209 protein-coding genes, 6 tRNA genes, 3 rRNA genes and 1 other RNA gene (2 of these 219 only partly in view) are annotated in these 227,310 nt (G+C 61.6%); 113 read left to right on the top strand and 106 right to left on the bottom strand.

The features are described from left to right. From KCX70_RS04560 to gatC, 5 genes are all read right to left on the bottom strand, one after another. On the bottom strand, window positions 1–204 hold the start of the coding sequence (locus KCX70_RS04560; protein ID WP_212619434.1) for a calcium/sodium antiporter. It extends 882 nt beyond the left edge of the window; only the first 204 of its 1,086 coding nucleotides appear in the window; its start codon is at window positions 202–204; its stop codon lies off the left edge, out of view. 29 nt (window positions 205–233) lie between these two features. Then, the gene (locus KCX70_RS04565) at window positions 234–620 is read right to left on the bottom strand and encodes a septal ring lytic transglycosylase RlpA family protein (RefSeq protein WP_021208743.1); all 387 of its coding nucleotides are present in this window, start codon (window positions 618–620) and stop codon (window positions 234–236) included. 151 nt (window positions 621–771) lie between these two features. Further along, window positions 772–2,217: an Asp-tRNA(Asn)/Glu-tRNA(Gln) amidotransferase subunit GatB gene (gene gatB / locus KCX70_RS04570; RefSeq protein ID WP_249121698.1), complete on the bottom strand. Its 1,446-nt coding sequence runs from the start codon at window positions 2,215–2,217 to the stop codon at window positions 772–774. Window positions 2,218–2,228: 11 nt separating this feature from the next. Further along, window positions 2,229–3,680, bottom strand: coding sequence for an Asp-tRNA(Asn)/Glu-tRNA(Gln) amidotransferase subunit GatA (gene gatA / locus KCX70_RS04575; protein WP_212619436.1), 1,452 nt, complete (start codon window positions 3,678–3,680; stop codon window positions 2,229–2,231). A 14-nt stretch (window positions 3,681–3,694) separates the two neighbouring features. Then, on the bottom strand, window positions 3,695–3,982 hold the full coding sequence (gene gatC, locus KCX70_RS04580; protein ID WP_021208740.1) for an Asp-tRNA(Asn)/Glu-tRNA(Gln) amidotransferase subunit GatC: 288 nt from the start codon (window positions 3,980–3,982) through the stop codon (window positions 3,695–3,697). Between the two features lie 314 nt (window positions 3,983–4,296). Here gatC and mreB point away from each other — a divergent pair, with 314 nt between their 5' ends. From mreB to tldD, 8 genes are all read left to right on the top strand, one after another. After that, window positions 4,297–5,334: a rod shape-determining protein MreB gene (mreB, locus tag KCX70_RS04585; protein ID WP_025242938.1), complete on the top strand. Its 1,038-nt coding sequence runs from the start codon at window positions 4,297–4,299 to the stop codon at window positions 5,332–5,334. Between the two features lie 127 nt (window positions 5,335–5,461). Beyond that, window positions 5,462–6,421, top strand: a complete 960-nt coding sequence (gene mreC / locus KCX70_RS04590) for a rod shape-determining protein MreC (protein WP_256437927.1) — start codon at window positions 5,462–5,464, stop codon at window positions 6,419–6,421. Further along, window positions 6,418–6,906, top strand: a complete 489-nt coding sequence (gene mreD / locus KCX70_RS04595; RefSeq protein WP_102846975.1) for a rod shape-determining protein MreD — start codon at window positions 6,418–6,420, stop codon at window positions 6,904–6,906. Before mreC ends, mreD begins: the two co-directional genes overlap by 4 nt. Before the next feature lie 85 nt (window positions 6,907–6,991). Continuing rightward, entirely contained in the window at window positions 6,992–7,582 is a 591-nt protein-coding gene (locus KCX70_RS04600) for a Maf family protein (RefSeq protein WP_102852996.1), read from the top strand. Window positions 7,583–7,804: 222 nt separating this feature from the next. Beyond that, window positions 7,805–9,262 (top strand): ribonuclease G, encoded by a 1,458-nt coding sequence (gene rng / locus KCX70_RS04605; RefSeq protein WP_102852997.1) that lies wholly within the window; start codon window positions 7,805–7,807, stop codon window positions 9,260–9,262. A 49-nt stretch (window positions 9,263–9,311) separates the two neighbouring features. Then, window positions 9,312–13,115, top strand: a complete 3,804-nt coding sequence (locus tag KCX70_RS04610) for a YhdP family protein (RefSeq protein ID WP_212619437.1) — start codon at window positions 9,312–9,314, stop codon at window positions 13,113–13,115. 44 nt (window positions 13,116–13,159) lie between these two features. After that, complete coding sequence (locus tag KCX70_RS04615; RefSeq protein WP_212619438.1) at window positions 13,160–14,005, top strand: carbon-nitrogen hydrolase family protein; 846 nt, start codon at window positions 13,160–13,162, stop codon at window positions 14,003–14,005. A 2-nt stretch (window positions 14,006–14,007) separates the two neighbouring features. Next, window positions 14,008–15,450 (top strand): metalloprotease TldD, encoded by a 1,443-nt coding sequence (gene tldD / locus KCX70_RS04620; RefSeq protein WP_102853000.1) that lies wholly within the window; start codon window positions 14,008–14,010, stop codon window positions 15,448–15,450. Between the two features lie 72 nt (window positions 15,451–15,522). Here the strand turns inward: tldD and yjgA are convergent, their stop codons facing one another. Beyond that, window positions 15,523–16,044 (bottom strand): ribosome biogenesis factor YjgA, encoded by a 522-nt coding sequence (gene yjgA, locus KCX70_RS04625; RefSeq protein ID WP_102846970.1) that lies wholly within the window; start codon window positions 16,042–16,044, stop codon window positions 15,523–15,525. Between the two features lie 102 nt (window positions 16,045–16,146). Between yjgA and pmbA the strand changes: the two genes are divergently transcribed. Then, entirely contained in the window at window positions 16,147–17,493 is a 1,347-nt protein-coding gene (gene pmbA, locus KCX70_RS04630) for a metalloprotease PmbA (RefSeq protein WP_212619439.1), read from the top strand. Between the two features lie 77 nt (window positions 17,494–17,570). On the opposite strand, the gene KCX70_RS04635 is transcribed toward pmbA, so the two are convergent. From KCX70_RS04635 to KCX70_RS04680, 10 genes are all read right to left on the bottom strand, one after another. After that, on the bottom strand, window positions 17,571–17,843 hold the full coding sequence (locus KCX70_RS04635; RefSeq protein ID WP_102853002.1) for an HPr family phosphocarrier protein: 273 nt from the start codon (window positions 17,841–17,843) through the stop codon (window positions 17,571–17,573). 8 nt (window positions 17,844–17,851) lie between these two features. Then, a complete protein-coding gene (gene rapZ / locus KCX70_RS04640; RefSeq protein ID WP_212619440.1) occupies window positions 17,852–18,709 on the bottom strand; it encodes an RNase adapter RapZ in 858 nt (285 codons plus the stop codon). A 123-nt stretch (window positions 18,710–18,832) separates the two neighbouring features. Continuing rightward, complete coding sequence (gene ptsN / locus KCX70_RS04645; RefSeq protein WP_031311174.1) at window positions 18,833–19,297, bottom strand: PTS IIA-like nitrogen regulatory protein PtsN; 465 nt, start codon at window positions 19,295–19,297, stop codon at window positions 18,833–18,835. 7 nt (window positions 19,298–19,304) lie between these two features. After that, complete coding sequence (gene hpf / locus KCX70_RS04650) at window positions 19,305–19,613, bottom strand: ribosome hibernation-promoting factor, HPF/YfiA family (RefSeq protein ID WP_021209350.1); 309 nt, start codon at window positions 19,611–19,613, stop codon at window positions 19,305–19,307. A gap of 81 nt (window positions 19,614–19,694) precedes the next feature. Continuing rightward, complete coding sequence (locus tag KCX70_RS04655; protein ID WP_212619441.1) at window positions 19,695–21,200, bottom strand: RNA polymerase factor sigma-54; 1,506 nt, start codon at window positions 21,198–21,200, stop codon at window positions 19,695–19,697. A gap of 148 nt (window positions 21,201–21,348) precedes the next feature. Further along, window positions 21,349–22,074: an LPS export ABC transporter ATP-binding protein gene (lptB, locus tag KCX70_RS04660; RefSeq protein WP_021209348.1), complete on the bottom strand. Its 726-nt coding sequence runs from the start codon at window positions 22,072–22,074 to the stop codon at window positions 21,349–21,351. Beyond that, window positions 22,074–22,622 carry a lipopolysaccharide transport periplasmic protein LptA gene (lptA, locus tag KCX70_RS04665; protein ID WP_021209347.1) on the bottom strand — a complete coding sequence of 183 codons (549 nt, stop codon included), beginning with the start codon at window positions 22,620–22,622 and terminating at the stop codon, window positions 22,074–22,076. Before lptA ends, lptB begins: the two co-directional genes overlap by 1 nt. Further along, a complete protein-coding gene (lptC, locus tag KCX70_RS04670; RefSeq protein ID WP_212619442.1) occupies window positions 22,609–23,181 on the bottom strand; it encodes an LPS export ABC transporter periplasmic protein LptC in 573 nt (190 codons plus the stop codon). The genes lptA and lptC overlap by 14 nt, the downstream gene beginning before the upstream one ends. 10 nt (window positions 23,182–23,191) lie before the next feature. Further along, complete coding sequence (locus KCX70_RS04675; protein WP_021209345.1) at window positions 23,192–23,713, bottom strand: KdsC family phosphatase; 522 nt, start codon at window positions 23,711–23,713, stop codon at window positions 23,192–23,194. Further along, window positions 23,714–24,688 carry a KpsF/GutQ family sugar-phosphate isomerase gene (locus KCX70_RS04680; RefSeq protein WP_256437928.1) on the bottom strand — a complete coding sequence of 325 codons (975 nt, stop codon included), beginning with the start codon at window positions 24,686–24,688 and terminating at the stop codon, window positions 23,714–23,716. A 259-nt stretch (window positions 24,689–24,947) separates the two neighbouring features. Here KCX70_RS04680 and KCX70_RS04685 point away from each other — a divergent pair, with 259 nt between their 5' ends. The 11 genes from KCX70_RS04685 to hisC all read left to right on the top strand — a co-directional run bounded on the left by KCX70_RS04685 (window position 24,948) and on the right by hisC (window position 33,535). Further along, window positions 24,948–25,763 carry an ATP-binding cassette domain-containing protein gene (locus KCX70_RS04685; RefSeq protein ID WP_212619444.1) on the top strand — a complete coding sequence of 272 codons (816 nt, stop codon included), beginning with the start codon at window positions 24,948–24,950 and terminating at the stop codon, window positions 25,761–25,763. Then, the gene (mlaE, locus tag KCX70_RS04690; protein WP_021209342.1) at window positions 25,756–26,553 is read left to right on the top strand and encodes a lipid asymmetry maintenance ABC transporter permease subunit MlaE; all 798 of its coding nucleotides are present in this window, start codon (window positions 25,756–25,758) and stop codon (window positions 26,551–26,553) included. Before KCX70_RS04685 ends, mlaE begins: the two co-directional genes overlap by 8 nt. Continuing rightward, window positions 26,553–27,011 carry an outer membrane lipid asymmetry maintenance protein MlaD gene (gene mlaD, locus KCX70_RS04695; protein WP_021209341.1) on the top strand — a complete coding sequence of 153 codons (459 nt, stop codon included), beginning with the start codon at window positions 26,553–26,555 and terminating at the stop codon, window positions 27,009–27,011. Before mlaE ends, mlaD begins: the two co-directional genes overlap by 1 nt. Before the next feature lie 11 nt (window positions 27,012–27,022). Beyond that, entirely contained in the window at window positions 27,023–27,673 is a 651-nt protein-coding gene (locus tag KCX70_RS04700; RefSeq protein ID WP_212619445.1) for an MlaC/ttg2D family ABC transporter substrate-binding protein, read from the top strand. Beyond that, on the top strand, window positions 27,666–27,992 hold the full coding sequence (locus tag KCX70_RS04705; protein ID WP_212619446.1) for an STAS domain-containing protein: 327 nt from the start codon (window positions 27,666–27,668) through the stop codon (window positions 27,990–27,992). The genes KCX70_RS04700 and KCX70_RS04705 overlap by 8 nt, the downstream gene beginning before the upstream one ends. Continuing rightward, window positions 27,992–28,474, top strand: a complete 483-nt coding sequence (locus KCX70_RS04710; protein WP_021209338.1) for a phosphate-starvation-inducible protein PsiE — start codon at window positions 27,992–27,994, stop codon at window positions 28,472–28,474. Before KCX70_RS04705 ends, KCX70_RS04710 begins: the two co-directional genes overlap by 1 nt. Window positions 28,475–28,571: 97 nt before the next feature. Continuing rightward, window positions 28,572–28,811 carry a BolA family protein gene (locus KCX70_RS04715; protein WP_021209337.1) on the top strand — a complete coding sequence of 80 codons (240 nt, stop codon included), beginning with the start codon at window positions 28,572–28,574 and terminating at the stop codon, window positions 28,809–28,811. Window positions 28,812–28,911: 100 nt separating this feature from the next. Further along, window positions 28,912–30,177, top strand: coding sequence for a UDP-N-acetylglucosamine 1-carboxyvinyltransferase (gene murA, locus KCX70_RS04720; protein ID WP_021209336.1), 1,266 nt, complete (start codon window positions 28,912–28,914; stop codon window positions 30,175–30,177). A gap of 118 nt (window positions 30,178–30,295) precedes the next feature. Further along, window positions 30,296–30,925 carry an ATP phosphoribosyltransferase gene (hisG, locus tag KCX70_RS04725; protein WP_021209334.1) on the top strand — a complete coding sequence of 210 codons (630 nt, stop codon included), beginning with the start codon at window positions 30,296–30,298 and terminating at the stop codon, window positions 30,923–30,925. A 119-nt stretch (window positions 30,926–31,044) separates the two neighbouring features. Then, the gene (hisD, locus tag KCX70_RS04730; protein WP_212619447.1) at window positions 31,045–32,355 is read left to right on the top strand and encodes a histidinol dehydrogenase; all 1,311 of its coding nucleotides are present in this window, start codon (window positions 31,045–31,047) and stop codon (window positions 32,353–32,355) included. Between the two features lie 124 nt (window positions 32,356–32,479). Beyond that, window positions 32,480–33,535 (top strand): histidinol-phosphate transaminase, encoded by a 1,056-nt coding sequence (gene hisC / locus KCX70_RS04735; protein ID WP_212619448.1) that lies wholly within the window; start codon window positions 32,480–32,482, stop codon window positions 33,533–33,535. 167 nt (window positions 33,536–33,702) lie between these two features. Here the strand turns inward: hisC and algW are convergent, their stop codons facing one another. Then, window positions 33,703–34,860, bottom strand: coding sequence for a Do family serine endopeptidase AlgW (gene algW / locus KCX70_RS04740; RefSeq protein WP_021209331.1), 1,158 nt, complete (start codon window positions 34,858–34,860; stop codon window positions 33,703–33,705). 204 nt (window positions 34,861–35,064) lie between these two features. Here algW and KCX70_RS04745 point away from each other — a divergent pair, with 204 nt between their 5' ends. The 4 genes from KCX70_RS04745 to cysN all read left to right on the top strand — a co-directional run bounded on the left by KCX70_RS04745 (window position 35,065) and on the right by cysN (window position 39,264). Beyond that, window positions 35,065–35,823 (top strand): Nif3-like dinuclear metal center hexameric protein, encoded by a 759-nt coding sequence (locus KCX70_RS04745; RefSeq protein ID WP_212619449.1) that lies wholly within the window; start codon window positions 35,065–35,067, stop codon window positions 35,821–35,823. A gap of 174 nt (window positions 35,824–35,997) precedes the next feature. Further along, window positions 35,998–36,915, top strand: coding sequence for a sulfate adenylyltransferase subunit CysD (cysD, locus tag KCX70_RS04750; protein ID WP_212619450.1), 918 nt, complete (start codon window positions 35,998–36,000; stop codon window positions 36,913–36,915). 35 nt (window positions 36,916–36,950) lie between these two features. Further along, window positions 36,951–37,295, top strand: coding sequence for a four helix bundle protein (locus KCX70_RS04755; RefSeq protein ID WP_212619451.1), 345 nt, complete (start codon window positions 36,951–36,953; stop codon window positions 37,293–37,295). Between the two features lie 70 nt (window positions 37,296–37,365). Continuing rightward, a complete protein-coding gene (gene cysN / locus KCX70_RS04760) occupies window positions 37,366–39,264 on the top strand; it encodes a sulfate adenylyltransferase subunit CysN (protein WP_212619452.1) in 1,899 nt (632 codons plus the stop codon). Between the two features lie 210 nt (window positions 39,265–39,474). Here the strand turns inward: cysN and KCX70_RS04765 are convergent, their stop codons facing one another. Genes KCX70_RS04765 through KCX70_RS23435 form a run of 5 tightly spaced genes read right to left on the bottom strand, consistent with a single transcriptional unit; the run spans window position 39,475 to window position 42,679 of the window. Beyond that, window positions 39,475–40,362 (bottom strand): ABC transporter ATP-binding protein, encoded by an 888-nt coding sequence (locus KCX70_RS04765; protein ID WP_212619453.1) that lies wholly within the window; start codon window positions 40,360–40,362, stop codon window positions 39,475–39,477. Next, complete coding sequence (locus KCX70_RS04770) at window positions 40,359–41,192, bottom strand: hypothetical protein (RefSeq protein ID WP_212619454.1); 834 nt, start codon at window positions 41,190–41,192, stop codon at window positions 40,359–40,361. The genes KCX70_RS04765 and KCX70_RS04770 overlap by 4 nt, the downstream gene beginning before the upstream one ends. Beyond that, entirely contained in the window at window positions 41,189–41,989 is an 801-nt protein-coding gene (locus KCX70_RS04775; RefSeq protein ID WP_212619455.1) for an ABC transporter permease, read from the bottom strand. Before KCX70_RS04775 ends, KCX70_RS04770 begins: the two co-directional genes overlap by 4 nt. Window positions 41,990–42,048: 59 nt before the next feature. Beyond that, a complete protein-coding gene (locus KCX70_RS04780) occupies window positions 42,049–42,474 on the bottom strand; it encodes a hypothetical protein (RefSeq protein WP_212619456.1) in 426 nt (141 codons plus the stop codon). A 19-nt stretch (window positions 42,475–42,493) separates the two neighbouring features. Continuing rightward, window positions 42,494–42,679 carry a type IV pilin protein gene (locus KCX70_RS23435; RefSeq protein ID WP_156716308.1) on the bottom strand — a complete coding sequence of 62 codons (186 nt, stop codon included), beginning with the start codon at window positions 42,677–42,679 and terminating at the stop codon, window positions 42,494–42,496. A gap of 540 nt (window positions 42,680–43,219) precedes the next feature. On the opposite strand from KCX70_RS23435, the gene pilB reads away from it, so the two are divergent. The 5 genes from pilB (at window position 43,220) to yacG (ending at window position 48,051) form a co-directional block, all read left to right on the top strand. Next, window positions 43,220–44,926, top strand: a complete 1,707-nt coding sequence (gene pilB, locus KCX70_RS04790) for a type IV-A pilus assembly ATPase PilB (RefSeq protein ID WP_212619457.1) — start codon at window positions 43,220–43,222, stop codon at window positions 44,924–44,926. A gap of 2 nt (window positions 44,927–44,928) precedes the next feature. Next, on the top strand, window positions 44,929–46,152 hold the full coding sequence (locus KCX70_RS04795) for a type II secretion system F family protein (RefSeq protein WP_212619458.1): 1,224 nt from the start codon (window positions 44,929–44,931) through the stop codon (window positions 46,150–46,152). Further along, entirely contained in the window at window positions 46,149–47,015 is an 867-nt protein-coding gene (locus tag KCX70_RS04800) for a prepilin peptidase (protein ID WP_102846952.1), read from the top strand. Before KCX70_RS04795 ends, KCX70_RS04800 begins: the two co-directional genes overlap by 4 nt. A 233-nt stretch (window positions 47,016–47,248) precedes the next feature. Next, window positions 47,249–47,857: a dephospho-CoA kinase gene (gene coaE / locus KCX70_RS04805; protein ID WP_212619459.1), complete on the top strand. Its 609-nt coding sequence runs from the start codon at window positions 47,249–47,251 to the stop codon at window positions 47,855–47,857. Beyond that, entirely contained in the window at window positions 47,854–48,051 is a 198-nt protein-coding gene (gene yacG, locus KCX70_RS04810) for a DNA gyrase inhibitor YacG (RefSeq protein ID WP_102846950.1), read from the top strand. Before coaE ends, yacG begins: the two co-directional genes overlap by 4 nt. Before the next feature lie 31 nt (window positions 48,052–48,082). Here yacG and KCX70_RS04815 read toward each other — a convergent pair whose 3' ends face one another. After that, entirely contained in the window at window positions 48,083–48,775 is a 693-nt protein-coding gene (locus KCX70_RS04815; protein ID WP_102846949.1) for an energy-coupling factor ABC transporter permease, read from the bottom strand. A gap of 99 nt (window positions 48,776–48,874) precedes the next feature. After that, entirely contained in the window at window positions 48,875–49,912 is a 1,038-nt protein-coding gene (locus KCX70_RS04820) for an NADP(H)-dependent aldo-keto reductase (protein ID WP_212619460.1), read from the bottom strand. A 371-nt stretch (window positions 49,913–50,283) separates the two neighbouring features. Between KCX70_RS04820 and rplM the strand changes: the two genes are divergently transcribed. The 7 genes from rplM to KCX70_RS04855 all read left to right on the top strand — a co-directional run bounded on the left by rplM (window position 50,284) and on the right by KCX70_RS04855 (window position 55,102). Then, window positions 50,284–50,712: a 50S ribosomal protein L13 gene (gene rplM, locus KCX70_RS04825; protein ID WP_019342644.1), complete on the top strand. Its 429-nt coding sequence runs from the start codon at window positions 50,284–50,286 to the stop codon at window positions 50,710–50,712. 14 nt (window positions 50,713–50,726) lie between these two features. After that, window positions 50,727–51,119, top strand: coding sequence for a 30S ribosomal protein S9 (gene rpsI, locus KCX70_RS04830; protein ID WP_021209313.1), 393 nt, complete (start codon window positions 50,727–50,729; stop codon window positions 51,117–51,119). Between the two features lie 252 nt (window positions 51,120–51,371). Continuing rightward, window positions 51,372–51,965, top strand: a complete 594-nt coding sequence (gene petA, locus KCX70_RS04835) for a ubiquinol-cytochrome c reductase iron-sulfur subunit (protein ID WP_212619461.1) — start codon at window positions 51,372–51,374, stop codon at window positions 51,963–51,965. Next, complete coding sequence (locus KCX70_RS04840; RefSeq protein ID WP_102846947.1) at window positions 51,965–53,176, top strand: cytochrome b; 1,212 nt, start codon at window positions 51,965–51,967, stop codon at window positions 53,174–53,176. The genes petA and KCX70_RS04840 overlap by 1 nt, the downstream gene beginning before the upstream one ends. Further along, complete coding sequence (locus KCX70_RS04845; RefSeq protein WP_212619462.1) at window positions 53,176–53,985, top strand: cytochrome c1; 810 nt, start codon at window positions 53,176–53,178, stop codon at window positions 53,983–53,985. Before KCX70_RS04840 ends, KCX70_RS04845 begins: the two co-directional genes overlap by 1 nt. Before the next feature lie 88 nt (window positions 53,986–54,073). Continuing rightward, window positions 54,074–54,691 (top strand): glutathione S-transferase N-terminal domain-containing protein, encoded by a 618-nt coding sequence (locus KCX70_RS04850; RefSeq protein ID WP_212619463.1) that lies wholly within the window; start codon window positions 54,074–54,076, stop codon window positions 54,689–54,691. 12 nt (window positions 54,692–54,703) lie between these two features. Further along, window positions 54,704–55,102 carry a ClpXP protease specificity-enhancing factor gene (locus KCX70_RS04855; RefSeq protein ID WP_212619464.1) on the top strand — a complete coding sequence of 133 codons (399 nt, stop codon included), beginning with the start codon at window positions 54,704–54,706 and terminating at the stop codon, window positions 55,100–55,102. Window positions 55,103–55,192: 90 nt separating this feature from the next. On the opposite strand, the gene KCX70_RS04860 is transcribed toward KCX70_RS04855, so the two are convergent. The 4 genes from KCX70_RS04860 to KCX70_RS04875 all read right to left on the bottom strand — a co-directional run bounded on the left by KCX70_RS04860 (window position 55,193) and on the right by KCX70_RS04875 (window position 58,592). Beyond that, entirely contained in the window at window positions 55,193–55,771 is a 579-nt protein-coding gene (locus KCX70_RS04860) for a BON domain-containing protein (protein WP_212619465.1), read from the bottom strand. Then, on the bottom strand, window positions 55,768–56,361 hold the full coding sequence (locus KCX70_RS04865; RefSeq protein WP_021209306.1) for a phosphoheptose isomerase: 594 nt from the start codon (window positions 56,359–56,361) through the stop codon (window positions 55,768–55,770). The genes KCX70_RS04860 and KCX70_RS04865 overlap by 4 nt, the downstream gene beginning before the upstream one ends. 108 nt (window positions 56,362–56,469) lie before the next feature. Beyond that, window positions 56,470–56,838: a YraN family protein gene (locus KCX70_RS04870; protein WP_021209305.1), complete on the bottom strand. Its 369-nt coding sequence runs from the start codon at window positions 56,836–56,838 to the stop codon at window positions 56,470–56,472. Continuing rightward, on the bottom strand, window positions 56,835–58,592 hold the full coding sequence (locus KCX70_RS04875) for a penicillin-binding protein activator (RefSeq protein ID WP_212619466.1): 1,758 nt from the start codon (window positions 58,590–58,592) through the stop codon (window positions 56,835–56,837). Before KCX70_RS04875 ends, KCX70_RS04870 begins: the two co-directional genes overlap by 4 nt. A 121-nt stretch (window positions 58,593–58,713) precedes the next feature. Between KCX70_RS04875 and rsmI the strand changes: the two genes are divergently transcribed. The 18 genes from rsmI to lpxC all read left to right on the top strand — a co-directional run bounded on the left by rsmI (window position 58,714) and on the right by lpxC (window position 78,077). Continuing rightward, the gene (gene rsmI, locus KCX70_RS04880; protein ID WP_102853031.1) at window positions 58,714–59,586 is read left to right on the top strand and encodes a 16S rRNA (cytidine(1402)-2'-O)-methyltransferase; all 873 of its coding nucleotides are present in this window, start codon (window positions 58,714–58,716) and stop codon (window positions 59,584–59,586) included. A gap of 93 nt (window positions 59,587–59,679) precedes the next feature. Next, window positions 59,680–60,038, top strand: an RNA gene (gene rnpB / locus KCX70_RS04885) — RNase P RNA component class A. Between the two features lie 293 nt (window positions 60,039–60,331). After that, window positions 60,332–60,787 (top strand): division/cell wall cluster transcriptional repressor MraZ, encoded by a 456-nt coding sequence (mraZ, locus tag KCX70_RS04890; RefSeq protein ID WP_021208400.1) that lies wholly within the window; start codon window positions 60,332–60,334, stop codon window positions 60,785–60,787. Continuing rightward, window positions 60,784–61,731, top strand: coding sequence for a 16S rRNA (cytosine(1402)-N(4))-methyltransferase RsmH (gene rsmH / locus KCX70_RS04895; RefSeq protein WP_212619468.1), 948 nt, complete (start codon window positions 60,784–60,786; stop codon window positions 61,729–61,731). Before mraZ ends, rsmH begins: the two co-directional genes overlap by 4 nt. After that, entirely contained in the window at window positions 61,728–62,018 is a 291-nt protein-coding gene (gene ftsL, locus KCX70_RS04900) for a cell division protein FtsL (RefSeq protein WP_102846941.1), read from the top strand. The genes rsmH and ftsL overlap by 4 nt, the downstream gene beginning before the upstream one ends. Continuing rightward, the gene (locus tag KCX70_RS04905) at window positions 62,015–63,748 is read left to right on the top strand and encodes a peptidoglycan D,D-transpeptidase FtsI family protein (RefSeq protein ID WP_021208397.1); all 1,734 of its coding nucleotides are present in this window, start codon (window positions 62,015–62,017) and stop codon (window positions 63,746–63,748) included. Before ftsL ends, KCX70_RS04905 begins: the two co-directional genes overlap by 4 nt. Then, window positions 63,748–65,211, top strand: coding sequence for a UDP-N-acetylmuramoyl-L-alanyl-D-glutamate--2,6-diaminopimelate ligase (locus KCX70_RS04910; protein WP_212619469.1), 1,464 nt, complete (start codon window positions 63,748–63,750; stop codon window positions 65,209–65,211). The genes KCX70_RS04905 and KCX70_RS04910 overlap by 1 nt, the downstream gene beginning before the upstream one ends. Beyond that, window positions 65,204–66,580: a UDP-N-acetylmuramoyl-tripeptide--D-alanyl-D-alanine ligase gene (locus KCX70_RS04915; protein WP_212619470.1), complete on the top strand. Its 1,377-nt coding sequence runs from the start codon at window positions 65,204–65,206 to the stop codon at window positions 66,578–66,580. The genes KCX70_RS04910 and KCX70_RS04915 overlap by 8 nt, the downstream gene beginning before the upstream one ends. After that, window positions 66,580–67,662, top strand: coding sequence for a phospho-N-acetylmuramoyl-pentapeptide-transferase (gene mraY / locus KCX70_RS04920; protein ID WP_212619471.1), 1,083 nt, complete (start codon window positions 66,580–66,582; stop codon window positions 67,660–67,662). Before KCX70_RS04915 ends, mraY begins: the two co-directional genes overlap by 1 nt. Before the next feature lie 6 nt (window positions 67,663–67,668). Next, window positions 67,669–69,012 carry a UDP-N-acetylmuramoyl-L-alanine--D-glutamate ligase gene (gene murD / locus KCX70_RS04925; protein ID WP_212619472.1) on the top strand — a complete coding sequence of 448 codons (1,344 nt, stop codon included), beginning with the start codon at window positions 67,669–67,671 and terminating at the stop codon, window positions 69,010–69,012. Then, complete coding sequence (gene ftsW / locus KCX70_RS04930) at window positions 69,012–70,244, top strand: putative lipid II flippase FtsW (RefSeq protein WP_212619473.1); 1,233 nt, start codon at window positions 69,012–69,014, stop codon at window positions 70,242–70,244. The genes murD and ftsW overlap by 1 nt, the downstream gene beginning before the upstream one ends. Next, on the top strand, window positions 70,234–71,304 hold the full coding sequence (gene murG / locus KCX70_RS04935) for an undecaprenyldiphospho-muramoylpentapeptide beta-N-acetylglucosaminyltransferase (protein ID WP_212619474.1): 1,071 nt from the start codon (window positions 70,234–70,236) through the stop codon (window positions 71,302–71,304). Before ftsW ends, murG begins: the two co-directional genes overlap by 11 nt. Further along, a complete protein-coding gene (murC, locus tag KCX70_RS04940) occupies window positions 71,297–72,757 on the top strand; it encodes a UDP-N-acetylmuramate--L-alanine ligase (protein WP_212619475.1) in 1,461 nt (486 codons plus the stop codon). Before murG ends, murC begins: the two co-directional genes overlap by 8 nt. Next, window positions 72,754–73,698, top strand: coding sequence for a D-alanine--D-alanine ligase (locus KCX70_RS04945; protein ID WP_212619476.1), 945 nt, complete (start codon window positions 72,754–72,756; stop codon window positions 73,696–73,698). The genes murC and KCX70_RS04945 overlap by 4 nt, the downstream gene beginning before the upstream one ends. Window positions 73,699–73,701: 3 nt before the next feature. Next, window positions 73,702–74,559 (top strand): cell division protein FtsQ/DivIB, encoded by an 858-nt coding sequence (locus tag KCX70_RS04950; RefSeq protein WP_212619477.1) that lies wholly within the window; start codon window positions 73,702–73,704, stop codon window positions 74,557–74,559. Window positions 74,560–74,571: 12 nt separating this feature from the next. Continuing rightward, the gene (ftsA, locus tag KCX70_RS04955) at window positions 74,572–75,819 is read left to right on the top strand and encodes a cell division protein FtsA (protein ID WP_021208387.1); all 1,248 of its coding nucleotides are present in this window, start codon (window positions 74,572–74,574) and stop codon (window positions 75,817–75,819) included. A 47-nt stretch (window positions 75,820–75,866) separates the two neighbouring features. Then, window positions 75,867–77,054, top strand: coding sequence for a cell division protein FtsZ (gene ftsZ / locus KCX70_RS04960; protein ID WP_212619478.1), 1,188 nt, complete (start codon window positions 75,867–75,869; stop codon window positions 77,052–77,054). A gap of 111 nt (window positions 77,055–77,165) precedes the next feature. Next, complete coding sequence (lpxC, locus tag KCX70_RS04965) at window positions 77,166–78,077, top strand: UDP-3-O-acyl-N-acetylglucosamine deacetylase (protein ID WP_102846935.1); 912 nt, start codon at window positions 77,166–77,168, stop codon at window positions 78,075–78,077. Between the two features lie 100 nt (window positions 78,078–78,177). Here the strand turns inward: lpxC and KCX70_RS04970 are convergent, their stop codons facing one another. The 3 genes from KCX70_RS04970 to KCX70_RS04975 all read right to left on the bottom strand — a co-directional run bounded on the left by KCX70_RS04970 (window position 78,178) and on the right by KCX70_RS04975 (window position 79,364). Then, complete coding sequence (locus KCX70_RS04970) at window positions 78,178–78,711, bottom strand: ferritin-like domain-containing protein (RefSeq protein WP_021208384.1); 534 nt, start codon at window positions 78,709–78,711, stop codon at window positions 78,178–78,180. A 108-nt stretch (window positions 78,712–78,819) separates the two neighbouring features. Beyond that, a complete protein-coding gene (locus KCX70_RS23400) occupies window positions 78,820–78,954 on the bottom strand; it encodes a hypothetical protein (protein ID WP_021208383.1) in 135 nt (44 codons plus the stop codon). A gap of 11 nt (window positions 78,955–78,965) precedes the next feature. Beyond that, window positions 78,966–79,364, bottom strand: a complete 399-nt coding sequence (locus tag KCX70_RS04975) for a Rho termination factor N-terminal domain-containing protein (protein ID WP_021208382.1) — start codon at window positions 79,362–79,364, stop codon at window positions 78,966–78,968. 354 nt (window positions 79,365–79,718) lie between these two features. Between KCX70_RS04975 and rfbD the strand changes: the two genes are divergently transcribed. Together rfbD and KCX70_RS04985 are read left to right on the top strand one after the other, a co-directional pair. Beyond that, window positions 79,719–80,645 carry a dTDP-4-dehydrorhamnose reductase gene (gene rfbD / locus KCX70_RS04980; RefSeq protein ID WP_021208381.1) on the top strand — a complete coding sequence of 309 codons (927 nt, stop codon included), beginning with the start codon at window positions 79,719–79,721 and terminating at the stop codon, window positions 80,643–80,645. Between the two features lie 130 nt (window positions 80,646–80,775). Then, window positions 80,776–81,675, top strand: coding sequence for an AEC family transporter (locus KCX70_RS04985; protein WP_102846932.1), 900 nt, complete (start codon window positions 80,776–80,778; stop codon window positions 81,673–81,675). A gap of 9 nt (window positions 81,676–81,684) precedes the next feature. Here the strand turns inward: KCX70_RS04985 and KCX70_RS04990 are convergent, their stop codons facing one another. Together KCX70_RS04990 and KCX70_RS04995 are read right to left on the bottom strand one after the other, a co-directional pair. Further along, window positions 81,685–82,440, bottom strand: a complete 756-nt coding sequence (locus tag KCX70_RS04990; protein WP_212619479.1) for a VC0807 family protein — start codon at window positions 82,438–82,440, stop codon at window positions 81,685–81,687. Between the two features lie 82 nt (window positions 82,441–82,522). After that, on the bottom strand, window positions 82,523–83,473 hold the full coding sequence (locus KCX70_RS04995) for a lysylphosphatidylglycerol synthase transmembrane domain-containing protein (RefSeq protein WP_212619480.1): 951 nt from the start codon (window positions 83,471–83,473) through the stop codon (window positions 82,523–82,525). A 202-nt stretch (window positions 83,474–83,675) separates the two neighbouring features. Between KCX70_RS04995 and KCX70_RS05000 the strand changes: the two genes are divergently transcribed. Beyond that, window positions 83,676–84,929 (top strand): cytochrome P450, encoded by a 1,254-nt coding sequence (locus tag KCX70_RS05000; RefSeq protein ID WP_212619481.1) that lies wholly within the window; start codon window positions 83,676–83,678, stop codon window positions 84,927–84,929. A 14-nt stretch (window positions 84,930–84,943) separates the two neighbouring features. On the opposite strand, the gene KCX70_RS05005 is transcribed toward KCX70_RS05000, so the two are convergent. The 12 genes from KCX70_RS05005 to KCX70_RS05060 form a co-directional block, all read right to left on the bottom strand. Further along, window positions 84,944–87,754, bottom strand: coding sequence for a hybrid sensor histidine kinase/response regulator (locus tag KCX70_RS05005; RefSeq protein ID WP_212619482.1), 2,811 nt, complete (start codon window positions 87,752–87,754; stop codon window positions 84,944–84,946). A 102-nt stretch (window positions 87,755–87,856) separates the two neighbouring features. Further along, on the bottom strand, window positions 87,857–89,146 hold the full coding sequence (purD, locus tag KCX70_RS05010; protein WP_212619483.1) for a phosphoribosylamine--glycine ligase: 1,290 nt from the start codon (window positions 89,144–89,146) through the stop codon (window positions 87,857–87,859). Window positions 89,147–89,343: 197 nt separating this feature from the next. Further along, window positions 89,344–90,948 (bottom strand): bifunctional phosphoribosylaminoimidazolecarboxamide formyltransferase/IMP cyclohydrolase, encoded by a 1,605-nt coding sequence (gene purH / locus KCX70_RS05015; RefSeq protein WP_212619484.1) that lies wholly within the window; start codon window positions 90,946–90,948, stop codon window positions 89,344–89,346. Window positions 90,949–91,030: 82 nt separating this feature from the next. Then, window positions 91,031–91,351: a DNA-binding transcriptional regulator Fis gene (fis, locus tag KCX70_RS05020; RefSeq protein ID WP_021208373.1), complete on the bottom strand. Its 321-nt coding sequence runs from the start codon at window positions 91,349–91,351 to the stop codon at window positions 91,031–91,033. After that, entirely contained in the window at window positions 91,348–92,361 is a 1,014-nt protein-coding gene (gene dusB, locus KCX70_RS05025) for a tRNA dihydrouridine synthase DusB (RefSeq protein ID WP_021208372.1), read from the bottom strand. Before dusB ends, fis begins: the two co-directional genes overlap by 4 nt. A 210-nt stretch (window positions 92,362–92,571) precedes the next feature. Next, complete coding sequence (locus tag KCX70_RS05030; protein WP_212619485.1) at window positions 92,572–93,858, bottom strand: zinc-ribbon and DUF3426 domain-containing protein; 1,287 nt, start codon at window positions 93,856–93,858, stop codon at window positions 92,572–92,574. A 117-nt stretch (window positions 93,859–93,975) separates the two neighbouring features. Beyond that, complete coding sequence (prmA, locus tag KCX70_RS05035; protein ID WP_212619486.1) at window positions 93,976–94,857, bottom strand: 50S ribosomal protein L11 methyltransferase; 882 nt, start codon at window positions 94,855–94,857, stop codon at window positions 93,976–93,978. 107 nt (window positions 94,858–94,964) lie between these two features. Beyond that, complete coding sequence (gene accC / locus KCX70_RS05040) at window positions 94,965–96,314, bottom strand: acetyl-CoA carboxylase biotin carboxylase subunit (RefSeq protein WP_021208369.1); 1,350 nt, start codon at window positions 96,312–96,314, stop codon at window positions 94,965–94,967. A 17-nt stretch (window positions 96,315–96,331) separates the two neighbouring features. Then, window positions 96,332–96,790 (bottom strand): acetyl-CoA carboxylase biotin carboxyl carrier protein, encoded by a 459-nt coding sequence (gene accB, locus KCX70_RS05045; protein WP_021208368.1) that lies wholly within the window; start codon window positions 96,788–96,790, stop codon window positions 96,332–96,334. Between the two features lie 74 nt (window positions 96,791–96,864). Next, entirely contained in the window at window positions 96,865–97,308 is a 444-nt protein-coding gene (aroQ, locus tag KCX70_RS05050; protein ID WP_102846926.1) for a type II 3-dehydroquinate dehydratase, read from the bottom strand. A gap of 154 nt (window positions 97,309–97,462) precedes the next feature. Continuing rightward, the gene (locus tag KCX70_RS05055; protein ID WP_212619487.1) at window positions 97,463–99,247 is read right to left on the bottom strand and encodes a protein-disulfide reductase DsbD; all 1,785 of its coding nucleotides are present in this window, start codon (window positions 99,245–99,247) and stop codon (window positions 97,463–97,465) included. Window positions 99,248–99,318: 71 nt separating this feature from the next. Continuing rightward, window positions 99,319–99,642 (bottom strand): Rieske (2Fe-2S) protein, encoded by a 324-nt coding sequence (locus KCX70_RS05060; protein ID WP_212619488.1) that lies wholly within the window; start codon window positions 99,640–99,642, stop codon window positions 99,319–99,321. Window positions 99,643–99,772: 130 nt separating this feature from the next. Here KCX70_RS05060 and KCX70_RS05065 point away from each other — a divergent pair, with 130 nt between their 5' ends. From KCX70_RS05065 to KCX70_RS05075, 3 genes are read left to right on the top strand one after another with little or no spacing between them, the layout of a single operon-like run. Continuing rightward, window positions 99,773–100,810 carry a FecCD family ABC transporter permease gene (locus KCX70_RS05065; protein WP_256437929.1) on the top strand — a complete coding sequence of 346 codons (1,038 nt, stop codon included), beginning with the start codon at window positions 99,773–99,775 and terminating at the stop codon, window positions 100,808–100,810. After that, complete coding sequence (locus tag KCX70_RS05070) at window positions 100,810–101,577, top strand: heme ABC transporter ATP-binding protein (RefSeq protein WP_212619489.1); 768 nt, start codon at window positions 100,810–100,812, stop codon at window positions 101,575–101,577. Before KCX70_RS05065 ends, KCX70_RS05070 begins: the two co-directional genes overlap by 1 nt. A gap of 10 nt (window positions 101,578–101,587) precedes the next feature. After that, complete coding sequence (locus tag KCX70_RS05075; protein ID WP_102846923.1) at window positions 101,588–102,469, top strand: ChaN family lipoprotein; 882 nt, start codon at window positions 101,588–101,590, stop codon at window positions 102,467–102,469. 207 nt (window positions 102,470–102,676) lie between these two features. On the opposite strand, the gene KCX70_RS05080 is transcribed toward KCX70_RS05075, so the two are convergent. From KCX70_RS05080 to KCX70_RS05095, 4 genes are all read right to left on the bottom strand, one after another. Beyond that, the gene (locus tag KCX70_RS05080) at window positions 102,677–103,474 is read right to left on the bottom strand and encodes a cyclic nucleotide-binding domain-containing protein (RefSeq protein ID WP_212619490.1); all 798 of its coding nucleotides are present in this window, start codon (window positions 103,472–103,474) and stop codon (window positions 102,677–102,679) included. Window positions 103,475–103,578: 104 nt separating this feature from the next. Beyond that, complete coding sequence (locus tag KCX70_RS05085) at window positions 103,579–103,851, bottom strand: TfoX/Sxy family protein (RefSeq protein ID WP_021208360.1); 273 nt, start codon at window positions 103,849–103,851, stop codon at window positions 103,579–103,581. A gap of 8 nt (window positions 103,852–103,859) precedes the next feature. Then, on the bottom strand, window positions 103,860–104,612 hold the full coding sequence (locus tag KCX70_RS05090) for a class I SAM-dependent methyltransferase (protein WP_212619491.1): 753 nt from the start codon (window positions 104,610–104,612) through the stop codon (window positions 103,860–103,862). 142 nt (window positions 104,613–104,754) lie between these two features. Continuing rightward, window positions 104,755–106,317, bottom strand: coding sequence for an AAA family ATPase (locus KCX70_RS05095; RefSeq protein WP_212619492.1), 1,563 nt, complete (start codon window positions 106,315–106,317; stop codon window positions 104,755–104,757). Between the two features lie 154 nt (window positions 106,318–106,471). Between KCX70_RS05095 and mrcB the strand changes: the two genes are divergently transcribed. The 3 genes from mrcB to KCX70_RS05110 are packed head-to-tail and all read left to right on the top strand — an operon-like array spanning window position 106,472 to window position 109,864. Continuing rightward, entirely contained in the window at window positions 106,472–108,784 is a 2,313-nt protein-coding gene (gene mrcB / locus KCX70_RS05100; RefSeq protein WP_212619493.1) for a penicillin-binding protein 1B, read from the top strand. A gap of 52 nt (window positions 108,785–108,836) precedes the next feature. Then, window positions 108,837–109,538, top strand: coding sequence for a tetratricopeptide repeat protein (locus tag KCX70_RS05105; protein ID WP_031311047.1), 702 nt, complete (start codon window positions 108,837–108,839; stop codon window positions 109,536–109,538). Then, window positions 109,538–109,864 carry a YqcC family protein gene (locus KCX70_RS05110; RefSeq protein ID WP_021208355.1) on the top strand — a complete coding sequence of 109 codons (327 nt, stop codon included), beginning with the start codon at window positions 109,538–109,540 and terminating at the stop codon, window positions 109,862–109,864. The genes KCX70_RS05105 and KCX70_RS05110 overlap by 1 nt, the downstream gene beginning before the upstream one ends. 41 nt (window positions 109,865–109,905) lie before the next feature. On the opposite strand, the gene KCX70_RS05115 is transcribed toward KCX70_RS05110, so the two are convergent. Next, a complete protein-coding gene (locus KCX70_RS05115) occupies window positions 109,906–110,337 on the bottom strand; it encodes a DUF4124 domain-containing protein (protein WP_021208354.1) in 432 nt (143 codons plus the stop codon). A gap of 403 nt (window positions 110,338–110,740) precedes the next feature. Here KCX70_RS05115 and KCX70_RS05120 point away from each other — a divergent pair, with 403 nt between their 5' ends. The 11 genes from KCX70_RS05120 to rrf all read left to right on the top strand — a co-directional run bounded on the left by KCX70_RS05120 (window position 110,741) and on the right by rrf (window position 122,497). Continuing rightward, complete coding sequence (locus KCX70_RS05120; RefSeq protein ID WP_031311045.1) at window positions 110,741–112,465, top strand: acetolactate synthase 3 large subunit; 1,725 nt, start codon at window positions 110,741–110,743, stop codon at window positions 112,463–112,465. A 2-nt stretch (window positions 112,466–112,467) separates the two neighbouring features. Continuing rightward, window positions 112,468–112,959: an acetolactate synthase small subunit gene (gene ilvN / locus KCX70_RS05125; protein WP_021208352.1), complete on the top strand. Its 492-nt coding sequence runs from the start codon at window positions 112,468–112,470 to the stop codon at window positions 112,957–112,959. Between the two features lie 46 nt (window positions 112,960–113,005). Continuing rightward, entirely contained in the window at window positions 113,006–114,022 is a 1,017-nt protein-coding gene (ilvC, locus tag KCX70_RS05130; RefSeq protein ID WP_021208351.1) for a ketol-acid reductoisomerase, read from the top strand. A gap of 151 nt (window positions 114,023–114,173) precedes the next feature. Continuing rightward, entirely contained in the window at window positions 114,174–115,007 is an 834-nt protein-coding gene (gene pssA / locus KCX70_RS05135) for a CDP-diacylglycerol--serine O-phosphatidyltransferase (protein WP_021208350.1), read from the top strand. A 58-nt stretch (window positions 115,008–115,065) separates the two neighbouring features. Continuing rightward, complete coding sequence (gene msrP, locus KCX70_RS05140; protein ID WP_212619494.1) at window positions 115,066–116,076, top strand: protein-methionine-sulfoxide reductase catalytic subunit MsrP; 1,011 nt, start codon at window positions 115,066–115,068, stop codon at window positions 116,074–116,076. After that, window positions 116,076–116,681: a protein-methionine-sulfoxide reductase heme-binding subunit MsrQ gene (gene msrQ, locus KCX70_RS05145; RefSeq protein ID WP_212619495.1), complete on the top strand. Its 606-nt coding sequence runs from the start codon at window positions 116,076–116,078 to the stop codon at window positions 116,679–116,681. Before msrP ends, msrQ begins: the two co-directional genes overlap by 1 nt. A gap of 587 nt (window positions 116,682–117,268) precedes the next feature. Then, window positions 117,269–118,805: ribosomal RNA gene (locus KCX70_RS05150) — 16S ribosomal RNA — on the top strand. Between the two features lie 91 nt (window positions 118,806–118,896). Next, window positions 118,897–118,973, top strand: a tRNA-Ile gene (locus KCX70_RS05155). 30 nt (window positions 118,974–119,003) lie between these two features. Further along, window positions 119,004–119,079 (top strand) — tRNA-Ala (locus tag KCX70_RS05160). Between the two features lie 250 nt (window positions 119,080–119,329). Beyond that, window positions 119,330–122,220: ribosomal RNA gene (locus KCX70_RS05165) — 23S ribosomal RNA — on the top strand. Window positions 122,221–122,381: 161 nt separating this feature from the next. Next, window positions 122,382–122,497, top strand: a 5S ribosomal RNA gene (gene rrf / locus KCX70_RS05170). The 16S, 23S and 5S rRNA genes sit together here with 2 tRNA genes alongside, the layout of an rRNA operon. Before the next feature lie 665 nt (window positions 122,498–123,162). Here rrf and mksF read toward each other — a convergent pair. The 3 genes from mksF to mksB all read right to left on the bottom strand — a co-directional run bounded on the left by mksF (window position 123,163) and on the right by mksB (window position 128,033). Beyond that, a complete protein-coding gene (gene mksF, locus KCX70_RS05175; RefSeq protein WP_212619496.1) occupies window positions 123,163–126,015 on the bottom strand; it encodes an Mks condensin complex protein MksF in 2,853 nt (950 codons plus the stop codon). After that, the gene (mksE, locus tag KCX70_RS05180; RefSeq protein WP_212619497.1) at window positions 126,012–126,698 is read right to left on the bottom strand and encodes an Mks condensin complex protein MksE; all 687 of its coding nucleotides are present in this window, start codon (window positions 126,696–126,698) and stop codon (window positions 126,012–126,014) included. Before mksE ends, mksF begins: the two co-directional genes overlap by 4 nt. A gap of 93 nt (window positions 126,699–126,791) precedes the next feature. After that, window positions 126,792–128,033 carry an Mks condensin complex protein MksB gene (mksB, locus tag KCX70_RS05185; RefSeq protein ID WP_021208727.1) on the bottom strand — a complete coding sequence of 414 codons (1,242 nt, stop codon included), beginning with the start codon at window positions 128,031–128,033 and terminating at the stop codon, window positions 126,792–126,794. Window positions 128,034–128,220: 187 nt separating this feature from the next. On the opposite strand from mksB, the gene KCX70_RS05190 reads away from it, so the two are divergent. From KCX70_RS05190 to rimI, 3 genes are read left to right on the top strand one after another with little or no spacing between them, the layout of a single operon-like run. Continuing rightward, a complete protein-coding gene (locus tag KCX70_RS05190; RefSeq protein ID WP_212619498.1) occupies window positions 128,221–129,768 on the top strand; it encodes a 2-isopropylmalate synthase in 1,548 nt (515 codons plus the stop codon). Next, entirely contained in the window at window positions 129,765–130,586 is an 822-nt protein-coding gene (locus KCX70_RS05195; protein ID WP_212619499.1) for an energy transducer TonB, read from the top strand. Before KCX70_RS05190 ends, KCX70_RS05195 begins: the two co-directional genes overlap by 4 nt. A gap of 10 nt (window positions 130,587–130,596) precedes the next feature. Beyond that, window positions 130,597–131,049: a ribosomal protein S18-alanine N-acetyltransferase gene (gene rimI, locus KCX70_RS05200; RefSeq protein WP_021208724.1), complete on the top strand. Its 453-nt coding sequence runs from the start codon at window positions 130,597–130,599 to the stop codon at window positions 131,047–131,049. A gap of 104 nt (window positions 131,050–131,153) precedes the next feature. On the opposite strand, the gene KCX70_RS05205 is transcribed toward rimI, so the two are convergent. After that, window positions 131,154–131,696, bottom strand: coding sequence for a hypothetical protein (locus KCX70_RS05205; RefSeq protein ID WP_102853752.1), 543 nt, complete (start codon window positions 131,694–131,696; stop codon window positions 131,154–131,156). Window positions 131,697–131,883: 187 nt separating this feature from the next. On the opposite strand from KCX70_RS05205, the gene otsB reads away from it, so the two are divergent. From otsB to KCX70_RS05225, 4 genes are all read left to right on the top strand, one after another. Continuing rightward, window positions 131,884–132,660, top strand: a complete 777-nt coding sequence (gene otsB / locus KCX70_RS05210; protein ID WP_212619500.1) for a trehalose-phosphatase — start codon at window positions 131,884–131,886, stop codon at window positions 132,658–132,660. 11 nt (window positions 132,661–132,671) lie between these two features. Beyond that, complete coding sequence (gene otsA / locus KCX70_RS05215; RefSeq protein WP_212619501.1) at window positions 132,672–134,081, top strand: alpha,alpha-trehalose-phosphate synthase (UDP-forming); 1,410 nt, start codon at window positions 132,672–132,674, stop codon at window positions 134,079–134,081. Window positions 134,082–134,161: 80 nt separating this feature from the next. Then, the gene (can, locus tag KCX70_RS05220; RefSeq protein ID WP_212619502.1) at window positions 134,162–134,809 is read left to right on the top strand and encodes a carbonate dehydratase; all 648 of its coding nucleotides are present in this window, start codon (window positions 134,162–134,164) and stop codon (window positions 134,807–134,809) included. Then, the gene (locus KCX70_RS05225) at window positions 134,809–135,720 is read left to right on the top strand and encodes a DMT family transporter (protein WP_212619503.1); all 912 of its coding nucleotides are present in this window, start codon (window positions 134,809–134,811) and stop codon (window positions 135,718–135,720) included. The genes can and KCX70_RS05225 overlap by 1 nt, the downstream gene beginning before the upstream one ends. Window positions 135,721–135,963: 243 nt before the next feature. Here KCX70_RS05225 and KCX70_RS05230 read toward each other — a convergent pair whose 3' ends face one another. Further along, window positions 135,964–136,266 (bottom strand): putative quinol monooxygenase, encoded by a 303-nt coding sequence (locus KCX70_RS05230; protein ID WP_021208718.1) that lies wholly within the window; start codon window positions 136,264–136,266, stop codon window positions 135,964–135,966. Between the two features lie 58 nt (window positions 136,267–136,324). Here KCX70_RS05230 and KCX70_RS05235 point away from each other — a divergent pair, with 58 nt between their 5' ends. After that, the gene (locus tag KCX70_RS05235) at window positions 136,325–136,729 is read left to right on the top strand and encodes a VOC family protein (protein WP_212619504.1); all 405 of its coding nucleotides are present in this window, start codon (window positions 136,325–136,327) and stop codon (window positions 136,727–136,729) included. A gap of 149 nt (window positions 136,730–136,878) precedes the next feature. Here the strand turns inward: KCX70_RS05235 and KCX70_RS05240 are convergent, their stop codons facing one another. Together KCX70_RS05240 and KCX70_RS05245 are read right to left on the bottom strand one after the other, a co-directional pair. Next, entirely contained in the window at window positions 136,879–138,252 is a 1,374-nt protein-coding gene (locus KCX70_RS05240; RefSeq protein ID WP_212619505.1) for an oligosaccharide flippase family protein, read from the bottom strand. Between the two features lie 850 nt (window positions 138,253–139,102). Further along, window positions 139,103–139,172: transfer RNA gene (locus KCX70_RS05245), tRNA-OTHER, on the bottom strand. A gap of 232 nt (window positions 139,173–139,404) precedes the next feature. On the opposite strand from KCX70_RS05245, the gene KCX70_RS05250 reads away from it, so the two are divergent. Continuing rightward, window positions 139,405–141,078 (top strand): DUF262 domain-containing protein, encoded by a 1,674-nt coding sequence (locus tag KCX70_RS05250; protein ID WP_212619506.1) that lies wholly within the window; start codon window positions 139,405–139,407, stop codon window positions 141,076–141,078. A 204-nt stretch (window positions 141,079–141,282) separates the two neighbouring features. On the opposite strand, the gene KCX70_RS05255 is transcribed toward KCX70_RS05250, so the two are convergent. The 4 genes from KCX70_RS05255 to KCX70_RS05270 form a co-directional block, all read right to left on the bottom strand. Then, window positions 141,283–141,510 (bottom strand): hypothetical protein, encoded by a 228-nt coding sequence (locus KCX70_RS05255; protein ID WP_212619507.1) that lies wholly within the window; start codon window positions 141,508–141,510, stop codon window positions 141,283–141,285. 77 nt (window positions 141,511–141,587) lie between these two features. Further along, window positions 141,588–141,664, bottom strand: a tRNA-Met gene (locus tag KCX70_RS05260). A 117-nt stretch (window positions 141,665–141,781) separates the two neighbouring features. Further along, on the bottom strand, window positions 141,782–142,582 hold the full coding sequence (dkgB, locus tag KCX70_RS05265; protein WP_212619508.1) for a 2,5-didehydrogluconate reductase DkgB: 801 nt from the start codon (window positions 142,580–142,582) through the stop codon (window positions 141,782–141,784). 20 nt (window positions 142,583–142,602) lie between these two features. Beyond that, the gene (locus KCX70_RS05270) at window positions 142,603–143,826 is read right to left on the bottom strand and encodes an MFS transporter (RefSeq protein WP_249121699.1); all 1,224 of its coding nucleotides are present in this window, start codon (window positions 143,824–143,826) and stop codon (window positions 142,603–142,605) included. Window positions 143,827–143,927: 101 nt separating this feature from the next. Between KCX70_RS05270 and KCX70_RS05275 the strand changes: the two genes are divergently transcribed. The 3 genes from KCX70_RS05275 to KCX70_RS05285 all read left to right on the top strand — a co-directional run bounded on the left by KCX70_RS05275 (window position 143,928) and on the right by KCX70_RS05285 (window position 146,679). Beyond that, on the top strand, window positions 143,928–144,830 hold the full coding sequence (locus KCX70_RS05275; RefSeq protein ID WP_212619509.1) for a LysR substrate-binding domain-containing protein: 903 nt from the start codon (window positions 143,928–143,930) through the stop codon (window positions 144,828–144,830). 83 nt (window positions 144,831–144,913) lie between these two features. After that, window positions 144,914–145,108, top strand: coding sequence for a hypothetical protein (locus KCX70_RS05280; RefSeq protein WP_021208709.1), 195 nt, complete (start codon window positions 144,914–144,916; stop codon window positions 145,106–145,108). A gap of 458 nt (window positions 145,109–145,566) precedes the next feature. Next, complete coding sequence (locus KCX70_RS05285; protein ID WP_212619510.1) at window positions 145,567–146,679, top strand: metallophosphoesterase; 1,113 nt, start codon at window positions 145,567–145,569, stop codon at window positions 146,677–146,679. Between the two features lie 22 nt (window positions 146,680–146,701). Here KCX70_RS05285 and KCX70_RS05290 read toward each other — a convergent pair whose 3' ends face one another. From KCX70_RS05290 to KCX70_RS05335, 10 genes are all read right to left on the bottom strand, one after another. Beyond that, a complete protein-coding gene (locus tag KCX70_RS05290; RefSeq protein WP_212619511.1) occupies window positions 146,702–147,400 on the bottom strand; it encodes a DNA-3-methyladenine glycosylase in 699 nt (232 codons plus the stop codon). A 222-nt stretch (window positions 147,401–147,622) separates the two neighbouring features. Continuing rightward, complete coding sequence (ychF, locus tag KCX70_RS05295) at window positions 147,623–148,723, bottom strand: redox-regulated ATPase YchF (RefSeq protein ID WP_212619512.1); 1,101 nt, start codon at window positions 148,721–148,723, stop codon at window positions 147,623–147,625. 136 nt (window positions 148,724–148,859) lie between these two features. Next, a complete protein-coding gene (pth, locus tag KCX70_RS05300) occupies window positions 148,860–149,444 on the bottom strand; it encodes an aminoacyl-tRNA hydrolase (protein ID WP_212619513.1) in 585 nt (194 codons plus the stop codon). A gap of 34 nt (window positions 149,445–149,478) precedes the next feature. Beyond that, complete coding sequence (locus KCX70_RS05305; protein WP_102853768.1) at window positions 149,479–150,096, bottom strand: 50S ribosomal protein L25/general stress protein Ctc; 618 nt, start codon at window positions 150,094–150,096, stop codon at window positions 149,479–149,481. Between the two features lie 124 nt (window positions 150,097–150,220). Next, the gene (locus tag KCX70_RS05310) at window positions 150,221–151,162 is read right to left on the bottom strand and encodes a ribose-phosphate pyrophosphokinase (RefSeq protein ID WP_021208703.1); all 942 of its coding nucleotides are present in this window, start codon (window positions 151,160–151,162) and stop codon (window positions 150,221–150,223) included. An 83-nt stretch (window positions 151,163–151,245) separates the two neighbouring features. After that, window positions 151,246–151,320: transfer RNA gene (locus KCX70_RS05315), tRNA-Gln, on the bottom strand. Window positions 151,321–151,363: 43 nt separating this feature from the next. Next, window positions 151,364–151,438: transfer RNA gene (locus KCX70_RS05320), tRNA-Gln, on the bottom strand. An 18-nt stretch (window positions 151,439–151,456) separates the two neighbouring features. Beyond that, complete coding sequence (gene ispE / locus KCX70_RS05325) at window positions 151,457–152,317, bottom strand: 4-(cytidine 5'-diphospho)-2-C-methyl-D-erythritol kinase (RefSeq protein ID WP_212619514.1); 861 nt, start codon at window positions 152,315–152,317, stop codon at window positions 151,457–151,459. Continuing rightward, on the bottom strand, window positions 152,317–152,937 hold the full coding sequence (gene lolB / locus KCX70_RS05330) for a lipoprotein insertase outer membrane protein LolB (protein WP_021208101.1): 621 nt from the start codon (window positions 152,935–152,937) through the stop codon (window positions 152,317–152,319). Before lolB ends, ispE begins: the two co-directional genes overlap by 1 nt. A gap of 3 nt (window positions 152,938–152,940) precedes the next feature. Further along, a complete protein-coding gene (locus KCX70_RS05335) occupies window positions 152,941–154,668 on the bottom strand; it encodes a tetratricopeptide repeat protein (RefSeq protein ID WP_021208100.1) in 1,728 nt (575 codons plus the stop codon). A gap of 184 nt (window positions 154,669–154,852) precedes the next feature. On the opposite strand from KCX70_RS05335, the gene hemA reads away from it, so the two are divergent. From hemA to KCX70_RS05365, 6 genes are all read left to right on the top strand, one after another. Further along, window positions 154,853–156,118, top strand: coding sequence for a glutamyl-tRNA reductase (hemA, locus tag KCX70_RS05340; RefSeq protein ID WP_021208099.1), 1,266 nt, complete (start codon window positions 154,853–154,855; stop codon window positions 156,116–156,118). Next, window positions 156,115–157,197: a peptide chain release factor 1 gene (gene prfA / locus KCX70_RS05345; protein ID WP_021208098.1), complete on the top strand. Its 1,083-nt coding sequence runs from the start codon at window positions 156,115–156,117 to the stop codon at window positions 157,195–157,197. The genes hemA and prfA overlap by 4 nt, the downstream gene beginning before the upstream one ends. Window positions 157,198–157,301: 104 nt before the next feature. After that, window positions 157,302–158,129 (top strand): peptide chain release factor N(5)-glutamine methyltransferase, encoded by an 828-nt coding sequence (prmC, locus tag KCX70_RS05350; protein WP_021208097.1) that lies wholly within the window; start codon window positions 157,302–157,304, stop codon window positions 158,127–158,129. A 20-nt stretch (window positions 158,130–158,149) separates the two neighbouring features. Beyond that, entirely contained in the window at window positions 158,150–158,905 is a 756-nt protein-coding gene (locus KCX70_RS05355) for a molybdopterin-synthase adenylyltransferase MoeB (RefSeq protein WP_021208096.1), read from the top strand. After that, window positions 158,898–159,689: a glutamate racemase gene (murI, locus tag KCX70_RS05360; protein WP_102847465.1), complete on the top strand. Its 792-nt coding sequence runs from the start codon at window positions 158,898–158,900 to the stop codon at window positions 159,687–159,689. The genes KCX70_RS05355 and murI overlap by 8 nt, the downstream gene beginning before the upstream one ends. 82 nt (window positions 159,690–159,771) lie before the next feature. Further along, the gene (locus KCX70_RS05365) at window positions 159,772–160,290 is read left to right on the top strand and encodes an acyloxyacyl hydrolase (protein ID WP_102847464.1); all 519 of its coding nucleotides are present in this window, start codon (window positions 159,772–159,774) and stop codon (window positions 160,288–160,290) included. Between the two features lie 36 nt (window positions 160,291–160,326). Here KCX70_RS05365 and KCX70_RS05370 read toward each other — a convergent pair whose 3' ends face one another. The 3 genes from KCX70_RS05370 to upp all read right to left on the bottom strand — a co-directional run bounded on the left by KCX70_RS05370 (window position 160,327) and on the right by upp (window position 162,633). After that, window positions 160,327–160,647 (bottom strand): YkgJ family cysteine cluster protein, encoded by a 321-nt coding sequence (locus KCX70_RS05370; RefSeq protein WP_021208093.1) that lies wholly within the window; start codon window positions 160,645–160,647, stop codon window positions 160,327–160,329. Between the two features lie 82 nt (window positions 160,648–160,729). Then, the gene (locus KCX70_RS05375; protein ID WP_031310993.1) at window positions 160,730–161,992 is read right to left on the bottom strand and encodes a uracil-xanthine permease family protein; all 1,263 of its coding nucleotides are present in this window, start codon (window positions 161,990–161,992) and stop codon (window positions 160,730–160,732) included. 2 nt (window positions 161,993–161,994) lie between these two features. Then, window positions 161,995–162,633, bottom strand: a complete 639-nt coding sequence (gene upp, locus KCX70_RS05380; RefSeq protein WP_021208091.1) for a uracil phosphoribosyltransferase — start codon at window positions 162,631–162,633, stop codon at window positions 161,995–161,997. Window positions 162,634–162,808: 175 nt separating this feature from the next. On the opposite strand from upp, the gene KCX70_RS05385 reads away from it, so the two are divergent. The 4 genes from KCX70_RS05385 (at window position 162,809) to KCX70_RS05400 (ending at window position 170,173) form a co-directional block, all read left to right on the top strand. Next, window positions 162,809–163,366 carry a hypoxanthine-guanine phosphoribosyltransferase gene (locus KCX70_RS05385; protein WP_212619515.1) on the top strand — a complete coding sequence of 186 codons (558 nt, stop codon included), beginning with the start codon at window positions 162,809–162,811 and terminating at the stop codon, window positions 163,364–163,366. A 579-nt stretch (window positions 163,367–163,945) separates the two neighbouring features. After that, the gene (locus tag KCX70_RS05390) at window positions 163,946–165,817 is read left to right on the top strand and encodes a DUF1302 domain-containing protein (protein WP_021208089.1); all 1,872 of its coding nucleotides are present in this window, start codon (window positions 163,946–163,948) and stop codon (window positions 165,815–165,817) included. A 101-nt stretch (window positions 165,818–165,918) separates the two neighbouring features. Further along, on the top strand, window positions 165,919–167,280 hold the full coding sequence (locus KCX70_RS05395; RefSeq protein ID WP_021208088.1) for a DUF1329 domain-containing protein: 1,362 nt from the start codon (window positions 165,919–165,921) through the stop codon (window positions 167,278–167,280). 271 nt (window positions 167,281–167,551) lie between these two features. After that, window positions 167,552–170,173, top strand: coding sequence for a LuxR C-terminal-related transcriptional regulator (locus tag KCX70_RS05400; RefSeq protein ID WP_212619516.1), 2,622 nt, complete (start codon window positions 167,552–167,554; stop codon window positions 170,171–170,173). A 133-nt stretch (window positions 170,174–170,306) separates the two neighbouring features. Here KCX70_RS05400 and KCX70_RS05405 read toward each other — a convergent pair whose 3' ends face one another. The 4 genes from KCX70_RS05405 to KCX70_RS05420 all read right to left on the bottom strand — a co-directional run bounded on the left by KCX70_RS05405 (window position 170,307) and on the right by KCX70_RS05420 (window position 172,110). Further along, window positions 170,307–170,576, bottom strand: coding sequence for a DUF3509 domain-containing protein (locus KCX70_RS05405; protein ID WP_212619517.1), 270 nt, complete (start codon window positions 170,574–170,576; stop codon window positions 170,307–170,309). A gap of 109 nt (window positions 170,577–170,685) precedes the next feature. Beyond that, window positions 170,686–170,958 carry a YebG family protein gene (locus tag KCX70_RS05410; protein ID WP_102847460.1) on the bottom strand — a complete coding sequence of 91 codons (273 nt, stop codon included), beginning with the start codon at window positions 170,956–170,958 and terminating at the stop codon, window positions 170,686–170,688. Between the two features lie 93 nt (window positions 170,959–171,051). After that, on the bottom strand, window positions 171,052–171,516 hold the full coding sequence (locus tag KCX70_RS05415; protein WP_212619518.1) for a multidrug transporter: 465 nt from the start codon (window positions 171,514–171,516) through the stop codon (window positions 171,052–171,054). Window positions 171,517–171,648: 132 nt separating this feature from the next. After that, window positions 171,649–172,110 (bottom strand): DciA family protein, encoded by a 462-nt coding sequence (locus KCX70_RS05420; RefSeq protein WP_021208083.1) that lies wholly within the window; start codon window positions 172,108–172,110, stop codon window positions 171,649–171,651. 318 nt (window positions 172,111–172,428) lie between these two features. On the opposite strand from KCX70_RS05420, the gene secA reads away from it, so the two are divergent. The 5 genes from secA to ahpF all read left to right on the top strand — a co-directional run bounded on the left by secA (window position 172,429) and on the right by ahpF (window position 179,952). Beyond that, on the top strand, window positions 172,429–175,167 hold the full coding sequence (gene secA, locus KCX70_RS05425) for a preprotein translocase subunit SecA (RefSeq protein ID WP_102853783.1): 2,739 nt from the start codon (window positions 172,429–172,431) through the stop codon (window positions 175,165–175,167). Between the two features lie 112 nt (window positions 175,168–175,279). Beyond that, the gene (gene argJ, locus KCX70_RS05430; RefSeq protein ID WP_212619519.1) at window positions 175,280–176,497 is read left to right on the top strand and encodes a bifunctional glutamate N-acetyltransferase/amino-acid acetyltransferase ArgJ; all 1,218 of its coding nucleotides are present in this window, start codon (window positions 175,280–175,282) and stop codon (window positions 176,495–176,497) included. Between the two features lie 84 nt (window positions 176,498–176,581). After that, window positions 176,582–177,532, top strand: a complete 951-nt coding sequence (locus KCX70_RS05435) for a Nudix family hydrolase (protein ID WP_212619520.1) — start codon at window positions 176,582–176,584, stop codon at window positions 177,530–177,532. Window positions 177,533–177,683: 151 nt separating this feature from the next. Then, window positions 177,684–178,247, top strand: coding sequence for an alkyl hydroperoxide reductase subunit C (gene ahpC, locus KCX70_RS05440; protein WP_021208079.1), 564 nt, complete (start codon window positions 177,684–177,686; stop codon window positions 178,245–178,247). A gap of 139 nt (window positions 178,248–178,386) precedes the next feature. Then, window positions 178,387–179,952: an alkyl hydroperoxide reductase subunit F gene (gene ahpF / locus KCX70_RS05445; protein ID WP_212619521.1), complete on the top strand. Its 1,566-nt coding sequence runs from the start codon at window positions 178,387–178,389 to the stop codon at window positions 179,950–179,952. Here the strand turns inward: ahpF and KCX70_RS05450 are convergent. Continuing rightward, window positions 179,922–180,164 (bottom strand): hypothetical protein, encoded by a 243-nt coding sequence (locus KCX70_RS05450; RefSeq protein ID WP_212619522.1) that lies wholly within the window; start codon window positions 180,162–180,164, stop codon window positions 179,922–179,924. The genes ahpF and KCX70_RS05450 overlap by 31 nt on opposite strands. 15 nt (window positions 180,165–180,179) lie before the next feature. On the opposite strand from KCX70_RS05450, the gene KCX70_RS05455 reads away from it, so the two are divergent. Then, complete coding sequence (locus KCX70_RS05455) at window positions 180,180–181,307, top strand: DUF3182 family protein (RefSeq protein WP_212619523.1); 1,128 nt, start codon at window positions 180,180–180,182, stop codon at window positions 181,305–181,307. Then, entirely contained in the window at window positions 181,291–182,064 is a 774-nt protein-coding gene (locus KCX70_RS05460; protein ID WP_212619524.1) for an alpha/beta hydrolase family protein, read from the top strand. The genes KCX70_RS05455 and KCX70_RS05460 overlap by 17 nt, the downstream gene beginning before the upstream one ends. Before the next feature lie 22 nt (window positions 182,065–182,086). On the opposite strand, the gene KCX70_RS05465 is transcribed toward KCX70_RS05460, so the two are convergent. Genes KCX70_RS05465 through KCX70_RS05485 form a run of 5 tightly spaced genes read right to left on the bottom strand, consistent with a single transcriptional unit; the run spans window position 182,087 to window position 187,652 of the window. Beyond that, on the bottom strand, window positions 182,087–183,115 hold the full coding sequence (locus tag KCX70_RS05465) for an ion transporter (RefSeq protein WP_212619525.1): 1,029 nt from the start codon (window positions 183,113–183,115) through the stop codon (window positions 182,087–182,089). After that, window positions 183,108–183,695: a cob(I)yrinic acid a,c-diamide adenosyltransferase gene (locus KCX70_RS05470; protein WP_021209973.1), complete on the bottom strand. Its 588-nt coding sequence runs from the start codon at window positions 183,693–183,695 to the stop codon at window positions 183,108–183,110. The genes KCX70_RS05465 and KCX70_RS05470 overlap by 8 nt, the downstream gene beginning before the upstream one ends. 21 nt (window positions 183,696–183,716) lie before the next feature. After that, window positions 183,717–185,726: a sensor histidine kinase gene (locus KCX70_RS05475; RefSeq protein ID WP_212619526.1), complete on the bottom strand. Its 2,010-nt coding sequence runs from the start codon at window positions 185,724–185,726 to the stop codon at window positions 183,717–183,719. A 43-nt stretch (window positions 185,727–185,769) separates the two neighbouring features. Beyond that, the gene (locus KCX70_RS05480; protein WP_212619527.1) at window positions 185,770–186,687 is read right to left on the bottom strand and encodes a putative 2-dehydropantoate 2-reductase; all 918 of its coding nucleotides are present in this window, start codon (window positions 186,685–186,687) and stop codon (window positions 185,770–185,772) included. Continuing rightward, the gene (locus KCX70_RS05485) at window positions 186,687–187,652 is read right to left on the bottom strand and encodes a response regulator (RefSeq protein ID WP_212619528.1); all 966 of its coding nucleotides are present in this window, start codon (window positions 187,650–187,652) and stop codon (window positions 186,687–186,689) included. Before KCX70_RS05485 ends, KCX70_RS05480 begins: the two co-directional genes overlap by 1 nt. Before the next feature lie 143 nt (window positions 187,653–187,795). On the opposite strand from KCX70_RS05485, the gene KCX70_RS05490 reads away from it, so the two are divergent. Beyond that, window positions 187,796–188,275 carry a YajQ family cyclic di-GMP-binding protein gene (locus KCX70_RS05490; RefSeq protein WP_021209977.1) on the top strand — a complete coding sequence of 160 codons (480 nt, stop codon included), beginning with the start codon at window positions 187,796–187,798 and terminating at the stop codon, window positions 188,273–188,275. Window positions 188,276–188,359: 84 nt separating this feature from the next. Further along, on the top strand, window positions 188,360–189,184 hold the full coding sequence (locus KCX70_RS05495) for a mechanosensitive ion channel family protein (RefSeq protein ID WP_102847451.1): 825 nt from the start codon (window positions 188,360–188,362) through the stop codon (window positions 189,182–189,184). A gap of 44 nt (window positions 189,185–189,228) precedes the next feature. Here KCX70_RS05495 and KCX70_RS05500 read toward each other — a convergent pair whose 3' ends face one another. Together KCX70_RS05500 and KCX70_RS05505 are read right to left on the bottom strand one after the other, a co-directional pair. Then, window positions 189,229–190,929 carry an AmpG family muropeptide MFS transporter gene (locus tag KCX70_RS05500; RefSeq protein ID WP_212619529.1) on the bottom strand — a complete coding sequence of 567 codons (1,701 nt, stop codon included), beginning with the start codon at window positions 190,927–190,929 and terminating at the stop codon, window positions 189,229–189,231. Window positions 190,930–190,964: 35 nt separating this feature from the next. Continuing rightward, window positions 190,965–191,324, bottom strand: a complete 360-nt coding sequence (locus KCX70_RS05505) for an MGMT family protein (RefSeq protein ID WP_102851428.1) — start codon at window positions 191,322–191,324, stop codon at window positions 190,965–190,967. A gap of 142 nt (window positions 191,325–191,466) precedes the next feature. Between KCX70_RS05505 and KCX70_RS05510 the strand changes: the two genes are divergently transcribed. After that, window positions 191,467–192,471 (top strand): DUF481 domain-containing protein, encoded by a 1,005-nt coding sequence (locus tag KCX70_RS05510; protein ID WP_212619530.1) that lies wholly within the window; start codon window positions 191,467–191,469, stop codon window positions 192,469–192,471. 64 nt (window positions 192,472–192,535) lie between these two features. Here KCX70_RS05510 and KCX70_RS05515 read toward each other — a convergent pair whose 3' ends face one another. Continuing rightward, entirely contained in the window at window positions 192,536–193,294 is a 759-nt protein-coding gene (locus tag KCX70_RS05515; protein ID WP_021209982.1) for an SDR family oxidoreductase, read from the bottom strand. Window positions 193,295–193,395: 101 nt separating this feature from the next. Between KCX70_RS05515 and KCX70_RS05520 the strand changes: the two genes are divergently transcribed. The 5 genes from KCX70_RS05520 to KCX70_RS05540 all read left to right on the top strand — a co-directional run bounded on the left by KCX70_RS05520 (window position 193,396) and on the right by KCX70_RS05540 (window position 197,390). Further along, the gene (locus tag KCX70_RS05520) at window positions 193,396–194,100 is read left to right on the top strand and encodes a HugZ family protein (RefSeq protein ID WP_102847447.1); all 705 of its coding nucleotides are present in this window, start codon (window positions 193,396–193,398) and stop codon (window positions 194,098–194,100) included. 126 nt (window positions 194,101–194,226) lie between these two features. Continuing rightward, the gene (locus KCX70_RS05525) at window positions 194,227–194,691 is read left to right on the top strand and encodes an FxsA family protein (protein WP_102851426.1); all 465 of its coding nucleotides are present in this window, start codon (window positions 194,227–194,229) and stop codon (window positions 194,689–194,691) included. Window positions 194,692–194,940: 249 nt separating this feature from the next. After that, window positions 194,941–195,234, top strand: coding sequence for a co-chaperone GroES (locus tag KCX70_RS05530; protein ID WP_003294630.1), 294 nt, complete (start codon window positions 194,941–194,943; stop codon window positions 195,232–195,234). A gap of 57 nt (window positions 195,235–195,291) precedes the next feature. Further along, window positions 195,292–196,932 carry a chaperonin GroEL gene (gene groL, locus KCX70_RS05535; protein ID WP_102847445.1) on the top strand — a complete coding sequence of 547 codons (1,641 nt, stop codon included), beginning with the start codon at window positions 195,292–195,294 and terminating at the stop codon, window positions 196,930–196,932. A 227-nt stretch (window positions 196,933–197,159) separates the two neighbouring features. Then, window positions 197,160–197,390 carry a hypothetical protein gene (locus KCX70_RS05540; RefSeq protein WP_102847444.1) on the top strand — a complete coding sequence of 77 codons (231 nt, stop codon included), beginning with the start codon at window positions 197,160–197,162 and terminating at the stop codon, window positions 197,388–197,390. 54 nt (window positions 197,391–197,444) lie between these two features. On the opposite strand, the gene KCX70_RS05545 is transcribed toward KCX70_RS05540, so the two are convergent. From KCX70_RS05545 to KCX70_RS05595, 11 genes are all read right to left on the bottom strand, one after another. Next, window positions 197,445–200,492 carry a multidrug efflux RND transporter permease subunit gene (locus tag KCX70_RS05545; protein ID WP_102847443.1) on the bottom strand — a complete coding sequence of 1,016 codons (3,048 nt, stop codon included), beginning with the start codon at window positions 200,490–200,492 and terminating at the stop codon, window positions 197,445–197,447. Window positions 200,493–200,518: 26 nt separating this feature from the next. Continuing rightward, window positions 200,519–201,673 carry an efflux RND transporter periplasmic adaptor subunit gene (locus tag KCX70_RS05550; RefSeq protein WP_212619531.1) on the bottom strand — a complete coding sequence of 385 codons (1,155 nt, stop codon included), beginning with the start codon at window positions 201,671–201,673 and terminating at the stop codon, window positions 200,519–200,521. Window positions 201,674–201,970: 297 nt separating this feature from the next. Further along, window positions 201,971–203,596, bottom strand: coding sequence for a methyl-accepting chemotaxis protein (locus KCX70_RS05555; protein WP_212619532.1), 1,626 nt, complete (start codon window positions 203,594–203,596; stop codon window positions 201,971–201,973). A 121-nt stretch (window positions 203,597–203,717) separates the two neighbouring features. After that, on the bottom strand, window positions 203,718–204,812 hold the full coding sequence (locus tag KCX70_RS05560) for a DUF1513 domain-containing protein (RefSeq protein ID WP_102847440.1): 1,095 nt from the start codon (window positions 204,810–204,812) through the stop codon (window positions 203,718–203,720). A gap of 2 nt (window positions 204,813–204,814) precedes the next feature. Then, window positions 204,815–205,888: an imelysin family protein gene (locus KCX70_RS05565; RefSeq protein ID WP_212619533.1), complete on the bottom strand. Its 1,074-nt coding sequence runs from the start codon at window positions 205,886–205,888 to the stop codon at window positions 204,815–204,817. Between the two features lie 31 nt (window positions 205,889–205,919). After that, window positions 205,920–207,332 carry a di-heme oxidoredictase family protein gene (locus KCX70_RS05570; RefSeq protein WP_212619534.1) on the bottom strand — a complete coding sequence of 471 codons (1,413 nt, stop codon included), beginning with the start codon at window positions 207,330–207,332 and terminating at the stop codon, window positions 205,920–205,922. A gap of 152 nt (window positions 207,333–207,484) precedes the next feature. Then, complete coding sequence (locus KCX70_RS05575; RefSeq protein WP_212619535.1) at window positions 207,485–208,828, bottom strand: imelysin family protein; 1,344 nt, start codon at window positions 208,826–208,828, stop codon at window positions 207,485–207,487. A gap of 242 nt (window positions 208,829–209,070) precedes the next feature. Beyond that, window positions 209,071–210,468 carry a sensor domain-containing diguanylate cyclase gene (locus KCX70_RS05580; protein ID WP_102851418.1) on the bottom strand — a complete coding sequence of 466 codons (1,398 nt, stop codon included), beginning with the start codon at window positions 210,466–210,468 and terminating at the stop codon, window positions 209,071–209,073. A gap of 128 nt (window positions 210,469–210,596) precedes the next feature. Beyond that, window positions 210,597–211,280, bottom strand: a complete 684-nt coding sequence (locus tag KCX70_RS05585) for a spermidine synthase (RefSeq protein WP_102847483.1) — start codon at window positions 211,278–211,280, stop codon at window positions 210,597–210,599. 64 nt (window positions 211,281–211,344) lie between these two features. Continuing rightward, window positions 211,345–213,405, bottom strand: coding sequence for a putative bifunctional diguanylate cyclase/phosphodiesterase (locus KCX70_RS05590; protein WP_102847435.1), 2,061 nt, complete (start codon window positions 213,403–213,405; stop codon window positions 211,345–211,347). A 200-nt stretch (window positions 213,406–213,605) separates the two neighbouring features. Further along, the gene (locus KCX70_RS05595) at window positions 213,606–214,229 is read right to left on the bottom strand and encodes a TetR/AcrR family transcriptional regulator (RefSeq protein ID WP_021209629.1); all 624 of its coding nucleotides are present in this window, start codon (window positions 214,227–214,229) and stop codon (window positions 213,606–213,608) included. 224 nt (window positions 214,230–214,453) lie between these two features. On the opposite strand from KCX70_RS05595, the gene KCX70_RS05600 reads away from it, so the two are divergent. Together KCX70_RS05600 and KCX70_RS05605 are read left to right on the top strand one after the other, a co-directional pair. After that, window positions 214,454–215,272, top strand: a complete 819-nt coding sequence (locus KCX70_RS05600; RefSeq protein WP_212619536.1) for a substrate-binding periplasmic protein — start codon at window positions 214,454–214,456, stop codon at window positions 215,270–215,272. A 243-nt stretch (window positions 215,273–215,515) separates the two neighbouring features. After that, a complete protein-coding gene (locus tag KCX70_RS05605; RefSeq protein WP_212619537.1) occupies window positions 215,516–217,447 on the top strand; it encodes a methyl-accepting chemotaxis protein in 1,932 nt (643 codons plus the stop codon). A gap of 201 nt (window positions 217,448–217,648) precedes the next feature. Here the strand turns inward: KCX70_RS05605 and KCX70_RS05610 are convergent, their stop codons facing one another. The 8 genes from KCX70_RS05610 to uraD form a co-directional block, all read right to left on the bottom strand. Continuing rightward, on the bottom strand, window positions 217,649–218,473 hold the full coding sequence (locus KCX70_RS05610; protein ID WP_212619538.1) for an outer membrane protein OmpK: 825 nt from the start codon (window positions 218,471–218,473) through the stop codon (window positions 217,649–217,651). A 77-nt stretch (window positions 218,474–218,550) separates the two neighbouring features. Further along, entirely contained in the window at window positions 218,551–220,050 is a 1,500-nt protein-coding gene (locus KCX70_RS05615) for a uracil-xanthine permease family protein (protein WP_102851412.1), read from the bottom strand. Between the two features lie 206 nt (window positions 220,051–220,256). Continuing rightward, window positions 220,257–221,807, bottom strand: coding sequence for a cation:proton antiporter family protein (locus tag KCX70_RS05620; protein WP_212619539.1), 1,551 nt, complete (start codon window positions 221,805–221,807; stop codon window positions 220,257–220,259). Between the two features lie 147 nt (window positions 221,808–221,954). Beyond that, a complete protein-coding gene (locus tag KCX70_RS05625) occupies window positions 221,955–223,301 on the bottom strand; it encodes a nucleobase:cation symporter-2 family protein (RefSeq protein ID WP_212619540.1) in 1,347 nt (448 codons plus the stop codon). Window positions 223,302–223,498: 197 nt separating this feature from the next. After that, complete coding sequence (locus KCX70_RS05630) at window positions 223,499–224,749, bottom strand: urate hydroxylase PuuD (protein ID WP_212619541.1); 1,251 nt, start codon at window positions 224,747–224,749, stop codon at window positions 223,499–223,501. A 152-nt stretch (window positions 224,750–224,901) separates the two neighbouring features. Then, complete coding sequence (locus tag KCX70_RS05635) at window positions 224,902–225,414, bottom strand: ureidoglycolate lyase (RefSeq protein ID WP_102851408.1); 513 nt, start codon at window positions 225,412–225,414, stop codon at window positions 224,902–224,904. A 757-nt stretch (window positions 225,415–226,171) separates the two neighbouring features. Continuing rightward, complete coding sequence (gene alc, locus KCX70_RS05640) at window positions 226,172–227,167, bottom strand: allantoicase (RefSeq protein ID WP_212619542.1); 996 nt, start codon at window positions 227,165–227,167, stop codon at window positions 226,172–226,174. A gap of 39 nt (window positions 227,168–227,206) precedes the next feature. Continuing rightward, window positions 227,207–227,310: the 3' end of a 2-oxo-4-hydroxy-4-carboxy-5-ureidoimidazoline decarboxylase gene (uraD, locus tag KCX70_RS05645; RefSeq protein WP_102851406.1), read on the bottom strand. The gene runs 412 nt beyond the window's last position; only the last 104 of its 516 coding nucleotides appear in the window; the start codon falls outside the window, past its right edge; it ends in the stop codon at window positions 227,207–227,209.

Here is a 227,310-nt window from a genome sequence, read left to right on the forward strand (position 1 = left end):
GTCCCCGTTGCCGTTCAGCGACGCCTGGATGCTGACCGCCGTTTCCGGTGCGCTGGTGCCGAATGCGACGACCGTCAGGCCGATGATGAGTGGTGATATGCCGAAACGAGCGGCCAGTTTCGCGGCGCCCCGTACCAGCGCCTCGGCGCCTAGCACCAGCAATACCAGCCCGCCGATCAGGTAGGCGATTGTCAACAGGTCCATCGGAACTCCGGTGGTGGACGGGTGTGGATCTATCGATCCAGCTTTTCGATCTTCACCCTGGCGATGCCGTCTTCGAGCAGGTCGAGCCTGGCGGCGGCGACTCGCGACAGGTCGATGATCCGTCCCCGTGTGAACGGCCCGCGGTCGACGATACGCACAGTGACCTGCCTGCCGTTATCGAGGTTGGTCACCTTCACCCGCGTACCGAATGGCAACGTTTTGTGCGCGGCGACCAGTTTGTTCTGGTTGAAGGTTTCGCCACTGGCGGTTTCTTCGCCATGAAAGCTGCGAGCGTAATAGGACGCCACGCCTTGCTGGGTAAAGCTGTTTCTGGCCTTCGAATACGCTTCCTGGGTATCGCCACATCCGCCGAACAGGGCGAAGGGCAGTGCAATGAGCAGCAGTCTGGTTCGCATACGCCAATCCTTCCCGAACGGGATCGATCCGATGGGCGGCCAGTGATCGGTTATCGGGCCTCGAAGGCTTTTGAGCATCAACAGCGACAGCCGTTCAACGTCGTCGCAGGAACGGGGGGAGTGAGGCGGACCTGGCGGCCCGCCTCGTCGATCAGCCTTCGAGCTTGCTTTTGAGCAGCTGATTGACCTGGCCAGGGTTGGCCTTGCCCTTCGAGGCCTTCATCGCCTGGCCGACGAAGAAGCCGAACATCTTGCCGCGCTTGGCCTCATCGGAAGCGCGGTACTGCTCGACCTGCTCGGCGTTGGCGGCCAGCACCTCGTCCAGCATTTTCTCGATCGCACCGGAGTCGGTAACCTGCTTGAGGCCCTTCTTCTCGATGATCTCGTCGGCCGAACCTTCACCGGCGGCCATCGCCTCGAAGACCATCTTGGCGATCTTGCCGCTGATGGTGTTGTCCTTGATGCGCTGGATCATGCCGCCCAGCTGCTCGGCCGATACTGGCGATTGTTCGATGTCCAGTCCGTCCTTGTTGAGCAGGCTGGAGAGCTCGCCCATCACCCAGTTGGCCGACAGCTTGGTGTCGCCGCAGGCCCGTTGTACGGCTTCGAAGTAGTCGGCCATCTCGCGGCTGGCGGCCAACACGGCCGCGTCGTAGGCGGACAGGCCGAACTCGCGCTCGAAACGCTCGCGCTTCTGCACTGGCAGCTCCGGCAGGCTGGCACGTATCTCGTCGAGAAAGCTCTGCTCGATCACCACCGGCAACAGGTCGGGGCAGGGGAAGTAGCGGTAGTCGTTGGCTTCTTCCTTGCTGCGCATCGAGCGCGTCTCGTCCTTGTTCGGGTCGTACAGGCGGGTTTCCTGGACCACCTTGCCGCCGTCCTCGATCAGCTCGATCTGTCGCTGGACTTCGTGGTTGATCGCCTTTTCGATGAAGCGGAAGGAGTTGACGTTCTTGATCTCGGCGCGGGTGCCGAACTCGGCCTGGCCTTTCGGCCGCACCGAGACGTTGCAGTCGCAGCGCAGCGAGCCTTCGGCCATGTTGCCGTCGCAGATGCCGAGGTAGCGCACCAGCGCATGGATCGCTTTGACGTAGGCGACCGCTTCCTTGGCCGAGCGGATATCCGGCTCGGAGACGATCTCCAGCAGCGGCGTGCCGGCGCGATTGAGGTCGATGCCGCTCATGCCGTGGAAATCTTCGTGCAGGCTCTTGCCGGCATCTTCTTCCAGGTGCGCGCGGGTGATGCCGATGCGGCGGGTGCTGCCGTCTTCCAGGGTGATATCCAGATGACCCTTGCCGACGATGGGGTGATCCATCTGGCTGGTCTGATAGCCCTTGGGCAGGTCCGGGTAAAAGTAGTTCTTACGGGCGAAGACGTTCTTTTCGGCGATCTCGGCGTCGATGGCTAGGCCGAACTTGCAGGCCATGCGCACGGCCTCGGCGTTCAGAACCGGCAGGGTGCCGGGCATGCCGAGGTCGACCAGACTGGCCTGGGTGTTGGGCTCGGCGCCGAAGGTAGTGGCGCTGCCGGAGAAAATCTTCGACTGAGTGGCGAGCTGGGCGTGAATCTCAAGCCCGATTACGGTTTCCCATTGCATCATCAATCTCCTCAGAAGCCGCTCGGTGCTTGTTTATGCCAGTCGGTGACCTGCTGGTACTGGTGCGCGACGTTGAGCAGGCGGCTTTCCTGGAAGTAGGGGGCCAGCAGCTGTACGCCCACCGGCAGGCCGTCGATGAAGCCGGCCGGCATGGACAGGCCGGGAATGCCCGCGAGATTGGCCGTGATGGTGTAGATGTCTTCGAGATAGGCCGAGACCGGGTCGGCATTCTTTTCGCCGAGCTTCCAGGCGAGGTTCGGCGTGGTCGGGCCGAGGATCACGTCGACTTCCTCGAAGGCGCTGACGAAATCGTTCTTGATCAGGCGGCGGATCTTCTGAGCCTTCAGGTAATAGGCGTCGTAATAACCCGCGGAGAGTGCGTATGTCCCGACCATGATGCGCCGGCGGACTTCGTCACCGAAGCCTTCGGCGCGCGAGCGCTTGTAGAGATCGGTCAGGTCGACCGGGCTCTCGCAGCGATAGCCGAACCGCACGCCATCGAAACGCGAGAGGTTGGAGGAGGCCTCGGCCGGCGCGATCACATAGTAAGACGGGATCGCGTGCTGCATGTTCGGCAGGCTGATGTCCTTCACCGTGGCGCCGAGTTTCTTCAGCGTGTCAACGGTCGCCATCACCGCATCGGCGATCTTGGCGTCCAGGCCTGCGCCGAAATATTCCTTAGGCAGGCCGATGCGCAGGCCGGTCAGCGGCTTGCTCAGCGCGGCGAGGTAGTCGTCCAGTGGCTGGTCGACGCTGGTGGAGTCCTTCGGATCGAAGCCGGCCATGGCGCCGAGCATCAAGGCGCAGTCTTCGGCCGTACGGGCCAGCGGACCGCCCTGATCGAGGCTGGAGGCGTAGGCGATCATGCCCCAGCGCGATACGCGGCCGTAGGTGGGCTTGAGGCCGGTGAGGTTGGTCAGTGCCGCCGGCTGGCGGATCGAGCCGCCGGTGTCGCTGCCGGTCGCGGCAGGCAACAGTCGCGCCGCCACGGCTGCGGCCGAGCCACCGGAGGATCCCCCCGGCACCCGGTTCAGATCCCAGGGGTTCTTCACCGCGCCGTAGTGGCTCGACTCGTTGGCCGAGCCCATGGCGAATTCGTCCATGTTCAGCTTGCCCAGCGACACGGCTCCCGCTGCGGCCAGGCGCTCGACCACGGTGGCGTCGTAGGGCGCCTGGAAGTTGTCGAGCATCTTCGAGCCGCAGCTGGTACGGATGCCTTGAGTGCAGAACAGGTCCTTGTGACCGATCGGCGCACCCAGCAAGGCGCCACTCTCGCCGTTGGCGCGGCGTGCGTCGGCGGCCTGGGCCTGAGCGATGGCCTGCTCTTCGGTGACGGTGATGAAACTGTTCAGCTGAGGATCGAGCTGCCCGATGCGGTCCAGTAGCGAGCGCGTCAGTTCTTCGGCAGAGAACTGCTTGTCGTTCAGCGCGCGGGCGATCTCGGCGAGGGTCAGTTGGTGCATGTCGGCGTCCTTCATTACTCGATCACCCTTGGAACCAGATACAGGCCGTCTTCCACGGCCGGGGCGATGGCCTGATAGGCCTCGCGCTGATTGCTTTCGGTGACGGTATCGGCGCGCAGCCGCTGGTGGGTTTCCAGCGGATGGGCCAGGGGTTCGATGCCGGTTGTGTCGACGGCCTGCATGCGGTCGATCAGGCCGAGGATGTTGTTCAGGGTCTCGGTGGTACGGGGCAGGTCGTCTTCATTCAGACCCAGGCGGGCCAGATGAGCGATCTTTTCCACCTCGGAGCGTTCAAGCGCCATCGGGATTCTCCAGCGGGAAGCGAGTCGGATATGCCTTCCGTCGGCAAAGACCGACACAAGAGCAACGGGGTCGAGCCGCGGCGGCGGGCATTAGAGCCCGGAAAAGCCGTCAATCTTACATGTCCGCGGCGCTTGTCGGTAGCATGGCTGCGGTCTGGCGTCGGTTCGACAAAGCTGTCGCCATCGTTCGTTTTCCGCGCAGTGGCTCACGTCTGTGTCCACGTGCGCCGACGTGCGCCTTGCCCTAAGTTCGCACCATTGTTAGAGTTTGCGGCACTTTTTTCCCCACGCGTTTGCCTCAGGGCCCTTTCTCCATGTTCAAGAAACTGCGTGGCATGTTTTCCAGCGATTTGTCGATCGACCTGGGCACTGCCAATACCCTTATTTATGTGCGCGATCGCGGCATCGTCCTGAACGAGCCGTCCGTAGTTGCCATTCGTTCTCACGGCAACCAGAAAAGTGTCGTCGCGGTGGGCACCGACGCCAAACGCATGCTCGGCCGGACCCCTGGCAATATCAACGCCATCCGCCCGATGAAAGATGGTGTGATCGCCGATTTCAGCGTCTGCGAGAAGATGCTGCAGTACTTCATCAACAAGGTTCATGAGAACAGCTTTCTCCAGCCCAGCCCTCGCGTGCTGATCTGCGTCCCCTGCAAGTCCACGCAAGTCGAGCGTCGGGCGATTCGCGAATCGGCGCTCGGTGCGGGCGCGCGCGAAGTCTTTCTGATCGAAGAGCCGATGGCCGCGGCCATCGGAGCCGGTCTGCCGGTCGACGAAGCGCGTGGTTCGATGGTGGTCGACATCGGTGGCGGCACCACTGAGATCGCGCTGATCTCCCTTAACGGCGTGGTCTATGCCGAATCCGTGCGCGTTGGCGGCGACCGTTTCGACGAGTCCATCGTGACCTACGTGCGCCGCAACTACGGCAGCCTGATCGGCGAGTCCACCGCCGAGCGCATCAAGCAGGAAATCGGCACCGCGTTCCCCAGCAGCGATGTGCGCGAAGTCGACGTGCGCGGCCGCAACCTGGCCGAGGGCGTGCCGCGCAGCTTTACCCTCAACTCCAATGAAGTGCTCGAAGCGCTGCAGGAATCGCTGGCGACCATTGTCCAGGCGGTCAAGAGCGCGCTGGAGCAGTCGCCTCCGGAGCTGGCTTCCGACATCGCCGAGCGCGGTCTGGTCCTGACCGGTGGCGGCGCGTTGCTGCGCGACCTGGACAAGCTGCTGGCGCAAGAGACCGGTCTGCCGGTCATCGTCGCCGAAGAGCCGCTGACCTGTGTTGCCCGCGGCGGTGGCCGCGCGCTGGAAATGATGGATCGTCACGCCATGGACCTGCTGTCCACGGAGTGATCTCCAAGCGATGAGCTCCAAGCACCAGCCGACAGCAAGCCCTGCGCCTGCTCTCGGCTTGTCGCGTTAGTTTGAAGCCGGTAGCTGCGAGGAACCGCCCATCAAGCCTCTATTCGCCAAAGGACCCTTGCTCGGTGTGCGCCTGCTGGTGCTCTCCGTGCTTTGTGTCGCGCTGATGGTGGTGGATGCGCGCTTCGAGACGCTCAAGCCCCTGCGCAGCCAGATGGGCCTGGTGCTGACCCCGTTCTACTGGCTGGCCGACCTGCCGGTACGCACCTGGCAGCGCGCGACCGAGCAGCTCAGCAGCAGCACCAGCCTGGTCGCCGAGAACGAGAAGCTCAAGGCCGAAGCGCTGCTGATGCAGCGGCGCCTGCAAAAGCTCGCGATGTTGACCGAGCAGAACGTGCGGCTGCGCGAACTGCTCAACTCGGCCGCGCTAGTCGACGACAAGGTGATCGTCAGCGAATTGATCGGGCTCGATCCCAATCCCTTTACCCATCGCATCCTGATCGACAAGGGCGAGCGCGATGGCGTTTTTCTCGGCCAACCGGTACTCGACGCCAGTGGATTGATGGGGCAGGTCGTCGAAGTCATGCCATACGCCGCGCGGGTACTGTTGCTGACCGACGTTACCCACAGCATCCCGGTACAGGTCAATCGCAACGGCCTGCGCGCCATCGCGGTCGGCACCGGCAGCCCGGATTACCTCGAGCTGCGCCATGTTGCCGAGACCGCTGACATCAAGGAGGGTGATCTGCTGGTCAGCTCCGGGCTGGGGCAGCGCTTTCCAAGCGGCTACCCGGTCGCGCAAGTTACCGAGGTGGTACGCGGCTCAGGGCAACCTTTCCTGGTCGTTCGCGCCATTCCCACTGCGATGCTCAATCGAAGTCGCTACCTGCTGCTGGTCTTCAGTGATTCGCGTACGCCGGAGGAGCGCGCCACGGCTGCGGCGCAGGCGCAGGAGTCGGCCGATCGCGAGGCCGCCGAGGCGATCACCGAGCCGGCTGCGCCGGCAAGCGAAACGCAAACCCCAGCCGCGGCGCCTGCGCCGGATGTAACGGCGCCAGCGGGCGAGGGGCGACCATGATCAGCGGGCGGCTGAATAACGGTTGGGTCATCTGGCTGTCGCTGTTGCTGGCATTGCTGCTCAGCGTGGCGCCGATGCCCGAGAGTTTCGGGTTGGCACGTCCGCTCTGGCTCGGCATGTTCATCGCCTACTGGGCAATTACCTTGCCGCATCGCGGCGGTATGGGCGCGGCATTCTTCTTCGGACTAATGCTCGATGTGCTTTCCGGCACCCTGCTGGGGCAGAACGGGCTACCGCTGATCCTGAGCACCTTCCTCGTGCTCAGCCTGCAACAGCGCCTGCGCATGTTTCCCTTGCTGCAGCAGAGCCTGGTGCTCATGGTGATTCTGGGGCTCGGCCAGTTGGTCCAGCTTTGGCTGAACACGCTGACCGGCAATCGCCCCCCGACACTGCTGTTCCTCGTCCCCGTTCCGGTCAGTGCCTTGCTTTGGCCCTGGGTCTTCATCGCCTTGCAATGGGCGCGGCGGCGTTTCAACGTCTACTGACGTGCCGAAGGCCGGCGTTGGTCTGCTTCCGAGGCCTGCCTGGATATGCGAACCTGCTCCGCACTTTTCATTTCCAGGAGCCGGCATGCCCGCATTGTTTCTTGCCTCCGCGTCCCCGCGACGCCGTGAACTGCTGACCCAGATCGGCGTTCCGTTCTCCCTTCTTTCGGTTTCCATCGATGAAACGCCCGGCATGGCGGAAGCGCCTGACGCATACGTCCAGCGCTTGGCCCGGGAAAAGGCCCTGGCGGGCTTGGCGCAGGTCGATCAAGACTCGGCTTGCGTCCTCGGTGCCGACACCACGGTGGTGCTGGATCAACAGATACTCGGCAAACCAGCCGACAAGGCGGACGCCCTGGCGATGCTGCAGGCCTTATCCGGGCGCGAGCATCAAGTGATGACAGCCATTGCCCTGGCCAATGGGGCGGGCTGCGAGGTGCGTCTGGTCTGCAGCCGGGTGCGCTTTCGCGCGATCGGCATCGACGAAGCCGAGCGCTACTGGGCGAGCGGCGAGCCGCAGGACAAGGCCGGCGGCTACGCTATTCAGGGTTGGGGCGCGGTGTTCGTCAGCTCGCTCGAGGGCAGTTATTCCGCCGTAGTCGGGCTGCCACTGTGTGAAACGGCTCAGTTGCTCGAGGCCTACGGACTGCGTTACTGGTGTAAAAGCTCGGTATAGAGCCTGGGGCTTGGCCGCTTATGCCGTTAGAATCGAGACAACCGGTCAGCTTCGGCTGCTAACAGGTCATAAAACGCAGGTGAGCCAGGCGAGACAAGGCAAGCACAGCCGCAGCGGTGCGGTCTGCTTCGATGAGCAGTCCACCGGGCTATCGTTGCCGCCCGTTTGTAAGCCGTTCTTTTACAGCTTGGCATACCCCTCCGCCATCAGCAGAGAACAACAATGAGCGAAGAGATTCTGATGAACATTACCCCCATGGAGTCGCGGGTGGCGGTGGTGGAGAACGGTGTCCTGCAGGAGGTGCACGTCGAGCGCACCCAGCGCCGCGGCATCGTCGGAAACATCTACAAGGGCAAGGTGGTGCGGGTGCTTCCTGGCATGCAAGCCGCCTTCGTCGACATCGGCCTGGAGCGCGCCGCCTTCATACACGCCTCGGAAATATCCAGTCGCGAAGGCAACGCGGTCGAGCCCATCAGTGCCCTGGTCCATGAAGGCCAGGCGCTGGTAGTACAGGTCACCAAGGATCCGATCGGCACCAAGGGGGCGCGGCTGACCACGCAGCTGTCGATACCGTCGCGCTACCTGGTGTACATGCCCAAGACCAGCCACGTCGGCATCTCCCTGCGAATCGAGGACGAAGCCGAGCGCGACAGGCTCAAGCAGGTGGTTGCCGAGTGCATTGCGGCGGAAGGCATCAAGGAGGCGGGCGGTTTCATTCTGCGCACCGCCGCCGAGGGCGCCGGCAGCGACGAGATCTTAATGGATATCCGCTACCTGCGCCGTCTGTGGGAACAGATCGACGGGCAGATGAAGACCGCAGGCGCGCCCTCGATTATCTACGAGGATTTGTCGCTGGCCATGCGCACGCTGCGCGACCTGGTCAATCCGCGTATCGAAAAGATCCGCATCGACTCGCGGGAAAATTATCAGAAGGTCAGCCAGTTCGTCGGTGAGCTGATGCCGGAGCTGAGCGAGCATCTGGAGCACTACCCGGGTGAACGGCCGATCTTCGATCTCTACAGTGTCGAGGACGAGATCCAGAAGGCGCTCGAACGCAAGGTCATGCTCAAGTCCGGCGGATACCTGATCATCGATCCGGCCGAGGCGATGACCACCATCGATGTCAACACCGGGGCTTTCGTCGGGCACCGCACCCTCGAAGAGACGATTTTCAAGACCAACCTCGAGTCGGCGACCGCCATCGCCAGACAACTGCGGCTGCGCAACATTGGCGGGATCATCATCATCGACTTCATCGACATGGAAGACGAGGAGCATCGTCGGCAGGTGCTGCGCACTCTGGAAAAACAGCTGGAGCGCGATCACGCCAAGACCAACATCATCGGCATCACCGAGCTGGGGCTGGTGCAGATGACTCGCAAGCGAACGCGCGAAAGCCTTGAGCAGGTGCTGTGCGAGCCTTGCCTGTGCTGCCAGGGCCGCGGCAAGCTGAAGACTCCTGAGACGGTTTGCTACGAGATCTTTCGCGAGATCCTGCGTGAAGCCCGCGCCTACCAGCCCGAGGGGTATCGGGTCCTGGCGAACCAGAAGGTCATCGATCGACTGCTGGACGAGGAGTCCGGCAATGTCGCTGACCTGGAGAGCTTCATCGGCCGCTCGATCAAGTTTCAGGTCGAGACCATGTATTCCCAGGAACAGTACGACGTGGTGCTGCTCTGAATAGATGCACACCTGGCCATCCGGAGCCGGATGAACGGAGCGCAGCGCTATGAGTCGGCTCCTGGCCCTTGTTCTCGCCATTTTGCGCCGCTGTCTCTGGCTGGGCGCGATTGGCTTGATGCTGCTTGCGCTCTACGTGAGTCTCGGCCGGCAGCTGGTGCCGCTGGTTGCCGAGTACCGCGCCGAGGTGCAGGACCAGGCGCGCCGCTTACTGAAGATGCCGGTCGAACTCGGTAGTCTGGAGGGGCATTGGGAAGGGTTTTCGCCGCGGCTGGTGGCGCACGATGTGATCCTCGGCGATGGCGATGCAGCGATACGCCTGGACCGGTTGGAATTGGTGCCGGATGTGATGGGCAGCCTTTCGTCCCGCCAGCCTCGCCTCGAGAGCCTGGCCTTCTCTGGCCTGCAGTTGAGCCTCGTGCAGAACGCTGATGGCAAGTGGCACGTCGATGGGCTGCCTGAGCGCGGCGATCAGCCTCCACCCGACGTTGCGAAGCTTTTCGAGCAGCTGCGCAGGGTCCGGCAAGTGCAGCTACGCGATAGTCAGATCACGTTCCAGGCGCATGCTGCGGCGCCGCTTACCCTGACCTATGCCAACCTGGCTCTCGGTATCGTCGGCGAGCGTTTGCGGCTGGATGGCCGGGTGCTGCTGCCGGACGGCCAGCCCTTGAGCCTGCGTACTCAGACGAAGCTACAGGTGCCGGACTGGCAGAGCAGCGAAGCCGAGCTTTATCTGAGCCTGCCGCAGAGCGACTGGGCCAGCTGGCTGCCGGCGAGTCTGCTCGGCGACTGGGAACTCGCGCAGCTTCGAGCCGGTGGCGAAGTCTGGCTCGAGTGGCGTGAGCGCGGGCTGGCCCGTGCGGTGGCTCGACTGAACGCGCCGTCCTTGCGCTTTGGGCGGCAGCAGCAGGGCCTCGTGTCGATAGACGACCTGGCTGTCAACGCTTATCTCGATCGCGCCGATGATGGCTACCGGTTGCAGCTCAATGGTCTGGCCTTCACCTTCGAACAGAACCGTTGGCAGGACACCACGCTGCTGCTCCAGCAGAGCGTTGCCGAGGGGCGCTGGCGCCTGCAGGCCGATCGCCTTGCCGTTGCGCCCATGGCCGCACTGGCACATGCCATGTGGCCATTGCCCGAACGGGCGGAGGAATACCTGCTGGGGTTGGCCCCGAGCGGAACCTTGCGCAACCTGCAGCTCGACTACCGGCCATCCGCGCCCGCCGAGGAACGGCTGGTGTTCTCAGCCAATCTCGACGCGGTCGGCATCGCTGCGCACCATTGGGTGCCAGCCGTGCGTAATGTCAGTGGCGTGGTACAGGGCAACCTCGCCGGAGGGGAGCTGCGTTTCGATAACCGCGATTTCGCGCTGCACCTGGCCGAGCTGTTCCCGCGACCCTGGGACTACCATCGTGCGCGCGGCAGCCTGCGCTGGACGCTGGATGACCAGGCGATAAGCCTCGCTGCGCCTTATCTGCAGGTCGAGGGCGAGGAGGGGCAGATCGCGGGGGATTTCCTGATCCGCCTGATGCGCGATCCGGCTGCCGAGGACTACATGGACCTGCGCGTCGGGCTCAGCAATGGCGACGCGCGCTATACCGAAAAATATTTACCGACGCGTTCGCCCGCGTTGAGTCCGGCGTTGAGTGAATGGCTGCTGGCCGCGATTCGTGGCGGTCGCGTCGAACAGGGCTACTTCGAATACCAGGGCGCGCTGAGCAAGGACGCCGAGGCGGCCGCTCGCAGCCTGAGCCTTTACTTCAAGGTGAAGGACGCCGAACTCGCGTTCCAACCCGGTTGGCCGGTGCTGCGCGAAGGTCGCGGGGAAGTGCTGATCGAGAACACGGGTGTGCGGGTTCGTGTGGCCGAGGCCCGCATGCTCGACAGCCAGGTGCGTGACGTCAGCGCCGAGATCCCTCATGGGCACGGCGGACAACCGCCGCGGCTGGCTATCGAGGGGCAGGTGGACGGCCATCTGCGTGATGCATTGACCCTGATGCAGGTGGCGCCGATCGGCACGGGCGAGCTGTTCGCTGGCTGGCGTGGCGATGGTCCGTTGAGCGGAACCCTGCGCCTGGACATTCCACTGGCCAAAGGTGAGCGTCCCGTGGTGCTGGCTGATTTCGCCAGTAGCGATGCCTCGTTGTTCATTCCGCAGGCGGACCTGCAGCTCGATGCGCTGACAGGCGAGTTCCGCTACGACAGCGAGCGCGGCTTCAGCAGCAAGGCGTTCCATGCCCGTACCCTGGGCAGCTCAGTGCAGGGCAAGGCCGTTGCGCTGGGGGAGGCTGGCGAGCCCGCGTCGCGGATCGAGGCGTCGGCGGTCGTGCCGCTGCAACAGCTCCTGAGCTGGCGAAAGATCGAACGGCCAGTGCCCGCGTCCGGAACGCTGCCGCTCCGGCTGAACCTGTTGCTGAGCCGTGTCGATAACAACCTGCAAGTGGACTCCTCCCTGCTGGGTACCGAACTGGCGCTTCCAGCGCCGTTTGGCAAAACGGCAGAAGAGCGGCGCGATACGACGCTGCGCATGTCGTTTGGCGGCGAGCGCCAGCGATATACGCTCAGGCACGGCGCGTTGGCGGCACTGAGCTTCGTTGCGCCGACCGGCAACTGGTCCGAGGGCGGCGGCGAGCTAGTGCTGGGTGGTGCTGCGGCGAACCTGCGCACCGACCGAGGCCTCCACGTGCGAGGCAGCGTCTCGCGCTTCGATCTGAGCGAATGGCAAGCGCTGCTGAAAGACTACGGCGAGCGCTCGACCAATCAGGCGGGAGCCTCGATGTTGCGTCAGGTCGAGCTGCATATCGGTGCCTTCGAGGGCTTCGGTACTCACATCGACGATCTGGGTGTCGACCTGCAGCGCCTTCCGGCGGGCTGGTCGCTCGGCCTGGACAGCGGGACGGTGGCCGGATCCGTCCAACTGCCGGATGCTGACAGCGAGCCGATCGTGCTGGACCTGTCGCGCGTGCGCCTGCCGGCAGCGGCCACCGATGAGGCCCAGACCCCGCCTCGCGATGCACTGGCCGCTGTCGATCCGAAGGAGCTCCCGGCGATGAACATCAGCGTGGCGAAAGTCTTGCGCGGTGACGAGTTGCTGGGCGGCGGGTCGTTCAAGATGCGACCGGATGCCGAGGGTGTGGGCTTTTCCGACATCGACCTGAATCTCAGAGGCTTGAAGATGGCTGGTAGCGGCGGCTGGAGCGGTTCGCGCAGCTGGTACAAGGGCCGGCTGGAGGGCGCGAATATCGCCGACGTGCTGTTGGCCTGGGGGTTCGCTCCCTCGACGTCCAGCCAGGATTTCCGGCTGGATGTGGACGGTAGCTGGCCTGGTTCGCCAGCGTTTTTCGCTGTGAACCGGCTGTCCGGCACGCTCGATGCCCGGCTTCGCAAGGGCCAGTTGCGTGAAGTGGATGGCGGGGCGCAGGCACTGCGAGTCTTCGGTCTGCTCAATTTCGACTCCATCGGCCGGCGCTTGCGCCTGGATTTCTCCGACCTGTTCAGCAAGGGGCTTAGCTACGATCGGATCAAGGCCCAGTTGCAGGCAACCGACGGTGTCTACGTGACGTCGCAACCGCTGACGGTGGCAGGGCCCTCCAGCAATCTGGAACTCAATGGCCGCCTGGATCTGGTCAACGATCAGATCGATGCCAAGCTGCTGGTGACGCTTCCGGTCAGCAATAACCTGCCGCTGGCCGCGCTGATCGTGGGCGCACCCGCCATTGGCGGTGCGCTGTTCGTCGTCGACAAGCTGCTGGGCGACAAGGTGGCTCGCTTCGCAACCGTCCAGTACAACGTCGAGGGGCCCTGGCAGGCACCGAAAATCACCTTCGACAAGCCCTTCGAGAAACCCAACTGAGCGTCATTCAGCCGGCGGCCACAGCGCCCCAGGGGTAGCCAAGCATGACCCTAGCCGTGATTCAGATGGTCAGCCAGACCGACATCCAGACGAACCTCGTCGCCGCGCGGAGGCTTCTGGAGCAAGCGGCCGAGGCGGGCGCCCGACTCGCTGTGCTGCCCGAGAATTTCGCCGCCATGGGACGCTCCGACCTGGTTGCGCTCGGGCGGGCAGAGGCCGAGGGAGCCGGTCCGATCCTGCCCTGGTTGAAACAGGCCGCCCGCGACCTCAGCTTATGGATCGTGGCCGGCACCATTCCATTGCCGCCGGATGACCAACCGCTGGCGAAGGTCCGGGCCTGCTCGCTGTTGGTGGACGATCATGGGCAGCGTGTCGCCCATTACGACAAGCTGCATCTGTTCGATGCCGATGTCAGCGATGCGCGAGGGCGCTATCGCGAGTCGGACGACTACGCGGCAGGTGAGCGGCTGGTGGTGGTCGATACGCCGGTTGGGCGGCTGGGCATGAGCGTCTGCTATGACCTGCGTTTCGCCGAACTCTATACCGCGTTGCGTCTGGCGGGCGCCGAGCTGATCAGCGCCCCCTCGGCCTTCACGGCGGTCACCGGTCAGGCGCATTGGGAGATGCTGGTCCGCACGCGGGCCATCGAGACGCAATGCTATATGCTGGCCGCAGCGCAGGGTGGTGAACACCCGAACGGACGGATGACCCACGGCCATTCGTCTATCGTTGATTTCTGGGGACAGGCGTTGGCCGAGCAGGCAACCGGCGAGGCGGTTCTGGTCGTCGACCGGGACGCGGCCGCACAGGCGGCGACGCGTCAACGCATGCCGGTTGTGATGCATCGTCGATTCACCACTCCCCGTATTGTCTCGGGCACTTTGGAGTAGATATGAGTCAATTGCTGTTACCTGTCACCGAGCGCCTGCTGACACCTGGTGGGCTTGGCCTGGATGACCTGCCGGGACTGCTCGGCGAACTGGCCGGTCCCGGTATCGACGCGGCGGATCTGTATTTCCAGGACCAGGTGACCGAGTCCTGGGTGCTGGAGGATGGCATCGTCAAGGAAGGCGGTTTCCATCTTGAGCAAGGCGTCGGGGTGCGCGCCTTGTCCGGAGAGAAAACCGGTTTTGCCTATAGCAATGCGATCACCGCCGACGCCTTGCGCCAGGCCGCCGAAGCCGCTCGCTCGATCGCACGCAGTGGCCAGCAAGGGCGCGTCCAGGTGCTGTCGAAGGCCTCGTTCGGCGCGTTGTACAGTGCGGACAACCCGCTCGATGGGCTGGGTCGTGCGGAAAAGGTCGAGTTGCTCAAGCGTATCGACGTCGCCACGCGCGCGCTCGATCCCCGCATCAAGCAGGTCACGGTGAGCCTTGCCGGGGTCTGGGAGCATGTGCTGGTCGCCGGTTTGGACGGCGGGATGGCCGCGGATATTCGGCCGCTGGTGCGCTTCAATGTCAGCGTGATCGTCGAGCAGAACGGGCGTCGCGAACGCGGCGGTCATGGCGGCGGCGGACGTACCGGTTATGACTATTTTCTCAGCGAAGACCGCGCCATGGGGTATGCGCGCGAGGCGCTGCGTCAGGCGTTGGTCAACCTCGAGGCGGTCGCCGCGCCCGCCGGTACGTTACCGGTGGTACTGGGGTCCGGCTGGTCCGGCGTGCTGCTGCACGAGGCGGTCGGCCACGGCCTGGAGGGCGACTTCAATCGCAAGGGCAGCTCAGCCTACAGCGGCCGGATCGGCCAACAGGTGGCATCCAAGCTGTGCACCATCGTCGACGACGGCACCCTGGCCAATCGCCGCGGCTCACTGAGCGTCGATGACGAGGGGACACCGACCCAGTGCACCACGCTGATCGAAAACGGGATTCTGAAGGGTTACATTCAGGACAAGCTCAACGCGCGTTTGATGGGCGTTGCCCCGACGGGCAACGGTCGCCGCGAGTCCTATGCTCACTTGCCCATGCCGCGGATGACCAATACCTACATGCTGGCGGGCGAGAGTGATCCGGAAGAAATCATCCGCTCGGTGAAGAAAGGCATCTATTGCGCGAGCCTCGGCGGTGGTCAGGTGGACATCACCAGCGGCAAGTTCGTGTTCTCGACCAGCGAGGCCTATCTGATCGAGGATGGCCGGATCACCGCGCCGGTGAAAGGGGCCACGCTGATCGGCAACGGGCCGGAGGTGATGAACAAGGTCTCTATGGTCGGCACCGATCTGGCGCTGGACAGTGGCGTGGGCACTTGCGGCAAGGACGGCCAGTCGGTGCCTGTAGGTGTCGGTCAGCCGACGCTGAAGATCGATGGCATTACAGTTGGCGGGACAGGCGCCTGATGGCTTCAGGCTTCGGGTCAGCAGTGCAGCCGCTTTGCCTGCCGCCTGGAGCCTGTAGCGTGCAGCCGCTTTTTAGCGCAGCCCGCGCTGGGTTTCGTCCAGGCCGCGGATGTACTTGAATATCTTGCGACTGGCAGCTGGTGGTTTGTTATGTGCCGCTTCGTGCTGGGCGTGGCGGATCAGCCCACGCAGATGCTGGCGGTCGGTCTCGGGGAACTCGTTGACGAAGGATTCGAGCGTTTCATCGTTGCCGGCAATCAAGCGGTCACGCCAGCGTTCCAGCGCATGGAAGCGCTCGTTGTATTGGCGGGTGGAGGCGTCGAGCTGGTCGACCAGCGCGAGGATGGCGTCGGTATCCTGGTCGCGCATCAGCTTGCCGATGTACTGCAGGTGCCGTTTCCGGGCGATGTGCGCGGTGTGCTTGGGCGCATCGGCCAGCGCCTTGCGCAGGGCGTCGGTGAGTGGAAGGCGGTCTAGCACGTCGGGCTTGAGGGTGGTGAGGCGCTCGCCGAGTTCCTGGAGAGCGTGCAGCTCACGTTTGACCTGGGTTTTGCTTTTTTCCTCGAAGCCGTCGAGATCGGAAATATCAGACATGGGGCTGGTCCAGTTGGAAACGTCACCATGATAACAGCAGCCTCGCGGTGCAGCTCAGTCGGGCTTCGTGTAGGCGGCATGATCGAATCAGTTGGAGTGTTTATGAGTGAAGTCGAGGGGATCGGGCCGAGTGCGCTGCCCGGATTGCGCGAGAAGGTCTCGAGAATCATAGAAGAGGCCAGCCGCCAGGGCGCCAGCGCCTGCGAAGTCTCCGTGTCGATGGAGCAGGGCCTGTCGACCACTGTCCGCCAGCGTGAAGTGGAAACGGTGGAGTTCAATCGCGACCAGGGCTTCGGCATCACGCTCTACGTCGGCCAGCGCAAGGGCTCGGCCAGCACGACTGGCAGCGGCGAGGACGCGATACGTGAAACCGTGGCCGCCGCCCTGGCGATCGCTCGGCATGCCTCCGAAGATGAATACGCCGGGCTCGCCGATCCAGCGCTGATGGCCAAAGAGGTGCCCGATCTCGATCTGTACCATCCTTGGGGGATTTCACCCGACGCGGCTGTCGAGCTGGCGCTCAGCTGCGAAGCGGCGGCGTTCGATACCGACCCACGCATTCGCAACGCCGACGGTACCAGTCTGAGCACGCACCAGGGCTGCCGTGGGTATGGCAACAGCAACGGCTTCATCGGCGCCTACTGCAGTACTCGCCACAGCCTCAGCTGCGTGATGATCGCCGAGGCTGATGGCCAGATGCAGCGTGATTATCACTATGACGTCAGCCGTGTTGCCGGTGACCTGGCGTCGGCTGAATCGATTGGCCGGCGTGCGGCCGAACGTGCCGTTCGCCGCTTGGGTGCAAGGCCGGTGCCGACTTGCGATGTCCCGGTGCTGTTCTCTTCCGAGCTGGCCACCGGGCTGTTCGGTCATTTTCTCGCGGCGATTTCCGGTGGCAATCTCTATCGCAAGTCGTCGTACCTTGAAGGTGCGCTGGGACAGATGCTCTTCCCCGAGTGGCTGAGTCTGGATGAGCGTCCACACCTGGCGCGCGGGCTGGCCAGTTCGGCCTATGACGGCGACGGCCTGGCGACCTACGCCAAGCCGTTCGTGGAGAACGGCAAGTTGCTTTCCTACGTCCTTGGAACCTACTCCGGACGCAAGTTAGGTATGCCCAGTACCGCCAATGCCGGGGGCGTGCACAACCTCTTCGTCACCCATGGCGACGAGGACCAGGCGGCGCTGATCCGCCGTATGGGCCGAGGATTGTTGGTGACCGAGCTGATGGGGCAGGGTTTGAACCTGGTTACCGGTGACTATTCGCGTGGCGCTGGCGGTTTCTGGGTGGAAAACGGCGAGATCCAGTTCCCGGTGCAGGAAGTCACCATCGCCGGCAACCTTCGCGACATGTTCCGCCAGATCGTTGCGGTCGGCTGCGATATCGAGACACGCAGCAGCATTCACACCGGTTCGGTGCTGATCGAGCGGATGAAGGTGGCAGGGCAGTAAGAGGCAGCTGGCGTGCTGAGGAGTAAAGGGAAGGGCTTGGCGGTGCTCCGGCGCCGCCGATATACCGACTGCCAGCTTTATTCTCCCTCCTCGAAGTAGTTCTCGATCAAAGCGATCAGCGCAGAGAGCGCGTCGTCATCCTGTTCGCCCTCCGCATGCAAGTGCAGGGTGGTTCCTTTACTGGCGGCAAGCATCATGACGGCCATGATGCTCTTGCCGTCGACCAGGCTCGCCGGGCAGCGTCCGACGCGGATGTCACAAGGGAACTGGTTGGCGACGCCGACGAATTTCGCGGCCGCTCGGGCATGCAGGCCCAGCTTGTTGATGATGGTAACTTCGCACGATGGCATGAGAATTCCTAAGCCAGGTCGCGATGGCGGACCTGAACGTTCTTCAAGGGTTCGCGCAGCGCCTGGCCCAGCCGTTCGGCCAGGTACACCGAGCGATGATGCCCACCGGTGCAGCCGATGGCGACGGTGACATAGGCGCGATTGCTGGCAGCGAACCGTGGGAGCCATTTGCTCAGGTAGGCGAGTATGTCCTGGAACATCTCTTCGACATCCGTCTGTGCCGCCAAGTAGTCGATCACTGGCTGGTCGAGGCCGGAAAAGTCTCGCAGGTCGGCTTTCCAGTACGGATTGGGCAGACAGCGCACGTCGAACACCAGGTCGGCATCTACCGGCATGCCGCGCTTGAAGCCAAAGGACTCGAAGAGAAAGGCGGTACCCGGTTCTGGCTGGTTCAACAGGCGCAGCTTCAAGGTGTCACGCAGCTGATAGAGGTTCAGGTGCGTCGTGTCGATTTTCAGGTCGGCGTGATCGATGATCGGCGCCAGCAGCAGTTCTTCGTCGTGGATCGCTTCGGCCAGAGAGCGGTTCTGATTGGTCAGCGGATGTCGTCGACGGGTTTCCGAAAACCGCTTGAGCAACGTCTCGTCTGCGGCGTCGAGGTACAACACATCGCACTGGATATAACGGGCGCGGACATCCTTGAGCAGCTCGGGGAAGCGCTTGAGCTGGCTGGGCAGGTTGCGTGCGTCGATGGATACCGCAACCTGTGGCTGCAGCAGCTCCGTATGCAGCAGTGCCCGCTCCGCCAGTTCCGGCAGCAGGCCGGCGGGCAGGTTGTCGATGCAATAGAAACCGTTGTCCTCGAGCACGTCGAGCGCCGTGCTCTTACCCGACCCGGAGCGGCCGCTGACGATGATCAGGCGCATTGGTGCAGGGTATTGGACGGGGCACCGGCGGGAACTACGTGCCCAGCGCGGCGCTGAAGGGGCGGTTGTTGACAGCTAGAAACCACGTCTCTTTCCTCACTCAGCCCGGCGCAGACCGCTGCGCTACCGGCCGCTCTGAATATCGACGACGGCCTGATACAGCTCCTGTCCGGTGCTGGCCCGGCGCAGACGCTCACGAACGTCCTCACGGTCCAGCATGCTGGCAATCTGACGAAGCAGTTCAAGGTGCTCATCGGTCGCGGCCTCTGGCACCAGCAGCACGAACAACAGGTCGACAGGCGCGCCGTCGATGGCATCGAAATCCACGGGGACGTCCAGCCGGAGCACCGCGCTCAGCGGCGAGGTGCAGCCAGGCATACGGCAGTGGGGGATGGCAATGCCGTTACCGAAACCGGTGGACCCCAGTTTTTCACGGGCGATGAAGCTTTCGAAAATGGTTTGCGAGTCCAGGTCTGGGAGGTCCTGGCCTAGCACTTTGGCGATCTGTTCCAGGACGCGTTTCTTGCTGCCGCCCGGGACGTTCACCAGGGAACGTCCGGGGGTCAGGATGTTTTCGATTCGGATCATGATTGGGTCAGCGAGCAAGGGCGCCCTGGTTATGGTCGAGCTGTTTTTCTTTGTGCTTGATGAGCTGACGGTCGAGCTTGTCGACCAACAGGTCGATGGCAGCGTACATGTCTCCGTGCTCGGCATTCGCGACGACTTCGCGGCCGGCCACATGCAGGGCGGCTTCTGCCTTTTGCTTGAGCTTCTCGACCTGCAGGATCACCTGGACGGCAATGATGCGGTCGAAATGACGTTCCAGTCGGTCGAATTTCTCCTCGACGTAGTCGCGCAGGGCATCGGTAATTTCCAGGTGAAGGCCAGTGATGTTGACTTGCATACTGCATCTCCTTTTTGCCACTTGCGAATTGGCGGGGCTGAGCGCCCGCCACCGGAAGAGATCGACCAGGTCGCCTGGCATTTACATCAACCGCTTACGTTCGCTGGATGGTGCGATACCGAGTGATTCGCGGTACTTGGCGACAGTGCGGCGTGCAACTTGAATACCTTGTGCCTCCAGTAAACCAGCGATCTTGCTGTCGCTCAATGGCTTTTTGGCGTTTTCCGCGGCCACCAGCTTCTTGATGATGGCGCGTATCGCGGTGGACGAGCATTCGCCGCCTTCGGCAGTGCTCACATGGCTGGAGAAGAAGTATTTCAGCTCATAGATGCCGCGTGGCGTGTGCATGTACTTCTGCGTCGTGACCCGTGAAATGGTCGACTCGTGCATGCCGACTGCTTCGGCGATATCGTGCAGCACCAGCGGCTTCATCGCTTCGTCGCCGTGTTCGAAAAAGCCGCGCTGATGCTCGACGATCTGCGTGGCGACCTTCATCAGCGTTTCGTTGCGGCTGAGCAGGCTCTTGATGAACCAGCGCGCTTCCTGCAACTGATTGCGCATGAAGGTGTTGTCGGCGCTGGAGTCGGCGCGCTTGACGAAGCCGGCGTACTGCGGATTCACCCGCAGGCGTGGCATGGCCTCCTGGTTCAGTTCGACCAGCCAGCGGCCATTGTGCTTGCGCACGATCACATCGGGGACGACGTACTCCGGCTCGCCGGCCTCTATCTGCGAGCCGGGCCGTGGATTGAGTGTTTGGATCAGGTCGATGACCTGGCGCAGCTCATCTTCCTTGAGCTTCAAGCGACGCATCAGCAGGCTGTAGTCTCGGCCACCGAGGGTGTCCAGGTGATCGCTCACCAGACGCATCGCCTCGGCCAGCCATGGCGTTCGCTCGGGGAGCTGACGCAGCTGCAGCAGCAGGCATTCACGCAAGTCTCGCGCACCGATTCCGGCAGGTTCGAATTGCTGGATGCGACGTAGCACCACTTCGATCTCATCGAGCTCGATCTCGAGTTCGGGATCGAATGATTCGAGGACCTCTTCGAGGGTCTCGTCGAGATAGCCCTGGGGATTGATGCAATCGATCAGAGTGGTCGCGATGAGACGGTCGGTGTCGCTCATCGGGGCGAGGTTGAGCTGCCAGAGCAGATGGCTCTGCAGGCTTTCCCCGGAGGAGGTGCGGGTGGTGAAGTCCCATTCGTCGTCGTTGCTGGGCAGGCTGCTGGCGCTGGTCTGGTAGATATCTTCCCAGGCGGTGTCTACCGGCAGCTCGTTGGGGATGCGCTCGCCCCAGTCGCCTTCCTCGAGGTTTTCGACCGTGTTGATGGGTTCTTCGAAGTGATTGTCAGGCTCGCTTTGCTCGTTCTGACTGCTTTCCGACTTCCTTTCGATCGACTCGGCCATCGGGTCGGAGTTGTCGAAGTCGTCCCCGTCTTCTTCGCGCTCGAGCATCGGGTTGGAATCCAGTGCTTCCTGAATCTCCTGCTGGAGATCGAGCGTGGATAGCTGGAGCAATCGTATGGCTTGTTGCAGCTGCGGTGTCATCGTCAGCTGCTGGCCCATCTTCAGGACTAGCGATGGTTTCATGGCAGAGGACTTCGAACCTTGTTTGCCGGCGCAACCGCGCCTGTTCCGATTCACTGGCGCCTGGGGGCGCCTGCATAAGCAAATTATATGCCTGCCAACGAAGCGTTTGCCTAGCCCCTAACGGGGCTATCGGCCGAAAAGATCGGCGTCAGAGTCGGAATTCGTGTCCGAGGTACACATCCTTCACCAGTTGGTTGGCCAGGACCGTCTCGGCATCGCCTTCGGCAATCAACTGACCGTCGTTGACGATGTAGGCGGTCTCGCAGATGTCCAGGGTCTCGCGCACGTTGTGATCGGTGATCAGCACGCCGATGCCCTTGGCCTTGAGGTGGTGGATGATCTGCTTGATGTCGCCGACCGAGATCGGGTCAACGCCGGCGAAGGGTTCGTCGAGCAGAATGAACTTGGGTGCGGTAGCCAGCGCGCGCGCGATCTCGACGCGTCGCCGCTCACCGCCGGACAGGCTCATGCCCAGGCTGTCACGGATGTGATGGATGTGGAACTCCTGCAGCAGGCTTTCCAGGGCCTGTTGACGGCCACTGCGATCCAGGTCCTTGCGGGTCTCGAGGATCGCCATGATGTTGTCGGTCACCGACAGCTTGCGAAAGATCGACGCTTCCTGCGGCAGGTAGCCGATACCGGCTCGGGCCCGACCATGCATGGGCAGATGGGTGACGTCCTGCTCGTCGATCAGTACGCGACCCTGGTCGGCCTTCACCAGGCCAACGATCATGTAGAAGCAGGTGGTCTTCCCGGCTCCGTTCGGTCCGAGCAGACCGACGATCTGCCCGCTCTCGATGGACAGGCTGACGTCGCGTACGACCTGACGGGTCTTGTAGCTCTTTGCCAGATGCTGGGCCTTGAGAATCGCCATCAGTTGCCCTGCTCGGTTGCCGGCTGATCTTTTTTGCGCGGCTGAATGACCATGTCCACGCGAGGACGCGGTGTGGTGATGTCGGCATTGCTGGCGCGACCGGCATTGACGATCTGGCGCTGGGTGTCATAGACGATCTTCTCGCCCTCGAAGGTATTACCTTCTTGAACGACCTTGGCCTGGTCGATCAGCACGATGCGCTCGTTCGTCGCGAAATACTGGATGGTCAGGCCGTAGGCCTTGACGATTTCCTTGTCCACCGCCGGCTTCTGTTCGTAATACGCAGGCTTGCCGATGGAGGTGAACACCTCGACATCGCCATTCTTGTTCTGGGTAATGGTGACGGTGTCACCCGTGATCTTCATGGTGCCCTGGGTGATCACCACGTCGCCACGATAGACGGCCACGCCCTGTCGATCGTCCAGTTCGGCGGTGTCGGCCTGGACGCGAATTGGCTGGTTTCGGTCTTCAGGGAGCGCATGGGCGTACGAGCCGAGCAGCGCGATGCTCAGGCCGATCAGGTAGGGGATTGTCTTAACGCAGCTCATGCTGGCCTCTTACTTTGGATAGCAGGAGCATCCTGCCTTCATCTAGGTACGCTTTCATGCCCGTGGCGGTCGTGACGCCGTTTGCGGCGACGATTCTAACGGGTTGCCGGGTTTCGGCATAATCCTTCTCGGGAAACACCGTCATCCGGCTGCTGGTGATCTCGGTCGGGCGGCCCTTGGCGTCCTGCCGTTGGACCTTGACGTTGTCGATCAGCTCGACTTGTTCCCCTTGCGGGCCCACTTCGCCGCGCTCGCTGGTCACGTGCCAGGGCAGATCGGTGCCCCTGTAAGCGTGCAGGTCGGGACGGGTCAGCAGGCTGACGTCGCTGGCCTTGATGTGTTCGACCTTGTCAGCGGAGAGTTCGTAGTTGCGCTTGCCGTCCGGTTGGTATTGCACCGTGCGCGAATTGATCACGTAGAAATCGATCGAGGACTCTTCGCCCTGGTTTGCAGGCGGCTCCTGCATGAAACTTTCGGGGCGGATGTTCCAATAACCGATCGCGACCAGCAGCAGGGCGACCAGCAGCAGGACGGCAGGAAGGCGGAGTCTGCTCAGCATGGAGAAACCTCTAGAGGTAGGCGGCCTGAGCAGCTTCGAGGTTGCCTTGGGCGCGCATGATCAGTTCGCAGAATTCGCGTGCCGCGCCCTCGCCGCCACGGGCAGCGGTGACCCCGTGCGCATGCTGGCGGACGAACGCGTCGGCACTGGCGACGGCCATGCCCAGGCCAACACGGCGGATTACCGGAAGGTCGGGCAGGTCGTCACCCAGGTAGGCGACTTCAGCGTAGTCGAGTCCCAGCTCGGCGAGCAATTCATCGAGCACTACCAGTTTGTCCTCGCGCCCCTGATACAGATGCTGGATGCCCAGGTTCTGCGCGCGCCGCTCGACGACCGGCGTCTTGCGTCCGGTGATGATCGCGGTGCGCACGCCCGAATTGATCAGCATCTTGATGCCATGACCATCGAGCGTGTTGAAGGTCTTGAACTCGCTGCCGTCGACCAAGAAATACAGCTTGCCGTCGGTGAGCACGCCATCGACATCGAAAATGGCCAGGCGAATATCACGGGCACGCCTCAGTAGATCGTTCACTTACATCACTCCCGCGCGCAGCAGATCGTGCATGTTCAACGCGCCGATGGGGCGGTCGTTGTCATCGACCACTACCAGTGCGTTGATCTTGTTGTCTTCCATGATTTTCAACGCCTCGGCGGCGAGCATGTCGGCGCTGGCAGTCTTGCCGTGGAGGGTCATGACCTGATCGATGCTGGCCTGGCGGACGTCGATACCTTTATCCAGGGTTCGGCGCAGATCGCCGTCGGTGAAAATGCCGGCCAGGCTTCCGTCCGTCGCCACCACCGCGGTCATGCCGAGCCCCTTCTGGGTCATCTCCAGCAGCGCTTCGCGAAGCGGCGTGCCGCGGTTGACCAGGGGCAGGCGGTCGCCAGCGTGCATGACGTGTTCGACCTTGAGCAGCAGGCGTCGGCCCAGCGCGCCACCCGGATGCGAGAAGGCGAAGTCTTCGGCGGTAAAGCCCCGGGCTTCGAGCAGGGCGATCGCCAGTGCATCGCCCAGTACCAGGCTGACCGTGGTCGAAGACGTGGGTGCCAGGTTCAGCGGGCAGGCTTCGATGGCCACGCTCGCGTCGAGGTTGACCGCGGCCGCCTTGGCCAGCACCGATTCGGGGTTGCCGGTCATGCTGATCAGGGTAATCCCGAGGCGCTTGATCAGCGGCAGCAGGGTAACGATTTCGCTGGTAGAGCCCGAGTTGGACAAGGCCAGCACCACGTCGTCCCGGGTGATCATTCCCATGTCGCCGTGACTGGCTTCGGCCGGGTGGACGAAGAAAGCGGTGGTGCCGGTACTGGCCAGCGTAGCGGCAATCTTGTTGCCGATATGCCCGGATTTGCCCATGCCGACCACGACGACGCGGCCCTTGCAATGCAGAATAAGCTCGCATGCCTTGACGAACTGCGCATCGATGCGGGTCTTGAGCTGCTCGACTGCCTCGATTTCCATGCCGATCGTACGCAGGGCGGTCTCGATCAGATGATTGCTCTGACTCATGTTCACGTCATCGCCTGAATGAAAACGCGAGATTATAACGGTAAACCCGGCACCGCTCACCGAAAAAGCGATCGAGGTCCATCATCGGCTGGAGCTGAACCGAAGCTGAACGAATGTGCGCTCGCTCATGCCTCGATACAGGCCCCTGTTTGGGAGGCCCTCTGGGCGGTGCTATAGTTCGCGCCGCCAAACGGCTCTGCGAAGTATCTCCGCCTGTTCGGAGCGCGTCTGATTCGCAGGCTGTATCCAAGGAGAACCGATGAGCGCCGCCAACGCTAACGCCGTCGAGCTGAAGGGCGTCACCTTCATGCGCGGTGAGCGGAGCATTTTCAACAACATCGACATCGTCATACCGCGAGGCAAGGTGACGGCCATCATGGGCCCGTCCGGCTGCGGTAAGACCACGCTGTTGCGCTTGATCGCCGCGCAGCTCAGGCCTAACAGTGGCGAAGTCTGGGTGGCCGGTACCAACCTGCCGACGCTGTCGCGCCGTGAGCTATTCGACATGCGCAAGCAGATGGGCGTGCTGTTCCAGAGCGGCGCGTTGTTCACCGACCTCGATGTCTTCGAGAACGTCGCCTTCCCGCTGCGGGTGCATACCGAGCTGCCGGAAGAGATGATCCGCGACATCGTGCTGATGAAATTGCAGGCGGTGGGGCTGCGCGGCGCGGTCGAACTGATGCCCGACGAGTTGTCCGGCGGCATGAAGCGCCGTGTGGCGCTGGCGCGTGCGATCGCGCTCGATCCACAGATTCTCATGTATGACGAGCCCTTTGCCGGCCAGGACCCGATCGCGATGGGTGTGCTGGTGCAATTGATTCGATTGCTCAACGATGCGTTGGGGATCACCAGCATCGTGGTCTCTCACGACCTGGCCGAAACAGCGAGCATTGCCGATTACATCTATGTGGTCGGCGACGGGCAGGTGCTGGGGCAGGGCACGCCGGCCGAGCTGCGCGAATCGAGCAACCCGCGGATTCAGCAGTTCATGAAAGGCGCGGCGGACGGTCCGGTGCCTTTCCATTTTCCAGCGCCGGCCTATGCCGAGGATCTGCTGCGAGGTCCCGATGCGTAAGCGTTCATTGATCGAGCGAATCCGGATGTTTGGCGAGGCTGGGATCAACGTGGTCGCGGCGCAGGGCCGTGCGACGTTGTTTCTCTTTCATGCCCTGTTCGGCCCCAGCGGTCTGAGCAATCGTTTCGCTCTGCTGGTTCGTCAGCTCTATTCGGTCGGTGTGCTGTCGCTGGCGATCGTGGTGGTCTCCGGCGTCTTCATCGGCATGGTGCTGGCCCTGCAGGGCTACAGCATTCTCAGCAGCTACGGTTCGGAGCAGGCGGTGGGGCAGATGGTCGCCCTGACGCTGTTGCGCGAGCTGGGGCCCGTGGTCACCGCACTGCTGTTCGCCGGGCGGGCCGGATCCGCGCTGGCGGCCGAAATTGGCAACATGAAGTCCACCGAACAGTTGTCCAGTCTGGAAATGATCGGTGTCGATCCACTGAAGTACATCATCGCGCCACGCCTCTGGGCTGGCTTCATTTCCTTGCCGTTGCTGACCGTGATCTTCAACGTGGTCGGCATCTGGGGTGGGGCAATGGTGGCGGTGGACTGGCTGGGCGTCTATGAGGGCTCGTTCTGGGCCAACATGCAAAACAGCGTTACCTTCACCTCGGATGTGCTCAACGGCGTCATCAAGAGCCTGGTGTTCGCGCTCGTGGTCACCTGGATCGCGGTGTTCCAGGGCTACGATTGCGAGCCGACATCCGAAGGAATCAGCCGCGCGACCACGCGGACCGTGGTGTACGCCTCGCTGGCGGTGCTCGGTCTCGACTTTATTTTGACCGCCTTGATGTTTGGAGATTTTTGATGCGTATCCGCACCCTTGAAATCGGTGTTGGCCTATTCCTCCTGGCGGGCCTTCTGGCGCTACTGCTGCTGTCGCTACGGGTCAGTGGGTTGAACGTCGATAGCAGCGACACCTACAAGCTGTACGCCTACTTCGACAATATCGCCGGATTGAGTGTCCGATCCAAAGTGACGATGGCCGGCGTGACCATCGGCAAGGTGACTGCGATCGATCTGGATCGCGAGAGTTACACCGGGCGCGTCACATTGGAAATCCAGAAGGACATCGACATCCTGCCGGTCGACTCCACGGCGTCGATTCTGACCGCTGGCCTGCTCGGCGAGAAATACGTCGGTATCAGCGTGGGTGGTGAAGAGGAGACCCTAGGCGAAGGCGATACGATTCGCGACACTCAATCGTCGCTGGTGCTAGAGGAGCTGATTGGCAAGTTTTTGCTCAATTCGGTCAATAAAGAATGAGGAATATCCACATGATGACTGTTCTGCGTCGTGGTCTGCTGGTGTTGCTGGCTGCCCTGCCCATGCTGGCCGTAGCGGCTCCAAGCGCCCATGAAGTGATCCAGAAGACCACCGACGAATTGCTCGCCGATCTCAAAGCCAACAAGGAGCAGTATCGGCAGAACCCGAACGCGTTCTACGACTCGCTCAACGAAATCCTCGGCCCGGTGGTGGACGCCGAGGGGATCTCGCGCAGCATCATGACCGTCAAGTACTCGCGCAAGGCCAGCCCTCAGCAGATGACGCGCTTCCAGGAGAACTTCAAGCGCAGCCTCATGCAGTTCTACGGCAACGCCCTGCTGGAATACAACAACCAGCAAATCCGCGTGCTGCCGACCAGCGGCAAGCAGGACGCCGAGCGCACCAGCGTCGGCATGGAAGTCACCGGCCGCCAGGGTGAGATCTACCCGGTGTCCTACACGATGGTCAATCAGGGCGGCGAGTGGCGGGTGCGCAACGTGATCATCAACGGCATCAACATCGGCAAGCTGTTCCGCGACCAGTTCGCCGATGCCATGCAGAAGAACGGCGGCGACCTGGACAAGACCATCGATGGCTGGGCCGAAGTGGTCGCACGCGCCAAGGATACCGAGGCGGGTCAGCGGGCGGCGGGCGATGAGTGAGGCGTTCGTCCAGAGCGGCGCCGAGGGTGAGCTGCGTCTCTCGGGCGTGCTCGACTACCAGACCGGGCCGGCCCTGCGTCGTGCCGGTCAGGAGCTGATTGGCAACAGCAAGGCAAAGCGGGTGCTGATCGATTGCAGCGCCGTGGAGAAATCCAGCAGCGTCGGGCTTTCGTTGCTGCTGGCCTTTACCCGCGACGCCATGGCGGCGGGCCGCGACGTGCTGATTGTCGGCATGCCGGAGGATATGCGGGAGATCGCCCGGGTGTCAGGGCTGTTGAACGTCCTCGCGTTAGCGGACGAAACACAAGGAGCTGTCTGATGTTGCTGCGATGGGCTGAATCGACGCGAGCCAAGGTTCATCTTCTGGCGGAGTCGCTGGGCAATCTGCTGGTCGAGACGTTTCACTACCTGTCGCTGTTCGCCATCGGCGCCATCACCGCATGGGCCGGCCTGTTGACCTTTCTCGACATGCTCGGCAAGGGCAGCATCAGCGTCGATGACATCCTGTTGCTGTTCATCTATCTCGAGCTCGGTGCGATGGTTGGCATCTATTTCAAAACCAACCACATGCCGGTGCGGTTTCTGATCTATGTGGCGATCACCGCGCTGACCCGGCTGCTGATTTCCGACGTTTCGCACCATCATGCCCCCGACATGGGCATCGTCTATATTTCCGGGGCGATTCTGTTGCTGGCGTTGGCCATCCTGGTGGTGCGCTTCGCCTCTTCTCGTTTCCCGGCGGTTTCGGCTCCTGGTCGTCATCCGCTGCGGCGCGACAACGATGCCGAAACCCTCGACTGAGCGTGTTCGTCAGGCGGGGTGGCTTCGGGGTTCGCAGCCTTTGGGCTTTTTTGTATGATGGCCGGCCGCGCGCGTCCGGCGCCGATCGAGGTTGAACATGCAGGCCGTAGAAGTTAAGAATTTCCTGGAAGAGAAGCTTCCGGGTGCCAAGGTGGAAGTCGAAGGCGAAGGCTGCAACTTCCAGTTGAACGTGATCAGCGACGAGCTGGCGGCTCTGGGGCCGGTCAAGCGTCAGCAGCAGATCTACGCTCATCTGAATCCGTGGATCGCCGATGGCAGCATTCACGCCGTGACGATGAAGTTCTACAGCCAGGCCGACTGGCTTGCACGAAGCTGATCGCCGGTCGCGGCAGATATCTTTCAGCCGCTGCGCAGCCTGATGGCGCGCGCGGCACCTCTTCGCCAGTGCTTCGAGCCTGCGGGTTACGGGAACATTCATGGATAAATTGATCATCACCGGCGGTGCTCGCCTGAACGGCGAGATTCGCATCTCCGGTGCCAAGAACTCGGCGCTACCTATCCTGGCCGCTACGCTGCTAGCCGATACGCCGGTCACCGTTTGCAACCTGCCGCACCTGCACGACATCACCACCATGATCGAGCTGTTCGGTCGCATGGGCGTGCAACCGGTCATCGATGAAAAGCTCAGCGTCGAAGTCGACGCCAGCAGCATCCAGACGCTGGTCGCGCCCTATGAGCTGGTCAAGACCATGCGCGCATCGATCCTGGTGCTCGGACCGATGGTGGCGCGTTTTGGCGAAGCCGAGGTTGCGCTGCCGGGCGGTTGCGCCATCGGCTCGCGTCCGGTCGACCTGCACATTCGCGGGCTCGAAGCGATGGGCGCGCAGATCGACGTCGAGGGCGGCTATATCAAGGCGCGGGCGCCAGCAGGGGGCTTGCGCGGGGCGCACTTCTTCTTCGATATCGTCAGCGTGACCGGTACCGAGAACATCATGATGGCAGCTGCGCTGGCCAACGGCCGCAGCGTGCTGGAAAACGCCGCCCGCGAACCGGAAGTGGTCGACCTGGCCAACTTCCTCAACGCCATGGGTGCGCAGATTACCGGCGCGGGTACCGACACCATCACCATCGACGGCGTGAAACGTCTGGGTGGTGGTCGCTACAGTGTCATGCCTGACCGTATCGAGACGGGCACTTACCTGGTGGCGGCTGCCGCGACGGGCGGTCGGGTAAAACTCAAGGACACCGATGCCACCCTGCTCGAGGCGGTGCTGCACAAACTCGAAGAGGCCGGCGCCCATATCGACACCGGTAGCAACTGGATCGAGCTGGACATGAAGGGCAATCGTCCTAAAGCGGTGAACGTCCGCACCGCACCGTACCCGGCTTTCCCGACCGACATGCAGGCTCAGTTCATTGCCATGAACGCGGTCGCCGAAGGCACCGGTACGGTCATCGAGACCGTGTTCGAGAATCGCTTCATGCACGTCTACGAGATGAACCGCATGGGCTCGCAGATCCTCGTCGAGGGCAATACCGCGATCGTCACCGGCGTGCCGAAGCTCAAGGGAGCACCGGTCATGGCGACCGACCTGCGCGCATCGGCCAGTCTGGTGATCGCAGGCCTGGTGGCCGAGGGCGACACTCTCATCGACCGCATCTACCACATCGATCGCGGTTACGAGTGCATCGAGGAGAAGCTGCAATTGCTGGGCGCCAAGATCCGCCGCGTACCGGGCTAGCTATCGGCACGAGCCGCAGCCGTGTGCTCACCGAGCCGGCGGCTGCGGTTCAGATTGGCGCCCGGTCGCCAAGCCTGCGCCAAGGTCGCCAACATCAGGCTTCAAGGAATAACCGTCCATGCTCACCATTGCCCTGTCCAAAGGCCGTATCCTCGACGACACCCTACCGCTGCTGGCGGCTGCGGGGATCGTTCCCACCGAGAATCCAGAAAAAAGCCGCAAGCTGATCATCCCGACCACTCAGGATGATGTCCGTCTGCTGATCGTGCGCGCTACCGACGTGCCGACCTACGTCGAGCACGGTGCAGCCGATCTCGGCGTCGCCGGCAAGGACGTGCTGATGGAATATGGCGGCCAGGGGCTTTACGAGCCACTGGATCTGAAAATCGCCAACTGCAAGCTGATGACCGCCGGCAAGGTTGGTGCATCCGAGCCCAAAGGGCGACTGCGGGTCGCGACCAAGTTCGTCAACGTCGCCAAGCGCTATTACGCCGAGCAGGGCCGTCAGGTCGATATCATCAAGCTCTACGGCTCGATGGAGTTGGCACCGTTGGTGGGGCTGGCCGACAAGATCATCGATGTGGTCGACACCGGTAATACGCTGCGGGCCAACGGTCTGGAACCACAGGAGCTGATCGCCATGATCAGTTCGCGACTGGTGGTCAACAAGGCCTCGATGAAGATGCAGCATGCGCGTATCCAGGCATTGATCGATGCGTTGCAAAGCGCCGTGGCACACCAGGGCTAACTTTAGTCGGGCAGCCGGTTCGCCTATCCGTCATCGCCTAAATACTCAGGTGCCCGCGCGGTTGGCTTGTTAATCTAGGGGCGCCTGAAAACCAGCATGTATCTCTTATGAGGCCCGCTATGACCACTCCCATCGACATTCGCCGACTCAACGCCGCTGATCCAGAGTTCTCGCGACATCTGGATCATCTGTTGAGCTGGGAAAGCGTGTCCGATGACGGGGTGAACCAGCGTGTGCTCGAAATTATCGGGGCCGTGCGTCAGCGCGGCGACGCCGCACTGGTCGAGCTGACTCAGCGTTTCGACGGTCTCGAAGTGGCGTCCATGGCCGATCTCATCCTGCCTCGCGAGCGCCTCGAGCTGGCGCTCGAGCGTATCACCACCGATCAGCGTCAGGCGCTGGAGGCCGCTGCGGAGCGGGTCCGCATCTATCACGAGCGGCAGAAACAGGACTCATGGAGCTACACCGAAGCCGACGGCACGGTGCTCGGCCAGAAGGTCACACCGCTCGATCGCGCCGGGCTCTATGTGCCGGGCGGCAAGGCGTCATACCCGTCTTCGGTACTGATGAACGCCATTCCGGCGAAGGTGGCCGGTGTGCCTGAAGTGGTCATGGTGGTGCCCACCCCGCGCGGCGAAGTCAACGAGCTGGTATTGGCGGCGGCCTGCATCGCCGGCGTCGATCGAGTCTTCACCATCGGCGGTGCCCAAGCCGTCGCCGCGCTTGCTTACGGCACCGAGAGCGTGCCGCCGGTGGACAAGATCGTCGGGCCGGGCAATATCTACGTTGCCACCGCCAAGCGCCACGTGTTCGGCAAGGTCGGTATCGACATGATCGCCGGGCCGTCGGAAATTCTGGTGGTTTGCGACGGCCAGACCGACCCTGACTGGATCGCCATGGACCTGTTCTCCCAGGCCGAGCACGATGAAGACGCTCAGTCGATCCTGGTCAGCCCCGATGCTGAATTTCTTGACCGGGTGGCGGAGAGCATTGCTCGGCTGCTGCCCACGCTCGAGCGCAGCGACATCGCTCACGCTTCGCTGCAAGGTCGCGGCGCGCTGATCCAGGTGGCCGACATGCAGCAGGCCATGGATGTTGCCAATCGCATCGCCCCCGAGCACCTCGAGCTTTCCGTCGCCGATCCCGAGCAGTGGCTGCCACAGATTCGTCATGCGGGCGCGATCTTCATGGGGCGCTACACCGCCGAGGCGCTGGGCGACTATTGCGCCGGGCCCAACCACGTCCTGCCCACGTCCGGGACGGCGCGTTTTTCCTCACCCTTGGGGGTGTACGACTTCCAGAAGCGCTCCTCGATCATCAATTGCTCGGCTGATGGTGCGTCCGAGTTGGGCAAGATCGCGTCGGTGCTGGCCCGTGGTGAATCCCTCACCGCCCACGCGCGCAGCGCCGAGTACCGGATCAAAGACTAGCGGCAAGTCAGATCCTGGGCTGGACACCGCTTTGCTTGTCCAGCTCAGCCAAGGTGGTGAGTGAAAACGTTTCGCTGTGCTTCACCCCACGTCAAACCGACCACATTCGAGGAGAGAAGGGCGGATGAGCAAATTCTGGAGCCCCTTCGTCAAGGAGCTGGTGCCCTACGTGCCGGGCGAACAGCCGAAGCTGGCCAACCTGGTCAAGCTCAACACTAACGAAAATCCCTATGGTCCGTCGCCAAAGGCCATTGCGGCGATGCAGGCCGAGCTGGCCGACAGTCTGCGGCTGTATCCGGACCCCAACGGCGAGCGCCTCAAGCGTGCAGTCGCCGACTATTACGGCGTGCAGCCGGCACAGGTGTTCGTCGGCAATGGCTCGGATGAAGTCCTTGCCCACACCTTTCATGGTCTTTTCCAGCATGGCAAGCCGTTGCTATTCCCGGACGTAACCTATAGCTTCTATCCGGTCTATTGCGGGCTGTATGGCATCGCTTACGAAGCTATTGCTCTGGATGATCGGTTCCAGATCGACGTGGCCGATTATGCCCGGCCGAACGGCGGAATCATCTTTCCCAATCCCAATGCCCCGACTGGCTGTCTGTTGGCGCTGGACGCGATCGAACGACTGCTGCAGGCTAATCCGGATTCCGTCGTGCTGGTGGATGAAGCCTATATCGACTTCGGTGGCACGTCGGCTATCGCCCTCGTGGATCGGTATCCGAACCTGCTGGTTACCCAGACGCTGTCGAAATCGCGGTCGTTGGCCGGCTTGAGGGTTGGCCTGGCTGTCGGCCACCCTGACCTGATCGAGGCGCTGGACCGCATCAAGAACAGCTTCAACTCCTATCCGCTGGATCGCATCGCCATTGCCGGTGCTGCGGCGGCGTTCGAGGATCGCGAGTATTTCGCGCAGACCTGTGGTCAGGTGGTCGCCAGTCGAGAGACGGTCGTCGCCGCGATGCAGGCTATGGGTTTCGAGGTGCTGCCTTCGGCGGCGAACTTCATTTTCGCCCGGCACCCGCAACAGGATGCTACGCGCCTGGCTGCCGGCCTGCGCGAACAGGGCATCATCGTGCGGCACTTCAAGCAAGCGCGCATCGATCAGTTCCTGCGCATCACCATTGGCGCACCGGAACAGAACCAGGCATTGCTCGCCGCGTTGAAAGGCCTCTGCTGACGGCCAGGGCAGGCGTTCTCCAGCTCCGAGCGCGTGCCGTAGTCGGGGTGCTCCGTGGGCTGGACGATCTGTTCGCTGAAAAAGCAAACGCTTCGCCCGGGGTAAATCCCCTAAAAGCCAAGCCTGACGCCTAATGCAGCGCGGCTTGGCGTGGTGCGTGACGAAGCTTATTGAGGGGTTTTCTCTACCAGCGGCCGCATGCCGACCTCGGCGGTCAGCGTCAACGGCTTGCCGTTGCGCAGAATGTCGATGTCGATCTTGTCGCCCGGTTGCACGCGGGCGACCTGGTTCATCGAGCTACGACCATCGCTTGCCTGCTGACCATCGATGCTGAGGATCAGATCGCCTGGCCGCAGGCCGGCACGTTCAGCCGGGCCGTCTCGGTAGACGCCGGCGACGACGATCCCGCCCCGGCCCGCCTGGCCGAACGATTCCGCCAGTTCCGGCGTGAGCGACTGTACTTCAACGCCGAGCCAGCCGCGAATCACCTGGCCGTGCTCGACGATGGATTTCATCACGTCCATCGCCAGCTTGACCGGAATCGCGAAGCCGATGCCCTGTGAACCGCCGGATTCGGAAATGATTGCTGTGTTGATGCCAATCAGATGGCCTGCGGTATCGACGAGCGCACCGCCGGAGTTACCGCGGTTGATCGCCGCGTCCGTCTGGATGAAGTCTTCGTAGGTGTTGAGGCCCAGCTGGTTGCGGCCGGTTGCGCTGATGATGCCCATCGTCACGGTCTGGCCCACACCGAAAGGATTGCCGATGGCCAGCGTCACATCGCCGATGCGGATGCCATCCGAGCGGCCGATGGTAATGGCCGGCAAATCGGCAAGATCGATTTTCAGCACCGCAAGGTCGGTTTCCGGATCGCTGCCGATCACCCGGGCCAGGGTTTCCCTTCCGTCGCGCAGGGCCACGACGATCTGCTCGGCATTCGCCGTGACGTGGTTGTTGGTCAGCAGATAGCCTTCCGGGCTCATGATCACCGCCGAGCCCAGGCTGGATTCCATGCGGCGCTGACGGGGCAGGTTATCGCCATAGAATCGACGGAACAGCGGGTCATCCTTGAGCATCGGAGGCTGGCTGGAATTGTCGATCACCTTGGTGGTGTAAAGATTGGCCACCGCAGGTGCCGCACTGCTCACCGCATTGGCGTAGGAGTAGGGGCCCTGCTGCGGTATGCCCACCAGTGGTGCTTGTCGCAGGCTGTATTCCGGCTCGGTGCTCAGGCCCACCAGGTGCGGGTAACGCTGAATGATCAGCAGGGCCACCAGCAGGCCCACCAGCAACGGCCAGCCAAGGAAACGCAGGGCATTGATCATCGCGATTGAGAATCCGGGTAGGTTGCGAAGGGCCATGACGCCCCTTAAGGTGCGGCATTATACGAAGCTGGCGGCGAATTGCAGCCTTGCCGATGGGGAATCTGCGACATGAGCGCAGGCTCCCGAACGGCCGTCGCGGCACAAGCGCGATCCGGATTGCGCCCGCCATCGCCAGCACCCATATGTTCCCGAGAGGATGTCTGAATGGCCGTTGCGCTGACTACGTTGATCGAAGAAGCCGATCGCTACCTGAACTCCGCCAAGATTTCCGATTACTGCCCGAACGGTTTGCAAGTGGAGGGGCGATCGCAGGTCGGCCGCATCGTCAGTGGCGTAACGGCCAGCCAGGCGCTGCTCGATGCAGCCGTCGAAGCGCAAGCCGACGTCGTGCTGGTGCACCATGGTTATTTCTGGAAGAACGAGGATCCGCGTGTGATCGGTATCAAGCAGCGTCGGTTGAAGACGCTGCTCACCCACGACGTCAGCCTGCTTGCTTATCACCTGCCACTCGATGTGCACCCCGAGGTGGGTAACAACGTCCAGTTGGCTCGCATGCTCGGCCTGATCGTCGAGGGGCCGCTGGAGCCTGATAATCCGCGTTCGGTCGGCCTCGTCGGTTCGCTCGACACGCCGCTGGCACCGGCCGAGTTCATGCAGCGGATACGAACTGTGCTCGGCCGCGAACCGCTGATGATCGAAGGGAGCGGCCCTATCCGGCGTATCGCCTGGTGTACGGGCGGCGCCCAGGGTTATATCGGTCAGGCCATGTCAGCGGGCGTGGATGCCTATCTCACCGGAGAGGTGTCGGAACCCACCGTGCACATCGCGCGCGAAAACGGCTTGAGTTTCTTCGCGGCCGGGCACCATGCCACCGAGCGTTACGGCGTCCAGGCGCTGGGCGAGTACCTGGCGAAACGCTTCGCTGTCGAGCACCTGTTCATCGATTGCCCCAACCCGGCCTGACCTCATGAGCGCCCCGTGCGCGGGCATTCAACAGGAAACGGGTGCACTGCTGCGTCGGCATAAAGCTAGAGCATTTAGATCTAAAAGGCGGCCTGATTAGAATTTTGTGCCGTGGTAAAGTTGCGGCCTCGCTCCGGCCGTGCCGGCCGTCCACCTGCAAATTCGTGAGTAGCCATGGTCGACAAACTGACGCATCTGAAACAGCTGGAGGCGGAAAGCATCCACATCATCCGTGAGGTGGCCGCCGAATTCGACAACCCGGTGATGCTTTATTCCATCGGCAAGGACTCGGCCGTGATGCTGCATCTGGCACGCAAGGCCTTTTTTCCGGGGCGACTGCCTTTCCCGGTGATGCACGTCGATACCCGCTGGAAATTCCAGGAGATGTATCGCTTCCGCGAGAAGATGGTCAGCGAGATGGATCTGGACCTGATCACCCACATCAATCCGGACGGTGTCGCGCAGAATATCAACCCCTTCACCCATGGCAGCGCCAAGCACACCGATATCATGAAGACCGAGGGCCTCAAGCAGGCGCTCGACAAGCATGGCTTCGATGCTGCCTTCGGCGGTGCACGGCGTGACGAAGAGAAGTCGCGCGCGAAAGAGCGCGTCTATTCCTTCCGCGACAGCAAGCACCGCTGGGACCCGAAGAACCAGCGTCCCGAACTGTGGAATGTCTACAACGGCAAGGTGAAGAAGGGCGAATCCATCCGTGTCTTCCCGCTGTCGAACTGGACCGAGCTGGACATCTGGCAGTACATCTATCTGGAGCAGATTCCGATCGTGCCGCTGTACTTCGCCGCCGAGCGCGAGGTTATCGAGAAGAACGGCACCCTGATCATGATCGACGACGAGCGCATCCTCGAGCACCTCACCGATGAAGAAAAAGCGCGTATCGAGAAGCGCATGGTCCGTTTCCGCACCCTCGGCTGCTACCCGCTGACCGGTGCCGTCGAGTCCACCGCCACGAGCCTGCCGGAAATCATCCAGGAAATGCTCCTGACCCGTACTTCCGAACGTCAGGGCCGTGTCATCGACCACGATGGCGCAGGGTCGATGGAAGAAAAGAAACGTCAGGGGTATTTCTAAATACCGCTGGAGGCTGAAAGCTTGAGGCTGAACGAATGGATTTCGAACGCCTGGATGTATGGAAACTGTCGGCGCGGCTTTCGGTTGATATATACCGGGAGCTGGCTAGTTGCCGGGATTTCGGATTCAAAGACCAGATCACGCGGTCAGGCCTGTCGGTTCCGAGCAATATTGCCGAGGGCATGACTCGGGATGGTGACAAGGAAAAACGCTATTTTCTGAGCATGGCGAAGGGTTCCTGCTCGGAGTTGCGCACTCAAATATATATAGGGGTTGAGGTGGGATTTATTTCCACTGAATGCGGGAACGACTGGATAAGACGCAGCAAGCGAATTGCGGCGATGCTCTCCGGCCTGCTGAAGCTCCTCCAAAAGCAATAACCCAGGCCGGGACTGGAGGCTTTTTCGTCAAGCCTTCCAGCCTCAAGCCTCCAGCGATAGAGAAGAAAGCATGTCGCATAGTTCTGACCTAATTTCCGCCGACATCCTCGCGTACCTGGCCCAGCACGAGCGTAAGGAGCTGCTGCGCTTCCTCACCTGCGGCAACGTCGACGACGGCAAGAGCACCCTGATCGGGCGCCTGCTGCACGACTCGAAAATGATCTATGAAGATCATCTGGAAGCCATCACCCGCGATTCGAAAAAGTCCGGCACCACCGGCGATGACGTCGACCTCGCTTTGCTGGTCGACGGTCTGCAGGCCGAGCGTGAGCAGGGCATCACCATCGATGTCGCCTACCGTTATTTCTCCACGGCCAAGCGCAAGTTCATCATCGCCGATACGCCCGGTCACGAGCAGTACACGCGCAACATGGCTACCGGTGCGTCCACCTGCGACCTGGCAATCATCCTCGTCGATGCCCGCTACGGTGTGCAGACCCAGACCAAGCGGCACAGCTTCATCACCTCGCTACTCGGCATCAAGCACATCGTCGTGGCCATCAACAAAATGGACCTGATGGACTTCGATCAGTCCGTTTTCGAGGGCATCAAGGCCGACTACCTGGCCTTCGCCGAGCGCATCGAGCTGCAACCCACGTCGCTGCATTTCGTGCCCATGTCCGCGCTCAAGGGAGACAACGTCGTCAACCGCTCCGAGCGCGCACCCTGGTACGAGGGGCAGTCGTTGATGGAGATCCTCGAGAGCGTCGAGATCGCCGGCGATCGCAACTTCGATGACCTGCGCTTCCCGGTGCAATACGTCAACCGCCCCAACCTCAACTTCCGCGGCTTTGCCGGCACCCTGGCCAGTGGTGTGGTGCGCAAGGGCGACGAAGTCGTGGTACTGCCGTCTGGCAAGCGCAGCACGGTCAAGTCCATCGTCACCTTTGACGGAGAGTTGGAGCAGGCCACTCCAGGCGAAGCGATCACCCTGACCCTGGAAGACGAGATCGACGTGTCGCGCGGCGACATGCTGGTGCACGCCGACAACCGGCCGCGTATCGCCGAAAGCTTCGATGCCATGCTGGTGTGGATGGCGGAAGAGCCGATGCTGCCGGGCAAGAAATACGACATCAAGCGCGCCACCAGCTACGTGCCGGGTTCGATCGCCAGCATCACCCATCGGGTCGATGTGAATACCCTTGAGCACGGCCCGGCCAGCAGCCTGCAGCTCAATGAAATCGGCCGGGTCAAGGTCGCTCTGGATGCGCCGATCGCACTGGACGGCTACGCACAGAACCGTACCACTGGTGCGTTCATCATCATCGACCGGCTCACCAACGGCACCGTCGGCGCCGGCATGATCATCGCCGATCCGGTTGCACATGGTGCGTCTGGCCACCATGGCGCACTGGCTCACGTCTCTACCGAAGAGCGCGCGACGCGTTTCGGGCAGCAGCCGGCGACCGTCTTGTTTACCGGTCTTTCTGGCGCCGGCAAGAGCACGCTGGCCTATGCGGTCGAGCGCAAGCTCTTCGATATGGGACGCGCGGTCTATGTGCTGGATGGCCAGAACCTGCGTCATGACCTGAACAAGGGCTTACCGCAGGATCGTGCCGGGCGCACCGAGAACTGGCGCCGCGTCGCTCATGTGGCGCGCCAGTTCAACGAGGCCGGATTGATCACCCTCGCGGCCTTCGTCGCCCCGGATGCCGAAGGCCGTGAACAGGCCAAGGCGCTAATCGGCAGCGATCGCGTCGTGACCGTCTACGTCCAGGCATCGCCGCAGGCTTGCCAGCAGCGCGATCCGCAGGGGCTATACGCCGCGGGCGGCGACAACATCCCAGGCGAGTCCTTCCCCTACGACGTGCCAGGCAATGCCGATCTGGTGATTGATACCGAGTCTCTGACGGTGGAAGAGGGTGCCAGGCAGGTTATCGACATGCTGCGCAAGCGTGGCGCGATCTGATCAGCCGAAAAGCAAAACGCCCCGCACGTGCGGGGCGTCCATGCTGGAAGAACCCCGCCTTGGCGGGGTTTCTTTTGGCGCCCTATAGGGTGAAAGCATCTGCCGCTTTTTTGTGGGAGGCCCGCCCCAAGACGAAGCTGTTTCGAGCGAGACGGCTGGTTTGATGGCCGGCACGCGGGCCATTGAGCACTAGAGAATAGGGCATATCCGTTAGGCGGTCTCGCTGACAATGTTATCGAATAGCTCTTCCAGTGTGTTCTGTGGGTGTGCATTGAGCAGGGTGCCGCCGGCCTTCGCAATGGCGGCGAGTACTGTCGGCATCGCGGCGCGTTCACAGCTGCCTTTCCATATCATCCCTGCGTCTTGGACAAAGCCCGGCAAGGCCTCGGTGCCGTAGTAACGCACCACCAGCGTGCTTTGGCTGGCGAGCATATCGGCGATGTCCTGCTGGGCACGGATGCATCCCTTGTGAATCATCAGAAAACGATCGGCCAGACGTTCTACGTCATGCAGGATATGGGTGGAAAAAAACAGCGTGCCGCCGCCCTGGCGATACTCCTGCATTAGGTCAGCGACCTGACGACGACCAATGGGGTCAAGGCCGGACATCGGCTCATCCAGCACTAGCAGTTGCGGCTCAATTGCGAAGGCATGGGCCAGGGCGGTGCGTTGGGTCATGCCCTTGGACAGGTTACGAATACGTTTGTCTGCCGCATAGGCAATACCCAGGCGTTCCAGCCAGCGCTCGGTACGGAGATGGTTTTCCTGACCCCTGATTCCGTGCAGACGCAGGCCGCTACTTATTACTTCGCGAGGGGTCAGTTGGTCGTAGAGATAGGGGTTTTCCGGCACATAACCAACCCCCTGGCGTGAAAGCGGATCATCCGCAGCACGGCCCATCAGCAGCGCGTGACCGGCATCTGCGCGTAGCGCGCCAAACAGAATCTTGATGCTGGTGCTCTTGCCAGCGCCGTTCTGCCCGATAAAGCCTACCGACTGGCCGCTTTCGACGAAAAAGCTCACGGCGTCCAGGGCCTTGAGGGCCTTACCCTTGCTCTTGAATGACTTGTGCAGTTCTTGCACTTCGATCGGTATCATTGCGAGTCCTGTTGCTTCACATGATCGGCCAGCAGCGGCTGACCCTTGTCGGACAATAGATAACCCAGTTGCAGCGGGTCTTCAGGCAGGGCTTCAAGCCCGGCATAGCCGATCAGATCAATCAGCTGTGATGGCGCACGGTCGTGCTGCTGGCGGTATTCGTCGGCTGCTGCGCGCAGCGCCTGCAAGCCTTGCAGACGCACGATGCGCGCGGCTAGCAGGGCGCGGAAATTCTCGTCCGCACTCTGATCGTGCATGGCGACTAGGATGTCCAGTGCGGTCTCGGGGTCGTCGCCGCGCTCGTACCATTTGGCCGCCATGTTGCGCAGGGCTGGCGCGTTGCGTGGGTGGCGTTCGGCAGCGACTTCGGCCCAGTGTCCGGCCTTGTTCATGTCGCGTTCGAAGTACATAGCGTTGAAGGCGTAATAAAACGCTGGCCACATGTCCCAATGGCGACTTTTGGCGGCCTTGAGCAGCACATCCTGTGCTGCTGCCACCTGTCCGTTCCAAGGCAGGATAGCTGCACCGACGTAATAGTTGTCTTCATGGCGAGGATTGAAGAAGGCCGCATCGGTTTGCAATTGCCCTTGAATGCGATAAGTCTCCTGCTCGGTGACGGAGGCCGTCACCATCAGGCTGCGAAATACGTTGAGGTTCGCTGCCAGGAAGCGATCGCCTGCCGAATAGGTCAGCTGCACCGGCATCGGCATGCGTACCCGCAGCACTTCGGCGCGGACGTCCGGTCGAGCATGGTCGCGCAATAGCGCACCGGTGCTGGCAAAGCCCGCCCAAGCGAGCAGCATGATCGCCAGAACAAGCACTGTTCTCATGTGAAGTTGCGCCGCTCGAAAATTACAATGGCCAGCGCTGTCAAGGCAGCGATATAGGCCGAGGCATTGAGTACTGCCAGTACCATGGCCAGCGGCTCGGGTGGCAGGTCGTAGAGCGACAGCACGCGCCAGTCGAGGCGGGATAGATCGGGCAGCCAGACGTAGGCGTGCTCCAGCAGAGGGCTGAAGAGTTGTTCATGCAACGGGGCGGAGCGCTCGCCGCGCAGATAGTCGATTGTCGGCCCTAAGCCTCTTGCCGCTAGGGCGAAAGCTAGCCCCAATAGAAATGGAAGAAAAGGAGTGGTCGAGAGGGTGGCCAGCAGCAGTGAAAAGGCCGCAACTACTAGCAGGTCCAGCCACATGCCCAGCAGCACCAACCAATAGCTCCAGCCCAGCGCAGGTGGGCGCATTTGTGTATAGCTGGAGCCGAAGGCATACAGCAAAACCCAGAACGCCGCGCCAATAAAAACTAGGCTTATGCCTCCTAGGGTGGCAGTGGCGAAAAAACGTGATAGCAAAAACTGCCAGCGGGCGACGGGGTAGGCCAGTATAAAATACACTGACTTGCGCTCTATATCGCGCGCCAGCAGATCCTGCACCCAGACCAGCACCATCAGCAACAGAACGATACGCATACTGCTGAAAGCCACGTCCAGAGTCACCGTCAGTTGCTGGCGCCCAGAAAAATTGCCGGCCAGAAAGGCTATGCCCAGCAGTGCCAAGGTAGCCAAGAGCAGGATACGAAAGCCCAGGCCGCGCAATCCCATGCGCACGCCCAGTCTTGTCAGTTCGAACATGCTTTTCTCCATAAACAAACAAGCCCCCTAATGGGGGCCTGTTTAAACACTCTTAGCGCTTAACGACCGCAACCATTGGCCTCGTCTAGATCAATGGTGTCTGCGACGACCAAAGTTGTGGCAAGGCCTGATGTGCCTTTTGCAACGGGATCACCACACTGCGAGACGCTGCCACCCACCGACGAGCCAGTGAAAACGGTATAGCCTTTGTTGGAGCCGGCGACCACGCCGAGCCGGTTATCCGTAGCGTCATCAACCAAGCCAGCAATTACGTTGGCCGACAGCGTGGCGTCAAAGCTATTTTTTACAACGCCGGCGCGGTTGTCGATGGCAACGATGGTGAATTGACGTGCAAGATTAATATCGGTACCTACAGTGTCGATCGCATTATAACCATCTGCCAGCTGTACTGATGTAGGGGCCGCATAGACGCCGGACGAAGCAAACAGACTGGCAGCAAGTGTTGCAAGAATAATCTTTTTCATCGCGTAAATTCCCTTGAGCTTAGTTGGAGTTGGCGATGCCGCCGGTCAGGATGTTGCGGGCATCAGACTGAGCCGACTTGTCGTAGCCCTTGGCTTGGTAGTCTTGAAACTGCGGGATGGCTACTGCTGCCAAGATGCCAATGATCGCAACTACGATCATCAGCTCGATCAGGGTGAAACCTTTTTGCTTCTTGATGGACTTCATTGAAAAGCTCCTTGTTGGTGAGGTCGTTGGACCTGGGGAGATATGAGCAGCTTCTGTGCCAAACGATGCGGGATGACTAATTCAGCGGCTGGGAGTGTGTGGTGGGTCAAGTTTTGGAGCGTGGCTGATTTTCGGCTGGGGGGTGGGCTTGTGCTCGAATGCGTGTAGAAGCGGTCGCATTTGCCGCGAGGCGAGCCTCCTACAAAAGCGGTGTTGGTGTTTATATGTCCTGCGATGGGCGGCCCTAGGAGTGTTGCTGACCGCTGCGCGCTCTTTCTTGGGCGGGGGGGGGCTGCGCTGGGCGAAACATCTTCTTCTATTTGGGCACGCTTTGGCTGTTCGATGCGGGGCGCGCTTCCAGCAACAGTAGGGTGACCTGTCGTGCCCGAGGAGCGGCTCGCGACGCAGCGTTTGGTTATCGCTTTTCAACCGTTACGGTCAGCAAGTGACATTTTTTGCCACTTCCTTTCTGTGTGTTTGGCGGTCGAGGGGAAACGCGCTATAAGGGCGCGGAATTCTCTTGCCTGTATAGGCCGCTCGATGAACGAAAACGCTCCCCTCGGTGGTTTGGCTCGCCAGCTTGTATTGGTCGGCCAGCTCGAAGAAAAGATCGCGCTGCAGGCCCAGCAGCAAGCTCAGCGCAATCAGGTGCCGCTAGTTTCCTGGCTGGTGCAGAACAAGCTGGTTAAAAGCCGGGCGGTAGCGGAAGTCGCAGGCGAGCAGTTCGGTGTTCCTTATTTCGATCTGAGTACGCTGGATAAAGACACTCAGCCCAAGGATCTTGTCAGCGAAAAGCTGGTCCGCCAGCACCGTGTGCTGCCCCTACAGCGGCGTGGCAACAAGCTGTATGTCGCTATTTCAGACCCCACTAACCATCAAGCCATCACTGATATCCAGTTCAATACAGGGCTCTCGGTCGAGTCGGTACTGGTTGAAGACGACAAGCTTGGTGAGGCCATTGAAAAGCTGTTTGAGTCGGTCAGTACCTCGCTGGATGGTATGACCGATTCGGATCTCGATGAGCTTGACGTCGAGATGTCAGGCGGAGCCACTGAAAGGGATGAAGTGGGCCATAGTGAGGCTGATGACGCCCCCGTTGTTCGCTTCGTCAATAAGATGCTGCTGGATGCGATCAAGCGAGGCTCTTCCGACCTTCATTTCGAGCCTTATGAAAAGTCTTACCGCGTTCGCTTCCGCACCGACGGCGTGCTGCATGAAGTGGCGAGGCCGCCCGTGCAATTGGTCAGCCGGATATCGGCTCGCTTAAAAGTTATGGCCGCGCTGGACATTGCTGAGCGACGCAAGCCGCAGGACGGCCGGATCAAGATGAAGGTTTCCAAGACCAAGTCCATCGACTTCCGCGTCAACAGCTTGCCGACCCTGTGGGGCGAAAAGATCGTGATGCGCATCCTGGATTCCTCCAGCGCCAAGATGGGCATCGATGCCTTGGGCTACGAGGAGGAGCAGAAAGAGCTCTACCTTACTGCGCTGAAGCAGCCGCAAGGGATGATTCTCGTCACCGGACCGACCGGTTCGGGGAAGACGGTTTCCCTCTATACCGGTTTGAATATTCTCAACACGGTCGATGTGAATATTTCCACCGCCGAAGATCCGGTGGAGATCAACCTGGAGGGCATCAACCAGGTCAACGTCAATCCTCGGCAGGGCATGGACTTTGCTCAGGCGCTGCGAGCTTTCCTGCGCCAGGATCCCGACATCATCATGGTGGGCGAGATCCGCGACCTGGAGACCGCAGAGATTGCCGTCAAGGCAGCCCAGACCGGCCATATGGTGATGTCGACGTTGCACACCAACAGCGCGGCGGAGACCCTGACCCGCCTGCGCAACATGGGCGTACCAGCTTTCAACATCGCAACCTCGGTCAACCTGATCATCGCCCAGCGGCTGGCCCGAAAGCTCTGTGCAAGTTGCAAGAAAGAAGTCGAGGTGCCACGCGAGGCACTGCTGAAGGAGGGGTTCCCCGAAGACCGCATCGGCACCTTCCAGCTTTATGGGCCGGTGGGCTGTGATAACTGCAACGGCGGTTACAAAGGCCGTGTCGGTATTTATGAAGTGGTTAAAATCACGCCTGCCTTGCAGCGGCTTATCATGGAGGAAGGAAACTCCATCGATATCGCCATCCAGGCGCGCAAAGATGGTTTCAATGATCTGCGCATCTCCGGACTGGTGAAGGCCATGAATGGCATCACCAGCCTGGAAGAAGTCAATCGCGTGACCAAGGATTAACCATGGCGGAAAAAGCGTTGAAAACAAGTGTGTTCACCTGGGAAGGAACTGACCGCAAAGGCAGCAAGGTCAAGGGTGAGCTTTCCGGGCAAAGCCCGGCGCTGATCAAGGCGCAACTGCGCAAGCAAGGTATCAATCCGCTCAAGGTGCGCAAGAAAGCCGTTTCGCTATTTGGAGCTGGCAAGAAGATCAAGCCGATGGACATCGCCCTGTTCACTCGGCAGATGGCGACCATGATGAAGGCTGGCGTGCCACTGCTTCAATCGTTCGACATCATTGGCGAGGGCTTCGACAATCCCAACATGCGCAAGCTGGTGGATGAGGTCAAGCAGGAGGTAGCGGCGGGTAACAGTTTTGCGGCTTCTTTGCGTAAAAAGCCGCAGCACTTCGATGCGCTCTATTGCAACCTGGTCGAGTCCGGTGAGCAGTCTGGCTCTCTTGAGACTTTGTTGGATAGGATTGCAACCTATAAAGAGAAGACCGAGCAGCTTAAAGCGAAAATCAAAAAGGCTATGACCTATCCAATCGCGGTGATCATAGTGGCAGTAATCGTCTCAGCAATACTCCTAATTAAAGTGGTGCCGCAATTCGAAAGTGTTTTTCATGGGTTTGGCGCTGAGTTGCCCGCATTCACTCAGATGGTGGTGGGGCTGTCTCGTTGGTTGCAAGAGTCGTGGTATCTGGTTGTGGTCGGCCTGTTTGCCGCCGCGTTTATATTCAAGCATAGCTATAAGCGGTCGGAGGCATTGCGTGACGCGCTTGATCGCGGGCTTCTCAAATTGCCTATCGTGGGTGACATCCTATATAAAGCTGTCGTCGCCCGTTACGCGCGTACTTTGGCCACGACTTTTGCAGCAGGCGTGCCGCTCGTGGACGCCCTTGATTCGGTCGCCGGCGCGACCGGTAACGTTGTTTTTCGCAATGCGGTCGCCAAGATCCGCAATGACGTGTCCTCCGGTGTTCAGCTTAACTTTTCTATGCGTACCGCTGGCGTATTCCCATCCATGGCGGTGCAGATGACAGCCATCGGTGAAGAGTCAGGCTCGCTGGATGAAATGCTCGATAAAGTCGCGGGCTTCTACGAAGGTGAGGTCGACAACATGGTCGACAACCTAACTACGCTAATGGAGCCAATGATAATGGCGGTCTTGGGGGTGCTTGTTGGCGGCCTAATCATTGCGATGTATTTGCCTATTTTCCAACTCGGCGGTGTGGTTGGAGGATGAGCGGTATATTTTTGCTGGCCAGCAACCCGCTGGCCTTTGTTTTATGTGCAACCGTCCTGGGCCTATTGGTCGGCAGTTTCCTCAACGTCGTCATCCATCGCTTGCCGATCATGATGCAGCGGGATTGGCGGGCGCAGGCTCGCGAGTTTCTCGAGCTGTCGGCCGAACCTGCCTCTACGTTCAATCTGGTATTGCCCCATTCTCATTGCCCACATTGCGACCATGAGATTCGTCCGTGGGAAAACATTCCATTGGTGAGCTGGTTGGCCTTGCGCGGGAAGTGCTCTTCTTGCCGCGCACCGATCAGTAAACGTTATCCACTGGTCGAACTGCTATGCGGGTTGTTATCCGGCTATGTGGCCTGGCATTTCGGCTTCTCCTGGCAGGCCGGTGCGATGTTGCTGCTGACCTGGGGATTGCTGGCGATGAGCATGATCGATGTCGATCATCAGCTTTTGCCGGATTCCATCGTGCTGCCGCTGCTCTGGGTGGGGTTGATCGTCAATGACTTCGGGTTGTTCGCTGCGCTGTCCGACGCGTTGTGGGGTGCAGTCGCTGGCTATCTCGCCCTGTGGTCGGTGTACTGGCTGTTCAAGCTGGTGACCGGTAAGGAAGGCATGGGCTATGGCGACTTCAAACTGCTGGCGATGCTTGGCGCCTGGGGAGGATGGCAGGTTCTGCCGTTGACCATTCTGTTGTCGTCCGTGGTGGGCGCAGTGCTGGGTAGCATCTTGCTGCGCGTGCAGAAGGCGGACAGCGGTACGGCGATTCCCTTCGGACCGTATCTGGCTATTGCGGGGTGGATTGCGTTGCTCTGGGGTGAGCAGATTACCGCGAGCTATCTGCACTTTGCTCGATTCTGACGCAGATACGCCTGCCTTGGACAGGTAGGGTTGCCTGTAGTCAGAGGCTTCGCCCCGGGGTCGGGGCTCCCACAGAAGGGTGCACGCTTCGCCCTGAGGAATCTTACAGAAGAACACAGGTTCGTCGCGCGGCCCAGCGCCGAGCGCTACGCGCGGTTGGCGGACCTTACGCTTGCATCTTCACTTTTCAGGCGTTACTACTGCGCGTCGTTTTCCGATCTGGACGATTCGTGATGAAGCCTTGGATCCTGGGTTTGACTGGCGGTATCGGCAGCGGCAAGAGCGTCGTGGTGGAAGAGTTCGGTAGGCTCGGGGTGCATTGGGTCGATGCCGATCATGCCGCCCGCTGGGTCGTCGAGCCGGGTCGGCCCGCGCTGGCGTCGATCGTCGAGCGCTTCGGTGAAACCGTCCTGGGGCAGGATGGCAGTCTGGATCGCGCGGCGTTACGCGGGCTGGTTTTCCGGGACGCAGCGCAGCGCAAGTGGCTCGAAGAGTTGCTGCACCCGCTGATTCGGCAGGAAATCGCTGAATACCTCGCACAGGCGACCTCTCCCTACGCGATCATGGTTTCGCCGCTGCTGGTGGAGTCTGGTCAGTATCGCCAGGTCGAGCGAGTGCTGGTGATCGATGTTCCTGAGGCATTGCAAGTCGAGCGCGCCAGCCGGCGTGATCAAAGTAGCGAAGCGCAGATCCGCGCCATTGTCGAAGCTCAGGCCAGTCGCGAGGAGCGCTTGCGCCATGCCGATGATGTGCTGATCAACGACCGCGATCGCGGATGGCTGCGGCAAGAAGTGGAGCGCCTGCACAATTTTTATCTGACGCTACGAGGAGGTCAGGAATGAGTACTACGGTTGTTGAGTGCCCGACTTGCGGGGCACCGGTCGAATGGAGTGTGAAGAGTCCGAGTCGTCCGTTCTGTTCCGAGCGCTGCAAGCTGATCGACCTCGGCGCCTGGGCATCGGAGGAGCATGCGATTCCGGGTGACGAGCTCGAGGACGATCTCTTCTCGGGTGATATGCCGCCTCGGCAGCACTGAAGCAGGCGGCGCCGATCACATCGCCGCTGCCTCAATCCTGTTTGGTGCTGTCGTCTTTCCAAGGGGCTTGCAGGTAGCGGCTGCGGTTGAAGGTTTCCATCCAGTCCGGATAGAACACGACCAATGCGCTGACCACGGTGCCGTTGATGAACGCTTCGGGAAACATCACCAGCCAGATGTAGCCGGCGAAGTCGGCCAGCCACGGCGGCATCGGATACCGGCCGTCAAGCAATAGAACGCCGAGCCCAGCGAGAATGCAGAGCAATGCGGCGAGCCCTGCGGCAAAGAATCCAGAGAAGAATATATAGACGAACAGGTTGCGCGGCTGGTTGCGTTCGACCGCGATTGCGCACAGTTCGGTCACCGCGACAGGTATCAGCACCAGCAGTACGCCATTCAGGCCGAGCGCGGCGAGCTGCTGGTGTCCCGTGGCGGTTAGGCCGAGCTGGGCGGTGAAGGCGGCCAGAATCGCCAGTGGCCAGTCCAGCAGCAGCGTCACCGCGGTCAGGCCGATGAAATGAAAGGACAGTCCGGAGTCGAAATCCCGGCGAACCAGCCACAGTAGAAAAACCGCCAGCACCGCGCCAAACAGCAGGTGCTGGCGCCGGGTATCGCTGAACAGCTCGACCCAGGGCGCCCGCACGCAAGCCCAGATCAGTCCGCTGGCATAGAGCAGCCAGCCCAGCAAAAGACTGGACGGGGCGAGCAGTTCGGCGGCAATCATCTTCGGTGTCCTCGCGCCGGGCGGGCGTCTTACGATGGTGACGATGCGGGCTTGTTCGTCGGCCGCCCGCTCGCGTCGTGGGGTTTCGCTATGGCGCCATCAAGGCGCAGGGTTGGGTTGCTCGGTGTGTATCGTTTCGATTGCTTCGATGATCTCGGCTGACAATCGCAGCTCGGTGCTTGCGAGATTGCGCTCGAGTTGTTCGGGCGAGGTGACGCCGATGATATTGCTGGTAACGAAAGGTTGCTGCGTTACGTAAGCCAGTGCCATCTGGGCTGGGTCCAGGCCGTGCTCGTGGGCGAGCGCCACATAGCGGGAGCAGGCTGCCTGGGATTGCGGATTGGAGTAGCGCGCGAAGCGGCTGAACAGAGTTATCCGCGCGCCGGCGGGTCGTGCGCCGTTTTCGTATTTTCCGCTGAGCACGCCAAAGGCCAGCGGCGAATAGGCCAGCAGCCCGCATTGCTCGCGAATGGCGATCTCGGCCAGGCCTACCTCAAAGGTTCGATTAAGCAGGTTGTAGGGATTCTGGATCGATACTGCGCGTGGCCAGCCGCGTGACTCGGCCAGCTGCAGGAATCTCATGGTGCCCCACGGCGTTTCGTTCGACAGGCCGATATGGCGGATCTTGCCGGCCTTTACCTGTTCATCGAGTGCCTCGAGGGTCTCTTCGATCGGCGTGAAGTCCTGTTCCTGGTGGCGGTAGCCGAGCTGGCCGAAGAAATTGGTGCTGCGTTCGGGCCAGTGCAGTTGGTACAGGTCGATCCAGTCGGTTTGCAGCCGCTGCAGACTCGCATCCAGCGCCGCGACAATGTGCTGGCGGTTCATCTTCAGCTGGCCGTCGCGTATGTGGCTTATTCCGTTGCCAGGCCCTGCGATCTTGCTGGCGAGAATCCAGTCGGCCCGGTTGCCGCGTGCCTTGAAATAGTTGCCGATGTAGCGCTCGGTCGTGGCGTAGGTTTCTGCGCGTGGCGGCACTGGATACATTTCGGCCGTGTCGAGAAAGTTGACCCCTGCGGCCCTGGCGCGGTCCAGTTGGGCGAACGCCTGGTCCTGATCGTTCTGCTCACCCCAGGTCATGCTGCCCAGGCACAGCGAGCTGACATTCAAATCGGTGCGGCCGAGTCGGCGCAATTCCATGCGATATCCCTTTGGTCTGTTGGGTTGTTGTTCGGATTGTGAATGGGGGCGAGAAGTTTCGTTACGGCATGCCCGTGCTGGATTATGCGCCGGTGACGGCGGTGAAGTGAAAACCCGCGACTGGCTAACCAAACGTGCTTGCTATTTTGCTGGTAATCCGGATAATTCCGCAGCCTGTCGCCGGGGATGCCTAGCCCGCTGACGCAAAAACAAGGTAGGGGATGCCTAGCCTGCCGAACACTGCCGTAGCGGACGCGCTGACCCGAGCCCCCGATAGCGTCTGTTTCCGGCTGCCCTGGCCTTGCCAGGGCGAGCACCATTCAGTAAGATTCGCCGTCTTATTTTCAGGGCGGCCCCTGAGGCTATAACGAATGAAGACTTTTACTGCTAAACCGGAAACCGTCAAGCGCGACTGGTTCGTCGTCGACGCTGCCGGCCAGACCCTGGGTCGTCTGGCAACCGAAATCGCTAGCCGCCTGCGTGGCAAGCACAAGGCGGAATACACCCCTCACGTCGATACCGGTGACTACATCGTCGTTATCAACGCCGAGCAAGTGCGTGTTACCGGTGCTAAGACCACCGACAAGATGTACTACTCTCACTCCGGTTTCCCGGGTGGCATCAAGTCGATCAACTTCGAGAAGCTGATCGCCAAGGCGCCAGAACGTGTGATCGAGACCGCGGTCAAGGGCATGCTGCCCAAGAACCCGCTGGGTCGCGACATGTACCGTAAGCTGAAGGTGTACAAGGGTGCCAATCATCCGCACACCGCTCAGCAGCCCCAAGAACTGAAGATTTAACGGAATAGTTCATTATGTCGGCGACTCAAAATTACGGCACCGGCCGTCGCAAGACCGCAACCGCGCGCGTATTCCTGCGCCCGGGTACTGGCAAGATCTCCATCAACAACCGCGAGCTGGACAACTTCTTCGGGCGTGAAACCGCTCGTATGGTGGTTCGCCAGCCTCTGGAGCTGACCGAGACTGTCGAGAAATTCGATATCTACGTCACCGTCCTTGGTGGTGGTGTGAGTGGTCAGGCGGGTGCGATCCGTCACGGTATCACTCGTGCTCTGATGGAATATGACGAGACTCTGCGTCCTGCTCTGCGCAAGGCTGGCTTCGTTACTCGCGATGCTCGCGAAGTCGAACGTAAGAAAGTCGGTCTGCGTAAAGCGCGTAAGCGTCCGCAGTACTCGAAGCGCTAATCCCGCTTCACAAAAAAACGCCCAGCTTTATTCGAAGCTGGGCGTTTTTTTATGGGTTCAATTTTACCCATGCGACAGCGTGTCGCGTTTAGAGAGCCCCGATATTCGGGGCTTCGCGCCAGGTTGTATCCGGTTATTACCTTGTCATACGAGGGGCTTTTCTTTACCATTTGGCGAATTTTTTCGCGGCTGTTTTTACGTAGTAGACGCCTGCTTTCGGTAGGCCATAAGAAACTGATGGGAGACGACTGAATGAGCAATGACGGCGTGAATGCTGGCCGGCGTCGCTTCCTCGTAGCCGCTACTTCGGTAGTAGGTGCTGCAGGAGCGGTGGGTGCCGCGGTCCCGTTCGTGGGATCGTGGTTCCCGAGTGCCAAGGCCAAGGCAGCCGGTGCACCGGTTAAGGTAAATATCAGCAAGATCGAGCCAGGCCAGCAGATGGTTGCCGAGTGGCGTGGTCAGCCGGTGTTCATTGTGCGTCGTACCGAGGAGGCCCTGGCCAATCTGGACAAGCTCACCGACACCGTCGCTGATCCGAAGTCCGAAGCGTCCGAGCAGCCGGTATACGTCGACCCGGTGGTGCGCTCGATCAAGCCAGAGGTGCTGATCCTGGTTGGGCTGTGCACGCACCTCGGCTGCTCCCCGTCCTTCCGTCCGGAAGTGGCGCCGCCTGATCTGGGCCCAGAATGGCTTGGTGGCTATTTCTGTCCGTGCCATGGTTCGAAATACGACCTGGCTGGCCGCGTGTTCAAGGGGCAGCCTGCTCCGCTGAACCTGCCGGTTCCCCCTCATACGTACGAGACGGACGCTTTGGTCGTCATTGGCGTTGATCAGGAGAGCGCATGATGAGCAAGTTCATGGAGTGGGTTGATGCGCGCTTCCCCGCGACCAAGATGTGGGAAGACCATCTCAGCAAATATTACGCACCGAAGAACTTCAACGTTCTGTACTTCTTTGGCTCATTGGCCTTGCTGGTGCTGGTCAACCAGATTCTCACCGGTATCTGGCTCACGATGAGTTTCGAACCGTCCGCCGAAGGCGCGTTCGCCTCCGTCGAATACATCATGCGTGATGTGGAATACGGCTGGATCATTCGCTACCTGCACTCGACCGGTGCGTCGGCGTTCTTCATCGTTGTCTATCTGCACATGTTCCGCGGCATCCTCTACGGCTCCTATCAGAAGCCGCGCGAGCTGGTGTGGATCTTCGGCATGATGATCTACCTCGCGCTGATGGCCGAGGCCTTCATGGGCTATCTGCTGCCGTGGGGCCAGATGTCCTACTGGGGTGCCCAGGTGATCATTTCGCTGTTCGGCGCCATCCCGGTTATCGGCGGTGACCTGACTCAGTGGATTCGCGGTGACTACCTGATTTCCGGCATCACGCTGAACCGATTCTTCGCGCTGCACGTTATCGCGCTGCCGATCGTTATTCTCGGCCTGGTCGTTCTGCACATCCTCGCGCTGCACGAGGTGGGTTCGAACAACCCGATGGGTGTCGATATCAAGAAGACCAAGAACGAAGCTGGCGTGCCGCTGGATGGCATTCCCTTCCATCCCTACTACACGGTGAAGGACATCGTGGGTGTGGTGGTGTTCCTGTTCGTCTTCTGCGCCATCGTGTTCTTCTTCCCCGAGATGGGTGGGTATTTCCTCGAGAAGCCCAACTTCGAGGTGGCGAACGCGTTCAAGACGCCTGCGCACATCGCACCGGTCTGGTACTTCACGCCGTTCTACGCAATTCTCCGCGCCGTGCCGGACAAGCTGCTGGGCGTGATCGCCATGGGTGCCGCGATTGCCGTGCTGTTCGTGCTGCCGTGGCTGGATCGCAGTCCGGTCAAGTCCATGAAGTACAAAGGCTGGATGAGCAAGATCGCGCTGCTGGCGTTCTGCATCTCCTTCATCATTCTCGGTGTACTTGGCGTGCTGGCTCCGACTCCTGAGCGCACACTGCTCGCGCGGATCTGTACTGCCGTCTACTTCGGCTACTTCATCCTGATGCCGTTCTATACCAAGCTCGAGAAGACCAAAGTAGTTCCGCAAAGGGTGGCTGGCTGATGAAAAAGCAATTTGCTGCATTGATTCTTGCACTGGTGCCGGCATTGGGCTTCGCCTCGGGTGGCGAAGTCCACCTGGACCAGGTGGATGTCGATCTGACCGATAAGGTCGCCATGCAGGATGGTCTGAGAACCTTCGCCAACTATTGCATGGGCTGCCACAGCGCCCAGTATCAGCGCTACGAGCGAGTTGCCAAGGATCTCGGTATTCCGGAAGAGGTCATGCTCGACAATGTCGTCTTCAGTGGCGCCAAGATCGGCGACCACATGCAGATCGGGATGAAGCCGAGCGATGCCAAGACCTGGTTCGGTGCGGCTCCGCCCGACCTGACCCTGGTGGCGCGTGTGCGAGGTAACGACTGGCTGTACACTTATCTGCGCAGCTTCTATGAGGATCCTACGCGCCCTTATGGTGTGAACAACACCGTGTTCCCGAACGTGGGCATGCCGCATGTACTGGCTCCGCTGCAGGGGCGTCAGGTGCTGCCGAGCAAGCTTCCGGAAGGTGAATCGGTAGCCTGCAAACAGGTTCAGGTAGTCGAGGATGGGCGCAAGCAATTCGACCCGCTGACCGGAACGCCGATCACGCATGAAGATTGCCATGCGATGACGGTCGTGCCTGGCACCGGCGCCCTGACCGAGGCGGAGTACGACGAGAAGATCAAGAACCTGGTGACCTTCCTCGCCTACTCGGCTAATCCGGTCAAGCTGGAAAGCCAGCGCATCGGTACCTACGTGCTGCTGTTCCTGGCGTTCTTCTTCGTATTCGCCTATTTGCTCAAGCGGGAATACTGGAAAGACGTTCACTGATCCCTCGCTGTTTTGCGGTACCCTGCGCGCGCCCTTATGGGCGCGCGTTTTTTTCTGCTACGTCATAATTCCAATGAGGAGGGACCCTATGGCCGCTACCAACCGGTTGGCCTGTTATTCCGATCCCGCCGACCATTATTCGCACCGGGTGCGCTACGTGCTGGCCGAGAAGGGCGTCAGCGTCGAGATACTCGATGTCGATCCGGCGCGTTGTCCGGTCAGACTGACCGAGGTGAACCCTTACGCCAGCGTGCCGACGCTGGTGGATCGTGATCTGGCCCTCTATGAGCCGAGCGTGATCACCGAATATCTGGAGGAGCGCTATCCGCATCCTCCGCTGCTGCCGGCCTATCCTGTCGCCAGGGCCAACACCCGGCTGCTGGTCCACCGGGTCCAGCGGGACTGGTGCAGCCTGGTGGATCGGATATCCGATCGCCGCACGGCTGAAGCGGCGCGGGCCCAGGCGCGCAAGGAGCTGCGTGAAAGCCTCACGGGCGTATCGCCGGTGTTTGCCGAGCGGCCGTTTTTCATGAGCGATGAGATCAGTCTGGTGGACTGCTGTCTGTTGCCTATCCTGTGGCGTTTGCCCAAACTTGGAATCGAGTTGCCGCGAGCAGCGAAGCCACTGCTCGATTATATGGAGACCAACTTTGCTCGCGAGGCCTTCCAGGTCAGTCTATCCGCCGTTGAGCGCGGCATGCGCTAAGAGAGGCCGTATATGACTTCAAGTCGTCCTTATCTGGTTCGGGCGCTGTATGAGTGGATCGTCGATAATGACTGCACGCCACACCTGCTGGTTAATACCGATCATCCGGGGGTGCAGGTCCCGGATGGTTTTGCCAGTGATGGCCAGATCGTGTTGAACGTGGCACCTAGCGCGGTTCGGCAGTTGCAGATGGATAACCAGGCGATCAGTTTCGAGGGGCGCTTCGGTGGTGTGCCGCATAGCTTGCATGTCCCGTCTGCTGCGGTCATGGCGATCTATGCGCGGGAAAATGGGCAGGGGATGGTCTTCGAGGTCGAGCCTACGCCGCCGGACGACACGCCTACTGACGATTCGGCGGACTCAGCGCGACCTGCGGCTACCGGGCGTCCCAGCCTGAAAGTCGTCAAATAAGCCGGGACAAGCCCAGGCCTGGCCGCAGGTGCGGCGAAAGGGCAAAGGCGCGGCAGCGGTAGTCACTGCTGCCGCGTTTGCAGGGTTGGCTCAGTCTATGTATTCGAACAGCTTGACGATGCGTTGCACGCCAGAAACGCTCTGAACCACGCTCGTCGCGCGATTGCCTTCCTGGCGAGTCACGAGGCCGAGCAGATAGACGATACCGTTTTCGGTAATGACCTTGATGCGCGAGCCTGGAACACTGGCGTCGGCGAGCATCTGCGTCTTGATCTTGGTCGTCAGCCAGGAGTCGTTGCTACGGGCCAGCGCAGAGGAGGGCTTGAGTACCTGCAGCTCGTTGTGAACGCGCTTGACACGCTGCACCGAGCTGGCGGCTTGTTCGGCCAGCTGCTTGAGTTCTTGGCGCGGCGTCTGGCCTGCCAGCAGCACGACCCCGTTATAGCTGGCGACGATGATGTGCGACGCCTGATCCAGATCTGGATGGGCTTTGGCGATGTTCACGGCTGCTTTCGTTTCGATCAGCGAGTCATCGATGGTGCTGCCGATCGTGCGAGTCCCGCGGTTGTCATTGATGGGGTCGTCGCGAGTGGCCGTGAGTACCGAGCTGCAGCCGGTGGCGGCCAGGCATAGTGCAAGCGTGAGGGCGTGCAGGCGAACCGAATTCATTCTTCGCTCCCGAACAGTTGGTTATCTATCAGATCGCACAAGCAGTGAATGGTCAGCAGGTGCACTTCCTGAATGCGCGCGGTCACTTTCGCCGGGACGCGTATTTCGACGTCTTCAGGCAGTAGCAGTGAGGCCATGCCGCCGCCGTCACGGCCGGTGAGTGCGACCACGACCATCTCGCGATCATGTGCGGCCTGTATGGCCTGGATCACGTTGGCCGAGTTGCCGCTGGTGGAGATCGCCAGCAGCACATCTCCCGGCTGACCCAGCGCTCGGATCTGCTTGGAGAAAATCTCGTTATAGCTGTAGTCGTTGGCGATAGAGGTGAGCGTGGAGCTGTCGGTCGTCAACGCGATGGCCGGAAGGCTGGGGCGCTCTCGTTCGAAGCGGTTGAGCAGTTCCGAAGAGAAGTGCTGCGCATCGCCAGCCGACCCGCCGTTACCGCAGGTGAGAATCTTGCCCTCGCTGAGCAGTGCATTGACCATGACCTGCCCAGCCTGCTCGATGCTGGGGGCAAGCACCTCCATGGCGCTCTGCTTGGTTTCGATGCTCGCTTGAAAAAGCTGACGTATACGGGATTGCATGTCCATGGGTTTGACCTTCAGGTGACGGGCTGGGCTGCTGTTGCCGTGCCGTATGAATCTTGGGATAGGCGTGATCTGTGCGATACGCGCCGGGCGAGCCAGTGCGAAGCATGCTCAGCCATCGAACGCATTCCGGATCCAGTTGGGCTTCTCCGCGCTGTCTGCCGCCGCGCCCAGGGCAACCACGTCGAAGCGGCAGGGGTGCCTCGCCCAGCGACTCTCCTTCTGCAGGAAATGCTGGGCTGCCTTGATCAGCTTCTGCTGTTTGCGCAGGTCGACGCTTTCGAGCGCGCCGCCCCACGCGGCGTGGCGCCTATAGCGAACCTCGACGAATACTACTGTATCGCCATCGAGCATGACCAGATCAAGCTCGCCGCTGCGGCAGGTCCAGTTCCGGCACAGCAGCCGCAGGCCATGCCGTTGTAGATGCTGCTGTGCAGCATCTTCGGCGAGCTGCCCGCTGATCTGCTTGCTGGTGGTCAATAGGGCGCATCCGCCAGTGGCTGAACTTCACCGTCGTGGAATACGGCCCAGGGCAGCTGACGCTCGATCCGTCGCTCTGGCGTGATGCCGAGCGTGCCGGACAGGCCGTCGAGCCGAGTGTCTGGAAGCGCCAGCAGTTGATTCAGGCGCGGCGCCAGCAGGTAGGCATCGGCGCCCATCGCATACAGACGGCCGAGGCTGCCGCGTGCTTGTGGCCACTTGCGCTCTATTTCCTGGCGAAGAGGGAGTTGCGCATCCAGCAGCCAGGGCGTCTCCGTGAAGCGAATGCCTTCCAGGTCGAGGTATTGGGTGCGGTTATCCGTGGCGGCGTGCAGGTGCGAAGTGGCATAGACCGGCAGGTCGCCAGCGTATTGGAAGATCAGCGTGGGCCTGACTTGCTGCGCCTGCTGAGGAGTCGCCGCCAGGAACAGGAAATCGACATCCTGGCGGCGCGATGGCTGGGCATCGCCATGGCTGCGCACTTGCAGCAGATCGGCTATCTGGTTGGCCAGCTCGACCGGTTCTGCCAGGGATTCGGCCGCGACAACGGTTCCTCCCTGCTCTTGCCATTGCTCGCGAAACGCCTGGAAGACGCGGTTACCCCAATCGCCGCGAGGCGTCAGGGCAACGGCGCGACGATGGCCGTCGGCCCAGGCCCGGCGCGCCACTTCACGAGCCTCGTCTTCCGCTGCCAGGCCGAACTGGAACAGCTGCGGCGGGGCTTTCTGGCCTGCATCGCTGTAATTCAGCGCCAGCGTCGTGATGGGTAGCTGATCGCGGCTGGCCAGTTGGCGGACCATGTCCTTGTCCAGCGGTCCGACGACGAGCTCGACGCCAGAGGCGGCGGCCTGACGATAGAAGTCTTCCAGGGAAGTTAAGCGCGTGCTGTCGAACAACTCGATTTTCAGGTCCTGGCGTGCCGCCAGGTGAGCGGCGAGAAAGCCATCACGCAATGCTCGCGCAACACTCGCCAGGGGGCCGTCCATCGGCAGCAGGAGCGCCACGTGGGATAGCGGTTTGTCCGCCAGCTCGCGAAGCTTCACCAGGGGTTCCGGCAGTGCGCGTGCGGCGGGATGATTGGGGTTCTGCTGGATCCAGGAGTCGATTGCGCGTTGTTGCTGCCCGATGGTGCCGGCCTGTTTCACGACAGCTGCCAGCGACAGCCAGCCGGATAGATCGGCGTCCTTGGTCGGCTGCAACTGTTCGATCGGCAGGCTCGACACGAGTGCCCAGATCGCTTCGTGATTTTGCTTGGCGGCTTCACCGCTCAGAAGCGGGGCGATGAAGGTTCTTTCGCGCGCGGCTTCCAGCGGCTGATCATTTGCGCTGAACGCCTGGGCGCGCGCCAGCTGGGTGCGCAGCTGCTGTTCGACCGGCAGCTCGGCGAGACGCTCGAACGCAGGATGCTGCAGGGCTTGAAGGGCGCGTTGTGGCTGGTTGTCGGCCAGCGCCAGCTCCGCTTCCAGGGTTTTGGCAAACATCTGCTGCGCCGGCATCAGCTGTGCAACGTCTACCTGCTCGAGAATCTTCGTTGCCTGGGCGCTATTGCCTTGCTGCAGGCTCTGGTCGGCCGCCGACAGGCGCAACAGTGCGGCCTCGGCAGGGTTGCTGGCGTCGGCTTCCTTCAGCAGCTGTTGCGTCGATGCCTGCGGGATGCGTGGCAGCTCGCCCAGTGTGGAGGAGGGCGAGCTGGCGCAAGCCGAAAGCACGGCAGCAATGCATAAGAAGAAGAACGGGCGAAGACGAGCCATCATGTGATCATTCCTGGAAGCGCTGGCGAATGTCGGCGGATTGTACCCAAGCACCGTCAGGGGCGCGATGTCGCGGCTCCCAAACGGGCTACAATGCGCGCTTTACGTGATTGAGGTACGCCCTGTGACTGCGCCAGCTGACGCTAATTCCGCTGTGGGCACGCTCTATGTCGTCGCCACACCCATTGGCAATCTGGAAGATGTCAGCGCCCGGGCGCTGCGTGTCCTGGCCGAGGTGGCGCTGATTGCGGCCGAAGACACCCGTCACTCGGCTCGGCTGCTGCAGCATTTCGGTATCGCCACGCCATTGGCTGCCTGTCATGAGCATAACGAGCGTGACGAGGGCGGTCGCTTCATCAAGCGGCTTCTAGCCGGCGACGATGTGGCGCTGATCTCCGATGCGGGCACTCCGCTGATCTCCGACCCTGGCTATCACCTGGTCAGGCAGGCGCGTTCGGCTGGTATACGCGTTGTCCCGCTACCGGGTGCCTGTGCGTTGATTGCCGCACTTTCCGCGGCGGGCCTGCCTTCCGATCGCTTCATCTTCGAGGGCTTTCTGCCCGCCAAGCAGGCTGCGCGTCGTGCTCGTCTCGAGTTGCTGCGTGAAGAGCCGCGCACGGTGATTTTCTATGAGGCGCCGCATCGTATCCTTGAGTCCCTGGAGGATCTGGAGGCGGTGTTCGGTCCGGAGCGCCCGGCGGTGCTGGCGCGTGAGCTGACCAAGACATTCGAGACGCTGCAAGGGCTCCCGCTGGGCGAGCTGCGCTCTTGGGTGGCCGCGGACAGCAACCAGCAGCGTGGCGAGTGCGTGCTGGTGGTGGGTGGCTGGCAGGCGCCACAGGGTGATGACGCGATCGACCAGAACGCTCGTCGAGTGTTGCGCCTGTTGCTGGCCGAGATGCCGGTCAAGCGCGCCGCGGCTGTTGCCGCCGAAATAACCGGCATCAGGAAAAACCTGCTTTATCAGCTTGCACTGGAGGAGAAAAGCGAGGGCTGAACGGCGCGGCCGGCCCGTGTCGGCGCGTCCGACCGCTTGATCGGTGCTGATCGGCTTGCAGCCCGGGGTGCAGCAAAGTACCCTGCGCGTCGGAGAGTCGATCGGACAGTCGCTGTCTCTTTTTGTTCCGCAAGAAGGGAGGGAGGAAAGTCCGGGCTCCATAGGGCGAAGTGCCAGGTAACGCCTGGGAGGCGTGAGCCTACGGAAAGTGCCACAGAAAATAACCGCCTAAGCACTCCGGTGCCGGTAAGGGTGAAAAGGTGCGGTAAGAGCGCACCGCACGGCTGGCAACAGCCCGTGGCTAGGTAAACCCCACTTGGAGCAAGACCAAATAGGGATCCATTGGCGTGGCCCGCGCTGGATCCGGGTAGGTTGCTAGAGGCAGTCAGTGATGGCTGTCGTAGAGGAATGACTGTCCTCGACAGAACCCGGCTTACAGATCGACTCTCCGACTTTCCTGCCGAAACATCCCCGCTTTTTAGACCAAAAAAATCTTGCTCTTAACAAAGTACTTTAACTTTGAAGTGCAGTTTTTTGCTTTCGCTCGATATCTCTTTCCCGCTAGCCCTCCGCTTCATCGTTTATCCCCGTTTCGGTTGCTAAATTCCTGCCACATAAGGGTTTTTCCCGTCAGGGTCACCTTGACGGTGGGGCTGCTGCATTTCTATAGTGCGCACAAGTGGTGGAAAGTGGAACGAAGTGGGTATTAATGGGCTTGGAAAGCTAATTCAGGGGAAGCGCAGCCGTGTTTCGCGGAGCAAACGCCATCAGTCTCGATGCCAAAGGGCGGCTAGCCATGCCCAGCCGGTATCGTGACGAGCTCGTTTCGCGCTGCGAAGGTCAGCTGATCGTCACCATCGATGCGGTTGATCGATGCCTTTGTATTTACCCACTGCCCGAATGGGAGCAGATCGAAGCCAAGCTGCGAGAGCTGCCGTCGTTGAGAGAAGAGAGTCGTCGGCTGCAGCGCTTGCTGATCGGTAACGCGGTCGATCTGGAGATGGATGGCAGCGGCCGGGTGCTGGTGCCACCGCGCTTGCGTGAATATGCGGGGCTGGACAAGCGGGCCATGCTGGTCGGCCAGCTGAACAAGTTCAGCCTGTGGAACGAGGACGACTGGAACGCACAAGCGGATGCGGACCTGGCGGCCATCAAACAACCCGGCGCCTTGCCGGAAGAACTACGTGATCTAATCCTGTGACCCAGACCAGCGCCTATAACCATGTGACCGTATTGCTCGACGAGGCCGTTGCGGCACTCGCCGTGCGCGCGGATGGTCGCTATCTGGATGGAACCTTCGGGCGCGGGGGGCATAGCCGCCTTCTGTTGCGGCAGCTTGGGCCTGATGGCTGTTTGCTAGGCTTCGACAAGGATCCCCTGGCAATCGCTACGGGACAAGCACTGGCGGCCGAGGATGGCCGCTTTGTCGTTGTGCAGAGAAGTTTCGCCGAGCTGGGTGCCGAAGTGGCGCAGCGCGGCTGGACCGGGACTTTGAGCGGTGTCTTGCTCGATCTCGGCGTATCTTCGCCGCAGTTGGACGATCCCGAGCGCGGCTTCAGCTTCCTCAACGACGGCCCGCTGGATATGCGCATGGATCCCAGTCGTGGCGTCAGTGCTGCAGAGTGGATCGCCACAGCCAGCGAAGAGGACATCGCTCGCGTATTCAAGGAATACGGTGAAGAACGTTTCGCCAAGCGTATGGCGCGTGCGGTCGTGCAGCGGCGCGCCGAGCGCCCGTTCGAGCGCACGGCCGACCTCGCTCAAGTGCTGACGGTCGCCAATCCGGCCTGGGAAAAAGGCAAGAACCCCGCGACCCGCGCCTTTCAAGGGCTGCGCATTTTCATCAATAACGAACTCGGCGACCTCGAGGCCGGCCTTGATGCTGCCCTGGAGGCGCTCGAGGTCGGTGGCCGGCTGGTCGTGATCAGCTTCCATTCGCTGGAAGACCGTATCGTCAAGCAGTTCATGCGGCGTCACGCCAAGGGCGAGGCCGATACCCTTCCGCGCGACCTGCCGATCATCCCTGAGAAGTTCGTGCCACGCCTGAAGCTACTGGGTAAGCCGCAGTACGCGTCGGCTGAAGAAGTCAAGGCAAACCCCCGCTCACGCAGTGCGGTGATGCGCGTTGCGGAGAAGCTGCGATGAGTCAGCTACGGCGTGCCATGCCCAACGGTAGCTTGCTGATGCTGGTGCTGTTCATCGCCGTGCTCTTGTCGGCGATCGCCGTCGCTTACAGCGCCCACTGGAATCGTCAGCTGCTGAACGAACTCTATGGCGAGCTCAGCGTGCGGGACAAGGCTCAGGCGGAATGGGGGCGGCTGATCCTGGAGCAGAGCACCTGGACGGCCCACAATCGTATCGAGACACTGGCGGCCGAGCAGCTGAAAATGCACATCCCGGCAGCAGCCGATGTCAGGCTGGTGGCACCATGAAGCTGCAAGGCGCGCTCTATCCTTGGCGTTTCCGCATCGTGCTGGGGCTTCTGGCGCTGATGACCGGCGCGCTCGCCTGGCGCATCGTCGATCTGCAAGTCGTCGATCAGAGCTTCCTCAAGAACCAGGGCGACGCCCGCAGCGTACGTCACATACCTATTCCGGCGCATCGCGGGTTGATCACCGATCGCCACGGTGAGCCCTTGGCGGTCAGCACTCCAGTCACCACGCTCTGGGGCAACCCCCGGGAATTGCAGGCGGCTCAGGCACGCTGGCCGGAGCTGGCCGAGGCGCTGGGCCAAGAGCCTGCCGCGCTGGCGCAGCGCCTCAAGGACCAAGCCGAGCGCGAGTTCACCTATCTGGTGCGGGGGCTGACGCCCGAGCAGGGCGAGCGTGTGCTGGCGCTGGGCATCCCCGGTGTCTATTCGCAGGAAGAATTTCGCCGCTTCTATCCGGCGGGTGAAGTGGCCGCGCACGTGGTCGGTTTCACCGATATCGACGATCGTGGCCGGGAAGGTCTGGAGCTGGCTTACGACGAGTGGCTGGCGGGCGTTCCCGGCAAGCGGCAAGTGCTCAAGGACCGTCGGGGCCGGCTGATCAAGGACGTTCAGGTGACCAAGAACGCCAAGGCCGGCAAGACCCTGGCGTTGTCCATCGATCTGCGCCTGCAGTATCTGGCGCATCGCGAGCTACGCAACGCGCTGCTGGAGTTCGGTGCCAAGGCGGGCAGCCTGGTCATGCTCGACGTTAAAACGGGCGAGGTGCTGGCCATGGTCAACCAGCCGACTTACAACCCGAACAACCGTCGTAATTTGCAGCCGGACGCCATGCGCAACCGGGCGATGACGGACGTGTTCGAGCCGGGCTCGACCATGAAGCCCATCTCCATGAGCGCTGCGCTGGAAACCGGCCGTTGGAAACCCAGCGATATCGTCGAGGTGTGGCCAGGCTCTTTGCGCATCGGTCGTTACACCATCCGTGACGTTTCCAGGAGCGAAGGCCGCGAGCTGGACCTGACCGGCATTCTGATCAACTCCTCCAACGTCGGCATGAGTAAAGTTGCGTTCGATATCGGCGGTGCGGCGATTCACGACGTCATGCGCAAGGTCGGCTTCGGCCAGGACACCGGCTTGGGCTTCCCTGGCGAACGGGTCGGCAACCTTCCCAGCCATCGAGAGTGGCGCAAGGCCGAAACGGCCACGCTTTCCTATGGCTACGGCCTGTCGGTGACCGCCGTGCAGCTGGCTCATGCCTACAGCACGCTGGCAAACAACGGCCGCCTGGTGCCGATGTCGATGACCCGCGTGGACCAGAACCCGGAGGGCGTCGAAGTGATATCGCCCGCTGTGGCCAAAACCCTGCAAGGCATGCTGCAGGAGGTCATCGAGGCCCCGCGCGGCGTGTTTCGCGCCCAGGTTCCCGGCTATCACGTGGCCGGCAAGAGCGGCACCGCCCGCAAGGCTTCGTCGAGCAGTCGCGGTTATCAGGAAAACGCCTACCGTTCGATGTTCGCCGGTTTCGGTCCCATGAAAGACCCACGCATCGCCGTCGCGGTGGTCATCGATGAGCCAAGCAAAAGTGGCTACTACGGCGGCCTGGTCTCGGCGCCGGTGTTCAGCCGCGTGATGTCTGGCGCGCTGCGCCTGCTGAACGTTGCGCCTGACAACCTGCCGCCGGCCGAAGACATCCAAACGGCCGAGGCGGCCAAGACCAAGGGAGGGCGCATCTGATGCCGATGCCGTTGAATCAGCTGCTGCCCCAGGCCTCGAGCGCCACGCTCATACGTGAGCTTACGCTGGATAGCCGCAAGGTCCGTCCTGGCGACCTGTTCTTGGCAGTGCCCGGGCTGCAGCACGATGGTCGCAGGCATATCGCCGACGCGATCTCCCGTGGCGCGGCGGCCATCGCCTACGAGGCCGAAGGCGCGGCGCACATGACCGCCGAAAGCGCAGTGCTGGTGCCGGTCCGCCGCTTGGCTGAGCAGCTCTCCGCCATTGCCGGACGGTTCTACGGCGAGCCAAGCCGCAGCCTGCATCTGGTAGGCGTCACAGGCACTAATGGCAAGACCAGCGTTACCTATCTGGTTGCCCAGGCTCTCGATCGCATGGGTGAGCGTTGCGGCATCATCGGAACGCTCGGCACCGGTTTTCATGGCGAACTCGAGCTTGGCCAGCACACGACGCCCGACCCCATCGGCGTCCAGGCCAACCTGGCGAACCTGCGCAAGCAGGGGGCTCGGGCAGTGGCGATGGAGGTCTCCTCGCATGGCCTCGCCCAAGGTCGGGTTGCCGCGCTGGCATTCGACGTGGCGGTGTTTACCAACCTCTCGCGCGATCATCTGGATTACCACGGTTCGATGGAAGCCTACGGTGAGGTCAAGGCGCGTCTGCTGAAGATGCCAGGGCTCAGCTGCCGGGTAGTGAACATCGACGACACCTTCGGGCGCGCCCTCGCTGCGCAACAGCTGGACTCACGACTCATCACGTATAGCCTGGAAGACGCCTCGGCCTACCTGTATTGCCCCGAAGTACGGCTCGACGACGATGGTATCCATGCGCGTCTGGTCACGCCTCAGGGCCAGCGTGCCCTGCGCAGCCCGCTGCTGGGTCGCTTCAATGTCAGCAATGTGCTCGCAGCGGTCGGTGCGCTGTTGGGTATGAACTACCCACTGGACGAGATTCTCGCCGTGCTGCCGGACATCGAAGGGCCTGTCGGTCGCATGCAACGTCTGGGGGGCGGCGACCGTCCCTTGGTCGTGGTCGACTATGCGCACACCCCCGACGCGCTGGAAAAGGTCCTTGGCGCCTTGCGGCCGCATACACGGGGCAAGTTGTTGTGCCTGTTCGGTTGTGGTGGCGACCGGGATCGCGGTAAGCGTGCATTGATGGCCGAGGTCGCCGAGCGCCTGGCCGATCGAGTCGTGGTAACCGACGACAACCCGCGCAACGAGGATCCGTTGCAGATCCTCAGTGAAATCCGTGCCGGCTTCACCCACCCGGAGCGAGCCGCCTTCATTCCCGGTCGCGCCGAGGCCATCACCAATAGCATCGGCGGTAGCGAACTGGACGATGTGGTACTGCTGGCCGGCAAAGGCCATGAGGATTATCAGGAGATAAAAGGAGAACGCACGCCGTTCTCCGATCTCGATCAAGCCGCTTTGGCCCTGGCTGCCTGGAGGGATACCCATGCTTGAAGCCATGCGCCTCAGCGATCTGGTCGAGGTCCTGTCTGGCCGGTTGGTCGGTGCGGACGCGACCTTCCGTTCGGTCAGTACCGACAGTCGCGCCATCGAGCCCGGGCAATTGTTCATCGCGCTGACCGGACCGCGTTTCGATGGTCACGCCTATCTGGCAGAGGTGGCCGGCAAGGGCGCCGTGGCCGCGCTAGTCGAGCGGCCCGTTGAAGGGGTTGCGTTGCCGCAACTGGTGGTCGCCGATAGCCGCATCGCCCTGGGCCGCCTGGGTGCGCAGAATCGCGCCGCGTTCAGCGGCCCTGTTGCCGCGATCACCGGCTCAAGCGGCAAGACCAGCGTCAAGGAACTGCTCGCCAGTATCCTGCGCGCCGCCTACGGTGCTGAAGCCGTACTGGCGACGCGCGGCAATCTCAACAACGACCTCGGCGCGCCGCTGACCTTGCTGGAACTGGCGCCCCGGCACCAGGCGGCCGTCATCGAGTTGGGCGCTTCGCGTGTCGGCGAGATTGCCTACACCGTCAGCCTGACGCAGCCGGATGTCAGTTTGATTACCAACGCCGGGACCGCCCACGTAGGTGAGTTCGGCGGGCCGGAGAAGATCGTCGAAGCCAAGGGCGAGATTCTCGACGGGCTTGGCGAGCGTGGCGTCGCGGTGCTCAATCGTGACGATCGAGCCTATGCGACCTGGGAAAAAAGAGCAGCCGGCAAACGCGTGGTGAGCTTCGCGATCCAGAGCCCGCTGGCGGATTTCCATCCCGCCTCGATCGCCTACGATCTGCGTGGTTGCCCGAATTTCGTGCTGGCCGGCCCGTTCGGCTCCGTGCGCGTGCAACTCAATCTCCTCGGCCGTCACAGCGTCGCCAATGCGCTCGCCGCCGCCGCCGCTGCGCATGCCCTCGGGGTTGCCGCTGAACATATCGTCGCAGGTCTTGAGAGCCTGCAGCCAGTCAAGGGCAGAGGTGTTGCGCAAATGCTCGGCAACGGCGTGCGTCTCATCGACGACAGCTACAACGCCAATCCCGCATCGATCTGCGCCGCTATCGACGTGCTGGCCGGTTTTGCAGGCCGTACCGTGCTGGCGCTGGGCGACATGGGCGAATTGGGTGAGTGGGCCGAACAGGGCCATCGTGAGGTCGGCAGCTACGCCGAGGGCAAGGTGGACGCACTGTTCGCGGTAGGCCCGTTGATGGCGCACGCAGTCGAGGCGTTCGGGGTCGGCGGCCGTCATTTCGCCACTCAGCAAGACCTGATCGAAGCATTGCGCCTGGAACAGGGCAACGCCACCACCATTTTGATCAAGGGATCACGGAGCGCCGCGATGGATAAGGTCGTCGCCGCGCTGTCCGCGTCCGGCACGGAGAAACACTGATGCTGCTGCTACTCGCCGAGTATCTGCAACGATTCCACACGGGCTTCGCGGTTTTCCAGTACCTGTCGCTGCGTGGGATTCTCGGCGTGCTGACCGCACTGGTGCTCTCGCTGTGGATGGGGCCGTGGCTGATCCGCACGCTGCAGCTGCGCCAGATCGGTCAGTCGGTACGTACCGATGGCCCGCAGACGCATTTGTCGAAATCAGGTACGCCAACGATGGGCGGCGCTCTGATCCTCAGCGCGATCACCATCAGCACCTTGCTGTGGGCCGACCTGTCCAACCGCTATGTCTGGGTGGTTCTAGCCGTTACGCTGCTGTTCGGGGCGGTTGGCTGGGTTGACGACTATCGCAAGGTCATCGAGAAAAACTCCCGCGGCCTGCCGAGCCGCTGGAAGTACTTCTGGCAATCGGTGTTCGGTCTCGGTGCCGCGATCTTCCTTTATATGACCGCGCAGACTCCGGTCGAAACCACGCTGATCCTGCCGCTGCTGAAAAACATCGAAATCCCGCTGGGCATCGGCTTCGTGGTGCTGACTTATTTCGTGATCGTCGGTTCGAGCAATGCGGTCAATCTCACCGATGGCCTGGACGGCCTGGCGATCATGCCGACGGTCATGGTCGGCGGTGCGTTGGGCATCTTTTGCTATCTGTCCGGCAACGTGAATTTCGCCGACTACCTGTTGATTCCCTATATCCCCGGCGCTGGCGAGCTGATCGTGTTCTGCGGCGCGTTGATAGGCGCGGGGCTCGGCTTTCTCTGGTTCAACACCTATCCCGCGCAAGTCTTCATGGGCGACGTCGGAGCGCTGGCCCTTGGCGCCGCCCTCGGGACGATCGCGGTCATCGTTCGTCAGGAAGTTGTGCTGTTCATCATGGGCGGGGTGTTCGTGATGGAAACCCTGTCGGTAATGATCCAGGTGGCCTCGTTCAAGCTGACCGGCAAGCGGGTCTTCCGCATGGCGCCGATTCATCACCATTTCGAACTCAAGGGCTGGCCCGAACCGCGGGTCATCGTGCGCTTCTGGATCATCACGGTGATCCTGGTGCTGGTCGGTCTCGCCACGCTGAAATTGAGGTAATAAAGAGTGCTCATCGCTTCCGATCAGTTCCGCATCGTTGTCGGCCTCGGCAAGAGCGGCATGTCCCTGGTCCGCCACCTGGCGAGCCGCGGCCTGCCGTTCGCCGTTGCCGATACGCGCGCGAATCCCCCGGAACTGGCCACTCTGAAGGCACAGTACCCGGACGTCGAAGTGCGCTGCGGCGAGCTCGATCCGGAGTTCCTCTGCCGTGCCAGTGAACTGTTGGTCAGCCCCGGTCTGCCGATCAGCACGCCCGCGCTGCAGGTAGCGGCAGCCTCCGGGGTCAAGCTGCTCGGTGATATCGAGCTGTTCGCGCGGGAAGCCAAGGCGCCGATCGTGGCGATCACGGGCTCGAACGCAAAAAGTACCGTCACGACCCTGGTCGGCGAGATGGCCGCGGCGGCCGGTCGCAAGGTCGCCGTCGGCGGCAACCTGGGCACGCCGGCGCTGGATCTGCTCGATGATCAGGTCGAGCTCTACGTTCTTGAACTGTCGAGTTTCCAGCTGGAGACGACCGACCGTTTGAACGCCGAGGTTGCGACCTGCCTGAATATCAGCGAAGACCATATGGATCGCTATGAGGGTCTGCCGGCCTATCATCAGGCCAAACATCGGATCTTCCGCGGTGCGCGGCAAGTGGTGATCAACCGCGACGATCGCCTCAGCCGCCCGTTGATTGCCGATGACGTGCCGGCGTGGTCCTTCGGGCTCGGCAAGCCGGACTTCAAAGGCTTCGGCCTGTTCGAGGAGAACGGTGAGAAGTACCTCGCGTTCCAGTTCGATGCGCTGATGCCCGCCAACCAGCTGAAGATTCGCGGTGCTCACAATCAATCCAATGCGCTGGCCGCCTTGGCGCTGGGGCATGCGGTGGGCCTGCCATTCGAGCCGATGCTCGCCACCCTGCGCAGCTTCACAGGGCTGGCGCACCGCTGCCAGTGGGTGGGGGAGCGCAAGGGCGTCAGCTATTACGATGACTCCAAGGCGACCAATGTCGGTGCTGCACTGGCGGCGATCGACGGCCTGGGTAGCGACATTGCCGGCGAGCTGGTGCTGATCGCCGGGGGAGACGGCAAGGGCGCCGATTTTTCCGCCCTGCACAGCCCCGTCTCGCATCACTGCCGTGAGGTCATCCTGTTGGGTCGCGATGCCGAGCGCCTGTCCGCGGCACTGGGCGGTGCGGCCCCCATTCATCGCGTCCAGACCCTGGAACAAGCCGTGCAGCTGGCAGCCAAGCTCGCCAAGGCCGGAGACGCGGTGCTGCTGTCGCCAGCCTGTGCCAGCCTCGACATGTTCGAGAATTTCGAAGATCGCGGACGCCAGTTCGCCGCAGCGGTGGGGGCGCTCAGCTGATGCTCGCCTTTCTGCGTAGCGCACCTTCGCCGCTGTTCGGTCGTCGTGGTCTGGATCTCGACTTCCCGATGCTCGCCGGCTGCCTGGCGCTGTTGGGGCTGGGGCTGGTGATGATTACTTCGGCCTCATCCGAAGTCGCCGCGGTGAATACCAGCAACTCAATGTACTACATGGTCCGCCATCTGGTGTACGTGGTGCTCGGCCTGGTCGCGGCGGCGGCCGTACTGCTGGTGCCGCTCTCGGCCTGGCAACGTCTGGACTGGATGTTGCTGCTCGGCGCCTTCGCGTTGCTGATTCTGGTGCTGATTCCCGGCATCGGTCGTGAGGTGAACGGTTCCATGCGCTGGATCGGCTTTGGCGCGTTCAACGTACAGCCGTCCGAACTGGCCAAGCTGTTCGTCGTGGTCTATCTCGCCGGATACCTCGTACGTCGCCAGCACGAGGTGCGCGAAAGCCTGTGGGGCTTCCTCAAGCCGTTCCTGGTGCTGTTGCCGATGGCCATGCTGTTGCTGCTCGAACCCGACTTCGGGGCGACCGTGGTCATGATGGGGGCGGCCGTGGCGATGCTGTTTCTCGGCGGCGTCGGCCTGATCCGCTTCACCCTGCTGGTGCTGCTGGCCGTCGGCGCGGTGTTCATCCTGGTCCAGACCCAGGAATACCGCCTGCAGCGGTTGATCACCTTTACCGATCCCTGGGCTGACCAATACGGCGCTGGCTACCAGCTGACTCAGGCGCTGATTGCGTTTGGTCGTGGCGAGTGGTTCGGCGTAGGCCTGGGCAACAGCGTGCAGAAGCAGTTCTACCTGCCCGAAGCACATACCGATTTCGTGTTCTCCGTACTTGCCGAGGAACTCGGCATGGTGGGCGCGCTGCTGACGATCTTGCTGTTCGCCTTCGTTGGCGTCCGCGCGTTGTACATCGGCCTGGCGGCGGAGCGTGCACGGCAGTTCTTCGCAGCCTATATCGCTTGGGGCGTCTCGTTCCTCTGGCTTGGTCAGTTTCTGATCAATATCGGCGTGAATATCGGGTTGCTGCCGACCAAAGGCCTGACGCTGCCATTTCTCAGCTACGGCGGCAGCTCCTTGGTAGTGACCTGCGCCAGCATGGCCTTGCTACTGCGTATCGAGTGGGAGAGTCGCACCGTACTCGGCAGCGAGGACGCCGAATTCAGCGAAGACGACTTTGCCGAAGTCCCCGCGACCAAGAGCCGGGAGGTCACCCATGGCCGCTAATGTGCTGATCATGGCCGGCGGCACCGGGGGGCATGTGTTCCCTGCGCTGGCCTGCGCACACGAGTTTCAGAGCCGCGGCTACAGCGTGCACTGGCTGGGCACGCCGCGCGGCATCGAAAACGAAGTGGTTCCTGCCGCGGGTCTGCCGCTGCATCTGATTCAGGTGAGTGGTCTGCGCGGCAAAGGTGTGGCTTCTCTACTGAAGGCTCCGTTCCAGCTCCTGCGTTCGCTCGGTCAGGCACGCCGCATCATGCGCGAGCTCAAGCCGGTGTGTGTGCTTGGGCTCGGCGGTTATGTGACCGGCCCCGGCGGCCTCGCAGCGAAGCTTGCCGGGGTACCGCTGATCATCCATGAGCAGAACGCCGTCGCCGGAACCGCCAACCGCAGCCTGGCACCTATCGCGCAGCGGGTCTGCGAGGCTTTTCCAAATACTTTCAGCGAGAGCGCCAAGCGGCGTACGACCGGCAATCCGGTGCGTCACGAGCTGTTTATCGAAACGCCCAGGCAGACCCTGCTTGGCCGCCGGCCCCGGCTGTTGGTGCTGGGCGGCAGCCTGGGCGCCGAACCCTTGAACAAGCTGTTGCCCGAGGCGCTCGGCCTGATGACCGCGGAACTGCGTCCCGAAGTGTTCCACCAGGCCGGCAAGCAGCACGCCGACCTCACGCGTGAGCGCTATGCAGCTGCAGGCGTTGAGGCCGAGGTCGCACCCTTCATCAAGGACATGGCGCGTGCCTACGCCTGGGCCGATCTGGTGATCTGCCGCGCCGGTGCCCTGACCGTGAGCGAACTGGCGGCGGCCGGCTTGCCTTCGTTCCTGGTGCCGCTGCCGCACGCGATCGACGATCACCAGACACGCAATGCCGAATATCTGGCGAAGGAAGGCGCAGCCGTTCTTCTGCCCCAAGCAAAAACCGATGCTGCCGCGCTGGGCGCGCAGCTGACCGAGGTAATGATGCAACCGGAACAACTCAAGGCCATGGGGGCCACGGCACGTCGTCTGGCCCGACCGGATGCCACCCGCACCGTCGTCGATATCTGCCTGGAGGTGGCGCATGGCTAAATCCCCCGCAGCGGTCAAGGCCGAGGTACGGCGCATGCGCCGCATTCGCCGGATTCATTTCGTCGGTGTCGGTGGCGTGGGTATGTGCGGCATCGCCGAGGTACTGCTCAACCTGGGTTATGACGTCTCCGGTTCGGACCTGAAGGCTTCGGCGAGTACCGAGCGTCTGCAGAATTTCGGTGCGCAGATCTATATCGGTCATCAGGCTGGTAACGTCGCCGGCGCGGATGTGCTGGTGGTATCCAGTGCGGTAAATGCTGCCAACCCCGAGGTAGCCTTCGCCCTCGAACAACGAATTCCGGTGGTGCCTCGCGCGGAGATGCTCGCCGAGCTGATGCGCTACCGCCATGGCATCGCAGTCGCGGGCACCCATGGCAAGACCACCACCACCAGCCTGCTGGCATCGGTCTTTGCCGCGGGTGGGCTCGATCCGACCTTCGTGATCGGTGGACGCCTGACCGCTGCAGGGACCAACGCTCAGCTGGGTACGAGCCGCTACCTGATCGCCGAAGCCGATGAAAGCGACGCCAGCTTCCTGCACCTGCAGCCGATGGTCGCGGTCGTGACCAACATCGATGCCGACCACATGAGCACCTACGGCGGTGACTTCGGCAAGCTGAAGCGGACCTTCGTGGAGTTCCTGCACAACCTGCCGTTCTACGGTCTGGCCGTGTTGTGCGTCGATGATCCGGTGGTACGCGAGATACTTCCCCAGGTCGGCCGGCCGATCACTACGTACGGCACCCGTGAAGATGCCGACGTTCGCGCCATCAATATCCGCCAGGAAGGGATGCGCACCTACTTCACCGTGCTGCGCGATGGCTTCGACGCGTTGGATGTCTCGGTCAACATGCCGGGCAACCACAACGTGCTCAACGCTCTGGCTACCATTGCCATCGCTACCGACGAAGGCATCGGTGACGAGGCGATCGTCCAGGGGCTGTCCCAGTTCGGTGGTGTCGGGCGCCGCTTTCAGGTGTATGGCGAACTCCCGGTCGATGGCGGCAGCGTGATGCTCGTCGACGACTACGGCCATCATCCGCGCGAAGTCGCCGCCGTGATCCAGGCTGTTCGTGGCGGCTGGCCCGAGCGTCGTCTGGTCATGGTCTACCAGCCCCATCGCTTCAGTCGAACCCGCGATCTGTACGACGACTTCGTACAGGTATTGAACGACGCCAACGTACTGCTGCTGATGGAAGTCTATCCGGCCGGTGAGGAGCCCATTCCGGGCGCCGACAGCCGTCATCTGGCGCACAGCATCCGTCAGCGCGGCCAGCTCGATCCGATCTATATCGAGCGCGGCATCGACCTGGCGCCGCTGGTCAAGCCACTGCTGCGCCCCGGCGACATCCTGCTTTGCCAGGGCGCCGGCGACATCGGCGGGCTGGCTCCGCAACTCATCAATAGTCCCCTGTTTGCTGGCGATACAAGCGCCGCGAGGAAGAGCGAATGACCGCCCTGCAATCGACTCGTGATCCTCAGGCGTTCGGCCGGGTTGCCGTCCTCTTTGGCGGCAAGAGCGCTGAACGCGAGGTGTCCCTGAAATCCGGCGCCGCGGTGCTGGCGGCGCTGCAAGCGGCTGGTGTCGATGCGTTCGGCATCGATGTTGGTGACGATCTACTGCAGCGCCTGGGCAGTGAGCGTATTGATCGCGCTTTCATCGTGCTGCACGGGCGGGGCGGTGAGGACGGCAGCATGCAGGGGCTGCTCGAATGCGCAGGAATCCCCTATACCGGCAGCGGCATCCTGGCCTCTGCGCTTGCCATGGATAAGTTGCGTACCAAGCAGGTCTGGCAGAGCCTGGGCCTGCCGACCCCTCGGCATGCGGTGCTCGCCAGCGAAGCCGATTGCCAGGCGGCCGCCGATAGCCTGGGCTTCCCCCTGATCGTCAAACCAGCGCACGAGGGCTCGAGCATCGGCATGGCCAAGGTGACCGGCGTTGCCGAGCTGATCGCCGCATGGCGCGCGGCGAGCGCCTACGACGCTCAGGTACTGGTCGAGCAATGGGTTCAGGGGCCCGAATACACCGTTGCCACGCTGCGCGGCGAAGTGCTTCCGCCGATCGGCCTGGGCACGCCGCACACCTTCTACGACTACGACGCCAAATACGTGGCGAACGATACCCAGTACCGCATTCCCTGCGGTCTGGATGCGGCCAAGGAGCAGGAACTCAAGATGCTTTCGGCGCGCGCCTGCGAGGCCGTGGGCATCCAGGGCTGGGCGCGTGTCGACGTCATGCAGGATAGCGCCGGCGCGTTCTGGTTGCTGGAGGTGAATACCGTTCCGGGGATGACCGATCACAGCCTGGTACCGATGGCTGCACGCGCCGCCGGGCTGGACTTCCAGCAGCTGGTGCTGGCGATCCTCGATGCCAGTCTGGCGCAAGGGAACTGAGCCATGATCACCACGCTGCGTCACTCACAGCCCGGCACTGGCCGCGCCTCGCGCAAACCCGCGCAGCGGGGCGCGAGCCGCCTGGTACAGCGTGAGCCGCTCTCGGCACGCTTGCCGCGTCCCAGCCTGAGCTCTTTCAAGCGCTTCCTGTGGCCAGTAATGCTTGTCGCATTGGCCGTCGGGCTCTATGAGCTTGGCGAGCGCCTTGCGCCCTATGCGGATCGGCCGATTGCCAAGGTGAGCGTGCGTGGCGAACTGACGTACGTCGACCGACAGGCGGTCCAGGCGCGGATGGCTCCGTTCGTCGAGGCCAGCTTCTTCAAGGTTGATCTCGATGCCCTGCGTCACGACCTTGAGCAGATGCCGTGGATCGCGCATGTCGAAGCACGCCGCGTCTGGCCGGATGAGGTCATGGTGCGTCTCGACGAGCAATTGCCCATCGCCCGCTGGGGGGATGAGTCGCTGTTGAACAACAACGGCCAGGCGTTTGCGCCCGATGACCTCACTCAGTATGAACACTTGCCGCAGTTGCATGGTCCGAAGCGGGCCCAGCAGCGGGTGATGCAGCAGTACCAAATGCTCAGCCAGATGCTGCGGCCTCTCGGGTTTTCCATCGCTCGCCTGGAATTGCGCGAGCGGGGCAGCTGGTTCGTGACGACCAAGCAGGGCGTCGAACTGCTGCTGGGAAGGGACCAGATAATCGAAAAAATGCGGCGCTTCACTGCCATTTACCAGCAAGCGCTGGTGCAGGAAAGCGACAGAATTGCGCGGATCGATCTGCGCTACGCCAACGGCCTGGCCGTTGCGTGGCGTGAACCGAGCCCGACCACGACGGACGAGCCCGTCGTCGCGAAGAATTGAGGAATGAAACACATGTCTAGCGTGCAAAGCGGCAAGATGATCGTCGGTCTCGATATTGGCACCTCCAAGGTGGTGGCGCTGGTCGGCGAGGTGACGCCGGACGGCGAACTGGAGATCGTCGGGATCGGCACTCATCCGTCCCGCGGCCTGAAGAAAGGCGTTGTGGTCAACATCGAGTCGACCGTTCAGTCCATTCAGCGTGCTGTCGAAGAGGCGCAGCTGATGGCCGGCTGCCGGATCCACTCTGCCTTCGTCGGTTTGGCTGGCAACCACATTCGCAGCCTCAACTCACATGGCATCGTCGCCATTCGTGATCGTGAAGTCAGCAGCGCCGACCTGGAACGCGTGCTCGATGCCGCGCAGGCGGTGGCGATTCCTGCCGATCAGCGGGTGCTGCATACCCTGCCGCAAGACTATGTGATCGATAACCAGGAAGGCGTCCGCGAACCGCTGGGAATGTCCGGCGTGCGTCTGGAAGCGAAAGTCCACGTGGTGACCTGCGCGGTGAACGCGGCGCAGAACATCGAGAAGTGTGTACGTCGCTGCGGGCTCGAGGTGGATGACATCATTCTCGAACAACTGGCGTCGGCCCATGCCGTGTTGACCGACGATGAGAAGGAACTGGGCGTGTGCCTGGTGGACATCGGCGGAGGTACCACCGATATCTGCATTTTCACCGAAGGCGCGATTCGCCATACCGCGGTCATCCCGATCGCTGGAGACCAGGTCACCAACGACATCGCCATGGCGCTGCGTACGCCGACCCAATATGCCGAGGAAATCAAGATTCGCTACGCCTGCGCCCTGGCCAAGCTGGCCGGCCCAGGCGAGACCATCAAGGTACCGAGCGTCGGCGATCGTCCGCCGCGGGAACTCTCGCGGCAGGCACTGGCCGAAGTCGTGGAGCCGCGTTATGACGAGCTCTTTACATTGATTCAGGCCGAGCTGCGTCGCAGCGGCTACGAGGACCTGGTGCCAGCCGGCATCGTCCTCACGGGTGGTACGGCAAAAATGGAAGGTGCCGTCGAGCTGGCCGAGGAGATCTTCCACATGCCGGTGCGCCTGGGCGTACCGCACAGTGTCAACGGACTCACCGATGTGGTCCGCAATCCAATCTATTCAACGGGCGTGGGCCTGTTGCTCTACGGCATGCGCAAGCAGACCGATGGCACCTCCATGTCCGGTCTCGGCCATTTCGCCGAAGAACCCAAAACATCTGTCGTGGACCGGCTCAAGAGCTGGATCCAGGGCAATTTCTGAGCAGTGCGGCTGTACCTAAAACTAGAAAGCTGGAAGGAGAGAGGGAAATGTTCGAACTCGTAGATCATACCCCGCAAAGTGCAGTGATCAAGGTCATTGGCGTAGGCGGAGGCGGCGGTAACGCCGTCAATCACATGGTGCGCAACAGCGTTGAAGGCGTGGAATTCATCTGCGCCAACACCGATGCCCAGGCGCTGAAGAAAATCGAAGCACGTACCGTCCTGCAGTTGGGATCGGCCATCACCAAGGGACTGGGCGCAGGCACCAATCCCGATATCGGCCGTCAGGCCGCGATGGACGACCGCGAGCGCATTGCCGAAGTGCTGCAGGGTGCCGACATGGTGTTCATCACCACCGGCATGGGCGGTGGTACCGGCACTGGCGCCGCGCCGGTCATCGCTTCGGTTGCCAAGGAGATGGGTATTCTCACCGTTGCGGTCGTGACCCGTCCGTTCCCGTTCGAAGGTCGTCGCCGCATGCAGGTCGCTGACGAAGGCATCCGTCAGTTGTCCGAATGCGTCGATTCGCTGATCACCATCCCCAACGAGAAGCTGCTGACCATTCTCGGCAAGGACGCCAGCCTGCTGGCTGCTTTCGCCAAGGCTGACGACGTGCTCACCGGCGCGGTACGTGGCATCTCCGACATCATGCAGCGCCCCGGCCTGATGAACGTCGACTTCGCTGACGTGAAAACCGTCATGGGTGAGATGGGCATGGCCATGATGGGTACCGGTTGCGCTACCGGTCCGAACCGTGCGCGTGAAGCCACCGAGGCGGCGATTCGCAATCCGTTGCTCGAAGACGTCAACCTGCAAGGCGCGCGCGGCATTCTGGTCAATATCACCGCTGGTCTGGACCTTTCGCTCGGCGAGTACGCTGCAGTAGGCGAGATCATCGAAGCCTTCGCGTCCGACGAAGCCACCGTCAAGGTCGGCGCAGTGATCGACCCGGACATGCTCGACGAGCTGCACGTCACCGTGGTCGCCACCGGTCTCGGTCCGCGCAACGAGAAGCCGGTCAAGGTTGTCGACAACACTATCCAGGCCGCCGCAGTGGCGCCGCAGGTCGCACCTGCTGCCCGTCAGGAACAGGCTGCAGTGAACTACCGTGAGCTGGACCGCCCGACGGTCATGCGCAATCAGGCCCATGCGGCCGCGACCGCAGCCAAGATGAACCCACAGGAAGATCTGGATTACCTCGACATTCCGGCATTCCTGCGTCGTCAGGCTGATTGATTGCATGTATCAGGACTATTGGGGTGATTGGTATTCAGCAAACTGGGGTTCTGCTATGATCGCCACCTTTGTTGGAAACCATTCGCAACAGCGCACTAGCGAAACCAAGCCATGATCAGACAACGCACCTTGAAGAACATCATTCGCGCCACTGGCGTCGGCCTGCATTCGGGGGAGAAGGTATACCTGACCCTGAAGCCGGCACCCGTGGACACCGGAATCGTGTTCTGTCGCACCGATCTCAATCCGCCGGTACAAATCGCCGCCCGGGCTGAGAACGTTGGCGAAACGACCATGTCGACCACGCTGGTTAGCGGAGACGTCAAGGTCGATACAGTGGAGCATCTGCTGTCGGCAATGGCTGGGCTTGGCATCGACAATGCCTATGTCGAGCTTTCCGCGTCGGAAGTGCCGATCATGGACGGCAGCGCTGGCCCCTTCGTATTCCTGATTCAATCGGCCGGCCTGCAGGAGCAGGACGCCCCGAAAAAGTTCATCCGTATCATCCGTGAGGTCTCGGTGGAGGAGGGCGACAAGCGCGCCACATTCCTGCCATTCGAAGGCTTCAAGGTGAGTTTCGAGATCGATTTTGACCATCCGGTTTTCCGGGGTCGCACCCAGACCGCCAGCGTGGATTTTTCAAGCACCTCCTTCGTCAAGGAAGTCAGCCGCGCACGAACCTTCGGTTTCATGCGCGACATCGAGTTCCTGCGCTCGCATAACCTGGCTTTGGGTGGAAGTGTCGAAAACGCGATCGTGGTCGATGAAGACCACGTGCTGAATGAAGACGGCCTGCGTTATGAGGACGAGTTCGTGAAGCACAAGATTCTCGATGCCATCGGTGATCTTTATCTGCTGGGCACCAGCCTGATCGGCGAATTCCGCGGCTTTAAATCCGGACATGCATTGAATAACCGTTTGCTGCGCACCCTGATGGAACAGAAGGATGCGTGGGAAGTGGTGACCTTCAATGATTCCCAGACCGCACCGATCTCCTACATGCGTCCGGCAGCTGCCGGCTGAGTAGTACTCTCCTTTCCTTATTTTGAGGCCACCTTCGGGTGGCTTTTTTTTTGCAGCGAAGCGGCAGCCTGAGCCGCGCTTCGCTTGCTTGTATTCGTGGTCAGTTCATGCCGTCGAGCAGGCCTGCCATGTCATCGGCATGCTCTTCTTCCTGCGCGAGGATGTCCTCGAAGATTCGCCGCGTGGTCGGGTCCTTGTCGCCGATGTACTGGACGATCTCGCGATAGCTATCGATCGCGATGCGCTCTGCGACCAGGTTCTCGAAGACCATGTCACGCAAGCCGTTACCCTCGGCATACTGCGCATGGGCGCGCTCGGTCAGGCTGTCCGGATTGAAGTCGGGTTCGCCGCCGAGCTGGACGATACGCTCGGCCAGACGGTCCGCATGTTCCTGTTCCTCGTTGGCGTGCTCGAGAAACTCATCGGCCGCAACGCTGGATTTCAGGCCGGTGGCCATATAGTAGTGGCGCTTGTAGCGCAGATAGCAGACCAGCTCGGTCGCCAATGCTTCGTTGAGCAGGTTGATCACGGTGTCGCGGTCCGCCGAATAGCTCTCTGTCACGGCGCCGTTTTCCACGTGCTGCCGGGCGCGATCACGCAGTGTCTGTTTGTCGCTCAGTTGTACGTAGCTCATCACGGTCTCCTGGGTTCTTGATTGGCGATAGGCCTCGCCATGTAGACCATCGCACCTGACGGTGTCTCGTTGGGCCTTAAGCTGTGATGGACGAGGCGGCGGAAAGTTTTAGTCTGGCCCGTCTTTCTCGGGCCGACCCGGTTCGCCGGGCTCTTCGATCGGCAACGGCTCGCCGGGTTCCTTGCGCTCGGGTTCGGGGATGGGACTTGGCGTCCCATCGTCGCGCGGATCAGGTTCCTGCATGTTCGGCTCCTTCAACTGAGCGCTTTGATCAACTCGTCCTTGCGCATTTTCGAGCGGCCATGCACATCGCGCTCACGCGCTTTGTCCATCAATTCGTCACGAGTCAGGTCGGTCAGGGAAGTGCTACCTGAGCGGTCCTTGCGGGCCGAGCCCTTGTTGGGCGACTCGCCGGAGCGCGCCTTGGCCGCGCGATGTGCCGAATCCTTGCGGTCGGCGCGCTTGGCCGTATCGCTTTTCTTCTGCCCCGAGCCTCCTTTGCGTTCGCCGCCGCCCGATTGTTTGTTGACGGTAGCCCAGGCGCGCGCTTCGGCCTCTTTCTCCGACACGCCGCGCTCTTCATAGCTCTCTTCGATATGCTCGGCCTTGCGCTGCTGTTTATCCGTGTACTTCGATTTCTCACCTCTGGGCATGTCGATGCTCCTCGTGCAGGTAGGAATGCCGGGCAGGGCCTGGCGTCTGGTGCCGCCCGATCGTGCCCTCGTCCCAATTTGGTCCTCGTCGCGAGCGTCGAGTTTCACCCGTGCTAGCATCGTGCGCTTTTCAACGTGGCGGCCGCCCAGGGCGGGGCGTTGTGCGGTAGATCGAGCAACCTGGTTCATGGACCTTCGTGCCGCGTCACGTTGGCGGAACAAAATGCGTTTATGCTGGCCTGAAATAGGCGCGACTGCGCTATCTCGGTGGTTTGACGTGACATGTTGTCTCGAATCCGTTCTGCAACATTATGCTCACCGTTATCGGTGAGCCTTGACTGAGGCGATAACCAGATGCGAATCCTTGTATGCGGAGCCAGTGGCCAGGTCGGCCACGAACTAGTAGACCGTGCGGCTGCCTATGGTCTCGAAGCGCTTGGCATGACACGTGAGCAGCTGGACATTACCGATGGCGCTCAGATCTCCAGGCTGATCGACCAGCTCGAACCGGGGATGATCGTCAACGCGGCCGCCTATACGCATGTCGATAATGCGGAGACGCACCGCGAGAAGGCTTATGCGGTCAATCGGGACGGAGCCGCCAGACTGGCGGAAGCCGCCCGGCGAGCGGCGATTCCGTTGCTGCACATTTCCACCGACTATGTATTTTCCGGCGAAGCGCGGGTTCCCTATCGTGAGGGCGACGAGGTGGCGCCCACGGGCGTATACGGCGCCAGCAAGCTGGCTGGCGAGACGGCCATTCAGGCCGCGCTGGACGAGCACCTGATTCTGCGCACGAGCTGGGTCTACGGTGCGCACGGCCACAATTTCGTCAAGACGATGTTGCGCCTGGGGCGCCAGCGCAACTCGCTCTCGGTGGTGGCCGATCAGTTTGGCTGCCCCACCCAGGCCGGCAGCATCGCCGAGGTGCTGTTGCAGCTGGCGCGACGGTACGCCGAGCAGGGGCGTCTCCCCTGGGGCCTGTACCACTACAGTGGCCGGTCGCCCTGCAGTTGGTTCGATTTCGCGGTGGAGATCTTTCGCCAGGCACAGGCCAAGGGCCTGCTCTCCAGACAGCCGCAAGTGTCGCCGATCACCACGGCCCAATATCCGACGCCGGCGCGCAGACCCGTTTGGTCGGTGCTCGATTGCTCCCGTTTCGAAACCACCTTCGGCATAGACACGCGCGATTGGCATGACGACCTCTCGGTGGTGCTGGATGCCCTCGCCAGAGAAGAGGCGGGTGTTGCGTCGGGGCTCGTTCAGCCTTCCCAAGCCTGATCAGGCCGCTCACCTGATCTGTCGTCCTGCGGGCTGCGCTCGATCGAGTCGAAAAGGCCCGCTGCTCGGAGTATTCTTGCGGCTTTTTGGCGTGGCGACCTTATGCCGCGCGGGCTGCTGGAGACGCTGAGTGATCGTTTTTCAGGCGATATTGCCTATCTTTGGCTTGATCATGCTCGGCTATTTGCTGGGTTGGCGGCGCTGGCTCGCGGGCGAGGCGGCGGCAGGGCTCGCCAACGTCACCTTCAAGCTGTTCATGCCAGCGGTGTTGTTTACCGGTATCGCCCGTGCGCAGTTGAGCGATGGCATGTCGCCGATGCTGCTGTTGGCCTATTTCGGGCCCGTGCTGGCGGTTTTCGCCTGTGTTGGGCTGTTCGCCCATAGCCGGCTTGGACGCGCATCACCGCTTGGGCTGACCGCTGCCTATTCCAATAACGTGTTGGTCGGGATTCCGCTGGTTACCACCTTGCTCGGTGCGGAAAGCCTGGTGTACGTGTTTGCGATTCTGGTGTTTCACAGCCTTATCCTGTTTTCGCTGCAGAGTTTTTACAGCGCACTGGGCTCGGGTGAGAAGGTCAGCGGCAAAGCGTTGCTGAAGAACCTCGCCAATCCGTTGATCGTCGGCCTGTTGTCCGGCGCTTTGCTGAACCTGTCGGGCCTCGACATGCCGAAGGCCCTGTGGCGCGTGGCGGATTGGCTGGCCCAGGCGGCCTTGCCGTGTGCACTGATGGTGCTGGGCGTCAGCCTGTCACGCTATCGTCTGCGCCCCAGCGCCACCGCACTGGGGCTGACGTTGGTCAAGCTGGGCCTGTTTCCGGCGTTGGTCTGGTACGTCGGTGGCTTGCTGCCCGGCTTGAGTCATGAGGCGCGCAGCGTCCTGGTGTTGCTGGCGGCGTGCCCGAGCGGGGTTAACGTCCTGGCATTCGTGACCAACCAGGAAGACACCCGGGCAGTCAGCTCAACCGTGTTTCTGTCGACGCTGCTTGCAGCGCTCAGCCTGCCCTTGTGGATGTTGCTGATGTCGAACTGAGCGAAGGCTTCAGGATCCTTCGCCGTGCCGCCCGTCGTTCCCCGGAGTCGCGATGATGTCTTCGAGACGCAAGCCGGTCAGGCCGTGAATCGTGCGCCAGAGGTAGTAGAAGATCGCCATCATCATCACCATGCTGGGGATGGCGATCATGGGATAGCTGAGCAGCGTCATCCGGCCCAGTTCCGCATTGAACGCTTCGCTGCCGGCCGGGCTCTTGACGATCCATTTGGCCAGCACGTAGTTCATGAATGCAGAAAAGAAGAAGGTTCCGCTGAGGAAATAGGTGGCGCGCAGCAAACGGGTTTCGAAGTGCGCCACCTGCCCGTTGCGTTCGAGCTGTTGGTGCACCTTCTCGACGTTGAGCACCTTGGGGTTGTACAGCAGCGTACGGATCAGTGGAAAGCGCGTCCGGGTGGATGCCAGCACGGCGATGCCGATCACGCCGGGCACGGCGGCTTCCTTTATAGCCAACCATTGCGGATCGAGCCGCAACAGGCCGATGCCGCCGGTCAGGAGCACGCTGACCAGTCCCAGCAGCGCGATCCAGTTGAACTTGCGGTATTTGATCAGCTCGAACAGCCCCCAGCCAAGCGGGAACGCCAAGCCTAGCAACAGCGCGCCATCGGCACCCAGGCGGTCTTCACCGCTGAGTTTCATCAGAATCAGAGAGGGGATGACGATGCTGATGATCAGGTCCATCAGGGGCCGCGGCTGGTGCCCGGCTTGCTGGCCGGGGGCGGGGCGGTTGGTGCGGGTATCGGTCATATGGTCGATTTCGTCTCGGATGAGGGCGAATGATCGCCCGGAAGCACCTGTATAGCCATAGCCCCATCGCCGCTAGACCCGCTTACGGGCCGAGCGAGCCTTTGCGTCGCCTCTCGGACCATTGTGTCGCTTCGAATACCGCCACCACCAGAATCGCCAGTGCCAACGGCAGCAACAGATAGAACACCCGGAAGACGATCAGCGCGGCCAATACGTCTGCGGTTGGCAGCTCCGGCACCGCGGCGAGAAAGGTTACCTCGAGCACACCGAGACCACCCGGTGCGTGGGACAGCAAGGCCAGCGAGAAGGAGGCGAGGAAGACCCCCAGTACCACCAGGTAACCCGGGTTCTGCGCCTCGGGCAGCGCGAAGTAGATGATCGCGGCGGCACAAGCGAGCTCGAGCGGCGCCGCGAGTAGTTGCCTGCCGACGATAGGTAGCCGCGGATAGACGATGTGCCATTTGCCGATGTGCATCGGTGCGAAATGCCGCCACGAGCCGAACACATAGAGTCCAACCAGGCACAGCAGGGATGCCCCGATAGCCGTCGACAGCCAGGGTTCGACGTCGACCAGCCGGTTCAGCAGATCCGGCCGCAGGATGAGCACCACGCCACCCGCCAGCAGCGTGCCGAGGAAGAAGGTCAATGAGCAGAACACGATCAGCACGCCGATTTCGTGCGGCGTCAGACCCTTGCTGCGATAGGCCCTATAGCGCACCACCGCACCGGAAAACACCGATGCGCCGACGTTATGCGCCAAGGCATAGGTGGTGAACGAACACAGTGTGATGAACCACCACGAAATATGTTTGCCCAGATGCGCTACGGCGATCCGGTCGTACCAGGCCAGCGCGCAGTAGGCGCCCAGCGTCGCCAGGCTCGCCATCAGCCAGTTGCGGTAGCTGATAGCCTCGAGGCTGTCGGTGAGTTCGGCCAGCGAAAGGCCGCGAATCTCCTGATAGAGCAGACTGCCGGAAAGCAGTACCGCCGTGATGCCGACAAGCGTCCAGGCGACATCGCTCCTCTTCATCATTGCATTGGCTCCTTGGCGACGGCGTATGCCTCGAAGCGAAGGTTCGGATAACGGGGTGATGCATGCGCCGCGCAATAACTCGGCCAGTCTTTTATCGGCAGCGAACCGCGCGTTTTGTTCATTCTTGAACCCGTCTGCGAGAGGTCGGGCACCCAGGCTACACGATGAGGTCCCATCGAGAGGCAAACCATGAGGTGCACGAATGTCCGAAATTCCTCGCGACTCACACGTGGAAAGCTCGCTTTCCCTGCTGAGCGAAGGCTATACGTTCATTTCCAGCCGATGCCAACGGTTCGGCTCGGATCTGTTTCAAGTGCGACTGTTGATGCAGAACACCATATGCATGAGCGGAGAGGAGGCTGCAAGACTGTTCTACGATGAACGGCTGTTCCAGCGGGAGCATGCGGCGCCGCGCGTGTTGCAGAAGACCCTGTTCGGCCAGGGCGGTGTGCAGGGGCTGGACGACGACGCTCATCGGCATCGCAAGCAGCTCTTTCTGTCGCTGCTCGGCGACGAGGCGGTGGCCGAACTGGTGCGCTTGAGCGAGGCCAACTGGCAGGCGGCGATCGAGGCGTGGCAACGCTGTGATCGCGTGGTCCTGCTGCCTGAAGTGCAGGCCATCCTTACCCGGGCGGTGTGCGAGTGGGCCGGCGTACCGCTTGGTGATGACGAAGTCACACTGCGTCGTGATCAGTTGGCCGCCATGATCGATGGGGCGGGCGGCGTGGGCATCCGCCACTGGCACGCACGCAAGGCACGTAAAGAGGCGGAAGACTGGCTGATCGAGCTGATCAGAGGCGTGCGCAGTGGAGCGTTACGAATAGACGATAGCCGGGCGCTGGCGGTTGTCGCCCGCTACCAGGACGCAAACGGCGTGGAACTGGACGAGCACGTGGCCGCCGTGGAGCTGCTCAATCTCCTGCGCCCAACCGTGGCGGTGGCGCGGTTCGTCATTTACGCCGCGCTGGAGTTACTGGCGCATCCGGAGTGGCGGCCGCGCTTGCAGCGCGAGGATGCCTTGCTTGAACCCTTCGCCCAGGAAGTTCGGCGTCTGCACGCCTTCTTTCCGTTCACCGCGGCGCGCGTGCGCGAGGATTTCGAGTGGAAGGGCTACCGTTTCCCGAAGGGCACGAGGGTGCTGCTGGACCTTTATGGCACCAATCGAGACGCCCGGCTCTGGACGCAACCGGAAACCTTCAATCCCGAGCGTTTCTTCGATTGGAATGGCAGCGCTTATAATTTCATCACGCAAGGGGGCGGAGATGTAGCAAGCGGCCACCGTTGCCCGGGCGAGCCTCTGGCCATCGCGCTCCTGGTCAGTGCGCTGCGCATGCTGACCCGGCGCATGCGTTATGCGGTGCCGGCCCAGGATTTGCGCATGGACGAATCGCGAATGCCGGCCCAGCCAGAAAGCTTGCTGGTGATCAGCGACGTTCGTGCGGAGACGACCGACTAGGCGGCGGCGTCGGGTTACTGATCCGCCGCTGCCGCTCGGACGCGAACCCAGTGCTCGACCAGCTCGCGCAGTTGTGACATCTCGACCGGTTTGGCCATATGGCCATCCATTCCTGCCTCGCGGGCACGCTCACGGTGTTCGCTTAGGATGTGCGCCGTCAGCGCGACCACCGGCGTGCGTGGCCGTCCGTCGGAGGCCTCCCAGGCGCGCAGCCGTGCGGTGGCCTCGAAACCATCCATGACTGGCATTTCACAATCCATGAGCACCAGGTCGTAAGGCTGCGTCTTGATCAGGGCGAGCGCTTCCTCGCCGTTGCTGGCGGTATCCGGTTTCAGATTGAGCTTGCTCAACATGCCGCGGATCACCTTGGTCGAAATCGTGTTGTCTTCGGCGACCAGGATGCGGAAGTCGCCAGGGACTAGGAGCGGCGTGCTGGCTTGGGTCTTGGCGGCCCGTGCGATGGCGCTGGTGCGGCGTGCCAGTTCGTCCGCCAGCGTCGTCTTGAGCGTGTAGCCGGCGACGGGCTTGGCCAGAATGCGCTTGATTCCGGCGTTACGCGCGATGACCTTGCTAGGTGCGCTGCTCATGCCGGTCAGCATGATCAGCAGGATGTCATGGTTGAGGCTGAAGTCTTCCTTGATGCGGCTGGCCAGCTGCATACCCGTCATCCCTGGCATGTCCTGGTCGAGCAGTACCACATCGAAGTACTCGCGCAGATGCGCCTTGGTGCGCAATAGCGCCAGTGCCTCTTTGCCCGACGCCACCGCGCTGACCTCCAGGCCCCAACTGCTGCATTGCTGGCTGAGTACCTTGCGGCAGGTATCGTTGTCATCCACCACCAGCAGGCGCGCGCCTTTCAGCTCATCGTCCAGCTCGTTGCCCGGCTGCTCCGAAAGATTGGCTACCAGCGGCAGGCTGATCCAGAGCGTGTTACCCGTGATACCTCCCGTCTGGATGCCGAACTCGCCGTCCATGAGATGAACCAGCTGCCGGGCGATGATCAGCCCGAGGCGGCCGCCATGGCGGGTGGCGGCGAGAAAGTCGCGGCTATCCAGGGCGGCGTTGAGCAGTGCATCGCGCTCCTCGGCTTCCAGTGGGCGACCGCTGTCCTGCACGGTGATGCGCAGGCGCGGTTGCCCCTCTTGGTCGTCCACCGCTGCGATCAGCAATACCTCGCCTTCTTCGGTCTGTTTGAAGGCGTTTTCGAGGAGGTTGAGCAGCGTCTGGCGCAGTCGGGTCGGGTCGCCTGCCACGACGTGCGGCATTTGCGGTTGGACGAAGCTGATCAGCTCGACCTTCTGCTGCTCAGCCTTGGCACGGAAGATACTCAGGCAGTCTTCGATCAACGCATTGAGGTCGAACTGCACGTCGTCCAGTTCGATCTGTCCGGACTCGAGCTTGGAAATGTCGAGGATCTCGTTGATCAGGGTAAGCAGCTCGTTGCCGGAACTGTGAATCGTCTGTACGTAGTCGCGCTGCTTGGCCGACAGCGAGGTACCCAGCAACAGTTCGCTCATGCCCAGCACGCCGTTCATCGGGGTGCGAATCTCATGGCTGATCTTCGCCAGAAAGTCCGCCTTGGTCCGTAGCTCGGCGCTGATGACGGCCTCGGCGGTGTGCTGGTTACGGTTGTCCGATTGGATCTGGCGCTGCCGCTCGAGCAATGCAAAGCTGAGGATCAGCCCGGAGCAGGTGGCCACGCTGAACATGACACCGGTCAGCCAGTCGGGATCGAACTGGTTGAAGCCCAACAGCACCGGCAATACGAGCACGAAGGCGCCATCGAACAGCAACATGCCGGCGACCAGCAGCCGGGCGGGATCGTAACGCTGCCGCCAGTGATAGATGGCCACGACGGTGACGCTGACGGCGGTGATCAGCACCGCGGCGTAGATCAGCCAGCTGAACCAGAGTTGGCCGCTGAGCAGGATGGTTGCCGCCAGCCCGCCGACAAGGCTCGCCAACAGCGCGAACAGCCAGGTGGTCCATCGCGTTCGGCGGTGATAAAAGAAACCGAAGGCGAATGCCAGCAAGGCGACGCAGGTCAGCAGTGCCGCCATGTCGGCAATCAGCGGCTGGCTGTAGAACAGTTTCGGTGACCAGACAGCCAGCAAGCCGAGGTTGGCTACGGCGCAGATCAGCAGGGCGCCGTGCAGCAGGGCGAGCCATACATGGCTGTAGCTGAAGGTATAGGCGAAGCGCAGCAGGTTATAGATCATCAGCAGCGCCAGGGCGCCGAACAGGGCTCCGAACAGGTAGGCCGGCATGGCCAGCTTTACGAGGCCGGTCTCATCGACGGTCCGGAACCACGCCATGATCGGATGCGACGAGCGCAGTCGTATGTAGGCTTCGCGGGGGGCGCCATCGTTCGGCAGGGAGAACAGATAAGCGCGAGTGGGCAGGGGCCTGGACTCCAGTGGCCGCAACTCGCCGGTTTCCACATGGCGCTCGATATGGCCGTCACGTAGCAGATAGAAGTCGAGCAATTGCACCCGAGGCGCGAACATCCATAGCCAATTCGGGTGGCTAAAGGCGGGCAGGCTTACCTGCAGCCAGACAGCGTTATCGCTCGCCGGTGCCGCATAGGAGCGTTGGTCGATGCGTTGGAACAGGCTTCGCTGATCGAGGATTTCCCCGAGTGTCAGCAGGCCGGACTGATCCACCAGCAACCGCCAGTTCGAATCCGTCGTAGGCAACGCATCGCTGCCCGGCGTGACCGAGGTCGATTCGGTGGTCGCGGCAAATACGGACGATAGGCTCGGTGCAGCCAGCAAAAGACTGAAGGCAAAAGCAATGGCGACCCAGAGTCGACGCACGAGTGGCATCCCTTCAGCGGTGTGACGGTCGATTATAACCATCGCAAGGATACGCGGAAGTGCGCGCAGTGGCAGTCGAGCGACTGCCACGCGCGGACGCCGCGATCTCGTTTAGCTTTCGCCCTGTTCGCGGGCAATGGCGCGGTAACCGATGTCGTGGCGATAGAAATGGTCGTCCCATTCGATGCGAGCGGCCAGTGCGTAGGCGTTCTGCTGAGCCGCCGACACTGTTTCGCCCAGCGCCGTTGCGCAGAGTACCCGCCCACCGGCCGTGGTTACTGCGCCGTCCTTCAAAGCAGTACCGGCATGGAAGACCTTCCCGTCCAATTGAGAGGCAGCTTCCAGCCCGCGGATTGGAGTGCCTTTGGCGTAGTCGCCAGGATAGCCACCTGCCGCAAGGACCACGCCGAGGCTCGGGCGCGGATCCCACTGCGCCTCGATCTTGTCCAGTGCCTTGGCCAATGCCGCCTCGACGAGCAGAACCAGGCTGGACTGCAACCGCAGCATGATCGGCTGGGTTTCCGGATCGCCGAAGCGGCAATTGAACTCGATCACCTTCGGCGCGCCGTTGCGATCGATCATCAGGCCCGCGTAAAGGAAGCCGGTATAGACGTTACCTTCGGCGGCCATACCTTTGACGGTTGGCCAGATGACCTCGTCCATGACGCGCTGGTGGACATCAGCCGTGACCACCGGTGCGGGGGAGTAGGCGCCCATGCCGCCAGTATTGGGACCGGTGTCGCCGTCTCCGACGCGCTTGTGGTCCTGGCTGGTGGCCATCGGCAGCACATTGGCCCCGTCGACCATGACGATGAAGCTGGCCTCTTCTCCGTCGAGAAACTCTTCGATCACGACCCGCGCACCCGCATCGCCAAAGGCATTGCCGGAGAGCATGTCGCGCACGGCGTCCTCGGCTTCTGCCAGAGTCATCGCGACGATGACTCCTTTGCCTGCTGCCAGGCCGTCGGCCTTGATCACGATCGGCGCACCTTTCTCACGGAGATAGGCCAGGGCGGGCTCCACCTCGGTGAAGTTCTGGTAGTCCGCCGTGGGAATCTTGTGACGAGCCAGGAAATCCTTGGTGAAGGCCTTCGAGCCTTCCAACTGGGCCGCTGCGGCGGTCGGCCCAAAGCAGTCGAGACCGCGCGTGCGGAACAGGTCGACCACGCCTTTGACCAGCGGGGCCTCCGGACCGACGATGGTCAGTTGCACGTTCTGCTCGGCGAAATCTGCCAGCTGCTCGATGGCCAGCACGTCGATGGCGACGTTCTCGCACTTCGCTTCGGTAGCGGTGCCAGCGTTGCCCGGGGCCACGAACACCTTTTCGACGCGTGGGTCCTGCGCGACCTTCCAGGCCAAGGCGTGCTCGCGGCCGCCGCTGCCGATGATCAGTACATTCATGTGTCTCTCCTGGGAGGCGGGCCGGTAGCCCGCTTGGTGGATAAGCGAAGCGTTATCCACCTACGAATACCGAGGTCGCGATCGGGCTGGTAGATGCAAGGCGCCCGATTCTTCACCCAGCGGAGTTGCCTTCTGGCAATGAGCATGGGGGGAGAATCGGGCAACGCCGCAGATGCCTGTCCGAGTGCGGCCGAATTTTAGTGCCTGAAGTGGCGCATGCCGGTGAATACCATGGCAATACCGGCTTCGTCCGCAGCGGCGATCACCTCGGCATCACGCATCGAGCCGCCGGGCTGGATAACCGCGGTGATGCCGGCCTTGGCTGCATTGTCGATGCCATCGCGGAAGGGGAAGAAGGCATCGCTCGCCATCACGGCGCCCTGAACCGGCAGCCCGGCGTGCTCGGCCTTGATCGCGGCGATACGCGCGGAATTGACACGGCTCATCTGGCCGGCGCCAACGCCGACGGTCTGGCGATTCTTGGCGTAGACGATGGCGTTGGACTTGACGAACTTGGCCACTTTCCAGGCGAAAATCAGGTCATGGATTTCCTGCTCGGAGGGCGCGCGCTGGGTGACCACCTTGAGATCGGCTGCGCCGATCATCGCGATGTCGCGGCTCTGCACCAGCAGGCCGCCATTGACGCGCTTGAAGTCCCAGCCCGGCGCTCGCTCGGCTGGCCACTGGCCGCATTCGAGCAGGCGTACATTCGCTTTGCTCGCGACCACCTCGCGAGCTTCGGCAGAAATGCTCGGCGCGATGATTACCTCGACGAACTGACGATCGACGATGGCCTTGGCGGTCTCGCCGTCCAGCTCACGGTTGAAGGCGATGATGCCGCCGAATGCCGACTCGCTGTCGGTGGCGTAGGCCAGTTCATAGGCCTGGCGGATGCCGCCTTCGTCTTCCGGAACCACCGCGACGCCGCAGGGGTTGGCGTGCTTGACGATGACGCAGGCCGGCTTGACGAAGCTCTTCACGCACTCCAGCGCCGCGTCGGTATCGGCGACGTTGTTGAAGGACAGCTCCTTGCCCTGCAGCTGGCGGGCCGTGGCAATGCAGGCTTCATCGGCGGTTTCGACGTAGAACGCGGCGATCTGATGCGGATTCTCGCCGTAGCGCATGTCCTGCGCTTTGACGAACTGAGTGGTGAAGGTGCGTGGCAGCAGGCTGCGGCCTTCGGTGGAAAGGGTTTCGGCGCTCTGGTCGACGGTGCCCAGGTAGTTGGCGATCATGCCGTCGTAGGACGCGGTGTGTTCGAAGGCCTTGAGCGCCAGATCGAAGCGCTGGGCATAGGTCAGGCCGCCGCTCTGCAAGTTCTCGATGACGTTGGCGTAGTCATCGGCATTGACCACGATGGCGACGTCCTTGTGGTTCTTCGCGGCGCTGCGGACCATGGTCGGCCCGCCAATATCGATGTTCTCGATGGCGTCCGGCAGGGTGCAGCCGGGCTTGGCGACCGTAGCGGCGAAGGGGTAGAGGTTGACTGCGACCAGATCGATCGGGTTGATGCCGTGCTCTGCCATGACCGCGCCGTCGACATCGCGACGGCCGAGAATGCCGCCGTGGATCTTCGGATGCAGGGTCTTTACCCGGCCGTCCATCATTTCCGGGAAGCCGGTGTAGTCGGCCACTTCTACCGCGGCGATGTCGTGCTCGCGCAGCAGCTTGAAGGTGCCGCCGGTGGAAAGAATCTCGACGCCCAGGGCGACGAGTTCGCGGGCGAAGTCAACGACGCCGGTCTTGTCGGACACGCTGATCAACGCGCGGCGGACTGGAAGGCGGGTGCTTTGGTCGGTCATAGACAGTTCCTAGGAGCTACAGGCTTCAAGCGGAAAGCTCCCGGGGGACGGCTCGCGCCGTTCCATCGGAGCTTGCCACTGATCAGAGAAGGTCGTACTGCTTGAGTTTCTTGCGAAGGGTGCCGCGGTTCAGGCCCAGCAGCTCGGAGGCTTTGGTCTGGTTGCCCTTGACGTAATTCATCACGGTTTCCAGTAGCGGTGCCTCCACCTCGGAAAGCACCAGGTTGTAAACGTCCGTGACGTCAGCGCCTTCGAGATGGGCGAAATAGTTGTGCAACGCCTTTTCAACGCTACCGCGCAGGGTCTGGCCTGCTTCGCTCGGCGTATTGAGGTGTTGCTTGAGGTTCACGTTGTCGCTCACGGATGTTGTTCCAGTTAGCAGTGTTTCGTTCAACAGCGTCATGCAGCCACCCCTTTTCCATCCCCTGAGTCAGGGCCTGTTCGGCGTTCGGCCAGAAATGCCCGAACACTGGCGCATTGCGCGTCCCTGTCTTCCAAACCATTGAACCGGGCGCGGTATTCGCGCGCGCCGGGAAGTGTCGCGAGATACCAGCTGACATGCTTGCGCGCGATGCGCACGCCCATGACGTCGCCATAGAAGGCATGCAGGGCACGCAGGTGCTCCAGCAAGATGCGCTCGACCTCGGCCAGGTCCGGCGGCGCTAGCAGCTCGCCGGTTGCCAGATAATGATCGATCTCGCGGAAAATCCACGGCCTGCCCTGAGCCGCCCGTCCGATCAGCAGCCCATCGGCGCCTGTCGCTTGCAGTACCTGGCGTGCTTTCAAGGGTGTGTCGATATCCCCGTTGGCAAATACCGGGATCGATACCGCCTGCTTGATCGCAGCGATGGTGTCGTACTCGGCCTCGCCTGTGTATAGGTCGGCGCGCGTACGGCCATGCACGGCCAATGCAGCGATTCCGGATTGTTCGGCGATCTTCGCCACCGTGAGTCCGTTCTTGTTCTGTCTGTCCCAGCCGGTGCGGATCTTCAGCGTCACCGGTACATCGACCGCGCCGACCACCGCTTCGAGAATGGCCGAGACCAGCCCTTCATCCTTCATCAGCGCCGACCCGGCCGCTTTGTTGCAAACCTTCTTCGCCGGACAACCCATGTTGATGTCGATGATCTGAGCCCCCAGCTCGACGTTGCGAGCGGCGGCCTCAGCCAGCATCTGCGGATCGCCTCCGGCGATCTGCACGGAGCGCGGCTCTGGATCCCCTTCATGCAGCAGGCGCAGGCGCGATTTGCGGCTGTTCCACAGGCGGACATCGCTGGTCACCATTTCCGATACCACCAGGCCGGCGCCGAGGCGGCGGCACAACTGGCGGAACGGCTGATCGGTCACGCCGGCCATGGGCGCGAGGATCAATCGATTCGGAAGGGTATAGGGGCCGATGCGTACCGCTGACATGAAGATTCCCTGCCTGGAGCCTGCTTGTTAGGTCGATCGGGACAGCAAAAAAGGGTGAGCATAATACCCGCTCCGGATGACGGGTTAAAGGCTGTTCTGAACAAATTCTGAGCAGCTTGAAGCTTATAACCGGAAGCTGAATCGGCACGCCGTGCGGCGGGCGACCCCTGGAAGCAGGGCACCTGCCGCGTTGTACAGCCGGGCGAGCGGCTACTCGGGGGAGCGAAAACTCAAACTGTAGTTCACGGCTTTGGCGCCTGGGTCGAGTATGTCAAGCGCGATGTGGATCGGGATCTGCGAGGGCATTTCGCGCTGGCCCGCCAGCTCGCCGGATAGGTACTCGCCGGGCTTGAACGTGCGGCGCGCCAGCATCTTTCCGTTGATGTCATCGAAGCGGATTTCAAGCAAGGGGAACGGCTGGGCAAATGACGCGCGGTTGTAGATGATCGCATCGACCACCAAGGCTCCAGCGAAGTCGGGGTGGCTACGCACTACCAGATTGCTGCTCTTGATCTGGCTGACGTCGACCCTGGGCGGCAGCTCGCAACCGAAAGTCGGGCAGATTCGCTCAAGCCATGGCCGATAGCTGTCCTGGCGTGCCAGCTCGTCAAAGTTGTAGGTCACGTATTGCGCGACGAGCACCAGCAAGGCGATCAGATTCAGCAGGCCCCAGCCGAACCAGCGGGCCCAGGGCCGCCGGCGCGCTTGCCAGTCGAGCTGCAGCGGTTCGTCGTCGAGTTCGAACAGCGGGTCGTTGCCATCCCGGTTTGGTGCCAGGTCCGTCGCCGGCTCGCGTTCAGCGTTATCAGCCGGCAGGTCAGTGTGCAGGAGCTCGTCATCGGTCTCGACCACGCCATCGAACACCGGCTCGATGCGACCGCTTGCATCGAGCGGTTCGGCCAGCAGGCCGCGCGCGCCCTTCAGTGGGCTTGGCGGAGCAGGGTGTTCGGCGCTTACGGGCGTAAAATGTAAGCTCGTAGTGCCTGAAGTCGGGGCGCCAGCCGCCGCTGCCTCCGCCTGTACGGGGCGGTCGGTGGCCGGTGTATCGCCTTCGGTGGCCAGCAGTCGCTCGGCCCAAGCTTCGTCATCGATGTGCGATCGGTTCTGCACGGTCGCTGATGCGCCACCACCGGACGATGGCTGCAGTTCGAGCGATTCGTTCGACAGCTCCAGTTCCTGTCGCTCGAGCTTTGCCAACTCCTCGTCGAGATCAAGGCTGTCGAGGTCTAGCTCGTCGTGGATCCAGCGCGTTTCGTCTTTGCTTGCCGGCTTAGCGGGAGGCGGCGCGGGCACTGCCTGAACGGGATCGGTGCGTCCGGTCGCGGCGGATGTGGTCGTGGTGCCGGCTGCCCTTGCGTCCTCTTGCAGGTGACGGGCCGCATTGAAGAGCTCCATGCACGCACCGCACCGGACCACGCCATGGGCCGCGATGAGCTGTGTGCGGCTGACGCGGAAGCTGGTGCGGCATTGGGGGCACTGGGTGATGAAACTGGTCATGCGTTGGTCCGGCGCAAATGCCGGTAGTCTAGCGCATGCGCACCGATGAGCGGCAGTGGCGGCACGTGGCGGGTATGCAGCCGTGCTTGCACGTCCCGCTCGGTGCCGAGGGTGAGATTAGCGACGGCGGACGCCAGTGATTCGTACCCAGCCGTCCTTCTCGGCGGTCGGGTCCAGGTCGAACTGGCTTGTATAGGCGCTGCGGACCTCTTCGGCCTGTTCGCGCAGAATGCCGGACAGCGCCAGACGGCCACCCGGCTTGACCCGCTCGATGATGCGTGGCGCCAAGGCGACAAGCGGCCCGGCGAGGATATTGGCGACCACCACGTCGGCCTGACCCTGTGGCAGTTGCTCTGGCAGATAAAGCGGGAAGCGCGCCGGATCGATGCCGTTGCGGCCGGCATTATCACGCGAGGCTTCCAGAGCCTGAACGTCGATGTCGGTGCCCACGGCGTGTTCGGCCCCCAGAAGCAGCGCCGCGATGGCCAGGATGCCTGACCCGCAACCGAAATCCAGCACCTGCATGCCGTCCAGCGGCTGTGCGTCCAGCCACTCCAGGCACAGCGCGGTGGTCGGATGGGTTCCCGTGCCGAACGCGAGGCCGGGGTCGAGCAGCAAGTTCACCGCATCCGGCTCGGGTTCGGCGTGCCAGCTGGGTACGATCCACAGCCTCTGGCCGAAACGCATCGGGTGAAAGTTGTCCATCCAGCTGCGCTCCCAGTCCTGGTCTTCGATGTGCTCGAGCTGGTGCTCAGGTAGCGGGCCACCGACCAGCAGTTCCAGGTGGGCAAGCAGGTTGGCCTCGTCGACGTCCGATTCGAACAGCGCTAACAGATGAGTGCGTGACCACAGCGGCGTGGTGCCGAGATCCGGCTCGAATATGGGCTGGTCTTCGGCATCCATGAAGGTGACCGAGACTGCGCCGACGCCCAATAGTGCGTCTTCGAGGGTTTGCGCCTGTTCCGGAGAGATGGCGAGACGGAGCTGTAACCAGGGCATAAATACCTCATGAAAACGGCTGAAGGCTGGAGGCTGAACGAGATCGCGGATTTGCTCCGCTTTTCGTCCGGCCTGCAGCCTTCAGCGTTTTTACGTTTTTGAAAATGTTAGTGCTTGTCCATTCCCAGCTTCTTTTCCAGGTAATGGATGTTCACGCCACCCTTGCAGAAACCTGGATCGCGCACCAGATCCCGGTGCAGCGGGATGTTGGTCTTGATGCCATCGACGACGATCTCGTCCAGGGCATTGCGCATTCTCGCCATGGCTTCTTCCCGCGTGGCCCCGTAGGTGATCAGCTTGCCGATCAGCGAGTCATAGTTCGGCGGTACCGAATAGCCGCTGTACAGATGCGAATCGACCCGTACGCCGTTGCCGCCAGGCGCATGGAAATGCTTGACCTTGCCCGGGCTGGGCAGGAAGTTCGACGGGTCCTCGGCATTGATGCGGCACTCCAGCGAATGGCCGCGAATCACCACATCTTCCTGCTTGACCGACAGCTTGTTGCCGGCGGCAATGCTGAGCATTTCCTTGACGATATCCACGCCGGTCACCATCTCGGTGACGGGGTGTTCGACCTGGACGCGAGTGTTCATTTCGATGAAGTAGAAGCGCCCGTCCTCGTAGAGAAACTCGAAGGTGCCGGCGCCACGGTAGCCGATCTCGACGCAGGCGTCGGTGCAGCGCTTGAGTACTTCGGCACGCGCCTTTTCGTCGATATATGGTGCTGGCGCCTCTTCCAGGACCTTCTGATGCCGCCGCTGCAGCGAGCAGTCCCGGTCGCCCAGATGGATGGCGTTGCCCTGGCCGTCGGACAGCACCTGGACTTCCACGTGGCGTGGGTTGCCCAGGAACTTCTCCAGATAGACCATCGGGTTGCCGAATGCAGCGCCAGCCTCGGTACGGGTCAGCTTGGCCGACTTGATCAGGTCTTCTTCCTGATAGACGACACGCATCCCGCGACCACCGCCGCCACCTGCCGCTTTGATAATTACCGGGTAGCCGACTTCGCGGGCGATACGCAGCGCTTCGGCTTCATCTTCGGGAAGCGGGCCGTCGGAGCCTGGTACCACCGGAACGCCGGCCTTGATCATGGCGTCCTTGGCCGACACTTTGTCGCCCATCAGGCGGATGGTTTCGGCTCTCGGCCCGACGAAGGCGAAGCCGGACTTTTCCACCTGCTCGGCAAAGTCGGCGTTCTCGGCGAGAAAACCATAGCCAGGGTGAATCGCCGTGGCTCCGGTCACTTCCGCGGCGGCAATGATCGCCGGGATGTGCAGGTAGGAGTTGGTCGCAAGGGCTGGGCCAATGCAGACGGACTCATCCGCCAGGGCCAGGTGCATCAGCTCGCGATCGGCGGTGGAATGCACCGCGACGGTCTTGATGCCCAGCTCTTTGCAGGCTCGCAAAATCCGCAGGGCAATTTCACCGCGGTTGGCGATTAATACTTTTTCCAACATCGTTGGCTCTCCGCGGTTCAAACGATGGTGAACAGCGGCTGGTCGTATTCGACCGGCTGACCATTCTCCACCAGGATGGATTCGATGGTGCCGCTGGTTTCGGCCTCGATGTGGTTCATCATTTTCATCGCCTCGACGATGCAAAGGATGTCGCCCTTCTTAACGCTCTGACCGACTTCGACGAAGCTTGCCGCTTCCGGAGAAGAGGCGCGGTAGAAGGTGCCGACCATCGGCGAGCGCACGACGGTGCCGTTGAGTTTCGGTTGTGCAGGGGCGGCGTCAGCGGCGGCTGGGGCGGCGGCCGGAGCTGCTGCGGGGGCGGGCATCGGCGCCTGGGCGTAGTAAGGCTGTTGCATGGCCACTTGCTTGCTGTGGCGGCTGATGCGAACGGATTCTTCGCCCTCGTGAATTTCCAGCTCGTCGATACCGGACTCTTCCAGCAGCTCGATCAGTTTCTTGACTTTGCGAATATCCATGAAGCGGTGACTCCCAAGTAAGTTCGAAGGGCATTGCTGCTCGCTTCTTCGAGGCCGTGCGTGGCACGGGCCTGTCAGGAAGCAGCGAGTTGTTCCAGGGCGGCCTCCAATGCCAGGCGGTAGCCGCTGGCGCCAAGGCCGCAGATCACCCCTACCGCGACATCCGAGAAGTAGGAGTGATGGCGGAAAGGTTCACGCTTGTGCACGTTTGACAGGTGCACTTCGATGAATGGGATGCTCACTGCCAGCAGCGCGTCACGTAATGCGACGCTGGTGTGGGTAAAGGCAGCGGGATTGATCAGGATGAAGTCCACGCCTTCGCTGCGCGCGGCATGGATGCGTTCGATCAGTTCGTACTCGGCGTTGGATTGCAGATACAGCAGATGATGGCCGGCGTCGCGGGCCCGTTGCTCCAGATCCTGGTTGATCTGCGCCAGGGTCGTTGCGCCGTAGACGCCGGGTTCGCGCGTACCAAGCAAATTCAGATTCGGGCCGTGAAGGACCAGAAGCGTCGCCATGAGCATTCCTTGTTGTTCTAGCCAATCGAGGTTAACGAGGGGCACGATTGGTGAAAGGAAAAACTATGCCCGAAGCGGGGGCTGACTGTCCAGTCATGTCTTGATCGGCGTAAATGCCTGCATTATGGCTGGAGATTGCTGCAAGGAAACCTGACTAGCGGCCAGCTTCAGCACGGTCCAGTCGTTGCGCGAATTGGCTGGCATCGATTTCACCGACGACCCGTGCCTGAGCCAGCTCCTGTCCATCCGGAGCGAAGAACAGGATCGCCGGCGGGCCGAACAGCTTGTAGCGATCGAGCAGCGCTCGCTGCGCCGGGTTGCTGTCGGTGATATCGAAGCGAATCAGACGGTAGCCGGCCAGGCGCGGCGTGATTTGCGGATCGGCGAATACCTCGCGCTCGATGACCTTGCAGCTGATGCACCAGTCGGCATACCAGTCGAGTATCAGCGGTTGTGCGGCGGCACGCGCGGCTTCGAGTTGAGCATCGAGTGCCTCCGGCGTGGAAACCGTGTACCAGCTGTCGTTTTCGCTGGCGACGCTGCCGACAACTGCCGAGGTCGAGCGGGGCAGTGGTCGCAGCGGATCGGAGCCGCCTTGCAATGCGCCGATCCACGCCGCCAGCCCATAAACCAGCAGAACCAGCCCCAGCAACTGTGCCAGCTTCTGCCTGGGCGTCTTCTGACCGAATTCCAGGGTGCCGAGAAACAGCGCCGTGCCGGCCGCCAGCAAACCCCACAGTGCAAGCGCCAAGGCGCCAGGCAGGACGCGTTCGAGCATCCATACGGCCACTGCGAGCAGCAAGACGCCGAACACGTTGCGCACGATAACCATCCACGGGCCACTCTTTGGCAAAAGCGCGCCGCCGCCGATGGCGAACAGGACCAGTGGAGTGCCCATACCGAGGCCGAGTGCGAACAGCTTCAGACCGCCGCCCAGAGCGTCTCCGCTGGCGCTGATGTAAAGCAGTGCTCCGGCCAGCGGCGCCGATACGCAGGGCGAGACCAGCAGGCTGGATACCGCGCCCAGCAAGGACGCACCCATGAACGAGCCGCCCTTGGCGTTACCTGCGATGCGCTCCAGCCGTGAGCCCATGACCTGTGGCAGCCGCAATTCGAACAGGCCGAACATCGCCAGGGCGAATGCCACGAAGAACAATGCGAACGGAACCAGAATCCAGGGCGACTGCAGGCGTGCCTGCAAATTGAGTTCCGCGCCGAATACGCCCATCAGCGCACCCAGCAAGGCGAAGCCACCGGCCATAGGCAGAACATAAGCAAGCGACAGCAGGAAGGCGCGCATGCCGCCGATCTGTCCGCGCAATACCACGCCCGACAGAATGGGCAGCATGGGGAGCACGCAGGGGGTGAACGTCAGGCCCAGGCCAGCGAGGAAGAACAGCGCCACCGAACGCCAGGACAGCGCCGCGCCTTGATCGCTTGTCGGTCCGGCTGCAATGGCAGAGGAGGGTGCGGCGGCAGCGGCTCCGTCGATCTCGAATGCCTGGGTCTCGGGCGGGTAGCACAGCCCCTTGTCGGCGCACCCTTGATAGGTGACCTGCAGGGTAAAGGGCATGCCCGCGGGGTTGCGCAGCGGCAGGTCGACATCGAGCACACCGTAATAGACCTCGACCTCGCCGAAGTAGTCGTCGGTCTTCTGCTTGCCGGCTGGGAGCTTGGCCTCTTCGATGACGACGTCGGCATCCCTGGCTTTGAACTGGAAGCGGTGACGGTATAGGTAGTAGCCCTCTGCCGCGACGAAGCGCAGTTTGATCTGTCCAGGGGCGGTGTCGAGCACGCTCAGGCGGAAGGCCTCGCGCACGGGCAGGAAATCCGCACTGTTGTTAAGCCCGCCCAGGGTGGCGCTGGGGCGGGTATCGAACAGGCCGGCAGCGGCAGGAAGGGCAAACAGCAGGATCAGCAGACTCAGCAAACGGCGCATGGTCATCTCACAGGGTGCAGTGTCGCCATGATACCCAACGCGGCGAATCGTCGCCCGGGCGCAACGTCGCACTATTGATCGTTTTGCAACCAGACAACGCCGTCGCGCTCGACGACCGGCAGCGCGCGCAGGGTCTGGCCGGAGCAGGGACCAGCCACGCACTCGCCGCTATCGATGAGGAATAACGCGCCGTGAGTGGCGCACTGGATCAGACTGCCACTGCTGTCGAGAAACTGATCGGGTTGCCATTCCAGCGGTATGCCTCGATGTGGGCAGCGGTTCTCGTAGACGTACAGAACGCCCTCCTTGCGTACCGCGAGCAGACGTTGCCCCTGGCTTTCCAACCCTTTGCTCTGGCCTTCGGCGACGTCGGCGGTGGCGCACAATCGAAACATGGATGTCCTCCTTCGTGCGCCAGAGTATCGCCCAGGTGCCGGTCGTTGGAGTAGGCGTGACTGATAGGGCTGGCAGCCAGCTTGACTGGCTTTTATCCTGCGCGTCGACTATCGACTGGCGGCGTCCCCGATGAGCCCTGCACTGTCTGCACGTTCCTTGTTCCTGTCGCTGGGCCTGCTGTGGCTGATAGCGTTCTGGTTGTCTCTGGCGCTGGGGCCGGTCAGTCTGTCACTCGGCGAGACGTTCGACGCCATGTGGCGTCTGCTTGCCGCTCCGTTCGGCGCTGATCACGTCGGGCCCGCCGAACTCATCCTCGGCCAGATCAGGTTGCCGCGAACCTTGCTCGGCCTTAGCGTGGGCGCGGTACTGGCGCTGTCCGGCGTGGCCATGCAGGGGCTGTTTCGCAATCCGCTGGCCGATCCGGGGCTGATCGGCGTCTCCAGCGGTGCTGCGCTGGGCGCTGCGGTAACGATCATCGGCGGCAACCTGGTGGGCGGCATTGCGCCATGGCTGGAGCCCTACCTGCTGTCGCTGAGCGCCTTCGGCGGCGGCCTTGGTGTGACCGCGCTGGTGTATCGCCTCGGTCGTCGCGACGGCCATACCCAGGTCCCCACGATGCTGCTCGCCGGAATCGCATTGACCGCCTTGGCCGGCGCGGTGATTGGTCTGTTCACCTACCTTGCTGACGACAGCACGCTGCGCACCTTGACCTTCTGGAACCTAGGCAGCCTCAACGGCGCCAGTTATGCACGATTGTGGCCGCTGCTGCTGGTGGCGTTCGGCGTGGTCTGTTGGTTGCCTCGTCGAGCTCGAGCGCTCAATGCGTTGCTGCTGGGCGAGTCCGAAGCGCGTCATCTGGGTTTCGACGTAGAGCGGCTCAAGCGCGAACTGGTGCTGTGCACGGCGCTGGGGGTTGGCGCGGCCGTAGCCGCGGCTGGCATGATCGGTTTCGTAGGCCTGGTGGTTCCGCACCTGGTGCGACTGATGACGGGCCCGGACCACCGCCTGTTGTTGCCGGCCTCGGCCCTGGCCGGAGGCAGCCTGTTATTGCTGGCCGACCTGTTGGCGCGTTTGCTGCTCGCCCCTGCGGAACTACCTATCGGCATCGTGACCGCTCTACTGGGGGCGCCTTTCTTTCTCTACCTGTTGTTGCGGGGGCGGCGCTGATGCTTCGTGCGCAACAGGTCTCGGTACGGCGCGGGACGTCAACGGTGCTGGCCGATATCGACCTGCAGCTGCCGCCGGGCGAGGTGCTGGGCGTGTTGGGCCCCAACGGCGCGGGCAAGAGCACCTTGCTCGGTGCGTTGAGCGGCGAACTGGTCCCCAGCGCCGGTGAGGTGTCGTTACAGGGACGCTCGTTGGCGGTGTGGAACGGAGCCGAGCGAGCGCGTTGCCTGGCGGTGCTGCCGCAGAGTTCGTCGTTGAATTTTGCGTTCCGGGTCGACGAGGTGGTCGGTCTCGGTCGATCGCCCCACGACAGCGGGCGTGACGAGGACCGCGATATCGTCGCCGCCGCCCTGAGGGCAGCCGATGCGCAGCATCTTGCGCGGCGCAACTACCTGACGCTATCGGGCGGCGAACAACAGCGCGTCCACCTGGCACGGGTACTCGCGCAGCTGTGGCCGGGGCGACCTGGGCAAACGCTGCTGCTCGACGAGCCGACCGCCATGCTCGACCCTTTGCATCAGCACAGCATCCTGCGCGCTGTCCGCGAATTCGCCGAGCGAGGCGGCGCGGTATTGGTGATCTTGCATGATCTCAATCTCGCTGCGCGCTACTGTGATCGCCTGCTATTGCTGGCGGACGGGTGCGCCAGGGTGATTGGCACCCCCGAGCAGGTGTTGCAGGCCGAACCATTGAAAGCCGTATTCGGCCTCGATGTGCTTATTCAGCGACACCCGGAGCGGGGACACCCGTTGGTCATTGCACGCTAAGGAACTGTCGATGAAAACCTTCTCGCTCATCGTTCTGCTACTGCTCGCCGGCTGCCAGTCGACGCCACCGCTGACGCCCTGGCAGAGCCCGGAGGGCCGCGATCATGCCGATCTCGGGCGAATCATCGACCTGCGCACTGGCGAGACGTTGTCGGCGCAGCGTCTGGTAACCGCACTGGCCGATGCCGATCAGGTGCTGGTTGGCGAACGTCATGACAACCCCGACCATCACAGCCTGCAGCGCTGGCTTCTGGAGGCATTGGCGCAGCGCCGCGCGCAAGGCAGCCTGCTGATGGAAATGATCGATCCGGATCAACAGGCCAGTGTCGCCCAGGCGCAGGCGTCGATCAGGCGAGGGGTGTGGCCCGAGGATTTGCCTGCGGCATTGCAGTGGCAGCGGGGGTGGAGCTGGGAGCTGTACGCGCCAGTGATCGAGTATGCGTTGGCGCAGCCCTATCCATTGCTGTCGGCCAATCTGGATCGCAGTGAGATCAAAGCCATTTATCGCGATCCGCCAACCTTGTCTGGCCTTGCAGCTGCGGTGCCTGTGCAGAGCGAGTTGCTTGCACAGATTCGGGTGTCCCACTGCGACAAACTGCCGGAAACACAACTACCGGCCATGTTGGCCGTGCAGCAGCAGCGTGACCGTCGGATGGCCGAACGGCTGCAGGCTGCGCCCAAGCCCGCGCTGTTGTTTGCGGGTGCCTTTCACGTGCGACGCGACCTCGGCGTGCCGCTGCACATGGCCGACTCTGCGCGTCACGGCGTTCAGGTGCTGATGCTCGCCGAGGTCGGTGAGGACATACAGGCGGAACAGGCTGACTTCGTCTGGTTCACTCCCGCCCAGACACGGCAGGATGTGTGCGCCCAGTTTGGCGAAAGGGCCGAGTAGCGGTTTGCTTGACAGGCGGACAAAAAAAAGACCCGGCAAAAAGCCGGGTCAAAACCGTGATTAGCCTGATGAGGAGATAACCTGAAAGTCCGACTGCCTGGGCTTCCAGTTACCAGCTGATCTCGCGACCAGTGGTGCTAATAATAACAATTCTCATTATCTAGTCAACAGTTGTTGGAAAAAAACTGGACGGCTTTTTGGCTGGCGCTATGCAGTGAGCGGCAGACGCAGTCGAGTCACTTCCTTGTTGAGCAGATCAATGCGTCGGGCCATGCTTTCTATCAGGCTGTGCGCGATCTTCGGGTTGCTCTGCATCAGCCCGAGAAACTGTTCCTTGGGAATCAGCATGACGGTGCAGGGCGAGGTGGCGATCACAGTGGCGCTGCGTTTCTCCTGGGTAAACACGGCCATTGCGCCGAAAATCTCGTCGCGCTGCACATCACCGACCTTCTGCCCGTCGACGATCGCTTCGGCGTGCCCTTCGATGATGATGAAGACGTTGTCCGCATCGTCTCCCTGGCGGATCAGTTCTTCTCCGGCTGCGAAGTGCTGGAAGCCGGTCGTAGGGTGAATCTCGGGTTGCTTGAGCCGCGCGAGGGCGTCGGACAACAGCGCGGTCTGGCCGATCAGGTACTGGGTGAATAGTTCCTGCCTCCGCTGATCGGCATGAATATGCTGAAACACGGCGCTGCGCGAGTAGGGAATCAGGCGGATGGCTTCGTCACTGCGATAACGACAGATTGGCAGCTCTATGCCCTGGCGCAGGCCAAGCAGGTCTCCCTCCTGCAGATAGAACAAGGGTTTGTCATCCACCACGGCGTGCAGCAAGCCGCTCTCGATGATGAATAGCTGTTGCTTGGGTAGCGCATCCTCCAGGTCATCGGTGCCTTTGACCTCGAGAGCGGATGCGGCGGGCGTCAGGCCTTCCAGCAATTGCGCGGGGATTCCCTGCAAGCGGTTGATCAGCTGGTCGGCGTACGCCGGTTGTTCCCCGAGTAGATACATGACGACAATCCTTGACAGGCGAGCTCGCAGAGATCGAGCAGTGCGCGTAGTCACGATAAAGCTGCCGTTGGTCCGAGTAAATCGCGCCGTGTCGGGGTTGTGAGCTAGCTCTGGTCTCGGTGATCTTGACTTGCCAGATGCTGATTGAGCTCACTCTTGAGCGCTGCGGGCAGCTCCTTCCAATTGACGTCCCGTAGTGCACCCTCGATCGCGTAGAGCAGTACTCGCGACGCGCTGAAACCGCGTGCCTTGACCGCCTGATAGGCGCCGACAGCGCCGAGCCGGCGCAGATCCTCCGCAGTATGAATGCCGGAGGCGTGCAGCCATTGGGCGGATGTCTTGCCGAGATTCCTCAGCGTCAGCAGTTCGTCGTGCATGATCGCTCCTATCGGCCCGGATAGCCGGCGAGAACATGAAGCGGCCAGCGAATGCAACGTTGCTGCCCTGGCGCGCCCCACAGTCGTAGCAGTTCGGGCTCCAGCTCTGTCACTGGATCCCATCCGTGGACTTGCTGCCATTGCTTCACCGCAGACCAGGTGCGCAGGTAGCCGAGCAGCTGCGGCAGGGTCCAGTGCACCTCGATAGCGAAGTCCGGGGAATCGATGGTGGCGAAGGGCGCCTGGACGTCGCGATAACCCGCGTCGACGCTGGCACGGCCGGGAGGCCAATAGCCCTTCAGGGTTTCGCCATACAGGCAGTCGATGACGGCGTCGAGCGTCGGCTCGATCCGCAGCAGGCTGTAGCACCAGGCGCAGAACAGGCCGTCGGCGGCAAGCACGCGTTTTGCTTCGGAAAAAAAGGCGGGCGTTGCGAACCAGTGCAGCGCCTGCGCAACCACCAGCAGGTCGATCACGCCGTCGCGCAGCGGCAGTCGTTCGCCCTGGGCGGCGAAACGCCATGCACCGCTCCAGTCTGCCAGGCCGTTGAGCTGATCGAGGCTGGCGTCGCAAGCGCAAACCATCTCGAAATGGGGCAAGAGCGCGAGCGTTGCCTGGCCGCTGCCGGCGGCGACATCGAGCGCACATCGAGTGTGCTCGCACTGTTGGGCGAGCCAGTCGAACAGGCTGTCAGGATACGTCGGGCGAAATTGGGCGTAATCGTCGGGACGAATCGAGAAAAGCCGGACACTGTCACCCATGGCGACAGTCCATTAGCCCCGATGGCAGAACGCAGTGTGACATGGTCGGCTTCCACAGGCGGACCTGTACCAGTATAGAGGCACCACCGGGTTCTGCCCGCGGTGGTGCTCGTTGCGCTTGAGGCTTAGCTGACGGGCCGGTTTAGAGCCCGGGGAGCCGTTGGCGGATGACGCTGACCAGATTGTCGAGGCTGCCGGCTTCAGGCGTGCGAATTTGCCGGCTGAGCAACTGCTCGCTTTCGCTCAGCGGCTCGCGGGATGCCTGTTGCGCCTTGATCACGGCCATGGTCGCGTCGGACGGGTCGCCCCCTTCGGCCTGACGTTGGGTCAACCATTGCTCGATGACAGCGTCCGGTGCTTCGCAGCTGAGAATCATGAACGGCACGCCGGTCGATTCGGCTACCTGCCAGGCCACTTGACGATACTGTTGCTTGAGATAGGTTGCGTCGATGACCACCGAGAAGCCGGCGTTCAACGCCGCTCCGGCCAGCGAATGCAGCCGCAGGTAGGTGGCTTCGCTGGCTTGTTCGCTGTAGATACCGGCGTCCAGCTGGTCCGCCAGGGGTTCGCTCTGCTCGCCGTGCAACCGCTTGCGCTCGATATCCGAACGCAGCCTGATAGCGCCCAGTGCCTCCACCAGGCGCAGCGCAACCTGGCTCTTGCCAACCGCCGATACGCCGTGGGTGATGGCCAGGAAACGAGACGGGATGGCGCTGTAGCTTTCTGCCAGGTTGGCGTAGCTGCGGTACTGTCGCAGGATCACCCGGCGTTGGACCGGATCCTGCTCCTGATGCAGGCGGAACAGGCTGACCTTGGCACGCACCAGCGCTCTGTAGGCTTTGTACAGGTTGAGCAATTCCAGTGCGGCATAGTCGCCGGTACGTTCCAGCCAGCCGTTGAAGAAACGCCGGGCCTGGCATTTCAAGCCGCGGTCTTCCAGATCCATCGCCAGGAATGCGGCGTCGGAAGCGATATCGATCAGGCGGAAGGGCTCGTTGAACTCGATGCAATCGAACAGGACCACCTTGCCGTCGATGATCGTGGCGTTACCCAGGTGCAGGTCGCCATGGCATTCGCGGATGAAGCCCTGCTGGGCGCGCTGCTGCAACAACGGCTGTAGGCGCGCGATGTTCGTTTCGGTCCAGTCATGCAGCGCGTCGAGTTGCTGCAGATCGGCTTGTTCGCTGAGCAGTGGACGGATCTGTTCGAAATTCTGGCGCATCGGGGCAACGATCGCTTCTGCGCTGTTCAGCGGATGCTCGGCTGCAACCCGGGGCGTGTTCTGGTGGAACCGGGCGATTTGCTTGGCGAGGGCATCGATGTGCGCGTCGGTCAGTTCGCCGCGCGCCTGCACTTCGGCCATCAATTGCGTTTGCGGAAACTCGCGCATTTGCAGCAGGTATTCGATCGGCTCGCCGTCACCGTCGATCACCGGCGCGTCGGGACTGCCGGTGATGGGCACCACACGCAGATACAGGTCCGGCGCCATGCGCTGGTTCAGGCGTAGCTCTTCTTCGCAGAAATGCTTGCGGGAGGCCAGGTCAGTGAAGTTGAGGAAGCCGAAGTCCACGGGCTTCTTGAGCTTGTAGGCGTAGGTGCCGGTCAGGATTACCCAGGAGATATGGGTTTCGATGACCCTGAATCCGTCGACCGGATGGGGATAGAGGGCCGGATTTTGCAACGCGGCAATCAATGCTTGGCTCACGGTCATTCCTTGTAAAGAGTAGGCAGGGTGCGTGACGCAGTGGGATGCAGGTCACAGGCTCGAAAAAGTGCCCCATTATGTCCGCCCGAGCCGGGCCTGCAAACCGCCAAGAGGCCGTCTTCCGGGCAATTCAAAGTGCGTATAATGCGCCGCCATGACTAAAGCACGCTCCTCTCGTTCTCGCTCCAAGCGCCGTTCCGGTGGTTCCCGCCCCTGGCTGGGCTGGATCATCAAGCTATCCATTGTCGCCCTGGTGATACTCGCGGGCGTCGCCATTTATCTCGATGCCGTGGTGCAGGAGAAGTTTTCCGGCAAGCGCTGGACGATTCCCGCTACGGTTTATGCGCGCCCGCTCGAGCTATTCGTCGGGCAGAAGCTGGCCAAGGACGACTTCCTCACCGAGCTCGACGCGCTGGGATATCGCCGCGAGAAGACGGTCAGTGGACCGGGCAGCATGTCGGTGGCCGCCAATGCGGTTGAAATGCATACCCGCGGGTTCCGGTTTTACGAAGGAGCCGAGGAGTCACGGCGTATCCGAGTGCGCTTCTCCGGTGACTTCGTGGCCGGCCTGACACGCGCCGATGGCGGGGAGCTCCCTGTGGCTCGCCTCGAGCCGGTCACAATTGGCGGGCTTTATCCGGCGCACAACGAAGATCGGATCCTGATCAAGCTCGACCAGGCTCCGCCCTATCTGGTCGATACATTGGTGGCGGTCGAAGACCGGGACTTCTTCGATCATTTCGGTGTTTCGCTCAAATCCATCGCGCGCGCCGTTTGGGTCAATCTCACCGCCGGCGAAGTGCGTCAGGGTGGCAGCACGCTGACCCAGCAGTTGGTCAAGAACTTCTACCTGACCAACGAGCGCAGCCTCAGCCGAAAGGCGACCGAGGCAATGATGGCCGTACTGCTGGAACTGCACTACGACAAGAACGAAATTCTCGAGGCCTACCTCAACGAGGTGTTTCTCGGTCAGGATGGAAATCGGGCCATTCATGGCTTCGGTCTGGCGAGTCAGTATTTCTTCGGACGGCCATTGGCCGAGTTGAAGGTGCAACATGTTGCGCTGTTGGTCGGCATGGTGAAGGGACCGACCTATTACAACCCGCGCCGCCATCCGGAGCGGGCGCTGGAGCGTCGTAATCTGGTGCTCGAATTGCTGGAAGAGCAGGGTGTGCTGGACGCCGAGCAAGCTGCGGCGGCCCGCAAGTCGCCGCTCGACATTAGCCCTCAGGGCAGTCTGGCCAACAGTTCGTATCCGGCATTTCTCGACCTGGTCAAGCGCCAACTGCGTGAGGATTACCGTGATGAGGACCTGACGGAAGAAGGTCTGCGGGTGTTCACCAGCTTCGATCCGATCCTGCAGCGCAAAGCCGAAAGCGCCATGACCGAGACGCTGAAACGCCTCGGTAAAGCGGCTGACGGGGTCGAAGGCGCAATGCTAGTGACCAATCCGGAAACCGGTGAGCTGCAAGCGATGCTAGGTAGCCGCCAGCCGAGATTCGCCGGCTTCAATCGAGCGCTGGACGCGTCGCGTCCCATCGGTTCGCTGATAAAGCCGGCCATCTACCTGGCTGCGCTGGAGAAGCCCAGTCAGTACACGCTGACCAGTCGATTGGAAGACCAGCCATTCTCGGTCAAGGGGGCCGACGGCCAGGTCTGGAAGCCGCAGAATTACGGGCGCACCGCTCACGGCACCGTCTATCTCTATCAGGCGCTGGCCAACTCCTACAATCTGTCCACGGCGCGACTGGGGCTTGAGTTGGGTGTGCCTCATGTATTGAAGACGCTCGAACGCCTGGGCGCTTCGCCACAATGGCCGGCGTATCCTTCGATGCTTCTGGGGGCGGGCGCACTGCGGCCCATCGAAGTTGCCGGTATCTACCAGACGCTCGCCAATGGTGGATTCAATACCCCTCTGCGCGCTATTCGTAGTGTTGTGGCCGCTGACGGTGAGCCGCTCAACCGCTATCCGTTCAAGATCGAGCAGCGCTTCGATGCGGGTGCGATCTACCTGACTCAGTACGCCATGCAGCGCGTCATGCGCGAAGGTACCGGGCGCTCGGCCTACAATTACGTACCGAAGTCGCTGACGCTGGCAGGCAAGACCGGAACCACCAACGATTCGCGCGACAGCTGGTTCGCCGGGTTCAGCCAGGATCTGCTGGCGGTGGTCTGGCTGGGGCGCGACGATAACGGCAAGACCTCGCTGACCGGCGCCACCGGCGCCCTGCAGATCTGGGCCGACTTCATGCGTCGTGCTGACCCGCTACCACTGCAGAGCGCGCTTCCGGATAACGTCGAGATGGTCTGGGTGGATCCGCAAACGGGCCAGAGCACCTCGGAGAACTGCCCAGGCGCCATGCAGGTTCCCTACATCCGCGGGAGCGAGCCGGCGCTGGGGTCAGGCTGTGGCGTTCAGGCGCCTGCGGAATCGGTCATGGACTGGGTGCGTGGTTGGCTGCAGTGAACAATGGTAAATGAGTGAATTCTTGATGAGGTTCGAATTGAACAAGCACTGGATGATGGTAGCTGTGGCCGCTCTGCTGCTGCAGGGTTGCGCGACGGTTAAACGAGGCGCGATCCCCGTCGTCGACTCCGGAGCGCCGGTGTCCGAGGAGGTATCGGCGCGGCAGGCCTATCGGACCTCGACCCCGGCAGCACCAGCGGCACGTCCTGCGCCCGAAGATTCTGGCGTGATGGTCATGGTGCCGCAGCAGAACTCCGAGCCGCTGCAAACCTTCGCGGCTCCGGATGCCGGCTTCTCGGGTGCGCCCAGCCCGGCCCCGGAGGCGCCCACGCAATGGCGCGCTCCGCAGCCGACGCCAGCTCCGGCCCCATCGATGCCGACCGGCATACCTTCTAATGGCAATAGCAGCACCCTGTCCGCAGACGAGCGGCTCGATGGGCCCGTACTGGCCCTGCTTACCACGGCCCAGCAGCAGCAAGGCGGCGGTGACCTGAACGGCGCCGCATCCAGCCTCGAGCGCGCCCAGCGAATTGCTCCTCGGGAGCCGCAGGTGCTCTACCGCCTGGCCCAAGTGCGCCTTGCTCAAGGCGATGCCGTTCAGGCCGAGCAGCTTTCCCGCCGAGGCCTGAGCTATGCCAGCGGCCGTCCCGCGTTGCAGGCGAGTCTCTGGGAGCTGATCGCCCAGGCGCGCGAGCGTCAAGGTAACGCGGCAGGCGCCGCACAGGCCCGTGAGCGGGCCAAGGTGGCGATGTGATGGACCCTCGTGTCGCGGAACTGGCCGATCAGCTGCTCTTGATCGAGCGTGAGCTGCGAGTACATGCGCTCTGGGACGCGTTCCCACCGAACCCCCATGCGCTCTCCAGCCAGGAGCCGTTCTGCGTCGACACGTTATCGTTCGAGCAGTGGCTCCAATGGATTTTTCTGCCTCGCATGAAAAGTATCCTGGAGCAGGGCGAGACACTGCCGGCCGTCTCGGGAATCCTGGCGATGGCGGAAGTCGTCTATCAGGGCCGGTCGCAGCAAATGGCCGGCCTGTTGCAGGCGCTGGAAACGTTCGACGTGCTGATCAGTCGCGGCTAGAACCATAGCCGCAGTCGCCGCGCCAGCAGCGCACGGTTGGCTCAGTCGCAGGTGTCGGCGATTTTCTGTTGGGTTTCTTTGATGCGCGCCTGACGCTCTTCTTCATTCAGGCGGCGCACCTCACCTTCCTCTTCCACACGCACCCGCGGATTGTTTTGCAGTTGCGCCAGATTCGTTCGTAGCGTGACGCAGTAGCGCTGCCGTTCTGCTTCCTGTTCGGCGACCTGTTTCTTCACCTTGCGATCGATCTCGTGCTGCTGCGTCTCGCTCGAAGGGTCGGCTGCAGCGGGCTCCGGGGCTACGGGCGTGGGTGCTGGCGTAGCGGTATTGATCGCCTCGACGGACTGGCCCTGCGGCGGCTGCGCACCGAAGTGGGTAACGCCTTGCGCGTCCACCCACTTGTAAATCTGCCCAGCCATGACACTGCTGCTCAATGCGAGCAGCAAGCCGCCCGCAAGAATCGTCAAACGCATGCTATTCCCTTCTGTGGATGCAATACCAAGCCGCTACTATACGCAAAAGCCAGGCACTCCCATTCTGCGCTGGATCACAGCTGAAACAGCTGCAAGCCCAACAGCAGACTTGACTTGACTGAGCCTAATCCGAACAATTCCATGCTTGCTGTTCCGAAGCGCCGCCGCAAGCGTGCCTTTCGGTCAATCATGAGGTGCACACCCGCGCCGACTTGTAACACCCGCAACGCGTTACCTCGCGCTGGGAGGGGCGCCCCGCAACACTTTGGGGCTTCCCTAATACTCGCTAGTTCAGCAGCTGACGTAGTCGGCGACCACCGTCGCTCATGCGCTGTCTGGCAGTAAACCTATTTCTGGCCGGTCCGACGCGGGGCGGCTATCTGGCGTTCTAGAGGTGAACAACGTGGAACTTTTATCCGGCGCTGAAATGGTCGTCCGCTTCTTGCGAGACGAAGGCGTTAAGTACATCTATGGCTATCCGGGCGGCGCCTTGCTGCACATCTACGATGCGCTGTTCAAGGAAAAGGAAGTCACGCACATCCTCGTCCGGCATGAGCAAGCCGCTACCCACATGGCTGACGGTTATGCCCGCGCGACGGGAAAAGCCGGCGTCGTTCTGGTCACTTCGGGGCCAGGCGCTACCAACGCCATCACCGGCATCGCCACCGCTTACATGGATTCGATTCCGATGGTGGTGATTTCCGGCCAGGTCGCCAGCAACATGGTCGGTACCGATGCCTTCCAGGAAACCGACATGATCGGTATTTCCCGCCCCATCGTTAAGCACAGCTTCATGATCAAGCATCCTTCGGAAATCCCCGAAGTGATGAAGAAGGCGTTCTACCTGGCGCAATCCGGTCGCCCTGGGCCGGTGGTTGTGGACATTCCGAAGGACATGACCAACCCTGCCGAGAAGTTCGAGTACGTCTATCCGAAAAAAGCCAAGCTGCGTTCTTATAGCCCGGCCGTTCGTGGACATTCTGGACAGATCCGCAAGGCCGCTGAGCTACTGCTGGCAGCCAAGCGCCCGATCATCTATGCCGGTGGCGGCGTGGTCATGGGAGGCGCGTCTTCACAGCTCACCGAGTTGGCCAAGATGCTCAACCTGCCGGTGACCAACACGTTGATGGGCCTGGGCTGCTATCCAGGCAGCGATCGTCAGTTCGTCGGCATGCTCGGTATGCATGGCAGCTATACCGCGAACCTGGCGATGCATCACTCCGATGTGATTCTGGCGGTCGGCGCGCGCTTCGATGATCGAGTGATCAACGGCGCGACCAAGTTCTGCCCGAATGCAAAGATCATCCATATCGACATCGATCCTGCGTCGATCTCCAAAACCATCAAGGCCGACATTCCGATCGTTGGTCCGGTGGACAGTGTGCTGACCGAAATGGTCGCCATCGTTAAAGAGATTGGTCAGGCGCCGAACGCGGATACCGTTGCCAGCTGGTGGAAGCAGATCGAGGAGTGGCGGGGTAATCGCGGTCTGTTCCCGTACGACAAGGGTGACGGCACCATCATCAAGCCGCAGGCCGTTATCGAAACCCTGTGCGAAGTCACCAAGGGTGAGGCTTACGTGGCCTCCGATGTCGGTCAGCATCAGATGTTCGCGTCTCAGTACTACCGGTTCGACAAGCCCAACCGTTGGTTGAATTCCGGCGGTCTCGGCACCATGGGCTTCGGCTTCCCGGCCGCGATGGGCGCGAAGCTCAACTTCCCCGAGGCCGACGTTGCCTGCGTGACGGGCGAAGGCAGCATCCAGATGAATATCCAGGAGCTGTCGACCTGCCTGCAGTACGACCTTCCGGTGAAGATCATCAACCTCAACAACGGTGCGTTGGGCATGGTTCGCCAATGGCAGGACATGCAATACAACAGCCGCTACTCGCACTCCTACATGGAGTCCCTGCCGGACTTCGTCAAGCTGGTCGAAGCCTATGGGCATGTGGGAATGCGCATCACCGACCTGAAAGATCTCAAGCCGAAGATGGAAGAGGCCTTCGCCATGAAGGATCGACTGGTCTTCCTCGATATTGCCGTCGATACCAGCGAGCACGTCTATCCCATGCAGATCAAAGACGGCGCGATGCGCGACATGTGGCTCAGCAAGACGGAGCGGACCTGATCATGAGACACATCATTTCCCTGCTGATGGAAAACGAACCGGGTGCCCTGTCGCGTGTGGTTGGCCTGTTCTCGCAGCGTAACTACAACATCGAAAGCCTGACCGTTGCGCCGACAGAAGATCCAACCCTGTCGCGCCTGACCTTGACCACCGCTGGCCACGACGAGGTGATCGAACAGATCACCAAAAACCTCAACAAGCTGATCGAGGTAGTCAAGCTGGTGGACCTGTCGGAAAGCGCTCACATCGAGCGCGAGCTGATGCTGATCAAGGTGAAGGCCACCGGCGCGCAGCGTGCCGAGGTCAAGCGCACCACGGACATTTTCCGCGGCCAGATCGTCGACGTGACGGCCAACGTGTACACCATCCAGCTCGCCGGTACGACCGACAAACTGGACAGTTTCATCCAGGCCGTCGGTACCGCATCGATCCTGGAAGTGGTGCGCAGCGGTGTCACCGGAATTTCCCGCGGCGACAAAGTGCTGAGTATTTAAACCAATTTATTGAATGGCCCGACCGGCCAGTAACAGGGGTAATTCCATGAAAGTTTTCTACGATAAAGATTGTGACCTCTCCATCATCCAGGGCAAGAAGGTTGCGATCATCGGCTACGGCTCCCAGGGTCATGCTCACGCCTGCAACCTGAAGGATTCCGGCGTTGACGTCACCGTAGGTCTGCGCGCCGGCTCGCCGTCGGTTGCCAAGGCAGAAGCTCACGGCCTGAAAGTCGATGACGTTGCTACCGCTGTTGCGGCTGCCGATCTGGTCATGATCCTCACCCCGGACGAGTTCCAGGGCCGCCTGTACCGTGACGAGATCGAGCCGAACCTGAAGAAGGGCGCAACTCTGGCCTTCGCCCACGGTTTCTCGATCCATTACAACCAGGTCGTGCCGCGTGCTGACCTCGACGTGATCATGATTGCGCCGAAGGCGCCAGGTCACACCGTGCGCTCCGAGTTCGTCAAGGGTGGTGGCATTCCCGACCTGATCGCCATCTACCAGGATGCCTCCGGTAACGCCAAGAATGTTGCGCTGTCCTACGCCTCGGGTGTTGGCGGCGGTCGTACCGGCATCATCGAAACCACCTTCAAGGACGAAACCGAAACCGACCTGTTCGGTGAGCAGGCCGTTCTTTGCGGTGGTTGCGTCGAACTGGTCAAAGCCGGTTTCGAAACCTTGGTCGAAGCTGGCTACGCGCCGGAAATGGCCTATTTCGAGTGTCTGCACGAGCTGAAGCTGATCGTCGACCTGATGTTCGAAGGCGGCATCGCCAACATGAACTACTCGATCTCCAACAACGCCGAGTACGGTGAGTACGTGACTGGCCCTGAGGTCATCAACGCTGAATCTCGTGCTGCAATGCGCAATGCACTCAAGCGCATCCAGGACGGCGAGTACGCCAAGATGTTCATCACCGAAGGCGCTGCCAACTACCCGTCGATGACTGCCTATCGCCGCAACAATGCCGCTCATGGCATCGAAGTGGTCGGTGAAAAGCTGCGTTCCATGATGCCCTGGATCGCTGCCAACAAGATCGTCGATAAGAGCAAGAACTGATCTAGGCTCTGCTGGAATAAAACGCGGCTTCGGCCGCGTTTTTTCGTTAGGTCTGCTGGCTTCTGGTATAAAAAGCGCTGCTGGCGCCTGGCTGAACCCGTGGTGTCAGGGTCTGTCGAAATTATTCACACCTGCAGTAAGGTAAAACTACATGAGTGAGCATCCCGAAGAGCCGAACAAGCCAGTCGAGCCGGAGAGCTTGCTGCCGATCGACGAGCATGTCGAAGAAATTCAGGATTCCGAGGGGCGCAAGGTGCGTCATCGCGGCATCTATCTGCTTCCCAATCTATTCACCACGGCCAATTTGTTCGCCGGTTTCTTCTGCATCATCACGGCGATCAACGGAAACTTCTACGTAGCCGCCGCCACGGTGTTCGTGGCGATGGTGCTCGACAGCCTGGATGGCCGAGTAGCGCGCCTGACCAACACCCAGAGCGCATTCGGTGCCGAGTACGACTCGCTGTCGGACATGGTCGCCTTCGGCCTGGCGCCTGCTGTGCTGGCCTACGAGTGGGCGCTGTCGGGGCTGGGCAATGTCGGGCTTACCGTCGCATTCATTTATGTAGCGTGCGCCGCGCTGCGTCTTGCGCGATTCAATACCCAGATCGGTAAAGTCGATAAGCGCTGGTTTATCGGTCTCGCCAGCCCTGCGGCCGCCGGTGTGGTCGCAGGCTCGGTGTGGGCTGTATGGGCGCTGGATGAACCCGGCATCCGCGGTGTGGATTTGCCTATCGCGGTGGTCATGCTGTTTGCCCTACTGGTGGCATTGGCAGGGTTGCTGATGGTCAGCAACATCAAGTACTACAGTTTCAAAGACCTCGATCTCAAAGGTCGGGTGCCCTTCGTAGCGATCCTGGTGGTAGTGCTGGTCTTCGCAGTCGTATTCAGCGATCCGCCGCGCATCCTGCTGTTGATATTTCTCGCTTATGCGGTGTCCGGGCCTGTGCAGTTCCTGATGCGCCGCCGCAAACGCGTCGAAAGTTGATTTCTCCGGTGATCCGCTGTCTATTGAACGGCCCAGGCCTTAGGCAGCGGAGCACATCATGCTTATCAAGACTCCTCGGCGCAGCGACTGCTGCGAATCGCAGGTAACCCCTGAATCGCTCTATCTGAATCGCCGACAACTGCTGCAGGGCGCTGCGTTATCCGTGGCTGCTGCCGGGTTTCCGTCGCTGGGGTTGGCGGCTGAGGGGCGTTACGAGGGTGTCGACGCCGTCGATGCTCCCGCTTGGTTCGATGCCAAGCTTGGCGACACGAAGTGGCAGGCCACCGTTGTTGAAGGGGAGGCCATCACGCCGTATCGGGATGCCACTCACTACAACAACTTCTATGAATTCGGCCCGGATAAAGGCGATCCCGCTGCCCACGCAACGAAACTCGTGACCGAACCCTGGACTGTCATGGTTGATGGCGAAGTGGCGAAGCCGGGACGCTACTCCGTAGAGGATTTACTTGCGCCGAGCCGGCTCGAAGAGCGCATTTACCGTTTGCGGTGTGTTGAGGCGTGGTCGATGGTGATTCCATGGTTGGGCTTTCCTCTGGCTGAGTTGATTCGCCGCCTCGAGCCCACATCGAAAGCCAAGTTCGTGCGCTTCGAGACCTTGGTACGGCCCGAGCAGATGCCTGGCATGCGTACCGGCTTTTCGCTCATCGATTGGCCCTATGTCGAGGGTCTTCGGATGGACGAAGCGATGCATCCGTTGACGGTGATGGCGGTCGGTATGTATGGCCGCATCCTTCCAAACCAGAACGGTGCACCGCTTCGTTTGGTTGTGCCATGGAAGTATGGGTTCAAGAGCATCAAATCGATCGTGCGCATCAGTTTCGTGGAAGATCAGCCAGCGACCACCTGGCAGACCATGGCCCCTCGAGAGTACGGGTTTTATGCCAACGTCAATCCTGACGTATCCCATCCACGTTGGTCGCAGGCGAAGGAGCGGCGGCTACCCGGCAGCTTGTTCAGCCCTAACGTGAGGGAGACACTGCTATTCAACGGTTACGCCGATGAGGTCTCGAATCTCTATGCCGGAATGGATCTGAGTAAGGAATATTGATGCGCTATCCCTGGTGGCGATTGCTGCTGTTCCTAGCCGCTGCGAGCGTGCCGTGCTACTGGTTGTATCTCGGATCTGTCGCGGAATTGGGGCCGGATCCGGGAAAAGTGCTGGTGGACAATCTGGGGCAGGGTGCGTTGGTTCTGCTGCTAAGCTCGCTCGCTATGACTCCGTTGCAGCGGCTAACCCATTGGCCAGGCTGGGTCGCGTTCCGTCGGCAGCTGGGTTTGTGGTCCTTCGCCTATGCGGCCCTGCACGTCTCGGCCTATCTTTATTTCTTGCTGGGGCTGGATTTCACAGCGCTCGCGGCCGAATTGGTCGATCGGCCCTATATCGCGGTGGGGGCGATTGCTTTGCTGGGGCTGTCGGCGCTAGCTGCGACATCTACGCGATGGAGCATGCGTAAACTGGGTAAAGGTTGGAAAAAGCTGCATCGAATGGTTTATCCCATCCTTCTGATAGTGCTGCTCCACATGTTGTGGGTCGTCCGATCCGATGCTGAGCGGTGGGCGCTTTACGCCATGGTTGCTGCTGTCCTGCTAATGGCACGGGTGCCACTGATAGAAAGAAGGCTTGCTGGGCGCAACGGTGCGAAGCGAGCGTGAACCGTTGATTGAAACAAAACTGCAAAACAACCGTTGACGGGAGAATCATAGCCCCTATAATGCGCACCTTCTCCGGCGCGGGCCTTAGGCTAAATCTCTTGTAAATCAAGAAGTTAGCGAAAATAAGGGCTTGCACGGACGGCAAATTCGAGTAGAATGCGCCGGGCTGACAGGGCGGTGGTTGAGCGCTGTTGGCAGCTTCGGTCGGGTTGATCGGAGGCGGTAAAAGGGGTGGTTGACAGCGGTTTTGAACGCTGTATGATTCGCCTCCCGCTGACGAGAGACGCTAGGTTGATCGGAAGCGCAAGCGGTTGAGAAGAAAGAAAAACTTCTTCAAAAACAGCTTGACGAGAAGCAAGGCTGCTGTAGAATGCGCGGCCTCGGTTGAGACGAAAGACTTGATCGAAACGCTCTTTAACAACTGAATCAAGCAATTCGTGTGGGTGCTTGTGAGGTAAGACTGGTAGTCAGCAAGATTATCAGCATCACAAATACTCAACGAGAAATCATTGAGTGCTCATCTTTTAGGAGATGAGATTGCGATTGCTGAGCCAAGTTTAGGGTTTTCTCAAAACCCAAGCAGTATTGAACTGAAGAGTTTGATCATGGCTCAGATTGAACGCTGGCGGCAGGCCTAACACATGCAAGTCGAGCGGATGAGTGGAGCTTGCTCCATGATTCAGCGGCGGACGGGTGAGTAATGCCTAGGAATCTGCCTGGTAGTGGGGGACAACGTTTCGAAAGGAACGCTAATACCGCATACGTCCTACGGGAGAAAGCAGGGGACCTTCGGGCCTTGCGCTATCAGATGAGCCTAGGTCGGATTAGCTAGTTGGTGAGGTAATGGCTCACCAAGGCGACGATCCGTAACTGGTCTGAGAGGATGATCAGTCACACTGGAACTGAGACACGGTCCAGACTCCTACGGGAGGCAGCAGTGGGGAATATTGGACAATGGGCGAAAGCCTGATCCAGCCATGCCGCGTGTGTGAAGAAGGTCTTCGGATTGTAAAGCACTTTAAGTTGGGAGGAAGGGCAGTAAGTTAATACCTTGCTGTTTTGACGTTACCGACAGAATAAGCACCGGCTAACTTCGTGCCAGCAGCCGCGGTAATACGAAGGGTGCAAGCGTTAATCGGAATTACTGGGCGTAAAGCGCGCGTAGGTGGTTTGTTAAGTTGGATGTGAAAGCCCCGGGCTCAACCTGGGAACTGCATCCAAAACTGGCAAGCTAGAGTATGGCAGAGGGTGGTGGAATTTCCTGTGTAGCGGTGAAATGCGTAGATATAGGAAGGAACACCAGTGGCGAAGGCGACCACCTGGGCTAATACTGACACTGAGGTGCGAAAGCGTGGGGAGCAAACAGGATTAGATACCCTGGTAGTCCACGCCGTAAACGATGTCGACTAGCCGTTGGGATCCTTGAGATCTTAGTGGCGCAGCTAACGCATTAAGTCGACCGCCTGGGGAGTACGGCCGCAAGGTTAAAACTCAAATGAATTGACGGGGGCCCGCACAAGCGGTGGAGCATGTGGTTTAATTCGAAGCAACGCGAAGAACCTTACCAGGCCTTGACATGCAGAGAACTTTCCAGAGATGGATTGGTGCCTTCGGGAACTCTGACACAGGTGCTGCATGGCTGTCGTCAGCTCGTGTCGTGAGATGTTGGGTTAAGTCCCGTAACGAGCGCAACCCTTGTCCTTAGTTACCAGCACGTCATGGTGGGCACTCTAAGGAGACTGCCGGTGACAAACCGGAGGAAGGTGGGGATGACGTCAAGTCATCATGGCCCTTACGGCCTGGGCTACACACGTGCTACAATGGTCGGTACAAAGGGTTGCCAAGCCGCGAGGTGGAGCTAATCCCGTAAAACCGATCGTAGTCCGGATCGCAGTCTGCAACTCGACTGCGTGAAGTCGGAATCGCTAGTAATCGTGAATCAGAATGTCACGGTGAATACGTTCCCGGGCCTTGTACACACCGCCCGTCACACCATGGGAGTGGGTTGCTCCAGAAGTAGCTAGTCTAACCTTCGGGGGGACGGTTACCACGGAGTGATTCATGACTGGGGTGAAGTCGTAACAAGGTAGCCGTAGGGGAACCTGCGGCTGGATCACCTCCTTAATCGAAGACTTCAGCTTCTTCATAAGTTCCCACACGAATTGCTTGATTCACTAGCGAAAAGCGATTGGGTTTCGACCCGAGAGAGACGATTGGGTCTGTAGCTCAGTTGGTTAGAGCGCACCCCTGATAAGGGTGAGGTCGGCAGTTCGAATCTGCCCAGACCCACCAATTGTCATGGGATGTGGCCGATCTGTAGATGGGGCCATAGCTCAGCTGGGAGAGCGCCTGCTTTGCACGCAGGAGGTCAGCGGTTCGATCCCGCTTGGCTCCACCATTAACTCGATAATCGCTGAAAGCACAGAAATGAATAGACTCTAGCGAGTGTATTGATTTCTGGTCTTTGCGCCAGTAACTGTTCTTTAAAAATTTGGGTATGTGATAGAAGTAGATTTGGGTAATCATTTTCACTGATGATTATTCGAGTCAAGGTAAAATTTGCGAGATGCTCGAGAGAGCACAATGCGGATTTTCGGCGAATGTCGTCTTCACGTTATAGACAGTAACCAGATTGCTTGGGGTTATATGGTCAAGTGAAGAAGCGCATACGGTGGATGCCTTGGCAGTCAGAGGCGATGAAAGACGTGGTAGCCTGCGAAAAGCTTCGGGGAGTCGGCAAACAGACTGTGATCCGGAGGTGTCTGAATGGGGGAACCCAGCCATCATAAGATGGTTATCACACATTGAATACATAGGTGTGTGAGGCGAACCAGGGGAACTGAAACATCTAAGTACCCTGAGGAAAAGAAATCAACCGAGATTCCCTTAGTAGTGGCGAGCGAACGGGGACTAGCCCTTAAGCTTCTTTGATTTTAGCGGAACGCTCTGGAAAGTGCGGCCATAGTGGGTGATAGCCCTGTACGCGAAAGGATCTTAGAAGTGAAATCGAGTAGGACGGAGCACGAGAAACTTTGTCTGAATATGGGGGGACCATCCTCCAAGGCTAAATACTACTGACTGACCGATAGTGAACCAGTACCGTGAGGGAAAGGCGAAAAGAACCCCGGAGAGGGGAGTGAAATAGAACCTGAAACCGTATGCGTACAAGCAGTGGGAGCCTACTTTGTTAGGTGACTGCGTACCTTTTGTATAATGGGTCAGCGACTTATTTTCAGTGGCGAGCTTAACCGAATAGGGGAGGCGTAGCGAAAGCGAGTCTTAATAGGGCGTCTAGTCGCTGGGAATAGACCCGAAACCGGGCGATCTATCCATGGGCAGGTTGAAGGTTGGGTAACACTAACTGGAGGACCGAACCGACTACCGTTGAAAAGTTAGCGGATGACCTGTGGATCGGAGTGAAAGGCTAATCAAGCTCGGAGATAGCTGGTTCTCCTCGAAAGCTATTTAGGTAGCGCCTCGTGTATCACTGCTGGGGGTAGAGCACTGTTTCGGCTAGGGGGTCATCCCGACTTACCAAACCGATGCAAACTCCGAATACCAGCAAGTGTCAGCACGGGAGACACACGGCGGGTGCTAACGTCCGTCGTGAAAAGGGAAACAACCCAGACCGTCAGCTAAGGTCCCAAAATCCTGGTTAAGTGGGAAACGATGTGGGAAGGCTTAGACAGCTAGGAGGTTGGCTTAGAAGCAGCCATCCTTTAAAGAAAGCGTAATAGCTCACTAGTCGAGTCGGCCTGCGCGGAAGATGTAACGGGGCTCAAACCAGGTACCGAAGCTACGGGTTCATCGCAAGATGAGCGGTAGAGGAGCGTTCTGTAAGCCTGTGAAGGTGAGTTGAGAAGCTTGCTGGAGGTATCAGAAGTGCGAATGCTGACATGAGTAACGACAATGCGAGTGAAAAACTCGCACGCCGAAAGACCAAGGGTTCCTGCGCAACGTTAATCGACGCAGGGTGAGTCGGTCCCTAAGGCGAGGCTGAAGAGCGTAGTCGATGGGAAACGGGTTAATATTCCCGTACTTCTAGTTACTGCGATGGGGGGACGGAGAAGGCTAGGCCAGCTTGGCGTTGGTTGTCCAAGTTTAAGGTGGTAGGCAGAGATCTTAGGTAAATCCGGGGTCTTAATGCCGAGAACTGATGACGATCCTTCTTTTAGAAGGAGAAGTGGTTGATGCCATGCTTCCAGGAAAAGCCTCTAAGCTTCAGGTAACTAGGAACCGTACCCCAAACCGACACAGGTGGTTGGGTAGAGAATACCAAGGCGCTTGAGAGAACTCGGGTGAAGGAACTAGGCAAAATGGCACCGTAACTTCGGGAGAAGGTGCGCCGGTGAGGGTGAAGGGTTTACCCCGTAAGCTCATGCCGGTCGAAGATACCAGGCCGCTGCGACTGTTTATTAAAAACACAGCACTCTGCAAACACGAAAGTGGACGTATAGGGTGTGACGCCTGCCCGGTGCCGGAAGGTTAATTGATGGGGTTAGCGCAAGCGAAGCTCTTGATCGAAGCCCCGGTAAACGGCGGCCGTAACTATAACGGTCCTAAGGTAGCGAAATTCCTTGTCGGGTAAGTTCCGACCTGCACGAATGGCGTAACGATGGCGGCGCTGTCTCCACCCGAGACTCAGTGAAATTGAAATCGCTGTGAAGATGCAGTGTATCCGCGGCTAGACGGAAAGACCCCGTGAACCTTTACTATAGCTTTGCACTGGACTTTGAATTTGCTTGTGTAGGATAGGTGGGAGGCTTTGAAGCGTGGACGCCAGTTCGCGTGGAGCCATCCTTGAAATACCACCCTGGCAACTTTGAGGTTCTAACTCTGGTCCGTTATCCGGATCGAGGACAGTGTATGGTGGGTAGTTTGACTGGGGCGGTCTCCTCCTAAAGAGTAACGGAGGAGTACGAAGGTGCGCTCAGACCGGTCGGAAATCGGTCGTAGAGTATAAAGGCAAAAGCGCGCTTGACTGCGAGACAGACACGTCGAGCAGGTACGAAAGTAGGTCTTAGTGATCCGGTGGTTCTGTATGGAAGGGCCATCGCTCAACGGATAAAAGGTACTCCGGGGATAACAGGCTGATACCGCCCAAGAGTTCATATCGACGGCGGTGTTTGGCACCTCGATGTCGGCTCATCACATCCTGGGGCTGAAGCCGGTCCCAAGGGTATGGCTGTTCGCCATTTAAAGTGGTACGCGAGCTGGGTTTAGAACGTCGTGAGACAGTTCGGTCCCTATCTGCCGTGGACGTTTGAGATTTGAGAGGGGCTGCTCCTAGTACGAGAGGACCGGAGTGGACGAACCTCTGGTGTTCCGGTTGTCACGCCAGTGGCATTGCCGGGTAGCTATGTTCGGAAGAGATAACCGCTGAAAGCATCTAAGCGGGAAACTTGCCTCAAGATGAGATCTCACTGGAGCCTTGAGCTCCCTGAAGGGCCGTCGAAGACTACGACGTTGATAGGTGGGGTGTGTAAGCGCTGTGAGGCGTTGAGCTAACCCATACTAATTGCCCGTGAGGCTTGACCATATAACACCCAAACAATTTGATGTTTGTGTGTCAGACGGTTGAAGTCGACAAACAAACCGAAAAGACGCATCGCTCGCAAAGCGAACCTAATACGCAACACCGCAACACCTCACATACCCAATTAGGGGAAGCGACTCAACACCGACTCCCCAACCGAATTGCTTGACGACCATAGAGCGTTGGAACCACCTGATCCCATCCCGAACTCAGAAGTGAAACGACGCATCGCCGATGGTAGTGTGGGGTCTCCCCATGTGAGAGTAGGTCATCGTCAAGCTTCTACACCAAACCCCCGACCCTCGAAAGAAGGTCGGGGGTTTGTCTTTGGGCGATGAAAAAGCGGCAGGCACCGAGCGGTGCTTGTGCGCTCATGCCTGCGGCTTGGTGGAACGGCTCTAACGGAACTCGCTACATCGCTACACCCGTCCACCCACCAACATTACGGCGGGGCGCTCAGAGGGCATCGTCTTCGGCGCCTCGGGCACAACCTGCTGGGCAGCCTTCGAGTCGCGCTTCGAAAGCGCACCCGTGATGGCACCCCTGATACCCCAGCAGCCCGTCTGCAGTTCGCTTGGGCGAAGGGTAGCTCGACGGCGATGCGCTTACCTACGTCGAAGAGTGGTCCGTTACTACCTGGTCTTACCCGCTGACCGCTGACCGCTGACCGCTGACCGCTGACCGCTGCCGCTGGAGCATGAGTGCGGCTACGCCCGCTAAGGCTCTGTCCGTCTTAGCGGTAGAGCAACGTGGACCAGGAGTACTGGCGTTGCGCCATTGGGCGAAGAAAGGCTTCTAAAAAAGGCGCCTCGAGCCGCTGCCGCCGCTTGGTGGGGGCGGTCGGTACGGTTGGGGAGGTGATTGCCGCAGCGCTAAAGCATCACTCAGGCTTGTGATCGTTGTGCTCGGCCTGCATCAGGCTGAGCACAACGGCCGTGAGTGTGCTCACTCAAGGGCTTCGGCGATCTCTACTACCTTCGTTTCCGCCGCGGCTGAGCTGGTGTGCTCGGCCTGTTCCCGGCGCTTGATGTACTTCCAGTCCGCCTCGTCGATATAGATCCCGCTCGGGCCGCTGCCGCCCTCCAGGTCGATAGCGACATGAGCTGATACCTGAGGCTTGACCGACGCCAGGATCGGAACGAAGCCCAGCTGCAGACTGGTTTCGATCAGTGCCTGCTGGTTGCGCTCATCGATATCGGCGGCCTCGTCCAGATAATAGGGAAGGCGAATGCGACCAGCCTGGTCGCGGTCCATCAAGTGCAGCAATAGATACATGTTGGTCAACGCCTTGATGGTCATCGTCGTACCGTTGGAAGCCGCGCCGTCGATGTCGGTGTGGATCACTGGTTGGCCACCGACTTTCGTAATCTCGAACGCGAGTTCGAACAGGTCCTTGAGACCCAGCTGATTGTTGTTGGCTGCTACCAACCGCGCTAGATACTCCTTGGCCTCCTCGTTCTTGCTGTCCTGTTCGCTGCTTTGCTGCAGATCGAATACCGACAGCGTTTCACCCTGCTCATACTGTCCGGCGCTGTGGATGATCTGGTCGATGTGCTTGAGCGCATCCTTGTTGGGCGCCAGGACGATACGGAAGCTTTCTAGGTTCGAGACCTGGCGCTTGTTGATCTCGCGGTTGAACAACGCCAACTGATGCTCGAGGCTGTCGTAATCGCTGCGGATGTTGCGCAAGGTTCGTGCGATATCGGTGACCGCTGCGCGACGTGCCTTGGCAAGCGTCAGGGCTTCGTCCTGGCGATGCGCGTAGGCGTTCACCAGCAGTTGCAACCGCCGCTCTGGATCTTCTTCGCTATCGAACTTGGCTACACCCTTGAGACGCACCTGCGCGTAGAGCGCTTCGATCTGGCCGTCGACGCGCTGCAATGCCTGCCAGCTGTCCTGGTAGTCGTTGAGCAGCGGCTGGAGGTTGTCCAGTGAATCGTCCACCGGATCCATGAACGGCGTGCCGAAAGGCAGATCGGCTGGCAGCAACTGACGGCGACGTAGTGCGTCCTCCAGCGTGCGTTCCTTGGCTTCGAGATCAGCCAACTGACGGCCGACCAGCTGCAGTTTCGCCGAGAGGTGTTGCACCCGCTCAGTAAACGCATCGCTCGTCCGCTTGAGCTCGTCCTGCGCCGCCTCGGCCTGGGCTAGCTGCTCCAGCTTGCTGTCTTCTTCGGCTGACAGCGTCTGACAACGGCGGAAATCCTCCAGCGCTTTCTGGGCGTCCAGCACCTGCTGATAAAGCTGCTCGGCCTGCGCCTTGCTCGCGGCACGGTCGATCGCCACCGAATGCTGGGCCTTGAGTTGCTTCAGCTCGCGCTCCAAACGATCTTTCTGGTCACGCAGCGCGGCGCGGTCGGCGAGCGCCTGCAGGGCGGGTGGCTCGATATGGGACAGGTCGATGGACAGCCCGGGCGCCTCGAAGCGCTCTCCCTTGAAACCGTCGAGTACCGCTTCGAGCGACTTGACCCAGGTATCGCCGTCTTCCACGGCAATGCCTTTGTCACCCAACGGCAAGCTGAATAGCTGGCCATTGAACAGCCGCATCAGGCGATCGACGTCGGCCTGGGAGAACTCTTCACGCAGACGGGAATAGCTGTTGTTGTCCGCATGGTCCAGCTGCTGCCGGACCGACTTGAGGCGCTTTTCCAGGTCGCGCAGGCGCTCGTCGAGATCCTCACTGGAGAACTGGCGCGATTGCGACAGCGCGCCGGCCAGCTCGTCGTGGGCATCCTTGGCAGCGAGCAACTGCTGCTCAAGTACATGTGCACCGTCGACCAGCGCAAAGCGGTTCTTCAGCGCAGAGAGTTCTCCCAGCCAACGTTGAATCTCGCTGATCTCGCGCTCCAAGCGCATCAGTTCGGCCGTGCCGCCACGTTGTTCGTTCTGCAGGCCGTCCTGCTCGCGGCGATAGTGTTCGGCCTGGATGACCAGCTCCTCCTTGCGTGCGCCGGCATAGTCCTGCCAAGTGCCGAGCAGCGAGTCGAGCAAGGGGGACAGGCGATGCAACTTGCCGCGCAGCACTTCACGCTGCGCAACCCCGGCGGCGAGAGCTTCGACCAACGGGCCGGCTGCGACCAGTGCCTGGTAGTCCTGCTCCATGCGGCGCACGTCGCGGAAGGCTTCTTCGGTGGCGGCAATATAGTCGACACTGCCGGAGCGCAAACTGTGCTCGAAGGCGTCGAGGAACAACTGCTTGAGCTTGGCGGCGGTGATCTCACGCATGTGCAGCAGATTGATGAACAGCGCGCGGAAGGTCTTCAGGCTCTGTTCGCTGGTCGAGCGCAACGGAATCAGCGTCATGTCCAGCGGGATGGCGGTATGACCGCCGACCAGCAACCGGCGAAGCTCGTCAGGCTTGGCTTCGTACGCCTTGATGCCGGCGCGCTCCAAATTGGCAAACAGCTCCCGTTGACGCAGGCAGGTGCCATTCTGCTGGTAGTGATCGAGGTCCAGCGAGCCCTGATAAACGAAGAACTGGTGGCCGAATCCGCCGCCCGGGCCGCGACCGGCGACGCCGATTACATGCGGACCGTGGGGCAGGGCGACCTCGACCAGGATGTAGCTGGTGTCGCTGGCGAAGTAGAACTTGCGCGACTGCTCGAGGCTGTACTTGCCGAAGCTCATGTCCGACATGCGCGCCAGGATCGGGAACTGCAGCGCATTGATCGAGGCGGACTTGCCGAGGTTGTTGGCACCGTAGACCGACAGCGGCGTTTCCAGCGGGAAGATGCCGAGGCTGTAACCCGCGGTGTTCAGCAGGGCGAAGCGGCGAATGCCGTAGCGTTCCTGGCTCATGCTTCAAGCTCCTTTTCTTCGGCAATGGCGCGCGCCAAGGCCTCTTCCTCGGTTTCGTCGGAGTCTCGGTCGATCAGGATGATGTCGTCCTCTTCTTCTTCGGCAATAAGCTGAGGGGCAGGCAGCGGCAAGTCGCTGCTGTGCAGGCTCGCCGCCAGGTCACGGTCCTGCTGAACGGACAGGCAGACATCAAGGAAGCGGTGCATGGGCGGCAGGAAGCGGTAGATGCCGTTGCTATCTTCGGCGAAACCCAGCTGGGTCAGGCGGCGGATGACCTTTTCTTCCAGCTCGTCCTGCGTGGTGACTTCGGCCTGCAAGAACAGGTCGCGGTACTTATCCAGCAATGCCGGCAGCTCGTCCCGGCCCAAGGTGCCGCCGTCCAGCACCGCGAGCGGATCGCGACCCTGATCGGCCAGGTGCTCGACCAAGATGAAGGTGAACAGCGCCAGGCGCTGGGCCGTCTTGTTGACCTGTGCGCCCATCTGCTCGGGGACGAAGTAGTAGAAGCCGCGCGGGTCGCAGACCAACTCGAAGCCGAGCGCCTTGAACAGCGCACGGTACTGGTCCTGCATATTGGAAAGCTGGGCGTAGCATTCGGGCTCGCTGCGGGACAGGTGATAGCCCTTGAACAGCTCGCGGAAGATCGGCGCCAGCTGGGTCATTTCTTTCAGATCGATGTTCATACGCAACTCAGGCAATCGTCGTGTGAAACCGCGAAGCGCTTTTCACGAAAATGAATGTTCGGGGCGGACGGCCGGTTGACCGCGCAGCAAGGCTCAACCATTGGCAGTGGCCAGCAACGCAAAGGAGCTGAGGCTGACCTGATGCTCGCGCGTCAGGTACTCGCGCCGCTCCAGGCGGTCGCGCTGAAAACGCGCGTCGCGGGACAGGCGCGAAAACCAGTAGAGCAGCTCATCGGTCGCACCTTCCGGCTCCTGCTCGAGCAACCACTGCATCAGGTCCGGCAGCGGCAGTGCCTGTTCGCAGCGGTCGAGCATTTCACGTGCCGTCAGTGGAGAACGCGGAGCGTCTGCCTTGCGCTTGCTACCGGCTCGAGGGAACTGCGCCGGTTTCGGCTCGAAGCGGGCCAGTGCGTAGACATAGGCCTCGACCTGGCTGGCCGAGCCGAGAAAAGTACTCTGAGGCCGGGTGAACAGTGGCAGCGACGCCTGCGGCACAGCATCGAGACCTTTCTTGCGGATCGCCGACAGCGCCAGCGCTGCGCCGCGGGTCACGGCGTTATGCCGACGCGCCTCCTCGCGCAAAGGCAGCAACAGCTCACGAGCATGGCGCAGGGTCAGCTGGGCGGTGCTCTGCATTTCAAGAATCCGCGCGTGGGTGCGCAACAGCAGGTCATCATCGACCAGTTGGCCGAGTCGTTGCTGCTCGCCGAGCAGCTTCATCAGCACTTGCTCGACGCGATAGACGCCCTGTTCGAATGCGCCATCGGCCGCGACCAGCTGGATCATCGGCTCGACGTATTCATCCCAGGTCGCTAGCACCTCGGCATAACGTTGCCGCAACGGAATCTGCCGATCGCTGGTCTTGGCCCGGTCGGCGACGCCGATCAGCGCTTGCTCGTCGTTGGCGAGCTTCTTCAGCACGTCGCGCACGCGCATGTCGAGCAGGCGCAGCTGGCGGGCAAGGTCCTGCCCGTCGCGGATCTCGAAGGCATCCTGGATGTGTCCGGCCAGGCGTTCGAGGTGGCGCAGGTAGGCTTCGATTTCCAGGCACAGGCCGAGCCGATGTTCGCGGCGCAGGTAGGCGAGAAAATCATGAATCTGCGCGTTCAGCTCGAAGCGATTCGGGCTTTTCGCCACCGGGACCAGAATATCCAGACGGATCCACTGATCGAGCAGGGCGGTGATATCGGTGGGCGTGCCTTCCGGTAGCTGTGCGGCCAGCTGATGACGAAGCTCGATCAGGCTCAGGGTGCCGGCATCGAAACGCTCGCACAGCGGCTCGAGCAACGTCCAGTGTTCGGCGAGGGCACGCAGTACGCGCTTGGGTTCGATCATCTGAATCGGTTCTGTCGGCTGCAAAAATAGTCGGCAATTGTACTGCCTGACCCCGGTGCAAATCAGCCCAAACCGATCGTTGGGATGACGCAATGAGACGCCGGCCTTCCCGCTTTGCTGGTTTCCGGCCACAATTCACACTTGAGGCGCCGCCTGAGTCCGCACGGCAGGCCAAGAGGAGTTCGACATGAGCAGCAACGACCGCGTCATCATCTTCGACACCACCCTGCGAGACGGCGAACAGAGCCCCGGTGCCTCCATGACCGGTGAAGAGAAGCTGCGCATCGCCAAGGCCCTCGAACGGCTGAAGGTGGACGTGATCGAAGCCGGCTTCGCCATCGCCAGTCCGGGCGATTTCGCCGCGGTGAAGGCGGTCGCCGACAACATCAAGGACAGCACCGTCTGCAGCCTGGCGCGTGCCGTCGATGCCGATATCGAGCGCGCCGCCGAAGCCCTGGCCGGCGCCAATTCCGGACGCATCCATACCTTCATCGCCACCAGCCCGATTCATATGCAGTACAAGCTGCGCATGCAGCCGGACCAGGTGGTCGAGCAGGCCGTCCGCGCCGTGACCAAAGCGCGCAATCTCTGCGCCGATGTGGAGTTTTCCTGCGAAGACGCCGGGCGATCGGAGATCGATTTCCTCTGCCGCATCATCGAAGCGGCCATCGATGCCGGCGCGCGCACGATCAATATCCCGGACACGGTTGGCTATGCCATCCCGCATCAATACGGCGCCATGATCGGCACCCTGCTCGAGCGCATTCCCAACGCCGACAAGGCCGTCTTCTCTGTGCATTGCCACAACGACCTGGGGCTGGCCGTCGCCAACTCGCTGGCGGCGGTCGTTGCGGGCGCGCGGCAGGTCGAGTGCACCATCAACGGGCTCGGCGAGCGTGCGGGCAATGCGGCGCTGGAAGAGATCGTCATGGCGATCAAGACCCGCCAGGATCTGCTCGATGTGCACACCCGCATCGAGACCGAGCACATCCTCAGCGCCTCGCGCCTGGTCTCTGGCATCACCGGTTTTCCGGTGCAGCCGAACAAGGCCATCGTCGGCGCCAATGCGTTCGCCCATGAATCCGGCATCCATCAGGATGGCGTGCTCAAGCATCGCGAAACCTACGAAATCATGTCCGCGCAATCGGTGGGCTGGAATGCCAACAAGATGGTCATGGGCAAGCATTCGGGGCGCGCGGCTTTCCGTTCGCGGCTCGAAGAACTGGGCATCGTGCTGCCGGGCGAAGGCGAGCTGAATGCGGCCTTTGCGCGCTTCAAGGAGCTGGCCGACAAGAAGCACGAGATCTTCGACGAGGACTTGCAGGCGCTGGTCTCCGATACCCTCGCCGAAGACGTGCAGGAGCATTTCAAACTGGTGACGTTGGAAGTGGCGAGCAAGACCGGCGAAGTGCCGCACGCCAGACTCGTGCTCAACGTCGATGGGCATGAGCAGACTGCGTCGGGGCAGGGCTCGGGACCGGTCGATGCGACCTTCAAGGCCATCGAGTCGGTCGCCAATTCCGGCGCGACGCTGCAGCTGTATTCAGTCAACGCCATCACCAAAGGTACCGATTCGCAAGGCGAAGTCACGGTGCGGCTGGAGAAGGGCGGGCGCATCGTCAATGGCAACGGTGCCGATACCGACATCGTCGTCGCCTCCGCCAAGGCTTATCTGAACGCGCTGAACCTGATGCAGGTCGGGGCCAAGGCGCACCCGCAGGTGGCCGGGGTTTGATCACTGAGAACCGGCGTCGGGCCTTCCTCGACGCCATGCAGATCACTTCCTGGTTGCCGCGCACGGAGCTGCCTTTCGCCGCGCCTTCGCGTCCGGCATTGTTGCAGCGGGTCGAGCCTGAACCGGCACCGGTCTTCGAGCCCGAACAGCCGGCGCCGCAGCCGACTGCCGTGGCGGACCGGCCTGTTGCCGCCGCCCCCACCGTCACGGCAAGCCCCGCGGCCGATGCGGTTCGTGCGGCCATGCCGCGCATTGCCGTACCCGAGCCGAAACGCTCGGCCAATAAACCCTCTGATGAACAGCCGGTCGTTGCCGAACAGAAGCTTAGCGCGCCGCCACCGCGTTTCGCCTTGCAACTGCTGCGCGCCGGCAACTGCCTGCTGCTGGTCGAATTGCCCACCGGTGAGTCGTTCCAGAGTCGCGATCCGGCCTACCTGCTGCTCAAGGACCTGCTTCGCGCCGCCAGATTGCCGGACAGCCCGCAACAGGTCGGAGACGGCGAACCGATCCGCTGGCCGCTGCTGCATCGCGGCAGCCTCGATCAAGGTGCCGAAGCGGCACGGGATTACGTGCAAGGCGTGGTAGCCGCCGAGTTGGAAGATATGGGTTGCGCCTGCCTCTGGTTGATAGGTCTGCCGGCGCTGCGCTTTGCCGGTGAAGTGGAGGCGGACGCCTGCTACCGCGAGCTGCATATCGAAGGTATCGGCCATGCACTGGCGATGCCCGGCCTCGAGCAACTGATGGAGCAGCCTGGCAGCAAGGCCGCGCTGTGGAAAGCGATGCGCCGCAGCATGGCGCGTTGGGTCACGGGTTTATGAGTAGTGCTTCATGAGTGATGCAGTCAGCTTCCGCCCCATGACGGCGGCGGATATCGAAACAGTCCTGAAAATCGAGTACGCCGCCTTCAGCCACCCCTGGACCCGCGGCATCTTCACCGACGCCCTGACCGCCTATGAATGCTGGGTCATGTTCGAAGGCGAGCAGCAGGTCGGCCATGGTGTGATCAATGTCATTCTCGACGAGGCCCACCTGCTCAATATCACGGTCAAACCGCAGAGTCAGGGGCGCGGCCTGGGCTTGCGCCTGCTCGAGCATCTCATGCAGCGGGCCGCGGAGCGGGGCGGGCGCGAATGCTTCCTCGAAGTCAGAGCCAGCAATGCTTCGGCCTATCGACTATACGAGCGGTATGGCTTCAATGAGGTTGGCCGTCGGCGCGCCTACTATCCGTCCGCCGACGGCCGCGAGGATGCGCTGGTGATGGCCTGCACCCTGCTGGATTGAGCGACCGCTGGGGCATCGACTCCCTCGACTCACACCGCCCGAGCGCCACACTACGGACGGCGCGTCAGCCTTTGCACCATGCTCGCTGTGTAAGCGGGCGTGTGTTATTGCCCCGGCGCCTTGTCTCGACCGGAATCCAGCGGCGCGTCGCCCTCCAGCTCGTTGTCGTCCATCACGTCATCGTTCTCATGCAGCACCGCGTCGCCGCCGCCGAGCCCGGTGTCCCGGTCGCCTTTCGCCGGGCCGTCCCATGGTTTGCCGTCCAAAGGGTCAACGCGCCCTTGTTCCGCTTCGTCCAGATCCACATCGGCGCCGATTTGGTGCTCCGAGACTTCACTGAGATCCTGATCCGCTGGCCCGCCATGGCCGCGCTCGTTCGGCGAGCGTGAGCCGTCCTCGCGGATCAGCGTTTCCGGCGCCAGATCGTCCATGGTGGTGTCGCCATCCGGGACTTCGCCCGTGGTCATGCCCGCTTCGGCTACGCGCTCGGGCGGAAACTCATCCTCGATCTCCTCGGCGGGTACCTCATCGCCGATACGACCTTTGCGATCGTCGCGATGCTGATCGAAATCGAGCTGCTCCATCGAGCCCATGCGGTCTTCCGTGTCGTCGATTTCCGTGGGCGTGTAGGGCTTGCGATCGTTCATGACAACCTCCTGATTGAGCTGCGGTCTTGCAGGTTGTGACCTGGCCTCGGTGTGAAGATTCAGGCTGGCTGCTGGCCGGTTCGGGCTTTATGCACCAAGCTGCTGGAGACACCTGTTGAGCCGGCGGGCCTCGACGGTGGCGCAAAAAAGTGCGAACCACCTTTATCGATCCGGAGTCTCAAGGAGCATGAACAAACCAAATGACCGACCCGGGCTAGAGGTCCGGCGCTGCGCTTTTTTCTTCGACGTCGACGGTACGCTGGCAGAAATCCAGCCCCGTCCTGAACTGGTATCCATACCCCCTCGCTCCCTCGCGGCCTTGGAGCATCTGCACGTCAGTGACGTTCCCGTCGCTGTGATTTCCGGACGACCACTCAGCCAGCTCGACGCTTTGCTCGCCCCGCTGATCCTGCCAGCGGCCGGCGTGCACGGCGCCGAGCGCAGGACCGCTGCAGGGCAGATGCAAAACCTGGCTCTCGATCCTGACGTTTTCAGCGCGATCGAACGGGCGCTGGCGCAAGCCTGCGCCGAGCATCCGGGACTGGTGCTGGAGAACAAGACCGTCGCATTCGCCCTGCATTTTCGTCTGGCTCCTGAACTGGAAGACGCCGCCCGCGCCTTGGCGGAGCGATTCGTCGAGCGTTATGCAGAGGTGCTGACGCTGCAGCCGGGCAAATGCGTGTTCGAACTCAAGCCGCGCGGCGCCAGCAAGGGCGAGGTGATTCGTACCTTCATGCAGGAAGCGCCGTTCAAAGGCCGAACGCCTGTGTTCATCGGTGACGATCTGACTGACGAGGCGGGTTTCAAGGTCGTCAACGAGCTGGGCGGCCTGAGCATCAAGGTCGGTACCGGCGTAACCGAGGCCATGCAACGCCTGGACTCGGTAGAAGCGGTCGGCGCCTGGCTCGAAACCCTGCTCGACGCACTGTCGAAACAGCCGAAAAATCCAACAAAACCAGACTGAGAGATCCATCCATGAGCCGACTAGTAGTGGTTTCCAACCGAGTAGCGCCGATCAAGGTGGGGAAGGTCGCTGCTGGCGGGCTTGCAGTAGGCGTTTATGACGCGTTGCGCCAGGCCGGAGGCATCTGGTTCGGCTGGAGCGGCGAAGTCAGCAGCTCCCCGCAGACCCATAGCGAGACCATCGGTAACATCACCTACGTCACGATGGGCCTGACCAAACAGGACTACGACCAGTATTACCGCGGCTTTTCCAATGCCACGCTCTGGCCGATCTTCCACTACCGCATCGACCTGGCTCGCTACAACCGTCAGGAATATGAAGGCTACAGGCGGGTCAACGCCATGCTGGCGGAGAAGCTCAAGCCGCTGCTCAAGCCCGACGACATCATCTGGATTCACGACTACCATCTGATTCCCTTCGCCGAATGCTGCCGTCAACTGGGTATTCGTAACCGCATCGGCTTTTTTCTCCACATTCCGTTCCCGCCGCCGGAAATCCTCACCGTCATTCCCCCACACAACGAACTGCTCAGGACGCTCTGCTTCTACGATCTCATCGGGTTTCAGACCGAAACCGATCGCCTGGCCTTTCAGGATTACATGACCCGCGAGGTGCGCGGCGTGCTCGAATCCGACGGCAGCCTGACCGCGTACGGGCAAAACTTTCGTGCCGGCGTCTATCCGATCGGTGTGGTCCCGGATGAAATCCACGACCTGGCCGAGTCTTACAAAGGCCGTCGCAAGCCCATGCGGCGCACCACCGACATTGCCCGCAAGAAGATCATCAGCGTCGATCGCCTGGACTATTCCAAAGGTCTGTTGGAGCGTTTCAAGGCCTACGAGGCTTTTCTCGAGCGCTACCCGGAGCACCGTCGCTCGGTCGAGTTCATTCAGATTGCGCCCACCTCCCGCTCCGATGTGAAGACTTACCAGCACATTCGGCAACAACTGGAGAGCGCGGCGGGGCACATCAACGGCTGGCTGTCGGACCTTGACTGGACGCCGCTGCATTACCTCAACAAGAGCCATGATCGGCGTGTGTTGATGGGCCTGTTCCGCAATGCCGACATCGGTTTCGTCACGCCGTTGCGCGACGGCATGAACCTCGTCGCCAAGGAATACGTCGCCTCGCAAGATCCGGAGGATCCCGGCGTGCTCGTGCTGTCGCGCTTCGCCGGTGCCGCCCGCGAACTGACCTCGGCGCTTATCGTCAATCCCTATGACTGCATAGGCATGGCCGAAGCGCTGGACCGAGCCCTGCGCATGTCGCTCGCCGAGCGCAAGGACCGCTACGAGCACATGATGCGTGCGATCCGCGCCGCGGACCTCGATGCCTGGCGCGACAACTTTCTGCGCGACCTGCGTGCCTTTTCCTCCCGTCCGCGAGCCGAAGTCCCCTCGAATCCGCTGTTCACCGTTTAGGCTGTGACGTCCCGGCCCGCGTGCTTGTCAAAACGTGGTCCGGTTCGTAACGTGCGTATCGGATCAAAAAGGGGCTATCGATGAGCAAAGATCTTCAACAACTAATCGAAAACAATGCGCGTTGGGCTGAAGCTATCAACGAGGAAGACCCGACGTTTTTCGCCAAACTGGCCAAGCAGCAGGTGCCGGAATATCTCTGGATCGGCTGTTCGGACGCACGCGTGCCGGCCAACGAGATCGTCGGCATGCTGCCGGGCGACCTGTTCGTCCACCGCAACGTCGCCAACGTCGTGCTGCATACCGACCTCAACTGCCTGTCCGTCATTCAGTACGCCGTCGACGTACTCAAGGTGAAGCACATTCTGGTCACCGGCCATTACGGCTGCGGTGGCGTTCGCGCCTCCATGCGTGACGACCAGCTGGGGCTGATCGACGGCTGGCTGCGCACCATCCGCGACCTGTATTACGAGCACCGCGAGCACATCGCCAGCTTCCCCACCGAGGAAGCCCGGGTCGACCGCATGTGCGAACTGAACGTCATCCAGCAGGTCGCCAACGTCAGCCACACCAGCATCGTTCAGAACGCCTGGCACCGTGGCCAGACACTGTCCGTGCATGGCTGCATTTACGGCATCAAGGACGGCATCTGGAAGGACCTCAACGTCACCATCAGCGGCCCGGAACAGGTGCCACCGCAATACCGCCTGCGCCCGCTTCGGCCGGTCTGATGCCGACTGGTAACGCTTGGGCCTTCGGTGGCCTCCTGCTCGCCGTGCTCTGCTGGAGTGGCAACGCCCTGGTGGCCCGTGCCTTTCACGAAGCCATCCCTCCGCTGACCCTGGCGTTCTGGCGCTGGGTGCTTGCCACCGGACTGTTATTGCCGTTCGTGGCGCGGTCCATCTGGACCCATCGAGCGGCGTTGCGCGCGGCAGGGTGGCGCCTGCCCATCGTCGCGGCGTTGGGCATCAGCAGCTATAACTCGCTGCTGTATTCCGCCGCGCAAAGCACCGAAGCCATCAACCTGACGTTGGTGAACACCTGTTTGCCGCTGTTCACCTTTATCGGTGGCGGGCTGCTGCTAGGGGAATGGCCGGCGCGGCGCGCCTGGTTCGGCATGGCCATCGCGGCGGGTGGCCTGGTCTACCTGATCAGCCGTGGCAGCTGGGGGGCGTTTACCAGCCTGTCGTTCCAGACCGGCGACCTGATCATGCTGGCGGCGGTGCTGGTGTGGGCGCTCTATACCCTGTCCCTGCGGCGCTGGGCCGGCTTTCTCCAGGTGCCGCCGCTGACGCTGCTGGGCGTGTTGATGTTGCTGGGCACACCGCTGATTCTGCCGTTCTACCTGTTCGAATTCAGCCACGCCGGCGGCTTCACGCCGAACCTGATCAACCTCAGCGTGATCGCCTACACCGCCATTTTCGCCTCGCTGGTCGCTTACCTGTCCTGGAACCACGGCGTCAAAACCGTTGGCGCGGCGAAAGCGGCGATGGCGACCTACCTGATGCCGGTCTTCACCGCGATTCTCGGCTGGCTGCTGCTGGGCGAGGGTCTGCAGAGGTTCCACTGGATCGGCGGTGGGCTGATCTTCGCCGGCCTGCTGTTGGCGACCCGGCCCACAGTGCGCCGGGCGGTTCGCTGATGCCGAGCCGGGATACCTGCAAATAGCTCGCTTCGGCGCGATGCTGTTCACTTAGTAAGTTCGTCTCGACTCGGGCCTCCCCCAAAGCAGCAGGTGCACACCAGCTCCAGTGGGAGGCGCGACCTCGCGGCGATACAGGCGCAGGCCTGTCCGGAACGTAGGAGTGCCTAAGTCGACAGTGGTTAAGCGAACAGCATTACCGCTTCGGCGGCGTTGTCCGGTTACTTCCTATCGTCGTGTCGTTCAGCGCTTGCTGTTGCCGCACACCATCTGGCCCTTCATGGCCTCCTGCTTGACGATGAATTCACCCACCAACGGGCGGCTCTGCAGATAGTGCTCGGTGGTCTTGTGGTGCGCGAACGCCGCTTCATCGCGGTACAGCTCATAGAGGTAGACGAGGTCGGGATCCGCCAGATCCTGGATGACGTCGAACACCAGGCAATCCGGCTCCTGGGTTACCGAAGCGGCGGCGTTGACGCGCATGGCCTCCATGAATTTATCGAACGAGCCCGGTGCGAGTTGCGTTTTCAGGATGAGACAGTACATGAGCACTCCATTTTGTTTTAATCTTGTCGCGTAATTGTATACAAAAAGGAAAAGAAAAATGCCACAGCGTCCCGGTCGCCTGAACGGCCTGCGTCATCTGGCGCTCACCGTGCCGAACCTTGAAGAATGCGAACGTTTCTACGTCGACGTGCTGGGCATGGACGTCCTCAATCGCGCCAGCAAGGACCTCGTCTACCTGACCTGCGGCAACGACAACCTCTCCCTGGGCCGCGCCCGGGAAAAGAGCAGCGGCGTCCAGGCGATGGATCACTACGGTTTCATCGTCGACAGCCTGGACGAACTGCACGCCTGGTACGAATACCTCAAAGCTCAAGGCGTCACCATGCTCGACCGCCCCTTCGCCCACAGCGACGGCGCCCATAGCTTTCACGTGATCGATCCAGCCGGGAATACCGTGCAGCCGCTCTACCATCCGGCGATATCGGGGCAGCGTTTGCGTTGATGAACAATGGGTGAGCTTTGTAGCTGCGTTGGCCGGATGGCCGCGAGCTAAAAAACCAAAGCGTTCGATCCAGCATCTGCGGCCGGTTCGGACGTCTGGGGCAATGAACGGACGTCATTGCGGTAATCGTCGCAGCGTGGCCGGACGGGTCAGGTGCCGGAGTGGCCGGCCTCGCTCTGCTCGATGAATAGGCTTGGTGCTGGTTGCACGCTTTGTAGTAGCGCTGGTGGAATCACACTCATCGGCACCGCCTCCGGCACGATGTCCACCGATATCGCCTGGGGCTCGGCCGCCGGTGAATTCTTCCGGCGGAACTCGGCGAAGAGGATGAGAAGCGTCAACGTCAGCTCGCAGATAACGACGATCACGGCTGGCGCGATCAACCCGAACACCGGAATGAAAATGCAGTTCAGTGCCACGCTGAGTAGCCCGCAGAACACACGCATCTTGACGAAGCTGTCGTAGCGCTCCTCGGCGACCCAGTACATCTCGAAGACCACGTTTACGAGCCGGAAGATAAAAAAGCCCGCCATGATCTGCAGGATCAGCGAGGCGCCGGCATAGCTTTCCGGGTAGAACAGGTGGAACAGAAGCAGGGCGAACAGCTGATAGCCCGCGAACATGCCCAGCGACAGGCCGACCGCCAGGATGACGAACTTCCGCTGCCCGATTTCGTTGAAGCCCCGCGAAATCCGAGGCATGTACAGCGACCAGAACGCGGTGACAGCGATCTGTCCGATGGCGATAAACGAAACGGCTGCGGCATAGACCGCCAACTGCTCACCACCGAGCAGCTTCTCGATGACAATCCGGTCGGCGCCGAAGTAAAGAAAGAAGGAGAAAAAGGAAACGGTAAAGGGCAACCAGGAACGCCACAGGGTCAGCATCTTGCCGAGCGTCGCGAAGACCTGGGTGTCGATGGCAAAGAAGCCTGGTTGGCGAATACAGCGCAGGTAGAACCAGCCCAGGTATGAAAGCATGGCCACCCCGGCGCCAACGGCGACGGAAAGGATCAGGTTACCGGTAAGCAGGAACAAGCCGATCTTCACGGCGAAGGGCAGCGACTTGAAGATCGAGTCCAGAGAGGAGAAGCGTACCAGCCGGTCCTGGCGCTGATAGTGGAAGAACAGGCAGCGCTGCAGAACGGCGAAGGCCAGGGCTTCGGGCAAAAAGCTGACCAGCAGGTAATAGGCATCGTGCGTGCCGCCGACATTGCCCAGGTAGAACATCGCCGCCATGACCAGGACCAGATAGCCCACGGTCGCTGGCAGAAAAAGGTTTTCACCGCTGGAAAGCCCCTTTTCGATAGCGCCCTTGCTCAGCAGGTAGTCGCGTAGGCCGAAGTCCGAGAACCCGACAATCACCGATACCAGCACCATGCTTAACGCCAGCGAGCCGTACTCTTCCAGCGAGCAATGCTTGGCGACCAGAATCAGAAAAAAGAAATTCAACAGCGGCTGCATGACCATCGGCAGGAAAACGAAAGCGATCTTGCCAATCTCTTTATCGAATTTCTTCTTCATACACATCCTTTGTGCGCGGCTGGTTCAGACGCGGCGAAGTTGATGCCAACGGTGCGTGACGACGAGGACCGGCTCCCTTTCGCCAGAACGCTTGGCGGGTTGGGTTGCGCGACCCTTGCTTCGAGGCGAATAAAACGTAGCAAGGGAACGATGCGGTATCGCTGACCACACTCAAACCCAACTGCCAAAAAACCTGACCACCACAGGCGACGCGCAGGCGAAAACGGCTGTGCACGCGAGAACGCTGGGTACAGACAATCAGAGAAAATTATGTGGGCTTCTAGAATCCTGCTGGAAGCAGACCAATGTTCCAAGAACCGGAACAACGACGGCGACAGTATGCGCCGGTTGATGGTAGAGGCAACTGCCATCTATCGACCTGGGGGAGGCTAGATGTACTGCAAGCTTAGCGGGCGGCCGGTCTATCAGGGGGTGCGGCAATACGCCGCTAGAGTTTGTTCGGCATTATCAGGCTGCAGTTCAAAGAAGTGTCTGGCGTGGCAGTTGAGTCCGAAGATTATGCATGTAAGTGGAGGCTCGGTAGCAGTTCACCCCAGCTTCCCCCGCCCATGGCGACACGATGTGCAAATCTCCATCAAGCAGCTGCGCCGCCACCATCCAGACCACCGCACCAATCAACCCCAACGACAGATACCTAACCGCGATGCCGATGGCGATCTATTTCCACAGCCCGGCATGCTGATTGGCTTGGGTAGCGGCGGTGCGGTAGGGCGTTTAACGCTCGGCGCGGATGTTGTCGAAGTCGTCTCTCATGGTGCGCTCTCGGTGCGGTTGGCTAAACGGCGGGCACAAAAAAAGGTTCAGCTTTCGCTGAACCCTTTCTTGAATTTGGTGGCTACGCAGGGACTTGAACCCCGGACCCCAGCATTATGAATCGCAGAAATTAGCCCACGGTAGCCCATAGAGGCCCATAAAGGCCCATAAAGGCCCATATTACGGGGGTTCAGATACCTGCGCCCCCTCATCGGGCCAGAGTAAACCTCAGAAAATCAAGCTTGTAGTCACCGCTTTGGGTGCGTGCCCCGCTCATGGTGTTGCTGGATATCAACCACGCTGGCACAGTACCATTTCTGGCCTCGGTCAAAATCTATCACCTGTCTAAATGGACTGCCTCTAAATGGATGTGCCCTTATGAGCCAAATACAGCAACTCAATATTAGTCTTGAAGGTATTGGGGCAGTCTTAAAAAGTAGAAGATTCCGTGTTCCAGCTTACCAGCGGTCTTATGCTTGGGAGGTGGATCATGTTGATGCACTATTAGAAGACATAAGAGAGGCAATATCAAACAAGGAGCGAGAGTATTTCTTAGGCTCTATAGTTGTTACCGCAGATGAAAGCGGAAGATTCGAGGTGGTTGATGGACAACAGAGGCTCACCACTATAAGTCTCGTTTTAGCCGCCATTAAAGAGATATTTTATCTTGATGAAGATCACGAAGTAGTTGTCTCGGTAAAGTCCGACTTTTTGGCTAGCACTGATAGAAGAACGAAGGAGAGGGAGCCCAAGCTAATCCTCAACGAAGTTGACAATGAAATCTATCAGGACCTGATAGAAAGTTTCTCCACGGTTTCCGCAAAACAAGCAAAGCGCTCTTCGCATCGACGGTTAGTTTCAGCGGCGAATCGCTGCCTTGAGTACCTTAAAAGAATTTGCGAAAAATCCAAAGACTCAGAGGAAGAGCTGCACTGCTGGTTGGACTACATAGAAAAGTCATTAAAAATAATTGTAGTTACCGCGCCGGATGACAGTAACGCGTTTGTTATATTTGAAACACTTAACGACAGAGGTTTAGAACTAGCGATCTCGGACCTTGTAAAGAATTATCTCTTCCATAAGTCCGGAGAGAAGCTAGAAGAGGCAAAGAATAGATGGCTTACCATGGTGGCTATTCTGGAGGGGGCATCTGATGACCCTTTAACCGTGACCTATATTCGCCATTTCACAATGGCCAAATATGGATTGATTCGTGAGAAAGAACTTTTCTCTCACTTAAAGTCAAAGATCACTAGCAAGCGAGCAGCCCTACGCTTCTCAACAGAACTTGCAGAAACAGTACGGGTTTATTCAGCGCTCCTTAACACTGAGCATGAGTACTGGGCGGGCTTTTCCTCTGACGTTAAATACTCGGTCGCGACCTTAAATCTACTTGGAATGACCCAGATTAGGCCTCTGCTTTTGGCCATACTCAACAAGTTCGACTCCAAGAATGTTTCGGCCACATTCAAGAAACTTGTTTCCGCTGCAGTTAGGTACCAGATGGCAGGAGGTATCGGGGGCGGTACATTGGAGCGTCTATATGCTGAAACTGCCAAGGTAGTTAGCGAGGACAAGATAACAACACCAAACGGCGTCATTCAAGAGTTTAAGAACGTACCGACAGATACGGCTTTCAGGGCTGCATTTTCTATTGCAACGGTTTCGAAGCAGAAGATAGCAAGATACTATTTGCGAGAGCTGGAAATTGCGTTGGCCGGAGTAAACGCGGAAAAAATTCCCGACTATGATGCATCCAGGGTCAATTTAGAGCATGTATTGCCGCTGAAGCCAGATCAGGGTTGGAGCCAATTCTTTGACGATGAGGAGGTACGGTCATCGCAGAATAGACTAGGCAACCTTGCCATCATGGCATCGAAGATAAACAGCACTATTGGAAACGATAGCTTCGACGAAAAAGTTGGAGTTTATAGAAGTTCAGATTTTTACTTCACCAAGATGATTGGTGAATCGTCAGAATGGACTAAGTCCGAAATAGACAGGCGACAAGAGAAGATGGCTGAGGTAGCCGTCAAGTATTGGGCAATTTGATGCATTAAGGCGGCCGGAATAGTCTTGCGCCGGCCGTCACTCCAAATGTTTTTATTTTCTATTTCATCTGCGCCCATTACTTATTTTTGCATGATAACTGTAGTAGGCCTCGTCTCACTTCGCCGCTCGGTCTCTTTAACGTAAAAGGGGACAGATTTATTTTCAGAAGACTATGCGCTCTAGTACGAACGCTGCAATGGCTGCCTATTCTTGCTTTCCCGCCCACGGCGCTACGATCTGCACATCCCCAACCAGCAGATGCGCTGCCACCATCCAAACCACCGCACCAATCAACCCTAACGACAAATGCCCGACCACGATCCCGATGGCGATCTGTTTCCATAGCCCGGCGTATTGATTGGATGGGGTCGTTGAGGCGGTGCGATAGGGCGTTTCGCGCTCGGCGCGGATATTGTCGAAGTCGTCTCTCATGGTGCGCTCTCGGTGCGGTTGGCTAAACGGCGGGCACAAAAAAAGGGTTCAGCTTTCGCTGAACCCTTTCTTGAATTTGGTGGCTACGCAGGGACTTGAACCCCGGACCCCAGCATTATGAATGCTATGCTCTAACCAACTGAGCTACGTAGCCAAGTGGCGCGCATTATTCGCGCCGCGCGGTCGTGTGTCAACCCTCCGGGTGCGCTTTTTCTACCTGCTTTTTCAAAAGCTTATGCCGCCGGTCCGGCCGCTGCCGGTGCGCTGTCGCTCAATCCCATTTTGGCGCGAAGCCGGGGTTGGCTAGGCGCTCGTTGCGGTCCAGCGTGGCGATCTGTTGCATCTCCTCGTCGGTCAGTCGCAGCTGTTGCGCCTCGAGGTTGGCGGCGAGGTTTTCGCGCTTGGTGGAGGAGGGGATCACGGCGAAGCCCTGTTGCAGCAGCCAGGCCAGGGCGACCTGTGCGGGGCTGGCGTTGTGGGCTTCAGCGATGCGTTGCAGCACCTCGTCTTGCATCACCTTGCCGTAGGCGAGCGGCATATAAGCGGTGATATGGATGCCGTGGCTGCGGGCAAAATCGATGACCTTGCGGTTCTGCAGGAAGGGATGCACCTCAACCTGATTGGTGGCGATGTTCTCGGCACCGATGGCGTCGATGGCCTGTTGCATATGGCTGATGGTGAAGTTGGAGATGCCGATGGCGCGGGTCAGGCCTCGCTGCTTGGCGTCCATCATCCGGGCCAGGTAGTCGGCGACCGCCAACTCGTCATTGGGCGAGGGCCAGTGCACCAGGGTGAGGTCCACTTGTTCCATGCGCAGTTTGCTCACGCTTTCCTCCAGGCTGAGGATAAGGCGGTCGGCGCCGAGGTTGCTGGTCCAAACCTTGGTGGTCACGAATAGCTCGTCGCGCGGGACGCCGCTCTCGGCGATGGCCTGGCCGACTTCCGCTTCGTTGTCGTAGATCTGCGCGGTGTCGATGTGGCGATAGCCGAGTTCGAGGCCCATCTTCACCGAGTCGATGACTTGCTGACCCTTGAGGCGAAAGGTGCCGAGGCCGAATGCGGGAATGGTCATTGAGGGTTCTCCTGTGAGGTTCAATGCGAGGCGGTAAGCACCGGCTCGTGCGTATCGGTGCCTGGGGTATGGGCTGGTGCTGCAGCGAATTTGCGATCCAGTTGGCCGCTCCAGTAGGTGAATGCCAGGGCAACCAGCACCACCAGCGAGCCGATCCAGGCGGTATGGATGAGACCCATGGAGGCGACAATATGTCCGCCGAGCCATGCGCCTCCGGCAATGCCAAGGTTGAAGGCGGCGATGTTCAGGCCCGAGGCGACGTCCACCGCTTTCGGCGTGTAGTGCTCGGCCTGGCGCACCACGTAAATCTGCAGGCCGGGCACGTTGCCGAAGGCCACGGCGCCCCAGAACAGTACGGTCGCCAGTGCCAGCCAGGGGTTGCCTGCGGTGAAGGTGAGGATGAAGAGCACAGCGGCGAGCAGCGTAAAAATCAACTTGAGCGCGCTGATCGGCCCGCGGCGGTCGGCCAGCTTGCCGCCCCAGATATTGCCCACCGCTACCGAGACGCCGTAAACCAGCAGAACCAGGCTAACCGCGCCTTCACCAAAGCCGCTGATCTCCTGCAGGATCGGCGCGAGAAAGGTGAATGCGATGAAGGTGCCGCCGTAGCCGACTGCGGTCATGGCGTAGACCAAGAGCAGGCGTGGCTGTTTCAGTACGGCCAGCTGCTGGACGATCGACGCGGGCTTGCTGTGCTGAATGCCGCGCGGCACGAAGATCAGGCTGCCGATAAAGGCGATCACGCCGAGCAGCGACACGGCCAGAAAGGTCTCCCGCCAGCCGAACTGCTGACCGATGAAGGTGCCGAGTGGTACGCCGGTCACCAGCGCGACGGTAAGCCCAGTGAACATGATGGCAATGGCGCTCGCGGCTTTTTCTTTCGAGACCAGGCTGGTGGCGATGGTCGAGCCGATGGAGAAGAACACGCCGTGGGCGAGACCGGTGACGATGCGTGCCAGGATCAACGATTCGTAGCCCGGCGCTTGCCAGGCCAGCAGGTTGCCGGCGGTGAACAGCACCATCAACGACAGCAGCAACAGCTTGCGCGGGACCTTGCCGGTCAGGGCCGTGAGCAGCGGTGCGCCGACCGCGACGCCCAAGGCGTAAAGACTGACCAACAGCCCGGCTGAGGGCAGACTGACGCCGAGGTCTCCGGCGATGGTGGGGATGAGGCCGACGATGACGAACTCCGTCGTGCCGATGGCGAATGCGCTGAGGGTCAGCGCGAGCAGAGCGATGGGCATGGGATGAAACTCCGGTTGGATTGCATGGCGCGCAGTGTCTACCGCAGACTCATGCGGAAAAACCGGGTTTCAGGCCAAACATAATTGACTGCGAGTCACAGATGAAAACCACGCTCGACGAATTGCAGGCGTTCACGGCCGTCATCGATACCGGCTCCATCTCCAGCGCGGCCGTGCAGTTGGGGCAGACCGCCTCAGGAGTCAGCCGTGCGCTGAGCCGGCTGGAAGCCAAGCTCGCCACCACACTGCTGCGCCGCACGACACGGCGCCTGGAGCTGACGGAGGAGGGCGCGGCTTTTCTGGTTCAGGCCAGGCGGATTCTTGAGGCCGTAGAGGAAGCCGAGGAGCAGATGTCGCGCCGCTTGCAGCGGCCGGCCGGAAGGTTGCGGGTCAACGCCTCCGCACCCTTCATGCTGCATGTGCTGGTGCCGCTGATAGGTGGGTTCCGCGAGCGCTATCCGGATATCGAGCTGGAACTGAACAGCAGCGACCAGATCATCGATCTGCTCGAGCACCGCACCGACCTGGCGCTGCGCCATGGTCCACTGCGCGATTCCACCCTCCACGCCCGGCCGCTGGGTCGCAGCCGGATTCGTGCCGTGGCCAGCCCGGATTACCTGACACGGCGCGGTATGCCGCAGCAGGTAGAGGACCTGGCGACACATAGCCTGATCGGTTTTACCCAGCCGGAGAGCCTCAATCATTGGCCGTTGCGTCATCCGCTCGGCGAGACCTGGCCCATCGTGCCGAGCCTGTGGGCATCGAGTGGCGAGACCGTTCGGCATCTGGCGCTGGCCGGCCAAGGCATCGCCTGTTTGTCTGACTTGATGACTGAGCGGGACCGCGCCGAGGGCACGCTGGTCGAAGTGCTGGCCGAGGCAAACACCCGGGTGATTCAGCCGATTCACGCGGTGTACTACCGCAATACCGCGCTCGCCGCACGCATCACCTGTTTCCTCGACTACCTGAGCGAGTGCCTGGGCGAGCAGGAATGGACACGCTAGGTGGTCACGCTAGAGACGGGCGGGCCGAACCATGCAAGCCCGGGCCTGCCTAACGCAGCAGGCACACCTGCGAGGAAACCATCATGCTCAGCATTACCCTTCCAAGCGATCCGCCGCTGTATCCGTGGTTGGCGGACGAATCGCCGCTGAACGACCTGGACGACGCCGAAAGTGACACCGAGCTGGACGACGGCGACACACTGCCCGACGAGGTGCTCGAACAACTGGAAAAAGAGCCGCCGCCGCCGGATCCGATGCCTGACCCTGGCGTGATGTAGCGGTCCGGTTGGGCTTATCGGCGTGTTCGGCAATGCTGAGTCATTGCGAGAGCGCACCGATGAGCGAGTTTTCCCGATAGGCATGTCAGGTGCAGCTATAAGGCTGAGTGTGCGGCCTTGAATGGCGATTTGCGCGCCTGCCGCTTCAGATGGGGCAGGGGCGCAGGCTGGCATCACACCGCGACACTCGCTGTGCCAGGCGCCGAATCGACTCGCCCCACGATCATCGAGGCTGCACCACGCGGCGGCTCGTAATCGTGTTCGGGCGACGATTTTCACCAAGGCCGCCGGCCCGCGCGATTTCCATCCGCTCCCCTATGCAGCCGCACCTTTTCTAGTGCAGGACGCCGGTGTAGTTCCCTTGGGCTGAGCGTGTCACCACTTCTTTTTCGATTTCCCTGCGCAGCTTGCTAGCTGGGTGCGTAACAATGGTTTCTTTTGCTCGCGAGACGTAACGCATGAACAGACGGTTGTTGGTTGTCGTGCTGCTGATTGGCTTGCACGTGTTTGTCGGCGTCACGCTGATCCAGGATCTCTCGCTCGGATTGGTCGGAAGCGTCCTGGCGTGGAGCTATCTCGCGCTCTCGGCCGTGCTGATGCGCTACGGCGTGCTGGTGCGTGGGTCAGGCAGCACCTTGCTCGCCTGGTCCGGCTTGTTGGCCATGGGGATCTTTTCCAGTCTGGCGGTCTTTTCGCTGCTGCGTGCGTTTGCGCTGGCGCTGGCATCATTGCTCGGCTGGGAGTCGGCTGGTCTTGCACAGAGCTCTGCACCGGCCGTTATCGCTGTGGTCGTCGCGGTAACGCTGTTCGGCTTGCTCAACGCGCGGCGAACGGCGCGCGTGGTGGAGCGTGACATTGCATTACGGAATCTGCCTGCAGCGCTGGCGGGATTCAGCATCGTGCAGCTCAGCGATATCCATGTCGGGCCAACGATCAAGCAGGGCTATATCGATGCGATCGTGCAACGGGTCAACGGCCTGTCGCCTGATCTGATCGTCATCACTGGAGACCTGGTGGACGGCACCGTCGCCGATCTGGCCGATGACATCGCCCCGCTGGCACAGCTAAGCGCCCGTCACGGTGTCTACGTGGTGACCGGCAATCATGAGTATTACTCCGGTGCGGACAGCTGGATCGCCGAATTCGAACGGCTGGGGATGACGGTGCTGCTCAATCGTCACGTTCAGCTCGAGCACGGTGATGGCAGGCTGGTTCTGGCCGGCATCGCCGACTACTCGGCCGAACTGTTCCGGCCCACTCATCGAAGCGATCCGGTCGCCGCGTTTGCCGGCGCGCCTGATGACGTACCGCGCATCCTGTTGGCGCACCAGCCGCGTTCGGCCAAGGCGGCAGTAGAGGCGGGCTGCGATCTGCAATTGTCCGGGCATACGCACGGCGGCCAGTTCTGGCCCTGGATGCACTTCGTGCGCTGGCAGCAGCCGTGGGTGGCGGGGCTGCAGCGCGTCGGCGAGATGCAGATCTACATCAGCCGTGGCACCGGCTATTGGGGCCCGCCGCTGCGCTTCGGCGCGCCGTCGGAAATTACGCGGCTTCGCCTGGTCAGTGCGTAGCGTCTAGCAGCAAGCCGCGACATCAGCTCGCCAGCAGCTCTCGACGCAGCAGCACGTAGTCCTGACCTTCCTGCTGCCCGCGGCGCAACGGGTTGCGTGTGCAGTGCGCGGCGAAACCCGCGTCGACGAAACGGTAGGGCAGGTGCTCGTCGCGGCCGGTGGGGATGCCGAGACGCTTGGTCTGGACGATGTCCGGGCGGGCGCCGATGTCGTCCACGCGCAGGCGGGTCGGGTCCATGCGTTGGGCGTTCCACTCCGTTACCGTCAGGCCCAGCGCCTTGCACAGCAGTGTCTGGCCGGAGCAGAGGCGGGTGAGGGGGCGTGGGCCGCCAGCGGCAGCCGGGCTGTTGGTGCGCATGCGCTCGATGGACTCTTCGCAGGAGAGCGAGTCGATCCAGGGGTAGCCGGCCTTGATGCAGACCGCGTTGCCTTCGCCCTGCACGCTGAAATTCAGCGAGTCCCCACCGCGTGAGTAGTAGAGATAAAGATGGCCGGCCGGCATGAACATCGCGCGTCGCGACGGGCTGTAACCCAGTGATGAATGACTGGCCTTTTCATCGACGTAATAGGCCTCGGTCTCGATGATCCGCGCCGACAGCCAAAGCCCATCGACGCAGTGTCGAATCACGGTACCCAGCAGGTCCTGAGCGACGATCTGCGCGTCCCGGTTGAAAAAAGCGTCGTCGAGATGCTGTGTCGGGATTTCGGTGAGGCTGTTCATCGCTGCTCCGGCTTCGGCAAGTCTGCCTGTTCCGACCGCATAAGCGGGGCGAATATTCCGCAGGAAATGGATAGATCACGTGCCGGTCGTCAGACGAACGCAGTGAGTCAGGACGGTTCGGCTTCACTTCCAATGATTCCCCGCCGGAATGCAAGAAGCCCCGCGGATAGGCGGGGCTTCTTGAGCTGTTTCATTCAGCGGGCGCTAATACAGGCAGGGCGCTCAGACGTTGAAGCGGAAGTGCATCACGTCGCCATCCTTGATGACGTACTCCTTGCCTTCCAGACGCCATTTGCCGGCTTCCTTGGCGCCGGCTTCGCCCTTGTACTGGATGAAGTCGTTATAGGCGACCACCTCGGCACGGATGAAGCCTTTCTCGAAGTCCGTGTGGATCACGCCGGCGCCTTGGGGGGCGGTGGCGCCGACCTTGACGGTCCAGGCGCGAACTTCCTTCACGCCAGCGGTGAAGTAGGTCTGCAGGTTGAGCAGCTCGTAACCGGCGCGAATCACGCGGTTCAGGCCGGGCTCCTCGAGGCCGAGGGATTCGAGGAACATGTCCTTCTCCTCGCCATCGTCCAGCTCGGCGATTTCCGCTTCGATCTTGTTGCACACGGGTACCACAACGGCACCTTCTTCGGCCGCGATGGCCTTGACCACGTCCAGGTGCGGGTTGTTTTCGAAACCGTCTTCGGCAACGTTGGCGATGTACATCACCGGTTTGCTGGTCAGCAGGTGGAAGCCCTTGGCCAGCTGCATCTCGTCATCGCCCAGCTTTTTCAGCAGGGTGCGGGCCGGCTTGCCTTCGGTGAAATGCGGGATCAGCTTTTCCAGCAGCGCCTTCTGCGCGACGGCTTCCTTGTCACCGCCCTTGGCGTTGCGCGTGACGCGCTGCAACTGCTTCTCGCAGCTGTCGAGGTCGGCGAAGATCAGCTCGAGCTCGATGATCTCAATGTCGCGCTTGGGATCGACCGAGTTGGAGACGTGGATGACGTTCTCGTCTTCGAAGCAACGCACGACGTGAGCGATGGCATCGGTTTCGCGGATGTTGGCGAGAAACTTGTTGCCCAGGCCTTCGCCCTTCGAGGCGCCTTCGACCAAACCGGCAATATCGACGAATTCCATGGTGGTCGGCAGGATTCGCTCCGGCTTGACGATCTCAGCCAGAGCCTGCAGGCGCGGATCGGGCATCGGCACGATGCCGCTGTTCGGCTCGATGGTGCAGAAGGGGAAGTTTTCCGCAGCGATACCGGATTTGGTCAGCGCGTTGAACAGGGTGGACTTGCCGACGTTGGGCAAACCGACGATGCCGCAATTGAATCCCATGTGTCTTGCCTCGGTATAGGCTGGCAGCGATTACGCTACCGGCGGTGCCAAACTGCGTTAAACGGCTTCGTGATGCGCTGTGTGCAAGCCTTCCGCTCAGCCGTTGCCTTGTCTTGCGTTTCTGCGTCGAGCTCGATCAGGCCTTCTGGCTGTGCAGACGCTGCATCGCACGCGTCCAGTCACCGGCAAGAATGTCGGGCAGCACCTCGAGCGTGAAGTCGATGCTGGCGTCCAGCTTCTCGCGTTCGGCCTGGGGGGGGCGGCCCAATACATAGCCGGTCACCAGGCTGCTATGGCCTGGATGGCCAATGCCCAGACGCAGGCGGTAGAAATTGTTCTGATTGCCGAGCTTGGCGATGATGTCGCGAAGCCCGTTATGCCCGCCATGGCCGCCGCCCTGTTTGAGCTTGGCGATGCCGGGGGGCATGTCGAGTTCATCGTGGGCGACCAGGATGGACTCAGGAGGAATACGGAAAAATCCGGCCAGTGCCGCCACCGCTTGACCGCTACGGTTCATGAAGGTGGTGGGGATCAACAGGCGGACGTCCTCGTCCTGATGGCGAAACTTGCCGACCAGGCCGAAATACTTGCGGTCTACGCTGAGATTGGCGCCCTTGTGGGCAGCCAGACGCTCAACGAAAAGGGCCCCTGCGTTATGCCGGGTCTGGTCGTATTCAGGGCCTGGATTACCCAGGCCGACGATCAGTTTTACGGCAGTCACGACAGAGGCCCTTCCTCAGGTGATGACGAGTGGATTACTCGGCAGCGCCTTCTTCTTTCGGAGTGTCTTCCTTGCTCACGCGAGGCGCATGAACGTTGGCAACCGGCAGGTCACTGCCGTGGGCCAGCGAGACCAGCTGAACGCCTTTCGGCAGGGTCAGGTCGGTCATGTGCAGCACCTGGCCGACTTCAACCTTGGCCATGTCGACCTCGATGAACTCCGGCAGATCCTGCGGCAGGCAAGAGACTTCCACTTCGTTAATGTTGTGCAGAATTTCGCCACCCTGCTGCTTAACGCCAACCGAGGTTTCCTGGTTGATGAAGTGCAGCGGAACGGTAGCGGTCAGCTTGTGACCTTCGACGACGCGGACGAAGTCAGCGTGCAGGACGAAGCTCTTGGCCGGATGACGCTGCAGCGCCTTGATCAGAACGGATTCGTTCTGGCCATCGACGTTCAGGGTCAGCACGTGGCTGAAGGAGGCTTCGTTTTCCAGCATCTTGGCCAGGTCTTTGGCCAGCAAGCTGATGGACTGCGGGGCCTTGTCGCCACCGTAGATTACGGCCGGGACGAGGCTGGCGTTACGACGCAGGCGGCGGCTCGCACCTTTCCCCAGGTCGGAACGCACTTGGGCATTCAGGGTGAAATCAGTCATTGTGTTTCTCCAGGATAACAACGCACCCGAAACGCTCGCGACCAGCGCTACCGGGCGGTTGGGCAAAAAGCCCCGCACGAGGCGGGGCACATTTTCGTTCTGCGCGAAGGGCTAAGCGTTTGGCTTAGCGGAACATCGCACTGATCGATTCAGCATTGCTGATGCGGCGAACCGCTTCAGCCACCATTGGCGCGATGTCCAATTGGCGAATACGGGTACAAGCTTGCGCGGCGGCCGACAGCGGAATGGTATTGGTCACCACCAGTTCGTCGAGAACCGAGCCTTCGATGTTCTCGATGGCGCGACCGGACAGAATCGGGTGAGTGCAATACGCGAAGACCTTGGCAGCGCCATGATCTTTCAAGGCTGTTGCAGCGTGGCACAGGGTGCCGGCGGTATCGACCATGTCATCGACGAGGATGCAGGTACGACCTTCGATATCACCGATGATGTGCATCACTTCAGACTGGTTGGCCTTAGGGCGACGCTTGTCGATGATCGCCAGGTCCACACCCAGCGACTTGGCGACGGCGCGAGCCCGCACCACACCGCCGATGTCGGGGGACACGATCATCAGGTTCTCGAAGCGCTGAGCCTGGATGTCATCGACCAGGACCGGCGAGCCGTAGATGTTATCCACGGGCATGTCGAAGAAGCCCTGGATCTGATCGGCGTGCAGGTCGACCGTGAGGACACGGTTGACGCCCACTACATCGAGCATGTCGGCCACGACCTTGGCGCTGATCGGCACACGTGCGGAACGCGGACGGCGATCCTGACGGGCGTAGCCAAAGTAGGGGATGACGGCGGTGATGCGGGTGGCGGAGGACCGGCGGAAGGCGTCTGCCATCACAACCAGTTCCATCAGGTTATCGTTGGTGGGGGCACAGGTCGGTTGAATCAGAAAGACGTCCTTACCGCGAACGTTTTCGTTGATTTCGACACTGATTTCGCCGTCGGAGAATTTCCCGACGTAGGCGTCACCGAGAGGGATATGCAGCTGACGTACAACACGCCGGGCCAGGTCGGGGTTGGCGTTCCCCGTGAAGACCATCATCTTGGACACGCGCAGTACCTGCCTGAGGGTGGATCCGATGAAACAAAAAGCTGTTCAAAAGGCCAGGCATTTTGAACAGCTCTCGTGATGTTTGGCAGGGGCGGCTGGATTCGAACCAACGCATGGCAGGATCAAAACCTGCTGCCTTACCGCTTGGCGACGCCCCTGTAGATTCAATGTGCTTGCTGCTGTACCAACCTCGAGAGGTTATGGCAGGGGCGGCTGGATTCGAACCAACGCATGGCAGGATCAAAACCTGCTGCCTTACCGCTTGGCGACGCCCCTGTAACGTACAACCTGATGCTAGTCACTCACTTCCTGCGCCAGTTGCGCGAGCCTTCGGTGCAGCATCGAAATGTTGCGGCCTTGAGCTACGAAAGCTGGTAAATCGGCTGGAAGTTGGCGGCAAACTTTATCAGCCTCACCTTTGTTTGGGAAGCTCCCAAACACACAAGCTCCAGTGCCGGTCATTCTTGCTGAAACAAAATTGTTCAACAAGCTCAAAGCGTTACGAACTTCCGGATAACGCTTCTCGACCACCGGCTGACAGTCGTTATGACCGCCCCCTGCAAGAAGGCTGCGAACTGTAATGGCCGGGGTATTGCGTGTCAACTCTGGGTCGGAAAATATTTCCGCTGTACTTACAGAGACTTGCGGAGCGACAACGAGAAACCAGGGCTCGCTGAGTTCGACCGGTTGCAGGCGTTCGCCGACTCCTTCGGCAAAGGCGGCGCGGCCGCGGACGAACACGGGGACATCGGCGCCCAGTGACAGACCGATCTCGGCCAGCCGCTCTTCTCCCAGATGGGTCTGCCAGAGATGATCGAGCCCCAGCAGAGTAGTGGCTGCGTCGGAACTGCCGCCACCGATCCCGCCGCCCATGGGCAGGCGCTTGACCAGCTCGATATCGGCGCCCAGTGTGCAGCCACTATGGTGTTGCAGTAGGCGGGCGGCTCGCACGATCAGGTTGCTGTCGTGATCGACGCCGGGCAAATCGGTATGCAGCTGGATCTGGCCGTCGGCGCGCGGCGTGAAGCTGAGCTCGTCGCCATGGTCGAGGAACTGGAACAGCGTCTGCAGTTCGTGGTAGCCGTCGTCGCGGCGACCGAGGATATGCAGCATCAGATTGAGTTTCGCCGGGGCCGGCAAGGTCAAGCTGCGCATCAGCGACCGAGCCGGCGTGGTTGCCAGTCCTTGACCACCAGCGTGATCTGCAGGTCTCGGCCGGCCAGCTTGATGCGTGACGGCAGGGCGAAGCCGTTCTCGTCGCTGTAGTCGAGATATTGCACGTCCCAGCCGTCCTGTTGGAGATGGGCGAGGCGACCGTTGCCATCCAGTTCGACACGGCTGCGGCTGTCGGGGGCGGGCAGGCCGCGTATCCACCAGAGCAGATTCGAGACCGGCAGCTGCCAGCCGAGTTGGCTTTCCACCAGCGCTTCCGGCGACTCGGCCTCGAAGCGCCCCTGGCCCGCCACTTCCAACGCGACCGCATCGGGGCGGCCGGTCAGGCGCGTGGCGCCGCGCCCCAGCGGGCCGGACAGGCGAATGTCGAAATAGTCCTGGCGCTGCAGCCAGAACAGGGTGCCGCTGCCCGAATCCTGGGGGGCGCGAATGCCGATCTTGCCGTTGATTTGCCAGCCGTCGATCTCGCTGATCTGCGCCTTGTGGGTCTTCCAGTCCTGGGCGTTACCCGGGCCCTCGACGGTCTCCTGGGGGGCAAGACCGGCACAGCCGGCCAGCAGCACGGTGAGGGTAGGGGCCAGCAGGTTGCGCATCAGCTTCATGGGTCAGGGTTTCTCCGAGCCGGTCAGACGTTTGATGGTTTCGTGCAGGACCTCGCTGTCCGGTTGCTGCTTGAGCGCTTCGCCCCAGATGCGACGCGCTTCGCGCTGTTCACCGGCAGTCCAGAGGACCTCGCCGAGGTGAGCGGCAATCTCGTGGTCCGCGAAGCGCTGGTAAGCCTTGCGTAGCTGGGTTTCGGCCTCTTCTAGATTGCCCATCCGATAATTGACCCAGCCAAGGCTGTCGAGGATGGCGGCATCATCGGGGTTGATCTGATAGGCCTGCTGGATGAGCGCAAGGGCCTCATCGTAGCGGGTGGTACGGTCAGCCAGGGTGTAGCCCAGCGCATTGATGGCCATGGCGTTGTCGGGCTCGCGTTCGATGATGAACCTGAGATCCTGTTCCAGTTGCGCCAGGTCACCGCGCTTTTCGGCGATCATTGCGCGGGTATAAAGCAGGTTGAGGTCCTCGGGGAACTGCTCCAAAGCCTGCTCCGCCCGCTGCCAGGCCGCTTCGGTCTGTCCCTGGTTGGACAGGGCTTCGATCTCGATGAGATAAAGCTGAATCGCGTAATCGGGCTGCTCTTCGCGTGCGCTGGCCAGCAACTGTGAGGCGTCCTGGTTACGCCCAAGCGAGAACAGCAGCTCGGCCTGCATCAGCTTTGCGGGCAGGTATTCGTTGCCCGGGCCGACCTTGGCGAATGCGGCGAGCGCCTTTTCCTGCTGGCCTAGCTCGCGGTAGGCGCGGCCGAGGTTGAAATTCGCCGCATCGAGGTGGCTGCCGCGCTCGATGAGTTCTTCGAGGTAAACGATCGCTTCGCGCCACGCTTGCGCTTCAAGGCACACCAGTGCCATGGAGAAGCGCAGGTCGTCGTCGCCCGGATGCTGCTGGACCAGGGTGGCGAACTCACCCATGGCCTCGTCGAGGCGGTCCTGCTCGACCAGCAATCGGGCATAGGTCAGCCGCAGGCGTTTGTCTTCAGGGTGCTGGCGCAGGCTTTTTTCGAGTAGCGGCAGGGCTTCCTTGCTGCGTTCGAGAATCTGCAACAGCCGAGCCTGCAGCAGGATCGACGGGATCTCTTGCTCGCGCGCCGGTTGCTCCTCGAGCAGGGCGAGCGCTTCTTCTGGATGGCCGTCCTGTTGCAGCAGCACGGCCTTGCCGAATTTGAGCTGAGGGTTGTCGGGATGCTTGGCTAAAAGCTGATCGAAGCTCTTGAGCAGGCCGGTCCGCGTGTCCGGATCGGTTTCGGCGGCTGACAGGGCGAGAAAATCGAAGTGCGTGTCGCCTTGACCCTGGAGCACCTTTTCCATGAAGGCCAGCGATTCCTCGTAGCGTCCGGCGCGTGCCAGCTGCACGGCGGCGGCGCGCTGTGCATCGAGGTTCTCCGGTGCGTTGTTCGCCCAGATCAGTGCGGTATCGAGCGCCGCCTGGTCGGCACCGAGGTATTCGGCGATGCGGAAGCCGCGCTCGGCGACGCCGGCGTCCTGGGTCGCGTTGGCCTGCTGGACGTAATTGCCCAGGGCGATATCGAAGCGATTGCGTTGCCCGGCCAGTTCGGCCACCAGCAAAGCGTAAAGGGTGTCACTGCTGAACGAGCCATATTCACTGGGGCTGGCTTTCGCCGTCGCTGGCGTAGCCTCCTCGACGGGCGGGCCGCTGTCGGGAGCGCTCTGCATGAAGCTTTGGCAGCCACCGAGAAGCAGCACGGCGCTGAACACGAGGAGTTTTTTCATAGGGAATATAAGGCTGTCTGCGGTCGCGGCATGATGACACAAGCTATCAGGCAAGCCCATGGGGATGGCATTGCCATGCAAATGGATGACTCGAACAGGGTACAGACAATGACCGGCAACGGTTGTTCTGGAGCAGGCGAAGTAGGAGAATCGCGCGCTCCGTTTTTCGAATCAGCGACCCTGCATGGCTTTCATCGCGCTTGGCATTAATCACAAGACCGCATCGGTGGATGTGCGCGAGCGTGTTGCCTTCACGCCCGAGCAGATGGTCGAAGCGCTGCAGCAGTTGTGTCGCGTTACGCCGACCCGTGAGGCGGCGATTCTGTCGACATGCAACCGCAGCGAGCTGTACCTGGAGCAGGAGCAGGTCGAGGCCGAGGCGGTGTTGGCCTGGCTGGCCAACTACCACCGGCTGAACCTCGAGGATCTCAAGGCCTGCGCCTATGTGCATACCGATGACCAGGCGGTGCAGCACATGATGCGTGTGGCCTCGGGGCTGGATTCGATGGTACTGGGCGAGCCGCAGATCCTTGGGCAGATGAAGTCGGCCTACGCCGTGGCGCGTGAAGCCGGAAGCGTCGGTCCGCTGTTGGGACGGCTGTTCCAGGCGACGTTCAGCACGGCCAAGACCGTTCGCACCGATACGGCCATCGGCGAAAACCCGGTGTCGGTCGCCTTTGCCGCCGTCAGCCTGGCCAAGCAGATCTTCGCCAACCTGCATCGCAGTCAGGCCTTGCTGATAGGCGCCGGCGAAACCATCACGCTGGTTGCGCGTCATTTGCACGAGCAGGGCGTCAAGCGCATCGTGGTCGCCAACCGCACGCTCGAGCGCGCCAGCGCGCTGGCGGAGCAATTCGGTGCACACGCGATCCTGCTGGCCGACATCCCGCACGAACTCTACAGCAGCGACATCGTTATCAGCTCGACGGCCAGCCAGTTGCCGATCCTCGGCAAAGGGGCGGTCGAGCAGGCGCTGAAAAAGCGCAAGCACAAGCCGATGTTCATGGTCGACATCGCCGTGCCTCGCGACATCGAGGCGCAAGTCGGGGAATTGGACGACGTCTACCTCTATACGGTGGATGATCTGCACGAGGTGGTCGCGGAAAACCTCAAGAGCCGCCAGGGCGCGGCACAGGCGGCCGAAGAGCTGGTCGCTGCCGGCACCGAGGATTTCATGGCGCGCCTGCGCGAGCTGGCGGCCGTCGACGTGCTCAAGGCCTATCGGCAACATGCCGAGCGCATCCGCGACGAAGAAATGCTCAAGGCCCAGCGGCTACTGGCCAACGGCGGCTCGGCCGAGGACGCGCTGGCTCAGTTGGCGCGCGGATTGACCAACAAATTGCTACATGCACCCAGCGTTCAGCTGAAAAAACTCTCCGCCGAAGGGCGCGTGGAAGCCCTGGGCATCGTCCAGGAGCTGTTCGCCTTGGACAGTACGGACAAAACATGAAAGCGTCACTGCTCAACAAACTCGATATCCTGCAGGACCGCTTCGAAGAACTGACGGCGCTGCTCGGCGACGCTGAAGTGATCAGCGATCAGACCCGTTTTCGCGCCTACTCGCGTGAATACGCCGAGGTTGAGCCGGTCATCGCCACCTACCGCGAATTCCTCAAGATGCAATCCGATCTCGAGGGCGCGCAGGCATTGCTCAAGGACAATGACCCGGACGTTCGCGAGATGGCTGAGGAGGAGGTGGGCGAAACCCGCGCGAAGCTCGAAGAGATCGAAGCCCGGCTGCAACGCATGCTGCTGCCGAAAGATCCCAAGGACGGCCGCAACGTCTTCCTCGAAATCCGCGCCGGCACCGGTGGCGACGAGGCGGCGATTTTTTCCGGCGATCTGTTTCGCATGTATTCGCGCTATGCCGAGCGGCAGGGTTGGCGTGTCGAGATCCTGTCCGAAAGCCCGGGCGAGCACGGCGGCTATAAGGAAGTCATCTCGCGCGTCGAAGGCGACAATGTGTTCGCCAAGCTCAAGTTCGAGTCCGGCGCGCACCGCGTGCAGCGCGTGCCCGAAACCGAGTCCCAGGGACGTATCCATACCTCGGCCTGCACCGTCGCGGTCCTGCCGGAGCCGGACGAGCAGATCGCCATCGAGATCAATCCGGCCGATCTGCGCGTCGACACCTACCGCGCGTCTGGCGCCGGTGGTCAGCACATCAACAAGACCGATTCGGCGGTGCGCATTACCCACATGCCCAGTGGTATCGTCGTGGAGTGCCAGGAAGAGCGCTCGCAGCACAAGAACCGGGCCCGGGCCATGGCATGGCTCGCGGCCAAGCTGCAGGACGTGCAGGACAGCGCCGCGCACAAGGAAATCTCCGATACGCGCAAGCTGCTGGTCGGATCGGGCGATCGCTCCGAACGCATCCGTACCTATAACTTTCCGCAGGGACGGGTCACCGATCACCGCATCAACCTGACCCTTTACTCGCTCAATGAAGTAATAGGCGGCGCGGTCGAACAGGTGATCGAGCCATTGCTACAGGAATACCAGGCGGACCAGCTGGCGGCGCTGGGTGATTGACCACGGTCTGTCGCGGACGGCGCATGACGCCGCCCGCCCCGTGACGACACTGACTTAATCCCGGCATGCCGCCTCTGCCGTCCGGGCCCTACGGAAGCGCCACCATGGCCACCATCGAATCACTGCTTCGCACTGCCGTTCTGCCGGACTCGCCGTCCGCCAAGCTGGACGCTGAATGGCTGTTGGCGGCGGCGCTGGGCAAGCCTGCGAGCTATCTGCGTACCTGGCCCGAGCGAGAAGTGCCAGCCGACTGCGAGGCGCGTTTCGCCGCAAATCTGGCGCGTCGTCGTCGCGGTGAGCCGGTGGCCTATATTCTGGGCCGCCAGGGCTTCTGGAGCCTCGAGCTCGAGGTCGCTCCCCATACCTTGATTCCCCGGCCGGATACCGAGTTGCTGGTCGAAACCGCTTTGCAGCTATTGCCGTCGACCGCGGTCGAGGTATTGGACCTCGGCACCGGAACGGGTGCGATCGCCCTGGCGCTGGCGCATGAGCGGCCGACCTGGCGGGTGATCGGGGTCGATCGCATCGCCGAGGCGGTTGATCTGGCGCAGCGCAACGCCCAGCGGTTGCGCCTCGATAACGCTGTGTTTTGCGAGAGCCGGTGGTTTTCTGCACTGGCTGAGCAGCGTTTTGCACTCATCGTCAGCAATCCCCCTTATATCCGGGCGCGTGATCCGCACCTTCACGAGGGGGACGTGCGCTTCGAACCGAGCAGTGCCCTGGTGGCGGGTGATGACGGCCTTGACGATATTCGCCAGATCATCGCGAGCGCCCCGAACCATCTGCTCAGCGAGGGCTGGCTGCTGCTGGAACACGGCTACGATCAGGCGCCGGCAGTTCGCGAACTGCTCGCCGAGAGCGGCTTCGTCGACGTCCAGAGTCGCAGGGATTTCGGCGGCCACGAGCGTATCAGTCTGGGCTGTCGACCATGATTCATCATCGAGGAGAAGACATGCTGAGCGATGACGAGCTGCTGCGCTACAGCCGGCAGATCTTGCTTAAACAGGTCGACATCGAGGGTCAGCTCAAGCTCAAGCAGAGCCGGGTACTGATTGTCGGGCTGGGCGGGTTGGGCTCGCCCGTGGCGCTGTACCTGGCCGCCGCAGGTGTCGGGGAGTTGCACCTGGCGGACTTCGATACGCTCGATCTGACCAATCTGCAGCGGCAGGTCCTGCACGATACGGCCTCGGTCGGTGCGTCAAAGGTGGATTCGGCGATTGCGCGGCTGTCGATGCTCAATCCTTCGATCGCGCTGGTGCCGCATCGCTCGGCCATGGACGCCGATACCCTGGCTGGGGCCGTGGCCGCAGTGGATCTGGTACTCGATTGCACGGATAACTTCGCCGTCCGTGAAGCGGTCAACGCGGCCTGCGTTGCGGCGAAAGTACCTTTGGTGAGCGGCGCTGCCATTCGCCTGGAGGGTCAGCTCTCGGTGTTCGACCCCCGTGTCCCAACCAGCCCTTGTTACCACTGTCTCTATGGTCATGGCAGCGAAGCCGAACTGACCTGTAGCGAGGCGGGCGTACTGGGTCCGGTCGTCGGTATGGTTGGTAGCCTGCAGGCGCTCGAAGCCCTGAAGCTGCTGGCCGGGTTCGGTGAGCCGTTGATCGGTCGCCTTCTGCTGGTGGACGCGCTGTCCAGTCGCTTCCGCGAGCTCAAGGTCAAGCGCGACCCGGGCTGTGCGGTTTGCGGTAGTAGCCATGGCTGACAACGCGCCGATCGGCGTCTTCGACTCGGGGGTTGGTGGCCTCTCCGTGCTGCGTGAAATTCGAGCGCGCCTACCGGGTGAGTCCTTGCTTTATCTGGCCGACAGCGGGCATGTGCCTTACGGTGAGAAAAGCCCGGAGTTCATTCGGGCGCGTTGTCGGGCGATCGCGACCTTCTTATTGGAGCAGGGCGCCAAGGCGCTGGTGCTGGCCTGCAATACGGCCACTGCTGCAGCGGTGGCCGAGCTGCGCGAGCGTTACCCGAATGTTCCATTGGTAGGAATGGAGCCAGCGGTGAAGCCGGCAGCCCAGGCTACCCGTAGCGGCGTGGTGGGTGTGCTGGCCACGACCGGCACCCTGAAGAGCGCCAAGTTCGCGGCCTTGCTGGATCGCTTTGCCAGTGACGTGTGCGTCATTACCCAGCCATGTCCTGGCCTGGTGGAGTGCGTCGAAGCGGGCGAGCTCGACACCGAAGCGACGCGCTCGCTGTTGCAGGGCTTCGTCGAGCCCCTGATCGAGCAGGGCTGCGATACGTTGATCCTCGGCTGTACCCATTACCCGTTCCTCAAACCGCTACTGGCCGAGCTGCTGCCCGCTACGGTCACCCTGGTGGATACCGGAGCGGCGGTGGCGCGGCATCTCGAAACGGTACTGGCGGCCCGGGACCAGCTGGGTGATGGCGCGATGACCACGCGCTTCTGGAGCAGCGGCGATCCCCGTCGATTGGCCGGCGTATTGCCTATACTTTGGGGCGAAAACGGGCGGGTTGAAGCCTGCCCCGTATAGGAACTCCCCGCTGCGCCAGCTTTCTGTATTTGAGGTAAAGCTCGAAAACAAGCGATGCCAACTTTCGATAAGGAAATTCCGAATGAAAAAACTGATCTCTCTCGCTGCCGTTGTGGCTGTTTCGCTGGGCCAGGTAGCGACCGCGCAGGCGCTGGATCTAACCGCGGCCGTCGGCCAGACTGGCGAGTCGACCATGACCTATCGCCTTGGTGCGCAGCTGGACTTCAACCGCAGTTGGTTCCAGACCAGTGTCGGCCGTGTGACCGGCTACTGGGATGCCGGCTACACCTATTGGGAAGGCGACGAAACGTCCAGCAACCATAGCATCTCGCTGGCCCCGGTGTTCGTATACGAGTTCGCGGGTGATTCGGTGAAGCCTTATCTGGAGGCGGGCATCGGCATTGCAGCCTTCGAGAACACCGAAATCGAGAACAACGATCTGGGCTCGTCGTTTCAGTTCGAGGACCGCTTGGGTGCCGGGCTGCGATTCGCGGGTGGGCATGAAGTCGGTATCCGCGCAATTCACTATTCCAACGCCGGTCTGAAGAACCCCAACGACGGCATCGAGAGCTACGCGGTGCACTACCGGGCATCGTTCTAAGCCGGCGACGCTATGGCTGACGGCGCCGCGCCGCCGTCAGCGTTCTTCCAGATAGGCTGAGGCCGAGCCCTTGCGCTCTTCCAGGCAATCTTCCGAGCCCAGTTCGAATTCCCTACAAATCAGCGGTCGTCTTGCATAGATCGAACAGCGCATGCTGTCTCGATCGAGCGCTGCACACCAGCCGTCGTCCAGGCGGCGCATGACCTGGCCGCCCCAGGCGTCCTCGTCGATGAAGCGCTCGGGGACGCCGGTATCAGTGAGCAACAGTACTTCGAGCCGGCAACAGCAGGCTGCACAGGTCGAGCAACTGACGCCGTCGTCTGGTAATTGGCGGTGAGGTATCGAGGGGGAGGTCATGCCCGCAGTCTACGCGTCTGGACCGGGGATGGCTGCTGTTGATCAGGGAGCCGCCAGCACGGGACCGTGCTGGCGGTTGCCGTCAGCTGTCTTCTTCGAGCTGCTTGTTCTTCCAACCTTCGCCACCCGGCAGGAGGAGATTGAGCGTCAGCGCGATGATGGCGCACAGCGAAATGCCCGACAGGCTGAATTCGCCAAAGCCGAAAGCCATGCCGCCGATGCCGAACACCAGGGTCACGGAGACGATGATCAGGTTGCGCGCTTCGGCCAGGTCTACCTGATGGCGAATCAAAGTACTCAGGCCTACCACCGCGATCGAGCCGAACAGCAGGCACAGGATGCCGCCCATGACCGGCACCGGGATGCTCAGCAGGCCGGCTCCGAACTTGCCGATAAAGGCCAGGACGATCGCAAAGATCGCGGCCCAGGTCATGACCTTCGGGTTGTAGTTCTTGGTCAGCATGACCGCGCCGGTGACTTCGGCATAGGTGGTGTTGGGTGGGCCGCCGAACAGGCCGGCGGCCGAGGTCGCCAGGCCGTCACCCAACAGCGTGCGGTGCAAGCCGGGCTTTTTGATGAAGTTGTTTCCCGTCACGCCCCCGATTGCCACCACGCCACCGATGTGCTCGATCGCAGGCGCCAGCGCCACCGGCACCATGAACAGGATCGCGCCCCAATGAAACTCGGGTGCGACGAAGTTCGGCACAGCCAGCCACGGCGCAGCGACGATGCCGGTTGTATCCACTACGCCAAAAATGAATGACAGTCCGTATCCGACCGCGACACCGGCAAGAATGGGAACCAACCGGAACAGGCCTTTACCCAGTACGGCAACGAGCAGCGTCGTAAGCAAGGCGGGCATGGAGATCATCATTGCCGTCGCGTACGGAACCAGCTGGGCGCTGCCGTCTCCCGCCTTGCCCATCGCCATGTTCACCGCTACCGGCGAAAGCGCCAGCCCGATGGAAATGATGACCGGAGCGATGACGACGGGCGGCAATAGTCTGTCGATGAACCCTGGGCCTTTGAGGCGAACCGCGAAGCCGAGCACCATATAGACTATGCCTGCCGCCACTACGCCGCCGAGCACAGCCGGCAGGCCGAACTCTCCCTTGGCGGCGATGATCGGCGCGATGAAGGCAAAGCTGGACGCGAGAAAAACCGGTACCTGGCGTTTGGTGACCAGCTGGAATAGCAGGGTGCCGAGGCCGGCGGTGAACAGCGCGACGTTGGGATCCATGCCTGTGATCAGCGGCATGAGCACCAGGGCGCCGAACGCCACGAACAGCATCTGCGCACCGGCCAGCACCTGGCGTCCGAGCGGCTCTTCCATGGGTTGTGGCATGCTCAGACGTCCTTTTGCTTGGTGCCGAAGATCTTGTCTCCCGCGTCGCCCAGGCCGGGCACGATATAGCCGTTCTCATCCAGGTGATCGTCGATCGATGCGGTATAGATGATGACGTCGGGGTGGGCCTTTTCCACCGCCTGTATGCCTTCCGGCGCTGCAACCAGGACCAGGGCGCGGATTTCCTTGCAGCCCGCTTTCTTCAGCATGTCGATCGCCGCCACCATGGATCCGCCGGTCGCCAGCATTGGGTCGATGATCATCGCCAGGCGCTGATCGAGGTCGTCCACCAGTCGCTCGAGGTAGGTGTGAGCCTGGAGGGTTTCCTCATTGCGTGCGATACCCACCGCACTGACCTTGGCACCGGGGATCAGGCTGAGCACGCCGTCGAGCATGCCGATGCCCGCCCGCAGGATGGGAACGACGGTAATCTTCTTGCCGGAAATCTTCTCGACCTGCACCGGGCCGCACCAGCCATCGATGCTGTAGTTCTCCAATGGCAGATCTCGAGTCGCTTCGTATGTCAGGATCGAGCCGACCTCTTGCGCCAGTTCGCGGAAGTTCTTGGTGCTGATGTCCGCACGGCGCATCAATCCAAGCTTGTGGCGAATGAGTGGATGGCGGATCTCTCTAATGGTCATGGACGGCTCCGGCGGTCGAATAAACCGGCGTAGATTAATGCATCGGGCTGATACCGGCTATTGAAGCGTCAAACGGGGCTTGCCCTGACAAGGGCCGCATCGGTATCGTCGCGCCCTTTATTTTGTGGGTAGCCGACCGAGCTGCTTGTATCCTCAAACTGTCTGGAGCATCGCCATGTCCGTCGATCTCGCACATATCCGCCAGATCATGGCCGAAGCCGATTGTCTTTATGCTGAAGCCGAGGTCGAGGCGGCAATCGATGCGATGGCTGCAAAAATCAATGCGGACCTGGCGGAGCGTAATCCCGTCGTGTTCTGCGTCATGAACGGCGGGCTGATATTTTCAGGCAAGCTGGTACCCAAGCTGAACTTCCCGCTGGAGCTCTCCTATCTACACGCTACGCGTTATCGCAACGAGACCAGCGGTGGTGAATTGTTCTGGAAGGCCAAACCCGAGATCTCCTTCATCGACCGCGACGTGCTGATCATCGACGACATTCTCGATGAGGGGCACACGCTGGGAGCGATCATCGATTTCTGCCGGCATGCCGGTGCGTCCGCCGTGCATACGGCCGTATTGGTCGACAAGGATCACCAGCGTAAAGCCCGTCCAGACCTGAAAGCCGATTACGCGGGGCTCAGTTGCGTTGATCGCTATGTATTCGGCTACGGCATGGACTACAAGGGTTACTGGCGGAACGCCCCCGGTATCTACGCCGTCAAGGGCATGTAGCAGCTACATCATCCCTCCGCGGTCACGGGCGGATGCCGTCCGACCCGCGTGCCAATCGCGCGACGATCCGTCGCGCGATAATCCTCTCTCGAAACCTTCATTGCTTATCGCCCAGCGCCTGGTACCGGGGCGCCGTTCGCGCTGCCGATCCCTGGGCCTCCGGCCGCGAATTGCAAGCTTCCTTAGCGACTGTTTCGTTTCGCCCCACGTGCGCAGGTTCGGTAACGCCTTGGCTTGGCGTGATCGATCTTCGCGTGGCGGCCGATGGTCGCACACCAGGTGGTTGGCTTCGGTGGTCCAGGCCTGGCTGCGGCGTTTCTAGCTGGTTTTCCACCGATTTCACGCCAACAGCGTCGCAGCTGCTCTAACTCGGGGGTTGCGCCCGTCTGGTTGGCGGCTAAGCTCTCCGGTAGCTTCGCTCGGGGGCTGCGTCTCGAACAGTCAAGTACGTGATGCAACCCACTGGTGGGAAGGCTATTCATACTTAAGGATTACAAAACAAATCAAACCTTAGTGCGCTTAACCCTCTGCTGCCGTCTGGTTAGGGTGAGCGTACTTCGAACCAACCAGGAGCGCCTCATGACAAAAACAACAAGGCAAGGAATCTTCCAGCCCAAGACATTGGCTCTCGCCATTGCTCTGGGTTCTGTCGCACCGGCTTATGCGGTCACGTTCAACATCGGGGAGATTGAAGGTCAGCTGGATTCGTCCATGTCGATTGGCGCCAGCTGGTCGACGGCCGATCGGGATATGGATCTGGTGGGTACCGCTAATGGCGGTACTGGCTATACCCAGACCGGCGACGATGGGCGACTGAACTTCAAGAAAGGCGAGACTTTCTCCAAGATCTTCAAAGGTATTCATGACCTTGAGCTGCGCTATGGCGATAGCGGTGCTTTCATTCGCGGCAAGTACTGGTATGACTTCGAACTGAAGGATGAGCATCGCCTGTTCAAGGACATCAGCGACAGCAACCGCAAGGAAGCTGCGCAATCCTCTGGCGCGCAGATTCTCGATGCTTTCCTGTACCACAACTATTATTTGGGTGAGCTGCCTGGCACGGTCCGGATTGGTAAGCAGGTCGTTAGCTGGGGTGAGAGCACCTTCATCGGGAACTCGATCAACTCGATCAACCCGCTCGATGCGGCAGCGTTCCGTCGTCCTGGGGCTGAAATCAAGGAAGGCCTGATTCCGGTCAATATGCTCTATGTGTCCCAGAGCCTGAGTGATCGCCTCAGTATGGAGGCCTTCTATCAGCTGGAGTGGGACCAAACCATCATCGATAACTGCGGAACGTTCTTCGCGAGCAACGATGTAGCCGCCGATGGTTGCGATAATAATTACACCGTGTTGTCCGCTGCGCAGCGCGACGGGATTCTCGGCGCTGGCGCTACGATTGAGCAGTTGAATGCGCTCATCGGCCAGGATTACTACGCTGGTCTGGACGAACTGGGTATTACGATCGGACCTGAAGGCGTCACCGTTCCTCGTGGTGGTGACCGGGATGCGCGTGACTCGGGTCAGTACGGCTTGGCCTTCCGCTGGCTGGCCGATGCGGCTGAATATGGTTTGTATTTCATGAACTACCATAGCCGCACGCCGACAGTTGGTTATAAAAACGCATCGGCCGCCGAGATCGGCGCGTTGCTGGGCTTGTTGGGTACGCCGGCTCCGGGCGGTCCTCTGCCACCGGGCGCTGCATTTGGCGCACTGGCATCACCTGCACTGTTGAGTAACGGTGAGTACTTCCTCGAGTATCCAGAAGACATTCGTCTTTACGGCGCCAGCTTTGCCACGACCTTGCCTACCGGTACGGCATGGTCAGGTGAAATTAGCTACAGGCCGAACCTTCCGGTGTCGCTCAACTCGACCTACACCACAGGCTTGCTTGCGACTGGTATCGGCGCAGCAATCGGAGCGGGTGATGTAGCCGGGGCAATCGGTCAGGCGGGTCTCGAGCACAGGGGATACAACCGTAAGGAAGTAACCCAGATCCAGACGACCTTTACTCACTTCTTCGATCAGGTACTTGGTGCCGGACGTGTCACCGTTGTGGGTGAGGTTGGCTTTGCTCACGTTGGCGGCCTCGAAAGCAAAAGCGACCTGCGCTATGGTCGTGACTCGATCTACGGTCTGGATACGCCGGAATACGGCAACGACGGCTTCGTAACCGCCAACTCCTGGGGCTACCGCCTCCGCGCGCTGGCTGACTACAGCAACGTGTTCGCCGGTGTGAACCTGACGCCGAACGTCTCCTTCTCCCATGACGTTCATGGTTATGGCCCGAACGGCTTGTTCAACGAGGGTTCCAAGGCTGTAAGCGTTGGTGTCGACGCCGTCTATCAGAACAGCTACACCGCCAGCCTGTCCTACACCGACTTCTTCGGTGGCGACTACAACACCCTGGTCGATCGTGACTTCCTCGCGTTGAGCGTAGGCGTGAACTTCTAAGAGGCCGCAGTAACCGCGCGGTATGGGCCGGTGTGCTCCGCCGCGCGACAAGCTTCATGCGAGCCTGCGACCAAAACAAGATCAAGAGGAACTGGAAGCGTATGAAAACAACAAGAAAATTATTCAGCGTCTTGGCCCTTTCACTGCTTGCGAGCAGCGTTATGGCCGCCGTGTCCCCTGAGGAAGCGGCCAAGCTTGGCAACTCGCTCACCCCGCTTGGTGCCGAAAAGGCCGGCAACGCCGACGGCACCATTCCTGAGTGGACTGGTGGACTGGCCACCGATGCTGCACCGCTTAACGACGGCCATGTCACCAACCCCTTCAAGGCTGAGCAGCCCAAGTTCGTCATCACCGCGCAGAACGCCGACCAGTACAAAGACAAGCTGACCGCCGGGCAGCAGGCGATGTTCAAGCGCTATCCCGAGACCTACAAGATTCGCGTATTCCCGACACATCGCAGTGCGGCCGTACCGGATCGGATCTACGAGGCAGCGAAGAAAAGCGCCTTGAATGTGGAGTTGGTCGGTGGGGGTAACGGCGTCGATAACTTCGCCGACAGCCGCTACTACGCATTCCCGATCCCGAAAAACGGTCTGGAAGTGATCTGGAACCACATCACCCGTTATCGTGGAGGCAACGTACGCCGCAACATCGTGCAGGCCACCCCGCAGACCAACGGCAGCTACACCCTGGTGCACTTCGAAGACGAAGTGGCGTTCCCGAGCGACATGACGGATCTGGATCCGGAACGCGCCAAGAACGCGCTGCTGTTCTTCAAGCAGCGCGTAACGGCTCCCTCGCGACTTGCAGGCAACGTGCTGCTGGTGCATGACTCGCTGGACCAAGTGAAAGAGCCACGTCAGGCCTGGATTTACAACGCTGGTCAGCGTCGCGTGCGTCGTGCGCCTCAAGTCGCCTATGACGGTCCGGGCACCGCCGCGGACGGTATGCGGACGACCGATAACTTCGACATGTTCAGCGGAGCCCCTGATCGTTACGACTGGAAATTGGTCGGCAAGAAAGAGGTGTACATCCCGTACAACAGCTTCGATATCAACTCAAGTGACGTGAAGTACAGCGATATCCTCAAGGCCGGCCATGTCAATCAGGACCTGGCTCGCTACGAGCTGCACCGGGTATGGGAAATCGAGGCGAACCTCAAAGATGGCGAGCGGAACATCTACGCCAAGCGTCGTTTCTTCGTAGACGAGGATACCTGGCAGATCGCCGAGTCCGAGCTCTATGACGGTCGCGGTCAGCTGTGGCGTGTGGGCGAGGCGCACCTGCTGCAGTACTACCAGCACAAGGTGCCGGCTTATGCGTTCGAAGCGCTCTACGACGTGATTTCCGGTCGCTACATCGCGATTGGCATGAGCAACGAAGAGAAAGCCCACGAGTTCGGCTACAAGACCTCCGCCCGGGATTTCACTCCCGCTGCGCTGCGAAATGCTGGGGTGCGTTGATCAACTGACATCCACTTGATGAATAAGGCGGCCAATTGGCCGCCTTTTTTTTTTGCATGCGGCGGGGGATGATACTTTTTGGCCATTAGCAGGGCCGGGCATCGGCTCGGGCGGGCTGAAGGCGTTGCGCCAGTCGACAAATGCGGCGGCATCGTGCAGGTTGTGGTCGCATACAGGTACCGGTACGGTTCGAGTTTGTGCACGGAGCGGATCCAGACCGCTGCGCTCAACGCGTTCTCAATGGATTGATACGAATAAGAGAAACCTCGCTATGTCCGTACGCTTCAACCCTGGTGTCCTCAGTACAGAAGCCGCCGCGCAGGTTCAGGTCGCCACGATTCCGCGTCTCCCCCCGTTGCACGTGCCGCGGCCACGGCTCGTCGATGCACTGCTCGAAGCCCGTTGTCGGCTGCGTTTGATATGCGCGCCGGCGGGGTTCGGCAAGAGCGTACTGATGAACGAGTGCGCACGTCTGGTACCGGCCGATACCCATCTTGTCTGGCTCGATCTCGGTGGTCGGTCATATTCTGCCGAAGCGCTTTATTTACAGCTCAGCCGATTGCTCGATACGTCTCCCGTCGCCAGTGGCGACGTTCAGCAAGATCTGGTCAACCTGCTGCATGAGTTCCAGCGGCCGCTGTGGATCATGCTCGACGACTACCCGAGAGAAACCACCGCGCAATTCGATGCGTGCCTCGATCTGCTTCTCGAGCGTGGCCCCGAATCCGTCAGCTGGTGGGTGAGCAGTCGCCGGCAGCCCGCCTGGAAATTGCCTCGGCTGTTGCTGCAGGGCGATCTGTACGAACTTGAAGCCGAGGCGCTGGCGCTAACGGCTGGTGAGCTCGGCCAGTTGCTCAAGGCTCACCGCCTCGAGCTCGCCGACGACACGTTCAAACAATTGCTGGTCGGCAGCGAAGGGTGGTTGGCGGGTGTCAGTCTATTGTTGCTGAACGCGAACGAGCAGGCGGTACGCGAGCGGTTGGTGGCGGGGACGCCCTTGTTGCGGGATTACGTTCAGCGCGAAGTGCTCGAAGGGCAGAGCGAAGACGTGCGTCGCGCATTGTTCGCACTGGCGCGAATGCCGCGTTTTTCCGCGCAGCTGTGTGAGCACGTGCTCGATGGGATCGGAAACGACATTCTCGACGTGCTCAAGACGTTCCAGTTGTTCATCCGCCAGATCGACAACTGCGGTGAATGGTTTCGCCTATGGCGCCCGCTGGCCTCAATGCTGCGGCGGATGCCCGAGGCGATATCACCCACGCAGACCCATCTGCGCGCCTGTCAGTGGTTCGCCAATCGCGGGGAGATGCGCGAGGCGGTAGAGCATGCGCTATGGGCTGGGCAGCCCGAGGTGGCGGCCAATTTCCTGCAGCGCTACGGACAGGAGCAGCTGCTCATCGGCGATAACGTCTCGCATTTCATGAAATGGCGCAGCGAGTTACCGCAGGACCTGTTCAACAGCACCACGCGCTTGATCGTCTTGCACGGCTGGGCGTTGATCATTTCTGCGCGGCTCGATGAGGCTGATGAATGCCTCGCGGGGCTGGCCAAGTTCTTCCCCCAGCCCGATGCCAGACGTCAGGCGCAACTGCTCGCTCAATGGCAGGCTCTGCGCGGCTTCCTGGCACGCTTGCGCGGCGAGCCCGAGGCCCGAAACTACTGCCTTCAGGCGTTGGAGGTGCTTTCCGATCACGCCTGGGCGCAGCGGGTGCTGTGCTATCAGGCGCTGACCCAGCAGGCGATGGCTGAGAACCAGCTGGAGCTGGCTCAACGCTACAACAGCGAAGGCATGAAGCTGGCGCGACTCAAGGGCAGCGTGCTGTATGAGGCCATGCTGAATGTCGATCGTATCCAGTTACTGGAGATCACAGGAGAGTTCGAGCGCGCCGTTGGGGTGCTCGAAGAGTCGCTGTTGGTGCTACGCGACACTGTCGCCCATAGCCCGATCATTGGCCGGCTGAAACTGCTGCAGGGGCATCTGCTGGCGTATCAGGGCCTCGACGAGGCGGCTCGGGACGCTTACCAGCAGGGGCGAGTCGAGACCGAAACCTGCGGTGACTCTTACATGTTCTTCGGCTATGCCGGCCTGGCCGAACTGGCTGCCCGCAATCAGGAATTCCCGACGGCTTACCATTGGTTGCGTGAAGCCGAGCGCCTAACTCAGTGGCGGCACGTGCCCGAGGCGCGTTTCCGCGGCATTTTGCCGTTGATAACAGGGCTGACCTGGTTGCATCAGGGGCAACTGAAAAAGGCCAGGACCGTTTTCATCCAGGTATTGGAGCTGTACGAGGGGCACACCTACCTGGCTCCTTCCGGGTTTTACGAATTGCTGCCACGGGTGCAGCGTTACCTCGCGGTGGTCGAGCTGCTCTCCGGCCGCTTTGCGCTGGCCATCGGTACGCTGCGGGAGCTGATCGAGCAGAATCTCCGCTCGCAACGGATGGGACTGGCATGCGAGTGTCGGTTCACGCTTGCAGAAGCGCTGCAGCTGGATGGCCGGCATGACGAAGCGGAACTGGAGCTGCGCAAGGCGCTTGGCGAGGCCGCGCGGCAGCATCTGATCAAGCCGTTGTATGAATTGCAGCATCGCCAACCGCAATGGCTCGCCAGCGTGTTGCCTGCAGGCAAAGGGGAGAGTCTCCGCGATCGGCTGCATCACTTCGAGCGCGAGCCTGAAGATTCGCTGAATGCCGCTGGCGAGGTGATTCTCAGCAATCGCGAGCTCACTGTGCTGCGTCTTATCGCCCAAGGTTGCTCGAATCAGGAAATCGCCGAACAGCTCTTCATCTCGTTGCACACGGTCAAGACCCATGCCCGCCGAATCAACACCAAGCTGGGCGTTGCCAGGCGGACACAGGCGGTCGCTCGCGCCAAGGCGCTGGCCTGGTTATGAGCAACTGACGAGTCGCTGGAGATGAGGCGCCGGGCTGCTGCGAGACGGCGCGATGTGAACGCCTCGCAGCTATGGGGCAGAACAGTTGCCGGCTCGTAACAGGTAGAAACCAGCCGTAGCAAAACGAGTGGCTTTATCGGGCGGCGGAATGCGCGTGTTTGGTCAGGCGATAGGTGCTGGCGTGTTCGCCGCGTTCGATCGCGAGGCTGAACTGCAGGCTGGTGATCAGACGCTCGAGTTGCTGCTGATCGCGCCATTGATTGGTGCTGATAAAGCGCTTCACCGCGACGCCCGTTGCATCGGTCAAGGTCAGCAGTATGCTGCCGTCCGGCTTCTCGATGCTGAAATTGACGTTGTACTCCGGCTGGAATACATCGCTGATCTTCTTGAATGGACTGTCCATCGCCGCGTACCTGATTGGTTGACCCAACCAATGGACCGGGCGGCGATTAACTAGTTTCGCCCGTTTGGCGTGGGGCCTGCGGCAAAACGAAGCAGTGCGCCGGTGAAGGCTATCGCGAGTCCTCGGCTTCGCTCGAGTCTGGCAGCTCTGCCAGGGCCTCGGGGTTGTTCTTGAACGCCTTGGCGAACAAATCCCGGTGCCTGGCCATGAAAATGCCGATGTCATCGGCTTGCTGTTCGCTCAGCGATGGTGCCGCCTTATGCAGTGCTGCTGCCAGCGCTTCGGCCAATTCCAGCATCTTGTCGTGACGATCGGCTTCGGCTTTATCCATGAACAAACGCTCCAGGTCCCGGCTGCTGCGGTATACCACTTCGACGGCCATTTACCACCTCGGCTCAATGAATGAATACTGGTTGTTTATACAGCTTATGGTGTTCGGGACTGAATGAAAAGCGCTGTGTGTCAGTTGGCCAGCTCAGTCGTTGAAATGTCCCTGAAGCCGCTCGGCGCGAAACTCCAGGCTACTGCTGCGATAGCCCTGACGCAGCGGCGGCAACGGCGCACAGGACTCCCAGCGCTGACCGGGCTGCAGGTCGCCCGGGCCGCGGTATCTTGGGGCATCGTAGTTCGACGTCACCAGATTCAGGCTGCCCCCGGGCGAATACGCGGCGACATCCCAGCGCAGACTTTGTAGAGCGCGCGAACTGTGGTTATCGAGGGTAATACGCAACGGCTGCGCAGCTGGGCAGATAGCCGGTGCATAGACCAGTCTCAGCTCGAGTTGAGCGAGCAGGTGTTCTTCGCGCTGTTCCTGCCAGACCACCCAGGCCTCGACCAGTCCGAGGCCAAGCAGTGCACCCAGGGAAATCGGAATGGCTCGAACAGGATAGCGAATCAGCAAGATCACCCAGGTGACCAGCAACAGGGCACCGATCAGCATGGTGAGTACGTACTTGAACAGCTAGGCATCGATACATCGCTCTTTGTTGGGGGCGATAACCTCCTGGTTTCGGCCCCGGCAGGTCGCATCCGCCGCCGTCTCGCTAAGCGGCTGCGAAGCGGCGAGGGCAGGTCACTCCTCTTCTGCAGGCCGAGCATGCCGGGCGAGTCGTTCAAGGGCGGCCTTGAGTCTGGGATCGGCGATGCCCTGTGCTGTTTCATGAAGATTATCGGCTGCGCGTGTCGACAGCGCCGGTGCCGGCCCGGGCTTGTGTCGCGGCGCCTCGGGGGGCTGTACCTTGAATTGGATCCGGCCCAGATCCCGGAACTCTTCCATGGCCTGCAACTGCCGCTGCAGCCTGCGTTGCTGATAGCGCAAACGCGTCGCCCAATGCCCATCCGTGACAATCAGCAGCAGGATGCCGTCGCGCCATGAAGCCACGCGGCAGTACTCCCGTGCGGCCGGTTGCAGCTGAGTCTCGACCAGTTGTTGCAGCCGATCGAGCCGCCGCGCTTCGCCGAACAAGGCCTTCAACGGTTTTGCCTCGCGCAGCAGCGAAGCGGGAGCTTTGGCTGGCAGGGGGCGCAACGACATGGTGAAACCCTGGGGTGAGAGGTGAGCTGGCATATTAGCAGAAGCACCCGCGACGTTTATGAAGGGGGCGGTCGTTCGGTATGCCGGGTGACGCATCGCGCAAGCAGGCGGGCCGCGGCTGCGGTTGTAATGGCGAATTGGTAGCGTTGCGGCTGAAGATGACTGTCGAGTCGGAGCAACCGTCGCAGCGCCGGCCGCCGTAGCTGCGCAGTAGGCACCTTTCCTCCCCGACGTTTCCGAGTAGAATGCCCCCTTTGCACGCAGCCGTGGTGGCCCTGCGGCCGTGCCTCCATCCCCAGCATGGAAGTCTTTGTCGATATGTTTGCGCCTTTAATGAAGAAGCTCTTTGGTAGCAAGAATGACCGCGAGGTCAAGCGCATGCTCAAGGCGGTACAAGCCGTCAATGCGCTCGAAGAGCAGATGCTGTCTCTCTCCGATGAGCAGTTGCGGAGCAAGACCGAAGAGTTCAAGGCCCGCCTCGGCCAAGGCGAGACCCTCGACCAGATCCTCCCGGAAGCGTTCGCGGTCTGTCGTGAAGCGGGTAAGCGTGTGATGGGCATGCGCCACTTCGACGTTCAGCTGATCGGCGGCATGACGCTGCACGAAGGCAAGATCGCCGAGATGCGCACCGGTGAGGGCAAGACCCTGGTGGCGACACTCGCGGTCTATCTCAACGCGTTGGCTGGCAAGGGCGTTCACGTGGTGACAGTGAACGATTACCTGGCGCGGCGCGATGCCAACTGGATGCGCCCGCTGTACGAATTCCTCGGCCTGACGGTGGGTATCGTCACGCCGTTCCAGCCACCGCAAGAGAAGCGCGCGGCCTACGCGGCGGATATCACTTACGGTACCAACAACGAGTTCGGCTTCGATTACCTGCGCGACAACATGGCGTTCAGTCTCGAAGAGAAGAACCAACGCGAACTCAATTTCGCGGTCATCGACGAAGTGGACTCGATCCTCATCGACGAAGCGCGTACGCCGCTGATCATTTCCGGTCAGGCCGAAGACAGCTCCAAGCTGTACCAACAGATCAACCAGCTGATTCCTCTGCTCAAGCAGCATATCGAGGAGGAGGAGGGCGTGGTCACCCAGGAAGGCCATTTCACCGTCGACGAGAAGACTCGCCAGGTCGAACTGAACGAGGCCGGGCATCAGTTCGTCGAGGAAATGCTGACCAAGGCCGGTCTGCTGGCCGAAGGCGAGAGCCTCTATTCCGCGCATAACCTCGGGTTGCTGACCCACGTCTATTCCAGCCTGCGCGCGCACAAGCTGTTCCACCGCAACGTCGAATACATCGTGCAGAACAACCAGGTTCTGCTGATCGACGAGCATACCGGCCGGACCATGCCGGGCCGTCGCCTGTCGGAAGGTCTGCACCAGGCCATCGAAGCGAAGGAGGGCCTGCCGATCCAGCCGGAAAGCCAGACCCTGGCTTCGACCACGTTCCAGAATTACTTCCGTCTGTACAGCAAGCTTTCCGGCATGACCGGCACCGCCGATACCGAAGCTTTCGAGTTCATGCAGATCTACAACCTGCCGGTGATGGTCATCCCGACCAACAAGCCGCTGGCACGTAAGGATTACAACGACCTCGTCTACCTGACGCAGGAAGAGAAGTTCGCCGCGATCATCGCCGACATCAAGGACTGCCAGAACAACGGTCGCCCGGTGTTGGTCGGTACCGCGACGATCGAGAGCTCCGAATACGTGTCGCAACTGCTGCAGAAGGAAGGCATCGAACACAAGGTGCTCAACGCCAAGCACCACGACAAGGAAGCCGAGATCATCGCCCAGGCCGGGCGCCCCGGGGCGGTGACGATCGCGACCAACATGGCCGGTCGCGGTACCGATATTCTTCTCGGCGGCAACTGGGAAGTGGAGGTCGCGTCGCTGGAGAACCCGACCGACGAGCAAGTGGCGCAGATCAAGGCCGAATGGCAGAAGCGGCACCAGGCCGTGCTCGAGGCCGGTGGTCTGCATGTGATCGCGTCCGAACGCCACGAATCACGTCGTATCGACAACCAGCTGCGTGGCCGTGCCGGACGTCAGGGTGACGCCGGCTCGAGCCGCTTCTACCTGTCGCTCGAAGACAGCCTGATGCGCATCTTCGCTTCCGATCGGGTGAAGAATTTCATGAAGGCGCTGGGCATGGAGTCCGGCGAGGCCATCGAGCACCGCATGGTCACCAACGCCATCGAGAAGGCTCAGCGAAAGGTCGAGGGTCGCAACTTCGACATGCGTAAGCAGTTGCTCGAATACGACGACGTCGCCAACGAGCAGCGCAAGGTGATCTACCACATGCGCAACAGCCTGCTGGCCGCCAGCGAGATTGGCGAGACCATCGCCGAGTTCCGCCGAGAGGCCCTCGATCACGCCATCAGCCAGCACATTCCGCCCCAATCGCTGCCGGAGCAGTGGGATATCGCCGGCCTGGAAGCGGTGCTTTACAGCGATTTCGGTACGCGTCTGCCGGTCCAGCAGTGGCTCGACGAAGACGAGAAACTGTATGAGGAAACCCTGCGCGAGCGCATCCTCGAGGCACTGGTCGCCGCGTATCACGAGAAAGAGGACCTGGCAGGTGCCGAGGCGCTGAGGACCTTCGAGAAGCAGATCGTGCTGCGTGTGCTCGACGACCTATGGAAGGATCATCTGTCGACCATGGATCACCTGCGTCACGGTATCCACCTGCGTGGCTACGCGCAGAAGAACCCGAAGCAGGAGTACAAGCGCGAATCGTTCGCCCTGTTCCAGGACCTGCTCGAATCCATCAAGCGCGACAGCATCCGCGTGCTATCCCATGTGCAGGTACGCCGCGAGGATCCTGCCGAAGAGGAGCAGCGCCTGCGCCGTGAAGCCGAGGAACTGGCGCAGCGCATGCAGTTCCAGCATGCTGAGGTGTCGGCGCTGGAGCAGGACGAGGTCGAGCCGGAGGCCGAGGGCGGCATAGCCACGGCGGCTGCGCCCGCCCGCGCTGAGCAGAAGATCGGGCGTAACGAACCCTGTCCTTGTGGCTCCGGCAAGAAATACAAACACTGTCACGGGCAGGTTCAATAACCAGAGCCTCCCGATACGACCCACGCCGCGACCGGCTTAGCCGCTCGCGGCGTTTTTCTCCCCGTTTTCCGGTGGCCGAAGGCCATCCAATCGTCCCCTAAGGAGTGCATCAATGGCTGTCGGTCTTGGTCCCTTACCTACTCTGCATCCTGTTCCCGGTTTCGAGCTCGGCATCGCGTCGGCCGGCATCAAGCGACCGGGGCGCAAGGATGTCGTGGTGATGCGCTGTGCCGAAGGATCGACCGTTGCCGGCGTGTTTACCCTGAATGCGTTTTGCGCTGCACCGGTGATTCTGGCCAAGCAGCGGGCTCAGGGCGCGGTGCGCTATCTGCTGACCAACACAGGCAACGCCAACGCCGGCACCGGTGAACCGGGGATGCAGGCGGCAACGCGCAGCTGCGCCAGCCTCGCGAAACTGGTCGGCTGTGACGAACACGCCGTTCTGCCGTTCTCCACCGGCGTAATCGGTGAGCTGCTGCCGGTCGACAAGATCGAGGCCGCGTTGCCGGCCGCCATCGCGGACCTGGACGAGAATCACTGGGCCGAAGCGGCAACCGGCATCATGACCACCGATACCCTGCCCAAGGGCGCGAGCCGTCAGTTCCAGCATGATGGCGTCACGGTCACCGTGACCGGTATTTCCAAAGGCGCCGGCATGATTCGCCCGAACATGGCCACTATGCTTGGCTATATCGCTACGGATGCCAAGGTGGCCCAGCCCGTCCTGCAGGATCTGTTGCGCGATGCGGCGAACAAGTCGTTCAACCGCATCACCATCGATGGCGACACCTCGACGAACGATTGCTGCATGTTGGTCGCTACCGGCAAGGCTGCGCTCGCGGAAATCACCGAAGCCAGTGGTGAGCTGTTCGAAAAGCTCAAGAAGGCTGTGTTCGAAGTCAGCATGGAGGTGGCTCAGTCCATCGTTCGCGACGGCGAAGGGGCGACCAAGTTCGTCACGGTCATGGTCAACGGTGGCAAGAATCATCAGGAATGCCTCGATGTCGCCTATGCCGTTGCGCACTCCCCGCTGATCAAGACCGCGTTGTTCGCGTCCGATCCGAACTGGGGACGCATCCTGGCGGCGGTAGGGCGCGCGGGTGTGCCCGAGCTCGATGTCGGCCTGATCGATGTCTATCTGGGCGAGGTGTGCATCGCCAGCCAGGGTGGTCGCTCACCCAGCTACACAGAAGAGCAGGGCGCCGCGGTGATGGCCAGGGAAGAGATCGGCATCCGCATCGAACTGGGGCGCGGGGATTGCAGTGAGACGATCTGGACCACTGACCTGTCCCACGAGTACGTGCGGATCAATGCCGAATATCGAACCTGACAGTCGGGTGGGGCCGGCACCTGAATCACGAGGTGTCGCCGACCGGAACCACCAGGAAACTCGCTTTCAGCTTAGGACCTATCGTTGACTCGCATCCACGTCGCTGCTGCCGTTATCCGCTCCACTGACGGTCTGGTGCTGATCGCCAAGCGTCCGCTCGACAAGCACCAGGGCGGGTTATGGGAATTTCCGGGCGGCAAGGTCGAAGCGGGCGAGCCCGTAGAGGTCGCGCTCGCGCGGGAATTGCTGGAAGAGCTGGGGATCGGCGTGACGGCCGCGCGGCCGTTGATCCAGGTGCGCCACGACTACCCGGACAAGCATGTCCTGCTTGACGTCTGGGAAGTGACGGCATTCTCCGGCGAGCCTCACGGTGCCGAAGGCCAGCCGCTGGCATGGGTCGCATCCGAACGGTTGCCGGACTACACCTTTCCAGCGGCGAACCGTCCGATCGTCGCCGCCGCGCGCCTGCCGGATCGCTATCTGATCACACCCGACGACGCTTCCCCGCGGCAACTGCTGGACGGCTTGGCGCATGCGCTGGACGCCGGCATCCGTCTCGTACAGCTACGCGCACCGTCGCTGTCGCAGGCCGATTACCGGTTGCTGGCGGCCGACGCCCTGGCGGCGTGCGCGGGGCGTGCGCAGCTCATGCTCAAGGGGCCACTGGATTGGGCGGCCGATTTTCCGGCCGCTGGCTGGCAGCTGACGTCCGAACAGTTGCGGCGACATGCCGGGCAGTGCCGACCGGTAGCGGTCGGGCAATGGTTGGCAGCGTCCTGCCACGATGCCGAAGAGCTGGCCATGGCAACGGCGTTGGGAGTAGATTTCGTCACGTTGTCGCCGGTCCTGCCGACCCCGACGCACCCCGAGGCCGCTCCGCTGGGGTGGCTGCGGGTAGCGGAACTGCTGCAAGGCTTCAACCACCCGGCGTTCGTGCTCGGTGGCATGACGCCAGCGCATCTATCAACAGCGCGCCAAGCGGGTGCGCAGGGCGTGGCGGCGATAAGGGCGCTATGGCCCGCTGAACCTGCTTGACGATTGCCGGTCGATGGCACAGGGTCGCGCGTTACTTGAGTTTCGATAGGGAAAAGTAATAATGCCTATTCCCTTAATCAATTAACCGTATGCGGCCAGCTGCGTTATCGTAGGCCTCGTAAATTTCTGAACCCCCTGAAGGAGTTAGCAGATGTCTCTGATCAACACCCAAGTCCAGCCGTTCAAGGTCAACGCATTTCACAACGGCAAGTTCATCGAAGTCACCGAAGAATCCCTGAAGGGCAAGTGGTCGGTACTGATCTTCATGCCGGCGGCCTTCACCTTCAACTGCCCGACCGAGATCGAAGACGCGGCCAACAACTACGCCGAGTTCCAGAAGGCGGGTGCCGAGGTGTATATCGTAACCACCGACACTCATTTCTCGCACAAGGTCTGGCACGAAACCTCGCCAGCCGTTGGCAAGGCTCAGTTCCCGCTGATCGGTGATCCGACCCACCAGCTGACCAACGCCTTTGGCGTGCACATCGCCGAAGAAGGCCTGGCACTGCGTGGCACCTTCATCATCAACCCGGAAGGCCAGATCAAGACCCTGGAAATCCACTCCAACGAAATCGCGCGTGACGTCGGCGAAACCCTGCGCAAGCTGAAAGCTGCCCAGTACACCGCCGCGCATCCGGGCGAAGTTTGCCCGGCCAAGTGGAAAGAAGGCGAGAAGACCCTGGCTCCTTCGCTGGACCTGGTCGGCAAGATCTAAACGGTCGGCAAGCGCTGCGCTTAGCCGCAGCGCCTCGGTACCGTTCTCGGCAGCGTATCGCTCCGAGACACCAAACGCCTGGACGCGAAACGTCCGGGCGTTTTATTAAACGAATTTTGCAAGTCGGGAGTCGCTGTTCATGTTGGACACCAATCTCAAAGCGCAACTGAAAACCTACCTGGAAAAGGTCACCCAGCCGTTCGAGATCGTCGCGTCCCTCGGTGACGGCGAGAAATCCCAGGAAATGCTCGAGCTGCTGGAAGAGATCACCAGCCTGAGCGACAAGATCACGCTGCGCACCGATGGCGACGATGTTCGTCGTCCGTCGTTCGCGCTCAACCGCATCGGCGGCAATATCAGCCTGCGCTTCGCCGGCATCCCCATGGGGCATGAGTTCACCTCTCTGGTGCTGGCCCTGCTGCAGGTCGGCGGCCATCCGTCGAAGACCGCGCCGGAGATCATCGAGCAGATCAGGAACCTCGACGGCGAGTACCGCTTCGAAACCTACTTCTCGCTGTCCTGCCAGAACTGCCCGGACGTGGTCCAGGCGCTGAACCTGATGGCCGTGCTCAACCCGAACATCCATCACGTCGCCATCGACGGTGCGCTGTTCCAGGAAGAAGTCACGGTGCGCCAGGTCATGTCGGTGCCGAGTATCTATCTCAACGGTGAGCTGTTCGGCCAGGGTCGCATGGGCGAGGAAGAAATCCTCGCCAAGCTCGACACCGGCGCCTCGGCGCGCGATGCCGAGAAGCTCAGCGCCAAGGACGCCTTCGACGTGCTCGTCGTTGGCGGTGGTCCAGCCGGTGCCGCGGCGGCCATCTATGCCGCGCGCAAGGGCATCCGTACCGGTGTCGCGGCCGAGCGCTTCGGTGGCCAGGTGCTGGACACCATGGCCATCGAGAACTTCATCTCGGTCAACGAGACCGAAGGCCCGAAACTGGCTCGTGCGCTGGAAAACCACGTGCGCGAATACGACGTCGACATCATGAACCTGCAGCGCGCCGCCCAGCTGATTCCCGCCGAGAAGGCCGGCGGACTGCACGAAATCAAGCTGGAGAACGGCGCCTCGCTGAAGGCCAAGACGCTGATCCTGGCCACCGGCGCGCGCTGGCGCGAAATGAACGTGCCCGGCGAGCAGGAATACCGCGGCCGTGGCGTCGCCTACTGCCCGCACTGTGACGGCCCGCTGTTCAAGGGCAAGCGCGTCGCGGTGATCGGTGGTGGCAACTCGGGCGTCGAAGCGGCCATCGACCTGGCCGGTATCGTCGCACAGGTCACGCTGCTGGAATTCGACAGCCAGCTGCGCGCCGACGCCGTGTTGCAGAAGAAGCTCAACAGCCTGCCCAACGTCACCGTGATCACCAGCGCGCTGACCAGCGAAGTCCACGGCGACGGGCAGAAGGTCACCGGCCTGACCTACAAGGACCGCAACTCCAGCGAGTTCCGCCAGCTGGAGCTCGAGGGCATCTTCGTGCAGATCGGCCTGCTGCCCAACTCCGACTGGCTGAAGGGCACGGTAGAGCTGACCTCGCGCGGCGAGATCATCGTCGATGCACGCGGCGAGACTTCGCTGCCGGGCGTTTTCGCCGCGGGCGACGTGACCACCGTGCCGTACAAGCAGATCGTCATTGCGGTCGGCGAGGGCGCCAAGGCTTCGCTGAGCGCCTTCGATCACCTGATCCGCAGTTCGGTCGCCGACTGAGCCGCGGGTAAACGAAAAAGGGGGAGTCGACGCAGGTCGGCTCCCCTTTTTCGTTCTGGTGGCTCGATGCCGAGCAGCGACGAGCCGGGCTGCGGAAGGATAGATAGCGTAAATCGGGGGTCTATCCGATACACCGGATCCGCTTTGGTCGGGTGGAAACGAGCGAAGGAAGCGGCATCGACCGTTTCGTCGTGCATGTACCAGTAGTCCATGGAGCGAATCCACCTATGAACAGTGCGGATACGCCGCAAGAGGCTCGAGGGGCCGTTGTAACCCTCGGCAACCGATCCAATGAGCCGCAACACGAAAGGGCGGTGCATGAGCAACTCGCCAAGCGTCTGGCTGCGCTGCAAGGGCTGGCTTTCCTCGGTGAGTATGACCGCAGCAGCAGCTACCCGCGGCAGCTGTACTTCGTCCCTTCAGGAACTCTGGTCGGGACGGACGTGGCGCGTCGGCTCGGCGTGGAAAGCGAGCGGGATCTGTTTGGCGGTGTAGTGCCCCACGCGTTCATCGAAACCAAGGCGATCACCCATCCACTGGTGCGTCCGGATGCGGACTCGCCCATCGGTTGGTCGCGCGACTTTGGCCGGCGCGTCACCGGCGGCGTCTTGCCCGGCTACAGCGTTTTCTCCTTGGCGGATGCACGCGAGGCCGGGCGGCGCCTGCTGAACGAAGGCGCGCTGCGGGTCAAGCCGGTGCGCGCCACAGGCGGTCGTGGGCAGGAACGGGTCGGGACGATCCAGGAGCTCGACCATGCGCTGGGAAAGGTGGATGAAGCCGAGCTGGCGGAATACGGTCTTGTACTCGAAGCGAACCTGGAGCACGTCACGACATTCAGTGTGGGGCAGATCCGGGTTGCAGGAAGAACGTTGAGCTATCACGGCACCCAGCGGTTGACCCAGGACAATAGCGGCGAAATCGTTTATGGCGGCTCGGATCTGCTGCTCGTCGAAGGCGACTTCGACGCGCTGCTGGACCTGGACCTGCCCGAAAGGACGCGCCTGGCCATTTCCCAGGCGCAACTCTATGACGATGCGGCGTCGGCATGCTTTCGCCATTTCTTCGCGTCTCGGCGCAATTACGACATTGCGCAAGGCATCGATGACAAAGGGCGCGCCTGCTCCGGAGTGCTGGAGCAATCCTGGCGAATCGGCGGCGCCAGCAGTGCCGAGGTGGCGGCGCTGGAGGCGTTCGTGCGCGGTACGACCGGATCGGTCATTCGCGCGTCTTCAGTCGAGCTCTATGGCGAAGCGCAGGTGCCCGAAGGCGCGACGGTGCTGTTTCGCGGCGAAGACGCCGACGTCGGATTCATAACCAAATACGCATTGGTGGAGGACCATGGCAACCCACAGTGAAAGCGTCGATATCTTGGTGGATGACGAACATATTGCCGGCACCTTCCTGTCACCGCCGACCAAGCTGCCTGGCGTACTCTTCGTGCATGGCTGGGGCGGCAGTCAGGAGCGTGACCTGGCACGTGCCCGCGGGATCGCCGGGCTAGGCTGCATCTGCCTGTCGTTCGACTTGCGCGGTCATGCCCTGACGCTGGCGCAACAGCAGACGGTCACGCGGGAGCAAAACCTGAGAGACCTGCTGGCCGCCTATGACCTGCTGGTGCAACACCAGAACATCGATCCCTCGGCGATCGCGGTGGTCGGCACCAGCTACGGTGGCTATCTGGCGGCGTTGCTCACGACGCTGCGGCCGGTCAAATGGCTGGCGCTACGGGTGCCCGCGCTGTACGGCGACGAGGACTGGGCGGTGCCCAAGCGGCAGCTGGATCGTGACACGCTCAATCAGCTGCGAGGGCGTCGGGTGGTGCCTGAAGAGAACCGCGCGCTGGCCGCCTGTGCGGCGTTTCGCGGGGATGTGTTGATCGTCGAGTCGGAGCACGATCATCTGGTCCCGCACAGCACGATCATGAGCTATCGGGCCGCCTTCCATCAGACGCATTCGCTGACCCATCGCATCATCCTCGGCGCCGATCATGCCCTGACCCACGAGCCCTGCCAGAAGGCCTATACGGATATTCTGGTCAACTGGGCGACCGAGATGGTGGTCGGCGCGCGTATCGATCAGCAGCACGGTGCGGCCGCGGCAGGGTCCCCATAGCCTCGTGATTGTCGCCATGGCCTCAGCCGGGCGGTTCTGGGGGCTCGATCGGCCCGACAAAGCGGCTCCAGCGGCGGTCGAGCACCTGTTGCTTGAGCACTTCGATGATATCGACCAGCACTTCCTCCAGGGCCAGGTCGGTGTCTTCGTCCTGGTACACCCAGGCTTCGAAGCATTCGTCCGCCAGGCTGCGGGCCAGCCGCTGGAACTGAGCCCCCTGCAGCCCATCGATCGCGCCCTGTAGCAGGCGTGACGCAATGTCCGTGAGTGCCTCGTCCAGGGTGCCGGCGACCCGATCACCCAGCGGCAGGCGGCGCAGGCGATTGACTTCGGGGTTGTTGGCCAGCGCCTGGTGAATCAAACCGCCGACATAGCCCTCGATGGCGCCACGGTTGTCCCGGTAGCCGCTTTCCAGCATGCCCTGCAGGCGGCGAGACAGGTCGTTGAGCAGCCGCTCCTTGCGTGGCCTCACCACTTCTTCGAGCAGCCTTCGCGACAGGTCATCGCTGGCCCCAATCTCCTGCTGCATGCGGCTGAACAGCCGAACCATGACGCGATCGGACAACTCTTCGAGCAGGAGCGAGTAGTAGCGATGAAGCACGCCGAAGACCGCCCATTGGCGAACGTCGATCAGCCCCAGCCGTTGCAGCCGAACCAGCAAGCTGCCGATCCGCAATACGCGCAGCCAGCGAAAACCGCTCAACGGGATACAGCCGAGTACGTCGTACCAGTGAGCGAAGGGGTAATAGAACCAGCGCGCGTAGCGCCGCTCGAACAACGCAACGGTCCAGCCGAGCAGGACGTCGAAAACGAATATCGCGACGAAACCCAGGTCGATCAGCTGGAAATTGCGATGAATCAGTGTCTCGTAGCGCTGGTGCAGCCCCGGCAGCCAGCCGGCGATGGCCTGGTTGATGGGCTGCACGATGAACAGGCTGTCGAACAGGATCAGTGCCAGGTTGACGCACACCAGCAGGACGATGAACGTATCCCAGGCGGCGTGCAGCCCGTTACGGATGCTTTCGCGCCGGTCGGCGCGATGTTCAGGCATTGGCATCGGGCGCATTGGCCGCATGCCAGAGGATCTCGGCGCAGCCCTGACGGCGCGCGATCAGACGAGCAACGACGAAAAACAGGTCCGATAGCCGATTGAGGTAGGCCAGCCCGACCGGGCGCAGTGGTTCGCTGGCATTGAGTTGCTGACAGCGCCTCTCGGCAGTGCGGGCCATGCTGCGGCACAGATGGGCGAGGGCGATAAGCCGTGTGCCGCCGGGCATGATGAAGTCTTCGAGCGGGCCGAGCTCCTGGTTCCAGTGATCGATCGCCGCCTCCAGACGAGCCACTTCGCTATCGGCCAAGGCCTGATAATCCGGCATCGCCAGCTCTCCGCCCAGATCGAAAAGACGGTGCTGGCAGGGGCTCAGTACCTCGATGAGTTCGGCCAGTTGCGGCCAGCGCGCCTGTGCTTCGGCGAGTTCGGCCAGCAGCAACCCCAACTGGCTGTTGAGCGTGTCGATCTCCCCCATGGCCTCGATGCGCGGATGATCTTTCGGGACCCGGCGGCCGTCGGCCAGTCCGGTCTGCCCAGCGTCGCCGGTACGGGTGTAGATCTTCGATAGTCGATTGCCCATCTGTGATTCCCTGATTCTGCTTCAGTTGGCGTCGGTGGCCGATGTCAGCGGCAGGCGCAGGGTGAAGGTCGTTCCCTGGTCCGGCCGGCTGTGCACCTCCATCTGGCCCTTGTGGTTGTTGGTGATGATGAAATACGAAACGGAAAGCCCCAGGCCGGTTCCCTGACCCACCTCCTTGGTGGTGAAGAAAGGCTCGAAGATGCGCTTGCGGACATGTTCCGGAATTCCGCTGCCATTGTCTTCCACCTGGATCTCGGCCCATGGCGGGTTCAGTCGGGTGCGCAAGATGATCTGGCCGCGACCCCGTTCCGGTTTATGGTGGATGGCTTGCGCGGCGTTCTTCAGCAGGTTGAGCAGGACCTGCTCGAGTTCGTTGCCGATGCAGGGCACGCGGTCCACTTGAGGATCGAAGTCGCGGACGATCTCGATGGAACGGAAGTCGAAACCCTCCATCAAGGCGAAGTCGCTCCCCGCGATTTCGAGCGCCTGATCGATCAGTACGGTCAGCTGGCAGTCGGCCAGTTGCCGGTTGCTCAGGCGGCTGAAACTCAACATGTGGCTGACGATCTTCGCGGCGCGCGAGCCAGCCTGCTGGATGCCGTCGAGCAGTTGCGGGATCTCCCGTCGCTGGAGATAGCGATTCACCGCCTCCAGCAGTACGCCGGTTTCATCGGCGGCCTCGCGGTTTCGTTCCAGGTCCGGCGACAGGCGACGGCGGATATTCTGCGCGTTATGCAGAATGGCACCCAGCGGATTGTTGATTTCGTGAGCCATGCCGGCGGCGAGGCTGCCGACCGACAACATCTTTTCCGACTGCACCATGATCTCCTCCATGTTGATGCGTTCGGTAATGTCGTCGATGCGAATCACCACGCCGCGGCCGCCGCTACCCATCAGCGGATAGAGCGTCAGCGCATAGTGCCGGGGCTCGTCGTTGACGATCCAGGTGACCCGTTCGACCTTTTCGACCTGATGGCGCTCGGACGCGCGACGAATCTGCGTCAGGAACGGCTTGAGCGGCTCGAAGGCGATGAACACCGGCTGGTTCAGCGCATCGTCGATGGAAGTGCCGGAGAGGGCGCTGGCCTGCTGGTTCCACTGGGTCACGTATAGCTGCTCGTCCAGGGCGATGAGCACCGACGGCATCGAGTCGATAATGCTGTTCAGGTAGTTCTGAAAACCGGTGAGCTTTTTTTCGATCTTGCTGCGAACCTGAACCTCCAGCTCGAGCTTACGGTTGGAGTGCCGGGTTTCCTCAGCCAGGCCCTGGGCATGGTCGAACGCGTCCTGGGCGTCGTCGCGCGCGCGTTTGAGCTGCTGCTCGCGGGCCTCCATGCGTGACAGCATGGTGTTGAAGGCATCGGCCAGGCGTCCGATTTCGTCCTGGCTCCTCGACGTCGCGCGCAACGAATAGTCTTCTTCACGAGTGACCTGACGCGACAGCGCTTCGAGGTCGCGGATGGGGTGCGTGATCAGCCGGCGTATCTGCCTGGCGACCAGCACCCACAACAACAGGCTCACCAGGAGGATGGCGAGGCTGGCGGTCAAGGTGCCGGTATAGAAGGCACCGGGCAGCTCGCTACTGGCAATGATCAGTAGATGGCCGGGCGGGCCGGCGGTTTGCGGCAGCTCGACCAGCAGATTGGCGCGCATTTCGGTCTTTTGCCAAAGTGGCAGGTCGCTGACCCGCTGCGGCAGATCCAGTGGAGCGCCGCGGTACAGTTGCGCTAGCCGCCGCCCGTCGCTGTCGTAGATGACTGCGGCACGTAGCGGGGCGTAGTCGTTCAGCTTCTGCAGCAGCTCGTTCGCCGCGGTTTCGGATGCCAGCGCGCGGTTGCTCAGTTCAGGCGTCGCCAGCAGCGCGCCGAGTGTATGCATGGCCTGGGGCGCGACGCTCTGACGCGAGATCCAATAGGCCGCACTGATGAACGCGAGGTTGGACACCAGCAGCACCGCTGCAAGCAGTACCAATAGTGCGATCAGCAACTTGCGGCCGACCGGAAGGTTTTCGAGGCGCTGGCGCAGGGTCATGGCAGCTACAGGCGAAGGGTTGTTTCAGCAGGGTAGCGGCGCCTCAGTCCTCGGGCAATCCGCGCTGGCGCAGGAGCGTCTGCAGCTGTTCCAGCAACGCCCACAGTCTCGGTACTTCAAGGCCATGCGATCGTGCGGTGCGGCACGCTTGTCCGAGCAGAAAGCCGACTTCGGTCCGGCGTCCACCGCTGACGTCCTGATGCATCGACGAGTAGTTGTCGGCGGTTGCCTCGATCACTCGAAGCACTTCGTTTTCCAGCCCCTCGGCGGCGGCACCCTGATCGCAGGATTGGAGCAGTGCGCCCAGTTCGTCGCAGATCTGGTGCAATTCGGCGCGGTGAGCCAGCAGCGCGCCGTTGCGGCAGTCATGCAGCACGCTCAGCGGATTGATGGCGCAATTGATCGCCAATTTACGCCACAGCTTGCCCATGATGGCGTCGCTCCAGGCATAGGGAATGCCGGCAGCGTCGAGGTCGGCGAGCCATGGCGGCGGGCTGCCGTGGCCCGGCGTGCCCAACCAGTTCAGGCCTTGCCCGGCATGGACGACCCGAAAGCCGGGTTGGCGATAGGCACCTTCGGTGCTGGAGACGAAGATGCAGCGGCTCTCCGGCCAGCGGGCCGCGACGGCCTGTTGGCTGCCCAGGCCATTCTGCAGCAGGAGGATTTCCGCGCCTTCGATCAGCCGCGGCGCCACATCGGCGATGGCGGCTTCGACGTCGTAGGCTTTGCAGGCGACCAGCAGCCGCGCGATTGGCGTGGCCGCATCGGGAAGCTCGGCAGGCGCTGGAAGAAGGCTGGTTGCCCCGTTCTCGACCAGCGTCAGGCCACCGGCGTCCATATAATCGTCGAGTCGCTGCTGATTGCGCAGAATGATCCTCACCGGTATGCCTGCACGATAAAGCCGCGCGGCCCACAGCCCGCCAAGGCTACCCGCGCCCAGAATGTGCCAGGTGCGGCCCATCAGGCGGGTTCTTTGTAACGCAGGGGCACGATGCGTCCGGTGGTATAGGCGTCGGCCAGCAAGGATTCGGCACGTTCGACGATTCGTCGCGGCTCGACCGGCAACGTCGCGGTATCGACACTGATCAGGCCGATACCCGCCTTGACCGTGATGAACCCTTCGCTGGTCCTGAACGCCTTGAGATTGAGTCCGTCGTGCAGCCGTTTGAAGCTGCTCGGCGAGCAGCCGCGCAGATCCTCGACCAGGGTCAGCAGGCCGAAGCGTCCATCATCCAGACGGGTCAGTACATCGAGCGGGCGTACCAGCTGCTGCAGGCGCCTTGCCACAGCGCGCAGCAACTCTTCATGAAACTGCCGGCCGTAGCGCTCCCGTTGAACCGCCAGCTCCGGCAGGCCGATCAGCAGATAGCACAGCGCGCCGCCGCGGCTCTCGATCTGACGCAGGCTGTCGCCGAGCCGCTGATGCAGGTAGCGCGCGTTGCCGAGGCCGGTGACCGGGTCGATCAGGTTGCGTTCTTCCAGGCTGGTGATGTTCTCGGTCAGCAGACGGTTCTCCCGTATGAGCCGCTGCAAAGAGCCGCAGAGCCGGTCGGCGGCATACACGCGCGGCACCAGCTGATCGTTCATCGCCGACTTGCCGATAAAGTCGTCCACGCCTTGATCGAAGGCCTTGTTGAGCACGTCCTGACCGTCGCGTCCGGTCAGCAGAATGATGTAGGTGTAGTGATCGGACATTTCATCCTGCTGGCGAACCTGTCCGGTCAGCTCCAGGCCGTCCATCTCCGGCATCAGCCAGTCGGCGAGCAGGACGTTCGCCGGACGCTGTTCGAGCATCTCCAATGCGGCGCTGGCGCTGTTGGCGAAGCGGATGTCTTCGTACCCGGCCTTGGACAGGGCGCGGCCGATCATGACGCTGGAAAACTTGGCGTCGTCGACCACCAGGATGCTGAGTTGAGGGTTGGGCATTGACGGGCTCAGAGGAAGGAAATTGCCGTAACGCCGGCTGACCGGGCGCTCTTGGCCTGAACAGTTATAATGATGGCCCATTTGAACCGTCAAGCTAAGCGCGCTGGGTCACACCATGGCGCCGTTTTTATAGGAGCAAGCCGATGCCCTCGTTCGACGTGGTGTCCGAACTGGACAAGCACGAAGTCACCAACGCCGTCGACAATGCCGTCAAGGAACTGGACCGACGTTACGACCTGCGTGGTAAAGGTACTTTCGAGCTCAAGGAGCTCACGGTGCATCTGACCGCCGACGCCGATTTCCAATTGGAGCAGATGCTGGAAATCCTCAAGTTGAGCCTGGTCAAGCGCAAGATCGATATCCAGTGCCTGGAGTTCAAGGATCCTTACCCGTCCGGCAAATCGGTCAAGCAGGACGTGGTGCTGCGTGAAGGCATCGACAAGGAACTGGCCAAGAAAATAGTCGCGCACATCAAGGACGCCAAGCTCAAGGTGCAAGCCGCCATCCAGGGTGAGCAGGTCAGGGTCACCGGCAAGAAGCGCGACGATCTGCAGGAAGCCATCGCGCTGCTGCGGGCCAAGGATTTCGGCATGCCGTTGCAGTTCAACAACTTCCGCGACTGATTACACCGGCACGCATGCGTGCCGTCCCGTTTTTACCGAGCGGCCCCTGTTGGCCGCTCGATGTTTTCAAGGAGACATTTACCAATGGATTTCAGCGTCGATTACCTGGTCGGTCTATCCGAAGCGTGGCTGCCGGTCGTTCTGCAATACGGAGCCCAATTACTGCTGGCGTTGGCCACGTTCCTGATCGGCTGGTGGCTGATCAACACCCTGGTCAGCAAGGTGGGCAGTCTGCTGCAGCGTCGCCAGGTGGACCCCTCTCTGCACGGCTTCATCGAGAGCTTGTCGAGCATCGTCTTGAAGGTGCTGTTGCTGGTCAGCGTGGCCTCGATGATTGGTGTGGAAACGACATCGTTCATCGCCGTGATCGGTGCTGCGGGCTTGGCCATCGGCCTGGCGCTGCAGGGCAGCCTGGGCAATTTTGCCGGTGGGGTGCTGATTCTGCTGTTCCGTCCGATCCGCGTCGGTGAATGGATCGAGGCCCAGGGCGTAGCCGGTACGGTGCACTCGATCCAGATCTTTCATACCGTGCTCAAGTCGGCGGACAACAAGACGATCGTGGTGCCCAACGGCAGTCTGTCCAACGGCCACATCACCAACTACTCCCGCGAGCCACGCCGCCGTGCCGACATCAACATCGGCATCGATTACAGCGCGGACATCAAGCTGGCACGCCAGATCCTGCTGGATATCGCACAGGACGAGCGCGTTCTGCGCGATCCCGAGCCGGTGGTCTTCGTGACCGGGCTGGGCGACAGCTCGGTCAATCTGTCGTTGCGGGTCTGGGTGGCAACCGGCGACTTCTGGCCGGTGACCTTCAGCTTCACCGAGCGGGTGAAGGAGCGCTTCGACGAGGCGGGCATCGGTATTCCGTTTCCGCAACGCGTGGTGCATCTGGTCCAGAGCTGAATGCTCTGATCACGAAAAAGCCGGCGATCGCCGGCTTTTTTCGTTCAGCTGTGTTCGGTCGTCGCCAGCGGGTCGGGGGTGTCCGGTTGCCGACGGCTGCGTGACCACTGCCAGAGGATCAGCACCAGGGTTGGCACGCCGAGCAGCGCGGTGACCAGGAAGAAGTCGCTGTAGCCGAGGTGCTCGACCATGACGCCGGAATAGCCTCCCAGCAGGCGCGGCAACAGCAACATCAGCGAGCTCAGCAAGGCGTACTGGGTAGCCGAGAATTTCAGGTTGGTGAGGCTCGACAGGTAGGCGACGAAGGCGGTCGAGGCCAGCCCCCCGCTGAAGTTGTCGCAGGAGATGGTGATGATCAGCATGTTCAGGTTGGCGCCCATCTCGACCAGCAGCATGAACATCAGATTGGTCGCAGCGGAGGCGGCGCCGCCAACGAAGAGGATCGGCAGTATGTTGAAGCGCACGATCAGCAGGCCGCCGAACGCCGCGCCGAGCAGGGTCATGATCAGCCCGAACAGCTTGCTGACGCTGGCGATCTGGTCCTTGCTGAAACCCTGGTCGATATAGAACACGTTGGCCATGACACCCATCACGGTGTCGGACATCCGGTACGTGGCGATCAGCCCCAGCAGGAGCAACGCCTGCCAGCGATAGCGCATGATGAAGTCGGTAATGGGCGTCAGCACCGGGCCCATCAGAATCCGTCCGGGAGCGGACAGGCATCCCCAGCAGATCAGCAGGTACATGGTGCCGCGCGGCCAGTAACCGCCCCAGTACGACTGGAACATGCCGGTGGTCGATACCATCAGGATGATCAGGACGATCACCGAGACGGCCTGATGGACGAAGTCGAACCGCGCCGGACGCTGTCGTTGCCCTGCCTGATGCAGCATCTGTCGAACCGGGATTAGCAGCGAGCGACCCCAGGGCGACAGCGAGCCAAGGATGAACAGGCCGTACAGGGTTGCGCGCGGCCAGGCTTGGGCGATCAGCGCGTTGATCATCGCCGGCACGGAGATGAGCAGCACCAGTAGCAAGCCGACACCCGCCAGTTGGTGATTGAAACTGTATTGCGATGGCTCGTTGGGTAGCGGCGCGGCGCCCTCTGGCTCGGGGATCACCAAGCTGGTGATCAACCCAGGCAGGATCAACAGCGCGAAGGCGACATAAGTGGTGGCCCAGGCGGTCTGGCTGTAATCCAGGTTGGTCGAGCCCAGCCATTCGGCGAGGAACAGCGCGCCGGCGCTAGCCAGCAGCATGGCGATGCGATAGCCGGTCATGTAACTCGCGGCCAATGTCGCCTGCAACTTGTCCTCGGCGATTTCCAGGCGGTAGGCGTCAATGGCGATGTCCTGTGTGGCCGAGGCGAACGCCACGGCGACCGCCAGCGCGATCAGCAGGGTCAGGTTGTTCTGCGGATTGCACAGCGCCATGCCGATCAGCCCGAGGGCGATGACCCCCTGCGACAGCACGAGCCAGGAACGCCGTCTGCCCAGGCCGCCGATCCAGGGCAGCCGCCATTGGTCGAGCATCGGCGACCAGACCCACTTGAAGGCATAGGCCAGACTGATCCAACTGGCGAAACCGATGGTTTCGCGCGATACCCCGGCTTCACGTAGCCACACTGAAAGCGTGGAAAAGACCAGGATTGCTGGCAGACCCGCGGCAAAGCCGAGCACCAGCAGTGTCAGCGAGGCGGGGCTGGCATAGGCGGCGAGTGCGGCACGCCAGGTTTCACGGGACATAAAGCAGATCAGAGCCAGGACATGAAGGGCGCACTCTACCCGCTGTGCTCCGCCGAATGCCAGCCGTACCGACGTATGTCGACCCGGTCATTGATGATGGTGATTCCCTCGGCGCGAAGGCGCATGCGTTGCTCATGTCCGGCAGCCGTGCCGGCCGGCAGGCTGAGCCGCCCGCCGGCGCCAATCACCCTGTGCCAGGGCAGGCTGGTACCCTCCGGCAGCTGTGACATCAGCCGGCCGACCCAGCGTGCCGCACGACCGAGCCCGGCCATGGCGGCCACTTCGCCGTAACTGACGACTTTGCCCTCCGGGATCTGCGCCATCACCAGATAGACCGCCGAGCGTCGGGATTCGGCATCGGCACCGGGCGGTAGCAGAGGCGGGTGTTCGGTCATGCGGGGGCTTCCTGTGTGCAGTCCGGCTCAGCGGGAGCGGCGCTGAACTCGCCTCCCATTCGGCGGTCAGTGCTTGCTGTAACCAATCGCATAGGGATAATGCCAGCCTTTTTAACCGCTCCTGCGCAGAATTTCAGCCCCTATGTTTTCCAGAACCCTGCTTTGCATGTCTCTCTCCATCGTCACGCTTCCGGCACTCGCCGATACCGTCTGGCTGAAGAATGGCGACCGCCTGACCGGCAAGATCAGCGTCCTCGACGGCGGCAAGCTGCTCATCGAAACCGAATACGGCGGCTCGATTCCGGTCAAGTGGAAGCAGGTCGCGACGCTGGAAAGCGATCAGCAACTGTTGATCAGGCAGGACGACATGACCGGGGACGTGGCCAAGTCGCTGCAGGCCGCCGACGATGGCAAGGTCATCCTGAGCAATGGCGGTGCGCCGCGCACGGTCGAGCTCGCCAGCATCACGCAAATCATCCATCCCAAACCTTTGATCCAGGACCTGACCTGGAAGGGCAATGTGGACGTTGCGGTGGACTACAAGCGCGCTGAAACCGACACCGATGACTACGACGTTTCCTTCGACACCTCGGCTCGTCATGGTCTTTGGCGCCACAACGCAACGGCGAACTACAACCGCGAATACCGTGACGGCGTGACCGCGACGGACAACTGGGATGCCGAATACGCCCTCGACCGATTCCTCGACGAGCACTGGTTCTGGCAGGGGCGGCTGGAATACAAGCGCGACAAGGTCGAGGATGTTCGCCGCCAGCGTACTCTGGGTACCGGTCCGGGCTACCAGTTCTGGGACAACGAACTGGGCGCCTTCTCGTTGGCCTCGCTGCTCAACCGCAGCGACTACGAGTTTGCCAACGGGGACAAGGAAGACTTCTATTCGCTCGCGATGAAGTGGCGGTACAACCGTTACCTGGTGGGCAAGACATTCGAGCTGTTCAGCAACGGCGAGATCGGCAAGCCGCTGGAAAACGTCGCCGACTACGAGCTGGATGCCGAGGTGGGCCTGCGCTACAAGGTCACCGACTGGGCGTCGCTGAACATGAAAGCCGAGAAGGACATCGTCAGTGGCGCGGAAAGCGAGCTCGATGAAACGCGCTACAGCATCGGCTTCGGCATCGGCTGGTAATCAGCGGCTGTTGCAGACCGGGCGCTCAGGCGCCCGGTTTCGTTTCAAGGGTTCGATCAAGGGGTTACAACCGTAGGCCGCCGTCCAGCTCGAGTACGCGCCCGGTGAAATAGTCGTTTTCGAAGATGTAGGCCACCGAATGAGCGATCTCCATCGGTTTGCCCAGACGCTTGAGCGGAATGCCGGCGGTCATCTTTTCCAGCGCCTCGGGTTTCATGCTGGCGACCATCTCGGTTTCGATGAATCCGGGGGCGACGCCCGCGACGCGGATGCCATAGCGTGCAAGCTCCTTGGCCCAGACCACCGTATCCGCCGCGACACCGGCCTTGGCGGCCGAATAGTTCGCCTGGCCCATGTTGCCGGCACGCGAGATCGAAGAGATATTGACGATTGCGCCCTGGCGCTTGAGCTCGATCATTTTCGCCGCGACTTCACGAGTGCAGAGGAATACGCCGGTCAGGTTGACGTCGATCACCGCCTGCCACTGGGCCAGGCTCATCTTCGACAGCTCGCCATCCTTGACCTTGATGGTCAGGCCGTCGCGCAGGATACCGGCGTTGTTGACCAGGCCATCCAACGCCCCGAAATCCTCGCTCACCTGGGCGACCATGTGGCTGACCTGCTCTTCGTTGGCGACGTTGCACAGATAGGCGCGGGCTTCGCCTCCGGCGTTTTCGCAGGCGGCTACCGCCTCGTTCAGGCGATCCTGGTTGAGATCGACCAGGGCCAGGCGGGCGCCTTTGCCGGCGAGGTATTCGCCCATTGCCCGGCCGAGGCCCTGACCACCACCGGTGATGATGATGACCTTGTCTTTTAGCTGCATGCCCATCTCCTCTAATTGCGCGCGGATGCCGAAACGACGCCTGCCGATGAAACCGTTATGCTGTGCTCCCGTCGAACCGAACGAGCCCTCAAGGAGCCGCCGTGAGCGCTGAAGCCGCCAAGCATGCCCGACAACTCCTACTCAAGGAATACCGCGCCGTACTCTCGACTCACTCGAAGAGCATGCCCGGATTTCCTTTCGGCTCGACGGTGCCTTATTGCCTGAGCGAGGAGGGCTGGCCGCTGATTCTCATCAGCCGAATCGCTCAGCACACGAAAAATCTCCAGGCCGATCCGCGATGCTCGCTGCTGGTTGCCGAGCGCGGCGCCGAAGACGTCCAGGCCAAGGGGCGGCTGACCATGCTGGCGGAGGCGCGAATGCTCGCCGAGCCCGGCCAGGTCGAGGCGGCGGCAGCGCGGTACTACCGCTATTTCCCGGAGTCCCGTGATTACCATCGGGTACACGATTTCGACTTCTGGATATTGCAGCCGGTGCGTTGGCGCTATATCGGAGGCTTCGGCGCGATCCACTGGCTGGAAGACGTCGCGCTGGCCAATCCATTCGCCGCAGCCGAGGGCGGCGAAAGCGCGATGCTCGACCACATGAACAGCGATCACGCCGCGGCGATTGCCCATTACGTCGACAGTGCAGGGCTGCCTTCCGAACCTGAGGCCAGCCTGGTCGGGATCGACAGCGAGGGTTTCCACTTGCGCATAGGCCAGGCCATCTACTGGCTGGCGTTTCCAGCGGTCTGCGCCAACCCGGGCGCAGTGCGGCAGGCGCTGGTGGCGATGGCGCGGCGCTGATTCAGGCTGACGTAAGCGCAGGGGTGAATAATCCGGTTACAGCCTGTTGCCCCGATGGGTTGAATTCGGCTCAGGCTGACGTCATCTACACGAGATCGGAAGCCGTTCTTCCGCCAAGGACTATCGATGCGAATTTTCTTACTGCTGTTCCTCCTGTTTCCGCTGGCCGAGCTGGCATTGCTGATCAAGGTCGGCAGCTCGATCGGGGTATTGCCGACCATCCTCCTGCTGATCATCAGCGGCATGGCTGGCATCCTCTTGTTGCGTCTGGCAGGCTTCGCCACCGCTTGGCGCGCACGTGAGCGCCTGGCCCGGGGCGAGTTGCCGGAGCGTGAAATGCTCCAGGGCCTGATGATGGCCATCGCCGGTGGCCTGCTGTTCCTGCCGGGTTTTCTCAGCGATATCGTGGCGTTGCTGGTGCTGTTCCCGCCGACTCGCCGGCTGTTCCTCAACTTCCTCGGCCGCCGTGTCGAAGCCCAGGCCCAACGCCGTCGGGCTTTTGCCGACGACCTGCGTCAACAGCAGGAGCGCCACGCCGGATCACAACGACCGAACGTGATCGAGGGCGAGTGGGAACGCCGCGACAAGTGAGAGCTTTCCCTCACGAAAAGGCATGCGCAGGCATGCCTTTTTCATTTTCTCGTGCAAAAAAATCGACGCGGTGCCCTTGAAATCATTTTTGCCGCCCGCATGTAGCGGTCACCGCAAGGTCGCTGTCGTGATTCGACAGTCCGTCTTCTGCGGCTCGCGTTGCGGGCCGCAACCGGCATAGCCGGATTTGCCCAACCCGCCGGTGAGAATGCATCGGCATGGAAACCACTGTACTAGGAGAGATCGACAATGAAGCTTCGTCCTCTGCATGACCGCGTCGTGATTCGTCGCAGCGAAGAAGAAACCAAAACCGCAGGCGGTATCGTCCTGCCGGGCTCCGCTGCCGAAAAGCCGAACCGTGGCGAAGTCGTCGCTGTTGGCACTGGCCGCGTTCTGGACAACGGCGAAGTCCGCGCCCTGGCCGTCAAGGTCGGTGACAAGGTCGTATTCGGCCCTTACTCCGGCAGCAACACCGTCAAGGTTGACGGTGAAGACCTGCTGGTGATGAGCGAGAACGAAATCCTCGCCGTCGTCGAAGCCTGATCAGCGCTCGCTGCCTAGCGAATGCGTTCCATCAACAGAATTTGAGGAAGAATCAACATGGCTGCTAAAGAAGTTAAGTTCGGCGACTCCGCTCGCAAGAAGATGCTCACCGGCGTCAACGTCCTGGCTGACGCGGTAAAAGCGACCCTCGGCCCGAAAGGCCGTAACGTGGTCCTGGAAAAGAGCTTCGGCGCTCCGACCATCACCAAGGACGGCGTTTCCGTTGCCAAGGAAATCGAGCTGAAGGACCGCTTCGAGAACATGGGCGCGCAGCTGGTCAAGGACGTTGCGTCCAAGGCCAACGACGAGGCCGGTGACGGCACCACCACCGCCACCGTTCTGGCCCAGGCCATCGTCAACGAAGGCCTGAAAGCCGTCGCTGCCGGCATGAACCCGATGGATCTGAAGCGCGGCATCGACAAGGCGACCATCGCCGTTGTTGCCGAACTGAAGAGCCTGGCCAAGCCGTGCACCGACTTCAAGGCCATCGCACAGGTCGGCACCATCTCCGCCAACTCCGACAGCTCCATCGGCGCGATCATCGCAGAAGCCATGGAAAAGGTCGGTAAAGAAGGCGTCATCACCGTTGAAGAAGGCTCGGGCCTGGAAAACGAACTGTCCGTCGTAGAAGGCATGCAGTTCGACCGCGGCTACCTGTCGCCGTACTTCATCAACAAGCCGGACACCATGGTCGCCGAGCTGGACAGCCCGATGCTGCTGCTGGTCGACAAGAAGATCTCCAACATCCGCGAACTGCTGCCGGTGCTGGAAGGCGTGGCCAAAGCCGGTCGTCCGCTGCTGATCGTCGCTGAAGACGTCGAAGGCGAAGCCCTGGCTACCCTGGTCGTCAACAACATGCGCGGTATCGTCAAGGTCGCGGCCGTCAAGGCGCCTGGCTTCGGCGATCGTCGCAAGGCCATGCTGCAGGACATCGCCATCCTGACCGGCGGTACCGTGATTTCCGAAGAAGTCGGCCTGAGCCTGGAAACCGCTACCCTGGAGCATCTGGGTAACGCCAAGCGCGTCGTGCTGAACAAGGAAAACACCACCATCATCGACGGTGCTGGTCAGCAGGCGGACATCGAAGCCCGCGTTGCACAGATCCGCAAGCAGGTCGAAGACACCACCTCCGACTACGACAAAGAGAAGCTGCAAGAGCGTCTGGCCAAGCTGGCTGGCGGTGTTGCCGTGATCAAGGTCGGTGCCGGTACTGAAGTCGAGATGAAAGAGAAGAAGGCCCGTGTCGAAGACGCCCTGCACGCAACTCGTGCAGCCGTCGAAGAAGGCGTGGTGCCTGGCGGTGGCGTTGCCCTGGTGCGTGCGCTGCAGGCCATCTCCGAGCTCAAGGGCGAGAACGAAGACCAGAACGTCGGCATCACGCTGCTGCGTCGCGCTGTTGAAGCGCCGCTGCGTCAGATCGTCGCCAACGCCGGTGGCGAGCCGAGCGTCGTGGTTGACAAGGTCAAGCAGGGCTCGGGCAACTACGGCTTCAACGCTGCCTCCGACGAGTACGGCGACATGATCGAGATGGGCATCCTCGACCCGGCCAAGGTCACCCGTTCTGCTCTGCAGGCCGCGGCGTCCATTGGCGGTCTGATGATCACCACCGAAGCCATGATCGCCGAAGTGGTCGAAGACAAGCCGGCCCCGGCTATGCCGGACATGGGCGGCATGGGTGGTATGGGCGGCATGATGTAAGCCGACCAGCCTTCCAGCTGAAAGAAGCCCCGCCTCGTGCGGGGCTTTTTTTTTGGCTGGCAATCAGCGTCTATCTGGCCGAGTGCCCAACGATGCACGCGTGTTGGCCCTATGGCTACTTGACTTGTGCCGATCAAAAAATGACCATCGGTCAAGTTGTTCGGCACGGTTTGAATTTGTCGACTATCGTGAGCTTCTCAACTCCACTTATAACAAGAGCTTGCGTGATGAAGCTTGAAATCGCCCGAGGTTTGTTCTTGGCCGCCTCACTAGGCGTGGCCTCGCTCTGTGCCGCCGCGTGGAGTGAACCCGACGCCAAGCTGGTCGCGCGTAGCGACGTCAGCGAACACTGCCCATTGCCGCGCCTGGCTCAGGTGACGGGGCCTCAAGCGCGCCCTGACCAGGACCTGCTGTTGTTCATGTATGGGCTGTCGCAGAGCCTGGTAGGCCGGGGTTAACCAGGTCTGCACGCATCCGCCCGGCGCGGGCGGATGCGGCTGGCGTGAGCAGGCTTACGCGACGGCTTCGGAAGCTGGTGCGCGATCCGGGCTCGCCAGCAGGGTGTAGACGGCCGGCAGGACGAACAAGGTGAACACCGTGCCGACCGTCATGCCCGTGGCGATCACCATCCCGATATCGAAGCGGCTCACCGCTCCCGCACCACTGGCCAGGATTAGCGGCACCATGCCGAACACGGTCGCCGCCGTGGTCATCAGCACCGGTCGCAGTCGAATCGCCGCGGCTTCCTCCACCGCCTCGCGGCGGCTCAACCCGCGCTCCTGGCGCAGTTGGTTGGCGAACTCGACGATCATGATGCCGTGTTTGCTGATCAACCCAATCAACGTCACCAGCCCGACCTGGGTGTAGATGTTCATGCTCGACAGGCCGAGGAACAGCGGAACCAGCGCCCCGCAGATGGACAGCGGTACGGTGACCAGGATCACCAACGGATCGCGGAAACTCTCGAACTGCGCTGCCAGCACCAGGAAGATAACAGCCAGCGCAAGCGCGAAGGTCGTGTAGAGGGCGGTACCTTCCTGGATGTACTGACGCGACGCACCAGCGTAGTCGAACGTGAAGCCCTGTGGCGCCTCCTCCTGAGCGATGCTGCGCAGCGTATCGATGGCTTCGCCCATGCTGACGATCGGGAAGCCCTGAATGGTCGCCGCGTTGAGCTGCTGAAACTGGCTGAGCTGGGTCGGCCGTGCGCGGTCATGGACCTCGATCAGGGTGGACAGCGGCAGCATCTCGTCCCGGTCGTTCTTCACGTAGTAATTGCTCAGCCAGCCCGGGTTGTCCCGGTAGGCCTGTTCGACCTGGGCGATCACCTTGTAGCTGCGACCTTCGATGGTGAACCGGTTGATTTCGCTTTCGCCGAGCAACGTCGCCAGGGTCACGCCGAGATCTTCCATCGAGACGCCCATTTGCGCCGCTTTTTCACGGTCGATGTCGACGACGATCTCCGGTTTGTCGAAGGCCAGATCGATATCCAGGAAGGCGAACTTGCCGGACGCCTCGGCCTTTTGCTTGATGCGCTCGGCGACCTGCAGCAGCGACTCGTAGTCGTTCGCGGTGTTGATCACGAACTGGAACGGCAGTCCTTCGCCGGTGCCGGGCAGGGAGGGCAGGTTGAAGCCGAACACCTGCAGACCGGGGATTTTGTCGATCTTCGCCTGCACCAGCGGGAGCACTTCCATCTGCGTGCGCTCGCGCTCGTCCCACGGCTTCATCAGGAACCCGCCGATGCCGCTCTGTACGCCGTTGAAACCGTTGATCTGGAACCAGGAGTAGTACTCCGGGAACGACTTGAAGATCTCCAGGAACTGGTCGGTATAGGCGTTCAGGTAATCGAGGTTGGCCGTTTGCGGCGAGCTGGCCATCATGAAGATGATGCCCTGGTCTTCTTCGGGTGCCAGCTCGCTTTCGGTGAATTTGAGCAGGACCGGAATCAGTCCCAGCACGATCACGGCGAAAACCAGCACCACCGGACGGGTATTCAGCGTGCCGTGCAGGGCGCGCTGATAGCGTACTTTCAGTCGATCGAAGAGCAGATCCAGCCGGTGCGCCAGGCCCGTCGGATTCTCTTCATGACGTAGCAGGCGCGAGCACATCATCGGCGACAGCGTCAGTGCGACTATGCCGGATATCAGCACCGCACCGGCCAACGTCAGCGCGAATTCCTGAAACAACGCACCGGTCAGGCCCTGCAGAAAGCCGATCGGCGCGTAGACCGCCGCCAGGGTGATGGTCATCGTGACCACCGGCATGGCGATCTCGCGCGCACCGTCGATAGCTGCCTGGAACGGCGTCTTGCCTTCCTCGATGTGACGGTGGATGTTTTCCACCACCACGATCGCATCGTCCACCACCAGTCCGATCGCCAACACCATGGCCAGCAGCGTCAGCAGATTGATCGAGTAGCCCATGGTCTGCATGAAGAACATCACGCCGATCATCGAAAGCGGGATGGTGACCACCGGGATCAGTACCGAACGCAGCGACCCCAGGAACAGGAATACCACCACGATGACGATCACCACCGCTTCGGCGAGGGTCTTCACCACCTCATCGATGGAAGCCTGGATGAAGCGCGTGGCGTCATAGGCGATGGTGACTTTCAGACTGGGCGGTAGCTGCGATTCGATCTGCGGCATGATCTTGCGCACTTCGCTGATCACATCCAGCGGGTTGGCGCTCGGGGTGCCTTTTACACCGATGTAGACCGAAGGTATGCCATCGAAAGAGCTGATGGCGTTGTAGCTTTCGGCGCCCATCTCCACGCGCGCCACGTCGCCGAGCAGCACGCGGCTGTCGCCTCGGGTCTTCAGCGGGATGGCGGCGAACGCTTCGGGCGTCTTCAGTTCGGTGTCGGCGTTGATACTGGTGACGACGTATTGCCCCTTAACCTCGCCAGCGGCAGAGAGGAAGTTGTACTTGCGCACTGCCTCGTTCACATCGCTTGCGGAAAGGCCATAGGCGGCGAGCTTCACCGGGTCCAGCCAGAGGCGCATCGCGAAGACCTGGTTGCCGAGGATTTCAGCCTCGGCCATTCCGGGTAGGGTGGCCAGCTTCGGCTGGATCACCCGCGACAGATAATCGGTGATCTGCGGGTTGGTCAGCTGTTCGCTATAGAAGCTGATGTACATGAGCGCGGTGGAATCGGCGGCCTGCTTGTTCAGCACCGGATCCTCGGCGTTCTGCGGCAGCTGATTCTTCACCGAGTTGGCCTGGCTCAACAGTTCGGTGTAGAGCCGGTCGGTATCGGCGCCGATGCGTGCGTAAACCGAGATGACCGAGAGGTTCTGCTGGCTCACCGAGGTCATGTAGTCCACGCCTTCGGCGCTGGCCAGACTCTGTTGCAACGGTTGAGTGATATAGCCCTGGATGGTTTCGGCGTTGGCCCCCGGATAGGCGGTGGTCACCGTGATCAACGCGCTTTCCATTTGCGGATATTGGCGAATCACCAGGCTGTTGAACGCCTGGAAGCCGAGCAGCACGATCAGCAGGCTGATCACGCTGGCCAGCACCGGGCGGCGAATGAATGGATCGGTAAAAGCCATGACGATCTGTCCCTGTAGTCGACGCCTCAGCGGGCGTCGGACCCGCTGTTTGGCTCGAGTTCGAGCGTGCGCTTCTCGGCGATCGCAACGTGGGCCCCGGTGTCGAGTTTGAGCTGGCCGGCGATGACCACCTGCTCGCCCGCCTCGAGCCCTTTGAGGATCACCACGCGACCGTCACGACGTTCGCCGGTCTCGACGAAGCGACGTTCCACGACCAGATAGGGGCCGCTGCGCTCGGGCGCTTCGGTGCCTTCTTCGGGTTCGGGCGGCTGGCCTTCCTTCACCACCAGCACGGAGTTGCCATATAGCGTGTAGGTGATAGCCGTCTCCGGCACGACGACCTGGGGCTCTTCACTGGGCAACAGCACCTGCAGGTCGGCGAACATACCGGGCAGCAGGCGCTCGCCGGGGTTGGCCAGCTCTGCGCGGACCTGCACGTTGCGGGTGGTGGTTTCCACCTTGGGGTTCAGGGCGACGATCCTGCCCTCGAAATGCTCGCCGGGAAACGCGGCGACCTGGAGCCGTACGGGCTGGTCGATGGCAAGCAAGGGCACCTGCTGTTCGGCCAGATAGAAGTCGACGAACAGGGTCGACAGGTGCTGCAGCGTGGCGATCGGCGTGCCGGCGGCGACAAAATCACCGACATCCACCTGACGGATACCGATGGTTCCGGAGAAGGGCGCCAGAATGCGCTTCTTCGCCAGGCTGGCCTTCAACTGTGCAACCGTGGCAGCGGCCTTCTGCGACTCGGCGTTGAGCCGATCGTACTCGCTGCGTGAGATGGCCTGGCGATCGACCAGGCTGGCTGCGCGCTGAAACTCCACCTTCGCCAGGTGCAGGTCGGCTTCGGCGGCGGCCAGGCTAGCCTGCTCGATTTCACTGTCGAGCAGCACGATCGGCTGGCCCTTGCTTACCTTTTCACCCGAGCGGAACTGCACGGCGCTGATGGTGCCGGCAATTTCAACCGACAGATCAATGCCCTGGGACGCCGTGAGCGTACCGATCGCCGGGAGCCGGCTCTGCCAGGGCTGGCGGCTGGCCTCGACGACCTCGACATCGATCGGCGGCTTGGGTGCCTTGAATTGCTGGATTTGCGAGTAGATCGAATTGAACTTCAGGGCGGCGAGGATCAGTACAACGACGATCACCGCGCCGAGCATGAGCAGCATGCGGCGCAACATTTTCCATATTCCTTGGAGAGATGAGCCGGCTGACTACTGCCATGAAATGAGGCAGCCGTTCGGGTGCACACAAGCGATCGATTGCCGGTCTGACAGGGGCATCGATCCGGGGTCGTTCCGGCAAAGCCGGCAAACAGCGAAAGTAGCCTCGAACAAGGCGTATGTAAAGGGACAGGTAAGGAAGTTGTCGGCAGGCTGTAACAGGGTGTGCAGTCGGCGAGGTAGAGCCCTGCAGGGCGAGGAGCGGGGAGGGCAACGACCCCTGCCGAAGGGCCGTTGCACCCGTGTTTGGTTGCGTCAGCCGGCGAGGCGGTGCGTCACTTCACTGAGCTGGGCGGACAGGTCGTGCAGGTTCTGGCTGGCCTTTTCGGTGCGCTCGACGTTGTCCTGGTTGGTGGTGGCGATGGCGGTGATTTCGGTCAGGTTGCGTGAAATATCCTCGGCCACCGACGTTTGCTCTTCGGCGGCGGTAGCGATCTGCCGGTTCATATCCCGGATCGCTTCGACCTCCTCGGTGATACGCCGAAGCATGCCGCCTGCTTCCGTCACCTGTTCGACGCCTTCGTCGCTGCGGCTCTGACCGCTTTCGATCGCACGCACCGCATCCACCGCGCCGGTTTGCACCGTGTCGATGATCTGATGGATTTCGGCGGTCGAGTCGGCGGTACGCCTGGCCAGCGTCCTCACCTCATCGGCAACCACGGCGAACCCGCGGCCGGCATCACCGGCGCGGGCGGCTTCGATGGCCGCATTGAGCGCCAGCAGGTTGGTCTGGTCGGCAATGCCACGTATCACTTCCAGCACTTTGCCAATCCGACCGCTGTCCGCCTCCAGGCGCCGTATGACGTCGGCCGTGTTGACGATCTCGCCGCGCATGAGCGTGATCGTCTGGATGGTGGAACGCATCATGCTCTCGCCCTGTTGCGCCGAATGATCGGCCGTATCCGCCGCGCGTGCGGCTTCGGCTGCGTGGCGGGCGACTTCCTGCGCGGTCGCCGACATCTCGTGCATGGCGGTGGCGACCTGATCGGTACGCGAGAACTGCTCGCGAGTGCCCTGGCCCATCAAGGTCGCGATGGCATTCAATTCGCCGCTGGCGCTGTCCAGATCCGAGGTGCTGCGTTGCAGGCGGATGAAGGTTTCGGCAAGGAAATCGCGCAGCACATTGGCCGCGACGGCCAGACGCCCCAGTTCGTCCTTACGGGATGCATCGACGCGCTCGCCGAAGTTGCCCTGGCTGAGCTTGGCGATGTGCTCGATCAAGTGGCTGATAGGGGCGACCAGGTTGCGATTGACCAGCCACAGGCTGAGCAGGCTGATCAGCGCGCCCGCGGCAAGCATGATCAGCGAACCCGTGATGATCGCCTGCTCAGCGCCACGGCTGATCTCTTCGGAGCTGTGCTGCGCGGCGTCACGCAGTTGCACGACCAGTTCGCTGAGCTGCTCGCTGGTGGCCCGGTCAATGCCCTTGACCGCGGCATCGCCGGCAATGGGATCGCCGCCAGCGGACAGGAACGCTTCGCGGCCGCTTCGATAGGCTGCACCCAGCTTTCGATGTTCATCGCGCAAGCCCTGAATCTGGCTCGCCAGCCTCTGGTCGTGGCGGCTCGCTTGGGCGAGCGTCTCGAGCAACGTCTGGACCTTGCGTTCCTGCTCTTCGAAGCTCTGCCAGTACTTGTTCAGGTTTTCCGGCGACTTGCCGCGCAGCAGCACGTTCTTCCATTCCTGGACCTGGGTCTTGAACTCGAGATTGGCTTCATTGATAAGGCGCGAGGCCTCGATTGGGCCCTTGAGCAGCTTTTGGAAAGCGGAGATGTCGTCGGAGAGAAACGAGAAGCTGGCCAAGGCGATGACCAGGGTCATCAACAAGCTACCGCCGATAAGCGCCAGCAGCTGAGCACGCAGGGAGTTTTTCAGGAGCATCGTGAGCGTCTCGCATCGTATGGAGGGCACTTGCGACAAGGGCAAGGGCGCCGGGCGGTCATTGGAATTACCGCCCGGGTCGGCCAACTTTTCGGCGAACCGCCACAATACTTGAGCGCTTTCAGACCAGCCGCAGGTGGTTGTCCCATAACCCCGCCGGCAGTTGCAGTGCGGTGCTGACGAAGCGCCCGGCGCTGCAATCGATCAGGCGACAACGGCCTTGGCCCGAGCTCACTACGAAGCCTTGCGCGACTGCCGCGACCCCGGCGCAGTCCGGCAGATGGATCTCCTCGCGCAGCGCGGCGCTGTCCAGATCCCAGAAGAACACCTTATTGCCACGTGGTGCCGTCACGGCCAGCAGACGAAGGTCATCGTGGATTGCCAGGCTGGCGGTGTACTGGTTCATCGTCTGGCGTTGCGCTTCCCCCAGCGGAAAGGCCTGGAAGGCCTGGCCTGGGCGCTTGATTGCCAGCAGCGGGACCGCATCCATGGGATCGCCCTCGTACTGCTGTCCCGACACCACCGTGCCGTCGGCCGCGACGGCCAGGTGGCGGACGCTGTTCATCTGCTCGGGCAACTGCTCCTTGCTGACCAGCGTACCGTCGCGGTGCAGCAGCACCAGACTCGGCTCCATGGCGTCGAGGTTCATCATCTTGCGGCTGTCGGCTTCGGTGCGGATGCCGCCGTTGGCGATTGCCAGCGTCTCGCCATCCGGCATCCAGAGCAGCTGATGCGGGCCAATGCCATGGGTCGAATGCTCACCGGTGCGAACCAGCCGTCGCTCTTCGACGCGGTAGATGCCGAGCACGCCACGGCCGGCATCGGCGGTGTCGTTCTCGGTGCTGTAGAACCAGTCGCCACTGGAATGGAACACCCCATGCCCGTAGAAATGCCGGTCGGGCGGAGAGGCTAGCACCTGCAGCAGCGTGCCGTCACGGCTGTCGATCAGATAGCTTTCACGGCTTGGCCGCCGCCCAACGAACACCGCCAGCGGCAGATGCGGGTGGGCGTAGACGTCGTGGCAGCGCTCATTGACCGGGGTGGCGAACACGCGGGTGCCATCTAGACGATAGCCCACCGCGTAGTGGCGGCCGCCGGCATCGTCACGCGCCGAGAGCAGTAGCGGCTGCTCGGTGTGCCGGGTGAGTGTCCAGCCGCCAACGGCGGAGGCTGCCACCAGGGCGCCGCCCAGACCCAGAAAGGCACGGCGTTTCATCATCAGTCTCCGTCGTGAGCGTTGAAGCCGATCTGCACGCCTAGCGCGCGGGCCAGGTCGCTCTGATGCAGGCGATGCAGGGCGTCGATCTGCTGGTACAGCTCATCCAGCCGTGCGCGCCCGGCTTCGTCGGCAATCAGCTCGCTGAAGGGCAACATGATGTCGGCGATCTGCTTGCGCGTGGTCGCGTAGGCGACGTCGATCCGCTTGATCAGCTCGGCCTGTTGCGCCGGGACGAGTTTTTTCAGGCCGTTGTCATCAGTGCCTTGCCAAAGCTGCTGGGCGCCGGCAAGCGCGGCATCGATGCTGCCGAGCGTCGCATCGCTGCGCCAGGCTTCGGCCTGGAACGGCTGTGGAATGCCTTTGCTCTGCCGACCAAGCGGTGCGCCCAGTTTCTTTTTCAAGCCATCCAGCGCGGTGACCTGCACCCTTAGCAGGTCGGAGATCGCTTCCTTGGAGTCGGCGTAACGCTCGTTGGGGAATTCGCTCAGTTGCGTGACCATCCCGTCTTTGCCTTCCCACTGCTGCAGGATGTTGGCGGTCAGCTTCTGCTGGTGTTCGCCGATGGCCTCGAGCAAGCGGCAGTAGCGTGCCTTGGTCTGGCTGTCGTTGAGGTCGACCGCCTCGTCATACAGTACGTATTCGTATGCCGAAAGGCCCTGCAGGACGACGCTGCCGTTTTCCAGGTCGGTCTGGGTCAGCTCGGGCTTGTTTTTCAGCAGAGCGGTCACCTGCCGCCCGACCAGATTCTTCTTGTCGGGCCAGAACTGCACCTGCCAGGCGCGGTTGCCTTCGCCCATCGGGCCGACCAGCATCGGCTGCAAGCCCGCCCAGGCGAACTGCGCCTGCAAGAAGGCTTCACGTGCATCAGCCAGCTCTTCATTGCCAGCACAGAACGCGATACTGCTGGCAGCCATGCGGCGGTTGGTTTCGGCCCACTGGGTGTAGGTCGGATGCAGCACTTCGTCGACCAGCGTCTTGCTGGTTTCGGCAAAGGGATCCGATGGTGCGCATGCGCTGAGAAGCAGCCCCAGTGCGGTGGCGGAGAAAACGGAGACGAGTCGGTTGGGGTACATGTTGCTCCTCGGCAGGTCGGACCGTCCGACGCTAGAGTGATTCGAGAAAAGTCAGCAAGGCGTTGCGCTGGTCATGATCGAGGCCGAGCACGTACTGCTTGGCCTGTTCGGCTTCACCGCCATGCCAGAGTACGGCTTCGAGCAGGTTGCGGGCGCGTCCGTCATGCAGGAAATGGGTATGTCCGCTGACCGTTTCAGTCATGCCGATGCCCCACAGCGGCGGCGTGCGCCACTCGCTGCCGCTGGCCTCGAACTCGGGCCGGTGGTCGGCAAGCCCGTCGCCCATATCGTGCAACAGCAGATCGGTATAGGGGCGAATGATCTGATTGGACTGTTCCGGCTCGGCGGCTTCGCCGGTGGTGAACGTCGGGATGTGGCAACTCTGGCAGCCGGCGCGATGGAACAGCGTCTTGCCTTCCAGCACCTTGGGGTCGTTGACGTTGCGCCGTGCCGGTACGCCGAGGTTGCGTGTGTAGAACAGCACGAGCCGGAGAATATTGTCGCTGACCTCGGGCTCGCCGCCGTGGGGCATCGCCCGGCATTGCGGCTGATTTTCCGTACAGCTGCTGCCTGTGAAGAGGCTGGTGGACAGTCCCATGTCATTGAAAAAGGCGTCGGCGTTCTGCTGGTTCAGATTCGGCTGCCCGGCCTTCCAGCCGAAGCGGCCGATCGCCGTCTCGCCTGTGCGTTGATCGAAGACGCGATTGGGACGGCCGGAAATACCGTTGCCGTCACGGTCGTCCGGATCGGCATTGGCCAGTAGCGCCGACTCAGGGATGGCTTCCAGCAAGCCAAGGCCGATCATCGCCGGAGCGACACGAACCGAGAACTGGGTCTGTGGATGCATCGGCCCGTAACCCAACGCGGTTATCTCCAGCTGCGGGACGCGCAGTTCGACTTCGAAGCCATCGGCGAAACGCTCGGTGCGGGTGCTGTACTGGAGCCGAACCTTGCCTTCGGGAGCCACGCCGGGGATCGCCATGTCCTGCAGCTGTCCGCCATAGGTGGGTTCCGGGGCGATGCCACGCTGCCGGAGCACCTCGGTGTGCTCCGGCCCGGCGGGGATCGATAGCCGCACGAGCATCGAGACCACATTGCCCTCAGCCTGGGGCGGACGACCACGGCCATCCTTGATATGGCAGTTCTGGCAAGCGTTGGTATTGATCAGCGGGCCGAGCCCGTCGCGCGCAGTGGTCGACGAAGGCGCGATTACCCAGGGATTGCGAAAGAAGCTGTTGCCGACGCTGAAGTCCAGGCGCCGCAGAGGTGTCAGGTTGGCAGAAGGCAGCGAGAAGCTGTTGTGGTCGAATCTCGTCACAGTGGCATCACCGGCAGATAGCGCCTCGCCTGCTTCGGCCTGGGTGAAACGCGGTGTCTGCTCGTTGCAGCCGGCCAGGACGAAGGCCAGTAGCAGGGGGGTAGCAGCACGAAAAAACGGGTGCATCGAAGGTACCAGCGCCTGACAGGGGCGCAATCTTAGCAGGCTACTGGAGCTTGAATAATAGCAATTTGCATTTGCCCGTCACCTCGCCGAGGCGAAGCGGGCGCAGCGCAGGGAACGGGCGGCATCGAGCCGCCCGTTTTGCCTCTACAGGATTAGAACTGATGGTCGGCAGTGTCCGGATTCAGATCGCCGATGCCCAGGGCGGCTGCGGCTTTCTCTATGGATGCGGTCTGCTGAACCAGCGCGCCAATGGCGGCACGTACCTTTGCCTGCCCCTCGCTATTGTCGGGCCCGATCAACTGGTCGAACGCTTCGCCTTGCTCGGCACTGGTGACCAGCGCCTGCAGCTTGGCTTCGGTCGTTTCCAGGTCCGTTTTCAAGGTGCTGTTCAGTTGCGGGTCGGTGCCTTCGACCAACGAGGCGAGGCTCGGACCGCTGAGCGTGCTGCCGTCGACGCGACGGTACTCACCCAGGTAGACATTTCGGATGCCTTTGGCGTTGTAGAAGTGCGAGTTATGCGTGTTGTCGCTGAAGCAATCGTGCTCGTCTTCCGGTGAGTTGGCTTCCAGCGCCACTTTCATGCGCTCGCCGGCCAGCTCGCCGAGCGACAGGCTGCCCATGCCGAAGAACATCTTGCGCAGGCCGTTCTCGGCCGATTCTTTTTCCAGGCTGGCGCGATAGTTGTCGGCGACGCCGGCCTTCCATTCGTTCACCATCTCTTCCAGGTCGCTGACCAGCAGCTCGGTAGCCGCTTTCAGGTAGGCTCGACGGCGATCGCAGTTGCCGCCTGTGCAGCCTTCGCCTTCGATGTAGTCGCTGACGGGGCGCTTGCCGGCACCTGCGTTGGTACCGTTGAGGTCCTGGCCCCAGAGCAGGAATTCAATCGCGTGATAGCCAGTGGCAACGTTGGCTTCGGAGCCGGCCAGCTCGTTCAGGCTGGCCAGTTTCTCGCCGGTGATCTCGCTGACGTCGATCTTGTCTTCGCCGATCTGCAATTGCTTGTTGGCGATGATGTTGGCCGTGGCGCCCGGGTTACCCAGCGCATGCTGATAGTCGCCTTCGACATAGTCGATCAGGCCCTCGTCCAGCGGCCAGGCGTTGAGCTGACCTTCCCATTCGTCGACCACCGGGTTGCCGAAGCGGAACACCTCGCTCTGCATATAGGGCACGCGGGCGGCCAGCCAGGCCTGTTTGGCAGCCTGCAGAGTCTCGTCGGTCGGGTTGGCGAGCAACGCGTCGACCGCTTTTTGCAGGTCTACCGCGGTGCTGTGCGCATCGCTGAAGATGGCGTGCGCCATGTCCGCATAGTGCTTGACCACAGCCTGCGCGGCCTCGTCGTTCAAGGTCTCGGTCGCGGGCGCGCTCTTAGCCGGCTCGCTTTGAGCGGCTTGCGGAGCGGCGGCCTGTTCGGCTGGCGCTTTGTCTTCGCCGCAACCGGCGAGTGAAATAGCGACGGCCAGTAGGCTGGCGGTGGCCCAGACGGGAGTGCGTAGCATGGCGGGTTCCTTTGCTTGCAAATGATGGATACGGACGTCGGCTCGCAGCAGCCCGACGGCTCGATGCGGGTCATAATGCGAAAGATTTGCATTTTGTGCAAAGAAATTGCGTGCGCCGGGTCGCGCCTCGTCATGCTTGGTGCAGTTGGAACGCCATCTCGATGGTTGGATTCGGGGCCGCACCTATACGCGATGTGCCGCCTCGTTCAGGCCGCTTCGTTCATACTGAGAGCGCGTTGCGGTCAGACGTCCTGCGCGTCACTGGATGGTTCGACGACCACGCCCTCTCGCGTTGCAGCGCTCGGTTGCTCGCCAGCGGCCTGGCTTGATTTCTCCCCATACATCGACGCATCGGCATGGTTGAGTAGCGATGCTTCATCGTGTCCATGCGTGGGAAAGTAGGCGATGCCGATGCTCGGTTGAACCGCCAGGCTCAGGCCGGCGAGCTCCACCGGCGCCTGCATGGCGGCGCGAATGTTCGCCACCACCACCGCCGTATCGGCTTCCGAGGGGCTGTTTTCCAGTAACACGACGAACTCGTCGCCGCCCATCCGCGCGACGGTGTCGGCTTCGCGCGTGTGCTGGGTTAGCCGACTGGCGAAGGCTTGCAGCAGCAAGTCACCCACGCCATGGCCGTGGTGATCGTTGACCTGCTTGAATTTGTTCAGGTCCAGGTAGAGCAACGACAGCCGCTCGCCGTTGCGACGAGCACGCGCCAGTGCGGTTTTCAGCGTGGCGAAGAGGAACGCACGGTTGGGTAGACCGGTAAGCTCGTCGTATTGGGCCATTCGTTCCAAGCGAGCATGCAGTTGTTTGCGCTCGATCGCTGTCGCCACCTGATTGGCGACGAATTGCAGCAGATCTCGATCCTGCTCGCGATAGGCCACGTTTTGCGCCGCATCGTTGAGCAGCAGTGCGCCAATGTTGCCTTGTCGACTGGACAAGGGGGCGGCCAGCCAGCAGTAACGGTCGGTATCGGCGATCGTCTTGAGGTGGCTGCACACCTCGTCACGATCCTTCGTCAGTAGCAGTGCCTGCCCGGTGCGGGTGACCTCCGCGCAAAGCGCGGCCACCGACTCGAGCGGGAACGGCGCCGGATCGCAGGTCTTGCAGTACGGAAAGCTGGGCGGTCCGAGACCTGGGGTGTTCAGCGCGACAAAAAAACTCGCCGCCGGTATCAGCTTGCCGATGATCAGGTGGATCTGCTCGAACAGGGCAGTGAGATCGGCCGTGTTGTGCGCCGCTTCGGAGAGCGCATAGACGGCGGCCTGCAGGGATTCGGAGTGCTTGCGCTGGGTGATGTCGCGCGCAACACCCACCCGCAGTTGATCTTCCTCGGACCAACGGGCCGACCACATGATGTCCACCAGCTGGCCATCCTTGCGCACGTAGCGGTTCTCGAAGTGCAGGCTGGGTTGACCGGACATCACCAGCTTGGCCGCCTGGAGCGTGCGCTCATGATCTTCGGGCGCGACCATGTCCATCATCGAGCGACCGATCATCTCATCCGGTGTATAGCCGAAGATGCGCTCGCATGCGGCGCTGACATAAACGAAACGGCCGTTTACGTCGACGACGCAGACAGCATCGAGCATGAGGTCAAGCACCGTGGCCAAGGCTGGCCGATTCTCTGCTTTCATCGTACGTAACTACTGAAACCTGCGAACAACAATCGACACGAGCCGAATTGAGTGTAGCGGAGCCAGTGGTGTGGCGGCGTACAAGATTGATGGCTAAATGCTATCTTTTTTTCTGTCGTTGGGCGACTTCAGCTGCGCTTTTCGGCTATCCAGATGGTGTGTCGAGTCCCACGATTGCCATGGGCGAATACCTGCACCTCTTCTGCCTGGAACCCCGATCGCGATAGCCGTTGGGAAAAGGCGCGATCGGCGCTGGCCGACCACACGGCCAAGAGCCCTTTGGGGCGTAGCGCCCGGGCGCAGGCATCGAGCCCCTGTGACGAGTACAGCCAGCTGTTACGCTTGCTGGTCAGCCCTTCGGGACCGTTGTCCACATCGAGCATGATCGCGTCGAAGCCTTGTCGTTCGCCGTTGAGGATGTCGGCGACATCACTGCGGATGACGCGGGTGCGTGGGTCATCGAGCGGCATGCCGGCCTTTTCGCCCAGCGGCCCGCGGTTCCAGTCGATCACTCCGGGCACCAGTTCGGCGACCTGTACTTCGGCATCGCTGCCCAGGTGCCTGAGCGCCGAGGCGAGCGTGAAACCCATGCCCAACCCACCGATCAACACGCATGCCTGGGGGCGCCGAGCAATCCTGGTGCAGGGGATCTCCGCCAGCGCGTCTTCCGAGCCGTGCATGCGCGTGTTCATCAGCTGATTGCCGTTGCCTCCGCGGATCTTGATGACGAAGTCGTCGCCGTAACTGAAGAGGCAGAGGGCGCCGTCTGTGTTGGGAATCTCGGCGGTGTCGATGAGTACGAAACGCTTCATGCGCATGGCCCATAGGTGGGGGAGTGGGCGCGGTGCTAGGCGCACGGCGCGGTGGCGCTAGGCGTTACAGGGGCTCCGAGTTGAGTCTGTGTTCGATACGCAGGGATTGGCGCAGCAGCGTGACCAGTTCGGCCGCAGGCAGGGGTTTGCTGTAGTAGTAGCCCTGGCCTTCATTGCAGCCTTCGTCGATGAGGTAACGTTCCTGCTCGGCGGTTTCCACGCCTTCGGCGATCACCAGCATGCCGAGACTCTTGCCCAGCTGGATGATCGCCCGGACGATGGTGGTGTCACCTTCGTCCACGGCCATGTCACGCACGAAGCTCTTGTCGATCTTGATCTTGTCCAGCGGCAGACTCTTCAGGTAACTCAGCGAAGAATAACCGGTTCCGAAATCATCGATCGCGATCAGCGCGCCGGAGCGACGCAAACTGTGCAGGTTGTGGGTGGCGGCGGCGATGTCTTCCATCAGGCCGGTTTCGGTTACTTCCAGCTCCAGTGTCTCGGGTGGCAGCTGATGGGTGCGCAGCAGATTGCTGATCATCTCCGGCAGCTCGGCGTGGTGCAGCTGGACGGTGGACAGATTGACCGCCATGCGCAGATTACCGAAGCCTTGGCGATGCCATTCGCTCAGCTGGCGGCAGGCCTCGTCCAGCACCCACTCGCCAATCCCGAGAATGCTGCCATTCTGCTCGGCCAGGGGGATGAAGACGTCCGGCGGAACCATCTTGCCGCTCGGGTGCGTCCAGCGCAGCAGTGCTTCCACACCGGTAATGCGCTTCAGCCGGTAATCGATCTGCGGCTGGTAGACCAGGTGGAACTCCCCGCGCTTGACCGCTTCTGCCAGATCGTTCTGCAAATCCCGCCGCGCCCGCATCTCGCTGTCGATGCTGGCGACGTAGAACTGGTAACGGTTGCGCGAGCGGCTTTTGGCCAGGGTCATGGTCTGCTCGGCTTTTTGCAGCAGCTTCTCGGTGCTGTCGCCGTCTTCTGGATAAAGGGTGATACCGATCGTGGCGCGCAGACGTATGGGTTGCTGATCGAGTACGACCGGCCGCTCCAGGTCGTCGAGAACTTTCTGAGCCAGCTCCGCCGCTTCATAGGGCTGCTCGAAGCCGAACAGGACCAGCACGAACTGGTCGCCGCCAAGACGGGCCAGCGCCCCGACACGCCCACTCAGTGCGCGCAGGCGGTCGGCCAGCGCCATCAGCATGCGATCGCCGTTCTGGTAGCTGTATTGCTCGTTCAGGCCCTTGAAGTCGTCCAGGCCGAGGCAGAGTACCGCCACCCGGCGCTGGATCCGGGCCGCTTCGCCGAGGATGTTGTCGAGTTGCTGCTGCAATTGCTGACGGTTGGGCAGGCCAGTCAGCGAGTCGTACTGAGTCATGCGCTGCAGGCTGTTCTCTGCCGCGTGGCGCAACTGCATGTTGTGTTCGATGGCGGCGAGCAGGCCGTTGGCAGTCTCTACCCAAAGTCCCAGCTCGTTTCGTTCATGGCCCTTGGGCATGGGCAGGGAATGTTCGCCGGGGCGGCCCGGATTGATGCGTGACATGTGCTCGATCAGCCTGGTCAGCGGCCGCGTCAGCAGCCATTCGTAGATCAGGTAGAGCAACAGCCCCAGCACCAGCGCACGGAGAATGCCAACGACGAAAATCACCGCCGAGTTGCTGATGAAATCCTCTCCGTAACGGGCGGTATCCAATGTGATGCGAAGGTCGCCGTAATACTCGTTATAAGGCGGGCGCCCAATCAGCGGGATGGAAAAGGCCTGGTCTCGGCCGAGTATCGGGTCGGTTACCCAGCGTGATGGCAGCGACAGCAGAGGACGGGATTTGAAGGCCAGTGGCTCGTCGCCCGGATGACCGATCGAGGCCTCGTGAATCGATTCGTGCTGGAACAAGCCCTCCATGACCTGCGCGCCCATTTCACGATCGAGGCTATAAATGGCCTGGGTGGAGGGGTCGCGTGTCATGCGCAGGATTCGCTGCGCCTCGGCGTTGATCAGCTGGCGGGTCTTGTAGGCATCGAAGACGATTTGCGCGCAGCTCAGCACCAGCCCAACGCCGAGAGCGGACAGCAGGACGACACGAAGCAGCTTCCTCGACAGGCTGTTGCGCGATGCGGTCAAAAGAATTTCCTTTTTCCAAGCCGGGGGCCAGCGCAAGTATTGGTCGTCATAGATGAGGCGTCAAAGGTCGAGCATGGTTATAAGCGGCGACGTTATCAAAAGCTGTACAGGGGCAGCAGATCCTTCCGTCGATCACCGTCACGCCAGCTCCAGTCTTGGCAAACAGCGTGTCGGCACGGTGAGCGGCCGCTTTTGCCGAATCAGCTCGCGACGGCGACCTCCTTCACCTCGCACCCCTTTATCACCATGCGAATGATCGTTTCGGCGGCCGCTTCGTAGTCGGCATCATCGAGCTTGGCCTTTCCCGTGACCGTGGAAATCTGCCAGTCGAAATCGGCATAGGTTTGGGTGGCGGCCCAGATGCTGAACATCAGATGGTTGGGGTCGACCCTGGCCATCAGTCCCTGATCGATCCAGGCCTGTATGCGGGCGACGTTGTGACTGGCTTGAGCATTCAGCTGCGCGGCGCGCTCGGCAGGCAGGTGCGGCGCCCCGTGCATGATTTCGCTGGCGAACACCTTGGATGCACAGGCGTGCTCGCGCGAAATGCGGATTTTGGTGCGGATGTAAGCGCGCAGCACATCGGCCGGTTCGCCAGGTTGGTTGAACGGGGCGGACGCCCGCAGCAATGGCTCGACAATGCTGTCGAGAACTTCGCGATACAGGTTTTCCTTACTCTTGAAATAGTAATAGACGTTGGGCTTGGGCAGCCCGGCGCGGTTGGCGATATCGCTGGTTTTGCTGGCGGCGAAGCCCTTTTCGGCGAACTCTTCGCTGGCAGCGCGCAGGATCAGTTCTTTGTTGCGCTCGCGGATACTGGACATAGGGCCTGTTCATTTCGTGACCACCCAGCCTGGTGGCTTGCGCCGCATCCTAGCATCGGCCTTCGAGGCGCCTCAAGGCAGCCGGCGAGTTGGAGATTTGTGATCTGTTTGTGGAATTCTTGTATACAAAGTATCAGTCCCGTTTGTTACTGTGCGTTGCGCCGGGCCCTGTGCGCCAGTCGGGTTTCGGCACCCGCGCTGGTCGAATACAAGGAGCCGTATCCATGAAAATCTTCATTGCCTCGCTCGCGCTTGCATGCTCGACGACCGCTTTAGCCGAGCAGAGCTATGTAATAGGTGTCGAACAGGCCGACTTTCTGCCGCATTACAGTGGCGACAGCCAGGGCAACTATCGCGGCTTCGCACGCGAGCTGTTCGACCGTTTCGCGGCGCAGGCCGGGATACATCTGACGCTCCGCGTGATGCCCGCCGATGCCTTGCTCCCGGCGCTGCTCGCTGGCCAGATCGATGCCAAATATCCCGACAACCCGAGCTGGTCGGTGCAGGCTAAGATCGGCCCACCGTTGCACTACAGCCAGCCGGTGGTGAACTACGTGGACGGCGTGCTGGTGCCACCTCGTCGCGTCGGGCTGGGCATCGACGAGCTGAGGCGTTTGGCCGTCGTGGATGGCTGGACGCCCAGAGGCTATGAAGACCGTGTTCGCACGAACCAGGTGCAACTGGTAAGCAGCAAAGGCTTGCCGCGCATGGTCCGACAGGCCTTGCTCAAGGACACCGATGGCGGCTATTACAACGTCGTGGTTGCGGCCTATTACCTGAACAACCTGCGTGCCAAGCCGGGGGTGTTGGTGTTCGATCCCGGTCTGCCGCATACCCGCGGTACGTTCAATCTTTCAAGCCGTGAGCATCCAGAATTGATTGATCGTTTCGACCGTTTTCTCGACGAACAGCGGGCCGAAGTCGCCGCGCTCAAGGATAAGCACCAGGTGGAGGCCAACCTGTCCTCGGAATACATCGGGATGGAGCAGTGGAAGGTCGACTTTCTCGAGCGCCAACGACTCAAGCATGCCTCAGGCGGCTGAGCTGGGCGCGTCGCTACCGCCCGTTGGGTTGCCCGACGCCACCGTGGTTGCACGGAAATCCTGCCAGGCGTAGTCGCCTGATTCTTCTCGTGATCCTGAGCCAACCGACCTCGGAATGCTGGCGCTGAACGGTCGTAAAGACCCGAACGTTCAGGCCGATAGCATTATGACGCTAATGCTTTTGCTGTATACAAACTTAAGTATAGTTGTGTACCGCAGAACAATAACAACCGAGGTCATATCATGCCGTTCATGCAACGCAGTATTCAGTGGCAGCTGATTGTCAGCATGGGGGCGGCGCTGCTCACCAGCATGCTGATCGTCATCCTGGTCTATTCGTCGGCGGTCAACCGGCTGGCGGAGCGCTACCTGGTCGGGCAGGCGTTGCCGGCCAACGTCGCCGCGATTCGTAACGATATCGAACGAACCTTGGCGGCGCCGATTACCGCCACGGCCGGCATTGCCGGCAACAGCCTGGTGCAGGACTGGCTGCTGAACGGCGAAAGCGCCGACCTCGCCGACGCCATGGGGCGCTATCTCAATGGCGTCAAGGCGCAGCAGAATGCCCTGGCCACGTCCATCGCAGTACTGGACAGCGGCAACTATTACTCTGACGCCGGTCTGTCGCGCACGCTCAGCCGCCAGGCTGCGGGTGACGGATGGTTCTATAGCCTGGTCGGCAGTGGCATCGAGCGGCGCTTCGAGATCGATATCGACAAGGCGTCTCGGCTGCCGACGCTGTTCATCAACCAACGCATCGAGGCAGGCGGCAAGACGCTGGGCGTCGCCGGGCTGGGCTACAGCCTGAAAAGCATGTCCGAGCTGATCAGCAACTTCCATTTCGGCGAGCGTGGCGAGGTCTATCTGATCAACGCCGCTGGGCGAGTAAAAGTGCATCCGCGTACCGAGAACAACGACCACACCGAACTCAGCGCGCTGATCGGCACCGAGGCCGCGCAGCGACTGCTCAATGGCAGTCACGATGCGGTGCGCTTCGAACGTGACGGCGAGACGTTCCTGGCCATCGCTCAGCCGGTGGAAAGTCTTGGCTGGGTGCTGGTCAGCGAGGTACCGGAGGCGGAGATCTTCGCCGAGGCGCGCCATACGCTATGGACCATCAGCCTGATCGGTGGCTGCATCGCGCTGTTCTTCCTGGCCCTGGTGGTGGTGCTGGCACGAGGGCTGGTCAAGCCGATTCGCCAGGTCACCCACGCCCTTGTGGAGATCGGTGGGGGCGGCGGTGACCTTACCCGTCGTCTGGATGAAAGCCGTGCCGATGAACTGGGCGATCTGGCCCGCGGATTCAACCGCTTCATCGGCAGCCTGCGTGAGTTGATCGGCGATGTGCTCAACACCAGCCAACAGCTGCGGACGGCTGTGGTGCAGGTGGCACAGGTGGTCGACAATACCGCCACGCGTGCCGGACGCCAGCATGAGATGACCGACATGGTCGCCACCGCCGTGCACGAGATGGGCCTGACCGTTCAAGAGATTGCCCGTAATGCCAGCAATGCGGCGCAGGCTTCGCAAGGCGCTCGCAGCGAAGCGATGCAAGCGCGCAAGGTGGTCGGTGATTCCATTGCGCACATCGAGAAGATGTCTGGCGATATCGGTCATGCGGCCGAATCGGTGACGGACCTGGCGCAGCAGGTGGCGTCGATCGATAAGGTGCTGGCGGTGATTCGTAGCATTTCCGAGCAGACCAACCTGCTGGCGCTCAACGCCGCCATCGAGGCCGCACGGGCCGGTGAAATGGGCCGTGGCTTCGCCGTGGTGGCCGACGAGGTCCGGACGCTGGCGAGCCGGACCCAGGCGTCCACCGATGAAATTCAGCAAATGATCCAGGGCCTCAAGAGCGGCGCCGAAAATGCGGTCAACTCGATGCATGCGGGGCGGGCGGCGACCGGGACCGGCGTGGAGGCCAGCCAGCGCACCGGGCAATCGCTTGGCGCGATTACCGAGCAGGTCGAGGCGATCAGCGACATGAACACCCAGGTCGCCGCGGCAACGGAAGAGCAGAGCAGCGTGACCGAGGAGATCACCCACAACGTTCAGGGTATCGCCGATCTCGCCCAGGCCACGGCCAGCGACGTGCAGGGCTGCCTCGAGGACTGCCAGGCGCTGAGCCGCCTGGCGGATGATCTGAGCCGGAAGATGGGCAGCTTCAAACTGTAAGCCTCGATGCGCGCCCTCGCTCAGCGAGCGTCGGCGCGCAGGAACTTCATGTCGGTGTAGCGCTTGAGGCGCAGGGCGGGCGTCTCCACAACGGAGATACTGCCCTCCGTTGCCGGCGCGTTTGTCGGGCTGCACTCAGCGTTGAGCGAGGCGAAAAAAAAAGGCAGCCCGACGGGCTGCCTCTCGGTCATCGCTGCTGGATCAGAAGTGCGCCTTGAGCAGCAGGCTCGCGGTGTTCTGGTCCGTGGAGCCGACGAAGTTGCGGCTGACGAAGCCACCGTCCTCGATGCCGTACTTATCCGACCAGTAGTCGTACTCGATACCGACATACAGTTTGCCCGGCTCGCCGTCGAGCGCCTTGCCCAGGTCGTATTTGATCTGAGGGTTGATGTGCAGGTTCTTCGAAAGGAAGTCACCGCGACGCTCGGAACCGGCATCGTTGACCACCCAGTCGATATAGCCGTCGAACAGGATGTCGGACTTGCCCACCGGAATGGTCATCGCCCAGGTGGGCGTGATCTGCCACTGGCCTGAGGGCTTGCCGGTGGTGCCATCGGGCTTGCGGTAGTAGACGTTGATCGCCATGCGATCGAAGCCGGGGACGTTCAGGTCGACTGCCGGGCCGAGCAGATAGTTCTGGTTCGGCACGCCGTTGGTGCTTTCGCCGCGCTCGTAGGTAGCGGCCAGCAGCACGTCCTTGATCGGGCCGAAGCTCAGGTCCTGTCCGGTCAGCTTGCCGAACGACAGGCGCGGGCTGAATTCCCCGTAGTAGGTATGGCCGTCATTGCCGGACAGGCCGTTGTACCACTTGTTGTCGACGAACAGGAACATGTCGCCCCAGCTCCAGCCGCTGGCATGTTCGAAGGTGATGGTCTGTTGGATCTCGCCGGCATCGACCTTGAAGTTCTTGCCGTACAGATAGGTCAGGCTGTTGTTCTGCCATTGCAGCATGCCGTCGGCGAAGGCCGGGGCGGCGAGCAGGCTGCCGGCCAGCGCCAGCGAGAGGGGAGCGAGTCTGAAGTTCATGTTGGTGCCCTTTGGTTTTGTTGTTTTGATGAAGCGGCGTTGCGCCTGGCCGCATCGCGCCCAGGCGTCGATAGCGGTCAACCCGTTGGGGTCAGTTGCTGGCTGAGGTCGGTGGCGGTCGCCCTGGCGCCGGGCTCGGCATAGTTGGGGATGTTGACGGCCAGCGTGTTGGTGCCGAGCGAGTCTTCGATCAGGTTGTCCGGGTCGTAGTCGTCCTGTTCATCCGCATCGCGCGGCAGGAAGAAGTTGAGCAGGATCGCGCTGAAGGCACCGATGGTGATCGGCGAGCCGAAGATGTTCTTCAGCACCTCGGGCAGGTTGGTCAGCACTTCCGGAACAGCCGCCACGCCCAGGCCCAGGCCCAGCGAGATCGCGACGATGAGCATGTTGCGGCGGTTCAGGCCTGCTTCGGCGAGAATCTTGATTCCGGCAATCGCGACCGTGCCGAACATGATCAGCGTGGCGCCGCCGAGCACCGGCTTGGGCATCAGTTGCAGCACGCCACCGACCACCGGGAACAGTGCCAGCAGAATCAGAATGCCGGCGATATACAGCCCAACATGACGGCTGGCGACGCCGGTCAGCTGAATGACACCGTTGTTTTGGCTGAAGGTGGTCATCGGCAGGCTGTTGAAGGTGGCCGCCAGCAGCGAGCTGCAGCCGTCACCGAGGATGCCGCCCTTGATGCGCTTGAGATACAGCGGCCCCTTGACCGGCTGACGCGAGATCATCGAGTTGGCGGTCAGGTCGCCAGCCGTCTCCAGCGGCGTGATCAGAAAGATCACCGCAACCGGGATGAACGCCATCCAATCGAAGGCGAAGCCGAACTTGAAGGGTTGCGGCACGCTGACTGCCGGCAGCGCGGCGAGGCTGGAGAAATCCACCATGCCCATCATCCAGGCCGCGACGTAGCCGACCACGAGCGCGACGATGACGGCTGACAGGCGCAGCAAGGGAATGCCGAAGCGATTGAGGATGATGATGGTGCCGAGTACCAGGCCTGCCAGCGCCAGGTTCTGCAGTGAGCCGGGATTCTCGACGCCGTAGCCACCTGCGATATCGGTCATGGATACCTTGATCAGCGACAGGCCCATCAGGCTGATGATGGTGCCGGTGACCACCGGTGTGATGATCCGCCGCAACTTATCGATACAGCGGCTGACGGCGATCTCGACGAACGCGGCGCAGAAGCTGACGCCGAACAGCGTGGCGAGTATCTCTTCGGGACTGCCGCCGCGGTTCTTGACGATGAAACCCGCGGCAAGGATCACGCTGAGAAAGCCGAAGCTGGTGCCCTGCAGGCAGAGCATGCCGGCGCCGATAGGGCCGACCCGCTTGGCCTGGATAAAGGTGCCGATACCTGAGACGAACAGCGCCATGCTGACCAGATAGGGCACGTAGTCGCCCAGGCCAAGCACGCCGCCGATGATCAGGGTTGGGGTGATGACGCCGACGAAACTGGCCAGCACGTGCTGTATCGCGGCAAAGGTGGCGGGGAGAGGGCCTGGACGATCCTCGAGTTGATAGATCAGGTCCTGGTTGGGAGCGTCACCGCTCCTGGATTCCGTTGCGGTCATGGTTCAAGCCTGCCATTCGTTATTGTTCGGTCATGGGCTTTCGAGGCTGCACGGACCTCGCATCCTGATCATCGAAAAGCTGTTCGATCGGTCAGGTTGGGCTCGACTATAACAATCTGTGGACAGGAGTTGAAACAAAAAAATTATCGATTGTGCACAATTGCGACGACCGCGCCGTGCGCCATGCAAACCAGGTGTGGCGCGACCTAGCGGTTGGCCAGCAGCTCTCGCGAGACATTTTCGGCGAGGCCTGCTCCGGCCTCGCTCATGGTCAGGTAGGTGCGATCGGCGCCGGCTTCTTCGATCTGCTGCGCGATGTCCTCGTACATGGCGTGCGAGACGATCAATCCCTCGAAGCCTTTACCGCGCAGCTTGCGGGTGGAAATGACCTTCGCTTCGGCGTCGTTCATCGCCAGGATCACCGCCTCGACCTTGTTCATTTCCAGGCTTTCCCAGAACATCTGGTCCTCGGCGTCGGCGAACAGTACCTGGCGGCCCTTCTCGCTGCTTTTTTCCACCGTCACAGGGTCCGAGTCGAGGCTGACCAGTCGCCAACCCTGTTTGCTCAGATGGTCATAGGCGGCGCGGCCGGTGCGCCCCATGCCCATGATCAGGATCTGTGCGTCGCCCAGCGACACGGGTTGCTCGTCGGGATGGCGGGTGTTGCGCTCCAGCGGAATCAGCCGTTTGGCCAGCCGATCGTAGAGGGGGTGGGAGATGCGGTTGAGCTGCGCCGAAAAGACGAACGACAGGGCCACGGTGATTGCCAGCGGCGTCAGCCACTGGGGGAGCACCACGCTGGCGACGATCAGGCCGAATTCGCTGTAGTTGGTCAGGCTCGCGGCGCTGAGAAAGGCGCTGCGCGCACGCAGGCGAAACAGCAGGAAGAGGAAGAAGAACAGGGCGCCCTTGAGTGGCAGTAGCAGCGCGATAGCCCCGGCGAACAGCATCGCATGGGCATCAGGCAGGCCCCCGATGCCGATCTGCAAGAAAAAACCGACCAGGAAGATTTCCTTGATCGCCCACAGTGAGTTGGACAGCTCGATCGCGCGCTTATGCTTGGCCAGCATGGCGCCGAAGGCCAGCGCGCCCAGTTCCGAACTCAGCCCGACATACTCGAAGCCGAGCCCGCCCACCACCAGCGCCAGGGTCAGGCCCAGCAGAACCATCAGCTCCTCGTGGCCGCTGTGATCGAGCAGGCGGAACAGCAACGGTCGCAACAGCGGCAGGCCGAACACCAGCAACGCCCAGGCCGATGGCACCTTGCCGCTGGCGATGCTCATCACCACCAGGGCGATAAGGTCTTGAATGATCAGCACACCGATGGCGACCCGCCCGTGGAACGCGCGCAGCTCGCGCTTGCCCTCGAGCACCTTGGCCGCCAGCACGGTGCTGGAGAAGGACAGGGCGATCGCCAGCAGCAAACTCTCGCGCCAACTCAGGTCCAGCACGAACTGGATTACCGGCAGGACCAGCAGGCTGGACACGGCGAAATGCAGCAAGCCACCACCGATGACCTCGCGGCGCAGCAGATTGCTCGGCTTGAGCTTCAGCCCGACGGTGAACAGCAACAGCAGCACGCCGAGATGGGCGAGGTGCGCGAGGATCTCGCTGTCCCGCGGGCCGACGCCGAAATGCTCGCCGAAACCGGCCAGGGTAAAGCCCGCACCCAGATAGCCGATCAGCGGCGGCAGGCCCACTGAGCGCGCGGCGAGCCCAAGGACGAAGGCGAACGCAATCCAGCTGGCTTCAATCATCTCGAGGTGCTCGGGGGTGGGCGGGCCTGCATTTTAGCCACGGCGGACGGCTTGTCGAGGTTCCCTGGCCTGGAAGCGACGAAACCCGCGCTTGGCGGGTTTCGCTGTGGTTGGCGCCGGGCGGGGAGCGCGGCGCGTGTCAGCGGCTCAGTGCTGCGCCGCGCCGGTCAGCGCCTGGCGTTCGGCGCCGCCGAGTACGTTGAACAACAGGTTCAGCGTCACCGCGCTGAGCGTCGCCAGGGCGATACCGCTGTGGGTGATCGGCTCCATCCATTGCGGCAGCTGAGCGAAGAACTCGGGGCGCACCACCGGGACCATCCCCAGGCCGATGCTTACGGCCACTAGCAACTGGTTGCGACGATCGCCGATATCGGCCTCCTGCAGGAGCTTGATGCCGGTCGCCGCGACCATGCCGAACATGGCGATGCTGGCGCCGCCCAGCACCGCTGCGGGAATCGAGGCGACCAGAAAGGCGGCCTTAGGCAGCAGGCTCAGGCTGATCAGCAACAGGCCGGCGACCGCTGTGACGTAGCGACTGCGCACACCGGTCATCTGCACCAGGCCGATATTCTGGGCGAACGAGGAATGGGTGAAGGTATTCATGAAACCGGCGAAAAAGGTCGCGCCGGCATCGCACAACAGGCCGCGGCGCAGCTGCTTGGGGTCGACCTCGTGTCCGGTGATCTTGCCCAGCGCCAGGAACATGCCGGCCGACTCGACGAAGATGATCACCACCACCAGGCACATCGACAGAATGGGCGCGAGCATGAATTGCGGCGCGCCGAAGTGATTCGGCGTCACCACCTGCAGTGCGGGAGCGGTGTCGATTCCAGACAGATCGACCATGCCCAGGCTACCGGCCAGCACGTAACCCAGGGCCATGCCGATCAAGACCGAGACGTTCACCCAGAAGCCGCGCATGAACTGGTTGATCAGCAGGATTACCGTCAGCACGGCGGCGGCGACGCCGAGATAGGGCAGGGCGCCGAACTGGCCGCCGCTGCCGCCGCCCGCCCAGTTCACTGCGACCGGGAACAGCGAAAGACCGATGGCGGTGATCACGGTGCCCGTTACCAGCGGAGGAAACAGGCGGACGATCTTGCAGACGAAGGGCGCGAACAGCAGGCCGAAGAAGCCAGCGGCGATGGTCGCACCGAAGATGCCGGGCATACCGACGCCGGGCATGCCGGCCATCACCACCATGCTGCTCACGGCGGCGAAGCTGGCGCCCATCATGACCGGCATGCGGATGCCCACCGGGCCGATACCCATCGACTGCACCACGGTGGCGATGCCCGCCACCAGCAGGTCGGCGTTGATCAGGAAGGCAATCTCCTCGCGTGACAGCCCGGCCGCCTGGCCCACGATCAGCGGCACGGCGACCGCTCCGCCGTACATCAGCAGCACGTGCTGGAAGCTCACCAGCAGCATCTGCAGCAGGGGTAGCCGCTGTTCCTTAGCTGGTGCGGTTTCCCGCTCGGTCACTTCGTTCATGCAAAACACCTCGGACGCTGTTGTTATTGGATGGCGCGCGGGCCCCGCTGCACGTGCGGGGCCGAATAGGGTTCGGGCGCTGAGTGCTCAGGCTCGATGGGGTCGATCTTTAGGTGGTACGGGGCTCGCTCGGCTAGTGCAGGAATAGTGGGGATGAAAAAAAGCCGCGCTCGGAAGCGCGGCCCTGGGCACGGCGATCAGTTGATCGGAGCACCCTTGTCGATCCAGGCACCGAGCAGGTCGCGCTCTTCCTGGGTCATGTGGGTCATGTTGCCCAGCGGCATGATCTGGCTCGCTACCGCTTGCGCATGGATCTTCGCGGCCTGCTGGCGGATCTGCTCGGGCGTATCGAACATCACGCCGGCAGGCGCCGCGCTGAACATCGGGCTGCTCGGTTGAGCGGAGTGGCACACGGCACAGCGCTCGTTGATGATCCGATGAACTTCGGCGAACTGGCTATTACCGGCTTGCTCGGCGGGCGCGGCGGCGGCCTGTTGGGCCTCGATGCTCTGCTCGCGAGGGCTGGTAGGCACGGCGTTGGGTACGCCACCCTGGCGGCTGGGCGCGGTGACGAATGCCAGGCAGATCATGCCGACCGCAGCGGCTGGCAGGGCCCAGGCGAAGCGGTTGCTGTCATGACGGGTGTTGAAGTAGTGACGAACCAGTACGGCGAGTACCGAGATGCCGGCCAGGATCGCCCAGTTGTACTGGCTGCCGTAGGTGCTCGGGAAGTGGTTGCTGATCATGATGAACAGCACCGGCAGGGTGAAGTAGTTGTTGTGGCGCGAACGCAACAGACCCTTGGCCGGCAGCACCGGATCCGGCGTGCGGTTCTGCTCGATGGCGGCAACCAGCGCGCGCTGGGCCGGCATGATGATGCGGAACACGTTGCCGACCATGATGGTGCCGATCAACGCGCCGGTGTGGATGTAGGCCGCACGCCCGCTGAACACCTGCGAGTAGGCCCAGGCGGCGAAGATCACCAGGACGAACAGCACCAGACCGAGCAGCGCCGGTTGCTTGCCCAACGGCGAATCGCAGAGCAGGTCGTAGACGAACCAGCCGACGATCAGCGAGCCGAAACCGATGGCGATCGCCATGGCCGGGGCCATGTCGCTGCCGGGCGCGATCAGGTACAGCGAAGGGTTGAGGTAGTAGACCACCATCAGCAGGGTCACGCCCGACAGCCAGGTGGTGTAGGCCTCCCACTTGAACCAGTGGAGGTTGTCCGGCATCTGCGGCGGGGCCAGCTTGTACTTTTCCAGGTGGTAGATACCGCCACCATGGATCGCCCAGAGGTCGCCCGAGAGGCCGTCGCGGGGGTTGGCGCGGTTAAGGTTGTTTTCCAGCCAGACGAAGTAGAACGAGGCACCGATCCAGGCGATGCCGACGATCATATGAATCCAGCGAATACTCAGGTTCAACCATTCGGTCAGATGTGCTTCCACGATAATTACCTCTTGCACGGCCGGCGTACCAACCGTTGTTTCTTCTTATTCGACTCGTCGCAAGTGTCCCGCTTGCTCTGAAGCACGCATTTCCGGCGCTGGCTGTGCACATCAGCCGTGCCGGGGATGGCCCTCGGTGATCAATCGAACACTTACTCGGAGTCCCGGTGGGGGTCGAGGAGTACCAGCTCATCCTCGGTGAAAAAATGCTCGTCGCAGTTGTTGCCAGAACCGCTGCGATCGACCACCAGGAATTCATCCCGCTTTTCGATCGTCAGCACCGGGTGGTGCCAGACGCCGCGGTGGTAATTGACGCCCTGCCTGCCGTTGCTGCGGAAGGCGCGGACGTGTTCCGGTACAGGTGCATCGCCAAGTGGCGCGACCACGACCAGAAAGGGGTTGCCGAGCAGCGGAATGAAAGCCTGGCTGCCCTGCGGATGACGTTCGAGCATGCGGATGACCAGCGGCATTTCCAGCGCGTCGGCGGCGAAGATGCTGATGATGGCCTGATCGTCCGGCTGCGCGGTCTCCACCGTCGCCAGCTTGTGGTAGCGGCGGGTAGACCCGTTGTTGATCATGAAATAGTCACTGCCTTCGGTTTCGATGACATCGCCGAAGGGGGCGAAGGCTTCCTTGGTCAACGGTTCGATCTTGAGTGTGCGCATGCTGTGCTCGTTCAGTTGTTTTCGTTGTTCGCTTAGCGCCGTTGCCCCTCACCCTAACCCTCTCCCCGGAGGGGCGAGGGGACTGGCGCGGAGCCGCGGTTGACCTCGTTCCTTGCGCTCCCCCTCGGCTGATGCCGATGCAGAGCCGAAGAGCTTGCTTTTGTGGGAGCGGTCTCGACCGCGAAGGGTCTCGAAAGCGTTTGCGGTCGAGACCAGGCGTCCCCAACCGCTCCCACAGTGTGTATCTGGTCGGCTCCGGCTGGCCTCATTTCACGGCCTTGCCGAACAACCGCCTTACGGTTCCAGCGATGCCCCACCCTACGGCCGGGGCGCGCTCTTTTGTGGGAGCGGTCTCGACCACGAAGGGCCTCGAAAGCGTTTGCGGTCGAGACCAGGCGTCCCCAACCGCTCCCACAGGGTGTATCTGGTCGGCTCCGGCTGGCCTCATTTCACGGCCTTGCCGAACAACCACCTTACGGTTCCAGCGATGCCCTTCCCTACGGCCGGGGCGCGCTCTTTTGTGGGGGCGGTCTTGACCGCGAAGGGCCTCGAAAGCATTCACGGTCGAGACCAGGCGTCCCCAACCGCTCCCACAGTGCGTATCTGGTCGGCTGGCCTCATTTCACGGCCTTGCCGAACCACCACCTTACGGTTCCAGCGATGCCCTACCCTACGGCCGGGGCGCGCTCTTTTGTGGGAGCGGTCTTGACCGCGAAGGGCCTCGAAAGCATTCGCGACCGCTCCCACGACGGTTCGGTTACTTCACGGCCTTGCCAAACAACCGCAGACGGCTGACGCCACCGTCCGGGAAGATGTTCAGGCGCACGTGGGTGATCGGGCCAAGCTTGGCGATCTGTTCGCTGAACTCGTGCTCGGCGTGCATCTGCAGCTTCTGGCTCGGCAGCAACTCGCGCCAGAACAGGCTTTGGGTCTCGATCTGGCTGTCGGTGCCGCCTTTGACGTACGCCGCCTGGATGCTGCAGCTGTCCGGGTAGTTGCCCTTGAAGTGCAAGGTATCGACGACGATCCGCTCGATCTCGCCAGGCGTGCCCAGCGCGACGATGACCCAGTCGTTGCCCGGCGTGCGCCGACGTGCGGTTTCCCAGCCGTCGCCCATGTTCACGCCGCGGCCCGGGTTGAGGATGTTGCTCATGCGGCCGAAGTGCTCGTCGGAGCACGCCAGCGCGCGGCCACCATTGAGCGCCGAGGCGAGGTCGAGCTGCTCGTTATCGCCGACGGTGCTCCAGTCGCGGTACGGGATGCCGTGTACGCGCAGACGGGCAACGCCGCCGTCGGGGTAGATGTTGAAGCGCAGGTGGCTGACCGGCTTGTCGAACGCGATCTCGTGATAGTGGTGGCTGTCACCCTTGAGTTCGACGGCCGGAAGCACTTCGGTCCAGGCCGTTGAGTCGTCCGGATCGCCCTCGGCGAGGAAGCAGGCCTCCAGCGAGGCGGACGGCGGGAAGTTGCCGGTGAAGAAGCTGGTGTCGATGTCGACACCCTTGATCGTTCCCGGCACGCCGAGGCGAATCACCGCGTGGTCGTAGCCTTCGAAACGCTTGCGACGCGATTCCCAGCCATCCATCCACTTGCCGTTGTCATCGAACACGCCTTCTTTCCAAACGGCCGGCGTCGGCTGGAACAGCCGGTTGACGTCGGCGAACCAGTCGTCGGTGACCGAAAGGGCGCGGGTGCCCAGGCGGGCGTCGGCCAGGTTGACGTATTTCTCGAACGGTGCGGCGTAGCGCTTCATGTTGTTCTTCTCTCGGTGTCGTCTGACGGGCGGTTTTGCCTACATCGTTTGCAGGCGGAACAACGCGATCTTGTTGATTTCAGCCAGGGCGCGTGCGAACTCCTGCTCGGGCGTGTTGTGCATGCGTTCTTCGAAGGCGGCGA

This window comes from Stutzerimonas stutzeri (assembly GCF_018138085.1).
Lineage (GTDB): Bacteria > Pseudomonadota > Gammaproteobacteria > Pseudomonadales > Pseudomonadaceae > Stutzerimonas > Stutzerimonas stutzeri_AI.

Bases quoted from the DNA above. Each gene is read 5' to 3' on its own strand.
- coaE (WP_212619459.1), top strand. From the start codon at position 47,249: ATGAAGCCTTGGATCCTGGGTTTGACTGGCGGTATCGGCAGCGGCAAG.
- cysN (WP_212619452.1), top strand. From the start codon at position 37,366: ATGTCGCATAGTTCTGACCTAATTTCCGCCGACATCCTCGCGTACCTG.
- KCX70_RS05615 (WP_102851412.1), bottom strand. From the start codon at position 220,050: ATGACCGCAACGGAATCCAGGAGCGGTGACGCTCCCAACCAGGACCTG.
- KCX70_RS05480 (WP_212619527.1), bottom strand. From the start codon at position 186,687: ATGGGCCGCACCTGGCACATTCTGGGCGCGGGTAGCCTTGGCGGGCTG.
- KCX70_RS05105 (WP_031311047.1), top strand. From the start codon at position 108,837: ATGATGGTAGCTGTGGCCGCTCTGCTGCTGCAGGGTTGCGCGACGGTT.
- KCX70_RS05410 (WP_102847460.1), bottom strand. From the start codon at position 170,958: ATGGCCGTCGAAGTGGTATACCGCAGCAGCCGGGACCTGGAGCGTTTG.
- lptA (WP_021209347.1), bottom strand. From the start codon at position 22,622: ATGAGCTGCGTTAAGACAATCCCCTACCTGATCGGCCTGAGCATCGCG.
- hpf (WP_021209350.1), bottom strand. From the start codon at position 19,613: ATGCAAGTCAACATCACTGGCCTTCACCTGGAAATTACCGATGCCCTG.
- KCX70_RS04705 (WP_212619446.1), top strand. From the start codon at position 27,666: ATGAGTGAGGCGTTCGTCCAGAGCGGCGCCGAGGGTGAGCTGCGTCTC.
- KCX70_RS05470 (WP_021209973.1), bottom strand. From the start codon at position 183,695: ATGGGCAATCGACTATCGAAGATCTACACCCGTACCGGCGACGCTGGG.
- KCX70_RS05420 (WP_021208083.1), bottom strand. From the start codon at position 172,110: ATGTCGTTGCGCCCCCTGCCAGCCAAAGCTCCCGCTTCGCTGCTGCGC.
- mrcB (WP_212619493.1), top strand. From the start codon at position 106,472: ATGACTAAAGCACGCTCCTCTCGTTCTCGCTCCAAGCGCCGTTCCGGT.
- KCX70_RS05495 (WP_102847451.1), top strand. From the start codon at position 188,360: ATGGATTTCAGCGTCGATTACCTGGTCGGTCTATCCGAAGCGTGGCTG.
- cysD (WP_212619450.1), top strand. From the start codon at position 35,998: ATGGTCGACAAACTGACGCATCTGAAACAGCTGGAGGCGGAAAGCATC.
- otsB (WP_212619500.1), top strand. From the start codon at position 131,884: ATGAACAAACCAAATGACCGACCCGGGCTAGAGGTCCGGCGCTGCGCT.
- hisD (WP_212619447.1), top strand. From the start codon at position 31,045: ATGACCACTCCCATCGACATTCGCCGACTCAACGCCGCTGATCCAGAG.
- ilvC (WP_021208351.1), top strand. From the start codon at position 113,006: ATGAAAGTTTTCTACGATAAAGATTGTGACCTCTCCATCATCCAGGGC.
- pmbA (WP_212619439.1), top strand. From the start codon at position 16,147: ATGAGTGAAGTCGAGGGGATCGGGCCGAGTGCGCTGCCCGGATTGCGC.
- KCX70_RS04635 (WP_102853002.1), bottom strand. From the start codon at position 17,843: ATGCCATCGTGCGAAGTTACCATCATCAACAAGCTGGGCCTGCATGCC.
- purH (WP_212619484.1), bottom strand. From the start codon at position 90,948: ATGACCGACCAAAGCACCCGCCTTCCAGTCCGCCGCGCGTTGATCAGC.
- KCX70_RS05190 (WP_212619498.1), top strand. From the start codon at position 128,221: ATGAGCAGCAACGACCGCGTCATCATCTTCGACACCACCCTGCGAGAC.
- KCX70_RS05510 (WP_212619530.1), top strand. From the start codon at position 191,467: ATGTTTTCCAGAACCCTGCTTTGCATGTCTCTCTCCATCGTCACGCTT.
- KCX70_RS04755 (WP_212619451.1), top strand. From the start codon at position 36,951: ATGGATTTCGAACGCCTGGATGTATGGAAACTGTCGGCGCGGCTTTCG.
- yjgA (WP_102846970.1), bottom strand. From the start codon at position 16,044: ATGTCTGATATTTCCGATCTCGACGGCTTCGAGGAAAAAAGCAAAACC.
- KCX70_RS05505 (WP_102851428.1), bottom strand. From the start codon at position 191,324: ATGACCGAACACCCGCCTCTGCTACCGCCCGGTGCCGATGCCGAATCC.
- can (WP_212619502.1), top strand. From the start codon at position 134,162: ATGAGCAAAGATCTTCAACAACTAATCGAAAACAATGCGCGTTGGGCT.
- alc (WP_212619542.1), bottom strand. From the start codon at position 227,167: ATGAAGCGCTACGCCGCACCGTTCGAGAAATACGTCAACCTGGCCGAC.
- gatB (WP_249121698.1), bottom strand. From the start codon at position 2,217: ATGCAATGGGAAACCGTAATCGGGCTTGAGATTCACGCCCAGCTCGCC.
- KCX70_RS05390 (WP_021208089.1), top strand. From the start codon at position 163,946: ATGACAAAAACAACAAGGCAAGGAATCTTCCAGCCCAAGACATTGGCT.
- dusB (WP_021208372.1), bottom strand. From the start codon at position 92,361: ATGTCAGCGGTACGCATCGGCCCCTATACCCTTCCGAATCGATTGATC.
- KCX70_RS05240 (WP_212619505.1), bottom strand. From the start codon at position 138,252: ATGAAGAAGAAATTCGATAAAGAGATTGGCAAGATCGCTTTCGTTTTC.
- KCX70_RS05610 (WP_212619538.1), bottom strand. From the start codon at position 218,473: ATGAACTTCAGACTCGCTCCCCTCTCGCTGGCGCTGGCCGGCAGCCTG.
- KCX70_RS04995 (WP_212619480.1), bottom strand. From the start codon at position 83,473: ATGATGAAGAGGAGCGATGTCGCCTGGACGCTTGTCGGCATCACGGCG.
- lptC (WP_212619442.1), bottom strand. From the start codon at position 23,181: ATGCTGAGCAGACTCCGCCTTCCTGCCGTCCTGCTGCTGGTCGCCCTG.
- KCX70_RS05525 (WP_102851426.1), top strand. From the start codon at position 194,227: ATGCGAATTTTCTTACTGCTGTTCCTCCTGTTTCCGCTGGCCGAGCTG.
- KCX70_RS04850 (WP_212619463.1), top strand. From the start codon at position 54,074: ATGGCCGCTACCAACCGGTTGGCCTGTTATTCCGATCCCGCCGACCAT.
- KCX70_RS04860 (WP_212619465.1), bottom strand. From the start codon at position 55,771: ATGAATTCGGTTCGCCTGCACGCCCTCACGCTTGCACTATGCCTGGCC.
- ftsA (WP_021208387.1), top strand. From the start codon at position 74,572: ATGTCTAGCGTGCAAAGCGGCAAGATGATCGTCGGTCTCGATATTGGC.
- KCX70_RS05415 (WP_212619518.1), bottom strand. From the start codon at position 171,516: ATGCTGATCGGTGCCCTGTTGCTGGTCACCTGGGTGATCTTGCTGATT.
- KCX70_RS05585 (WP_102847483.1), bottom strand. From the start codon at position 211,280: ATGAAGCGTTTCGTACTCATCGACACCGCCGAGATTCCCAACACAGAC.
- ahpF (WP_212619521.1), top strand. From the start codon at position 178,387: ATGTTGGACACCAATCTCAAAGCGCAACTGAAAACCTACCTGGAAAAG.
- KCX70_RS04820 (WP_212619460.1), bottom strand. From the start codon at position 49,912: ATGGAATTGCGCCGACTCGGCCGCACCGATTTGAATGTCAGCTCGCTG.
- gatA (WP_212619436.1), bottom strand. From the start codon at position 3,680: ATGCACCAACTGACCCTCGCCGAGATCGCCCGCGCGCTGAACGACAAG.
- mreD (WP_102846975.1), top strand. From the start codon at position 6,418: ATGATCAGCGGGCGGCTGAATAACGGTTGGGTCATCTGGCTGTCGCTG.
- ftsL (WP_102846941.1), top strand. From the start codon at position 61,728: ATGAGTCAGCTACGGCGTGCCATGCCCAACGGTAGCTTGCTGATGCTG.
- KCX70_RS05075 (WP_102846923.1), top strand. From the start codon at position 101,588: ATGAAAACCTTCTCGCTCATCGTTCTGCTACTGCTCGCCGGCTGCCAG.
- secA (WP_102853783.1), top strand. From the start codon at position 172,429: ATGTTTGCGCCTTTAATGAAGAAGCTCTTTGGTAGCAAGAATGACCGC.
- KCX70_RS05205 (WP_102853752.1), bottom strand. From the start codon at position 131,696: ATGAACGATCGCAAGCCCTACACGCCCACGGAAATCGACGACACGGAA.
- KCX70_RS04950 (WP_212619477.1), top strand. From the start codon at position 73,702: ATGATCACCACGCTGCGTCACTCACAGCCCGGCACTGGCCGCGCCTCG.
- KCX70_RS05250 (WP_212619506.1), top strand. From the start codon at position 139,405: ATGAGCCAAATACAGCAACTCAATATTAGTCTTGAAGGTATTGGGGCA.
- aroQ (WP_102846926.1), bottom strand. From the start codon at position 97,308: ATGGCGACGCTTCTGGTCCTTCACGGCCCGAATCTGAATTTGCTTGGT.
- KCX70_RS05385 (WP_212619515.1), top strand. From the start codon at position 162,809: ATGTCCGTCGATCTCGCACATATCCGCCAGATCATGGCCGAAGCCGAT.
- KCX70_RS05635 (WP_102851408.1), bottom strand. From the start codon at position 225,414: ATGCGCACACTCAAGATCGAACCGTTGACCAAGGAAGCCTTCGCCCCC.
- KCX70_RS05055 (WP_212619487.1), bottom strand. From the start codon at position 99,247: ATGCGCCGTTTGCTGAGTCTGCTGATCCTGCTGTTTGCCCTTCCTGCC.
- KCX70_RS04745 (WP_212619449.1), top strand. From the start codon at position 35,065: ATGGCCGTTGCGCTGACTACGTTGATCGAAGAAGCCGATCGCTACCTG.
- KCX70_RS05570 (WP_212619534.1), bottom strand. From the start codon at position 207,332: ATGCACCCGTTTTTTCGTGCTGCTACCCCCCTGCTACTGGCCTTCGTC.
- rapZ (WP_212619440.1), bottom strand. From the start codon at position 18,709: ATGCGCCTGATCATCGTCAGCGGCCGCTCCGGGTCGGGTAAGAGCACG.
- KCX70_RS05460 (WP_212619524.1), top strand. From the start codon at position 181,291: ATGGCAACCCACAGTGAAAGCGTCGATATCTTGGTGGATGACGAACAT.
- KCX70_RS04600 (WP_102852996.1), top strand. From the start codon at position 6,992: ATGCCCGCATTGTTTCTTGCCTCCGCGTCCCCGCGACGCCGTGAACTG.
- ilvN (WP_021208352.1), top strand. From the start codon at position 112,468: ATGAGACACATCATTTCCCTGCTGATGGAAAACGAACCGGGTGCCCTG.
- tldD (WP_102853000.1), top strand. From the start codon at position 14,008: ATGAGTCAATTGCTGTTACCTGTCACCGAGCGCCTGCTGACACCTGGT.
- pilB (WP_212619457.1), top strand. From the start codon at position 43,220: ATGAACGAAAACGCTCCCCTCGGTGGTTTGGCTCGCCAGCTTGTATTG.
- KCX70_RS05370 (WP_021208093.1), bottom strand. From the start codon at position 160,647: ATGACCTCCCCCTCGATACCTCACCGCCAATTACCAGACGACGGCGTC.
- hisG (WP_021209334.1), top strand. From the start codon at position 30,296: ATGCTCACCATTGCCCTGTCCAAAGGCCGTATCCTCGACGACACCCTA.
- rpsI (WP_021209313.1), top strand. From the start codon at position 50,727: ATGTCGGCGACTCAAAATTACGGCACCGGCCGTCGCAAGACCGCAACC.
- KCX70_RS04685 (WP_212619444.1), top strand. From the start codon at position 24,948: ATGAGCGCCGCCAACGCTAACGCCGTCGAGCTGAAGGGCGTCACCTTC.
- prmC (WP_021208097.1), top strand. From the start codon at position 157,302: ATGGCCACCATCGAATCACTGCTTCGCACTGCCGTTCTGCCGGACTCG.
- KCX70_RS05060 (WP_212619488.1), bottom strand. From the start codon at position 99,642: ATGTTTCGATTGTGCGCCACCGCCGACGTCGCCGAAGGCCAGAGCAAA.
- KCX70_RS05355 (WP_021208096.1), top strand. From the start codon at position 158,150: ATGCTGAGCGATGACGAGCTGCTGCGCTACAGCCGGCAGATCTTGCTT.
- KCX70_RS05485 (WP_212619528.1), bottom strand. From the start codon at position 187,652: ATGCCCAACCCTCAACTCAGCATCCTGGTGGTCGACGACGCCAAGTTT.
- KCX70_RS05555 (WP_212619532.1), bottom strand. From the start codon at position 203,596: ATGCTCCTGAAAAACTCCCTGCGTGCTCAGCTGCTGGCGCTTATCGGC.
- KCX70_RS23400 (WP_021208383.1), bottom strand. From the start codon at position 78,954: ATGCAGGAACCTGATCCGCGCGACGATGGGACGCCAAGTCCCATCCCC.
- KCX70_RS05540 (WP_102847444.1), top strand. From the start codon at position 197,160: ATGAAGCTTGAAATCGCCCGAGGTTTGTTCTTGGCCGCCTCACTAGGC.
- KCX70_RS05450 (WP_212619522.1), bottom strand. From the start codon at position 180,164: ATGGACTACTGGTACATGCACGACGAAACGGTCGATGCCGCTTCCTTC.
- mksB (WP_021208727.1), bottom strand. From the start codon at position 128,033: ATGATCGAACCCAAGCGCGTACTGCGTGCCCTCGCCGAACACTGGACG.
- mraY (WP_212619471.1), top strand. From the start codon at position 66,580: ATGCTGCTGCTACTCGCCGAGTATCTGCAACGATTCCACACGGGCTTC.
- hisC (WP_212619448.1), top strand. From the start codon at position 32,480: ATGAGCAAATTCTGGAGCCCCTTCGTCAAGGAGCTGGTGCCCTACGTG.
- KCX70_RS05110 (WP_021208355.1), top strand. From the start codon at position 109,538: ATGGACCCTCGTGTCGCGGAACTGGCCGATCAGCTGCTCTTGATCGAG.
- KCX70_RS05620 (WP_212619539.1), bottom strand. From the start codon at position 221,807: ATGATTGAAGCCAGCTGGATTGCGTTCGCCTTCGTCCTTGGGCTCGCC.
- mksF (WP_212619496.1), bottom strand. From the start codon at position 126,015: ATGAGCCAGGAACGCTACGGCATTCGCCGCTTCGCCCTGCTGAACACC.
- mreB (WP_025242938.1), top strand. From the start codon at position 4,297: ATGTTCAAGAAACTGCGTGGCATGTTTTCCAGCGATTTGTCGATCGAC.
- rimI (WP_021208724.1), top strand. From the start codon at position 130,597: ATGAGTGATGCAGTCAGCTTCCGCCCCATGACGGCGGCGGATATCGAA.
- KCX70_RS04715 (WP_021209337.1), top strand. From the start codon at position 28,572: ATGCAGGCCGTAGAAGTTAAGAATTTCCTGGAAGAGAAGCTTCCGGGT.
- KCX70_RS05235 (WP_212619504.1), top strand. From the start codon at position 136,325: ATGCCACAGCGTCCCGGTCGCCTGAACGGCCTGCGTCATCTGGCGCTC.
- KCX70_RS04915 (WP_212619470.1), top strand. From the start codon at position 65,204: ATGCTTGAAGCCATGCGCCTCAGCGATCTGGTCGAGGTCCTGTCTGGC.
- KCX70_RS04865 (WP_021209306.1), bottom strand. From the start codon at position 56,361: ATGGACATGCAATCCCGTATACGTCAGCTTTTTCAAGCGAGCATCGAA.
- KCX70_RS05560 (WP_102847440.1), bottom strand. From the start codon at position 204,812: ATGAAACGCCGTGCCTTTCTGGGTCTGGGCGGCGCCCTGGTGGCAGCC.
- prfA (WP_021208098.1), top strand. From the start codon at position 156,115: ATGAAAGCGTCACTGCTCAACAAACTCGATATCCTGCAGGACCGCTTC.
- KCX70_RS05595 (WP_021209629.1), bottom strand. From the start codon at position 214,229: ATGTCCAGTATCCGCGAGCGCAACAAAGAACTGATCCTGCGCGCTGCC.
- ychF (WP_212619512.1), bottom strand. From the start codon at position 148,723: ATGGGATTCAATTGCGGCATCGTCGGTTTGCCCAACGTCGGCAAGTCC.
- murC (WP_212619475.1), top strand. From the start codon at position 71,297: ATGGCTAAATCCCCCGCAGCGGTCAAGGCCGAGGTACGGCGCATGCGC.
- argJ (WP_212619519.1), top strand. From the start codon at position 175,280: ATGGCTGTCGGTCTTGGTCCCTTACCTACTCTGCATCCTGTTCCCGGT.
- mlaE (WP_021209342.1), top strand. From the start codon at position 25,756: ATGCGTAAGCGTTCATTGATCGAGCGAATCCGGATGTTTGGCGAGGCT.
- KCX70_RS05600 (WP_212619536.1), top strand. From the start codon at position 214,454: ATGAAAATCTTCATTGCCTCGCTCGCGCTTGCATGCTCGACGACCGCT.
- ftsZ (WP_212619478.1), top strand. From the start codon at position 75,867: ATGTTCGAACTCGTAGATCATACCCCGCAAAGTGCAGTGATCAAGGTC.
- lolB (WP_021208101.1), bottom strand. From the start codon at position 152,937: ATGAAGCTGATGCGCAACCTGCTGGCCCCTACCCTCACCGTGCTGCTG.
- msrQ (WP_212619495.1), top strand. From the start codon at position 116,076: ATGCGCTATCCCTGGTGGCGATTGCTGCTGTTCCTAGCCGCTGCGAGC.
- KCX70_RS04565 (WP_021208743.1), bottom strand. From the start codon at position 620: ATGCGAACCAGACTGCTGCTCATTGCACTGCCCTTCGCCCTGTTCGGC.
- KCX70_RS05000 (WP_212619481.1), top strand. From the start codon at position 83,676: ATGTCCGAAATTCCTCGCGACTCACACGTGGAAAGCTCGCTTTCCCTG.
- KCX70_RS05545 (WP_102847443.1), bottom strand. From the start codon at position 200,492: ATGGCTTTTACCGATCCATTCATTCGCCGCCCGGTGCTGGCCAGCGTG.
- KCX70_RS05405 (WP_212619517.1), bottom strand. From the start codon at position 170,576: ATGGACAGTCCATTCAAGAAGATCAGCGATGTATTCCAGCCGGAGTAC.
- ahpC (WP_021208079.1), top strand. From the start codon at position 177,684: ATGTCTCTGATCAACACCCAAGTCCAGCCGTTCAAGGTCAACGCATTT.
- KCX70_RS05335 (WP_021208100.1), bottom strand. From the start codon at position 154,668: ATGAAAAAACTCCTCGTGTTCAGCGCCGTGCTGCTTCTCGGTGGCTGC.
- KCX70_RS05500 (WP_212619529.1), bottom strand. From the start codon at position 190,929: ATGTCCCGTGAAACCTGGCGTGCCGCACTCGCCGCCTATGCCAGCCCC.
- KCX70_RS04610 (WP_212619437.1), top strand. From the start codon at position 9,312: ATGAGTCGGCTCCTGGCCCTTGTTCTCGCCATTTTGCGCCGCTGTCTC.
- msrP (WP_212619494.1), top strand. From the start codon at position 115,066: ATGCTTATCAAGACTCCTCGGCGCAGCGACTGCTGCGAATCGCAGGTA.
- KCX70_RS05275 (WP_212619509.1), top strand. From the start codon at position 143,928: ATGAAAACCACGCTCGACGAATTGCAGGCGTTCACGGCCGTCATCGAT.
- ptsN (WP_031311174.1), bottom strand. From the start codon at position 19,297: ATGATCCGAATCGAAAACATCCTGACCCCCGGACGTTCCCTGGTGAAC.
- accC (WP_021208369.1), bottom strand. From the start codon at position 96,314: ATGTTGGAAAAAGTATTAATCGCCAACCGCGGTGAAATTGCCCTGCGG.
- KCX70_RS04795 (WP_212619458.1), top strand. From the start codon at position 44,929: ATGGCGGAAAAAGCGTTGAAAACAAGTGTGTTCACCTGGGAAGGAACT.
- KCX70_RS05085 (WP_021208360.1), bottom strand. From the start codon at position 103,851: ATGCACGACGAACTGCTGACGCTGAGGAATCTCGGCAAGACATCCGCC.
- KCX70_RS04970 (WP_021208384.1), bottom strand. From the start codon at position 78,711: ATGAGCTACGTACAACTGAGCGACAAACAGACACTGCGTGATCGCGCC.
- KCX70_RS05255 (WP_212619507.1), bottom strand. From the start codon at position 141,510: ATGAGAGACGACTTCGACAATATCCGCGCCGAGCGCGAAACGCCCTAT.
- KCX70_RS05580 (WP_102851418.1), bottom strand. From the start codon at position 210,468: ATGAAAGCAGAGAATCGGCCAGCCTTGGCCACGGTGCTTGACCTCATG.
- KCX70_RS05280 (WP_021208709.1), top strand. From the start codon at position 144,914: ATGCTCAGCATTACCCTTCCAAGCGATCCGCCGCTGTATCCGTGGTTG.
- algW (WP_021209331.1), bottom strand. From the start codon at position 34,860: ATGATCAATGCCCTGCGTTTCCTTGGCTGGCCGTTGCTGGTGGGCCTG.
- KCX70_RS05080 (WP_212619490.1), bottom strand. From the start codon at position 103,474: ATGTATCTACTCGGGGAACAACCGGCGTACGCCGACCAGCTGATCAAC.
- KCX70_RS05365 (WP_102847464.1), top strand. From the start codon at position 159,772: ATGAAAAAACTGATCTCTCTCGCTGCCGTTGTGGCTGTTTCGCTGGGC.
- ftsW (WP_212619473.1), top strand. From the start codon at position 69,012: ATGCTCGCCTTTCTGCGTAGCGCACCTTCGCCGCTGTTCGGTCGTCGT.
- KCX70_RS05475 (WP_212619526.1), bottom strand. From the start codon at position 185,726: ATGACCCTGCGCCAGCGCCTCGAAAACCTTCCGGTCGGCCGCAAGTTG.
- KCX70_RS04945 (WP_212619476.1), top strand. From the start codon at position 72,754: ATGACCGCCCTGCAATCGACTCGTGATCCTCAGGCGTTCGGCCGGGTT.
- KCX70_RS05565 (WP_212619533.1), bottom strand. From the start codon at position 205,888: ATGTACCCCAACCGACTCGTCTCCGTTTTCTCCGCCACCGCACTGGGG.
- KCX70_RS05550 (WP_212619531.1), bottom strand. From the start codon at position 201,673: ATGTTGCGCCGCATGCTGCTCATGCTCGGCGCGGTGATCGTCGTTGTA.
- KCX70_RS04655 (WP_212619441.1), bottom strand. From the start codon at position 21,200: ATGAAACCATCGCTAGTCCTGAAGATGGGCCAGCAGCTGACGATGACA.
- KCX70_RS04800 (WP_102846952.1), top strand. From the start codon at position 46,149: ATGAGCGGTATATTTTTGCTGGCCAGCAACCCGCTGGCCTTTGTTTTA.
- hemA (WP_021208099.1), top strand. From the start codon at position 154,853: ATGGCTTTCATCGCGCTTGGCATTAATCACAAGACCGCATCGGTGGAT.
- KCX70_RS05225 (WP_212619503.1), top strand. From the start codon at position 134,809: ATGCCGACTGGTAACGCTTGGGCCTTCGGTGGCCTCCTGCTCGCCGTG.
- rfbD (WP_021208381.1), top strand. From the start codon at position 79,719: ATGCGAATCCTTGTATGCGGAGCCAGTGGCCAGGTCGGCCACGAACTA.
- KCX70_RS04840 (WP_102846947.1), top strand. From the start codon at position 51,965: ATGAGCAAGTTCATGGAGTGGGTTGATGCGCGCTTCCCCGCGACCAAG.
- KCX70_RS05030 (WP_212619485.1), bottom strand. From the start codon at position 93,858: ATGACCAGTTTCATCACCCAGTGCCCCCAATGCCGCACCAGCTTCCGC.
- lpxC (WP_102846935.1), top strand. From the start codon at position 77,166: ATGATCAGACAACGCACCTTGAAGAACATCATTCGCGCCACTGGCGTC.
- KCX70_RS04990 (WP_212619479.1), bottom strand. From the start codon at position 82,440: ATGACCGATACCCGCACCAACCGCCCCGCCCCCGGCCAGCAAGCCGGG.
- KCX70_RS04700 (WP_212619445.1), top strand. From the start codon at position 27,023: ATGATGACTGTTCTGCGTCGTGGTCTGCTGGTGTTGCTGGCTGCCCTG.
- pssA (WP_021208350.1), top strand. From the start codon at position 114,174: ATGAGTGAGCATCCCGAAGAGCCGAACAAGCCAGTCGAGCCGGAGAGC.
- KCX70_RS04975 (WP_021208382.1), bottom strand. From the start codon at position 79,364: ATGCCCAGAGGTGAGAAATCGAAGTACACGGATAAACAGCAGCGCAAG.
- KCX70_RS05090 (WP_212619491.1), bottom strand. From the start codon at position 104,612: ATGGGTGACAGTGTCCGGCTTTTCTCGATTCGTCCCGACGATTACGCC.
- ispE (WP_212619514.1), bottom strand. From the start codon at position 152,317: ATGCGCAGCTTGACCTTGCCGGCCCCGGCGAAACTCAATCTGATGCTG.
- KCX70_RS04910 (WP_212619469.1), top strand. From the start codon at position 63,748: ATGCCGATGCCGTTGAATCAGCTGCTGCCCCAGGCCTCGAGCGCCACG.
- KCX70_RS05290 (WP_212619511.1), bottom strand. From the start codon at position 147,400: ATGAACAGCCTCACCGAAATCCCGACACAGCATCTCGACGACGCTTTT.
- dkgB (WP_212619508.1), bottom strand. From the start codon at position 142,582: ATGACCATTCCCGCATTCGGCCTCGGCACCTTTCGCCTCAAGGGTCAG.
- murG (WP_212619474.1), top strand. From the start codon at position 70,234: ATGGCCGCTAATGTGCTGATCATGGCCGGCGGCACCGGGGGGCATGTG.
- KCX70_RS05395 (WP_021208088.1), top strand. From the start codon at position 165,919: ATGAAAACAACAAGAAAATTATTCAGCGTCTTGGCCCTTTCACTGCTT.
- KCX70_RS05070 (WP_212619489.1), top strand. From the start codon at position 100,810: ATGCTTCGTGCGCAACAGGTCTCGGTACGGCGCGGGACGTCAACGGTG.
- mksE (WP_212619497.1), bottom strand. From the start codon at position 126,698: ATGAACATCGATCTGAAAGAAATGACCCAGCTGGCGCCGATCTTCCGC.
- KCX70_RS05005 (WP_212619482.1), bottom strand. From the start codon at position 87,754: ATGCCACTCGTGCGTCGACTCTGGGTCGCCATTGCTTTTGCCTTCAGT.
- KCX70_RS04710 (WP_021209338.1), top strand. From the start codon at position 27,992: ATGTTGCTGCGATGGGCTGAATCGACGCGAGCCAAGGTTCATCTTCTG.
- KCX70_RS04845 (WP_212619462.1), top strand. From the start codon at position 53,176: ATGAAAAAGCAATTTGCTGCATTGATTCTTGCACTGGTGCCGGCATTG.
- KCX70_RS05065 (WP_256437929.1), top strand. From the start codon at position 99,773: ATGAGCCCTGCACTGTCTGCACGTTCCTTGTTCCTGTCGCTGGGCCTG.
- KCX70_RS04875 (WP_212619466.1), bottom strand. From the start codon at position 58,592: ATGATGGCTCGTCTTCGCCCGTTCTTCTTCTTATGCATTGCTGCCGTG.
- KCX70_RS05625 (WP_212619540.1), bottom strand. From the start codon at position 223,301: ATGAACGAAGTGACCGAGCGGGAAACCGCACCAGCTAAGGAACAGCGG.
- rplM (WP_019342644.1), top strand. From the start codon at position 50,284: ATGAAGACTTTTACTGCTAAACCGGAAACCGTCAAGCGCGACTGGTTC.
- petA (WP_212619461.1), top strand. From the start codon at position 51,372: ATGAGCAATGACGGCGTGAATGCTGGCCGGCGTCGCTTCCTCGTAGCC.
- purD (WP_212619483.1), bottom strand. From the start codon at position 89,146: ATGAATGTACTGATCATCGGCAGCGGCGGCCGCGAGCACGCCTTGGCC.
- fis (WP_021208373.1), bottom strand. From the start codon at position 91,351: ATGACGCTGTTGAACGAAACACTGCTAACTGGAACAACATCCGTGAGC.
- gatC (WP_021208740.1), bottom strand. From the start codon at position 3,982: ATGGCGCTTGAACGCTCCGAGGTGGAAAAGATCGCTCATCTGGCCCGC.
- KCX70_RS04770 (WP_212619454.1), bottom strand. From the start codon at position 41,192: ATGAGAACAGTGCTTGTTCTGGCGATCATGCTGCTCGCTTGGGCGGGC.
- KCX70_RS04765 (WP_212619453.1), bottom strand. From the start codon at position 40,362: ATGATACCGATCGAAGTGCAAGAACTGCACAAGTCATTCAAGAGCAAG.
- KCX70_RS04775 (WP_212619455.1), bottom strand. From the start codon at position 41,989: ATGTTCGAACTGACAAGACTGGGCGTGCGCATGGGATTGCGCGGCCTG.
- KCX70_RS05530 (WP_003294630.1), top strand. From the start codon at position 194,941: ATGAAGCTTCGTCCTCTGCATGACCGCGTCGTGATTCGTCGCAGCGAA.
- KCX70_RS05490 (WP_021209977.1), top strand. From the start codon at position 187,796: ATGCCCTCGTTCGACGTGGTGTCCGAACTGGACAAGCACGAAGTCACC.
- KCX70_RS05270 (WP_249121699.1), bottom strand. From the start codon at position 143,826: ATGCCCATCGCTCTGCTCGCGCTGACCCTCAGCGCATTCGCCATCGGC.
- murI (WP_102847465.1), top strand. From the start codon at position 158,898: ATGGCTGACAACGCGCCGATCGGCGTCTTCGACTCGGGGGTTGGTGGC.
- KCX70_RS05515 (WP_021209982.1), bottom strand. From the start codon at position 193,294: ATGCAGCTAAAAGACAAGGTCATCATCATCACCGGTGGTGGTCAGGGC.
- KCX70_RS05605 (WP_212619537.1), top strand. From the start codon at position 215,516: ATGCCGTTCATGCAACGCAGTATTCAGTGGCAGCTGATTGTCAGCATG.
- KCX70_RS05455 (WP_212619523.1), top strand. From the start codon at position 180,180: ATGAACAGTGCGGATACGCCGCAAGAGGCTCGAGGGGCCGTTGTAACC.
- KCX70_RS05465 (WP_212619525.1), bottom strand. From the start codon at position 183,115: ATGCCTGAACATCGCGCCGACCGGCGCGAAAGCATCCGTAACGGGCTG.
- KCX70_RS05400 (WP_212619516.1), top strand. From the start codon at position 167,552: ATGTCCGTACGCTTCAACCCTGGTGTCCTCAGTACAGAAGCCGCCGCG.
- prmA (WP_212619486.1), bottom strand. From the start codon at position 94,857: ATGCCCTGGTTACAGCTCCGTCTCGCCATCTCTCCGGAACAGGCGCAA.
- KCX70_RS23435 (WP_156716308.1), bottom strand. From the start codon at position 42,679: ATGAAGTCCATCAAGAAGCAAAAAGGTTTCACCCTGATCGAGCTGATG.
- KCX70_RS04615 (WP_212619438.1), top strand. From the start codon at position 13,160: ATGACCCTAGCCGTGATTCAGATGGTCAGCCAGACCGACATCCAGACG.
- KCX70_RS04780 (WP_212619456.1), bottom strand. From the start codon at position 42,474: ATGAAAAAGATTATTCTTGCAACACTTGCTGCCAGTCTGTTTGCTTCG.
- KCX70_RS04815 (WP_102846949.1), bottom strand. From the start codon at position 48,775: ATGATTGCCGCCGAACTGCTCGCCCCGTCCAGTCTTTTGCTGGGCTGG.
- accB (WP_021208368.1), bottom strand. From the start codon at position 96,790: ATGGATATTCGCAAAGTCAAGAAACTGATCGAGCTGCTGGAAGAGTCC.
- upp (WP_021208091.1), bottom strand. From the start codon at position 162,633: ATGACCATTAGAGAGATCCGCCATCCACTCATTCGCCACAAGCTTGGA.
- KCX70_RS04855 (WP_212619464.1), top strand. From the start codon at position 54,704: ATGACTTCAAGTCGTCCTTATCTGGTTCGGGCGCTGTATGAGTGGATC.
- rng (WP_102852997.1), top strand. From the start codon at position 7,805: ATGAGCGAAGAGATTCTGATGAACATTACCCCCATGGAGTCGCGGGTG.
- yacG (WP_102846950.1), top strand. From the start codon at position 47,854: ATGAGTACTACGGTTGTTGAGTGCCCGACTTGCGGGGCACCGGTCGAA.
- lptB (WP_021209348.1), bottom strand. From the start codon at position 22,074: ATGGCGATTCTCAAGGCCCAGCATCTGGCAAAGAGCTACAAGACCCGT.
- KCX70_RS05305 (WP_102853768.1), bottom strand. From the start codon at position 150,096: ATGACTGATTTCACCCTGAATGCCCAAGTGCGTTCCGACCTGGGGAAA.
- KCX70_RS05285 (WP_212619510.1), top strand. From the start codon at position 145,567: ATGAACAGACGGTTGTTGGTTGTCGTGCTGCTGATTGGCTTGCACGTG.
- KCX70_RS05115 (WP_021208354.1), bottom strand. From the start codon at position 110,337: ATGCGTTTGACGATTCTTGCGGGCGGCTTGCTGCTCGCATTGAGCAGC.
- KCX70_RS04905 (WP_021208397.1), top strand. From the start codon at position 62,015: ATGAAGCTGCAAGGCGCGCTCTATCCTTGGCGTTTCCGCATCGTGCTG.
- KCX70_RS05375 (WP_031310993.1), bottom strand. From the start codon at position 161,992: ATGCCACAACCCATGGAAGAGCCGCTCGGACGCCAGGTGCTGGCCGGT.
- otsA (WP_212619501.1), top strand. From the start codon at position 132,672: ATGAGCCGACTAGTAGTGGTTTCCAACCGAGTAGCGCCGATCAAGGTG.
- murA (WP_021209336.1), top strand. From the start codon at position 28,912: ATGGATAAATTGATCATCACCGGCGGTGCTCGCCTGAACGGCGAGATT.
- mlaD (WP_021209341.1), top strand. From the start codon at position 26,553: ATGCGTATCCGCACCCTTGAAATCGGTGTTGGCCTATTCCTCCTGGCG.
- KCX70_RS05230 (WP_021208718.1), bottom strand. From the start codon at position 136,266: ATGTACTGTCTCATCCTGAAAACGCAACTCGCACCGGGCTCGTTCGAT.
- KCX70_RS05575 (WP_212619535.1), bottom strand. From the start codon at position 208,828: ATGCTACGCACTCCCGTCTGGGCCACCGCCAGCCTACTGGCCGTCGCT.
- groL (WP_102847445.1), top strand. From the start codon at position 195,292: ATGGCTGCTAAAGAAGTTAAGTTCGGCGACTCCGCTCGCAAGAAGATG.
- KCX70_RS04680 (WP_256437928.1), bottom strand. From the start codon at position 24,688: ATGAGTCAGAGCAATCATCTGATCGAGACCGCCCTGCGTACGATCGGC.